Raw genomic sequence first — 228379 nt, 5'->3', positions numbered from 1 at the left:
CCGCGCAGGCGGTGGCACCGGGCATGAAACGGGCCGGCGGCGGCTCGATCATCAATTTCACCTCGACATCCTACCTCATCAACCACCCCGACATGCCGGCCTACACCGCCGCCAAAGCGGGCATCCTCGGTTTGACAAAGGGCCTGGCCGGCAAGCTCGGACCGGACCGTATCCGCGTCAACGCCGTCGCGCCCGGCTGGGTGATCACCGAACGGCAGCAGGAACGCTGGGTGACCGAAGGGGCGCTTGCCGCCCATGTCGCCAAGCAGTGCATCAAGGACGTCATGCGCCCGGACGACATGGTCGGCACGGTGCTGTTCCTGGCCTCGGACGCGTCGCGCATGCTGACGGCGCAAATGCTGATCGTCGACGGAGGCTTCCTGTGAGCCCAGCCAGCAACGCTCCCGCGGTCGCGGCGCTCGATTGGGGCACCACCCGGCTTCGGGCATGGCTGATCGACGGCAGCGGCAAGGTACTCGCCGAACGTCGCAGCGACGACGGCCTGATCACGGCGCGCGAAAAGGGGTTCTCCAACGTCCTCGAAGGTCACCTTGGCGCCATGGGAGCGCCGGAAAAATTGCCCGTCATCATCTGCGGCATGGCCGGTTCCCGCCAGGGCTGGATCGAGGCGCCCTATGTGTCCGTGCCGGCGCCGATCGGCGCCATCCTGCGCGGTGCGGCCCGCATCGAGGACGGGCGCCGCGACATCCGCATCGTGCCGGGCCTCGCCCAGCGTCTGGCTGACGCGCCGGATGTCATGCGGGGTGAGGAAACACAGCTTGCCGGCGCTGGTTTGCCGGCAAAGGGGCGACATCTCGCCTGCATGCCGGGCACGCACTCGAAATGGGTCGTGGTCGAGGATGGCGCGGTCGCCGGCTTCGGCACCTGGCCGACAGGCGAATTGTTCTCGGTGCTGGCGGCGCATTCCATCCTCAAGCATTCGCTGGGCGAGCACCCGGCTCCGGTGGCGGTGGACAACCCATTCTTCCGGCAATGGTGCGAACGGGCGCTTGGCGAGGGCGGCGACGTCACCTCGAAGCTGTTTGCCATCCGTGCCGCCGGGCTCCTGCAGGACCTGAAGTCGGAAGATGCGGCGGCCTGCCTGTCCGGGCTTCTGATCGGCGGCGAGATCGCCTCGGCGAAGCGCCGCTATGGCGCCGGCCATGCGCCGATCGTGCTGATCGCGTCCGGCGCGCTCGCTTCGCTCTATTCGTCAGCACTCGACCTTGCAGGACTTGCCTTCCGCACGGTCGATGCGGATGAAGCGGTGCGCGCCGGCCTGATCGAGGCCGCGCGCGAGAACGGTATGATCGCCACAACCGGAGCCTTGGCATGACCGAGACCGCAGCCTTTCCGAAACTCAAGCGCGGGCTGGTCGCCATCCTGCGCGGCCTGAAGCCCACTGAGGCGATTGCCATGGGGCAGGCGCTGTTCGACGCCGGCATCGAGGCGATCGAGGTGCCGCTGAATTCGCCCGAGCCTTTCTCCTCGATCGCCAGGATTGTCGAAGTGCTGCCGAAGTCGGCCCTGGTCGGCGCCGGCACGGTTCTGACGGCGGCTGATGTCGACGGCCTGCACAAGGCTGGCGGGCGGCTCCTGGTCAGCCCCAACATCGATGCCGAGGTGATGGCGCGTGCCATGCACCACGGCATGGTGACGATGCCAGGCGTGTTCACGCCCACCGAGGCTTTCCAGGCGATCCGGCTGGGCGCTTCGGCCCTGAAATTCTTTCCGGCGAGCGTGCTCGGGGCGGGTGGCATTTCGGCGATCCGGGCGGTGCTGCCGGCACAGACCCTGGTCGGCGCGGTTGGCGGCGTTTCGGAAAAGGATTTTGCCGGCTACAAGGCGGTCGGGGTCACGGTCTTCGGCCTCGGCTCCAGCCTGTTCAAGCCCGGCATGAGCGTCGACGATGTGGCAGTGCGTGCGCACGCCGCCGTCGCGGCCTGGGATGCGGTGTTCGGAGACGCATGATGATTGAAGCGATTGTTTCTGTTTTTTCCGACCATGTCTGCCAACTCGGCGAAGGACCGAGCTACGATCCCGCCACCGATGCGCTGTTCTGGTTCGACATCGTCAACGGCCAGCTTCTGGAGAAGCAACTGTCCGGCGGCGCGACCAAGGTCCATGAGCTCGGCCAGATGGCGAGCGCCATCGCCATCATCGACGACAAGCGGCAGCTGATCGCCACCGAGACCGGGCTTCATGTCCGCGATGTCGCGACCGGCAAGATGACGCTGCACACGCCGATCGAAGCCGACAATCCGGTCACCCGCTCCAACGATTCGCGCGTCCATCCCTGCGGTGCGCTGTGGACCGGCACGATGGGCAAGGGCGAGGAAAAGGGCGCCGGCTCGATCTACTGGTTCTTCAAGGGCGAACTGCGCCGCCTGTTTTCGGATATCACCGTCTCCAATTCGATCTGCTTTTCCGCCGACGGCGCGCTTGCCTATTATACCGACACATCGACCGGATTGCTGATGCGTGTCGCCTGCGATCCGGCGACCGGCCTGCCGGTGGGCGAGCCGAAGATTTTCGTCGATCACCGTTCCGCCAAGGGCTATATCGACGGTTCGGTGCTCGACCGCGACGGCATCCTGTGGAATGCCGTGTGGGGCGGGAGTGTCATCGAGGCCTATGGACCCGACGGCAAGCTCGTTCGCACGGTCGCCATGCCGGTGACGCAGCCGTCCTGTCCGGCCTTCGTCGGCAAGAATGCCGATCGCCTGGCGGTCACGTCGGCCTGGTCGGGCAAGAGTGAGAAGCAGCGCCTGCTCGACCTGCAGGGCGGCATGACTTTCCTGCTCGACATTCCCGTCAATGGCCGGTTCGAGCCGCGCGTGCTGATAGCCTGACCTGTCACACAACCGCCCGCGCCGGTCGGTTTCCCGCAAGCCGATTGAAAAGGCCGTGCGATTGTAGCGCCTGATTTCGCCCGGAGCATTCGATGCCGCACAAGACGCCGACGCTGATCCTCGTCCATGAGCCGGAGAAGGCCTGTTTCGATAGGCTTGTCGCGGATGGCTACCCGAAGGAACGCGCCATCGAGATCTCGTCCTATCTGGCGCAGTCAACCGACCTGGCGCCGGAATTCGGCCTGCTCGCTGCCGCGTGCGACAAGCGTGGCCTTGCGTTCACGGCGGTCGAGCTCGACGATGCGGCGTCGGTGCTGGCGAAGGCTGATCCCGATACGACGCTGGTCTGGACGCTGACCGACGGCGTCGCCTATTTCCGGGGCGGCGCGGTGCCCGCGATGGCGCGGTTGAATGGGCTGCGCACGATTGGCGCCGACGATGCGCTGTTCGCGCTGTGCCAGGACAAGTTCCGCTCCGGCGCCGTGCTAGGCGCGCTCGGCCTGCCGGTGCCGCAGGCCGGCCTTGCCCGGGATGGCAAATGGCTGGTCGAGCCGCCGGCTTCCGCCGCCGGCTGGTTCGTCAAGCCAAACCGGCTTGGCGCCAAGATCGGCATATGGCCGGATTCGCGCGTTTCCGAACTCGCTCACGCGCTGGAACTCAGCCGGCGTGTCTTTTCCCATTATCGCGACGATGTCGTCGTCCAGCCCTATGTTGCCGGCCGCAACGTGCGTGCGAGCTTCCTCGGCCTCAATCCTGAAACGGGCGTAGAGGCTTTGGGCATCTTCTTCGTCGATTCCGGCGGCGATTTCCAGACCATGGCCGACTCGATGGCGCTCTATGGCGACACCGGCCAGGCGGCCAAGGATGCGGGGACCTATGTCGAGCCGGAGTTGGAACCCGTCGGCGCCAGCCTGCCGGCAGCCGACCGCAAGATCCGCGCCATTGCCGAACGGCTGATGAGCGGACTGGGCCTCAGAGATGTGTTCTCTGTCGATTTCAGGGTCGAGCCCGACGATACCGTCCATCTCATCGAGTTCGAGGTCTGTCCCGGCCTGCCTTGCTTCGACTTCCGCGACTACTGCCGCACGCGCTGGGGCATGAGCTTGTCGGAAGCCATGGCCGAAACCGTCGTTAAACGGCTTGTCGTGAAGTCGTCCCGACTTGCTTGAGGTCGGAACGTCAGCGCCTTCTTCCCCTCCGTGCCAAGCTTTCCAATGCTATGCTTCATTGTATCTGGGCCGATCGCTCTGACGCGAAGCCGTCAATAAGAATGAATATGAATATTAATTGACCGTTAGAATTTTAACTATTTTTTTAATCTTGGGTTTAGTGGATTAGAGCACGCTAAACGTGCGGCGTAATATTTATATTAGGAGATATCCAATGAAGGTTCATGCCGTTGTACATCGTGCAATTACAGATCCTCTTTTTGCTCTTGAGTTGTCAGGTAAAGCCAGCGAAGCATCTCGAAAATACCGTGAAAAAGGTGTTGTCGAGAGAGCGGACTGGGAAGGTGTTCTCGCAGAATTTGCAGATAGCCCGGAGGAACTTAGCCGGATGTTTGTAAAAGAGAAATTGACCGAAGACGGTACCACTTGGACTATTACGACAACTGCAACTGTAACAACAAGCTCCTGCACTGTTACCGTAACGACGGTTGGCACTACCATACTCTGACTTACATCTTACTCCATTTCCTGCTCGAGATAGGTGCTTCGTGCTGTCTGCGCATGGCGTCGAGACGCGCCCTTTTCGGGCGGCGGAAGATGACTGGGCAAAGCTTTGTGCCCAGTATCTTCCGCATGAATCAGAAGGTTCACTTTGGCGGTCCAGCCATGCCGTAATGGACATGGTTCCCGATCAAGGGTGGAAGATACATGTAACGGCAACTATTGTAACGGCTTCGAACGTCCTGAAGGCCGTTGGTCACTTCCTCGCCAGCAACGATGCCTGTTTCAAGGGGCCACGCACGCTCGGCGACCTGCGCAAGCTTAATTGCGGTCTGTTCTTCGGTTATACGCAGATTGGCAAGTTCCTGACGATCTATCCAAAGGATGATGAGGAGGCTTGCAGAATCGCGAAGGCCCTGGATGAGGCGACTCGCGAGTTTGTCGGACCTGCTGTCCCATACGAGCGTCGGATCTCGCCGGGAAGCAATGTCTACACGCGCTACGGCGCATTCAAGTCTCGTCCGATTGATGGCAGCGCGGGCGGCCCGAATGCTGTGCTTAAGCCTGATGGCTCGTTGACCCCAGACAATCGAATGGTGAATCCCGACTGGGCCGTACTGCCAAGGGGGCTTGTTAGCCTGAACCTCCCTGACGTCCGAACGGCTGGCCTGCTGAAGACACGTTTTCGAGCTTACGAGCCGATATCCCAACGCGGCAAGGGGGGTGTCTATCGCGCCATCGACCTGGCGGATATCCCCGCAAGGGCTTGCATCCTGAAGGAAGGTCGTGCGGCTGGCGAGTCTGACTGGGACGGCAGCGACGGACGCAGCCGACTGACGCGAGAACACGAAGTACTCATCTCCCTTGCCGACACGGTCGCAGTTCCGGCAATCCATGCCTTCTTCGAAGATGGCCCGAACCTCTATCTTGCATTAGAGTTTATCGAAGGCAATCCGCTAGCGGCAGTCCTGTCCCCAGAACAACCTTTGCTTGACTTGGCACCAATGTTGGAACTGGCCATCGCGGCCGCGGGCTTGCTTGAAGCAATTCATTCCAAAGGCTGGGTCTGGCGCGACCTGAAGCCGTCCAATCTGATCGTTGATGCAAGTGGCAAGTTGCGGCCTATCGATTTCGAAGGCGCGGAACGCACCCAGACGGTAGGGGCTTTGCCATGGGGCTCGCTCGGGTACATATCTCCTGAATGGTTGACTGCTCCGACGGTCGATCCCGCTCAGGATTGCTATGCGCTGGGAGTTCTTCTCCACCAATTGCTAACCAATCGCATTCCGACATCCAGCGGTCCGCTGGTTGCAGTCACGACGGTCAGGAGCGATGTCCCGCCCCCGATTTGCAGGTTGATCGAGGACTTGACCGACGCTGAGCCGGCGAAGCGGCCGTCGGCGGCTGCGGCACTGGACTGTCTTGGCGGGTTGGCGCATCGACTTCCAACGGTTGGCGCCGTTGATCGAAGTCTCGAGCCCGTCCCATAAGCCTGTGGACAAGCGAGATGAATGCATGTGGTAAGTAAGGATCCGCCGCTATACATCGGCTTGGTCCAAGCGTTCATTCGCCAGCCAAGGCCGCGCAATGATAACCACGCCTGTCATCCCTGAAACCCTGCACCATCACATCAGGCGCATGACCGGGCGCGATCCGCATGAAGGGCATCGTGTCGCCACCCCGCTCGAACTTCTGTTCGATCTGACCTTCGTGACGGCGTTCAGCTTTGCCTCCTCGCAGCTAGCCCACGCACTGGCCGAAGGCCATTACGCCTCGGCCTTGCTCGGCTTTGCTTTCGCCAGCTTCGCCATCTGCTGGGCCTGGATCAACTTCTCCTGGTTCTCCTCTGCCTATGACACCGACGATTGGGGCTTCCGCCTCGTCACCATGGTGCAGATGATTGGCGTGCTGGTGCTGGCCGTCGGCCTGCCGCGCATGTTCGCTTCCATCGAGCACGGCGAGCATCTCGACAATTCGGTGATGGTGCTGGGCTATGTGATCATGCGGTTGGCCATGATCTTCCAGTGGCTGCGCGCCGCGAGACAGGATCCCGCCCGGCGCCGCGCCTGCCTTACCTATGTCAAGGCAATCGCGGTTGCCCAGATCGGCTGGGTGGTGCAGATCGTTGTCGATTTCCCGGTCGGCACCAGCATCATACTGGCCGTCATCCTCGGCCTCATCGAGTTGGCGGGGCCGGTGATTGCCGAACGCAGGGATGGCGGCACGCCATGGCATGCGCACCACATGGCCGAGCGTTACAGCCTGTTCGCCATCATCGCGCTGGGGGAAGGGGTTGTCGGCACGCTCGCGAGCCTGTCGGCCGTGGTTGAGGAACAGGGCTGGTCCCTGGACGCGGCCCTGGTCTGCATCGCCGGCACCGGGCTCACCTTCGGCATGTGGTGGGTCTATTACATGCTGCCCTCCGCGCCGATATTGCACGCCCACCGCAACCGCGCTTTCGTCTGGGGCTATGGCCAGATGCTGATCGTCACCGCCATCGTCGCGACCGGCGCAGGCTTGCATGTCGCGGCCTATTTCATCGAGCACAAGGCGCATGTCGGCCCGCTTGCGACGCTGCTTGCCACCGCGATTCCCGTCAGTGTCTTCCTGGCGGCGATCTATGCGCTCTACACCTATCTCGTCAGGCGCTTCGACCCGTTCCACATCTGGCTGCTGGTCGCGACGGCGGCGGTCGTGGGGCTCGCCATCCTCGCTGCGCTTGCCGGCGTCGATATGGCGATCTGCCTTGTCATCCTGATGCTGGCGCCGGCCGTCACCGTCGTCGGCTACGAAACGCTCGGGCATCGCCACCAGGCGGAAGCGCTGGCCAGCGACGGGCATTCGACGGTTACTTAGAGCGGTTCAGCGTTTCACGGAATCGCAGAACCGCTCTAACTATTTGTTTTTACGCAATTCTGGACGGAAAACCGTTACACACTTTTCCTGGAATTGCTCTAGCCGGACTGTACCGGGCTATCCCGCGGGCATTCGCTCGAATGCCTGCAAGGAAGGATCGACAACATCCCAGCCATGGCCGCGGATCGTGTAGGTGACGGCCTGCGGCTTGAAATCGCCGGGGTCGTCGAGGCTGGCCGCGGGAACGGCGATCAGTTCCGGCATGGCGACGAATGTCAGGTAGACCGGTGTTCCGCAGGTCGGGCAGAAGGCGTGGATCTTTTCGTTGCCGCTGTCAGCGGCCACCCGCCAGGTGCTCGCGTCGCCGGTAATCGCCATATCGGCGCGCCGGCCGAAGGTCAGATAGGATCCGTGGCCCGTGCCCGCGCGCCTCTGGCAATCGCGGCATTGGCAATGGTTCTGGAAGATCGGCTCGCCGCTGGTCTCATAGCGGATCGCGCCGCACGCGCAGCCGCCTCTATAGCGCTTGGTCATTGTCGTTCTCCGCTGGCCTGGTCCGCACGATATCGCAGCACGTCAGGCCGATTTCGGCTTGGCGAAAAGGTCGATGCCGCTGCCGGTTTCGAGGAAGGATTTCAGGCTGGACAGCACGGCCGGCCAGCCTTGGCTGATGCCTTTCGCCATGCCGCTGCCGGCTTCGAGTTCGTCATGGGTGACGGTCAGCCGCACCATGGTGTCATATTCCTCGATGCCGAACGTCACCCGGCTGTATTTCGACGGGTCGTCGGCCTGCGAGGCGTTCGCCCAGGTCATCACCAGACGGGTCGGAGGCTCGATTTCGACGACCTTGCCGACCAGTTCGACGGTGCGCTCGTCATTGGCGCGAATGTGTTCCCATTTCGATCCCGCCTTCCAGTCCGAGACGTTCTCGTGGCCCCAGTAGCGCCGTGCGATGTCTGGCTTGGTTATGGCCTCGAACACTTTTTGCGGCGTCGAGCGGATGTAGGTCACGTAGACAAAACTGGTCGTCTCTCGGGTCATTGGCCCTCTCCTTCGAGTTCTTGCTTCAGGTCGTGCAGCAGGCTGAGCCGCTGCCGTTCGAATTTTCGCACCCAGCGCTCGTAGACTTCGTGCAGCGGCACCGGGTTGATGAAGTGCAGCTTCTCGCGGCCGCGCTTGACCGTGCTCACCAGATTGGCCGCCTCCAGGAGGTCGATGTGCTGGGTGGCGGATTGCCTTGCCATGTCCAGATGCTCGCAAAGCTGGCCGAGCGTCTGCCCGTTCTTCTCGCAGAGAAGGTCAAGCAGCCTTCTGCGTGTCGGGTCGCCCAGCGCTTTGAAAACCTTGTCGGCGTCCATCGGTCTCAATCTGTTGTGAGGTCATAATATGCAGGTAAATACCTGCATGTCAATCCGCAGTCGTTCCCGCCTCGCCGTGCTCGACGAGGCTATTCGGACGCTGACCTCGATTGCCGGATGGCCACGGATGACGTGTGGGCTTCGGGGTGGGCCCCGCCCTTGGGCCAAGCACGGCGCGCCTTCACGGTTTCGCCGGGACCATTCCCGGCTCCCAGTCTGACGGGACGGGGCCTCAGATGCCTTCGACCAGCACGATCTCGCCGTCGGCGACCTTCTGGCGGATGGCGACAGCGCGCTGGTATTCGGGCGAGTGATAGCAGTCATGCGCGACCGCGAGCGATTCGAATTCGATGATCACGTTGCGTCCGCGCCCTGGCCCTTCGGCCTTTTCATGCGCGCCGCCGCGCGCCAGGAACTTGGCGCCGAACCGGTCGAAGGCCAGCTTTGAAGCGGCGACGTAGTCCTTGTAGCCTTCGGCATCGCGCACATCGACGCGGGCGATCCAATATCCCTTGGGCATGCTTTTTCTCCGAGTTTCTGTCCTTCAAGCGAGGACCGGTCTTAAGAATCGCTCCGAAACGGCTCGTGGTGTTCTTGGGTCACCGCAGGGTGACAGGCGCAGCGTACCCAAAGCGGGGGAGCATCGGAAGCGCGGAAAACGCCGCCGCCGGGGCGAAGCTTGGAGCTGGTCCTCAGGCCGAGCGCATTTCTTCCAGAATGGCTTCGGCCGCCTCGCGTCGGTTGGCCGCCGCGACGATCGGCCGAGCCACAACAAGATGGCTGGCACCGTTGCGGATCGCCTGCGCCGGCGTCACCACGCGTTTCTGGTCGCCATGGTCGCTGCCCGCCGGCCGGATGCCGGGCGTCACCACCGCCATGTCCGGTCCGACGATGCGGCGCACGGCTTCAGCTTCGGCGGCCGAGCAGACGATGCCGCCCATGCCTGCGTGCAGCGCCTGTTCCGAGCGCCTGAGCACCAGCGTGTGCGGGTCATATTCATAGCCGACATCGATCATGTCCTGCTCGTCCATCGAGGTCAGCACGCTGACGGCGAGCAGGCAAAGGTCGCTGCCGCGTGCCGCCTCCACCGCCGCGCGCATTGCCTTCGGATAGGCGTGGATGGTCAGCATGGTCATGCCCATCTTGACGATGTTCTCGACGCCCTTGGCCACGGTGTGGTCGATGTCGAGCAACTTCATGTCGAGGAAGATCCTGGTGCCGCCGCTGGCCAGTTCCCTGGCGAAGTCCAATCCGCCAGCGAAGGCCAGCTGATAGCCGATCTTGTAGAAGGAGACGACGCCGTCGAGTTCGCGCACCGCCTGCTCGGCTTCCCTCACGGTCGGCACGTCGAGACCGACGATCAGTCTTTCCTGCATGGATTTGGCCTGCATGGGTTGGGTCTGCATGGCTGCGGCGATCACGCCTCGATCCGCGTGGACAGCATGCGCGAGGTTTCGATCAGCGTGCGGCATAGATGCTCCATCGATTTGTGCAGTCTCTCGTCACGAAAATTGCCGCCTTCCGCGAAGGCGTCGTCGCCGTCGGGCACCGAGCATTCCGGCGTCACCACCTCCATCTGGCAGCGCACCAGCACGGCGCGCAGATGATTGATGCAGCGGATGCCGGCGAAGTGTCCGTTGGAGGAGGAGCAGAGGGCGGCCACCTTGCCGGCAAGCGGTCTGACCGGCCGGCCACCATCGCGGCGCACGCGGCTAACCCAATCGATCGTGTTCTTGAGCAGCGGCGGGATCGAGCCATTATATTCCGGCGTGGCGATCAGCAGCCCGTCATGCGCGGCGATCAGACGGCCAAGCTTGACGGCGTTTTCAGGAACGCCCTTTTCCTTCTCAAGGTCCTCGTCGAGGATCGGCAGGGGATAATCGGCGAGCGAAATGCGGGTCACCTCGGCGCCTTGCACCGCAAGTTCCTTCTGCGCCACGTCGGCGGTCCTGCCGCTATAGGCGCCCGTCCGGTTCGAGCCGGCGAAGACGAGGATTCTCGCGATCACTGCCATTGGCCATCCTTGTTCCCGGACAGGTACAGCCAAGGTACGAGCAAATCAACGCGCCGCAGCTGAAAAATCGAAACCGATTTGAGGGATTGTGTGGGTGGTATTGGCCGAGGCCCTCTGACTTCGTCATCCTATGGCGGAGCAAGGAGCGAAGCGACGCGGCGCAGACCATAGGATCCATTCCGTGACCTTGGCTGTGGAGTGCAGCGGAGCAGAATTCTGCACCGCAGCGGCCGCCCCGGGAGTCGCGGCATGGATCCTCGGGTCTGCGCCGCGTCGCTACGCTCCTTGCTCCGCCCGTGGATGACGAAATGATTGATGTCTCTGCCAATCGCCAAGGTATGCAGCCAGCGCTAGTGATCCTCGAACGGTTTTGGCCGAGGAACTAATGCGCTTCCCTTCGATAGATCCACAGCTGCGTCGGCGGGATGTTGCGGATGATGAAATCGAAATGCTTGACCGTATAGTCGCCACGCCCGGCCGGGATCGGCGACATCGGGCCATAGGTCAGCTGCACGATCGGACGCCCGGCGGGGATACGGTCAAGCAGGCTCTCTATATAGGCGATGCGCTGGGCGACAGGGAAGTTGAGCAGCGGCACGCCGGACACGACGGAATCGAAGATCATCCCGCTCCGCTCGCCAAGCGTGGCGTTGAGGTTGAAGGCATCGCCCTCGATGACGTTGACGCCGGGGTAGAGGCGGCGCAGGTGGCGGACGAAATCGGTGTTGTATTCGACCGCGTAGAGGTTTTCGGGCCGCACGCCCTGGGCGAGGATGGCGCGGGTGATGACACCGGTTCCGGGGCCGACCTCGAGCACCGGCAGGCCGGACCTGGGATTGACGATCGAGGCCATCTTGCGCGCGGTGATCGAGCTGGTCGGAACGATCGAGCCGACCGTCTTCGGTTTGTCGATCCAGCCCTTGAAGAATTTGAGTTCGTCGTCGAACTTCTCGGCAAGCGCCTTCCGCAGTCCGTGACCACGTGTCATGCAAGCTCTCCTCAACGCTCCCCGCAAGCTACTTAACACCTGGTTGACGCAAGGCAAGGTACGGCAAGACGCATGTCGTGGATAAGATAGATTTCGTCGCGCTTCGGGATTCGGCGCGTTTCATCCGACCACGCGCCATTTCTGCTCGATCAACGCTCGCCGAAGGATTCGAAGAAATCCTTCATGCGGGCGAAAAACCCGCTCGATTGGGGCGAATTCTCCTGTGAGGAGAGCTGTTCGAACTCCTCCAGCAACTCACGCTGGCGGCGGGTAAGGTTCTGCGGCGTCTCGACCGCGGTCTGGATATAGAGATCGCCGACATTGGGTTGGCGCAGCACCGGCATGCCCTTGCCCTTGAGCCGGAACTGACGCCCGTTCTGGGTGCCTTCGGGCACCTTCACCTTGGTCTGGCTGCCGTCCAGCGTCGTCACCTCGAAGGAGCCGCCAAGGGCCGCCGTCGTCATCGAGATCGGCACCTTGCAATAGAGATCGGCGCCATCGCGCTGGAAGAATTCGTGCGGCTTCACCGCCAGGAAAATATAGAGGTCGCCCGAAGGCCCGCCGCGCAGGCCGGCCTCGCCTTCATTGGCCAGGCGGATGCGGGTGCCGTCCTCGATGCCGGCCGGAATGTTGACCGACAGCGAGCGCTCCTCGGTGACGCGGCCCTGGCCGGCGCATTTCGGGCACGGATCCTTGATGGTCTGGCCGCGGCCCTGGCATTGCGGGCAGGTGCGCTCGATCGAGAAGAAGCCTTGCGTGGCGCGCACCTTGCCGTGGCCGTGGCACATCGAGCAGGTCACGGGCTGGGTGCCGGGCTTGGCGCCGCTGCCAGAGCATTCCGAGCAGGAGATCGAGGCCGGCACGCGAATCTGCGCGGTTTTTCCCGCGAAGGCCTCTTCCAGCGTGATTTCCATGTTGTAGCGCAGGTCGGCGCCGCGCTCGCGGCCACCCGACGAGCGGCGCTGGCGCCCGCCCATCATGTCGCCGAAAATATCCTCGAAGATGTCGGCGAAGCCGCCAGCGCCAAAGCCTTGCGCGCCGCCATTCATGCCGCCCTGCTCGAAGGCGGCGTGACCGAAGCGGTCATAGGCCGCGCGCTTCTGCGGGTCCTTCAGCGTCTCGTAGGCTTCGTTGATTTCCTTGAACTTGTGCTCGCAGGAATGATCGCCGGGGTTGCGGTCGGGATGGAACTGCATGGCGAGCTTGCGGAAAGCGCTCTTGAGCTCCTTCTCGTCGGCGCCCTTTTGCACGCCCAGCGTTTCGTAGAAATCAGCTTTCATTTTTTCCCGCTGTCCGGATGCTCAACGTCTTGATGCATTGTTGCGTCGTTTGCCGGCACGTCGTCTCGATTTAGGATCGGTGCCGCCCGGATGCCAGTGCTGGCATGCGTCTGTCCGGGTTTTTCTGTCGTTTTTTCAGGAGGGTCCTGCACTTTTTCGGCAAGGGTTGCAAAAAAGCCCGGCTTTACGCCGGGCTTTCCGCTTTGTCTTGCCGTCGGGCGGCTCAGGCCGACTTCTTCTTGTCGTCGTCCTCGTCGATTTCCTCGAAATCGGCATCGACCACGTCGGAGTCCTTGGCGGCATCCGCCTTGGCGTCGGCTTCCGCCGCTTCCTTCTGCGAGGCCTCGTACATGGCCTGACCAAGCTTCATCGAAGCTTCGGCAAGTGCCTGGCTCTTGGCCTCGATGTCGGCCGCGTCGTCGCCCTCGGCCGCGGTCTTCAGCGCCGCGATCGCATCCGATATCGCCGTGCGTTCGGCTTCCGAGACCTTGTCGCCATATTCCTTCAGCGACTTCTCGGAAGAATGCACCAGCGCCTCGGCCTGGTTGCGGGCCTCGACCACGGCGCGACGCTTCTTGTCCGTCTCGGCATTGGCCTCGGCGTCCTTGACCATCTTCTCGATGTCGGCGTCCGAAAGACCGCCAGAAGCCTGGATACGGATCTGGTGCTCCTTGCCGGTGCCCTTGTCCTTGGCCGAAACGTTGACGATGCCGTTGGCGTCGATGTCGAAGGTGACCTCGATCTGCGGCACGCCGCGCGGCGCCGGCGGAATGCCGACCAGGTCGAACTGGCCAAGAGCCTTGTTGTCGGCCGCCATTTCACGCTCGCCCTGGAAGACCCGGATGGTCACCGCCGACTGCGAATCCTCGGCGGTCGAGAACACCTGGCTCTTCTTGGTCGGGATCGTGGTGTTGCGCTCGATCAGCCGCGTGAACACGCCACCCAGCGTCTCGATGCCGAGCGACAGCGGCGTCACGTCGAGCAGCAGCACGTCCTTGACGTCGCCCTGCAGCACGCCGGCCTGGATGGCGGCGCCGAGTGCGACGACCTCATCCGGGTTGACGCCCTTGTGCGGCTCCTTGCCGAAGAACTGCTTCACGATCTCCTGGATCTTGGGCATGCGGGTCATGCCGCCGACCAGGACCACTTCGTCGATCTCGCCGGCCTTCAGGCCGGCATCCTTGAGCGCCGCCTTGCAGGGCTCGATAGTGCGCTGGACGAGATCCTCGACCAGGCTTTCGAACTTGGCGCGCGTCAGCTTCAGCGTCAGGTGCTTCGGCCCGGTCGCGTCGGCGGTGATGAAGGGCAGGTTGATTTCGGTCTGCGTCGTCGAGGACAGCTCGATCTTGGCCTTTTCAGCCGCCTCCTTGAGGCGCTGCAGGGCCAGCTTGTCGTTCTTCAGGTCGATGCCTTGTTCCTTCTTGAACTCGGCCGCCAGGTACTCCACCAGGCGCATGTCGAAATCCTCGCCGCCGAGGAAGGTGTCGCCATTGGTCGACTTCACCTCGAACACGCCGTCGCCGATTTCCAGCACCGAGATGTCGAACGTGCCGCCGCCAAGGTCATAAACGGCAATGGTCTTGCCGTCCTTCTTGTCGAGACCGTAGGCAAGCGCTGCCGCCGTCGGCTCGTTGATGATGCGCAGCACTTCGAGGCCGGCGATCTTGCCGGCATCCTTGGTCGCCTGGCGCTGGGCGTCGTTGAAGTAGGCCGGAACGGTGATGACCGCCTTCTCGACCTTTTCGCCGAGATAGGCTTCCGCCGTTTCCTTCATCTTCTGCAGGATCATGGCCGAGATCTGCGAGGGCGACTGCTTCTTGCCGCCGGCCTCGACCCAGGCATCGCCATTGTCGCCCTTGACGATCTTGTAGGGGACAAGCTTCTTGTCCTTCTCCGTCACCGGATCGTCATAGCGGCGGCCGATCAGGCGCTTGACCGCGAAGATGGTATTTTCAGGATTGGTGACCGCCTGGCGCTTGGCCGGCTGGCCGACCAGACGTTCGCCGTCGCCCGAGATGGCGACGATGGAAGGCGTCGTGCGTGCGCCTTCCGCATTCTCGATCACCTTCGGCTCCTTGCCATCCATGATGGCGATGCAGGAATTTGTGGTGCCGAGATCGATACCGATTACTTTTGCCATTTTTCTAGTCTCTCCGCTAAGCAGGCTTTCAGGACCCGTGAAGGCGTTCCGACGAAAGCCCCTGTTCACAAGAAATCCCGTTCGGCAACCGGTGTCCCGGCGCCGGACGGCTTGGCGCGTATATAAGAACAGGCGGCATCGGGCGCAAGCATTCTGCGCAAGGCTTCCATGAACCTTTCCACCTCCGTCCACGACTGACGTCCAGGTGCCGCATGGAGCGGCCCGGAAAGGAAGTCCCCATGACCAGCAACCGAGAGGCTCCGCGGTCTCCCGGAACAACAGGAACTCGGCGTGATCACCGCCTTCGGGACGGGGTCGACGCGCTGGGCTTTCCGCTGATTCCGTTGACCCTAGGTAAGAGCAGGCGTATCGTAATGAAGAGGAAAGCAGACAATTCGATCAGGGAAGAACGTGCCGGACCGCCGCGCCCTGCCCTGATTTGCGCGGCGCAGCCGGAGATTCCTCCCGTAGACTTCGGGGGGAGTTCTATGTCTCGCGATCGCGGCCTGTCAGTGTCTTCTCGCGCCAGCCGTTTGCGCCGCCTGATCAAGACAACCGGCGGCGTTCTTGCATTCGCCCTGACCGCCGGCCTCTGGCTCGGCGGTGCCGCCCGGGCTCAGGACACCCAGATCATCTATCCAGGCTCGATGGCGGTCACCGGCTTTCCCGGGACCGTCATCCCCAATTTCGACGAGGGCTTGCCGCCCGGCGTCGATCCGGTCGACGAAACCTTCATCGACACCACGCGCGCCACCTTGCGCGTGTTCGACGTTTCGCACCTGGGTGGCCCAGCCTCGGGCCAGCTCGTCTTCACGCCGCCGCCTTTCGAGGTGACGGCAGGCCAGATCGGCGAGGTGTTCGGCCTCACCTATGATGACGGCGTGCGCGATGGTGTCCCGTCGGGCATTCCCAACCTTTACGCCGCGGCCACCTCGCTGCACGGCATCGAGATCGTCACGCCGGACGCCGACAAGGATGGCAGGCCGGAGCGGCAGCGCCGCGGCACGGCAGGCGCGACCTTCATGGATGGCCAGTTCGGCACCGAAAATGGTGGCGGGCCGGGCACCATCTGGAAGATCGACGGTATCACCGGCCAGGTCGCCAAATTCGCCGACATCGACACCAACAGCGGTCCCGGCATCGGCAATATCACCTTCGATCCCAACCACCGCCAGTTCTTCGCCTCCGACCTCGACACCGGCCTGATTCATCGCATCGACGCCAATGGCAGGCTGATCGACACCTACGATCATGGCGTCGCCGGGCGACCGGCGCATGGCCTGGCTCCCGTCGCCGACGACGGCGCGGTGATGGACATACAGGGCGCGGCCTTCGACACGGAAGACTCCGAAACCTGGGGCTATACCCAGGACGAGCGCCGTGTCTGGGCCGTCTCCTATCATGGCGGCCGTCTCTATTACTCGGTCGGCGAAAAATCGGAGATCTGGTCGGTCGGCATCGCCCGAGACGGCACCTTTGCCGGCGACCCGCGCTGGGAGCTGACGGTCAAGGCCGACAAGGACTACGCCGTCACCGACATCGCCTTCGACAACAGCGGCTTCATGTATCTCGCCCAGCGCGGCCCGATCGAGAACCGCTACGACTACAGCCGCTTCGCCGATTCCGGCAAGGGCGAGGTCATCCGCTACTTCAGAGAAAATCCGGACGATCCGGCAACGGAATCGGTCTGGGTGGAAGTGCCGCAGGAATACGCGGTCGGCTTCCCGCAGGGCAACCGGCAGTCGGCCGGCGGCCTCGACCTGCAATATGGCTATGACGCCGACGGCAATCTCGACACTTCGGTCTGCACGCAGACGCTGGTCAACACCGGCGACAAATTGCGCGACAATCCGACGCTCGCCGAACAGCTCGCCGCTGGCGGCCCGCTCGCCGTGCATGGCGTGCAGATCACGCCCAAGGACCTGGTCAAACCGGCCAACGTGCCGCCCTTCGGCTCCTGGTTCGTCGATTTCGATGGCTATTTCGAGGATCCCGAGGTGGAAGGCCATGTCGGCGACGTCGCCGTCTGGCACCCCTGCGAGGGCCGCGCCGGCTATTATGAAGAAATCCCGGGCGGCTATCTGCCACCCTTCTACCCGCCGGACTTCCCACCGCCCGGCAACCTGCCTCCCTGTCTCGATGTTGAAGACGTCCAGTACTACTGCACGCCTTCGGGCCTCGAGGCCGATCTCTATCTCCATGACCATGCCGGCTTCGGCGGCGATTCGATCAAGGCCCAGTCCAGGACGCCAGGCGTCGGGGTGACCACACCCATGTCGCATGCGCCCGGCAAGCCGTACACGATCAACATCACCGGCCACTATCCGGGCGACAGAGTGGATGTTGGACTTTGCTTCTACAGGAAGTCCGACAAGGACAAGGGTGGCTACTACCCTTGCTGCAAGATGACCTTGCCGCTCCGCACCCCAGCCGTCAGCTGCGAACGTTGAGGAGGGGACGATGAACAATCTCGCACTCTCCCCGCTCGCGCGAAACAGCTCAACCGTCATGGAGACGATCATGAAACCCCTGTCATACGCCAGGCGCGGCGCGCGCTGGCTGATGGCGGCCGGTATCGCGGTCGCCATGCTCACCCCTCTCGCAAGCCACGCGGAAGACGCCGCTCCGGTCACACCGGAACTGAGGCTCGACCTCGACAATTCGCGCGTCGTCAATCCGAGGCCGGAACGGGTCGTGCCGTTCTTCACCAAGACAGGCACCCAGAGAGGCTGCGACTATGTCGTCTACTCCCTGAGCTTCGGCCTGCGCGGTGACACGCAGGGCTTTGCCGATCCGGGCCTTGCGGACTTGCTGAGGAAACTCAAGATCGAGTTCAAGGACCAGCTTCCGCACGGCCTTTCGATCGTCAGCGTCAACGTGTCCGGCGACGGCACGGATTCCTCCGGCGGGCCACTGCCGGCCGCGACGATCAGCAATACGGCGGGGCCCAACGATACGGCAACGGTGTCCGACTTCCGGCTCTCCGCCGCCGATCTCGACGGCGCCGGGGCCGCCAACGAACGCGTCATCAATTTCCAGATCACGGCCAGGATCGACCATGCGGCGTTTCCCGCGCCGACGATCATCGACAACCAGGGCCTGATCAAGGTGAGCAACGGAGCCGGCACCGGGACCATCATCCCGTCGCAGGATCCGAGCAAGCCTGACGATGGCGACTACAAGACCGGCGTGAAGACCTCGATCAAGATCGATGTCACCAAGTGCGAACCGCCGCCACCGCCTCCCGGCAAGGAATGCTTCAAGGTGGAACGCGGCACGGTCGATTGCGTGCCCGGCGGCGGCGCCTTCATCTACCACATGCCGGTTGGGCCGGAGATGGGCGGCAAGTGGGTGCAGGTGTCGACCACCACGCCTGGCATCACCATCATCCCCGACACCCAGCTGGTGCCTCCGGGCGGCGGTGTGCTCAACTGGAAGATCGTCGGTGCATCGCCCGGCGACGTCATCCACCTCATCGTCACCGGCATCGAGACCTATGCCGGACCGAAGGAGGGCTGGGGCCTGTGCTGCACGCAGACCATCGACATCGTCATCCCGCGTGACCAGCGGTGCCCGCCCAGGGACAAGGAGCCGGATCTCAAGGTCGAGAAACGCGCCGATGTCGCGCGCTGCACCATGGCCGGCGGCTGCGACTTCACCATCAGGGTCACCAATGTCGGCACCGCGCCCTACAACGGCAAGATCGTGCTGGACGAAGTGACGTTGCCGGCCGGCTCGACGCTGAGCTCAGGGCCCAATCCGCCCTGGGTCTGCGTGCCCGGCACCACCCCGATGACCTGCACCTATCCGGTGACAACGCTCAATCCGGGGGCCTTTTTCGACCTCAAGCTCGGCTTCAGGCCGGCGGGGGGCTGGCAAGGCAGTGCGCTGCGCAACTGCGCGACCTACAACTATGCCGCCAGCGGCAAGCCGTTGTTCGGCAGCCAGTCGAATGACCGTGGCTGTGCCTCGATCCCGATCTGCCGCCGTGGCGATCGTGACCGCGACTGCCAGCCGCCGGTCGAGAAGAAGGTCGACCTGATCCTGAAGAAGCGTGCCCGCACCGAAATCTGCACGGCCGACGGCGTCTGTTTCTTCGTGATCGACATCATCAACAACGGCACCTCGACCTATAACGGGCCGCTGACGGTGATCGACAACTATCCCGGCGGCGCACCGGCCTCCTCAACCTTCGGGCCGAGCCCGCCCTGGACATGCGGCCCGAACGGCCCCGGCCAGTTCCGCTGCGACAATCCCGGCATCGCGCTGCCCGCGGGCGCCTCGACGCCGATCTTCGTCAAGGCGGTCATGCCGGCCGATTACCGGTCCGACACGGTCGAGAACTGCGCCGAGGTGAAGGCCATTCCCGGTGAGGTCGACCTCACCAACAACAAGGCCTGCGCCAAGGAACGCATCCGTCGTCCCAATGGTGGCCAGCCCGGCCTGCGCATCACCAAGGTGTGCAGCGGCTCGCTGGCCGGTGCAGCGGCCGTCTCTTGCCGCATCACCGTCTCCAACGCCGGCACCGCGGCCACCACCGGTCCGGTGCGGGTCAACGATGCCGCCACGCTGGTGTCGGGCGGCGCGCCCGTCCAGATCCAGACCGTCACTCCAGACGGCGCGGAATGGGCGTGCGGACCGGTTCCGGCCAACACGCTGTCGTGCCAGATTCCCGGTGCCGTCATGGCACCCGGAACCAGCCGCCACTTCGACGTGACGGTCTCGGCCAATGGCGAGTTCGAGAACTGCGCGCGCGGCTCCTATGGGCCGGCGCAAGGCGACGATGTCGTCTACCCGATCGGCCAGGCCTGCGCCAAGGGCGGCGGCTCCTCGACCATCCGTGTCGAGAAGACCGGCGACCGCGAATGCCGGCTCGGCCAGCCCTGCTCGTTCGACATCACCATATCCAATGACGGAACGAGCCCCTTCTCCGGCCCGGTTCGCATCGGTGATGCGATCGGGGTGGAAGGGCTCGGCCGGCTGGCCGGCGTTGCGATCACCTCGATCGACCCGCCCTTCGGCTGCTCGCCGGAGCCGACCACACTGCCGGCCTCCTGCATCGCCAACCTGACGCTCGGCGCCGGCGAAAGCCAGTCGCATCATGTCACCGTGGTCATTCCCGACGACGGGCGCCTTGCCAATCTGCAGGGCAACGTCAATGGCCAGAACTGCGTTGGCGTCCTGTCTCCCGACACGCGGGTGCAGGGCGGCGGCGACGTGCTTGGCGGCGACCAGACCAATGTGCAGGGCGATCGCGGCAAGGCCTATGCGTGCCATCCCTTCACCATCACGCATGAGGTGAAGAACCAGTGCTCGCCGGGCTTCGTCATGAACGACGCCGGCCGCTGCGTCTGCCCGGAAGGCACCACCTTCCGCAATGGCCAGTGCACGGGCGGGGGCACCAACCTTCTGCCGCTTCCCGTGCCGCCGCGCTGCGTGCTGCTCGAAGGCCAGATCCGCACCGAGGACGGGCGCTGCATCTGCCCGCGCGGCACGGCGCTGGAGAACGGCGCCTGCGTCAGGACCGACAAACCCGAGCAGTGCACCATCCGTGGCCAGGTCCACGATGCCGATGGCGACTGCATCTGCCCGCAAGGGACCGAGGTTCGCAACGGCGCCTGCCGGCCGATCCGGCCGAAGCCCGAGCAGTGCACCATCCGTGGCCAGATCCACGATGCCAACGGCGATTGCGTCTGCCCGCAAGGCACCGAGGTGCGTAACGGCGCCTGCCGCCCGGCTCGGCCGAAGCCACAGCAGTGCCGCATCCCCGGCCAGATACGCAATGCCGATGGCGATTGCGTCTGTCCGCAAGGAACCGAGGTGCGCAACGGCGCCTGCCGTCCGGTCCGGCCGAAGCCCGACCAGTGCACCATCCGGGGCCAGGTGCACGATGCCAACGGCGATTGCGTCTGCCCGCGGGGTACCGAGGTGCAAGGCAATGCCTGCCGGCGCAAGCAGCCGCAGGTGGAGCAGTGCGACATACGCGGCCAGGTCCACAACAAGCGCGGCGAGTGTGTCTGCCCGCGTGGGACCGAGGTGATCGACGGCGCATGCCGCAAGCCCAGGCAGCAGGCGGAATGCGCACCGGGCTCGCAGATGATCAATGGTCAGTGCCAGCCGATCTTCAAGAGGCGCTGCCCGGAAGGCACGGTTGGACGCTATCCCAACTGCCGGCCGATGCGCGGACAGCCGTCGCTGGAGCTCAATCCGGGCCTGCTGCTGCAGCAGGTCCTGCCACGGCGCCTGCCGCAGGCTGAACAGCAGCAGGAACCGGCACCAAACAGGATCCTGAAGCTCCAGCAGCAGTAGCCGTCTGCTCGACGTCAGACCTGGAACCCGCCGGAGCAATCCGGCGGGTCCTTCGTCATGTCCCGGCAAGCGGGAATTGGCTGCGAGATGCCGCACCGCCACCAAGCCTGTGGAGCCCCCGTGCCTGCACCCTCGACAAGTCACCCGCCGGGCATTAGGCAGTCGATCCAGGGTGAACGGTATGAAAAGGGCGCCCGGAAAGGCCGCGAGATGAGCAAGAAGACCTTGATCGCACCATCGGTGCTGGCTTCGGACTTTTCGAAGCTTGGCGACGAGGTCGAAGCCGTCGCCGCTGCTGGCGCCGATTGGATCCATCTCGATGTCATGGATGGCCATTTCGTCCCCAACATCACCTTCGGTCCGCCGGTGATCAAGGCGATCCGCAACCGCACCAAGGCCTTTTTCGACTGCCATCTGATGATCGCGCCGGCCGATCCCTATCTCGCAGCCTTCGCCGAGGCCGGCTGTGACGGCATGACGGTGCATGCGGAGGCCGGGCCGCATCTCGACCGCTCGCTGCAGACCATCAGGAACCTCGGCAAGAAGGCCGGCGTTTCGCTCAATCCGGCGACGCCGGAAACGATGATCGAATACGTGCTCGACCGGCTCGACCTGATCCTGATCATGACCGTCAATCCGGGGTTCGGCGGCCAGGCCTTCATCCCGGGGATCGTCGACAAGGTGAGAAGGGTCAAGGCGCTGATCGGCGACCGGCCGATCCGCATCGAGATCGACGGCGGCGTTTCGCCCGAAACGGCCCCTTTGGTCACGTCAGCAGGGGCCGATGTGCTGGTGGCCGGCGCAGCGATCTTCAAGGGCGGCAGCGTCGAGGCGTACCGTGCCAACATCGAGGCGATCAGGACAGCGGCCGACAACGCCGCCGGCTAGAGCAATTCCAGGAAAAGTGTGACCGGTTTTCCGTCCGGAATTGGTCAAAGGAAAGAGTTAGGGCGGCCGCTTCAAGGAAACAGCGCACCGCTCCGGATTGCTCGACGAACCACGATCATCCCGCCTCAAATCCAACGGGCCGGCTGGCCGACAGCTTTTGCGCGGACACGGTTCTTCAGGAGCCGGTTCCGCCCGAATTAGATCGGCGCAGGAGGCATGAGCCGAGCCGTGCGTTATTTTTGCGCGCGACAGAAAAGATGCTCGCACGGGCACACAAGAAACAGATAATCCTGCGTGCATACAAAACATGTTAAGTTTCCATTGGTTGCAGAGGCGCGCGAATTCCCCGATCAGACGGCGGATAGCGTCATATTCCTTCGTGCTTAAGTACTAGGATGGCATCTTGTGCTTGAGCCCCTTGACGAAGGCACTGTAGGGTACATGTACGGAAGGATTCTTTTCGGACTCGAATTGCCCAGACAGACATGGGGACAAGGAGTCGAATTTGACATACGGCGCTGCCAACCTCAACGACGACGGCACAGGACCCAAGAGTACGCTTGCCAGTACGGTCTATCACCAATTGCGGGATGATCTTCTTGGCGGCGCTCTGGAAGCCGAAAGCAAACTGCGGGTCGAGTGGGTTGTTGCCAAGTATGGCGCCGGTGCCTCCCCTGTCCGTGAAGCCCTTAATCGCCTTGCCTCCGAGGGACTCCTTGGCCGTCACGATCAGCGTGGCTTTTTCATCATGCCGGTCAGCGCGACGGAGCTCGAGGAACTGACGCGCACCCGCTGTTGGCTCGAGGAACGCGCGCTTCGCGAATCCATTGCCCACCGCACCACCGACTGGGAGGAACAACTGGTGCTGGCGCTGCATCGCCTGGGTCGCGCCTCACGACATTCGCCGCAAAATCTCTTGTCGCTCGATCCGGACTGGGAAAAATTGCACCGCACCTTCCACCGTGTGCTGATCTCGGCCTGCCGGTCGCACTGGCTGGTGGGTTTCTGCGATCAGCTTTCCGATCACGCCTATCGCTACCGGCAAATGGCCACTGACGGCGAGGGCATCCAGCGCGACGATTTCGGGGAACACCGGCGGATCGCCGAATACGCGCTGGACGGCAATGCCGACGGCGCCGTCCAGGCCTTGATCGATCATTACCAGCTGACCGCTTCCATATGCATGGAGCGCTTCAAGCAAGGCGAAGTCTCAAAACCCGCCGCTTCGGTCGAGCGCGCTCGGCGGTAACGATCATTTCCCTTGACGGAGCTTGTTGCCATCGTTCGCGGCTTTTTCGGCCGATGTGACGCGCCCGACCGCCGTTGCGGTCTTGACGACATGGACCGGAAACGCGAACTCTGCGCGCCCCAAGGGCATTGCCGGCGCCGCCATTGCCATCACAGCAGGAAAATTTCATGACCAATCATCTGTTCGATGCGTTCCGGTCCCGGATGCCGGCGCCCGGGCGCCTGTTGATGGAAACCGATGATGGGCGCTCGCTCAGCTATGGCGACATGCTGGCGCGGTCGGCGCAGCTCTCGCACGCGCTGCTGCAATTGGATGTCGAGCCCGGCGACCGGATCGCGGTGCAGGTCGAGAAGAGCCCGGAGGCGATGCTGCTCTATCTCGCCTGCGTGCGCGCCGGTGCCGTCTTCCTGCCCCTCAACACGGCCTACACGCTGACCGAGCTTGGATATTTCTTCGAGGATGCAGCGCCTCGGGTCATCGTCTGCGATCCGGCGAAATCGGCGGATATCGAGCGGATGGCCGCGCCATCCGGTGCCGTCGTGGTCACGCTCGACCGCACCGGCCGGGGATCGCTGACGGACCAGGCATCGCGGCAATCCTCCGATTTTCATGATGTCGAGCGCGGCGAGAACGATCTCGCGGCGATCCTCTACACGTCGGGAACGACCGGCCGTTCGAAAGGCGCCATGCTCAGCCACGGAAACCTGGCGTCGAATGCGCGCGTGCTGGTCGACCAATGGCGCTTCACATCAGGCGATGTGCTGATCCATGCGCTGCCGATCTTCCACACGCATGGCCTGTTCGTCGCCACCAATGTCATCCTGATGGCTGGCGCCTCGATGCTGTTCGAGCAGAAATTCGATCCGGCCCGCATCGTCTCACTGCTGCCGCGCGCCACGGCGCTGATGGGCGTGCCGACCTTCTATACCAGGCTGCTGCAGCAGGACGGGCTGGGCCGCGAGGCGGCGAAGAACATCCGCCTGTTCGTGTCCGGCTCAGCGCCGCTGCTGGCTGATACGCACAAGGCCTGGCGCGAGCGCACCGGCCACGCCATCCTCGAACGCTATGGCATGACCGAGACAAACATGAACACGTCCAACCCCTATGAGGGCGAACGGCGCGCCGGCACGGTCGGCTTCCCGCTGCCTGGCGTGACGCTGCGCATCACGGATCCCGATAGCGGCAAGCCGCTGGCCCAGGGCGAGGTCGGCATGATCGAGGTCAAGGGTCCGAACGTGTTTGGCGGCTACTGGCGCATGCCGGAAAAGACCAAGGCGGAATTCCGCGCCGACGGCTTCTTCATCACGGGCGATCTCGGCATGATCGACGCCGACTTCTATGTCCATATCGTCGGCCGCGGCAAGGACCTGATCATCTCGGGCGGCTACAACATCTATCCGAAGGAGCTCGAAAGCGAGATCGACGCGCTAGAGGGGGTTAGTGAAAGCGCGGTCATCGGCGTCGCTCATCCGGATTTCGGCGAAGGCGTCACCGCCGTCGTCGTACGGGCCCCGGCATCGCGGATCACCGGCGCCGAAATTCTCAGTGCCATCGCCGGGCGCCTGGCCAGGTACAAGCACCCGAAGCAGGTGATCTTCGTCGACGAATTGCCGCGCAACACCATGGGCAAAGTGCAGAAGAACCTGCTACGCGAGACCTACAAGGATCTCTATGGGTCCTAGGTTCAAAGCTCCGCAAACCCGGTCGTGGCTAGCAGTGTTGGATCATGAGGCTCTGAAAGTAGGATAATCCGATGCTCGCATTTGAAGACCAACGATGGGGCGAACTGCAGCATGCGTATGGCAGCGCAGCAAACATTCCGGGGTTACTCCGGGAACTGCGCTTAGCCACAAGTCCTAAGAGCGGCTATCAGGAGGAGCCGTGGTATAGCCTCTGGTCAAGCCTTTGCCACCAAGGTGACGTTTATACCGCCTCATACGCGGCCGTTCCGCACATTGTGAAAATCGCGACTGAGACGCGAACGCCTATCGACTCTTCATTCTTCCAGCTACCCGCGGCTATTGAAGTTGCCAGGAGAACGGGCCACGGACCTGAGATACCGACTGAGTGCGCCGACGACTATCACCGTGCTGTGGCGAGTCTTGGCGAGATCGTCAGTCTCCATCGAAACGAGGCTTGGGATCAATCGATGCTCTTGTCGGCAATGGCTGCTCAGGCCATTGCCAAAGGTCATGTCGATGTCGCTGAGGTCATGCTGAATTTGGACAGCGATTTGATCGCCAAGATCAACAGGCTCGAGTTCAATTAGAGCTTCGGCTGCCCAGCCTGATTCACTGTTGGAGTGAGCCGGTAGAACTATCAGCAGCACGTCCGTCAGGCAAAGAGATTGACTCCCCTACTTTAGCTTATGCGGCCTTTCGATGCCCGAGCCCCACAAGGCGCGTGTGAGAAGGCCGCGTTTGCGGTTGCGCGGCACGAGGTCGATATCCCTGACAAGTTTCGCGCCGCCCTTGTGCCGCTCGAGCGTGATCTTGCGGGTGTGGAAGGCTTCCAGTTCGGCGCGATGCGCCACGCTGAGGATCGTGACTTCAGGCAATTCGCGGATCACCGTTGCCATCATCTGGTCCTGGCTCTTTTCGTCCAGCGCCGAGGTCGCCTCGTCCAGGACGACGATGTCGGGGCGATGCAGCAAGAGCCGCGCGAAGGCGATCCGCTGCTTTTCGCCACCCGACAAGGTCTGGTCCCAGGGCGCCTCCTCCTTGATCCGGCCGGCGAGGTGGCCAAGGCCGACCTTGTCGAGGGCGGCCTTGATCTGGTCGAGCTTCCACTTGTTGGCGGCCGCGGGGTAGGCGACCACCCGGCGCAGCGTGCCGGACGGGATGTAGGGCCGTTGCGGCAGCATGAACAACCGCCTGTCGGGATGGAAATTGACGCTGCCGCTCCCCCATGGCCACAGGCCGGCGATCGCCCGCACCAGCGTAGACTTGCCCGAACCGGATTCGCCTGAGACCAACACGCGCTCGCCCGGTTCGACGGCGACCTCCGTCTCCTTGACCACGGACGTGCCGTCGTCGAGCGTCACGGAGAGATCGTCGAGGCTGAGCATGGCGTCGCCCTTGGTTTCGCCACGCTTGATGCGCCCCAACTCATCGCTCTGCTCGGCACGTTCCAGCCCGTCGAGCGACATCATCAGCGAAGCGATGCGGCGTGCGGAGGCGTTCCAGTCGGCGAGGCGCGGATAATTGTCGACCAGCCAGCCGAACGCGCTCTGCACGATGGCGAAGGCGGATGCCGCCTGCATGACCTGGCCGAGCGACATCGACCCTTCGAGGAACTTTGGCGCACAGAGCAGGACCGGCACGACAGGCGCGAATAGGCTCGAGCCCTGCGATACCAATGCCGTGCGCATGTGCTGGCCGGTCAGTTGCGCCCAGCGCTTCAGAACGCCGGCAAAGGTTCTGTCGATGCCGCTGCGTTCTTCCTCCTCGCCGCCGAGCAGGGCGATGCTCTCGCCGTTTTCGCGCACGCGCGTCAGCACGTAGCGGAATTCGGCTTCCGTCTGGTTCTTCTCCTCGGACAGCCGCACGAAATCGCGGCCGATGGCGAACATAGAGGTGGAGGTGATCGCGGCATAGATCACCGCGGTGATGACGAGGAAGCCGGGCACGGTGATGGTCGAGCCGCCTAGCGGGACGCTCAAGGCGCCGCCGATTGTCCACAGCACCACGATGAAGGTCGAGGCCGACAGGGTGGCGACAATCACGCCGGCGACGAAATCGACGGGTGACTCGGTGGCGACCCGCAGATCTTCAGACAGGCGCGCCTCCGGGTTCTGGTGGTCGCCCTTGACGAGGTTCAGCTGATAGTAGCGGCCGTTGGCCAGCCAGCGCGCTATCACCGAGGTCGTCAGCCAGGCGCGCCAGCGGCGCTGCATGGTCATGCGCAGCCAGACTTGCGCGACGACAAGGCTGATGCTGCCAAGCACCAGCGGCACGAACACGGCGCTGAGGAAATAGACGGTATGGGCATCGCGCTTCTCGATGGCGTCGAAGATCGAGCGGTTCCAGACATTGATCCCGTACTGGAAGCCGACATTGACGACGATCAGGATCAGCAGCCCGACCGACAATGGCCAGCCGAGCCTGTCGCCATGCCGTCCCCAATAGCCGCGCCCGCTGATCCAGAAACGCTTCAGCAGGTATTTCTTGCGCGCCTGTTCTGCTTCCTCGGGCGTCAACTCCGGGTTGGGTTCGACGGCTTCCGGCGGCGGAGCTTCGCCGGCGATATCGGGCGCGGCCGCTTCGACGATCGGTGCCTTCTTGTCGCCCGGCTTCTTTTTGCTCGCCTCCTCCGCGCGCGGGCTCTCGTCGCGCGGCTTTCGCCGTCGCCGCTTCGGGGCGGCGCGCGGCTTTATGCCGTCGGTCGGTCTCGATCTGGGTTTCGCCTCGGACATACGCCCCGACAACGACCTCGAAATCAAAAGGTTTCATGACATCAGCCTGAGCGGACGAATTCCCGGCGGCGCTTATAATCGCGTATGCAGCAGCTCCACGACATGGTCGGCGATCGCCAGGCTCGCGGTCAGGCCGGGGCTCTCTATGCCGAAGAGATTGACGATCCGCCCGGCGCCATGATCGGCCGGCCCCTGGATCATGAAATCGGCAGCCGCCTGACCCGGGCCGGACAGCTTCGGCCTGACGCCGGCATAGGCCGGTTGCAGGGCACCGTCGGCAAGATCAGGCCAATAACGCCGGATCGCCTCGTAGAAGGCAGCGCCTCGGCCGGGATCGACTGTATAATCCACGCGCTCGATCCATTCGACATCAGGCCCAAAACGCGCACTGCCGCTCAGATCGAGCGTCAGATGGACACCAAGGCCACCTTCGACCGGAACCGGATAGATCAGCCGCGAAAACGGCGATCGGCCTGGAAGGGCGAAATAATTCCCGCGTGCGAGCCACTGCCGGGGGATGAGATTCCCTGGGAAGCCGTCGATCCGGCCGGCCACGGCCGGCGCATCGAGACCCGCGGCATTGACGAAGGTGGCCGCCTCCAGGGCGAAGGTCTCGCCATTGGCATCGCGCGTTTCGATCCGGATCCCGCCGGCCTGGATCGTCGCTCCGGCGACAGTGGTGAGGAAAGCAAAGGACGCGCCGGCCGCCTCGGCGTCGCCGCGCAACGACAGCATCAGCGCATGGCTGTCGACAATGCCGGTCGACGGCGACAACAGCGCGCCCGCGCATGCCAGCGCAGGTTCCAGGCTCTCGGCTTCGCCGCGCGTCAGGAACCGGAGATCGTCGACCCCGCAGCGTCGGGCATTGGCCTCGATCTTGCGCAACCCGTCCATCTGGCTGGGCTCGCTGGCAACGATCAGCTTGCCGGTGCGCGCATGGGCGACGGCGTGCTCGGCGCAGTAGGCATAGAGAAACCGCCGCCCTTCGACGCAGAGCCGGGCCTTCAGGCTTCCCGGTGCATAATAAAGACCGGCATGGATGACTTCGGAGTTGCGCGAACTGGTGACGGTGCCGATCGCCTCGGCCTGTTCGACCACCACCACCTCGCGCCCGGACAAGGCAAGCGCCCTGGCGATGGCAAGCCCGACGACGCCTGCTCCGGCGACGACACAATCGATCGTCTGCATGGCCTTGCTCTCAGCGTGGAGCGCCGGCCTCGAACACCTTGTTGCCGCCGATCCAGACGCGTCCTATGCCAAGATCGTCCGACAGTGCAACGACATCCGCCGCCGTGCCATTGGCAAATCGGCCAAGCCGATGCGACTGGCCGATCGCCTGCGCCGGGTAGAGCGAGGCCATGCGCAGGGCTTCCGTGAGTTCGACGCCGACGACGCCGTGCATGAACCGGATCGCCGAGATCATATCGAGATCGGCGCCCGCCAGCGTTCCGTCGGCAAGCCTGAGACTCCCGTCCTTGCGGTAGATGGTGCGGCCGTTGAGCGTGAACGAGGTCATGTCGGTGCCGATCGTCGCCATGGCGTCGGTGACCAGCACGATCTTGCCCGGTCCCTGTTTGGCATCGAGCGCGATCCGGATTGTCGTGGGATGAACGTGGATGCCGTCGGCGATGAGCCCGGCGGACAAGGTACCGACATCGATCGCCGTGCCCGCCAGTCCAGGCTCGCGGTTGCCGATCTGGCTCATGGCGTTGAACAGGTGGGTGACCACGCTGGCGCCCGCCTCGGCGAAGGTTTTTGCCTTGAAATAGCTGGTATCCGAATGGCCGAGGCTGACGACGACGCCGGCCTTCGCCAATGCCGCGACCCGCGCCGGTTCGACGGATTCCGGCGCGACCGTGGTGAGCAGCACCGGCAGCTTCTGCCGCGCCGCGATCAGCATCGCCTGGTCGGCGTCCGTCATAGGCCGGATCAACGCCGGATCATGCGCGCCCTTGCGCGCGATCGACAGGTGCGGGCCCTCGAGATGCAGGCCGAGGAAGCCTGGCACCTTTTGCAGCGCTGCTGCTTCGCCGGCTGCGATGGCGGCCGCGGTGATCGCGGGCGTGTCGGTGATCAGCGTCGCCAGCAGCGCCGTCGTGCCGAATGGCGCGTGCGCCCGGCAGATGGTTTCGATCGAGGCGACATCGGGGTGGTCGTTGAGCATGACGCCGCCGCCGCCATTGACCTGGATGTCGACAAAGCCCGGCACCAGCATACCGCCGCCGGCGTCGACGGCACGGACGTCCGAGGGCAGGGCACCTTGGCGCACTATGGCCTCGACAAGACCGTCGCGCACGACGAGCGCCGAGCCTTCATGCCAGTTGTCGCCGTCGAAAATGCGGGCGCCTGTCAGGGCCAAACGGTCGCTCATACGGTCTCCGTCACCTTGCGAAGGTTGCGCGGCGTGTCGGGATCGAGGCCGCGGTGGCGCGCGAAAGCCTCGACGAACACGTAGAACGAGACGATCAGCGTCAGCGGATCGGTCAGCGGGTGTCCGGTGGCGACATGCGGCAGGCGCGTGGCGCGGTTGGCAAGAGCTGATGTGACGAACACCGGTGCTCCCTTGGCCGCCAGGCCGTCGGCCGCTTCCGCGATTGAGGGCTCCGACGCATCGCGCGCGGCCAGCGCCAGCACCGGAAAGTCGGGGCCGATCAGCGCCAGCGGGCCGTGCATGACTTCGGCCGCGCTATAGGCCTCGGCATGCATGCCGCAGGTCTCCTTGAATTTCAGCGCCGCCTCGTTGGCCATCGCCGCCGACGGTCCTCGGCCGAGGATGAACAGCGATTTCTGCTTCTCGATGGTTTCGGAGAGCACGCTCATCCAGTCGCAGGCGATCGCCTTGCCGAAATGCTCGGGCAAGCCGGCAAGTGCCTTGAGAAGCGCCTCGTCGCCGGTGGAATGCGCCATCAGGGCGAGACCGGCGACAGCGGAATTGACGAAGGTCTTGGTCGCCGCGACGCTGCGCTCGGGGCCGGCCAGGATGTCGATCGCATAGTCCGAGGCCCGCGCCAGCGGCGAATCGGCGGTGTTGGTGACGGCGATGGTCAGCGCGCCGCCGGCGCGTGCGGTCTCGGCCATGGCGACGATGTCGGGGCTCTTGCCTGACTGCGAGATCGCCAGGCAGGCTGAGCCGTCGAGCCTAAGCTTGCGGCCGTAGATCGAGGCGATGGACGGCCCGACCGAGGCGACGGCAAGGCCCGCGGTCAGTTCGACGGCATATTTCATGAAGGTCGCGGCATGATCGGACGAACCGCGCGCCACGGTGACGACGAAATGCGGGTCGCGTTCCCGGATGCCGCGCCCGGCCTCGGCGAGCATGGCGCCCGAACCGTTGAGCAGTCGGGCGACGGCCTGCGGGATCTCCTCGATCTCGCGCTGCATATGTGTGGTGTTGGAGGTCATGGTCGGCCCTCTTCGCTCGGCCCTGTCAGCCGCAGTTCGGCAACGAAATCATAGGCGTCGCCCCGGTAGATGGAGCGGGTGAACTCGATCACCTTGCCGCTCGCCAGGTAGGAAATGCGTTCGATATGCAGGCCGGCAATACCCGGCGGCACTTCCAGCAGGCGCGCATCGCCGTCGCCGAGATTGGCGGCCGAGATGCGCTGTACCGCCCGAACCGGGCGATTGCCGGTCAGTTGCAGCGCCGCATAGAGCGAGGAGCCGATGCCCGCCGGGTCGGGCAGCACGCTGGCCGACAGCGAGGCGCGTTCGATCGCCAGCGGCGTGTCGTTGGCGATGCGCAGGCGCGCCACGCGCGCCACCAGTTCGTTCGACGACAGGCCGAGCACCATCATCTCGTCGGGCGAGGGCGCATAGAGGCCGCGGTCGAGCCAGGCCGAGCGCACCGCCATGCCGCGTCGCGCCATGTCCTCGGTGAAGGAGGTCAGCCGCGACAGCGATTGCTCGACGCGCTCCATGCGTGGCGCCACGAAAGTGCCCGAGCCATGGCGCTGCACAAGAATGCCGCCCTTGACCAGATCCTGCACCGCCTTGCGCACGGTGACCCGCGAAATGTCGGCCTTGGTGGCGATGTCGCGCTCGGAGGGCAGCGCGTCGCCGGGTCCGATCAGGCCACGGTTGACCGCATCCTCGATGCTTTTCCTGAGCTGCAGGTAGAGCGGCGCGCCGCTTTGCGACGATTGTCTCAGCGTGGCGAAAATCTGGTCGGCGGCATCGCTCATCGGGCCGCCTCCACTGGCTTGGCGAAAAGCCTGACCGCCATCTGCACGGCACCGCCCAGCGCATCGTCGAGCGGCGGCTTGAGCAGCGTCCGGTAACGTGGCGACAGCCGTGGCGCGTAGAGCGGCGCCAGCCCGCCGAGCAGGCAAAGCGGCGCGTCGTCGGAAAGGCCGAGCGCGCCGAGCGAAGCCTCGACATCGCTGACCGCCTTGTCGACGATCCAGTTGGCGACGGCATCGCCCTTCTCGGCGTGCTCGAACACTTTGGGCGCGAAGCCGCCGAAATCGCCGGGCTTGGCATTGGTGGTGAATTCCACCACGTCCTCGGGATTGTTGCGGAAGATGGCCATCATCGCGTCGGTCAGCGGCGAAGCCGCGCGCACGCCGTCATGGGCAAGCAGCGTCTGTTCGAGCAGATCGCGGCCGATGCGGGCACCGCTGCCCTGGTCGCCGACCTGAAATCCCCAGCCGCCGATCGCCCGTGACCTGCCGCCCTTGCGGGCCATATAGGCGGTGCCGGTGCCGAGGATCGCCATGGCCCCGTCGCCAGAGCCCACCGCCCCTTCCAGCGCGATTTCGGCGTCGGTCTCGACGCGACTGGTGCTGAACGGCAGGATCGCTTCGAGCTGCTGCCGGTAGGTGCCGACATTGGCGCCGGCAAGGCCGAGGATGGCCGGTGTCTGCGGGATCAGCTCGGGATCCTGCCCGGCGGCGATGAAAGCCTGCCGCGCGGCATCGACGATGTTCGACCGCGCCCCGGTGAGGTCGGTGCGAATGTTGGCGGCGCCGCTTTTGGCGCGACCGACGACCGTACCGTCCGCTGTTGCAAGGGCGGCCCTGCAGCTGGTGCCGCCGCCATCGATACCGAGCACGAAATTCACGCGATTTCTCCTCCGGGCCGATAATACCAATAAAATACCAATAGCCAAGGCTTAATTTCCGTTTCAAAAAGATTAAGCCGTATTTTATTGAAAAATCTAGACATTTCGTCGGCTCACCGATTTCCTGTCCGCGAATTCGTTAATGCGTGTGGACAAGTGGTATTTTTTTGGTATTGTTCTGGTATTGGAGGAACACGGATGGCTGAAACGCGCACCGAAGCGCTTCACAGGAATGCCGAGGGGCTGGATATCCAGGCACCGGAAGCCATCCTTGTTTCGCTGGCCGATGCGCAGATCGAAGCCGCGAAAGCCGTCCGCAACGCCATTCCGGCCATCGCCAAGGCAGCCGAGATCATTGCGGGCCGATTGAGCGGCGGCGGCAAGCTTGCCTATGCCGCGGCCGGCAGTTCCGGCCTGATGGCGCTGGCCGATGCGCTGGAACTGCCCGGCACCTTCGGCATCCAGCGCGACCGCATCGCCATCCTGGTCGCCGGCGGCGATGAGGCTTTCAGGACGCTGGCGGGCGGCCCCGAGGATGATGTCGAGGAGGCCGCGACGGCTGTCGCCAATGCCGGTATTGGCGCCGGCGATTGCCTGATCGCGCTTTCCGCCAGCGGCACCACGCCATACGCGGTGCGCGCGATCGAAGAAGCCGCCCGTCGCGGTGCGGCCACCATCGGCATCGCCAACAACCGGGACTCGGCCCTGCTTCGCCAGGCCGAAACCGCAATCCTGCTCGAAACGCCGCCGGAAGTGATCGCCGGCTCGACGCGCATGGGCGCCGGCACCGCCCAGAAGATCGCGCTCAACATGCTCTCGACCCTGACCGCTGTTCATCTTGGCCATGTCCATGACGGCTACATGGTCAATCTGATGGCCGACAACATCAAGCTGCGCGACCGCGCCGCGCGCATCGTCGCCGCCATCAGCGGGCGCGGCAAGGACGAAGCGGCCGGGCTGCTCGAGAAAAGCGGCGGCGCGGTCAAGACCGCAATTCTGCTCGCTGCCGGCGCCGACAGCGCCGCCGCGGCGCAGAAGATACTGGAAGAGGCTGGCCAGAAACTGCGGCCGGCCCTTTCCGCGTTGGGGCATGATCCCGAAAAGCGGAAACCGCTTTCCGGAAAAGATCATGCTCGAACCGAGAAATAGAGCCTGTCTCATCCCGATTTCCATCGGGGTGAAACGGGCTTGCGAGGGGAGCAAGGGGCCAAAAAGCCCCTGTTCTCATCAAAACCGAACCTGAAAAAGGTCAACAGGGAGACTGAGCATGACAACGAAACTACTGACGGCACTGCTTCTGGGCACCAGCATTCTCGGCTCGGCCGGGTTGGCTCACGCCGAGGACGTAACGCTCAACATCGAAAGCTGGCGCGGCGACGACCTGTCCATCTGGAAGGACAAGCTGATCCCCGCCTTCGAAGCCAAGAACCCCGGCATCAAGGTGGTGTTCGCACCATCGGCTCCGACCGAATATGACGCCGCGCTCGGCGCCAAGCTCGCCGCCGGATCGGCTGGAGACCTGATCACCTGCCGCCCGTTCGACAAGTCGCTCGAACTGTTCAAGAAGGGCAACCTCGCCGACCTCAGCGCGCTGCCCGGCATGGAAAACTTCTCGCCGGTGGCCAAGTCCGCCTGGCAGACCGATGACGGCAAGGCAAGCTTCTGCGTGCCGATGGCCTCGGTCATCCATGGCTTCATCTACAACAAGGACGCCTTCGACAAGCTCGGCATCAAGGTGCCGGAGACCCGCGACGAGTTCTTCGCCGCGCTCGACAAGATCAAGGCCGACGGCACCTACATCCCGATGGCGATGGGCACCAAGGATCTCTGGGAAGCCGCGACCATGGGCTACCAGAACATCGGCCCCAACTACTGGAAGGGCGAGGACGGCCGCGCGGCGCTGATCAAGGGCACGCAGAAGCTGACCGACAAGGAATGGGTCGCGCCCTTCGACGAACTGGCCAAGTGGAAGCCCTATCTGGGCGACGGCTTCGAGGCGCAGACCTATCCGGACAGCCAGAACCTGTTCACGCTCGGCCGCGCCGCCATCTACCCGGCCGGCTCGTGGGAGATCGGCCTGTTCAACACCCAGGCCCAGTTCAAGATGGGCGCCTTCCCGCCGCCGGTCGAGAAGGCCGGCGACACCTGCTACATCTCCGACCATACCGATATCGGCATGGGCCTGAATGCGGCTTCCAAGCATGCGGACGCGGCCAAGACCTTCCTGTCCTGGGTGGCCTCGCCGGATTTCGCCACCATCTACGCCAACGCGCTGCCGGGCTTCTTCAGCCTGAACTCCTCGCCGGTGAAGATGGAAGACCCGCTGGCGCAGGAATTCGTTTCCTGGCGCGGCAAGTGCAAGTCGACGATCCGCTCGACCTACCAGATCCTGTCGCGCGGCACGCCGAACCTCGAGAACGAGACCTGGGTCCAGTCAGCCAACGTCATCAACGGCACCGTCACGCCGGAAGATGCGGCCAAGAAGCTGCAGGCCGGCCTCGACAGCTGGTACAAGCCGGCGAAGTAAGAGCTCAGGCAACGGAGCCGGCTGGGCGCATGCCTGGCCGGCTCCGGAACATCCTGGTTCCCAGGGTGCACCTATTCAGATAGCGATTGTCGGCACAGCCTCGCGGCCTTACCCTTGATCTCCTTGGGAAGGCTGGCTGATCAGTCGCAGGCCTTTGTTCTTGCCGTATCGGGCAAGGATGGATGGGCCGTGCATCGAGGCATCATCTAGAGCAATTCCAGGAAAAGTGTGAAGCGGTTTTCCGTCCGGAATTGCGTGCAAAAAAGATAGAGCGGTTCGGTGTTTCCGTAAAACGGTGAACCGCTCTAGCATCAACATCGTCTGGAACCGAGAGACGGCGGGAACCGAACTCATGGCCGCAGAAATACGACCGAAAAGACCGTTTCGCTGGCACATCGCCGTCTTCCTGGCGCCGGCCGTGCTCGTCTACACGGCGATCATGATCCTGCCGCTCGCCGGAACGCTGCAGCTGTCGCTGTTCCGCAACATCGAGCAGCACCAGATCTTCGTCGGACTGGACAATTTCCGCACCTTGTTCGGCGACCCCAACTGGTCGGTGGGTTTCTGGAACGCGCTGAGGAACAACACCTGGTTCTTCATGATCCACATGCTGGTGCAGAACCCGATCGGCGTCATGCTGGCCGCACTTCTGTCCAGCCCGAAACTTCGGTTCGCGGCCTTCTACCGCACGGCGATCTTCGTGCCGACCATCCTGTCCTTCGTCATCGTCGGCTTTGCCTGGAAGCTGATCCTGTCGCCGCTGTGGGGCGTGGCGCCGCACATGCTGGACCTGGTCGGCCTGAAAAGCCTGTTCACACCCTGGCTCGGCAAGGAGCAATACGCGCTGACCGCGCTCAGCCTGATCTCGGTGTGGCAGTTCGTCGGCATCCCGATGATGCTGATCTATGCGGCGCTGCTGTCGATTCCCGACGAGGTCATAGAGGCGGCCGAATGCGACGGCATCACCGGCCTGTCGCAGTTCTGGAAGATCAAGCTGCCGCTGATCCTGCCGTCGATCGGCATCATCTCGATCCTCACCTTCGTCGGCAATTTCAACGCCTTCGACCTGATCTACACCGCGCAAGGGGCGCTCGCCGGGCCGAACTATTCGACCGATATTCTCGGCACCTTCCTCTACCGCGCCTTCTTCGGTTTCCAGCTGCAGGTCGGCGATCCCAACATGGGCGCGGCGATCGCCACGATGATGTTCCTGATCATCCTCGGCGGCGTCTGCGTCTACCTCTTCCTCGTCCAGACGCGCCTGCGTCGCTACCAGTTCTGAGGGCCAGGAGATGAGCACCGCTACCCGTTCGCTGCCCCGCACCATCGGCGCCCATGCGATCCTTTTGACCTACACGGCGATCGCGCTGTTTCCGGTGATCCTGGTGATCATGAACTCGTTCAAGTCCCGCGCCGGCATCTTCGGCGCGCCGCTGACGCCGCCGACGCCGAAAACCTTCGACCTGATCGGCTACACCACGGTGATCGGCCAGGGAGACTTCATCCACTATTTCCAGAACAGCCTCGTCGTCACCGTCGCCTCGCTGTTCTTCGTGCTTCTATTCGGCGCCATGGCAGCCTTCGCCCTGTCGGAATACCGCTTCCGCGGCAATTCGCTGATGGGGCTCTATCTCGCGCTCGGCATCATGATACCGATCCGGCTCGGCACCGTCGCCATCCTCCAGTTGATGGTGGCGAGCGGGCTGGTCAACACGCTGACGGCGCTGATCCTGGTCTACACCGCGCAAGGCCTGCCGCTCGCCGTCTTCATCCTGTCGGAATTCATGAAGCAGGTCTCCGACGACCTGAAGAATGCCGGCCGTATCGACGGCCTGTCCGAATACACCATCTTCTTCCGCCTGGTGCTGCCGCTGGTGCGGCCGTCCATGGCGACCGTCGCCGTCTTCACCATGATCCCGATCTGGAACGATCTGTGGTTCCCGCTGATCCTGGCGCCGTCGGAGGAGACCAAGACGGTGACGCTCGGCGCGCAGCTCTTCCTCGGCCAGTTCGTCACCAACTGGAACGCCATCCTGGCAGCACTTTCGCTGGCGATCATGCCGGTGCTGATCCTCTACGTCATTTTCTCGCGGCAATTGATCCGCGGCATCACCTCCGGAGCCGTCAAGTGAGTTTGGAAAAACCTCTTCGTGTCGTCGTCGCCGGCCTCGGCAATATGGGCCGCAGCCATGCGCTGGCCTATCACACCAATCCGGGCTTCGAGATCGCTGCGCTGATCAACCGTTCCGACGTGCCGCTGCCGGACGGGCTGTCGGGCTATGACATCAGGCGTTCCTTCGACGAGGCGCTGCGCGATGAAAAGCCTGATGTCGCCTGCATCGCCACCTATTCCGACAGCCATGCTGACTATGCGGTGAAGGCGTTCGAGGCCGGCTGCCACGTCTTTGTCGAAAAGCCGCTGGCAACGACGGTGGCCGACGCCAAACGCGTCGTCGCGGCGGCACAAGCCAACGGCAGGAAACTGGTGATCGGCTACATCCTGCGCCATCACCCGTCCTGGATCAGGCTGATCGCCGAGGCGCGCAAGCTCGGCGGCCCCTACGTGTTCCGCATGAACCTCAACCAGCAGTCTTCGGGCCACACGTGGGAGACGCACAAGCAACTGATGCAGACGACGTCGCCGATCGTCGACTGCGGCGTCCACTATCTCGACGTCATGCTGCAGATCACCGACGCCAGGCCGGTCGAGGTGCGCGGCATGGGCGTGCGGCTGACCGAGGAGGTGGCGCCGTCGATGTATAATTACGGCCATCTGCAGGTTCTGTTCGATGACGGCTCGGTCGGCTGGTACGAAGCCGGCTGGGGTCCGATGATTTCGGAGACCGCCTTCTTCGTGAAGGACGTCATTTCACCGAAGGGCTGCGTGTCGATCGTCATGAAGGAAGGTGTGAAGTCGGACGATATCGACACCCACACCAAGACCTCGACCATCCGGCTGCATAGCGCCGCGACCGGCCCAGACGGCAAGTTCGCCAAAGCCGATGAGATGCTGTCGATGGAAGGCGAACCCGGCCACCAGGACCTCTGCGATCTCGAGCAGGCCTTCGTGTTGAAGGCGATCCGCGAGGATCTGGATCTCACCAAACACATGGACGACGCGGTGAAGTCGCTCGCCGTCTGCCTTGCCGCCGACGAGAGCGTGCGCAGCGGCATAGCCGTCAAACTCTAACGACAGGAACGAAGCCGTGGGTTCGCTGAAGATCGAGAATGTGAAGAAGGCCTTCGGGCCGGTCGAGGTGCTGAAGGGCATCGACCTCGAAGTGACCGATGGCGAATTCGTCGTCTTCGTCGGCCCGTCGGGCTGCGGCAAGTCGACCTTGCTTCGGGTCATCGCCGGGTTGGAGGATTCGACTTCCGGCCGGGTGTTGATCGACGGCGAGGATGTGTCGGTCACGCCACCGGCCAAGCGCGGCATCGCCATGGTGTTCCAGACCTATGCGCTCTACCCGCATCTGACGGTGAAGAACAATATGGGCCTTGGCCTCAAGCAGGCCGGCACACCCGCGGCCGAGATCGACCGCCGCATCGGCATCGCCTCATCGATGCTGTCGCTGGAGCCCTATCTGGAGCGGCGGCCGGCCGAACTCTCCGGCGGCCAGCGCCAGCGAGTCGCCATCGGTCGCGCCGTGGTGCGCGAGCCCAAGCTGTTCCTCTTCGACGAGCCGCTGTCGAACCTCGATGCCGCGCTGCGCGTCAACACGCGGCTGGAGATCGCGCAACTGCACCGCAGGCTGAAGGCGACGATGATCTACGTCACCCACGACCAGGTCGAGGCAATGACGTTGGCCGACAAGATCGTGGTGCTGAACGCCGGCAGGATCGAGCAGATCGGTGGTCCGATGGAACTCTACAATGCGCCGGCAAATGAGTTCGTCGCCGGCTTCATCGGCTCGCCGAAGATGAATTTCATCGACGGCGCCCGCCTCGGCGAAACGGCCAAGACCATCGGCGTTCGGCCGGAGCATCTGACCGTCGATCCGAAATCGGGCGCCTGGAAGGGCACGGTGGTGCATGCCGAGCATCTCGGCGCCGACACCAATCTCTATCTCGATTGTGAGAAGGCCGGGCTGATCACGGTGCGGATTTTCGGCGTCTACGACGCCGAGCCGGGCGCGACGCTCTATGCGACGCCGGATCCGGCCAAGACCTATCGGTTTGGCGCTGATGGGAAGGTGCTGAAGTAATCTGGCGCCAACACCTCTTACCTTCTCCCCTTGTGGGAGAAGGTGGATCGGCGCGTGGCGCCGAGACGGATGAGGGGTGTTCCAGCGGAGTGAGGCGTGAAAAGGCCGAAAGACTTCAGGCGCTTGACTTCTGCAAGCAGAGATCCTTCGCGCACCCCTCATCCGACCTCGCTTTGCGAGGCCACCTTCTCCCACAAGGGGAGAAGGGGAAGAACTGCCGCGCCTACACGTCGGCCTTGAACGTCTGCTTCTGCTGGCCCAGGCCCTCGATGCCCAGTTCCACCACATCGCCCGCCTTCAGGAACACCGGCGGCTTCATGCCGAGGCCGACGCCCGGCGGCGTGCCTGTCGAAATGATGTCGCCGGGATGCAGCGACATGAACTGGCTGAGGTAGGACACCAGATATTTGACGCCATAGACCATGGTCTTGGTTGAGCCGTCCTGCATGGTCTTGCCGTTGACGGTCAGCCACATTTTGAGGTTCTGCGGGTCGGCGACTTCGTCCTTGGTCACCAGCCACGGGCCGGTCGGGCCGAACGTGTCGCAGCTCTTGCCCTTGGTCCACTGGCCCTGGCGCTCGGCCTGGAAGGCGCGCTCGGAGACATCGTGGGCGACGGCATAGCCGGCGACATAGTCGAGCGCATCGGCTTCGCTGACATATTTTGCCGTTTTGCCGATGACCACGGCGAGCTCGACTTCCCAGTCGGTCTTCACCGAACCGCGCGGGATCAGCACGTCGTCGTCCGGGCCGACAATGGCCGAGCTTGCCTTCATGAAGATGATCGGTTCCGACGGTACTGTGGCGCCGGTCTCGGCGGCGTGGTCGGAATAGTTGAGGCCGATGCAGATGAACTTGCCGGTGCCGGCGACGCAGGCACCGAGCCGCGGCTTGCCGGAAACCGCCGGCAGCGACTTCGGATCGAGCTTGCCCAGCATCTCCAGCGAGGCCGGATGCAGCACCGTGCCGGCAATGTCGGCGACATGGGCGGAGAGATCGCGGATCGTTCCATCCGCATCGAGCAGGCCGGGACGTTCGCTCCCCACCTCGCCATAGCGCAGCAGTTTCATCTAAATCCTTCTCCTGGTTGCGGCCTCGCGGCCTTTTGCAAATTCTCCGCCGAGGCGATGGCTTCCTTGAGGAGCCCGGCGGACCCTACCCATCGACCTGAGAACCGGCAAGCGCGGACATCTGTTGAACGGGTCCGCGAGCCGGATTTTCAGACTTCCCGATCTTCGATAAGCGCCGCGATTCTCAGCTTGCCGACCGCCTGCTTGATTGCGCTAGATCGACCAGCCGCCGTCGATATTGTAGGCCTGCCCGGACGTATAGGTCGCGCCGGCCAGGTAAACGGCGAGGTCGGCGATTTCCTCCGGCGTGCCGAGCCGGCCCATCGGCTGGCGGGCGATGAAGGCGGCGCGGGCGGCCTCATAGTCGCCCTGCGCATGCATGCGGTCCTGCAGCGACGGGCTTTCGACCGTGCCGGGGCAGATGGCGTTGCAGCGTATGCCCTTGCCGACATAATCGGCGGCGACCGCCTTGGTCAGGCCGATGACCGCGGCCTTGCTCAGGCCGTAGACGAACCGGTTCGGCACGCCCTTGGTCGAGCTCGCCAGCGAGGCCATGTTGATGATGGCGCCATCGCCGCGCTCCAGCATCCCGGGCAGCACGGCGCGGATGGTGCGAACCATGGCGCGGACATTGAGGTTCAGCGCGAAATCGAGGTCGCCATCCTTCATCTCGAGGATCGATCCGGAATGGACGAAGCCGGCGCAGTTGAACAGCACGTCGACGCGGCCGATCTCGGCAAAGGCTGTATTGACGGCCTCGTCGTTCAGCACATCCAGCTTGCGGGTCTTGATCCCGGATGTCTTGGCGAGTTCGGCGAGCAGCACCTCGTTGATGTCGGTGGCATGGACGGTGGCTCCAGCCTTGGCGAAGGCCAGTGCGCTCGCCTTGCCGATGCCTTGTGCCGCCGCCGTGATGACAACGACCTTGCCTGCCAGATCCGCCATGCTTTTCTCCTCGCTCCTCTGGATCATCCGGATTTACCGGCGTCCTGCCACGGCGTCGTGTGCCAGTAAGGCATCACCATGCAGCCTGGGCCGCCGTCAGTTTACAGATAAAGATGTTTTTTCTCGTTAAAGAACATGTGTCCGGGCGTCAAGTCCGAACGCGATCACCATTGCGACAGCACGGAAATGTCAGTCGCCGTAAGGCACCCAGACGTTCTTCACCTCGATGGCGCGGCGCAGGAAAGCATCGCCGGCCGCTTCGTCGGATGCCCAGTCCAGGCTGCGGCCATTGCCGCTCCAGACGCGCTTCAGGTTGCCGGTGGACTCCGCTTCCGCCCTGGCGCAGGTCTCGGCATCGGCGAACACCCAGAGCCCGTCGACATCGTCATGCCTGGCCAGGACGCCGGCAAGCTCGGTGCTGCGTCCGGTGACGATGTTGATGGCGCCGGCCGGAACATCGGAATATTCGATCACCTGATAGAGGTCGGTGGCGAGCAGCGGATAGCGTTCGGACGGCACGGCGACCACGGTGTTGCCCATCGCGAGCGCCGGGGCGATGAGCGAGATCAGGCCAAGCAGCGGCGAGACATCGGGTGCTACGATGCCGACGACGCCGACCGGCTCGTGCAGGGCAAGCGTCACGGCGCGAGCCGGCGGCTGGTGCACGCGGCCCTCGAACTTGTCGGCAAGGCCGGCATAAAGGAACAGCCGCTCGATCGACTGCTCAACCTCCTCGCGCGCCGCCTTGGCCGTCACGCCCGTGAGCTGCACGAGGCGTGCGGCGAACTCGTCGGTGCGGCCGGACAGGTTCTCGGCAAGATAGTAAAGCACCTGGGAGCGGTTATAGGCGGTCGCCTCCGGCCAGGCCTTGGCACCGCGTGCGGCCGAAACGGCGTCACGAATGTCCTTGCGGCTGCCGAGCCCGACCTCGCCGGCCAGCTTGCCCTTGGCGGTGGCGACGGCCAGCGAATAATTGCCGTCCGGCCGTACCTGCTTGCCGCCGATGAACAGCTTCGCCGTGCGGTCTATGGCCAGGCCGTCGGCTTGCTCGACCGGTTGCGCCGAGACAGTCGCGACCTTTATGACAGGACCGAGCGGCAGCTTTGCCGCGAGATATTCGAACATGCCTTCGCGCCCGCCCTCGCGGCCGAAGCCGCTCTCGCGGTAGCCGCCAAAGCCGCAGGCAGCGTCGAACATGTTGGTGCCGTTGACCCAGACGACGCCGGCCTTCAATTGCGGAGCCACGTGCAAAGCCAGATTGACATTCTCACTCCAAACCGAGGCCGCCAGTCCATAGCGCGTGTTGTTGGCGAGTTCGATCGCTTCCTCGGTGTTGCGGAAGGTCATGGTCGCCAGAACCGGCCCGAACACCTCTTCCTGGGCAAGGACGTTAGCCGGCGAAACACCGGTGGCCAGTGTCGGCAGATGGTAGTAGCCGGAGGACGGCAGCGCCGCATCCGGCTGCCAGCAGACGGCGCCCTGTTTCGCGCCTTCGGCCACCAGTCCCTTGACGCGGTCGAGCTGTGTGATGTCGACCAGCGGGCCGATATCGGTGTTCTTGTCGAGCGGACTGCCGACGCGCAACCTGCTCATCCGCGTCTTGACCTTGGCGATCAGGGCATCGGCGATGCCTTCCTGCACCAGGAGCCGCGAACCGGCGCAGCAGACCTGGCCCTGGTTGAACCAGATGCCGTCGACCAAGCCTTCCACGGCGCTGTCGAGATCGGCATCCTCGAAGACGATGAAGGCCGACTTGCCGCCGAGCTCCAGCGACAGCTTCTTCCCTGACCCGGCGGTGGCTTTACGGATGATCTTGCCGACCTCCGAGGAGCCGGTGAAGGCGATCTTCTGGATGCCGGGATGATTGACGATGGCAGCCCCCGCTTCGGGTCCGCCATGGACAATGTTGACGACGCCCTTCGGCACCCCAGCGCGTTCGCAAATCTCGGCGAACAGGATTGCGGTCAATGGCGTGAATTCGGCCGGCTTAAGCACCACCGTGCAGCCGGCGGCGAGCGCGGGCGCGATCTTCCAGGCCAGCATCAGCAGCGGGAAATTCCACGGGATGATCTGGCCGACGACACCGACGCCCTTATGGCCCGGAAAATCCTTGTCCAGCGCCTGCGCCCAGCCGGCATGATGGATGAAATGGCGGATCGCCAAGGGCACGTCGATGTCGCGGCTTTCGCGGATCGGCTTGCCATTGTCGATTGTCTCCAGCACGGCGAAAAGGCGCTGGTGGCGCTGCATGGCGCGGCCGATCGCGTAGAGCACCTTGGCGCGCTGGTAGCCAGAACTGGCGCTCCATTTCGGCAATGCCTTGGTGGCTGCCGCGACCGCCGCGTCGATATCGGCCGCACTGGCGTCCGAAATCTTGGCCAGCAGCTTGCCGGAAGACGGCTCGCTGGTCTCGAAAGTCTTGCCGCCGGACGCGGCCTTCCAGGCACCGTCGATGAACAGCGCCTTGCCGAAATCGCGCGCGGCAAGCCATGCGTCGGCCTCGTTGCGGGCTTCAGGCGCCGGGCCGTAGTCCATGGCGTGATAGCGGTCGAGAATGTTCATCGTGCCTCCTTCACCCTCCCAAGGGAGGGTCGATCGGCAAAAGCCGATCGGGGTGGGTGCTCAAGCCATCGCGTGGCGGTGATTGGCCGAATAATGCCCGGTCAAATGGTGCTCCAGCTGGCGCTCGATGTCGGTCAGCAGGCTCGACGCGCCGAAGCGGAACAGCTCGGGTTCGAGCCACGGCCGGCCGAGTTCTTCCTTCATCAGCACCAGCCAGTCGAGCGAGGCTTTCGCGGTGGAGATGCCGCCGGCCGGCTTGAAGCCGATGAGATAGCCGGTCTCCTCGAAATAGGCCCTGATGGCGCGCACCATGGCCAGCCCGACAGGCAGCGTCGCATTGACGCTTTCCTTGCCGGTCGAGGTCTTGATGAAATCGGCGCCCGCCATCATCGCCACCATCGAGGCCAGCATGACATTGCGCAGCGTGGCGAGGTCGCCGGTGCCGAGAATGACCTTCAGATGCGCGTCACCGCAGGCGGCGCGCATCGAGACAATCTCGTTGTAGAGCTCCCGCCATTTGGCGCCGAACACCAGCCCGCGCGGAATGACGACGTCGATCTCGTCGGCGCCGTCGCGCACCGAAGCCTCGATTTCCTGCAGGCGCGTCGACAGCGGCGCAAGGCCATGCGGAAAGGCCGTGGAGACGGCGGCGACATGGATGCCGGTGCCGCGCACGGCGTCGACTGCGGTAGCGACAAAGGGATGGTAGACGCAGACAGCCGCCGGCCGGATGGTTTCGCCCGAAATGCCGAGGCCCTCGACGATGTCGCGGCGCAGCGGGTTGATCGCCTTGGCGCAGAGCCGGCGCACCCGCTCCTCGGTGTCATTGGAATTCAGCGTCGTCAGGTCCATGCAGGCAATGGCGCGCAGCAGCCACGCCGCCTGGTTGTCGGCCTTGATCGAGCGCCGCTTGGTCAGGCTGGCGACGCGCCGTTCGAGTGCCGAGCGGTTGACGCTGCGCACCGATTCCATGAAGCCGAGATCGAGCTTCATGCCGGGATTGCGCGCGATGCGATGATCCGGCGGTATCGGGGTGTTGGCGGCGGCGCGGGCCGGCAGCGGCGTCACTTTCGACGCGCTGGTGCCGGGCTCGGCTTCGCGGATCGTATTGCTCATTTCCTGCCCTTTCTCGTTCAATGCATGTCGCCCAAAAGTGACCTCGGTTTTGGGGGAACGACATGCATAAAACAAAAGCCTAAAGCGCGTTGCACGAATCCGTTCCGACGCGACGCGCTTTAGGGCGATACTTACACGATCGTTTGGACCGAGGCCACAAGCTGATGTCGGCCCGCGCGCCGACGCAAGCCTACTCGGCCGCCAGCTTGCGCGCCGCCACGCCGATTTCAGCCTCGATAAGTTCGGGTTCGGCATGCTCCGGCTCATGCTTGCCGAATGAGGTGAGCCAATGGGAAAGGTCGTCGAGATAGAGATAGATCACCGGCGTGGTGAAGAGCGTCAGCGCCTGGCTGACAAGCAGTCCGCCGAACATTGTATAACCGAGCGGCTGGCGGATCTCCGCCCCGGTGCCGTTCTCCAGCATCAGCGGCAGGGCGCCCAGCATCGAGACCATGGTGGTCATCATGATCGGCCGGAAGCGCAGCAGGCAGGCCTGGCGGATCGATTCCAGGGAACTGAGGTTCTGGTCCCTTTCCGCCGCGATGGCGAAGTCCACCATCATGATACCGTTCTTCTTGACGATGCCGATGAGCAGGATGACGCCGATCAGCCCGATCAGGTTGAACTCCATATGGAAGACGAGCAGCGTGCCCAGCGCGCCAAGCCCGGCGGAGGGCAGGGTGGAGAGAATGGTCAGCGGGTGGACGTAGCTTTCATAGAGGATGCCGAGGATCAAATAGACCACCACCAGCGCGCCGAGGATGAGCACCGGCACTGAAGACAGCGACTGCTGGAAGGCCTGTGCCGTTCCCGTGTAGTTGGTCTGGATGGTCGCCGGCAGCCGCATCTCGGCGGCGGCCCTGTCGATCGCGGCGGTGGCCTGGCCGAGCGCGATGTTGGGCGCCAGGTTGAAGCTGATCGTCACCGACGGGAACTGGCCTTCGTGATTGATCACCAGCGGCTGCACTGGTTTCGTCGTCCATTTGGCGATGGCCGAGAGCGGCACCTGCGACCCGCTCGATGTCGTCAGATAGATCTGATCGAGCGCCTTGAGGTTGCCGCGCAGCGACGGCAGCACCTCCAGGATCACGTCGTAGGTCGAAAGCTGCGTAAAATACTGGGCGATCTGGCGCTGGCCGAAAGCGTCGTTGAGCGTGTTGTCGACGTCGTTCGCCGTCAAGCCGTAGCGGGCGGCCTGGTCGCGATCGACCTGCAGCGTCAGCGTCGTGCCGGAACTCATCTGGTCGGTCGAGACGTCGCGCAATTCGGGCAGGCGCTGCAAGGCCGTCAACAGTTTGGGCGCCCAGTCATCGAGCGAGTCGAGGTCGCTGCTTTCCAGCACATACTGGTATTGCGAGGCCGACAGTTTGCCGCCGACGCGCACGTCCTGCGAGGCCTGCATGAACAGGCGCGCGCCCTGGACGGCCGACAGCTTCGGCTGCAGCCGCCGGATGATCTGGTCGGCCGAAACGTCGCGCTCGTCACGCGGCTTCAGCTGGATGAACATGCGGCCGGTGTTCTGCGTGTTGCCATTGCCGCCCGTCGATGCCGCGAAATGCGCCACCGCCGAATCCTTGGAGACGATCCCGGCAAATTGCGCCATGTAGGATTGCATCTGGCCGGTGGAGACGTCCTGGCCCGCGATCACCTGACCGAAAATCAGGCCGGTGTCCTGCTGCGGGAAGAAGCCGCTTGGAACCAGCGTGAAGAAATAGCCGGTAAGGCCCACGCAGGTCAGGAACACCAGCAGCGTGATGAAACGATGCCCGAGCGCCCGGTCGAGGCCGCGCTCATAGGCGCGCAGCATGCCGTCGAAGACGCTTTCGCTCCACCGGTAGAGCCTGCCGTGATGTTCCTCGTTGGCGGGCTTGATGAAGCGCGAAGCCAGCATCGGCGTCAGCGTCAGCGAGACACAGGCCGAGACCAGAATGGTCATGGCCAGCGTCACCGCGAACTCCTTGAACAGGCGGCCGATAATGCCGCTCATCAGGAGCAGCGGGATCAGCACCGCCACCAGGGAAATCGAGATCGACATGATGGTGAAGCCGATCTCGCTGGCGCCGCGGATCGCGGCATCCATCGGTTTCTCGCCGTGCTCGATATAGCGGACGATGTTCTCCAGCATGACGATGGCGTCGTCGACGACAAAGCCGATCGAGATCGTCAACGCCATCAGCGACAGATTGTCGATGCTGTAGCCGGCTGACCACATCAGGGCGCATGCGCCAAGCAGCGCCAGCGGCACGGTGAAGGCCGGGATGGCGGTCGCCCAGACATTGCGCAGGAACAGGAAGATCACCATCACCACCATCCCGATGGTGAGCATCAGCGTGAACTGCACGTCCGCCACCGAGGCGCGGATGGTCTGGGTGCGGTCGGAAAGCACCTGCAGCTTCAGTGAGGCCGGCATCGAGGCGGTCAGCATCGGCAGCTCCGCCTTGATCTTGTCGACCGTGTCGATGATGTTGGCGCCGGGCTCCTTGAAAATGACGAGCACGACGCCGCGTGTCGTGTCGGTCCAGCCGGCCTGGGTATAGTCCTGCGCGTCGAGCACGGCCCGGCCGACATCCTTGACCCGCACCGGCGCCCCGTCGCGATAGGCGATGATGGCGTTGTTCCAGTCATCGGCCGCCGTCATCTGGTCGTTGGAGAAGATGGTGAAGGAGCGCACCTCGCCCTGGATGTTGCCCTTGGGCAGGTCCACCGTGCCGATCGACAGCGGCGTGCGCACCGCTTCCAGCGACAGGCCCCTTGCCGCCAGCTTGGCCGGATCGAGCTGGACACGGATCGAAGGCGTCTGCTGGCCGCCGACCAGCACCTGGCCGACGCCGTCGACATGGCTGATCACTTGCGCCAGCTTGGTGTAGACGTCGTCGCTCAACGTCGTCAGTGGCAAGTCGGTCGAACTTGCGCCGATCAGCATGATCGGCGAATCGGTCGGATTGACCTCCCTGTAGGTGGGTGGATTGGGGAGGTTCTTCGGCAGCTGTCCGCCGGCGGCGTTGATGGCCGACTGCACCAGCCCGGCGGCCGATGCGATATCGACGTCGAGCGCGAATTGCAGGGTGACCTGGCTGGAGCCGGACAGGCTGCTCGATGTCATTTCGGCAATGCCCGGTATCTGCGCGAACTGCGTCTCGAGCGGCTGGGTCACCGACGATGCGATCGTGATCGGGTCGGCGCCCGGCAGGCTGGTCGACACCTGGATCGTCGGGAAGTCGACGTTCGGCATCGCCGCGACGGGCAGGTTGAGATAGGCGACCACGCCGACGAACAGCACGCCGATCATCAACAGCGACGTGGCGACGGGATAGCGGATGAAAGGCGTGGAAACACCGATCTGTGCCATCAGCTTGCACCTCCGGCAGCGCCGTTCTGCGCCTGTCCGCCGCCAGGAGCCGGCGTTGGATCGACGCTTGCACCATCGACCACCCGGTATTGGCCGGCAACCACGACACGCTGTCCGGCGGCGAGGCCGTCGGTGACGACCGTTTGCCCGCCGTCCGAAGGACCCGTCTTGACGGCTTGCCGACGGACCTTGCCGTCGTCGCCGACGGCATAGGCGAAGAGCCCGTCAGGGCCGTGCTGGACGGCTTCGTCAGGCACCACGATCGCGCCCACCATCGTGCCGATGCGTATGCGCGTGTTGACGGACAGGCCCGGCCACAGCGCATTGTCCTGGTTCGTGAACGTCGCCTTGAGCGAAATCGTGCCGGAAGCCTGGTCGACCGCGTTCTGGATCGCTTCCAGTCTGCCGCTCGCCAGCACGGTCTTCATGTCCGCGCCAAGCGTATCGATCGCAACCGGGCCGGCCGCGAAAACCTTGTTGATGGTCGAAACCTCGTCCTGCGGCTGCGTGAACGACACATAGATGGGCTGGAGCTGCACGACCGTGAAAAGCCCGGGGCTCTGGCCGGCCTGCACGATGTTGCCCGGATCGATGGTGCGGAAGCTTGTCTTGCCGGTCAGCGGCGCCGTGATCCGGGTGAAATCGAGGTTGAGCTGCGCCGCCTCGATCGCTGCCTTGTCACCCTCGATCGTGGCGGCGGTCGTGGTGACGACAGCCTGCTGGTTATCGACATCCTGCTGGGTTTCGAACGTCTTTTTCAGGAGCGTGGACAGGCGATCGAGGACGACCTGCGCATTCTTGAGCGTCGCTTCGTCCTCCGCCTCCTTGGCCTTCGCCTGGTCGAGCACCGCCTGATAGGGACGCGGGTCGATTTCGGCGAGCAGGTCGCCCTGCTTGACCATTTGCCCCTGCTCGACCGGAACCTGGTTGACGACGCCGGCGACGCGGCTCGAGATGCTGACGTTGTTCAGCGGCGTCACCGTGCCGAGCCCATAGAGATAAAGCGGGAAATCGGTCTTCTCTGCCGTGGCCACGGTGACCGGGACCTTGGGCGAGGGTTGCGCCGTTTGGGTGGCTGCTCTTGCCACGCCGTCGGCGTGGCTGCGCCATAGGCCGTAGCCGCCGGCGAGCAGGAGGAGTGTGGTCAACAGGACGATGCTCCGGGAGCGCTTCGGCCGTTTGCGACTGGTTTGCTGTGTTGATGAAATGCTCATGGTGCCGTCCACCTGGCTGGCAAGAATATCAAGCCTTTTCAGGATGGTTGGGAGGTTAGGACCGACCGCGTCGATCACCGGGACAGTAGTCCCGATGGCCCGGCCCTGTCAGGTTACAAGTCGGTCATGTTGCGCTGCGGCATTCAAGGATGCGTGAGGCCGCCTTGAATGCTGCATCGCAATAAAGTGACTTCCAGGGTCCGTCCGAGCCAGGGCTCGAGGAGCGCCTCAACCGCACACGGCCATGCGGGCCCGGTCGACGCGGCGGACGTCGACATTGCCGTTCCGGGCACGACCGTGCTTGGCCTGAAATCAGATATGACGGTATGCGCTGACAGGCGCGCGATTTCGGTGCCTTCGGTCGGGATCGAGCGGTCCGACCTGTCCCAGCAGGGCATCCCAGATCAGGCGTTCGCCTGGAAGGAAAGGGGGCAGCAGGTCTCAGCCGACGAAGGCACGCTCGACGACGAAAGTCGCGGGATGGCTGAGCGAACCTTCCTGGAAGCCGAGACTTTCGGCAAGTTCCTTGACGTCCTTCAGCATATGCATCGAGCCGCAGATCATGATGCGGTCGGTCTCGGGATTCAGCTTCTCGATGCCGAGGTCGGCGTAGAATTTGCCGGAGCCGATCAGCGCGGTGATGCGGCCCATGCAGGCCGACTCCTCGCGGGTCGTCGAATTGTAGAGCGTCACGCGCCCGGCGGTCAGTTCGCCGATCAGCGGGTCGCTTTCCAGCGCCGCCACCAACTCCTGGCCGTAGGTGAGTTCGGCATTGTCGCGGCAGGTGTGGGTCAGGATCAGCTGATCGAATTTCTCGTAGGTGTCGGGATCGCGCAGCAGGCTGGCGAAGGGCGCGATGCCGGTGCCGGTCGAGATCATGAACAGCCGCTTGGCGGGTGTCAGCGCATCGACCACCAGCGTGCCGGTCGACTTCTGGCGCATGATGACTGTATCGCCGACCTGGATCTTCTGCAGTTCCGAGGTCAGCGGGCCGTCCGGCACCTTGATCGAGAAGAATTCCAGCTCTTCGTCCCAGGCCGGGCTTGCCACCGAATAAGCGCGGAACACCGGCTTCTCGGCATTGGGCAGGCCGATCATGACGAACTCGCCGGAACGGAAGCGCAGCGACTGCGGTCGGGTGATGCGGAACGAGAACAGCCGGTCGGTGTAGTGTTTCACCGAGACGACGGTTTCGGCATAGACATTGGCCGGAATCGGAAACTGCAGCGGGCGGGCGCCGGCGATGTTGAAGGCGGATGTGGTGTTCATCAAATCCAACTTTCTGGCCCAACCGGGGACCCGGGCGCCAAACCTTTTCCTGCGCGCCCGAACCATTCAGGTTCCGGCGTGCCGCTCGCACACTCCAAGGCGGTAAGCTCTTGTGTCCGGAATTTATTAGTATACAAACGATATTTGCGTCAAGATACCGTCGCGAAACACCTTTCCAAACTGTGCCGTATCCGTAGTCCCAGCATTTCGGGTTTCGACAATGAAAGAGAATTTTTCGGTGCAGCCGCCGGATTCCCTGGGCAGCGTCGTGGCCGGCATCGATGTCGGCGGAACCTTCACCGACCTGCTTCTGATCGACGGCAAGCACGGCGGCAAGGTGCACATCGCCAAGACCCCGACCACGGTCGACAACCAGGCGTTCGGCGTGGTTTCGGCACTCGGCGCCACCGGATTTCCGATCGACGGCATCGACCTCATCGTGCATGGCACCACCACCACCACCAATGCGGTACTCGAGCGCCGGCTGGCCAGGACCGGCATGATCACCACGCGCGGTTTTCGCGACGTGATCGAGCTTGGCCGGCGCACACGGCCGCAACCCTATGGCATGACCGGCACCTTCGTTCCCGTCATCCCGCGCAATCTCAGGCTCGAAGTGTCGGAGCGCGTCGAGGCTTCGGGTACGGTGCGCACGCCGCTCGACGAGGCCGGGATGCGTGAAGCGGTGAAGACGCTGATCGCGGCAGGCTGCGAATCCCTCGTCATCCATTTCCTGCACGCCTACGCCAACCCTTCGCATGAGCGGCGCGCCGCCGAGATCGCCGCCGAGCTCTGGCCGAATGGCTACATCACCACGGGTCATGCGCTGCTGTCGGAAGCGCGCGAATTCGAGCGCGGCGTCACCGCCTCCGTGAACGCCTCGGTGCAGCCGATCCTCGAGCGCTATGTCGAGCGGCTGCGCAAGGAACTGGCCGCCAAGGGCTATGCCCGCGACTTCCTGATCATGAACGGCAATGGCGGCATGATCTCGGCCCGCTTCGTCACACGTGAATCGGCCAAGACCGTCATGTCAGGTCCGGCCTCCGGGGTGATTGCCGCTGCCTATACGGGCAAGCGCGCCGGCTTCGAAAACCTCGTCACCTACGACATGGGCGGCACCTCGACCGACGTGGCGCTGATCCGCAACGCCGAGCCGGCGGTCTCGAACGAGATCGAGATCGAATATGCCATGCCGATCCACGTGCCGATGGTGGCGGTGCACACGGTGGGAGCCGGCGGCGGTTCGATCGCGCGCGTCGATGCCGCTGGCCTGATCCAGATCGGCCCGGAAAGCGCCGGCGCCAATCCCGGCCCGATCTGCTACGGGCGCGGCGGCCTGGAGCCGACCATCACCGACGCCAATCTCGTGCTTGGCCGGCTGGCGCCGAAGAAGCTGCTCGCCGTCGAAAACCCGGTCACCGTGGAGCGCGTCACCGGCATCTTCGAAGACAGGATCGGCAAGGCGACGGGCCTGTCCGGCGTCGAGGCGGCGGGCGCGGTGCTCAGGCTCGGCAACATGAAGATGGCCGGCGCCATCCGCATGGTCTCGGTGTCGCGCGGCCATGACCCGCGCGATTTCGCGCTGTTCGCTTTCGGCGGCGCCGGTCCGCTGCACGCCACGGCGCTGGCGCGCGAACTCGGCCTGCCCAAGGTGCTGGTGCCGGCGCGCCCCGGCATCACCAACGCGCTCGGCTGCGTCGTCGCGGACCTGCGCCACGACTTCGTCAACACCGTCAACCAGCCCGTGACCGTGCTTGATGAAACCCAACTTCACGCTGTATTGGAACGGCACCGAAACGAAGGCGAGGAGCTGATCGGCAAGGAAGCGGTCAAGCCGGAGACGATCCGCGTCACCCACTCCGCCGACATGCAGTTCGTCGGCCAGACCCACATCATCAACGTGCCGCTGCCGTCCTCGACAGTGAGCCGCAAAGAGCTGCAGGCCCTGTTCGACAAAGCCTATTTCGCCCGCTTCAAGGTCGAGTTGCCGGAGATCCGTGCCAACCTTGTGAACCTCAACACCTCGGTGACAGGCGTGCGGCCGGCGATCGACCTGTCGCGGCTGATCGATCCGGCCGGGCGCGCGAAAACACTGGACGAGGCACGGCGAGAGATTCGCCCGGTCTGGTATGCCGGGCGCTGGCACGACACGCCGGTCTATATCAGGGAAAAACTGCCGCTCGATGCGGTTATCCAAGGCCCGGCGATCCTTGAACAGATGGACGCCACGACCGTGCTTGAACCCGGCGACCGAGCGCGCTCGGATGCCGATGGCAACATCATCATCGACATTGGCGAGGCCTGAGATGCCTGACATGGATATGGCAAAGCTCGACGCCATCACGCTTTCGGTTCTCCAGGCCGCCTTGCAGCAGGTCTGCGACGAGATGGACCTGACTTTTTCCCGCGCCGCCTTCTCCCCGGTCATCGCCGAGGCCAATGACCGCTCCGACGGCATCTATTCGGCGGTCGACGGTTCGCTGATCGCACAGGGCAGCCAAGGCCTGCCGGTGTTCGTCGGCGTCATGCAGTATTCGACCAAAACGGTGATCGAGATGATCGCCGACGGCCGCTGCCTGGCGCCGGAGCCGGGCGACATCTACATCGTCAACGACCCCTATCTCGGCGGCACGCACCTGATGGATGTGCGCTTCGCCATGCCGGTCTACCGGGGCGGAAAAATCTTCTGCTGGCTGTCCAACACCGGCCATTGGCCCGATATTGGCGGCTCGGTGCCGGGCGGTTTTTCCGCCTCCGCCACCGCGGTCGAGCAGGAAGGCCTGCGGCTGCCGCCGGTAAAACTGTTCAAGAAGGGCGTGCTCGATCCCGAGATCTACGCCATAATCTGCTCCAACATCCGCGTCGCCGACCAGCGCATCGGCGACATCAGGGCGCAGGCCGCGGCGCTGCTGATCGGCCAGGACCGGCTCAATGGAATCCTAGATCGTTACGGAGACGAAACGGTTGTCGGGGCGATCGCCGAACTGCGCCGCCGCGCCGCCGAGCAGATGCGCGCCAACATAGCGGCCATTCCCGACGGCACCTACCGCTCGAAAGCCTTTGTCGATTCCGACGGGGTGGTCAACGAACCGCTGACCATCGCGCTCGCCGTCGAAAAGCAGGGCGATACGCTGACCTTCGACTTCGCCGGTTCGTCAAAGCCTTGCGCCGGGCCGATGAACAGCGTGCTGGCGACGACCCTGTCGTCGGTCTACCTCGCCATGCGTCACATCTTTCCGGATGTGCCGATCAGCGCCGGCGCCTTCGAACCCTTGATAGTCAAGCGGCCGGAGGGCACCTTCCTCGACGCGAAGTATCCACGTCCGGTCTCGGGCTGCGCAGCGGAAGTCTCGCAGCGCATCGCCGAGGCGGTGTTCGCGGCCATGGTGCAGGCCCTGCCGGACAAGGTGACGGCGGCCCCCGCCGGCTCCAGCGGCAATTTCGCGCTCGGCGGCAACGATCCCGTGCGTGGCCGCGATTATGTGATGTACCAGATCTCCGGCGGTGGCTATGGCGGCAACTCCGGCCATGACGGCCTGACCAATGGCTGCTCGACCATCGGCATTTCCAAATCGCCGCCGGTCGAGATCATGGAGCAGGCTTTTCCCGTGCTCTATCGCCACTATGCCTTGCGCGAAGGCTCGGGCGGCGCCGGCAGGCATCGCGGCGGTTTCGGCCTCGCCTACGAGGTCGAGATCCTGCGCGGCGACGCGCGCGCCTCCTTCGTCATGGATCACGGCCGCTTCGGCCCGCAAGGCGCGCTCGGCGGCGGGGATGGCGCGGTCAACACGGTGACCGTCTTTCGCAATGGCGAGGAACATGTGCCGCCGCATCTCTCCAAGGAGCAGGACATCCCGCTCAAGGCCGGCGACCGCGTGCGCGTCGGCACCCCGGGCGGTGGCGGTTATGGTGATCCACGCGAGCGTGACGCCGATCAGGTGCAGCGCGACGTGGCGCTGGGATACTACACCTCTGAGGAAGCTGCCCAAAAATTCGGCGTGGTCCTGTCGGCGGACGGTCTGACAATTGACCGCAAGGCCACGGACAAGCAGCGCGCCGGCTAAACACCGCCACACGCCATGGCGGAGACAGGTCACAGCGCCGTGATCGCCGCAGCACATGTCGTTTCCGTCACCGCCGGTTGCACGAAAGCCCGTAGACTTCTGCGGTCAACGGAGAACTGGAACATGCGTCTTTTCGGTCGTTTCGTGCTTGCCGCTTCCGTCGCCCTTACCCTTGCTGCTGGGGCTGCTTCCGCCCAGGACAAGAAGCTCAGGATCGGCACCGAGGGCGCCTATCCGCCCTTCAACTACGCCAGCGCCGACGGCACGCTGGGCGGCTTCGACATCGATCTCGGCAAGGCGCTGTGCGCCGAAATGAAGGTCGAGTGCGAATTCACCGTGCAGGATTTCGACGGCTCTATTCCCGCGCTGCAAGCCGGCAAGTTCGATGCCATCATCAACATCACCATCACGCCGGAACGGGCCGAGAAGGTCGAGTTCACCCACAAATACTACCAGACGCCGCCGGCCATCGCCGTGCCGAAGGATTCCACCATTGCGGGCACCTCGCCGGACGATCTGAAAGGCAAGGCGCTCGGCGTTCAGACCGCGACCATCCACCAGAAATTCGCCGAGCAGAAATATTCGGGCTCGACCGTCAAGGCCTACCCGACCGGCGACGATGCCCGCACCGACATGGCCAATGGCCGGCTTGATGCGATGATGGACGGCTCGATCATCCTGACCGAATGGCTGAAGAAGCCGGACGGCGCCTGCTGCAAGCTGCTCGGCACGCTGACGGCCGATCCGGCCATTCACGGACCCGGCGTCGGCATCGCGCTGCAGAAGGGCAACAAGGAACTGGCCGACAAGTTCAACACCGCCATCGACGCGCTACGCGCCAACGGAAAGTACAAGGAAATCAACGACAAGTACTTTTCGTTCGACGTCTCCGGGAGTTAATCCCGGCACCAATCGACCTCGGCGGCGCCACCCGGCGCTGCCGAGTTTTTATGAACGATGGAGATATCCTTGGCTGAGCGGCGTTCCCCTTTCTACAGCAGCATCGTCGGGCTGGGCGCGACCATGGGCCGGGTCGGCGGTGATTTCATCTCGGCCAAATACTATTCCGGCATCGCCGACGAGCATTTGAACACCCGCAAGAATGTCGGCGTGCAAGACCTCAGCACCATGGGCAAGATGGATATCAAGGGGCCGGACGCCGAGGCGCTGGTCAACCATGTCATCGTCAACGACGCCGCCGCGATGAAACCGGGCCAGGTCCGTTATTCCACGGTCTGCCGTGAGGATGGCGGCATCATGGACGACCTCACCGTGTTCAGGCTGGGACCGGAGCATTTCATGCTGGTCACCGGCTCGGTCAACCGCCTGAAGATGCTGCCCTGGCTGCAGCACCATGCCCAGGGGCGCAAGGCCTATGTCACCGACATCACCGCCGCGATCGCCTTCCCGACCATCCAGGGTCCGCGCTCGCGCGAATTGTTGAAGGCGCTGGTCTCCGATGCCGATCTGGACGGCCTGAAGCGCTGGGCGTTCACCTCGGGGCGCGTCGGCGAGACAAAGGTGTTGATCTCGCGCACCGGCGTGACCGGTGAACTCGGCTTCGAATTGTTTGTCCCGGCCGACGAGGCGGTCTCTGTCTGGGACGTGCTGATGCGGGCAGGAGCGGACTTCGGCCTGCAACCCTATGGCGTGCTGGCGATGTTCACGCTTGGCCTGGAAAAGGCCTATCCGGCGCACGGCATCGACATGGACGAGAGCCGCACACCGTTCCATGTCGGCCTCGACCGCTGGATCAAGTTCGACAAGGGCGATTTCATCGGCCGCGAGGCGCTGCTCAAAATCCGCGACAAGGGCCTCGACGAACGCTGGACCGGCCTGATCCTGGACGGCGACAGACCGGCCGCGACAGATGCGCGTGTACTGGCCGAAGGCGAGGATGCCGGCATCGTCACCTACAGCGACCACGGCTATTCCCTTGGCAAGGTACTGGCGACGGCGCATCTGCGGCTACCCTTCACGGCCATCGGCACTGAACTCAGCGTCGATATCGATGGCAAGCCGACCCGCGCGGTCGTGGCGCCGATCCCCTTCTTTGACCCGGAAGGGGTTAGGTTGAGAGGCTAGTGCTGCTTATCGGAAGATCGACCTCATCCATCGGGTATGCCGACGGCAAGCAGGTCTCTTCGAAGATCCTCCAGGATTTTCGGGTCACGATAGGGATCGATCAAGATGGTGCTTACGGTCGCACCGGGCCTTGCCGCCAGGCACTGTCTGGCTGCTTGAGCGGCGAGATGCCCGTCACCCATTCTCAAGTGACAGACCGCCAGAAACGCATAGGCCCAAAATGCATAGGAATTGAGATTCCGGTAGGAGGCTATCGCCTCAGGATACCGTCCGAGAACCAGGAGAACCTGTCCGCGTAGATCCCAGAACCAATCGTAATTCAGGGGATCACGGGCGATACAGACGTCCAGATCGGCCAGAGCTTCCTCATGCCGACCGAGATAGCTCCAGCACAAGCCCCGTATTGCTCTCGCCCGGGTTTCGTTCGGATTGAGGTTCATACCTTGCTCGAGATGCAGCAACGCCTCCTCCAATTGTCCCATGAAGATGAGCGTGTGACCCACCGCTGTATGGCTCCATGCCTGTTTCGGCTCAAGTTTTAGAGCACGGCGACCGTGGGCAAGAGCGATCTTCAGCGTGTTCCCGTCCCCCTCGAGCAGCCATTTGCTTGTGAGCACGGTCGCCATCATCGCATGGATGGTAGCGACATTCGGGTCGAGCTCAATCGCCCTGGCAAGATAGGGCTCTGCTTCCAGAGTGGTGTCATAGCGAACCATCCGAACGCGAGCCTGAAGGTACAGATCGTAGGCATCGAGCTGGGTGATCGGAAGGCGCCGTATCTTCTCCACACCCGAAGTTCGGATTGTGCCGACGACGGTGATGGCGACACTTCTGGCGATGTCTTCCTGAAGCTCAAAAATATCCGTCAGCTCCCGATCGAATCGATCGGCCCAGATTTGATTGCCGGATCTGGCCTCTATGAGTTGCGATGAGATCCTGACCCTGTCGCCGGCACGGCGAATGCTGCCCCGAAGCAGATAGTCGACGGACAACTGCTTCGCGATGGTGACGGCGTCGACAACCTTTCCCTTGAACACGAAGGAGGAATTGCGAGCTATGAGATGAAGTTCGCCGAATCGCCCCAGTTCGGTGATGATGTCCTCGGTGACCCCGTCGCTGAAATATTCCTGGTTGGGGTCGCTGCTCATATTCTCGAATGCAAGAACCGCAACGACTGGCCCGCGGCTTGATACGCCACTGTTCTGCGGTTTGGACGTCTCGTCCATGCTCCTGCGCAATAGCCGAAGCTCGTCACCTGGCTCCAGGTTCAGTTCGCGCTTCAGCAACAACTTGCACGTCTCAAACTGCTTGATGGCGAGCGCGGCCTGACCCAAGGCGATATGCGCCCGCATCAACGCGACATGCGACGGCTCCCGCAGCGGATCAAGAGCAACCAGCCGTTCGCAAATTGCAACGCGCTCGCTGCCGCTCTCCGATTCTGCCAAAGCTTGGAACACATCGATTGCCCGCAAGGACAGGCCGGCACGGACTTCGCGAAGCCAATCCTCGAAAGCGTTGTCGAACGTGCTCAACCCATCAAGAAAAGGGCCGGCATAGAGCGTGGCAGCCCGCCGCAGCTCAGCCGTGTCACGGCTCCCGGATGCAGCCACGAATTCAGTCACGTCGACGGTGAAGAATTTCGGATTGAGCGCGACACGATCCCCGACCAGGGCCAAGGCATCCGCTCCCAATCCGGCAAGGTCCCTGCGGATAGCGGCCAGGGCCTGCCGCAGGCTGTCCCTTGCCTGCTCCTCACCTCGATCGCTCCATAGAAGAGCGGCCAGCTTGTGACGCGTCGCCTCCTGGTTCGGCGCTACGGCGAGAATGCCCAGAAGTGCTCTATTCTTCTTGGCTGCCACCTCCAAGGTTTTCCCCTGCGGGAACGTCAGATGAAAGCCACCCAGGAGATCGAGCCGCGCCAGACTCATCACGATGTACTCTGAATTTCAGCTTTTTTCGCGATATTCACGAGCTTTTCACAGCCGCCTCACGCCTCGAATTCGATGCTGCCTCTCGCAACTAAACAACATCTGAGAGGAAACACCAATGTCGGTTGTCGTAGAGTTTCTGGGAAAGGCAGGCGTGACTCTCAAGAAGGGGCTCTTGAAGTGGCCGAGATTCCGTCTGGGTCGCTTCTTATTCAGTATAGCCGAGGCATACGCCTCAGCGATTTGGAAGGCCTACAGCGCAGCGACCGGTCTCGATGAGAATAGTCCCGGTCGGCGCTCCGACGAGGACTCCGACAACTACTGAACGTCTTCGCCCGAACGCCGTGACACAGGCGTCACATTCGCTGGCCTGACGTCACCCTCGTCGATCCAGCCGCGCCACCAGACGATCCCCCGCCCACTGGATGCCGCACACCAGGATGATCAGCACGATGACCACGGCGATCATCACCGACGTCTCGAAGCGCTGATAGCCGTAGCGGATGGCGAGGTCGCCGAGGCCCCCGGCGCCGATGGCGCCGGCCATGGCCGAGGCGCCGATCAGCGTCACCAGCGTCACCGTGAAGCCGGCGACGATGCCGGGGAGCGCCTCGGGCACCAGCACCTCGCGGATGATCGTCCAGCGGTTGCCGCCCATGGCGCGCGCCGCCTCGATCAGGCCGTGATCGACCTCGCGCAGCGACACTTCGGCGATGCGCGCATAATAGGGTGTGGCGGCGATCGACAGCGGCACGATGGCCGCCCAGGTGCCGATCGAAGTGCCGACGATCAGCCGCGTCAGCGGGATCAGCGCCACCAGGAGGATGATGAATGGCACCGAGCGGAAGCCGTTGATGACGGCGCCGAGCACGCGATTGACCCACAGGCTTTCGGCGATGCCGCCGCGTTCGGTGGCAATCAGCGCCAGCCCGAGCGGCAGGCCGCAAACCAGCGAGATAAGGCCGGAGGCGGCCGTCATCAGCACCGTTTCCCAGATCGATCGCAGCAGAAGCTCAAACAGGACCGGCGACATGGCCAAGCACCTCCACCCGCGCCTGGCGGGATTTCAGGAATGTGATGATTTCAGCGAGGTGGCTTGCGTCGCTGCCGGGAACAGAGAGGAACAGCGTGCCGACGGGCTGCTGCTGGATATGGTCGATGCCGCCATGGACGAGGCGGAAGGAGCCCGGAACAGAAGTGGCAAGGTCGGACAGCAATGGTCCACGCGCGACCTCGCCAGCCACATCGATGCGCAGGATCGTCTCCGCGCCGGCCGCCGGCAGCAGGCGCGCCGACAACTCCGCCGGCAATTGCGGCCGAATGGCGCCAAGCAGGCTGCGTGTGACGTTGGACCGCGGCTCGGCGAACACCGACCACACCGGCCCGTCCTCGACGATGCGCCCGGCATCGATCACCGCCACGCGGTCGGCGATGGAGCGGATCACCTCCATCTCGTGGGTGATCAACAGGATGGTCAGGCCAAGTTTCCGGTTGATGTCTTTCAGCAGCGCGAGAATGGAGCGCGTCGTCTCCGGGTCGAGGGCCGAGGTCGCTTCATCCGACAACAACAGCGCCGGCCGCGCGGCCAGCGCCCGGGCAATGCCGACGCGCTGCTTCTGGCCGCCCGACAGCGATGCTGGATAGGCCTTGGCCTTGTCCGACAGGCCGACGAGCTCAAGCAGCTCCGCCGCCCGTGCCAGACGCTCGGCCTTCGGCCGGCCCTCGATCTTCAGCGGCAGCGCCACATTGTCCTCCACGGTCTTGGCCGACAGCAGGTTGAAATGCTGGAAGATCATGCCGATACGCCGCCGCAGTGGCTGCAGGTCGCGTTCGCTGAGCCGGCTGATTTCGCGGCCCTCGATGAACACCTCGCCGGAGTCCGGCCGCTCCAGCCCGTTCAGGCAGCGGATCAGCGTCGATTTGCCGGCGCCGCTGCGGCCGATAATGCCGAGGATCTCGCCCTTGCGCACCGTCAGCGAGATACCGTCGAGCGCCGCGGTGGCGCCAAAGCGGCGCTTCAAATCGACAAGGCGCACCACGTCCTGTAGCGCGTCGGGTCGGGCGTGGGTCGGATCGGCGATCTCCCCGGACGCCGTGATATGCTGGTTCATGCGGTTCCCTGTTCTCGCCATCGCAAAACGCAATTGCGGCCCGCGCTCAAGCGCGGACCGCTTTTGCTCTCGAACTGGACGTCCGGCGATCAATAGGCGCTGAGGCCGGTTCCCTTGTAGACCTTGTCGAATTCGGCCTTGACCGCGTCGTTCTGGTAGGAAGCCACCAGGGTCTTCACCCAGGCTTCGTTCTCATTGCCGACCTTGACCGCGATGAAGTTGCGGTACGGATTGTCGGATATCGGCTCCTGGGCGATGCGGTTTTCCGGCGTCAGGCCGCTTTTCAGCGCCCAGTCGGTGTTGACCACGGCGGCATCGAGATCCTCGACCGAGCGGCCGACGATGCCGGCGTCAAGTTCCTTGATCTCGACCTTCTTCGCATTCTCGGCGATGTCGGCGGTCGTGGCCAGAATGCCGGTGCCGTCCTTCAGCTTGATCACGCCCTCGTTCTGCAGAACGCGCAGCGCCCGGCCTTCGTTGGACGGGTCGTTCGGCACGCCGATGACCGCGCCCTCGGGCAGGTCGGCGACTTTCGTGTACTTCTTCGAATAGAGGCCGATCGGCCAGACGCCGGTGTAGCCGACACGCACGATATGATAGCCTTGCGTCTTGATCTGGTTGTCGAGATAGGGCTGGTGCTGGAAGGCGTTGGCGTCGATTTCGCCGCGCTCCAGCGCTTCGTTGGGCTGGGTGTAGTCGTTGAACACCACGGTCTCGACGGTCAGGCCCTTTTCGGCCGCCTGGGCGACCACGACGCGCCAGACATCCTCGTCCTCGCCGCTGATGATGCCGACCTTGATCGATTTCTTGTCTTCGGCGAAGGCCGTATGCGACGCCATCAGGCTGCCGACCGCGACGGCCGATGCGAACAGCAGAGCCAGGCCACCGCGCCGGTTGATGATTGACCAAAGGGAAGATGGCAAAGTGTTGTTGACGTCGGGCATGATTGATCTCTGCGGTTGTGAAGTCATGGTGCCAAGGCGGATTACCCAAGCTTGGTCACATCCTCAGAAATTCTATCGGTTTTATCAAAGAACGTGTTTCGCTGTTCTCGGCGAAGCCGGGAATATTCTCTCAAAAATTCCAGGGAAGGGAGCACAGGACACCACCGAACCGACCGCGGCGGTACCGCGCTGCGATCCTGTGGGCATAGGTGTTGATGTGGACGACGCCCGCATCGACGGCACGCACAATCTCGAAAAGCGTCGGCGCATGTAGGGGAGCTTCACTTGCTGTAATTAACGCATTAAGTACAAGTGAAGTCGCCGAAGTCAAACCTTGCATCCTGCCTGAGGCGACGATACGGGATGACGGTGACGGGCTTTGAGAACAGCCTGCTGGCAAAGCCTGCCGCTGGTCGCAGTCAGCATTGGAGAAAACGTCACTTGCTGCCGGAAAACTCCCGTCGTTCCTTGCCGATGGCGCTTCTGCACGCCCGCGAAGCGGTGATGGCGCGGTTTCGTCCAATGCTTGCGGCGCATGACGTGACCGAACAGCAATGGCGTGTGCTGCGCGTGCTGAGCGAGGCTGGCCCGGTCGAGGCGACCGAGCTTGCCGATCGCGCCTCGGTGCTGCCGCCCAGCCTGACCCGTATCATCAAGGCGCTCGAGGGCCGAAAATTCATTACCCGCAACAAGGCTGAAGGCGATGGCCGCCGCGTGGTGCTGACCATCGCGCCTGCCGGTTCCGCCCTGATCCGCGCTCTGTCGCCCGAGCGCCGCGTCATCTACGACGACATCGAGCACCGCTTTGGTCACGAGCGTCTGCAGCAGCTGCTTGATCTGCTGGATACGCTGATCGAAGCCGAGAGCTGAGGCCGTTTAAGGAAATAGCGGAAGTCGGCGATCTGTTCATCGAAACACGATGGAGGACGGCGGATGCGGGCCTTTCAGCCCGCATCCGTTTTCCTGCTAGCGGCCCTGCTGTTGGCGCTTCCCGCTTCTTGCGCCAGGGCGCGTTGGCTTCCCAATCGCCGGCCATGATGCAGCCATAGGGCAACACTTCGTCGACGATCTCCGCCAGGCCGAAATGCTCGATCTGGCGGCGCATCGAGGCCGCGTTCTTGTAGGCGCTCGGCAGTTCCGAAATATCCGTCACACCGGAGAAGAAACGGGCATCGATGCCCTTCGTCTCCTCCGCGAAGATATCCTCATCGCTGCGTCCCGCCTGCATGCGCCGGTGCTGGGTGCGCGAAAAGTTGCGCCCGGCGCCGTGCGGCGAGAAGCCAAGCCCATGCGCGGCGTTCTTGCCGCGCACGATCAACACCGGTTCCGCCATGTTGAGCGGGATCAGCGTCAGGTCGGTCGCGTCGTCGGCCCAGTTGTCGAAGGCCGGCGTGGCGCCCTTGCCGTGGTAGAACAGCCCATCCGAACGGCGGAAGACGAAGTTGTGCTCGTTCCAGAATCGGTCCGACACCTTCGCCGACAGCTTTTCGGCCGCTAGATCGTGGACGAGCACATGGTTGCCCTTGGTCCATGCGCGGATCGTCTGCAGGGCCTCCCAATACTCATCGCCTTCCCGCGTGTCGGCGGGAATCCAGGCGTTCTGCGGCAAGGTTTCCGGCGACAGCATCTTGCGGACACCCTCGGCGATCCTCATGCCCTTGCTGTAGAGCCGCGCGCCCGGCGAGCGGGAGCCGTGATGGGTGACCAGCGCCGTCTCGCCGCTCGACTTCAGCGTGCCGACATAGGCGAAATGGTTGCCGTCACCCTGCGTGCCGAAATGCTCGATCGCCGCACTGGTCAGGTCGCGCAGCAAGGGGTTGGCCTCGAAACGCTCGAAGACCTCCTTGGCCGGCCGGATCTGCTGGCCACGCGGACGCCCGCCCGGTCCGAAATGGGTGACCCCATGAACGGCATCGAGCAAGGCGGCTGGCGCCACACCGGGAAATACCGAGATCGCCATCGAGCAGCAGATGTCGGCCGAATGCATGCCGGGGTGGATCGCCTCCGACACCGCGACGCCGCCAACGGGAATCGTGCCCGACGGACCGGCCGGGCAGGCATCCGGCATGATGGCGCCGGCGCGGATCACCGGCGTGCGCATCAACTCGGCCATCGAGCGCGTCACCGCCTCGACATTTGCAGCCTCGTCAGGCGTTTCGGCCTCGATGTTCAGATGCAGCGGCATGGCGGCAGCCGACTGCAACGGCAGCGCCGGCGGCGGCGCGAAAGCGCGCGCGGCCTCCAGCGCATCGCCCTGCGATCCGCCGCTCTCCAGCACCGCGTTGGCTGCGGCGAGCGCCTTGCCGAACCACTTGCCCTGCGGCATGCCGGCGTCGATCAAATCCTGTCCACTCAAAATCTCGGTCATGTCTTTCACTTTCGGTCATATCAAGCACTGCGTATTGCGGGCGGACGACAAGGCAATGCGACACATCTTTTCGGCCACTTCGCGAAGTCGCGAAGGAGGGACACGAACCCTCACGCCTTTCGGCACCCGCTTGCCTGAAGCGGGCTGCGTCTACCTGTAGTCTCGCAGGCATTCGTCCTGTTCATTCGGTCTGGCGACAAGGGTCGGCAAAACAATAACTGAGCTACTTCCGTCCGGAGACGGAAGGGATGGTTTGAACATCCGACCTTCCGCGACTTTCGCCGCGGACGCTCTATCCCTGTAGTCCTGTCTGCATTCGCCATTCATTTCCCTTCTCCAGGCGGGCGACAAGTCGATGCGAGAAACCGATCGGTCAACCGACCGACGGGTGGATTCGAACCACCAGATACCAATGTATTCCCGCAGGCATTCGCCCTGTTCAATCGGCTGGCGACAAGGATCGGCAAGACGACGCTTGACTGCGCCACCCCGCTCCGTGGAGCGGGAGAGTGATTTGAACACCCGACCTCCCGTCTTCTGACGGGCGCGCTACCTGTAGTCCTGCCTGCATTCGCCATGTATTCGCGTCGCCGCGGCGACAAAAAGATGATGAAACCCGGGAGTCCCGCTCGTGCCAGAGAGCGCCAGCAAGGCGAGGAGTCGAACCTCACGGAGCATCCCGCTTGGTTGGTACTGTAGTTCCATCGGGCATTCGCCACGGCTGTTTCATGCGAGGTGTGACGACAGGTCTGTTGTGAAACTGCCTTTCTGCTCTACCGACTGAGCTACGGAGCCGATTGGCAGCTCCGGCAGGAATCGAACCCGCGACCCGAAAGTTAGGATGTAGTTCCACAGGCATTCGTCACGCCTCGTGCTCGGTTCCTTTCTGTCCAGTTGCGACCGAGTAAAAATCGTCGGGCATGACGACAAGATTTGACGAAACGTCCCGCTCTATCCGCTGAGCTACGGGTCCATAGTGGCGGACCCGGCGGGATTCGAACCCGCGACCTGGAGGTGAACAGCCTGTAGTTCCATCGGCATTCGTCATGCCCTGATCTTTGTTCCTGTGGTCCCGGCGAATGCACCGCCGGGACTTCTTTAGTTGACGCAATTCCGGACGGAAAACCGCTTAACACTTTTCCTGGAATTGCTCAGAGCTCCACCGCCTCGATCGTGCGCACCCAATGGTCCGGGTCGCCGCTCGAGGACAGCATCGTGCCCACCACGTCGAAGACGCGGTCGGAGAAGCCACCGACATTCAAGATGTCGGCCTGCGGCTTGGCCTGCGTCGTCGCATAGGGCTGGATGTCGATGCAGACCAGCTTGGCTCCAGGGTTCAACCCCTTGAGCTTCTGCCATTCCTGCATCGTCGCCGTCCCCTGATGCGCATGCGCCGAGGCGTCCACCCAGGACTGGTTGTCCGACACGAACACCACCAGGTCGACATCAGCCTTCTCACGCACCAGCCGTGCCAGCGGAGCCGAACAGTTGGTTCCGCCGCCACCGATGGCGGCAAGTTTGGCGGCGTTGGTCATCACCGTATCGCGAGCGTTGAGGCTGATATCAACCACATCGTTCTCGAACGGCAGGACCCTCGCCGTCGGGTTGCGTCGCAGCATGGCGGCGGCCACCAGGGCAGCCACGTCGATGCAACGCACGGCCGACGTCGCGCCCTTGCGGTAGCCGGTCGCCGGCGAGCTCATCGAGCCCGAAACGTCCGGACACACGACCACCTTGCCCTTGATCCGGGGCACGTTGCCGAGCGCGATTTCCATCGCATCCTGCAGCGCGTCCCCGACCACGCTAGGCACGTCAGTACCGGCCATGGTGAACGCCACCATCAGCTGATACGGGAACACTCGGGCGCGCCGGATCTCCTCGGGATCACGAAGACGCGCCGCCAGCGTCTCGCCGAACCCGTCCACTTCGAACACGCCGTTGCGGGCGAAGGTGTTCAGGTTCTGGCGCAGCATCTGCCATCCGGCCGTCGCCGCGATCTGCACCCAATGCTCGCGCGACAGCGGCATCGAGGTCAGCATCTGGAACGGCACGTCCGGCACAGGCAGCGACGGATCGCGCTTGAACGCTTCGAACGCCTTCACCACGTCCGGCAGCATGGCCACGTCATGCGGCTTGCCGATCAGATAGCCATAAAGCGCCTCACGCGAGGCCGATTTCGGCTTCGGGTGAACCATCTTGACGACATCGGCCAGCGACGGATCATTGCCGACCGCGGCCCGCATGATCTCGAAGTCGGCCGCCTGCTCGAGCCACGCCTGGACAAGCCGCTTCGGCCGCGTGCCGAGCGACTTGCGCCCGGTGGCGCCCGAACGCATGACCTGCACGAAGTTGCGCAGCATCTTGCCGTTCCTGACGATACGCCCGAATGCCCGGTTGAACTCGTCACCCTGCATCGCGGAAAGGACGGCCAGCAGCAATGCCGGCATATCCTTCATGTAGCCCTGCTCGAAAGCATGGACGGCGGTGCGCGCCAGGAACCCCGGCTCGACCTGCCAGGCGAGCTTCAGCACCTCGTCCAGCTGCTCGCGCGGCTCGGCATAGAAGGTCGCGTTGAACGTGCCCGTCGCCGCCAGCTGCGCCAGAGCCTGATGCGGCGACAGGCGGTAAGCCCGGGCACCCTCATGGTTTCTGGCGTCAGCCGGCGGGAGCAGCTTTCCTGCACTCGTCGCAAACACGGATTTGTTCGCCATTGTTCTCATCCTTCATTTCACACCAGCATCACTGAAGGCGGCGTGCCAGTTTGAAGGATGAGCGAGTCCTAGTCCGCCAGATGTCAATTAACCAACTGATTTTGCTATGAAAGAAAAATCGATCCGAGACCACATGGCCTCTGGCGCAGTCTAAGGGATTGCCTGTATTATAATCCAATTATCTCCGACTTTATACTATGGGATAAAATGAGAAGACGTGTTGCGATAGGCATCCTTGGCACGACGCTGGATGCGAGCGGTCGGGATGACCGCTGGAAAAAATGGCGGCCGACGGTTGCGCTGTGCCAGCAACCGGGGCTGTTCATCGATCAGCTGGAATTGATCCACGATGTCCACTCGCAACGGCTGGCAAATCAGGTCACTGCCGACATCGAACAGGTTTCGCCGGCCACCGAGGTCAGGCCTCATCTCATCAGCATGCGCGACCCGTGGGATTTCAGCGAGGTCTACACCGGGTTGCGGGACTTCGCTCGTGCCTACACGTTCGATCCCGAGAAGGAAGACTATCTTGTCAACATCACCACCGGCACCCATGTCGCGCAGATATGCTGGTTCCTGCTCACTGAGGCCCATTTCATTCCGGCGCGGTTGTTGCAGCTTTCGCCGCGCAAACGCGACAGCAATGACGATGTTTCCGGCAGCCATTCGATCATCGATCTCGACCTGTCGCGTTACGACGCGATCGCCACGCGCTTTGCAGCCGAGCGCGACGAGGCAACGTCCTTCCTGAAGTCGGGCATCGCCACCCGCAATCCCGCTTTCAACCAGATGATCGACCAGATCGAGAAAGTGACAATCCGCTCGCGTGCGCCGGTTTTGCTCACCGGGCCGACGGGCGCCGGCAAGTCGCAACTGGCCAGGCGCATTTACGAACTCAAGAAGGCGCAGCGGCAGGTTTCCGGTGCCTTCATCGAGGTCAATTGCGCGACGCTGCGCGGCGACCAGGCGATGTCGACCCTGTTCGGCCACGTCAAGGGCGCCTTCACCGGCGCCCAGAACGAGCGCGCCGGGCTGATGAAATCAGCCAACAAGGGCGTGCTGTTCCTCGACGAGATCGGCGAGCTTGGCCCCGACGAACAGGCCATGTGCCTGCGCGCCATCGAGGAAAAGCGCTTCCTGCCGGTCGGCGCCGACCAGGACGTGATGTCGGATTTCCAGCTTCTCGCCGGCACCAATCGCGATCTGTCGATCGGCGTCAAGGAAGGCAAGTTCCGCGAGGATCTTTTCGCGCGGCTGAACCTGTGGACCTTCCAGCTGCCGGCGCTGCGCGACCGCAAGGAAGACATCGAGCCAAACCTAGATTTCGAACTGCGCCGCTTTAGTGAGCGCGAGGGACAGAACGTAACCTTCAATAAGGAAGCGCGCGACCTCTATCTGAAATTCGCCGTGGCGCCGGAGGCGATGTGGCGGGCGAATTTCCGCGATCTCTCGGCCTCCGTCACCCGCATGGCGACGCTGGCGCCGCTCGGCCGCATCAACGAGGAGACGGTGCGCGACGAGATCGAACGTTTGGCCACGCTTTGGCGCGCCGGTGAAGCCGACGACCGGGAAGCCATTCTGGGAGAGGTTCTGGGCCCCGAGCGGCAAGGCCGGATCGACCTCTTCGACCGGGCGCAGCTGGCAACCGTGCTCGCGGTTTGCCGTGACAGCAATTCGATCAGCGCCGCCGGCCGCAAGCTGTTTGCCGTCTCGCGGCTGCAGAAGACCAGCGGCAACGACGCCGACCGGCTGCGCAAATACCTCAGGCGCTTCGACCTCAGCTTCGAGGACATCGCCCGGAAATGACCGACATCGCGTACGATCCCCGACCGGCACACTTTCCCGCTTGACTGACCCGCCGGACCGAATACCCTAGAACGAAATACCGGCTCTGATCGCCGGGCGGCAAGAATGCCTCGTATGCCTCGCCCTTGCGGCGCTGGCTGCGGGGCATTGTCATTTCTGGGGTCCTGTTTGAAACGGCGCATCGAGATCGGCATCCTCTATTCCCGCTCGGGGAGCTATCAGCTCGTCTCCGATGCGTGCCGCATGGGCGCCATGCGCGCCATCGCCGACATCAATGCCGATCGCGGCTCAGGCATCGAACTGGTGCCCGTCGAGCGCGATCCGCAAAGCAATGCCGATCGCTACGCGACGCTTTGCGAGGACATCTTCAAGAGCAGCAGCGCACGCCATGTCGTCGGCTGCGTCACATCCTGGAGCCGCAAGGAGACGATCCCGGTGCTGGAGAAGGCCGGCGGCATGCTCTGGTACGCCTGCCCCTATGAAGGCTTCGAGGCCAACGAGCATGTCGTCTACATGCACGCCTGTCCCAACCAGCACCTGGTGCCGCTGATGGCCCATGTCGTGCCGCGCTTCGGCGCCAACGGCTTCCTGCTCGGCTCGAACTATATCTGGGGCTGGGAGATGAACCGTGTCGCGCGCGACCTGATCGCGGACGCCGGCGGCAAGGTGCTGGGCGAACGCTATCTGCGCATCGGCGAGACCGACGTGTCGCGCCTGATCGGGGAAATCCGCGCCACGCGGCCGAACTTCATCCTCAACAATCTGATCGGCACCTCGTCCTATGCCTTCCTGGCCGCCTATCGCGATTTGGGCGATGAGGATCCTGCCTTCAGCCCGGAATCCTGCCCGGTCATCTCCTGCAACCTCACCGAGGGCGAACTGCCGGCGATCGGCGAAACGGGCAAGGGACATCTATCGGTCGGGCCTTATTTCGCACCACGGCCGGCGGCTTTCGCCTCGTCCTTCGAGGCCTCCGCCTATGCCTCCGTGCAGGTGATGGCCGAGGTGCTGTCGCGCGATCCCGACGCCGGCCCGGCGGAGTTCTCGAAAGCCTTCGCCGCAACGCGCTTCTCCACCCGGCTGGGGCCGATCGCCATCGACGCCCACACCCAGCACGCGACGCTGCCTGTCATCATCGGCCGGATCGCCGACGGATATTTCGAGGTCGTCAGCCGGCAGCACGAAGTCGCGCCGGATCCCTATCTGTCGCGCTACGACCCCGCCAAGACGTTCGGCCGTCCGCGCCTGAGGGTGGTGTCGTGACCAGAACCCCGCGCATCCCCAATCTCGGCGGCGCCAGGGCCTTCATCCTGCATCGTCCGCATCCGACGGTGCAGGCCATCACAAGACAATTGTCGGCCATCGGCCTCGTCACGCTCGACTGCTGGCCGGAACTGCCGCCCGAGGCGCTCGCCGCCGATTTCGTCTTCTTCGACGCGGATCTCGGTTTCGACGAGCAATTCCCCTGGAAGCCGGGCGAGGCGCCGATGCCGCTGGTGGCGCTGATCGGTTCGGAGGCGCCGGGCCGCATCGAATGGGCATTGTCGCACAACGCCGATGCCCAGCTTTTGAAGCCGGTCGGCACTGCCGGCGTCTACAGCGCGCTGCTGATCGCGCGGCAGAGTTTCGAGGCGCGCAAGAATTTAGCCGGCGAAATTTCCTCGCTGCGCCAGCGCGTCGCAGAGCGCCAGACGATCGTGCGTGCGGTGGCGGCACTGTCGAAAGGCACGGATGACGAGCGCGCCTATGCGCAACTGCGCTCGCTGGCGATGAGCTGGCAGATCAGCGTCGAGGATGCCGCACGCCGGATCGTGGCGATGATGAGCGAGGAAACAGGCGAGGAAGGCGGCGATGACCAGTCCCATCGCGCCTGATCTCATCGCGCCGGCGCGCATGCCGGCCAGGCCGCGCGCGGGCGTCTGGCGCCGGCTGGTCAAGCGCCGTCTGGCGCTGCTCGGCCTGGTCATCGTCGCCATCGTGGTCGCCGGCGCCGTGCTGGCCCCCTGGCTGACCGGCTATGATCCCGACGAACAGATGTTCGACGGCCTGACCATCGAGGGCTCGCCCTTGCCGCCGGATGCCAAATTCTGGCTCGGCACCGACCTGCTCGGCCGTGACCTGCTGACCCGCATCCTCTACGGCGCCCGCACCTCGCTGATCATCGGCATCGTCGCCAATGGCGTTGCGCTTCTGATCGGCACGCTTGTCGGCGTCACCGCCGGCTATTTCCGCGGCTGGATCGGCAGCGCGCTGATGCGCTTCACCGATCTGATGATGGCGTTTCCGGCGCTGCTGCTGGCCATCTGCCTGGCGGCGGTGTTCGAGCCCAGCCTGTGGATCGTCGCCATGGTCATCGCGCTGGTCAACTGGGTGCAGACCGCGCGCGTCATCTACACCGAAACCTCCTCGCTCGCCGAGCGCGAGTTCATCGATGCCGAACGTACCATCGGCGCCGGCGCGCCGCGTATCCTGTTCCGCCACATCCTGCCGCACCTCCTGCCGACCATCATAGTCTGGGGCACGCTCGGCATTTCGACGACGGTGCTGCTGGAGGCGACGCTCTCCTTCCTCGGCATCGGCGTGCAGCCGCCGACGGCCTCGTGGGGCAACATCATCTTCGAGAACCAGACCTATTTCCAGGCAGCGCCCTGGCTGGTGTTCTTCCCCGGCGCGGCGATCCTGGCGCTGGCGCTGGCCTTCAACCTGATCGGCGACGCGCTGCGCGACATCCTCGATCCGACGCAAAGGGGCCGGGAATAATGGGGGGCCGGTCATGATCGCCTATCTCGGCCGCCGGCTGATCCAGTCGCTGCTCATCCTGCTCGGCGTCTCGCTGATCACCTTCGCGCTGCTCTACCTGTTGCCGGCTGATCCGGTGCGCCAGATCGCCGGGCGCAGCGCCACGCCACAGACGGTCGAGAACATCCGCCAGCAGCTTGGCCTCGACCAGCCTTTCGTCGTCCAGTACTGGCACTATCTGACCAGGCTCGTCAGCGGCGATCTCGGCCGCTCCTATATCCAGCGCTCCGAGGTTACCGAGCTGATCGTCTCGCGGTTGCCGGCGAGCCTGCTTTTGATGGTCGGCGCCATCCTGTGCGAATTGCTGATCGGCCTCTCCATGGGCCTGATCGCCGCCGTCAAGCGCGGCACCGCCACCGACCAGACCTTGATGGTCGCGTCCTTCGTCGGCGTCTCGGCGCCGCAATTCGTCGTCGGTCTCTTGCTGCTCTACGTCTTTGCCGTGCGGCTGAGCTGGTTTCCGATCGGCGGCTACGGCACCTGGCGCCATCTGGTGCTGCCGTCGCTCACCATGGGCATCCTCGGCGCCGGCTGGTACGCGCGCATGATGCGCTCGTCGATGATCGACGTGCTGCGCCAGGACTACGTCCGCACCGCGCGTGCGAAAGGCCTGGCGCGTGGTGCCATCCTCTTCCGCCACGCACTGCCCAACGCCATCCTGCCGATCATCGCCATGATCGGCATCGACATCGGCATCTTCATGGGCGGCATCGTTGTCGTCGAAAGCGTGTTCGGCTGGCCCGGCATCGGCCAGCTGGCGTGGCAGGCCATCCAGCGCGTCGACATCCCGATCATCATGGGCGTCACGCTGGTCTCGGCCTTTGCCATCGTGCTCGGCAATCTCCTGGCCGACATCATCGCGCCCTTCATCGATCCCCGCATCAAGCTCAGATGACAATCAGGACATGACCGAAAACAAACAGAGAAAGGGAACATAACAATGAAAAAGTATCTCATATCCACGGTAGCGGCATCGGCGCTGGCGCTGATGCTCGGCATGACGAGCGCCCGCGTCGAGGACACGATCGACCCCAACGCCAAGCAGGGCGGCGCCATCACCATCACCTACAAGGACGATGTCGCGACCCTCGACCCGGCGATCGGCTATGACTGGCAGAACTGGTCGATGATCAAGAGCCTGTTCGACGGGTTGATGGACTACGAACCGGGCACCACCAACCTCAAGCCCGACCTTGCCGAGAGCTACGAGATCTCGCCCGACGGCAAGACCTTCACCTTCAAGCTGCGCCACGGAGTGAAATTCCACAACGGCCGCGAAATGACCGCCGACGACGTGAAGTATTCGCTCGACCGCGTCACCAACCCGAAGACGCAGAGCCCCGGTGCCGGCTTCTTCGGCTCGATCGTGGGCTATGACGAGGTCGCCGCAGGCAAGGCGGAGACCCTGTCGGGCGTCACGGTCGTCGATCCCTATACCGTCAAGTTCGAACTGACCCGTCCCGACGCCACCTTCCTGCATGTCATGGCCATCAACTTCTCGCATGTCGTGCCGAAGGAAGAGGTCGAAAAGTACGGCGCCGATTTCGGCAAGCATCCGGTCGGCACCGGAGCCTTCAAGCTCGCCGAATGGACATTGGGACAGCGCATCGTCTTCGAGCGCAACCCGGACTATTGGCACAAGGGCCTGCCGCATTTGGACAAGATCACCTTCGAGATCGGCCAGGAGCCGATCGTCGCGCTGCTGCGCCTGCAGAAGGGCGAGATCGACGTGCCCGGCGACGGCATTCCGCCGGCCAAGTTCCAGGAAGTGATGGCCGATCCCGAGCAGAAGGCGCGTGTCGTCGAAGGCGGCCAGCTGCACACCGGCTATGTCACCATGAACACCACCATGGCGCCGTTCGACAATGTGAAGGTGCGCCAGGCCGTCAACATGGCGATCAACAAGGCGCGCATCATCCAGATCATCAACGGCCGCGCCGTGCCGGCCAACCAGCCGCTGCCGCCGTCGATGCCGGGCTACGACAAGGAATACAAGGGCTATCCCTATGACGTCGCCAAGGCCAAGGCGCTGCTTGCCGAGGCCGGTCATCCCGATGGTTTCGACACGCAACTGTTCGCCATGAACACCGACCCCAACCCGCGCATCGCCCAGGCGATCCAGCAGGATCTGGCGGCGATCGGCATCAAGGCCAGCATCCAGTCGCTCGCTCAGGCCAATGTCATTGCCGCCGGCGGCGACAAGGCCGGCGCGCCGATGATCTGGTCCGGTGGCATGGCCTGGATCGCCGACTTCCCGGATCCGTCGAACTTCTACGGCCCGATCCTCGGCTGCGCCGGTGCTGTTCCGGGCGGCTGGAACTGGTCGTGGTACTGCAACAAGGATCTCGACGCCAAGGCGGCCGAGGCCGACTCGGTGGTCGATCCCTCAAAGGCCGTCGAACGCGACAAGATGTGGAGCGCCATCTACGACAAGGTTATGGAGGACGCGCCCTGGGCGCCGGTCTTCAACGAACAGCGCTTCACCATGAAATCGGCCCGCATGGGCGGCGCCGACAACCTCTATGTCGACCCGGTCCATATTCCGATCAACTATGACAATGTGTACGTAAAAGATGTGCAATAACTGCGATTACACCATCCATGGACGCCATCATCATTTCGGCTGGGACAACGCCTTTGCCCCGGCCGAACGTGTGGCGCCCGGCTCGACCATCGAGTTCCAGTGCCTCGATTCCTCCGGCGGTCAGCTGAAACCCGACAGCACGGTCGGCGATATCGCCAAGCTCGACTTCGCCACGATCAACCCGGTGACCGGACCGATCTTCGTCGAGGGCGCCGAACCGGGTGACGCGCTGAAGGTGACGATCGAGATGTTCAAACCGTCCGGCTTCGGCTGGACGGCGAATATTCCGGGCTTTGGGCTGCTCGCCGACGATTTCATGGAGCCGGCGCTGAACATCTGGAAATATGACGCAGCCTCGCTAGAGCCGGCGCTGTTCGGCAAGAATGCGCGTGTGCCGCTAAAGCCTTTTGCCGGCACCATCGGCAATGCACTGGCCGAAATGGGCCATCACTCGGTGGTCCCGCCCAGGCGCGTCGGCGGCAATCTCGACATCCGCGATCTCGCCGCCGGCACGACGCTCTATCTGCCGGTGGAAGTGGCCGGTGCGCTGTTCTCGGTCGGCGACACCCATGCCGCGCAAGGCGACGGCGAGGTCTGCGGCACGGCGATCGAAAGCCCGATGGATGTCGTGCTCAAGCTCGACCTGGTCAAGGACGCCCGGCTGAAGACGCCGCGCTTCACCACGCCGGGGCCGGTGACGCGCCATCTCGACGCCAAGGGCTATGAGGTGACGACCGGCATCGGACCGGACCTGATGACGGGTGCGAAGGAGGCCGTTGCGCAGATGGTCGATCTGCTCGCCGGGCGCTACAAGCTCGATCCGGTCGAGGCTTACATGCTGGCCTCGGTCTGCGGTGATCTGCGCATCAGCGAGATCGTCGACATGCCGAACTGGGTGGTCTCTTTCTACTTCCCGCGCTGCGTCTTCGAATGAACGCTGGCGTGGGCAAGAGGCGGACCGGAGCTGCCGCTCCGGTGACGGCGGGACCGGTGCTCGATATCGCCGGCCTGTCGGTCAGCGTGCGCGGCGAGGATGGCGAGCGCGAGGTTGTTTCCGACCTGTCGCTCACGCTTGCACGCGGCGAAACGCTCTGCATCGCCGGCGAGTCCGGCTCCGGGAAATCGATGACGGCGCTTGCGATCATGCAATTGCTGCCGCAGCCCGCAGCCCGCATATCCTCCGGCACCATCCGTCTCGGTGATACCGAGCTGACCGATCTCGACGAGCGCCAGATGCGGCGCATTCGCGGCGACCGCGTCGCCATGATCTTCCAGGAGCCGATGACCTCGCTGAACCCTGTGCTGTCGATCGGCCGCCAGCTCACCGAATCCATCGAGGCGCATACCAGCCTGTCGCAAGCCGAGGCCCGCCAGCGTGCCATCGAGGCGCTGAAGGCGGTGCGCATTTCGGAAGCTGAAAGCCGGCTAAAGCAGTTTCCGCACGAACTCTCTGGCGGCATGCGCCAGCGGGTGATGATCGCCATGGCGCTGGCGCTCAAGCCCGACGTGCTGATCGCCGACGAGCCGACGACGGCGCTCGACGTCACCGTGCAGGGTGAGGTGCTGGAACTGCTGCGCGACCTGCAGCGCCAGCATGGCACCAGTGTCATCCTCATCACCCACGACATGGGCGTGGTCGCCGAGATGGCCGATCGCGTCATCATCATGCGGCATGGCCGCATGGTTGAGGAGGGCAAGACGTCAGACATTTTCGCCCGGCCGCAGGCCGACTACACGCGTGAATTGCTGGCTGCCGTGCCGCGCATCGGCAGCGGCGTCGGACGGCAGAAATCCAGGGGTGCACAGGCGTTAACGCCGGCAAACGTCGCCGAGGTCAGCGACCTTCATGTCCGCTTTGATCTGCGCGGCGGCGTTTTTGGCCGGGTCACCCGCTGTGTTCATGCGGTCGAGGGCGTCAGCTTCTCGATCGCGCCCAACGAGACGCTGGCGCTGGTCGGCGAGTCGGGCTGCGGCAAGTCGACCACCGCCAAGGCGCTGGCCGGACTGGTGCCGTATAGCGGCGACATCGTTGTTGGGGGGCGCAATTTATCGGGCCTGGGCCGCGACGAACGCAAGGCGGTGCGCCGCGACGTGCAGATGATTTTCCAGGACCCCTTCGCCTCGCTCGACCCGCGCATGCGCGTCGGCGATCTCGTCGCCGAGCCGCTCGTGATCCATGGCATTGCCTCGAAGGACGAGCGCCGGGAGCGTGTGGCGGCATTGTTCGAGCGCGTCGGCCTGTCGGCCGACCAGATGGAACTCTATCCGCACGAATTCTCAGGCGGACAACGCCAGCGCGTCTGCATTGCCCGCGCGCTGGCGCTGCGGCCGAAACTGATCATCGCGGATGAGAGCGTGTCGGCGCTTGACGTCTCGGTGCAGGCGCGCGTGCTCGACCTGTTGAAGGAATTGCAGCGCGAGTTTGGCGTCGCCTATCTGTTCATCTCGCACGACATGGCGGTCGTCGAGAACATTTCCGACCGCGTCGCCGTCATGTATCTCGGACAGATCGTCGAGATGGGCACGCGCGATCAGGTCTTTTCCAACCCGCGTCACCCCTACACGAGACGGCTGATCGAGGCCGTGCCGGTGCCTGATCCGGCCAGGCGCAGGAGCCGCTTCGCCCGGCTCGATCAGGAGATCCCGAGCGCCACCCGCAAGATCGGGGAGGCGCCGCTAAAGCTGGCCTTGCAAGATGTCGGCAACGGCCATCTCGTCGCCGCCGGTAACTAGAGCAATTCCAGGAAAAGTGTGAAGCGGTTTTCCCGGGACAAGCGCGTAGCGCTTGCCCTTGGAATCGCGCCAAAACAAAGAGGTGAAGCAGTTCACCGTTTCCGTGAAACGGTTACGGCTCGAGAGCAATCTCTGGGATCCGCGGGCTTCTCGCAGGGAATTCGCCCAATTTGGTTAGCGAATACAGGCTTTCCATCTCTTCGGCCGGGCGACCGGGAAAGAGCTGGTTCCAGAGTTGCAAGGCATGTTCGGCCATTTTCAGTTTGATGGCCAAGTCCGTTTCGTATGTGTGCAAAACATGCTGATGGATCATTTGCCGCGTGCGCAGCAGTGCCTCTGAATGGGAGGCGGTGACGGCGCTGGTAACGCTGTCCCCGTGCCGGCGGTGATGGTTGAGCAATGCAGATTCATAGGCGACGGAGCCGTTGCGGATTGCCTCGAGGATAAAGTACCAGTCGCCGCCCGCCGGCAGGGACAGGACCTGCGCGACGAAATCCGGCGTGATGTCGAACTTCCGGAAAACCGCCGCGCTGATATTGATGACCGTGTTCTTGACACCCAGCCCTTCGTTGACTTCCTGCGCCGCCGAAACCTGGTAGCTGCGCCTCCATTTGAAATCGGAGAGATCGGTGAGGTACGGGCTGGACAGATAGTCGCCGACGGTCTCGCTTCGATCATTGATCATCTTCGATGCGCAAAAGGCAAACTTCACGCCTGGATCGCGGAACAAGGGCACCAGTGTTTCGAGGAAACTCGGCTCTGATACGTCGTCGGCTTCGGCGATCCAGATCAAGTCGGCCTTTGCAAGCGCCATGCCCTTGAACCACTGCGGGTATGGCGCCCCGGAATTCCTGTCATTGACGATGACACGGGTGCCATGGACACCGGCATAGTAATTCAGGATCGATTGGCTGCCGTCTGTCGAGGCATCGTCCAGGATGATGAGTTCAAAATCCTGGAACGACTGCCCCAGAATACTGTCCATACGCTCATGCAGATGGCGCGCGTAGTTGTAGTTCGGCACGATGATCGAGACCGCCGGCGGCTTGTTTGCGACCTTCCGCATGGTCGACAGCAGGCGCGGAAAGACCCGATCGGTGGAAAAATGTAGCCTTGCCTTGGCGCTCGCCTGCCTGCCAAGCTGCATCCGCAGGGACTTGTCCCGGATTAGTCTCAACGTGGCATCGGCCATCGCGGCGGGGTCAGCCCGCTCGACGATGATGCCGGCATCCTCCTCGACGAACTCCGGTGCCCCGCCGCTGCCCGCGAAGCAGATCACCGGCAATTCGGCGAAGGCCGCCTCCAGCATGACGCGGCCGAACGGCTCTTCGCGGGAGGTCAGGAGAAACAGATCGGCGCGCCGCAGGTAAGTCCCCACATCGTCGACATCACCCAGAAATGTGACTTTTTCGTCCAACCCGTCCGCCCGCAATCTGTCGAGTTGCTGCGACCATGTACCGAGAACCTCATCCCGTTCGCGCCCCCGAAACGAGCCGAGCCAGTAGAAATGATAGTCTTCGACCCCGCGTGCCCGAAGGATTCTGGCGACCTCGATGAAGAGGTCGGCACCCTTGCGGAAGGGCATGCCGACGCCGGAACCCAAGACGATGACCTTGTCAGTCGGCCAGCCGGCAAGGCTGCGGCTTTCAAGGCGCCGGATTTCCGTAGGGCTGTGATCGGCGTTGGGTTGCGGAACCGCACTTGGGATGACGTCGATGGCGTCCGTTGCAACGTTGTGCTCGGATACCAGATAGTCCCGGACACTTCGCGAACACGCTACAAATCTCTGTGTGCGGGAAACGACATCGCCCATATTGTCCTTGGCGTATCGGGCAACGCTCGTTCCCAACTCCCTGGCATGCGTCAGGATTGGCCGGTCCAGTTCTCCAAGCAGCGCGTGCACCCGGCCGGTCGCCAGGCTGTTGCAATAGATGAGGTCCGGTATGCCACCGTACCATTCCGTAATGTGGGCCAGCTTCGTGGCGGTCGTCCCGGTCTCTGAAGCCAGATCATCCAGAACGACGGTATCGACGAGACGTCGAAACGCTTCGAGCCACTGACCGCCTGCCAGGCACAGCACCTTGATCTCCAGATTGGTATGCGATTGCAGCCATTGGATGATGTTGATCAACGATGCCTGCGCTCCACCGAGAGCCGCATCATGCGACACGAACAAAACGCGCCACGACGGCCCCCCGGGTGATCTGCCGGCCGCTGGCCGTGCCAACAGGACGTCCCGCGTCTCCTGCAGATAGGCGTAGCCATGGCGGGCATCAGGCTCGAGATAGGCTCCCTCCGCCCATTCGTTCCAGGCATTGACGAAGATCAGCCGGCTGTCGAAATCGGCAAACCGATCGCATGTATCGACGACCGCGTTGGCGAGCCATTCTCTGTAGCGGGACGGCGACGGGTTCACCAGAATGTAGGCGGCCTCCATCCTCCGCGCCGTGTTGTCCCAGGAAGGGCAAACCCCGCGAAACAGCGTGTAGGCAACCTGCGGGTAGGCGCGGCTGCGATTGAGCAGCTCTGTCCAGTCGTAGATCTTCCCCCTGAAGCCGCTCTTGAGCGTTGGGATGCTGGCGCTGATATCGGGAAATCGTCCAAGGTTCGGTGGAAACTCGACGGCGGCGTCGAATCCGAATTCGGCGGGATCGTCCAAGTCGAACGACTGTGGATAGGCAAGAAAAATCTCGCCGATGCCGGCTTCCCGGCAATAGGCCCTCCAGCGTCGTGCCGTTTCAACTGCCGACGGAAACAATCCGGGCCGATAAACCATAAGCAGTGGTTTGCCGCCGATACGGATGTATCTTCTGTCACGGAAATAGCCGGCTACGTATTGGATGAAGGCCAGGTCGTCGTCGGGCGAGTGCGATTGCGGGATCAAGACTTCCTGTTGGCGCCCATCCCAACGGCGGCTCCACGGCTCGTTTGCCCAGTTGATGCAGAAACCCATCTCGTGTGCGTCGTTCTCGACGAATTGGGCGATCGGCATCTCAAGGACGCGCTTGCCGTTGAACCAGTAGAAGTGGAAACAGAACCCCGAGAGGCCATACTGAAGGGCAATCTCGATTTGTTCCTTCTGGATGTCCTTCACGCGCAGGTCATAGAAGCCAAGATCCGCCGGCAGCCTGGGCTGGTAATGACCGTCGAACTGCGGCGTCGCCCGCGTCACATTCGTCCATTCCGTGAAGCCCTTTCCCCAGAAGGCATCATTTTCAGGAATCGGATGAAACTGCGGCAGGTAGAATGCAACGAGGCGCGCCCGCAAAGCGGCTGGTCGGCCCTCGCCGGATCGCGGCACATAGCTAGCGGGTCTTTGGAGGGCGCCGGCATTTGTGCCCGGAGCACGCCGGGCGCTGCGCCCCTCCATCTTGCCGAAACGAATGTAGTGATCCAACGGATTCATCGACGCGGCAGTCACGTCGGGATACTTCGTCAGGTAGTATTCGTTGTCGAAGTCCGGACTTGGGTTTCGTGACTCGGCGGCACCGTGCCTGATGTAATGCAGGATCGGATCTTTTCCGCTCCTGGCTACATCCGGATTCTGGACCAGATACCACGACAAATCGAACAGCCCGCTGGCGCGAATTCGTTGCCAGGTTCGGAAGATCTTCCAGCGTCTTCTGCTGGTGAGCGATCCTATGAAGATCAGGAATTCGGATCTATCCAATCGGGTCTGCCTCGCGGGAATCCGGCGTCATGTCATCGTCCCAGGCAATGCCGGAGATCTTTGTGCAGATCATTCCAAGCACACGCTCCAGGGCATGCTGCAACGTGCCGTCTTGTTGGCTTGCCTCTTCGGGGAAGATTGCCAAAGGCAGATCAAGTCGCATGAGGGGTTCCAGCGCGCCGCGGCGAACCCAGAACATCGTCCCGGCAAAGAAGTCGAGACGGGAGCTGGAGGGCATCCCCATCGTCTCAAGCAAGTTGAGGACCATTGCCCTGTTCTCGCCCCACGCAGCCTTCTCCCCCTTCCATTCATTGGGCAACCGAAAGCGCCTGGATCCAATCATCTGAGTCTCGGGCGAGCGCTCGAACTCGGCGATGATGCGGTCAACCATGTCGCGGGATCCGATCAGGTCGAACGCACTGGCCTGGCGCCAGATATCACCGAGGACCATGCGCGGCCCGCGCGGCCCAGACTTCTTGCCATGCAGCTTGCAGATCAGGTCGAAGGGATCGAGCCTTCCTTCACGAAGCAATTGGATGAAAGGACCGACGTCGCGACCGCGATTGTCATAAACGACGACCTCGGCATCCGGAAATCTCGCCTGGACGCGTTGCGCGAGTGCCGTGTCGGGCTGGGTCAGTGAGAGGATGAGATGGAACGGGCGACCGATCGTCGCCAGCAGCGCCTCGAATTCGGGCCAGAGATCGGGGTAATGCAGATGAAGCGCTACGGCGATTCTGGGCTTGACGGCGGGCCGGCGTTCGGGGGCCTCGGCTGGCGGACCATCAAAGTGCCGTAACAGGGTTTTCTGCAGATTGTCGCTCGCCGTGCCAAAACCCCAACCGGCAAGGCTGCCGAGGGCACGAGCCAACTCGCGCCCTTCCGCCCCTGAAATGTGCAAAAGAGGCTGCAATACGATGCCTTGGCCAAGAGGCAGTTGAAATCGCTTGTGGCGACGGCGCCGACTCAACAGCGCGCCAATATCCCTGATGCTTAGGGGGCGAGCACTCGCCGCAACGACGTCGCTTCTGTCGAACCGCAGCACCAGTCCGCCTTCACGACTTTTGAGCAGATAGGACGTCCGCCTGGTGACAGGCACATAGACGACCCTGTCCGGATGTCCCGGGCGGCGAACATTGAGCCGGAGAAACGGCATCCGCCTGTCCGTTGGCGAAAGCTCGACGATGTAGCGTCCCGGCGTGTGGATGTGGATTTCGCTCAGCGCACTGCTTTGGTCGGCACCACATGCGTCGCCTTTTCGCGGTTCGCAGGGCAGGGCATCAGGCGGAACAAGTCTTGTGTCGGTAGCGTCAGGCGACATAGCCGCTGTTTCGATTCGCGTGCGATCGGTCAAGGATGCTGTCAAATATACCGATCAGCCGGCCTAGGGAATTAATCAGTCTATTTCGATTAAGCGTAAGGCAGTAGAAGCCTATCTTCGTCAGATAGCGGAGTATGTCCACAAATGGACTATAGGCTATGCCGTATTTTCTGCGCAAGTGGATCTCCGATCGCATCTTGGACCGGTACCGGAAGATCCGTGACCGGGTTGATTGTGCAACCGAAGTGCCAACGTCGTGGACAGCATGCGCGCTACTGACAAGGATCATGGGCTCGTCACGCTGCAGCAACCGATAAGAGAGATCGTCATCTTCGAAATACAGGAAGATATCCTCGTCGAAGCCTCCTGTATCGAGGAAGAGCGTTCTTCTGATCATGAACACGCCGCCATTGACGAAGCGCACGCAACAATCCCCCCAGACCTGCCGGATACGTGTGGGTAGCGACACACCGGAAAGGCGATCTATTTCGCTCTGCTCGCGAAACCACAGGCGCCCATCCACCGTGTTCGTGCGCGGCACGAAGACGCCGCAATTCGGGTAGCGTTCAGCCGCCTGCATCAGCGCGTCGACGGCGTCCGCGCCAAGGCGCACATCGGGGTTGACGAACAGCAAATACTCTCCCGATGCCGCCGTCGCCCCGATGTTGCAGGCACGCCCAAAGCCGAGGTTTGCAGGATTATCGATGCGACGAACGGCAAAACCGGATAGCGCGGCGGAAAGATCGTCGGTGCTTGCATTGTCGACACACACGATCTCGATGCCCGGGGGCAGGCAAGCGAGCGCGCCGCGCACGGTATGCGCGCTGTTGTGCGTCACGGTAATGGCGGTTATCGACCTATTCATTACCAAAGCCATCCTGATATCTCAGTTGGCTTCCCCCTGGAGGCTGGCGATCCATACGCAATCTAAGCGTTACGGCTCTGGCGGTCGAGTCCATTCCCCTGACTAAGAATGGGATGATGTCTGTGCTGATTCCGCTATGCCGCCGGTCACGGCTCACATGGCCGTGCTTCCGGCTGGCGTGATCTGGCCAATCGGCCTTGCTGCCACCCTGGCGGCGGCAGGCTCGGGAAAGCGGTCCGGCGGGCAAAAGCCTTGCCAGGCGTCGAACATGAAATCCGCAAGCCGCCCCTTGCCGCTCGTCCTCATCTTGCACATGTTCAATACCGCTTGCGGCGGCATCGGCACGATGGTCGGGCCGATCGTCGGCGCCAGCCTGGTCGTCGGGCTGGAAAACACGCACGCCACCTCCGGTTTCCCGGTGACCATCGCCACCGGACTCATCTTCATGGTCTGCGTGCTGGTCTTCCGCTGCGGCATCGTCGGCGAGCTTATGCGCGCGTGCTCGGTCGGGCGGGCAGGGGCTGATCCGCTCCGGGCAATCCCCGTCACCGGATTCCTATGGTTTTTGGAATTTCAGGATGAAGCGGTCGCTTTCGCCTATGGCCGCATACTTTGCGTGATCTTGCGCGCCGAGCTTGAAGGTTGGCGGCAGAGTCCACACACCGCTCGGATAATCCTTCGTGTCTTTGGGATTGGCGTTGACCTCGGAGCTGCCGATGAATTTAAAACCCGCCGCCTCCGCAAGGCCTACCGCAACGTCCTGGCGCACATAACCAGACTTGGCGAGCGGATCTTGCGGCTCGTCCGGCTTGCCCCGATGCTCCTCGACCCCGAGGATACCGCCAGGCTTCAGCGCCTTGTAGAAGGCGGCGAAAGCGTCCGCGGTGGTGCCGGCACTCATCCAATTGTGGATGTTTCGAAAGGTCAGTACGAAATCCGCGCTTCCTGGCGGCGCGATCGCATATCTGTCTGCGGCAAATTCAGTGACGGTGACCTTGTCATAGTCGGCCGGATCGGCGGCAAGCTTGGCCGCCAAGGCGGCATTGTCCTTCTGGACCTCAGCCGAAGGCGAGGCCTTCTCGCCATTTGCCGCGATATAGCGGCCGTTTTGCTTCAGGTAGGGGGCCAGGATCTCGGTCCAATATCCGCCTGCGCCAGGAAGGATTTCGACGACGACGCTGTCAGGCTTCACGCCAAAGAATGTCAGCACCTCGCCGGGATGGCGATATTTGTCCCGCACGCTGTTGGGCTGTGAGCGCTGGCTCCCGCTGATCAGCTTCTCGAGCGCCGGATCGACACTTTCCGCAAATGCGGTCGAAGCGCAAAAAGCGCCGATCGAAACGCTGAGAAGAGCGACAAATTTCAAGGCAATGCGACGACTCGGAAGCATGAAATCATTCTCTTGTGCTTTGGCAGTCGCATCATGACACCCCGCCGGTGGGCTGGCGATGTCAGAAATGGCTCAAAGACCTCAAGAGAAGGACGACGTTTCCAATATCTACGCCTTGAGTGGAACGCCTTGCCTCCGGAGGGTTCAAAGGTCTGGCCCTTGCCGTGGATGCTCTCCAAAGCTACCGAACCGCATCACTCCGGGCGGAGCAGGCGGCCTAAACTGTCGCGCGCCTCTCACCCATAACACCCGCGCTCCACCGCCAGCCGGCGCACCAGCGCTAGCACCGCGTCAATCGTCGGCGTCGGCTTGTCCGTCAGCCGGCCAAGTTCCTGTACCGCTGTTACCAGCGCATCGATCTCCATCGGGCGGCCGCGCTCGAGGTCCTGCAGCATCGAGGTCTTGTGTTCGCCGACATCGCCGGCGCCCTTGATGCGGCGGTCGACCCCTATGGGAAAACGCACGCCCAGGCTTTCGCCGATCGCTTGTGCCTCCAGCATCATGGTGCGGGCCAGCGTGCGCGTGCCTTCGTCGGCGACGATAGCGGCCAGCGTGGAGCCGGTCAGCGCCGAGATCGGGTTGAAGGAGAGGTTGCCCCACAGCTTCACCCAGATTTCGCTGCGGATATCCTCGCGCACCGGCGCCTGCAGGCCGGCCTTGACCATTTCCTCGGCCAGACGCGTGACCCGTTCGCTGCACGCGCCCGAGGGCTCGCCGAGCGAGAAGCGCTTGCCTTCGACATGGCGGATGAGGCCGGGCGCGTCGACCTCGGCGGCGGGATAGACGACCGAGCCGATGACGCGCTCCGGACCTATCCGCTGCCAGATCGCGCCGCCGGGATCGACCGCGTTCAGCCTGGTGCCTTCGAGCGGCCCGCCCACGCCATGGAAATACCACCACGGCACGCCGTTCTGCATGGTGACGACTGATGTGTCCGGTCCGAGGAGCGGCGCGATCTGGTCCAGTGCCGGGGTGAGTGAGTGGGCCTTCAGCGCCAGCACGACTGTGTCCTGCACGCCAAGCTCCTCGGCCCTGGGGGCGGTCCGGACGGGAGCGACAGATTCCTGGCCGTCCTCGATCAGGCGCAGGCCGTTTGCCTGGATCGCTTCGAGGTGGGCGCCGCGCGCGACGATCGACAGATCGGTGCGGCCGGCGATCGCCAGCTTGGCCGCGAGGTAGCCGCCGATCGCGCCGGCGCCGAAAATGGTGATCTTCATCTTAGTGGGCCTTTTATTTCATGCATGTCGTTATCTTGGAACCGAGGACACTTCCAAGCGACATGCCTTCGAGCATGATCCCGAAAAGTGGGGACCGGTTTTTCGGAAAAGATCATGCTCCAACAAAAAGTTAGATCAGGGTGCCGATTCGAGGAAACGTCATCCTGATCTAGAGCCCGAGTTTGGCGGCGAGCCCGATGCGCTGCAGCTTGCCCGTCGCGCCCTTGGGGATCTCGTCCAGGATCAGGATCTTGCGCGGCACCTTGAAGTCGGCGAGCCGCGTCGCGGCATGGCTGCGTATGTCGCTTTCGGTGGCGCTCATGCCTTCGCGCAGCACCACGGCCGCCGCCACATCCTCGCCGAGCTTGTCATGCGGCATGGCGAAGGTGACCACCTGCGCCACCGCCGGATGGTCCATCAGCACGTCGTCGACCTCGAGCGGCGAGATCTTCTCGCCGCCGCGGTTGATGATCTCCTTGAGCCGGCCGGTGACGCGGAGATAACCGTCCTCGTCGAGCACGCCCTGGTCGCCGGTGTGGAACCAGCCATGCGCGAAGGCCGTGGCATTGGCGTCCGGGTTCTTCTCATAACCCGCCGTGACATTGGGTCCGCGAATGACGATCTCGCCGGTCTCGCCGGCTGTGACCAGCCGTCCGTCCGGCGCCATCACCGCGACCTCGGGTCCGCCGGCCGCGCCGACACTGCCCGGCTTGCGCAGGCCCGGCGGCAGCCGGTTCGACGCCATCTGGTGCGCGGCCTCGGTCATTCCGTAGGATTCGATCACCGGACAGCCGAAGGTTGCCTCGAGCTCGCCCATCACTTGCGCCGGCAGCGACGCCGAGGAGGAGCGGATGAAGCGCAGGCGCGCCGCCGCCAGGACCTCGGCATTGCGCGCCGCGCGCGGCAGGATCGCCTGGTGCATGGTCGGCACCGCCGTGTACCAGCTCGGCTTGGCGTCGCCCAGCCACTGGAAGAAGCGCAGCGCGTTGAAGCCCGGCGTGCAGTAGATGCTGCCACCCGCTGCCAGCGACGACAGCACCGCCGCGATCAGGCCATGGATGTGGAACAGCGGCATGATGTTGAGGCAGCGGTCCTCGGCGTTCAGGCCCAGCGTCGCGCCGATATGGCGGGCCGAGGCGGCAATGTTGGCATGGCTGAGCGGCACCAGTTTTGGACGCGATGTCGTGCCCGACGTGTGCAGCAAAAGCGCGATATCGCCGTCCCCTGCCATGGCGGGCGCTGCTTGCGGGCCGGCCGGCGCGCCTTCGATGGTGAAGCTGCCGGCAGGCGCATCGGGCTGCACGATGAGCCTCAACACGCCGATGCCGAGCCGCTCGGCCACCGCCACCGCCGGCCCGGTCTCGTTCTCCGCGACAAGGATCGCCTTGGCGCCGATGTCGGTGAGGTAGAAATCGAGCTCGTCGGCGCGGTAGGCGGGATTGAGCGGTGCCGTCGAGGCGGCGGCCGCTACGGCGACGAAGGCGGTGGCCATCTCCGGCCCATTCGGCAGCACGATCGCCACCCTGTCGCCCCTACCGATGCCGAGCGCATGCAGCCGCTCGGCCGTGGCCTTGATCAGGCGGCGTAGCCCGCCATGGGTGAGTGTGGCTCTCTCGGGTGCCAGGATCGCCGGCGCGTTATCGGCGCCGGCGGCGAGACTATGGGAGAGGTCTTTTGAATTCGTGCTCATGGTCACCGACTATGGTTCAAACAACTGCTTCTAGAAAGTCCAGCGGACGATCCGGCTCCGGACAATTGTCGACGTTGGCGCCGGCGGGCGGATGAGGGCCAGCGCCAACACCTTGAAGGCGGTCCTCCAATTCCTTGCCCCATCCCTCAATACCCAAGCGCCATCCCGTCCTTGCGCGGATCGGAGGCGCCGGTCAGCGTGCCTTTCTCCCAGTCGATCAGCACCGCCTGCCCGCCGCCAAGCGGATGCTGCGGTTCGGCGACGCGATGGCCGCGCTTGCGCAGGCCTTCGAGCGCCTCGGCGGGAACGTTACGCTCGGCCTCCACAACGCCGTCATTGTAGAACACGCGCGGCGCGTCCAGCGCCTGCTGCGGGTCCATGCCGAAGTCGATCATGTTGGTCAAAAGGTGGACATGGCCGAAAGGCTGGTAGCCGCCGCCCATGACGCCGAACGGCATTACCACGCGGCCGTTCTTCGTCGCCATGCCGGGCATTATCGTGTGCATAGGCCGCTTGCCGGGCGCGATCGCGTTCGGGTGCGCCGGGTCGAGCCGAAAGCTTGAGCCACGATTCTGCAGGACGACGCCGGTCTTCGGACTGACGACGCCGCTGCCGAACGAATAATAGGTCGAGTTGATGAAGGATACCGCGTTGCGGTCGCGGTCGACGATCGAGATGTAGACCGTGTCGCTGCCGGGCAGGTCCAGGCGCGGCAGATGCGTCATGGCTCGGTCGCGATGAATCTCGGCGCGCAGCCGGTCGGCATAGGCGCTGGACAGAAGCTCTCTCACCGGCACCGGAACATGGTCCTGGTCGCCGAGGTAGCGGTCGCGGTCCTGGTAGGCGAGGCGCCCGGCCTCGATCTCCAGATGCAGGCGCTCGGCGCCGTTGGGGTCGAGCCCGCCGAGCTTGAAGCCCGACAGCACGTTCAGCATCAACAACGCCGTCAGCCCCTGGTTGTTCGGCGGCATCTGGTGGATGTCATGGCCGCCATAAGAGGTGCTGACCGGCGCTACATAGTCGCCCTTGGTCGCCGCGAAATCCTCGTGCGAATGCAGCCCGCCGAGTTCATTGAGCCGGCGCACCATGTCGTCGGCGACAGCACCTTGATAGAACCCGGCGCGGCCCTGCTTGGCGATTATCCGCAAGGTGGCGGCGAGTTCCGGCTGGCGATGGATATCGCCGGCCTTCGGCGCCTTGCCGTCCGGCAGGAAGATGCGCGCGGCGTGTTCGTCGGCCGACAGGTCGGTTTCCGGCTCGGCCCAGTCGAAGGCAACGCGGTCATGCACGACATAGCCGTTCTCGGCATAGTGGATGGCCGGCACCAGCACCTCGGCCAGGCTCTTGCGGCCATGATCTTCCAGCAGCCGGCACCAGGCATCGATGGCGCCTGGCACGGTCACCGCGTGCGGTCCCTGTTTGGGAAGCTCGCTGAAACCCTTGTCCAGATACCAGTCGACGGTGGCGCCCGCGGGGGCTCGGCCGGAGCCGTTGAAGGCCAGCACGTCGCCTTGTCCCTTCGGGCAGTAAAGGACAAAGCAATCGCCGCCAATGCCGGTCGATTGCGGCTCGACGACGCCTTGCACGGCGGCGGCGCAGACGGCGGCGTCCATGGCGTTGCCGCCGGCGCGCAGCATGTCGATCGCGGCGAGCGTGGCGAGCGGATGCGATGTCGCGGCAACCGCCTCCGTGGCACGAACCGGCGAGCGGCCGGGAAACTGGAAATCACGCATTCTGTCTGGATATCCCATGGTCACTACAGCGAGTTGGTCTGATGGAAATCAATGCCGCCGCCCGAAGATCTGCGCCATCGACAGGAGCAGAACGGAAAGCACGATCAGGCAGGTCGAGATGGCGGCGATGGTCGGATCGATCTGGTCGCGCAGCGCGTTGAACATGCGGCGTGTCAGTGTCGTCGTCTCGCCGCCCGAGATGAACAGCGAAACCACCACTTCGTCGAAGGAAGTGATGAAGGCGAACAGTGCGCCCGAGACGATCGAGAAGCGGATCTGCGGCATCGTCACCTGCCAGAAGGCGCCGATGCGCCCGGCACCCAGGCTGCGCGCCACCCGCTCCTGGTTCATGTCGTAGGAGCGCAAGCCCGACAGCACCGTCAGCACCACCAGGGGCAGCGCCTGCACCGTGTGCGCGATGACCAGGCCGGTCAGCGTGTTGTTGAGGCCGATGCGCGCATAGAGGAAGAAGGTGCCGATGCCGATCAGGATGACCGGAATGATCAGCGATGCGGTGAGCAGGCCGTTGATGGTGCCGTTGAAGCGCAGCGTGCCCCGGTTGATGGCATAGGCAGCCGCGGTGCCGAGCGGCGTCGCCACCAGCACGGTCATGACCGCCACCTTGACCGATACGATGGTCGCGTCGCGCCATTCCAGCGACTGGAAATAGCTTTCGTACCAGCGCAGCGACCATTGCTGCGGCGGGAACTGCAGCAGCGTCGAATCCGAAAACGACATGATGACGATGATGACCGACGGCGCGATCAGGAACAACAGCACCAGGCCGCCCAGCGCGTAGAGCCACAGACGTTGCCGGTGCGAGATCGGCAGGCCGACATCCCCGCTCATCGCGAACTCCACACACCGGTGGCGCGCGCGCCGAGCAGCAATTGGAAGAGACCGAGAAGCGCCAGCGTGACCAGCAGCAGCACCACGCCAAGCGCCGCGCCCGCACCCCAGTTGGAATAGAGGCTGGTGGTCTGCTCCATGCGCATCGCCCACATGATCACCTTGCCTCCGCCCATCAGCGCGGGCGTGACGAAGAAGCCGAGGCAGAGCACGAAGACGATGACCACGCCCGAGGCGAGGCCGGGCAGCGACAGTGGAAAGAAGATCTGCCGGAAAGTGGCGGCCGGGCCGGCGCCAAGGTTCATGCCGGCGCGCAGGCAATCTGTGTCGATGGTCTTCATCGAGGCGTAGAGCGGCAGCACCAGGAACGGCAGCAATATATGCGTCATGCCGATGACGACGCCGGACAGATTGTTGGCGAGCGACAGCGGCTGGCTGATCACGCCAAGGTCGATCAGCCAGCTGTTGATCAGGCCCTTGCGCTGCAGGATCACCAGCCAGGCATAGGTACGCACCAGCACCGATGTCCAGAACGGCAGGATGACGAAGATCAGGCAGATCGACGCCGCCCGGCGCGGCAGCTGCGACAGCATGTAGGCCAGGGGATAGCCGAGCAGCACGCAGGCACCGGTGACGATGAAGGCCACCTTGAAGGTGGTGATGAAGGTCTTGATGTAGGAGGCCTGCTCGAAGAAGCGCGCATAGTTGGACGCACTGAAGGCGCCGGCCTCGTCGAACAGAGACAGCCAGAACAGCCAGCCGATCGGCACGATGATGATGGCGAAGACGAGGACCAGGCTGGGCGACAAAAGCGCCAGCAGCCTGAGCTGCTCGCGCCGCGCATCGGCGCGCAGAGCCCGCGCGTTGAGGTCCCGGCCCGCGCTGGTGGCCTCTTCGAGGAGGGCGGATGGCGCGTTCATCCCTCGGCCTCCACCAGGATCGTGTCCTGTGCATCGAGGCCAAGCCTGACCGGCTGGCCGGGGGCCGGCAGCCTGGACAGCACGTCGCTGCGGCAATAGTCGCGCAGCGTCAGCTGGCGGCCGTCGCGCAGCGAGGCGTAACAGACGAAGCTGTCGCCCTGGTAGATGATGTCGCTGAGCGTGGCGTCGAGCACGTTGATACCGTTCGGCGGTTCGGCAGCCGTGACCAGCCGCAGCTTCTCAGGCCGCACCACCATCAGGTGCCGGCCGGTGGCCGGCGGCGCCCCTGCCGTCTGGATCCGCCTGTCCTCATACCAGACTGACCCGTTGCGGCATTCGACGGGAATGAAATTCGATTCGCCGATGAAGCCGGCTACGAATTGCGTCTTCGGCGCGGCGTAGAGTGTTTCCGGCTTGTCGAGCTGCTCGATGCGCCCGGCGTTCATCACCGCGATGCGGTCCGACATGGTGATGGCTTCGCGCTGGTCGTGCGTGACATAGACCGTCGTCATGCCAAGCCGCCGGTGCAGGGCACGCAGCTCGATCTGCATGTGTTCGCGCAGGCCCTTGTCGAGCGCCGACAGCGGTTCGTCCATCAGCACGATGCGCGGCTCGAAGACGATGGCGCGCGCCAGGGCCACGCGCTGGCGCTGGCCGCCGGAAAGCTGGTCGACCCGGCGCTCGCCCAGGCCCTTGAGCTTCACCAGCTCCAATGCCTTCTCCACCCGCTCCGCCGTTTCCGTGGCCGGCACGCCGCGTTGCTTCAGCGGGAAGGCGATGTTGTGAAAGACGTTCATATGCGGAAACAGCGCGTAGTTCTGGAACACCATGCCGATGTTGCGCTTGTGAGGCGGCGTGGTGATGATCTCGTCGTCGCCGACCCGGATCGAGCCGCCATTGGCCCTGACGAAACCGGCTAGGATCATCAGCAGCGTCGTCTTTCCGGAGCCGGAGGGCCCGAGCAGCGTCAGGAACTCGCCGGCCTCGACATCGAGGTTCAGGTCGCGCAGCACCGACACGCTGCCAAATCGTTTCTCGATCCGGCGCATGCTGATCGGCAGCGCGGATGGCGCAATGGACAAGATCATCGTCTCCTGGTGAGGGGGCGGGCGGAAGCAGGGCGGGCTCCGTTTCAGCGTGCGCCGCCCTGCCGTGGTTCGGGTCCCGGCCGCGGCCTATTGCTGGATCAGATTGTTGAACTTCTCCGTCGCCTCCACCAGATTGTCACGCCAGAATTCGGCGTCCTGCAACACCTGCTTCTTGACGTTTTCGGGCGACGAGTTGATGTCCTTGATCCGCTCCGGCGGGATCTTGCCGGTCTCGAAAGCCTTCTCGTTCACCGGCCCATTGTCGACATAGAGCGGCAGATTGGCCTGCAATTGCGGGCTGACGAACATCGCCAGCGCCTTCATGGCGGCTTCCTTGTTCTTGGCGCCCTTGGGAATGACCATGCAGTCGGCGGTGAGCACGCCCTGGTCGAAGGAGAAGCTGACCGGCGCCCCTTCCTTCTTCAGCGTCCCGGCGCGGCCGTTCCAGATGCTCGCCATGTCGACTTCGCCGTCCTTGACCAGCTGCATCGCCTGCGCGCCTGATGTCCACCAGGCATCGACATGGCCACGGATCTTGTCGACGGATTTCAGCGCGCTGTCGATGTCGACCGGATAAACCTTGTCGATCGGCAGGCCCGAGGCGAGTGCGGCGACGCTCAGCGTCTCGGTCGACTGGCTGCCGCTCAGCGCGCGCCGCCCCGGAAATTTCTCCACGTTCCAAAAGTCGGCCCAGGTCTTGGGGCCTTTGTCGCCGAAGACGTCGGTCCGGTAGATGAGGACGACGGAGGTGTAGGAAATGCCGACCCAGTCGTCATGCACCAGCTTCGGGTTGATGCCGCTCTTGTCGATGATGCCGTAGTCGAGCTTCTCGAACAGGCCTTCCTTCGATCCGCGCGCGCATTCGTCGGCGCCGAGTTCGGTTATATCCCATTTCACCGCATTGCCGGTCACCTGCAGGCGCACATCGTCGAGGCCGTTAGTGGTGTCCTGCTTGATGGTGATGCCGAGCGCGTCGGCGGTCGGATTGAAGAAGGCCTTGGTCTGAGCCTCCTGATAGGTGCCGCCCCATGAGGCGACGGTGATGGTATCTCCCGCCATGGCGGGGGCCGCGCCGGCCGCCATGAGGGCGGCAACCGCAACAACGCTAACGCTTCTGATCCTGTTCATTTTTCGGCTCTCCAACCGGTGTTCCCATTATTTTTGATTTCGCATGCTATTTTGTATACAATTTTGAGTGTAGCTTGGCGATCGGCGATGTCAACAGCGCTCGGCATTGCCAGGAGCCTTTGACCGGGAGGGCTGGCAGGACACGGTGCCGGGGCGTGGCAAATCGCGCCGACTTTGAATACAGCTATGAGATCATGTCGACTTCCGGCGGAAAGACCGGAGAACTGGAAACGGACTTGGCCAAGGAAACCAAAAACACGCTGCGCGACTCGGTCTATTCCTCGCTCAAGGCGATGATCGTGACCGGTCAGATTCCGCCGGGCTCGCGCGTCACCGAGAACGATATCGCGGCCAGGCTCAATGTCAGCCGCACGCCGGTGCGCGAAGCCTTCAACCGCCTCGAACGCGACGGCCTCGTCACAGGCCGGCCGCGCCAAGGCTATGTCGTCACCGAGTTCGACATCAACATGTTCCGCGAGGCTTTCGACATCCGCGAACTCCTCGACGGCCATGCGACCGAACTGGCGGCCGCCGCCGCGACCGAGAATGACAAGGCACGGCTGCGCGCCATGCTGGCCGAATGCGAACGGCTCGCCGCCATTCCCGACCGCACCACCAGGGAAAAATTCCAGGAACTCGAAGTCGGCATCGACCTGCATCGCGTCATTGCGCAGATCAGCGGCAACGCCATGCTGCACGGCATGCTGTGCGGCATCCTCGACAAGTGCCAGCACTATGTCTGGACCGAATTGCTGTGGCTCGACGAGTGGAAGATCGCCCGCGAAGAGCATGCAGAGATCATCGAGGCGATCTGCGCCGGCGACGCCGCTCGGGCCGGTACCCTGGCCCGTGCCCATGTGCGGGGATCACGCGAGAATGTGCTGCGCCTGCTGCAGGCCAAGTCGGATTACCAGAGTTTTCTGGCCAAGGCGTCCTGAGGGCGACTTGGATTGCAACGACACGTTCTGCGTGATCACGGTTGCCCCCCTTCCTTCGAAGAGCGAGCTTCCGCCATCCCTTCCGGGATGGCCAGGAGCGGCGGCGGCGATGCTACCGATGCGGGCCGCGCGCCCGAGCAGTCGCTTCAGCCAACACCGCCAGCGCCTGTTCGACACTCCGCGCCTGGGCATCGGTGCGCTCGATATGCTTCACCATCAGCTTTCGCAGCATGGCGAGCTTCGCGGCGCGATATGCGGCACTCTTTTCGGGAGAGGGCATCATGGTCATGGCACAATCAGTGTGTGGTGGGATCGATCTGGCGGAGGCGTGAGCGCGCTTCAGCCACACGTTTTTGCTCGGATCTGATCCGGCAGCACAGCGCAAGGCTGATGCCGACGCCACGCTCCCCGTCCAGCATTGCATTTGCTCGCGTGAGAAAGAATTCCGCACGCTTGACGCGCTGCCTGGCTCTCGCCAGTTCCAGTTCCAGATGGTCGTACATTGTTCCGCACCCTTGAGGTCTGCGGTCCCTTCGAGGGGAAAACCGCCGCCGGGCGGTTTGGTTCCCCTGCTTGGCTCAAGGGCACCGAAGGCACACCTTCAGCCCTTGTGTTCCTGGAGGCTGTTGCCGCCATCGACCACCAAAAGAGCGCCGTTGACATAGCTGGCGCCTTCGGAAGCCAGGAACACGACCGCCGCCGCCACTTCATCCGGCCGGCCCGCCCGCGCCGGCGGCGTATGCAAGGCCGCCATCCGTTCCATCTCGCTCGACGCGCCCGTTTCGATCCAGCCGGGAGCCACTGCATTGACTGTCACGCCGCTCCTGGCCACTTCGAGCGCCAGCGTGCGCGTCAGCCCGACCATGCCGGCCTTGGCGGCCGAATAGGCCGATGTACCTTCGAAAGACACCAGCGGCCCGGTGACCGACGCCACATTGACGATGCGCCCATGGCCCGCTTCGATCATCGCCGGCAGGAACGCATGGGTGACGAGGAACGCCGTCTTCAGGCTGACGTCGATGCCTCGATCCCAATCGGCCTCGGTCATGGCGAGAAACGCCTTGTCGGCCGAGGGTGATGCCAGCGAGCCCATGCCGGCATTATTGACCAGTATGTCGACGGCGCCGACATCTGCCCGCAGCCGTGCGACATCGGCGGCCTTGGTGAGATCGGCGACCATGGCCCTGGCATCGATGCCCTCGGCACGAAGTTCGGTGGCGCGGTCAAGCACACGCGCGCTGGCGCCGGTGAGGAACAAGGCATGGCCGGTGTGACCAAGCTGGCGGGCAATGGCGAAGCCGATGCCGTCGGCGGCTCCGGCGCCGGTGATCAAGGCGCGTTTGAGGCGGGGAAGGGTCATGATCAGGTTTCCAAGGGCCGTGCCTGCCGCACGCAGACGGGCAGTGTCGGCTGTATCAGCGGAACCATACAATCTCCATCAGTAGGCTTGGCGGTTTGTGTGGGCCTCGCCCGGCTGCGAAGCTTATTCTTCCCTGTCAACGCGCTGCAGGATCGCGCGGTAACGGTTGCACACGGAGGGATCCCTGTAGAAATCCACTTCCGTATCAACGATCTCGTCAAGGCTTAGTCCGGGGTAATGTGCCTTGACCTTTGCCAGGACGTCTTGCGCTTGCCTGGTTTCGCCGAGCTCGGAATGGCAGATGACAAGGCGAACGAGCGACCATGGCGGTACGGCTGCCATTTTCGCGTAGCAGGACTTTGCCTCGCTGTATCGTCCAGCCGTGGTCAGCAGGACGCCGCGAAAGTCATCATACCATCCCACGGCGTATGGGTCGCGGCGCTGGGCTTCGTTTATTTCACCAAGCCCTTCCTCCGGCCTGTCCGTGTGATTGAGGAAAATAGCGCGGATACTGAGAATGAACGGATCGTTCGGATTGAGCGCGATCGCCCGGTCAAGGCTGATTTCAGCTTGCCTGAACTGGCGCAAGTACAGGTGAGCGAAGCCGGTGGCGAGATGCCCATAGGCCTCGTCGGGGTCAAGGCCCAATGCGGTTCTCGCGATCTCCAGTCCGGAATGCAGATGACCGGGATTGTTGTAGTCCCAGTAGTACTTGATGGACTCCACAAAGCTCAGCATGGCGTGGGCGGCGGCAAACCGCGGATCAAGCTTTACCGCCTGGCGCAGAAACGGTTCCGCTTCGAGCACCGTGTCATAGACCGATGCCAGTTGCAGCGCCCGCAGGTAAAACTCGTACGCCGACATATTGTTGGTCGGCCGGGCCCTGGCGCGCGACGCGATCGCGGTTCTGGCCTGCCGGGCGAGGCGGGCCGCGATCATCTGGGTGATGTCGTCCTGAATGGCGAAAATATCGTCGAGTTCGCGGTCGTAGTGCTCGCCCCAGATATGGGCCGCCGAGGACGCGTCGATCAACTGCACGGTCACCCGGATTCGGTTGCCGGTCTTTCGCACGCTGCCTTCGACGATGTATTTGACGCCAAGTTTTTCCGCCACCTCGGCCACGTCATTGGCCTTGCCGCGGAACTGGAAGGAGGAGTTCCGCGCAATGACCAGGAACTCCCTGAACTTGCCAAGCCCGGCGATGATGTCTTCGGTTATCCCGTCGCTGAAATAGGCCTGCTCCGGGTCGCCGCTCATATTGTCGAGGGGAAGGACAGCGATGGACGGCCTGGACGTCGCCGGAGCTTCCGTTGCAACCGCCAGGGGCTTGGGGCCGGCATATTTATAGCCGCGGCCATGCACGGTAACGATCATCTCGGCAGGCAGCAGTTTTCGGAGCGCTGAAACGTGGACCTGGAGCGTGTTCTCCTCCACCACCACGCCGGGCCAGACCGCATCGAAGAGTTCGGTCTTGCCGACCACTTCGTCCGGCCTCTCCAGCAACACGGCCAGGATGTCGAAGGACCGCGCCGAAAGCTCCACCGGCCCCTGGGGCCCCAGCAGCACCCGTTCGGTTCGTTTCAGGCTGAAGTTCCCGAAATCCACGTCCATTTGCCAAAAGCCCGTCGCTCGCGGGCAGGATAACCCAGGACGGTATAATCCAAGACGGTCCTGATGGCGAACTTCAGGACTGTTCAGGGTTATTGAGGGCTTTTCAGGCTGAGGCCAAGGACCTCGGCGCAAGGCGGCGTCATCCTCACTTGCAGGAGGACGCCATGACCGACATGTCCACGAGCGCCCCGATCACCAGCCGCCGTTCCGGCTTGCAGGGAACAAGCCTTCCCACGCTCAGAATCGCGGCATCGCTTGCCGCCATGTCCGCCGTGCTCGGCGGTGCCTTCAAAATGGCCTATGGCGAGCCGTACACCAGTCACGGCCGCCGGCCGCAGGTTCTGCCGGACGATGATCTCGAAGGTCGGGATCCGACTTGGTGAGCTGCTCAAGACGCTTGTCGAGTGGTTCTGGAAGATTCTGCGCCGATGACTGGGGCGGAGTGGCACGGGCGCACATCGCGCGATCAGGCAGGAACGTAGGTCAGCCGGATCACGTCCTCGCCAATCCGGTCGTGAGCCAGGAGGCGGAGCCGCGACCGGGGTCCGGCGAAATATGGCTTGCCGTGACCAAGCACGACGGGGTGCAGGTAGATTCGATACTCATCGATCAGGCCAAGCTCTGTAAGGCTTTGCGCCAAGGTCGGACCAGCAACCTCGATCTCCCCCTCGCTCCCGGCCTTCAGATCGCGGATCGCACTTTCGAGATCATCCCCGATCAGCCTGGCCTTCGGGCCGACCGACTTCAGCGAGCGCGAAACGACCCATTTTGGCTGGTTCCGCCACGCCGCCGCGAAGGCCTGTCGATTCGCATCCCATTCAGGATGATCGTCGTCCCAGTAACGCATGATCTCATACATTTGGCGACCGTACACGCTGCCCGCCTGCTGCCGGGCCTCCTCGATGAAGTGGCGGAAGAGTGTAGGGGGTGGCGCAAATCCCATATGGTCGACGTAGCCGTCCAGGGACTGGTTCATTCCGAACACGAGCTTGGCCACAGCTTCTCCCTTTGCTCGCACGGCACATCCGCGCGCTTCTGATTGCACTATGCAATCAGTCTAGATCGAAGGGCTCTATCCCGCAATTGGTTTTTAGAGCGCGGTCGGCGAGTGCCTGTCTCATTCCAACAAGGCGATGGTCCGATATTGGCCGGGCTGCGCGAAAACGGTGAGCAGTCGGGCTGATCGGCCAAAATCATGGGCATGGCTGAAGAGGTCGAACGCCTTGCTTCGCGCCGTCGATCGAAAATATACTTGTGTCATCGTATCGACTCCAAAGTCGATGAGTGATTGATTGTAACACACCGCAAGTGACTACGATCTCGGGCCGTCATCATAAGTATGGCTGAAATATTCGCTTGGTGAGCGCGGCGCGGCCGCAAATTTTGCAGAAACTGACTGTCGCAAGACACCGATCAAGGCGTCATGATGCGCCGTAGCGTTCGAGAGCGCGATCTGAATGAAGACGAACCTGATCCGATCGATAAAAGCGCGCAGCTTTCTGGGGCAGGTATTTCTTGCCATTTTTCTTGCATTCAATGCGTTCATGGCCTGGGCTTCTTATGAGGCCGTGGCAGCATTTGGGAACATCGCCGAAGCTGGCAGCAAACCTGTTGTCCTGGGCTTGGATCTGGGCGGGCTGGAGAGCGTAGCGGCGGTTCTGGCCGTGTGGCTCGTGGTGGGCCTGCTGACCGGCCTTCTTGTTCATATGACACGAGCGGAAATCCCGACGACAAATGAACGCCAAGGAGAGCAAAGATGACCCGCAACATAGCTCGGTCTGCGAGGGCGGCCGCTGCCGGGGCCGCACTACTGGCGTCGCTCACCGTGGCTCATACGGAACGTATTGATGTAGATCTTCCCATGTGTGCGGCCGTCAAGAAAGGCTGCTTCACCGGAAAGCTCGATCTACACGATATTCCTCGCGACACAGATGGGAACAGCAAGGCTTTGACGTTCGATTTCGGTTTTGTGGATAGTACCGGCACCGGATGGCAGACCAATGCCGGAGACCCGACCGACGGAGCAAGCATCCCGCCTGAGCTTCAATGGATCGTGGGCAAGCCTTTCGACAAAACCTTTGTGCCAGCATCGGTCATCCATGACCGCTATTGCGATCGGAAGAGAGCGCATCGCGTCTATCCCTGGAAGGCGACCCACCGGATGTTCTATCAGGCGCTGCTCGCCACCGGCGTACCAAATGCCAAGGCACGGCTGATGTACTACGCGGTCTATACGTTCGGGCCAAGATGGACCGCGGAAGAGCTGGATATAGGCCATATTTGTCGGGGAAACCTGACGCCACTGTGCCAGCAATTTATCGAGGGTTCAGGAGGGCAGCAGTCCGATGACCCGCAACCGGCGGAACTCGAAAAGCCGGCGGACCTGCAGAAAAAATATCAGCTGTCCAAGGGCGGAACCGGCAAGTTCGATGTATTTCGCCGCGCCATCTACGAAGATCCTGACGTCCAGGACGACCTGAAAGTCGCCAAGACCGTTCTCGACGCGACCTATTCCACACCGGATTCGGAGCAGAGCACTCCGGACCAGCAAATGGATTTTATCGAGCACCTGTCAGATACACGGCATCCTGCGGAAGCGATCTTGCTGTCCAAGGACGCCCCGGTTCCGAACGAACCGCAACAGCCGCCACCGGCCCCAAAGTGAAAGTTGGCGCGCCCGAAGAGATTCGAACTCCTGACCCCCAGATTCGTAGTCTGGTGCTCTATCCAGCTGAGCTACGGGCGCGCATCAGGCCATGTTTTCAACGGCCCCGCGATCCGATCCCAAGGACCGGCCGCGAATGTGTGCAGTTCCCTAGCGACTGAATTTGGGAAAAGCAAGCCGATCCGGCAAAAGTTTTGTCGTGAGTGTGTCATCTGGCGGTGACAGCCCCGCCCCGGAGGCTTTGAAGCGGCCGACGAGCCGGTCTGATTTCAAGCTGGGCGGGGAAAAGTCGCGGGAAAGGCCATCAAAAGCGTCAGGCCCGAAAGGCGAGAGCCTCGGGAAAGCACCACCGAGACTGTCAAGCCGGACGTCGCAGGCTGCCACGCGCCTGGTCGAGCAGCACCGGTTGGTCGGGGATGGTGACCGCGAAAGTGGTGCGCCCGCCAATCGATTCGACCAGTTCCACCGTGCCGCCATGGGCGCGGATCAGCTCGTGCGCGATCGCCAGGCCAAGGCCGGTGCCGCCGCTGCGCGCCGAGCCGCGGAACGCCGCGAACAGGTTTTCGCGCGCCTTCGGCGGCAGGCCGGGCCCGGTGTCGGTGACGGCGATGCGGCTGACACTGCCCATGCGCTCGGCCGAGACCGCCAGCCGCCGCACCACCGCGCTCTCGGTGTCGGCCGCCATCGCCTGCACCGAGTTGCGGCACAGATTGGTGAGCACCCGGAACAACTGGTCGGAATCGGCGTCCACCTCGAAAGCCACCTCGACCGCGTTGATGAACTCGATGCCCTCCTCGATGTCGAGCAGGCCATGCACGTCCTCGACCAGCTGGCGCAGCCGCACCCTGCGGCGCGAAGGCGGCGGCTCCTGCGTACGGCCATAGTGAAGCACGCCTTCCGAATAGGAGACGGCTCGGTCGAGCGCGCGCAAAAGCTTCGGCGCGAAGGCTTGCACGGTCGGATCCCTGACCTGGCGCAGGCGGTCCGACATCAGTTGCGCCGAGGCCAGGATGTTGCGCATGTCGTGGTTGATCTTCGAGACCGCCAGGCCGAGGTCGGCAAGGTGTTTCTGCTCGGAGAGCATCTTTTGCAGCCGCTCCTGCATCTGCGACAGCTCGCGTTCGGCAACGCCGATCTCGTCGGCGCGGGCGGCGGGATGGATGATGCGCCCGGGATCGTCGGGGGCCTCGGAGAAGGACAGCATCGAGCGCGTCATGGTTCGGATCGGCCCGATCATGATCAGGTCGATCGCGGCATAGACCAGCATGGCGGTGAACAGCGAGATCAGCAGCGAGACGAAGGCGACGTTGCGCGAATAGATGAGCATCGCCTTGCGCAGGGAGTAGTCCGGCATGATCAGCTCGAACTCCTTGTCGCTGTCGCCGACCGGTCCGAAAACCCGCAGCATCCGGTCGCCGCCGAAGAACAGCGTGTCGAGCGCGCCGGTCATGCCCTTGATCATGCCGACGCTGGCGAGGTCGATGTGCTCGTCTACCTGCGGCGGCATGTCCGCCACCACCAGAAGCCGCGAGACGCCGCCGTCGCGCACCGCGATCGCCTTGGCGCCGATCGCCATCAGCACGTCGTTCTGGGCCGTGCGCGATAATGAGGTGGACTCGCCCTGCACCAGCACGATCGAAACGGCGGCGGCCGTGCTCAGCCGCTCCTTGAGCCAGCTCAGCCGATAGCTGGCGATCCAGGGCAGGAAGATGAGCACTTCAGCCAAAAGCACGAAAACGATGGTCAACAGCAGCAGTTTTGTCGACAGGCCGCGTGACAAGGGCACCGTGCGGACGGCGGCTGGCGCCGTGCCGATCCCTTCCCCTGCTTGGCTGGCTTCGCTCATGCGACTCTGTCTTCACAATCACTTGATCGGCCAAGATTAGGCGATTATGCGTTTTTTGCCAATTTCATCCTTCGGTCCGAACATTAAATTACCGTCATGAAGCCTGCGTCCACGTCGCGACGACGCCGGATTGACTTCCAAAACCCTTCTTTCTATAAGCCCGCTCACGCTCGGGCCATTCGTCCCGGCGCGGTTTCGATCGCGCCAAAACAGGCCCGGCAAAGCTCCTGTTACAAAGTGACAGAATCAAGAAGGGCCGCACCCCGCGGTATTAAAACAAATGAAGCGTACCTACCAACCGTCCAAACTCGTCCGCAAACGCCGGCATGGTTTCCGTGCCCGCATGGCCACCAAGGGTGGTCGTGGCGTCGTCGCAGCTCGCCGCAACCGCGGCCGCAAGCGGCTCAGCGCCTAAGCGAGACAAGATCGTTGCCCGCAACCGGCAAGCCAGTGGGGCAAAATCCCAAGCGGCTTCTGAAACGCGCGGAATTCCTGGCCGTCCGTCGTGGTGAGAAGCGACGCGGACGGTTTTTCCTCGTCGAGGTCCTTGACCGCGGCGATGGCGGCGTGCCGCGTGTCGGCTACACCGTTACCAAGAAGGTCGGCAACGCTGTTGTGCGCAACCGCGTCAGGCGGCGGCTGAGAGAAGCCGTCCGCACCCATGCCGCAGATGACATGACGCCCGGCAATGATTATGTCATCGTCGGGCGCGATGATGCGCTGCGCGCCCCCTTCGGCCAGTTGAAGGCCGAACTCTCCCGCCGACTTCGCGGAACACGATAGGCCAAGGGCTCTCGATGGAAAACAACCGGAACTTCTTCATCACCATCGCGCTGTCGGTGCTGATCCTGACTTTGTGGCAGGTTTTCTACATGAACCCGCGCGTCGAAGCGCAGCGCGAGGCCGCCAAGATCGAGCAGCAGCGTGTCGAGGAGCAGAAGAAAGCGGCAGAGGCCGCCAACCCGGGTGCTGGAACGCCGGCGCCGGCGCCTGGCGCCATTCCCAACGCGCCTGGCGGCGACACCGTCACCGCGGCCGGCCGTGATCAGGCGCTTGCCGCTTCGACGCGCGTCAAGATCGACACGCCGAGCCTCGAGGGCTCGATCAACCTGACCGGCGCGCGCCTCGACGACCTCAAGCTCAAGCACTACACCGAGACCGTCGACAAGAATTCGCCCGAGATCGAACTGCTCAACCCGTCGACACTGCCAACCGGCTATTTCGCCGAGATCGGCTTCGTCGGCAATGACAAGACCGGCACGGTACCTGGTGCGGACACGGTGTGGAGCATCGAAGGCAACCCGACGCTGACCCCGTCGACGCCGGTGACGCTGACCTACACCAACGACAAGGGGCTGACCTTCAAACGCACCTTCTCCGTCGACGGCGACTACATGTTCACGGTCTCGGACACGGTGCAGAATTCCGGTTCCAGCGCGGTTTCACTGTCGAATTACGGCCGTGTCACCCGCTACGACAAGCCGGCTGTCGCCAGCACCTACGTGCTGCATGAGGGCCTGATCGGCTTCACCGGAGCGGAAGGCCTGCAGGAACACAAATACGCGTCCATCGAGAAGGACAAGGAAGTCAAGCCGGGCAAGTCGACCGACGGCTGGCTTGGCATCACCGACAAATACTGGGCGGTGACGGTGGTTCCGAGCGAGAAGCAGCCGTTCCAGCCGCGCTTCGGCTATTTCGTGGACGGCCGCCACCGCTATCAGTCCGACTTCCTGACCGATCCGATCAATGTCGAGGCCGGCCAGTCGGCGACCGTTGAGACCGAGGTCTTCGCCGGCGCCAAGGAAGTCGCCAAGATCAACGCCTATGCCGAAGACCGTCACATCAAGCGGTTCGACCTTCTGATCGACTGGGGCTGGTTCCACTTCATCACCAAGCCGATGTTCTGGCTGATCGACACGCTCTACAAGTTCCTCGGCAATTTCGGCCTGGCGATCCTCGCCACCACCGTCATCGTCAAGGCCATCTTCTTCCCGCTCGCCAACAAGTCCTACGCGTCGATGGCGAACATGAAGAAGGTGCAGCCCAAGATGCTGGAGATCCGCGAGAAATACGCGGACGACAAGATGAAACAGCAGCAGGCGATGATGGAGCTGTACAAGACCGAGAAGATCAATCCGCTTGCCGGCTGCTGGCCGGTGGCGCTGCAGATTCCGGTCTTCTTCTCGCTCTACAAGGTGCTCTACATCACCATCGAGATGCGCCACGCGCCGTTCTTCGGCTGGATCCAGGATCTGGCGGCGCCCGATCCGACGTCGCTGTTCAACCTGTTCGGCCTGATCCCGGTCACGCTGCCGCATATGCTGATGATTGGTGTCTGGCCGCTGATCATGGGCGTCACCATGTTCCTGCAGATGCGCATGAACCCGACGCCGCCGGATCCGACGCAAGCCGCGATCTTCACCTGGATGCCGATCATCTTCACCTTCATGATGGCGGGTTTCCCGGCCGGCCTCGTCATCTACTGGGCCTGGAACAACACGCTCTCGATCCTCCAGCAGGGCGTGATCATGAAGCGCCAGGGCGCCAAGATCGAGCTGTGGGACAATCTGGTCGCACTCTTTCGAAAGAAACCGTCGCCGGCGGAATAAGGCTCCTTGCAGCCAGCAGCCTTCGGGCTGCCCCCCGGATCGTGCCAGGTGGAAGACAGATTGGCGGCTAGGCGAGAGGTCGAACCAATGAGGTTCTCTCTGGAGGCCTCCTGGTCGGCTACGCGACACGCAGATCGCGCGTGGCCTTCGCCAGGTCTCTTGACGGAGGCTGACCGAAAAGGCGCGCGTATTCCCGGCTGAACTGGTTCGGGCTCTCGTATCCGACACCGAAAGAGATCGATGTTGCGTTTCCCTGTCCGGCGATCAGAAGCGATCGGGCATGGAGAAGGCGGACGCGCTTTTGATACTGCAGAGGGCTGAGTGCCGTCACCGCCTTGAAGTGACGATGGAAGGCGGACACGCTCAGGGCCGCCATCTCGGCCAGCGCCTCGACCCTGATTTGCTGGGCAAAGTTTTGCCGGATCCAATTGATTGCCAAGCTGATTCGGGAGAGCGCCGTATCGGGCGAGGCGATGTCGCGCAGCATCCATCCAAGCGGGCCCTGAAGCACCCGGAACAGGATTTCCCGTTCATAGACAGGAGCAAGCACCGCGATCTCGTCCGGGCGGTCCATCAGCCGTAGCATGCGGATCCAGGCATCAAGAAAATCGGCATTGACCGGGGCGATCGAAAACCCCGACCCGAACAATTCGCTGCACACTTTTACCGGGAGATCGCGGATCAATCCCGCGAGGGTCGTCGGATCGAGCGTCAGGCTGATCGCCAGATAGGGTTCGCCCGTCGCGGCCGGATGGACTGAGCCAACAGCCGGCAGATCCACGGACATGACGAAATAGGTCGCCGGGTCGTAGTGGAACGTCCGATCGCCGACCGTCATCGTCTTCGACCCCGTCAGGATCAGGTTGACCATCGGATCATAGACGGCGGCTAGCTTGTGTTCGGGGATTTCGCCCTGGACCATCGCCACGCCGGGAATGCCCGTCTCTGTACGCTTGTTCTCGGCCTTCGAGGCCAGCGCCCGTAGTTCTTGCAGTTGACTTTCCATCATCCGACCCTGACAGCGCGCACGCGGCTACGCAAGGGTGAAGCAGAAATAGGCAAGTTTCAGAGAGGAATGGGTGAGCGCCTGATGTGGCGCGGGCATAGCTTCGGGTCACACCAGACACGAAGGAGAGGCATATGAAGATCGTCATCGTTACCGGGAGCAGCCGCGGCCTCGGCGCGAGCACCGCCATCAGATGCGCCGAGCGCGGCATGGGCGTCATCGTCACCTACAACAATAGTCCAGGGCAGGCTGAGCACGTTGCTGGCAAGATCACCGGTAAAGGTGGCAAAGCCGTCGTCTTGAAACTCGACGTCGGCAACAGCCGCTCATTTGTTGAATTCCGGGATGCGGTGAGCGTGCAGCTTCAATCGGTCTGGGGGCGTCAAACGTTCGACTACCTCGTGAACAACGCCGGATACGGTCTCTATGCTCCGATCCCGACCGTGACCGAGGAACAGTTCGACGGTCTGTTCAACGTGCATCTCAAGGGTCCATTTTTCCTGACCCAGGCCCTGCTGCCGTTGATGGAAGACGGTGGCCATATCGTCAACCTGACCAGCGCCACCAGCCGTGTCGCGACATCGGGCGTCTCTCCCTACGCCTCGTTCAAGGGAGGCCTGGAAGTTCTGACGCGCTACATGGCCAAGGAGTTCGGCGATCGCCGGATCAGGGCGAACTCCATTGCTCCAGGGGCCATCCGCACCGAACTGGGCGGCGGCCTGAATGATGAATTCGAGGCCCTGCTTGCAGGCCAGACCGCGCTCGGCCGCGTCGGCGAACCCGAAGAGATCGGCGGCGTCATCGCCAGCCTGCTGTCCGAGGAAAACCGCTGGATCAACGCCCAGAACATCGAGGTCGCTGGCGGCTATGTCATCTAGTGCAAAGGAGAGCGCCATGCTCGACCATGTCTTCATATCGGTGAGCGACATCGATCGCTCGATTGCCTTTTACGAGAAGGCACTCGCGCCCCTCGGGATTGTCCACGCCGGCGACTACGACGGAAAGGATGGCCCTCCGGGCCATCCCGATCTCAAGGGTTTTGGCGCAAACGGCCGGGTGTTTTTCTGGCTCCGCAAGGGCGTCGTCGAAGGCCGTGCCGCCCATGTCGGCTTCGTTGCCAATGGCGCGGGCCAGGTCGACGCCGCCTTTGCCGCCGCGATATCCGCGGGCGCCTTGGAGATCCATCCGCCCGGACCGCAGCTTCACTACGACCCTCGCTATTACGCCGCTCAGGTCCGCGACCCCGACGGCTACAGCCTCGAATTCGTCTACAAGGAATGGCAGCACTGAAATGAAAAAACTGATGATCTACGGTGCGACCGGATACACCGGTCGCATGGCGGCCGAACGCGCGAGGATCGCTGGAACCCCCGTCGTCCTCGCAGGACGCAGTGAAGTGCCGCTGGTCAAGCTCGCCGCGGAACTTGGCGTCGAGTACCGGGTCTTCGCCCTCGACGGTGCCGCGGCGATCAACCGGGCTCTGAGTGAGATCTCCGTTATCCTGAATTGTGCCGGTCCCTTCATGCGGACGGCCGATCCCCTGATGCGGGCTTCCATCCGCAACGGCATCCACTATCTCGACACCGCGGCGGAACTCGACAGTTATCGTCTGGCCGAAAGGCTCGACGATGAGGCGAAGGCGGCGGGCGTCATGCTGATGCCGGGCGGTGGCGGCAGCGTCGCTATGCTCGGCAGTCTGGCCGGACGCGCGGTAGCCAGGGTGAAACAGCCCCGCAAGATCAGGATCGCGCTGCATGTCGCGGGCGGCCTCTCGCGTGGTTCCGCGATCAGCGCCACGGAAAACCTGACGGCTCAGACCCTCGGGCGTGTTGAAGGCAAGCTTGTCGGCCGTGCTGCCGGCAACATCAAGAGCTTCGATTTCGGCAAGGGCCCCGTCGACTGCTTCCAGGTGACGCTTCCCGATCTCATCACGATCTGGCAGGCAACCGTTGTTCCCGACATCGAGACTTTCGTGCATGTGACCGGAGACCGTTTTCCGCAAGGCGATCTCTCACTGCTTCCCGACGGACCGAGCGAAGCGGAACGATTGGCAAACCGCTATCAGGCGGTCGTCGAGGTCACAGATGCGGACGGAGAGGTGACCCGTGCGCGCCTCGACACGGTCAACGGCTATACCTTCACCGCGGTTGCGGCAGCCGAGGCCGGACGCCGGGTTCTGGCAGGCGAGGTTCGCGCCGGTTTCCAGACCCCCGCTGGATTGTTCGGCAATGGTTTCGCCGAAACGATCGCCGACACCAACATTGTCGACATCTGAGGAGCGATCATGCGGAAGCTCGTCGAGAACTTTATCCAAATCACCAACGCCTTCGATATCGAGGGCGCGTTGGAGCTGTTTGCGTTCGACGCGGTCATCGATGACGTTTCGGTTGGCGATGCGTTCGTGGGCAGTGATGGCGTCCGTGTCTACCTCGAGCGTTTCTTCGTCGGGTACCACACCTGCGGCAAGTTTCTGTCGATCGAGGAACTGGACGGCTTCAATGCTGTGGCCCGCCTCGATTTCACCGGCGATTTTGGCCACGAGATCGGAGTCCTGAAGATCGCGATCAACTCGGAAGGCTTGATCGCGCGCATCGATGCGGACCTCGAATAGACAGCACCATCAGACGCAACGGTTGGCACTTCCAGAAGTGCTGACGCGAGGGAAGGTTCTCATTTCGCGAACCTCCGGCATGACAAGGAAAACGATTATGACAACCTCCCCATCATTCGCCCACCAGGCCGCGGACAAGCTCGCGGTTGTCGAAGCCCTCTATCGTTTTGCCGCCGGCATCGATCTTCGCGACAAGGAGCTTCTCGCGTCCTCGCTCGCACGGGACGCGGTGTCGGATTTTCGTCCGGCAGCCGCCAAGGCCGGATTCGAATATCCGGTTATTGAGGGTAGAGATGGCATCGTCGCGGCGCTCACAACCTCCCTTGCATCGCTGGACACAACGCATTCGGTGACCAACGCCCGTGTCACGATCGACGGTGACACAGCTCGCCTCGATGCGCTCGTTGAAGCGCAGCATGTGCCTCGGCACGATGCCACAAAACACTATCTGATGAAGAACAGGTACGATGTAGAGCTGGTGAGGAGCGGGGAGGGCTGGCTCATCCAGCGGACGATCGTCGACAACGTCTGGCGCTCGGGCGACCTCGCCGTGCTGTCGGCAATCTAGCATTCGCCGATAGGCCGCGCCACGGAATTGCCTTCGGAAGCGCCGCCAATAACTGGTCGTGGGCAAGCCCGATTCTTATTTGGGTTAGTTCACGTTCCCGTGATCGGCGAAACTGCAAGCGGTCGCGGGACGTGACTGCGTGTGCGTTTCCAAAGGCTATCAATTCCGATCAGCCCTCACCCGGAGGAAGACCACATGCGCTTGCCATCATTCAGGACCATCGCCATTTCGGCCCTTGTCGCCAGCGTGGCGATTGCCGCTCCTGCCTACGCCAAGAACCCGAATGTCGGCGGCGCGCCGATGTACACCACAAAGAACATCGTCGAGAACGCCGTCAATTCCAAGGACCACACGACGCTGGTCGCCGCCGTAAAGGCCGCCGGCCTGGTCGATACCTTGCAGGGCGCCGGACCGTTCACGGTCTTTGCGCCCACCAACGAAGCCTTCGCGGCATTGCCGAAGGGCACCGTCGATACGCTGCTGAAGCCTGAAAACAAGGACCAGCTCACCAAGGTGCTGACCGCGCATGTAGTGGCCGGCAAGATTTCGGGCGCCGAGATGATGAAGAAGGCCAAGGCGATGGGCGGCAAATACGAGATGAAGACCGTCTCCGGCGACACGCTCACCGCCGAGGTCAAGAAGGGCAAGCTCTACATCATGGATGAATCCGGCGGCGAGGCGAAGGTGACCATCGCCGACGTCAACCAGTCGAACGGCGTCATCCATGTCGTCAACAAGGTGCTCTTGCCGAAGTAGCGGCTTCCGGCGAAAGGGGCAGCGGCAGGTCTTGGGGCTTTATCGGCCTGCCGTCCCCGCCTCATGTCGAGGTGCCAGGTTTCTTGGGAAGCCGTATCGGCGAGGCCGGGGTCCTGTCGTCCCTCACAGGGCCCCGGTTTCTTTTTGCGGGATATGTGCTGGCTGGTCCCGGCGCGGTCAGCCGGACCCCGGCCTCACTCCATGACGGCGCTGTGGTCGACCTTGGCCGGCGTGCCGGGCTTGCGCAGCAGGAGCACCAGGGGAATGGCCGCCAGCGACAGGATCATCATCAGCTTGAAGTCGTTCATATAGCTGATGATCGTCGCCTGCAGTGTCACCACGCCGTCCAGCGCGGCCCGGCCGGCGGCGGTGTAGGGGTTCATCGCCTGCGCGATCGCCGGGTTGCTGAACGCCTGGTTGAAGGGCGTCACATAGGTGGCGATGTTGGCATGGTTGATCTGCACGTTCTGCGTCAAGAGCGCGGTGACCACCGATATGCCGACGCTCGAGCCGATGTTTCGCGACAGGTTGTAAAGCCCGGTGCCTTCCGCGCGCCGTTCCGGCGCCAGCGTGGCGAAGGTGATGGTGGTCAGCGGCACGAACAGGAAGCCCAGCCCGGCGCCCTGGACGAAGCCGGTGCTGATGATCGTCCATTGCGAGACATCGGGTGTCCAGCCGGTCATGTCGTACATCGCCCAGGCGGTGATCAGCAGGCCGATCAGCAGCAGCCATCGCGTATCCACCTTGCCGATCAGCTTGCCGACCAGGAACATGCACGCCATCGTGCCAAGGCCGCGCGGGCCCATGACGATGCCGGCCGTCACCACCGGATAGCCCATCAGCGTCTGCAGGTAGGGCGTCATCAGCGCCAGCGAGGCGAGATAGGTGATGCCGATGATGAAGATGAAGACCATGCCGACGGCGAAATTCCTGTCCAGGAAGAGCCGCGGATTCACGAAGGTGTTCTTGGCTGTGAAGGTGTGGACGAGGAAGATGTAGAAGGCCGATGCGCAGATCAGCGCCTCGACGATGATCTCGGATGAGGAGAACCAGTTGAGCTGCTCGCCGCGATCGAGAAACATCTGCAAAGCCGCGATGGTGATGCTGAGCATGCCGAAACCCAGCCAGTCCAGCCTTGCCTTGATGTCCAGCTTGGTTTCCAGGACGAACAGGGACACGCCCGCGAAAGCCAGCGCGCCGATCGGCACGTTGATGTAGAACACCCAGCGCCAGGAGACATTCTCGGTCAGCCAGCCGCCGATGACAGGCCCCAGCACCGGCCCGACCATCACCGAAACGCCGAACAGCGCCATCGCCGAGCCGCGCTCCTCGACGCTGTAGATATCAAGCAGGATGCTCTGCGACAGCGGCACCAGGGCCGCGCCGAACAGCCCCTGCAGCAGGCGGAAGCCGACGATCTGCGGCAGCGATTGCGCGAAGCCGCACAGGACCGAGGCGACCACGAAGCCGGTGATCGAGGTCAAAAGGATGCGCTTGCGGCCGAAACGGTTGGCGAGGTAGCCCGAAGGCGGTGTCATCACCGCCGCCGCGACGATGTAGGAGGTCAGCACCCAGTTGATCTGGTCGGCACTGGCCGACACGCTGCCCTGGATGTAGGGCAGCGCCACATTGGCGATGGTCGTGTCCAGCGCCTGCATGATGACGGCCAGGATTACGCAAGCTGTGATGGCGCCGCGATTGGCGACCACCGGTGTGGCACCTGCCGCGGACGCGTTGCTCATGATTTCTGTCCGAACCGGTTCAGGAGGTTGGTGACGAAGTCCGGTAGGCCGCGCGCATGGCCGGTCTCGACATCGACCACGGCGCTCATGCCGCCGCGCAGCGGCGGCTTGCCCTGGGGATCGTCAACCGTCACGCGCATAGGGATGCGTTGCACGACCTTGACCCAGTTGCCGGTGGTGTTCTGGGCCGGCAGCAGCGAGAAGCTCGACGACGAGGCGGGGCTGATCGAGGCGACCGTGCCGTGCCAGACGGCGCCCGGATAGGTGTCGACGCTGATCGTCGCCGTCTGTCCCGGCCGCACATAGGTCAGCTCGGTTTCCTTCGGCTCCGCCTCGATCCACAGATCGGTCGACGAAACCAGGCTGAAGGCCGGCTGTGAAGCCGGCAGATACTTGCCGACCTGAAGCGCGTCGACATTGGTGACGATGCCGTCGAACGGCGCCTTGACCACCGAATCGCCGAGGTTGCGCTGCGCGTCATCGACGCCCGACTGGGCCTGCAGGTAGAAGGGGTTCTTTTCGACCGGCTGGCTGGCATCGCCGCCCAGTTGGGCAAGCATGGCCTGCGCCTGCGCCTTGGCGACGGACACTTTCTGGCGCGCGGCGACGAGGTCGTGCTGGGCGCTGTCGAAAGTCGCCTTGGAGGCGGTCGAGGTCTTGAGCAGATCCTGCTGCCGCTGGAAGGCGGCCTCGTAATAGGGAATGTCGGCCTCGGCCTGCTCGATCTGCGACAGCGACTGCTGGTAGCTTGCCTGCAGGGTCAGCACCTGGTTGCGCACGGTCCCGAGCTGGGCCTGGGCGGCGGCAAGAGCGGTTTCGAAAGAGGCCGGCCGCAGGCGGAAGAGCACGTCGCCCTTCTTTACAGCCTGGTTCTCGTGCACGTCGATCTCCTGCACGGTGCCGGAGACGTCGGTGGACACGCCGAGCGACTGCGCCTGGATATAGGCATTGTCGGTCGTCATCACCTGGCCCCCGGTGACGTAATAATAGCCGCCGACGGCCAGCGCGACGGGAAGCAGGGCAAAAAGCACCGGCCGCGTCAGGCCGCGCTTCGGCTTGGCCGGGGCAGGAGCAGGAGGGGCAAGGGCGGCAGGGGCCTGCTGTGGCTGCGGCTCCTTGGCCGGAGCCTCGAGTGCCGCGGGCTCCAGCGCAACGGGAGCTTCCAGCTCGTCATTGTCGATGACGACATTGGCGCGCCTCTGTTCGCGCTCACTGTCCAGCAGGATGATCTGGTCGCCGGCGCGACCCTTTGAAGAGTCATCCTCGGCAGGCTTCTTTGGGGATGTTGATTCAGCCATGTACGTTCTCCCGGTCGACGGCTGGCTGGGTGCAAGCCGCGAGCAGATTGGATTTGATCAAGCTTAGGGTTTGCAGCAGATGCTGCTGTGTTTCAGACGAAAGGCCGGCGAAGGCCTCGTCTCGTGTTTTCTGGCCGTTGCCGCGCATGGTCTCGAGCAGCGGATGGGCCCGCGGGGTCAGGTAAAGCAGCCAGGCCCTGCGATCGGTGGGGTCGGGCCGGCGCTCGATGAAGCCGCGCGCCTCCATCTTGTCGAGCAGCCGCGCAAGCGTGATCGGCATGATCTCGATGAGGTCGGCGAGCTTGTTCTGGTGAATGCCTTCATGCAGCGAAAGATAGGCCAGCACCTGCCATTGGGCGCGGGTCAGCCCCGATGTCCGTGAACGCTGCTCGAACCGCTTCCGAAGCAAGCGCGCAACGTCGTGCAGCACGAAGCTGATATTTGGCGAGGGAGACATGGGAGGAGGTCAGGATCTATGGACAACTTTTCGTGAGCATGCTTATTATCATCATGCACATAATCCTGCTGGACGGCGCGCGCAAGACGCACTAAGCCGCGCGGAAGAAAAATTTCATGGGCCACGGTGCGAAGAAGGCGCCTCGCGGCGCGAATTTTCCGGCAAGGATTTCGACGATGAATTGGATCAGGATCGCAGCCGTGACGGCGCTTGTCGGGTGCCCGGGCGCGGCGGTTGCGAAGGACGCGGTCAGTTGCGGTGGCGCCGCGATGCTGGGCGGCGCGCAACTGAACTGCAGCCATGTGGAACCCAAGGCACCGCCGCAATTCTGCACGTTTAGCTGGGCTCTCCACATGGCATCAGGCGACCAGAAAGTCGTCGAAGGCACCTTCCTGCTGCCGCCCGGAGCCTCGAATGTCACCGTCTACCAGGGCAGCGGTTTCGACAGCGCGTTGTCCAATCCAATCGTGATCTGCCGCGGCAACAAATGAGCTTGCTCGCCACGGGAGACTGGCTCTCAGGCCGATTGGTGCTATAGGGCGGATCACGTTATTTTGACCAGGCGCCTCCGGCTGCGGATGCGCCTGTCTGCCAATTCCCGGACGAACCGATATGGACGGACCCAACCCCGACATCAAGCATCCGATCCCGATGCACACGCGTGTCGGCTTCCTGAAGCCGCTGGTGACGGAGCCGAACATCGAGATCGGCGACTTCACCTATTATGACGACCCGGACGGGCCGGACCAATTCGCGCGCAAATGCGTGCTGCACCACTATCCCTTCATCGGCGACAAGCTCATCATCGGCAAGTTCTGCGCCATCGCCGAAGGCACGCGCTTCATCATGAACGGCGCCAACCACGCAATGTCCGGCTTTTCGACCTATCCGTTCAACATTTTCGGCCATGGCTGGGAAAAGGGCTTTGACCCGGCGACATGGTCGAGTGAGGTGCGCGGCAACACGGTGGTCGGCAGCGATGTCTGGATCGGCATGGAGGCGGTGATCCTGCCCGGCGTGGAAATCGGCCATGGCGCCATCATCGCAGCCAAATCCGTGGTGACGCATGATGTGGCGCCCTATGCGATTGTTGCCGGCAACGCGGCCAAGATGGTGAAGATGCGTTTCGACGACAGGACGATCAGGCGGCTTCTGGCATTGGCATGGTGGGATTGGCCGGTGGACAAGATCGGCCGCAACCTCGATGCCATCAGGGGCGCCGATATCTCTCTTCTGGAGGCAGCAGCTTGAACGCTCAAAACAGCACCGTGATCGGCACCGACCTGTTCACGCGCGGGTGGATTTTCATCCGCGGCGTGCCGGCCATGAAATTCCTGCCGCCGGAAGGGCCGCCGGAAATCGCCTTCGCCGGCCGCTCGAATGTCGGCAAGTCCTCGCTGATCAACGCTCTGGTCAACCAGAAGGGGTTGGCGCGCACCTCCAACACACCGGGGCGCACGCAGGAACTCAACTATTTCGTGCCGGACGGATTTTCGGGCGAGGGCGCCGACCTGCCGCCGATGGCGCTGGTCGACATGCCGGGCTACGGCTACGCCACCGCGCCCAAGGAGAAGGTCGACGAATGGACCAAGCTGGTCTTCGACTATCTCAAGGGCCGCGTCACGCTCAAGCGGGTCTATGTGCTGATCGATGCCCGCCACGGCATCAAGGCCAAGGACGACGAAGTGCTGTCGCTGCTCGACAAGGCGGCGGTGTCCTACCAGATCGTGCTGACCAAGACCGACAAGATCAAGGTCGCCGGCGTGCCGCGGCTGATCGAGGAGACGCTGCAGAAGATCAAGAAGCGCCCGGCGGCGTTTCCGTTCGTCCTGGCCACGTCATCGGAAAAGGGCGAGGGCCTGGAGGAATTGCAGGCCGCGATCGTGCTTGCCGCCAATGGCGGTTAGGGCAGGGAGCGGGCCGGTCCCGATGAACCCTGCTGGCCCTATGCCTTGGCCTCCAGCGCAATCATCTGGTGGCTTTCTTCTTCGGCGAGCCTTTCGGTGCCATAGGCCTTCAGGAACATGCCGACACCCGACCGGACGATATGGTCGATCTCATCCTGGTTCGGCGCCTTGGTCCGGTAGGCGAAAATGCACTGCCGGAAAAGGCCGGCCAGGCAAAGTTCGGTGAATTGGTAGGCGGCAAGATCGACGTCGTCGATCTCGAGCAGGCCGCGTTCGATGGCCGCATTGAGGAATTCCACCACCTTGTCATGGCCGCGTTTGGGCCCGCGTTCGTAAAAACGCGCGCCCATGTCGGGGATCCTGTCGGAGGCGCCGATGACAGTGCGTTGCGCCTGGATGACCTTGGCCGAGGTGATCTTCATGGACAGCACCTTGCCGAACTTCACCAGCGTCTGGCGCAGGTCGTCGGCGCGGTCGAGCATGTCGTACATGTTCTTGAAGATGGTGCCGCGCTCTTCCTCGATCAGCGCCTCGAACAGCTCTTCCTTGTTGGCGAAATAGACATAGATGGTGCCTTTTGACACGCCGGCTTCGCGCGTGATGTCGTTCATCGAGGCGGCCTCGAAGCCCTTGTCTATGAAGACGCGGCGGGCGCCATCGATGATCTGGCTGCGCTTGACCGGATCCTGTCCGGCCGCCGGGCGTCCGCGGCGCAGGCTGTCCAGCAGGTCGCACTGTTCCTTTTCAATACTGGCTGAGGTTTCGGCTTTGGTTTCGGCCATGGGGTGACACCTCGAAATAATTCGAACCAACCGGTTCGATTGCCTCTTGATATGGTCCTCTTTTCACGCTATGTCAACGGCCAGATCGAACCGAACGGTTCAGTATTATCACTTTAGAGAGATGTCATGTCCTCGAACGCGCCCACGTCAGCCGAAGTCCGCCCTTTCCCCAACGCCAAGGTCGCTCCGGCGACGGAAGCACCGGAGATTCCGATCCTGCCGGTCGCACCGCCGTCGGCGGCTGAAGCTCCGGCCAAGAAGAAGCGCTCGGTGCGATCCTTCCTGCTGCCGATCATCGGCCTTGCCCTGCTGAGCGGCGGCGCCTGGTACGGCTACGACTACTGGACCACGGGCCGTTTCATGATCTCGACCGACGACGCTTATGTCCAGGCCGACATGGCGTTCGTCTCGCCCAAGATTTCCGGCTATGTCGACCAGGTCAAGGTGAGCGAGAACCAGCTGGTCAAGGCTGGAGATCCGCTGCTGACCATCGACGATGGCGACTACAAGATCGCTGTCGCCCAGGCCGAGGCGCAGATAGCCACGCTGTCGAAGACGCTCGACCGGATCGACGCCCAGACCAAGGCCGCGCAGGCTTCCCTGCAGCAGGCGCAGGCGCAGAAGGTCGCCGATCAGGCCGCGGCCGACAATGCCGCCCGTGCCCAGCAGCGCGCCGCGCAGCTGGTCAAGACGCATGTCGGCACGCAGGCACAGCTGGACGACGCCCAGACCGCGCTCGACCAGGCCAATGCCGCTCTCGTCGGTGCCGACGCCCAGATCGCCGCCGCACAGGCCAATATCGGTGTGCTCGAGGCGCAGCGCGCCGAGTCGGCGAGCACGCTTGCCTCCTTGCAGCTCAACCGCGACAAGGCCGCGCGCGACCTGTCCTTCACCGTGCTCAAGGCGCCTTATGACGGCGTCGTCGGCAACCGCTCGGTCGAGCAGGGCGATCTCGTCAGCCCCGGCCAGAAGCTCGCCGTTGTCGTGCCGATGGACAAGCTCTACATCGTTGCCAACTTCAAGGAGACGCAGCTTGCCCGGCTGGTTCCCGGCGAAAAGGTCAACATCTCGGTCGATGCCATCGACGGCCAGCCCATCCAGGGAACCGTTTCGTCACTGGCTCCGGCTTCGGGAGCGGTCTTCTCGCTGCTGCCGCCGGAAAACGCCACTGGCAACTTCACCAAGGTCGTGCAGCGCGTCCCGGTGCGCATCGACGTCCCGGCCGATGCCCTGAAGACCGGCAAGCTGCGCGCTGGCTTGAGCGTTGTCGTCAACGTTGACAGCCGCACCGCACCTGTCGCCACGACCAACTAAGCGCTTTCGGAGGGCGGCTCGGTGGCTGATTGAGCACTGAGCCGCCCGGCCTGCCTCAAGGAGGCTCACGCAATGGCAACCGCAACAATCACCGCAGGAGCGCCGCCGGCACGGCCGGCGGTCCCCGACACCATTTCCACACGCCGTATCATCGCCTTCCTGGCGATGGTGTTCGGCATGTTCATGGCGATCCTGGACATCCAGATCGTCTCGGCCTCGCTGTCCGAGATCCAGGCGGGCCTCAGCGCCAGCTCCGACGAAATCCCGTGGGTGCAGACGGCCTATCTGATCGCCGAGGTGGTCATGATCCCGCTGTCGGGCTTCCTCAGCCGCATGCTGTCGACGCGCGTCCTGTTCACCATCGCCGCCGCCGGCTTCACCGCCGCCAGCGCCCTTGCCGCGACCGCCACCAACATCGACCAGATGATCGTCTACCGCGCCGTGCAAGGCTTCATCGGCGGCGGCATGATCCCGAGCGTCTTTGCCGCTGCCTTCACCATCTTCCCGCCCTCGCGCCGCGCCATCGTCTCGCCGATGATCGGCCTGGTGGCGACGCTGGCGCCGACCATCGGTCCGACCGTCGGCGGCTATATCAGTCACGCTTTTTCATGGCACTGGCTGTTCCTGGTCAATGTCGTGCCCGGCATCCTGGTGGCGACCGCCGCCTGGTCGCTGATCGATTTCGACAAGCCCAATCTCAAGCTGTTCAACAAGTTCGACTGGTGGGGCCTCGCCGGCATGGCGGCCTTCCTGGGCTGCATGGAATATGTGCTTGAGGAAGGCCCGAACAATGATTGGCTGCAGGACCAGGGGGTGTTCATCTGCGCCATCGTCATGACTGTCGGCGCGGTGATCTTCTTCTGGCGGGTCTTCACCGCCGAGGAACCCATCGTCGATCTCAGGGCGTTCAGCAACGTCAACTTCGCCTTCGGCTCGCTGTTCTCCTTCGTCATCGGCATCGGCCTCTACGGCCTGACCTATCTCTATCCGGTCTTCCTCGGCCGTATCCGGGGTTATGATTCGATGATGATCGGCGAGGCGCTGTTCGTCAGCGGCCTGGCGATGTTCGTCACCGCGCCGATCTCCGGCATCTTGTCGAGCAAGATGGATTTGCGGCTGATGATGATGATCGGCTTCTTCGGCTTCGCCACCGGAACCTGGTGGATGATGCATCTGACCGCCGACTGGGATTTCTACGAACTGCTCATCCCGCAGATCCTGCGCGGTTGTTCGATGATGCTGTGCATGGTGCCGATCAACAACATCGCGCTCGGCACCTTGCCGCCGGACCGGCTGAAGAATGCGTCCGGCCTGTTCAACCTCACCCGCAATCTGGGCGGTGCCGTCGGCCTCGCCCTCATCAACACCGTGCTGATCGATCGCAATGCCTTCCACTATGCAAGGCTCTCCGAGCATGTGCAGTGGGGCAGTGCGGCCGCGCAGACCAAGCTGCAGAACATGACGCTCAATTTCGAGCAGACCACGGGCCTCGATGCGACCAGTGCGGCGATCTCCAAGCTGTCGGGCATGGTCCAGCAGCAGGCGGCGCTGCTGTCCTTCATCGACGTGTTCTACATGCTGACCGTGCTGTTCGCGACGCTCGGCCTGTTCACCATGCTGATCAAGAAGCCGGCTGCGCCCGGAGGCGGTGGTGGCGGCGGGCATTAAAGCAATTCCAGGAAAAGCGTGAAGCGGTTTTCCGTCCGGAATTGCGTCAAAGCAAAAATACCATCCGCCGGCAGCGGTTTCGGGAAGCTCCTCCAGTCCACGCCCGAAACCCTGACAGCGCAAAAAAACTCCGGGCCGCAAGACCCGGAGTTTTTTTATGTATAGTCTGTTCAGGCCGTGGCGGGCTTGAAGGTCAGCGCCACGCCGTTGATGCAATGGCGCAGGCCGGTCGGCGCCGGGCCATCGTCGAAGACATGGCCCAGATGGCCGCCGCAGCGGCGGCAATGCACCTCGGTGCGGGTCATGCCAAGCGACCGGTCCTCGGTCTTGCCGATGCCGTTGGCGATCTCCTGCCAGAAACTCGGCCAGCCGGTGCCGGAATCGAACTTCGTCTCCGAGGGATAGACCGGCAGGTCGCAGCCGGCGCAAGCGAAAATGCCCTTGCGGTGCTCGTTGAGCAGCGGGCTGGTGCCGGGATACTCCGTGCCCTCCTTGCGCAGCACGTCGAAGGCGGCCGGCGACAGGATCGCTTTCCACTCGTCATCAGTCTTGGTGATCTCGAATTTCTCGGCCGCCTGCGCGGCTTGCGGGCTGCTCATGCGCAGCAGGGTTGACGCGGCCCCGACGACGCCGATGGCGGCGGCACCGCTCAAAAGAAAGTCGCGACGGTTCATGGCCAGTTCCTCCTGTCTTGTCTTTTGCCAAACTATACCGCCACGCAGAAATCAAAAGCCGGTGACGGTTTGCCCTCGAACGACACTCCGCGCCGTTCCACGGGTTACCGTGGGCGGCGCGGAGCATGCGTGTCGATTGCGCATCACGGGAGCGAGACGACGCGATCGACGGAGAGCTCTTGCTGCAACTTCGTGCGCGGCAAGCCCTTTGTTACATCTTCGGCAGAAGAACCTTGTCGATGACGTGAATGACGCCGTTGGACTGCTCGACATCGGCGATCGTCACATTGGCGACATTGCCATTCTCGTCGGTGACGGTGACCTTGCCGCCATCGGCCTTGAGCGACAGCTCGCAACCGCCGACCGTCTTGACCTTGTGCGTGCCGCCGTCAGCCTTGGCCATCGAGGCCACGTCCGCAGCCATCGCCTTGGCGCCGATGACATGGCAGGTCAGGATCTTGACGAGCTTGTCCTTGTTCTCGGGCTTGAGCAGCGTGTCGACCGTGCCTGCCGGCAGCGCGGCGAAGGCCTCGTTGGTCGGCGCGAACACGGTGAACGGACCGGCGCCCTGCAGGGTCTCGACCAGACCGGCAGCCTTGACGGCGGCGACCAGCGTCGTGTGATCCTTCGAATTGACGGCATTCTCGACGATGGTCTTGTTGGCATACATGGCGGCGCCGCCGACCATCGGGTTTTCGGCATAGGCAGCGGTGGCAAGCGCGGAGACAGCGATCGTACCGGCGAGCAAAAGGGTGGCGAATCTACGCATGATGTTCAAACTCCTCGGGTTTCTCTTCCCATTTTTGGGGACGCGAGGAGATACGGAACACAATCGCGGGAGTTTCAGAATAATTTTGAATTTCTAATTTATTCGTCCGGGCAAAGAGATTTGTTCCGCGCAACAGTTTGTCGGCACACACGCCTGTTTAAACATGTGTGACATGAGATAAATCTGAAATATTCTGGAGACGGCTTCGCTACGAGGAGATGTCGGTCAGATGCTCTTCAAGTCGCCCGCGGCAACCACCGGGCCGGTGGGCTGCCCGGTCGGCGAGCCGCCGGCCGGCTCGAGGCTGACAGCCAGCACCGCGCCTTGCGCCAGTTTCTGCTGCGTGGCGGGCGAGACCCCGATATGCGCGGTCGCACCGGCGGGGATGACGCCCATCGAGACCGGGGCGTTCTTGCCCTCGATCATCCAAAGCTCGAAGTCCTTGCCGGAAGCGAGCGTGCCGGAAACATGCGAAAGGCTGACCTCATGCCGCTCGGAATCATAGACGGCGAGATATTTTACGTCGCTGCCGTCGGCGGCCAGCGACGCGACAAGCCGCGCCTGCGGCTGTTCAGCCGGCCGATTGACGTAGGGCACGGCGACATAGAGAGCGAGGGCGGCAACAGCCGCGACGGCAAGACCGCGCCAGAAGGCAAGGCTGGACCACAGGCCGGCGCGTGCCTCGGATTGTATCGCAGCCGTCGAAGCGAAAAGCCGGCGGTCGATCGCCGGCTTCACCGAAGCCGGCGGCTCGACCTCCGGATACGCTGCGCCCAGCGGCGAGAGATGAACCTCCCAGCCGTCGACGAGCCGTGCGAATTCGGCTTCGGTATCGATGCGGCTGATCGCGATCTGCCGCTCTTCCGCCGGCAGAACGCCAAGAACGTATTCGGCGGCGAACAGGTCGTCGCCTCCACGTTCCGGTCCATTGTCCTCTGCCAGCGTCATCTTTCCAGACATTCTCTGAGTTTCAACAGGCTGCGGCGCAGCCAGGTACGCATCGTGTTCAGCGGCACGCCGTGGCGTTCCGCCAGTTCGGCATAGCTTTCGCCCTTGAGATAAGCGCCCCGGACGGCCGCCGCCCGGTCCTTTTCCAGCTCATCGAGACAATGATGGATGCGTTCGGATTCATCGCCCGCCACCGCCATCGCTTCAGGTCCCGGTGCCGGATCGGCCACGTCTAGCGCGGCATCGATATCGGCGGCAGGCTTGCGCCGCGCCCTGATGCGATCGATCGCGTGGTTGCGTGCGATTGCCACCAGCCAGGAGATCGGGCTCAGGTCGGAGACAGCAAAACGATCCGCCTTCGTCCATATCTTGACGAAGACTTCCTGCAACGCTTCTTCCGCATCTCCCCGATCGTTCAATACACGAAGGCAGACGCCGAAAAGTTTCGCGCTGGTCTGCCGGTAGAGCAGATCGAACGCAGCCCGGTCCTTCATCGAAGTCCGGACGATCAGCTTCGAGATGTCCTGCGGCGTCATGCGAGCCAAATTAGGCGATTGCGTTGTATTTGCAACGCCGGAAATATTCCGTGCACCTGAAGCTCCGGCGTTCGGTAGCGGCTTCGATTGCCAAGGGAATCGCCGCTGGCTAGCTTGGCCAAAAGTGGGAAACGCTGATGTCGGTCGAACGGACCCTTTGGGAAGAAGACGCAACCGGCCTCGCCGATCTGGTGCGCAGGGGCGAACTGTCGGCGATCGAGCTGACCGAAGCGGCGATCGCGCGCGCCGAGGCCACGCGGCCTGAAATCAATGCCACGGCCGAGCCGCTCTACGAGGCCGCGCGAGCGCGGGCCAGGACCATCGACCGCTCCCTGCCGCTGGCCGGCGTGCCCTTCGCCATCAAGGACCTCGGCATCGCCATCAAGGGCGTGCCGTCGCATGGCGGCAGCCGCATTCCCGCCTGGGTGCCCGGCGTCAATTCGGTGATGACCGACCGTTACCTTGCGGCCGGGCTGATCCCGATCGTCACCTCGACCTCGCCGGAACACGGGTTGCGGCTGATGACCGAATCAAAGGCCTTCGGCATCACCCGCAATCCATGGAATACCGGCCACACCAGCGGCGGCTCGTCGGGCGGTGCGGCAGCCCTCGTCGCCGCCGGCGTAGTGCCGGTGGCGCATGCCTCCGATGGCGGCGGCTCGATCCGGGTGCCTTCCGCATGCACGGGCCTGGTCGGCCTCAAGACCTCGCGCGGCCGCATCCCGCTGACGCCGCTGGTGAGCGAAAGCTGGTACGGCATGGTGGTCGACCACGCCGTCACCCGCTCGGTGCGCGACAGCGCACTGCTGCTCGACCTCACCCATGGCCCGGACTCCTTGTCGCCCTATGCCGCGCTGCCGCCGAAGGGCACGTTCGCTGCCGCCGCCGCGCGCGATCCGGGCCAGTTGAGGCTGGCCGTCTATCGCAAGTCGCCGCTTGGCCTGCCGATCTCGGCCGAAACAATGAAAGCGCTCGACATGGCGGTGGCGCTTGCGCGAGAGGGCGGCCATACGGTGGAGGACATCGACCTGCCCTTCATAGACCGTGACTTCTTCGCCGACTTCTGCAGGACGGTTGCTTCGGCCGTCGCCGGCATGCTGCGGGCGGAAGCGCTGCGCGTCGGCCGTTCCGTCACCGGCGACATCGAGCGCGCCACGCGGGTGCTGGGCCGGTTGGGCGAAATGGTCTCGGCCGGCGAGACCTATGCCGGCCTGCAGCGGCTCCATGCCGCCTCGCGGCGGATGATCGAGGAAACCGCGCATTATGATGCGGTGCTGATGCCGATCATCGCCCACCCGCCGCTCGCCTGCGGCGCCATGGATCCGAAAGGCGCCGACGAGCTGATCGAGAACCTGCTCGACAAGCTTCACCTGACGCCCCTGCTGAAGCTCAAGCCGCTGTTCGGCCAGCTGATGGACAAGAGCCTTCTGTTCACGCACTGGCCGGCGATCCACAATGTCAGCGGCCAGCCGTCGATCGCGCTGCCCGTCCATGTCACGGAAGCCGGCCTGCCGCTGGGCATCCAGGCCGCCGGCCGTCCGGGCGAAGAGGAGACGCTTTTGTCCTTCGCCGCGCAGATGGAGAAGATTTCGGGTTGGCTGGGCCGTAGGGCGCCGCTGATGGTTCCGTCGCGATGACGACGTCGTGAGACGTTCGAATATGACAGCAATGCCATTTGCCCCCTGCGCCAATTCCCGCTAAGACGCCGCCGTCTTTACCTGATGCAGGTCGCCCCAAAATTGCCCAGCGGTTTTGGGGCAGCGGCATGCACAAACCAAAAGCCAGGGAACCGCCCCGATGACGGACATCGCCGCCACCGCCGAAATGCAGGCAGCCCTGCTGTCGCGAGCCCTGCCCTACATGCAGCGCTACGAACACAAGACCGTCGTGGTGAAATATGGCGGCCACGCCATGGGCGACATCGAACTCGGCAAGGCTTTCGCCCGCGACATCGCGCTGCTGAAGCAATCCGGTGTCAACCCGATCGTCGTTCACGGCGGCGGCCCGCAGATCGGCGCCATGCTGACCAAGATGGGCATCGAATCCAAATTCGAGGGTGGGCTGCGCGTCACCGACCAGAAGACGGTCGAGATCGTAGAGATGGTGCTGGCCGGCTCGATCAACAAGGAGATCGTCGCGCTGATCAATGCCGAGGGCGAGTGGGCGATCGGCCTGTGCGGCAAGGACGGCAACATGGTGTTCGCCGAAAAGGCGCGCAAGACCATGATCGACCCGGATTCCAACATCGAGCGGGTGCTCGATCTCGGCTTTGTCGGCGAGCCGGTGGAGGTCGACCGCACGCTGCTCGACCTTCTGGCGCGCTCCGAGATGATCCCGGTGCTGGCGCCGGTGGCGCCCGGCCGCGACGGCCACACCTACAACATCAATGCCGACACCTTCGCCGGCGCCATCGCCGGCGCCTGCAAGGCTTCGCGCCTTTTGTTCCTGACCGACGTGCCGGGTGTGCTCGACAAGAACAAGAAGCTGATCGATGAGCTGACCGTCGCCGAGGCCAGGGCGCTGATCAAGGACGGTACGGTCTCGGGCGGCATGATTCCCAAGGTCGAGACCTGCATCGAGGCGATCGAGCGCGGCGTCGAAGGCGTCGTCATCCTCAACGGCAAGACGCCGCATTCGGTGCTGCTCGAACTCTTCACCGAACACGGCGCCGGCACGCTGATCGTGCCCTAGGAAAATATCAGCCGGCTAATCTTTTCTCCGGCGGCTCGCGATTTGCGGCAGAAAGCGCCGGTTTGGGCGCCGCGCGCCGAACGGTCATCGATTCTTCCTCGGCGTCCTGCGGCGCGCCCCAGAATTCGGCGAGCGTCGGGCCGTCTTTCACCCTGATATCGCCGGCCAGAAATCCCCAGACCTCGCGGAACCAGACGCGGCGGCCCATCTTGGTGTACCAGCGCATCGAATGCCGCTGCTCGGGATCGGGATGGAACAGGATGCGCGCCAGCGCTTTCGGCCTGGACTGCACGGCAAGTTCGATGAGCTTGACACTGAAGAACAGCATCCACGGCTTCAGCCGCGTCATGTGCAGCACCTGGTGCTTGTAGTCCCACAGCCGGGCATCTTTTTGGATAACCTTGCGGTTGCGCGCGATGCGGAAGAACGGCGTCCAGCGATGCGGCGTCACATAGAGCGCCTGGATCTGGTCAGGGTCATAGGCGATGAGCTGGCGAAAGCCGCGCCACAGGTCGCGAAACCCCTCATCCTCGAACCCGGCCACCCAGGTCGCCATCGACAGGATGCCGTGCTGGCGCAGCAGCCTTATCGCCTCGCGATCAGATGAAGTGCTGCCGCCCTTGCGGATCAATTGAAGCGTCTGCTCGTCGGTGTTTTCCATGCCGAGCAGCCAGCGGATGACACCGGCCTTGCGATAGAGATGCAGCATGTCGGCGTCGCGCACGATGTCGTCGGCGCGCGTCGAGCCGACGATCAGCACCGGCACGTTCTCGGCGATCAGCGCATCCAGGAACGCGCGCCAGGCCTTCTTGGAAACTGTCGGGTTCTCGTCGGCGAGATTGATCAGCTCGACGCCGTGTTCGCGGTGCAGCCAGGCGATCTCCTGGGCAAATTTCTTGGGATCGCGATGCCGCCAGCGGGTCCAGAAGCCGCGCTGGCCGCAATAATTGCATAGATGCGGGCAGCCGCGCGAAAACTGCATCACCACCGCACGCTTGCCGCCCCAATAGCTGTAGCGGCTATGGTCGATCAGCTCCCAGCCGACACGGTAGGCGTCGAGCTCGGCAATGGTCATGGCCGCCTGCGTGGCGAAGGGCCGGCGCAGATCGTCGCGAAACGCGACACCCGCCACGCTCGCCGGTGGCTGGTGCATCTCCAGCGCCTCGACCAGCGCCACCACGGTCGCCTCGCCTTCGCCGCGCACGATGAAGTCGAAGACATCCGTCGCCACCAATATGTCGTGCCAGTGATAGGTCGGGAAGACGCCGCCATAGATGATTGTCGTCGCCGGCTCGCGCTGCTTGATCATCCCGGCGATCAGCAAGGCGGTCGGGTGGGCCGAGGTCGAGCCGGAATGGCCGATCAGGACGAAGTCCGGGAAGTCATGCAGAGCCTCTCCCACCACCGTCTCGAGCGGCATCGGCCCGAATTCGGCATCGACGAGCCGCACGTCATGACCGGCATCGATCAGCGGGCCGCCTATCGCCAGCAGGCCGAGCGGCGGCAGATGGTCGTCGGGCACGCGGCTGCCGATGGCGGTGTGCGGCGGATTGATCAGGACGATTTTCACGGCGGACCTCATGGAGAGATGGTCCGCGTATGCTGACCCGGGATATAGACCCCGGATTGGCCTGTTTCAGCAGTTTGCGTGCAGCTTTTCCCCAGGGAACGAGGAAGGCCGTCACCGCCTCAGATGCGCGAGCGGCACGTGGCCTGGCCCCTTGATGTTCTGCAGCACCAGTTGGGTATGGACGTCGCGCACGCCGTCGAGCCGCATCAGCCGGTGCATGACGAAGGCGTTTAGCTCGTCGACCGACGGCACCATGACATGCAGCAGGAAATCGTGGTCGCCGGTCATCGTCCAGCACGAGGACACCTCGTCCATGCGCTGCACGGCGGCAATGAAGCTTTCCGGCGATCCGTCGCTGTGGCTGACAAGGCGCACCTGGATGAACACCTCGACCATAAGACCGACTGCGCGGCGGCTGATCACGGCGGCGAAGCCCTTGATGATGCCGGCGTCCTGCAGCGCCTCGAAGCGTCGCGCGCATGGCGTCGTCGACAGGCCGATCTCTTGCGCCAGCTCGGAGACCGGCTTGCGGCCATCGCGTTGCAGGACATCAAGCATCTTGATCTCGAAATCGTCAAATTGAGGCACTTTCACTCCTTTGGTGCGGATTGTGAGTGAATATTATCTCTAATGTTGCCGCCGAACCATCATCAAAACCGATTTGCCTCGGCAAATCCGGCTAGCCTCTTGGCACGTCAGCAATCGATGATTTGCGAGGAGGAACCATGACGACGATGACCGTTGCCGAATATGCCCGCGACTGCGCGGCGCAGGGGTTGCGCGGCGACTATTCGGTCTGCCGTGCCGATTTCACCGTGGCGCAGGGTTATGATTACAGCGCCGAGGAACAAGCGGTGTGGCGCACTTTGTGCGACCGCCAGACCAAGCTGACGCGCAAGCTCGCCCATCACTCCTATCTCGACGGCGTGGAAAAGCTCGGCCTGCTCGACCGCATCCCCGATTTCGAGGACGTCAGCGCCAAACTGCGCAAGCTGACCGGCTGGGAGATCGTCGCGGTGCCGGGTCTCATTCCGGCCGCCCCCTTCTTCGACCATCTCGCCAATCGCCGCTTCCCGGTCACCAACTGGCTGCGCACCCGGCAGGAAATCGACTACATTGTCGAGCCCGACATGTTCCACGATTTCTTCGGCCACGTGCCGGTGCTGTCGCAGCCGGTATTCGCCGATTTCATGCAGATGTACGGCAAGAAGGCCGGCGACATCATCGCGCTCGGCGGTGACGAGATGATCACGCGGCTCTACTGGTACACGGCCGAATATGGCCTCATGCAGGAAGCCGGCCAGCCGCTGAAAGCCTTTGGCGCCGGCCTGATGTCGTCCTTCACCGAACTGCAGTTCGCCGTCGAGGGCAAGGACGCCCATCACGTGCCCTTCGACCTCGAAACGGTGATGCGCACCGGCTACGAGATCGACAAGTTCCAGCGCGCCTATTTCGTGCTGCCGTCCTTCGACGCCTTGCGCGATGCCTTCCAGGCCGCCGATTTCGAGGCGGTCGTGGCGCGCCGCAAGGGCCAGAAGGCGCTCGATCCAGCGACGGTCTGATGCATCTCGCCCAAAGACCTGAAGCACGTCGCATGGATCTGTTTCAATGCGACGCGCTTCGGACGCTTTGACCCGACAGGCTATTGCATGGCGGCGGGGTTCATCCACAGCAGCTCCCAGACGTAGCCGTCGGGATCTTCGATGTGGCGGTTGTACATGAAACCGAGGTCCTGCGCTGGATTGGGATCGGCGCGACCGCCTGCAGCCACGCCCTTCTCGATCGTGGCATTGACCTCGTCCTTGCTGCCGGCGGTGAGGGCGATCAGCATCTGGCTGTCGCGCCTGGCGTCGCCAATCTGGCGCGTTGTGAACTGGCCGTAATGCTGGTGCGTCAGCAACATGACCCCAATGGAATCCGAGAACATGATCGAACTGGCCTCGTCGTTCGAGAACTGCGGATTGAGTGCGCCTCCGATCGCGAGATAGAAGCTGGTCGCTGCCTGCAGATCGCGCACCGGTAGATTAACGAAGATCATTTTGTTCATCGGCATAAGCCCTGCTTTCGTTGACGGGTACTAGTCAGTCTAGTACTGTGCCTGTGACTATCATGCGGGAACGGTACCGTCTAGTACTGGTTAAGGGGATTCCATGGAAATCGACGGTGAGACCAGATCGGCACGCAAGGATCGTGAAATCATCCAGGCGGCCACGGCGGCGTTCATCAGCAAGGGTTATGACGGGACCAGCATGGAGGAAATCGCCACCAGGGCGGGGGCTTCCAAGCAGACCGTCTACAAGCATTTCACTGACAAGGAGACGCTGTTCGGCGAAGTCGTCCTGTCAACCGCCACCCAGGTCAACGACATCATCGAGTCCGTGACGACGCTGCTTTCCGAGGCGAAATTCATGGAAGGTGGCCTGCAGCAGCTTGCCCGACGCTTGATAACGATGCTCATGGATGAAGAGTTGTTGAAGCTGCGGCGCCTGATCATCGCCAACGCGGATCGAATGCCGCAGCTTGGCCGCAGTTGGTACGAAAAAGGTTTTGAGCGCATGCTTGCCTCGACGGCGTCCTGCTTTCAAAAGCTCACCAGTCGGGGACTGATACAGACGAGTGATCCCTATCTGGCGGCCAGCCATCTTTTTGGAATGCTTCTTTGGATCCCCATGAATGAAGCCATGTTCACGGGAAGCAACCGGCGCTCCAGGGCCGAACTGGAACAGCACGCGGATGCCTCGGTGGAGGCGTTTCTTGTCACCTATGGGGTCAAGCCGAAATAGTCTCGGTCCGTGCCGACATTTGCGGTGACGCCGGAAACACATCGCACCCTTATCGCCTGGGAGTGTCCGACCCTTCGGCCTTCAGCCGCGCAAGCTGTGCACGCTGCAGGTCGAGCGCGGCGTTGACGAAGCGCGATATGGTCGCCAGCTCGGCGTCGCTGAAGGTGGCGATCACCTTCTCGCCCTCCTGCGCGATGACGCCGTAATAGCGCGCCGACAGCTCCCGCGTCGTTTCCGTGGCTTCGATCACCACCTTGCGCCTGTCTTCAAGGCTACGCGTGCGCGTTAGCAGGCCGCGCGCTTCCAGCCGGTCGATCAGCGCCGTCACCGCGGCCGGCGTCAGCCCGGTCGCGGTCGCGATCGCGCCTGCCGATTGCGGGCCGCCATAGAGCAGTCCGATGCAATGGCGCTCGGCCATGTTCAGCCCAAGCCTCGTCCCGACCGCTTCGTCATAAGCCTGCGTGGCGTCCTGCCACTGCATCACGGCGAGGCCGATCGCGTTCGTCATTTCGTCGCGATGCCCGCTTGACGAATTTATTTCGATCATCTAACTATCAATCCGTCTAACATTTAGACTATCGCAACAATATGCGGCCGAGGCGCCGACAAGGCAAGTGCCGGTCGCCGACAAGGAGTGAAAAATGAGCCTGATTCAACAGCGTTCGCCCCTCTCGCACGAGGATGAATTCAAATACGCCAAGCTGGCGATGGAATGGTATGGCTGGGGCTCTCCCATCGGCCTCGGCATCCTGCTCGTCGCACTGGCTGCCGCGGCCGTGCTGGTGCGCCTCGCCATCTACGGCCTTTGAGGGCCATGCCGGGCTTCCGCCGGCGCCGTTATCGGCGCCGGCAACATATCGGCTTGCAGTGGAGCGAATGGGCTCGCGGCGCAACCGTCAGACCGTGACCACCTTGCTCAGATGGTCCCCCAGCCGGCAGGCCAGCGCGGTGATCGTCGTCGTCGGGTTGGCTTGACCCGAGGTGCAGAACACCGAGGAGCCGCCAACATAGAGATTGTCCATGCCGTGCACCTTGCAGTTGGCGTCCACCACGCTCCTGGTGACGTCGGTGCCCATGCGCGTGCCGCCCATGTGATGGTGCCCCGCGGTCTCCTCGTTGTTCGGGTAATCCTCGGCGTTGGCAATCCAATCCATCAGGCGAACACGTCCGAGATCCTTCTCGATGAGCGTCGTGCCGAACAGTTTCAGGCCTTCGACAAGCGTGCGGCGTTCCAGCTCCGATTTCTTCCAGTGCAACTCGATGCGTGGCACGCCGGCATGGTCGACATCGGTCTTCGACAGTTCGATCTGGTTGGAGGCCAGCGGCGCTTGTTCCCAGGCGACGTAGAGCTGAGCCGCGCAGCGCAGGTTCTGGCTGAGCTGATAGGCGACCCATTCGGCCATGTCGGGTGCCGTGCAGGCGAGGTCGGCAATCACATGCTTGACGCCGGCATAGGGCGTCTCGATCAGCCTGATGCCGAAATTCATGATCCGCAGGCGTTCCATCGCGGCGAGCGTCGGCGAGAAGAAGGCTTCGTTGACGGCATCGACCTCGAACTCGCTGTAGTTGGCCAGGATGGCATTGCCGCCCTCGAAGGTCGGATGTTCCATCCAGTAGCGGCCGAGCGCCGTGGCGTTTGGGACCACGCCGCCGTTGGAGCGCTGGTTCGACCACAGCAGCAGCCGCGAATTCTCCAGCCCGCCGGTGCAGACGATGAAATAGTCGGCGCTGAAGGTACCGGCATCCTGGCCGTTGGACCATAGTTTGGCGCCGGTCACCCGTTTGCCGTCGCCGGCAAGTTCGGTGGCATAGGTGTTGAGCACGACGGCGATGTTGCGGCTCTTGTCGAGTTCGTCGGCGAATTTCTCGCCGAAGCGCACCGCCGGGCTCTTGATCAGCTGCACCCAGCGTATGTCGTCCGAGATCGGCACGTCAGGCCGGAAATCGGGAAGCTCGAGGATATCGTGCACTTCGGGCAAGTAGGGCTCGATGTCGGCGCGGCGGATTGGCCAGCCGGTGTCGGGTGCCCAGGCCTTCGGCTCGAAATCCTGCTTGTCGAGCACGCGGCACCAGCCGGCCCAGTGGTTGGAGCTGCCGCCCATATACCGCAGCCGGGTGATGTCGAGATCGAAATAGAAGTCGCCGACCGTGGTGCCGCGGTAGAAATCCTGCGACTCGTCGCTGAACTCGCGCGAGCCGGCCTCCAGCACGACGACCTGGATGCCGGCGGCACCCAGCTTGCGGGCGATGGTGGTGCCGGCCGGGCCGGAACCGAGAATGCAGACCTTGGGCTTGAAGTTGGCGGCGCGGTACGCCTCGTAGCTGTCGAAGATCATGCCAGGTCGCTCCGCTTGAGGATCCAGCCATTGACCTCGACGATCTCGTTCGGATCGGCCTGGGACTGACTGGCATCGGTCGCGCCGGCCTCGGGCAGCTTGCGGAACAAGGATAGGGCAGGCAGTGCGATCATCGCCCGCACGAGTGTGCGGCGTGACATTTTTTTGAAGAAACTCATGACAGGTCTCTCGGATAGGGGCTTCGATGCGCGCATGACATTCCCCGAACGGCACACGCATCGTCACAGAGGCCAGTATCGTGCCAAGCCACGCTTCAAGGCAGTGAAAAGGCGGGCAAGCGGCACAACCGAATGCAAACAGAGTTAGAAATTCCTTAACAGACCGGGTGTGCCGGCCGATTCAGGCGGCCGCGGAAATGTCCGTATCGAGGATCGACAGATTGCGGCCGGCATGCTTGGCCTGATAGAGGCGCTGGTCGGCGGCACGCATCAGCTCCGAGACGTTTGCCTCTTCTCCGCAGACGGTGCCGCCGATGCTGACGGTCAGCGGAATGGTCCGTTCGTCGACGGGCCGGAAGCGGATCAGTTCGACCTCGCGGCGAATGCGCTCGGCAACGCGCTTGGCTTCTTTTTCCGTGGCTCCGACCAGGAACGCGCCGAACTCCTCGCCGCCAATGCGCCCGAGCACGTCGCCGCTGCGCACGCCGCGCTCGATGGCGCTGGCGATCAACAGCAACGCGTCGTCGCCGGTCAGATGGCCGAAACTGTCATTGATCTTCTTGAAATGATCGGCGTCGATGATCAGCAGCGCACCGCGGTCGGACTTGCGCCGGGAGCCGTCCAAAGCGGCGAAGAAACTTTCCCGGTTGAGCATGCCGGTCATGTCGTCGCGGCTCGCCTTTTCCGACAAGCGGCGGTGCGCCGCGGCGAGCTGGGCGTGCGCCCGGGCCAGTTCGCGGTGCGCGTTTTTCAGCCTGTCGCTCTGCCAGAAGGTGCTGATACAGGCCACCCACGCAAGCACCAGCGGGCAGAGCGTCGAAGTCAGCCAGATCGTCCGGTTGATCGGAAATCCCATGGCCGGAACGATGATCAGCGTGAGAAGAAGAGAGGCGGCGACGGAGGCAAAAGCGATAGCGGCGGATTTCAGAATGATGCTGTTCATCGCGGGCTCCCACAGGACTGTCTCTGTGCCAGCAAGCCCTGAAGGCCACCTTTCGCGGTTGCTTAAAATTTGAATCGTGAGGCCATTTTCGCCACTGAAAGCGCGTGGAAGTTGTGGATAAAGTCCCTTTCAGAATCCCCGTTTCATGCCATAAGGAGCGCATGACCACGCTGCCTGATCCCGCCCGCTTCGCCCATGTCACCGACTGGGTGTTCGACCTCGACAACACGCTCTATCCGCATCATTCGAATCTGTTCTCGCAGATCGACGTCAAGATGACGGCCTATGTCGGGGAGCTGCTGGCCTTGCCGCGCGACGAGGCGCGCAAGCTGCAGAAGGAGCTTTATCTCGAATACGGCACGACGCTGAACGGCCTGATGACGCGCCACGGCATCGATCCCGACGATTTCCTCGAGAAGGTGCATGACATCGACTATTCATGGCTGGTGCCCGATCCGGTTCTCGGCACCGCCATCCGCCAGCTTCCCGGCCGCAAGTTCATCTTCACCAATGGCGACCGCAAGCACGCCGAGCGCACCGCGCGCCAGCTTGGCATCCTCGATCATTTCGACGACATCTTCGATATCGTCGCCGCCGGCCTCAATCCCAAGCCCGCGCGCCAGACCTATGAGAAGTTCGCCGAGCTGCACGCGGTCACCGGCCACAACGCGGTGATGTTCGAGGATCTCGCCCGCAACCTGGAGGTGCCGAAGGCGCTGGGCATGACCACCGTGCTGGTGGTGCCGCGCAATTTCGAGCCGACTTTTTCCGAGATCTGGGAACGCGACCCCGCGCAGGATGACGACGTCGATTTCGTCACCGACGATCTGGCGGCGTTTCTGATGGGGATCGTTGCAGGGCAGTAGGGCAGTAGGGCAGTAGGGAGAATAAGGCGCTCTCAGCCCCTGATTTCCAGGTTTCACCTACTGCCTTACTGCCCTACTCCCTTATTCCCCTAACTTGTAGAACCGGCTGATAATCCCCCAGGCCTCGTCGGCGGTGTCGACGAAATCGATGATGTCCTGGTCGCCAGGGCTGATCGTGCCTTGCTCGGCGAGGAAGTCGAGGTCGATAGCCCTTTTCCAGAAGGATTTGCCGAACAGGATCACCGGCACGCGCTCCATGCGTCCGGTCTGGATCAAGGTCAGCGTTTCGAAGAATTCGTCCATCGTGCCGAAGCCGCCGGGAAACACCGCCACCGCCTTGGCGCGCATGACGAAATGCATCTTGCGGATGGCGAAATAGTGGAAGTTGAAACAGAGCTCCGGCGTCACATAGGCGTTCGGCGCCTGCTCGTGCGGCAGCACGATGTTGAGTCCGATCGACGGCGCCCCAACGTCATCGGCACCGCGGTTTCCCGCTTCCATGACGCCGGGACCGCCGCCGGTCACCACGACATATTCGCGGTAATATGAGGCGGCCGACTGCTGCGAGCACAGCCGCGCGAATTTGCGCGCCTCCTCGTAATATTTGCTGTTTTCCTCGAGGTTCTTCTTCTGCGTCTCGTTCTTGGCTGCCCAGGCTTCGCCGCCTGGTTCCGGCAGACGCGCGCCGCCGAACAGGATCACCGTCGAACGGATGCCGCGCTCGGCAAGGATCATTTCCGGTTTCAAAAGTTCGAGCTGCAGCCTGACCGCCCGCAATTCACGCCGCGTCATGAAGTCGGGGTCGTTCCAGGCAAGCCGGTAGGTCTCGGCCCGCGTCTGCGGCGTGTCTGGCACGCTTTTCGACCGCTCCAGATCCTCGTCCGAATGCGGCAGCGGCGTCCATCCCGCCTTTTCCATGGGAGTCATCGAATCCACCCGTCCAATTCCTTTACTTGCGTCGTCCCGTGACGCAGCCACGATTGACCCCCATTGAGCCTTAACATAAGCAGGTTCCGCAAAAGTGTCCGGCGGTTTTGCGACAAGAACCTGCTACATGCAAAGACCCAAGCATGCAAAGCATGCGTGGGGGTCCGCGCGACTTTCAAAACAGGTTAAGACGCAGCCCCTTAACAGCTTGGTAATGGAGCAAATTCATGTCGAAGCCCGATCTGGCGAGCCTCGAAAAGACCATCGAGAAGGCCTTCGAGGAGCGCGACTCCATTTCGACCGCGACACGCGGCGAGACGCGCGACGCCATCCAGTCGGCGCTGGACCTGCTCGATCGCGGTAGCGCCCGCGTCGCCGAGCGGCAGGCAGACGGCAAGTGGCACGTCAACCAGTGGCTGAAGAAGGCCGTGCTGCTCTCTTTCCGGCTCAACCCGATGGAGATCATCAAGGGCGGGCCCGGCCAGGCCGTCTGGTGGGACAAGGTACCGTCCAAGTTCGACGGCTGGAGCGCCGTCGATTTCGAGAAGGCGGGTTTTCGCGCGGTGCCGTCGTCGATCGTGCGCCGCTCGGCCTATGTCGCGCCGGGCGTCGTGCTGATGCCGTCCTTCGTCAATGTCGGCGCCTATGTCGATAGCGGCACCATGGTCGACACCTGGGCCTCGGTCGGCTCCTGCGCCCAGATCGGCAAGAACGTCCACCTGTCGGGCGGCGTCGGCATCGGCGGCGTGCTGGAGCCGATGCAGGCCGGTCCCACCATCATCGAGGACAATTGCTTCATCGGCGCGCGTTCGGAAGTCGTCGAGGGCTGCATCGTGCGCGAGGGCTCGGTGCTCGGCATGGGTGTCTTCATCGGCCAGTCGACCAAGATCGTCGACCGCGCCACCGGCGAGATCTTCTACGGCGAGGTGCCGCCAAATTCCGTCGTCGTCGCCGGCTCGCTGCCCGGCAAGCCTTTGCCAAACAACGAGCCCGGCCCCAGCCTCTACTGTGCCGTCATCGTCAAGCGCGTCGACGCCAAGACCCGCTCCAAGACTTCGATCAACGAATTGCTGCGCGATTGATCTTTCCGCCGGGCGGGCGCACCTTCCGCCGGCGCGACAATCGGTCGCGCTGGTTCAACATGGAGGGGTGACATGGACTGGAAGTATCTGCTGACCAGCTATGAGGGGCGCATCAACCGCGCAAAGTTCTGGGCTTGCGTGGGCGTGATTTTCGTCGGCGCGGTGATCGCCATGATTCTCGACAACATACTGGGTACGACATTCAACCACATGCCGTACGGCTTTATCTATTTGCTCTATGCGTTGGCCATGCTCTATTCGGTCTTCGCCGTCTATGCCAAGCGCTGGCATGACCGGGGCAAGTCCGGCTGGTGGAGCCTGATCATCCTGGTGCCTTTCATCGGCGCGATCTGGTTTCTGGTGGAATGCGGCATTCTCGAAGGCGCCAAGGGTGCCAATCAATACGGATCGGACCCGCTTGCCTGACAGTTCAAATCTCACCTGGCTTTTCTTCAAGACATCGGGCCGCGTCAGTCGCGCGGCCTATTTTCTTGGTGGCTTGCTGGTCGCCATCATCCAGGCGTTCCCGCTCTATCGCTTCACGCTGGTGCCGGAAGGCTCGGCCGAGAGCAATATGTGGTCGTTCATCTTCTTCATCGCCTTCATTGCTTCGCTGTGGTCGAACATCGCGCTGGCGGTGAAGCGGCTGCACGACCTCGACAAGCCGGGCATCGCCGCGCTGATCCTGTTCGTGCCGGTCGTCTCGATCGTCGCCTTTCTTGTACTGTGCCTGTTTCCAGGGCAGCCTGGGCCCAACCGCTATGGCCAACGCACCAACGAGCCGGCACAACCCTAGAGCCGGATGATCTCAGGTCGAATCGACCGGAGATCTGAATCCGGCTCTAAATCAAAGAGATAGAGCATGATGTCGTCCGAAAGCCGCTTGACACTTTTCGGCCTCATCTTCTGAGGACCGATCGGACATGCGCTACCGTACGCTTGATCCGAAACTGATCATCGAGACCGCCGAACGGCTCGAGGGTCGCGTTGCGGAACGTTTTCCCAAGGCCGGACTGCGTGGCGTCGCCGCCGAGCTGGTATCGCTGTCGCGCGATCTGGCCAAGGCGGCGAAAGGGCTCGAGGAGCCGATCTGGTGGCTGCGCGGCCTCATCGTCGCGGCCTTCATTGCCGGGGTGCTGATCTTCCTGTTCGTCGGCACCATCCTGCCGCTCGACCGGATTTCGGGAACCGACGATGCCGTGCAATCGGTCCAAGGCATCGAGGCTTCGATCAACACCGTCATCCTCGCCGTGCTTGGCTTTCTGGCCCTGATCCGCACCGAGGAGCGCATCAAGCGCAAGAGGGTCTTTCGCCAGCTTCATGGCCTGCGCTCGCTGATCCATGTCATCGACATGCACCAGCTGACCAAGGATCCGGCGGCGCTTTCGGCCAGTTTCAAGCCGACGGCACAGTCGCCGGCCCGCATCACCAATGCCGCCGACCTGGCGCGCTATCTCGACTATTGCTCCGAAATGCTGTCGATCACCGGCAAGATCGCCGCTCTGTTCGCCCAGTCGGTCAATGACGACGTGGTTATCGATGGCGTCAACGACATCGAGAATCTGAGTTCCAACCTGTCGCGCAAGATCTGGCAGAAGATCACCCTGATCGAGAGCCACCCGGCGGCACAACCTGTTCCGGCGCCAGACCCGGCGAGCCGAGCCGCGCCGCTTCCGCCGCGCGCACCAAAGCGGTAACGCTTTTCAAGAATGGCGCCGGCGTGCCTGTTCTTTCGGCGAGGCTGAGCACCACCCCTTGCAACTCGCCGATCTCCGTCGGCCGGCCGCGCTGCAGATCGTCCCACATCGAAGAGCGCGCCTGAGGGTCGATCGCCAGCATGCGCCGCGCCAGCCGTTTGAACAGCCAGTCCGGCAACCGAAGCACCTTCGGCAGCAGCGCCGGCCGCAGCCCGGCGATCCGTGCCGGTGCGATGCCGGAGGCTTTCATCGCGCGCAGCGCCTCGTCGATCTGCCCGGCCAGGATCAGCCGCCAGCGCCGATCGGCGAGTTCGTTCGCCAGCGGCAGACCCGACAGCGCCACCAGGGCATTGTTCAGGTTCATCAACAGCTTGCCCCACAGCACGGCCTTCATGTCGCCATGCGTCTCGACCGCCAGCCCTTCCACATCAAGAAGACTGGCGACATCAAGAAGACCGGCGACATTGGGAAAGCCGGCGCGGCCACTGTCCTCGATCATCACCTTGCCCTCGCTGGCGCGGTGGACGCGCAGCGGCAGCTCGCCCTCAGGGGACTGCACCACGTTGAACGGCACCATGCCGGCCAGCACGGCTCTCTGGCCGAGCCCGGCGCGCAGCCTGTCGGCATTGTCGACGCCGTTCTGCAGGCTCACCACCACGGCGTCGGGGCGGGCATGGGTATTGATGAGCGCTGCCATCTCCTGCGTCGCGCCGCTCTTGACGGTGACCAGGATCACGTCCGCCCCGGGCAAGGCAGCAGCCGGATCCACGGTGATCCCGAGCACGTCGGGCTTGACCAGGCGGTCGCGGCCCTCGAGGTCGCTGATGCGCAGTCCGCCCTGCCGCATGGCAGCCTCGATGCGCGGCCTGGCCAGCAGAATCACCTGCCTGCCGGCGAGCGCCAGGCAGCCGCCGACATAACAGCCGATGCTGCCGGCGCCGGCGATGACGATCCTTTTTTGCCCGTTTGCCATACTGCCGCTCCGCACCGGCCCGACTATACGACATGAAAACCATAATGTCGGCGGCATCGCCTGCCATTGGGCTGGCCTCCATGTCTGGCCGTGACAGGCCCTCAGCTTTCGACTATCGCTTTTGCCATGACGCTGCCGACCGACCCCGCCGCAAACCTCGCCGCCCTTATCCGTTGCGCCTCGGTGACGCCAGCCGAAGGCGGCGCGCTGAGCGCGCTGGAAACGATGCTGAAACCGCTCGGCTTCCTGGTCGACCGGCCGGTGTTCTCCGAGGACGGCACCCCCGACATCGAGAACCTCTACGCAAGGCGGTCCGGCAACGGCCCGCATCTGATGTTCGCCGGCCATACCGATGTCGTGCCGGTCGGCGACGAGGCCGCCTGGACGCACCCGCCTTTCGCCGCCGAGATCGCCAATGGCGAGATGTATGGCCGTGGCGCGGTCGACATGAAGGGCGGTATCGCCTGTTTCATCGCCGCCGTGGCCCGCCATGTCGAGGCGAATGGCGGCCCCAAGGGCTCGGTCTCGCTGCTGATCACCGGCGACGAGGAAGGCCCGGCCATCAACGGCACGGTCAAGCTGCTCGAATGGGCCGCTTCCAGGGGCGAGAAATGGGATGCCTCGATCGTCGGCGAGCCGACCAATCCGGATGCGCTGGGTGACATGATCAAGATCGGCCGTCGAGGCTCGATGTCCGGTTCGATATCGGTCAATGGCCGCCAGGGCCATGCCGCTTATCCGCAGCTTGCCGACAATCCGGTGCGCGGGCTGATCAGCCTGGTCGACGCCTTGCTTCATCCCGTCTTCGACAAGGGCACCAGGGATTTCCAGCCGACCAATCTGGAGGTCACCTCCATCGATGTCGGCAACCCGGCCACCAATGTGATTCCGGCCAAGGCCACCGCGACCTTCAACATCCGCTTCAACGACACCTGGACGGCCGAGACCATCCAGGCCGAAATCCACAACCGGCTCGACCAGGCGGCCAAGCGCAAGAAGTACCGGCCGGGCAAGAAGACGCCGGTCGACTACGACCTTGTATGGGGTGATCGGCCAAGCCATGTCTTCCTGACCCGTGACGACAAGCTGGTCGACACGCTTGCCGGATCGATCAAGTCGGCGGTTGGCAAGGAACCGACGCTGTCGACCTCCGGCGGCACATCGGATGCACGCTTCATCAAGGATTATTGCCCGGTGGTCGAGTTCGGCCTGGTCGGCAAGACCATGCACATGGTCGACGAGCGCGTTGCCCTTGCCGACCTCGAGACATTGACGCGGATCTACCAGCGCTTCATCGAAGACTGGTTCGGACAAGGCTGAGCAGCATGCTTTCGGCGGACGAAACCCAAGCCTCGTTGCTCGGTGCCTGGCGGCTGATGCTCGGCAAGGCCGATGGCCTGCGCCTGCTCGACCTGTCGGCCGACGGTTTCTGGAATTCTTTCTTCGCCATCATCGTTGCCGCGCCGCCGCTGATCGTCGGCTGGGTCGGCATCGCCAACGAGATCGGTGATCCCGATGCTTTCGTGGGCCGCTTCAGCATGCTGTTGCGCCTGGCCACGGTCGACATCGGCTCCTGGGTGCTGCCGCTGATCGCGCTCGCCCTGGTCGCGCCGCGCGCCGGCATTGGCGGCCGCTTCGTCCACTACGTCGTCGCCAGCAACTGGGCCTCGGCCATCACTGCCTGGCTGATGCTGCCTTCGGCGCTGGTCAGGCTTTTCCTCTCCTCGGCGAGCCAGGTCTCGAGCCTTGTGTCGCTGTTGTTGTTTGCGCTGTCGATGGTGCTGACCTGGCGCATGACCACTGCGACGATCGGCAAGGGCGCGGCGGTTGGAACCGCCGTTTTCGTCGGCATGTTCATCGCTTCGCTGCTGGTGTTGTTCGGGCTCCAGATGCTGCTTGGCATCAGCGTTCCGGACGATGTCGGGCCTCAGAGCCTTTCCGGACTCTTTCCCGGGTAGAGCCTGCCGGGCTCTGAATAGGACCTGCCGGCTCTATTCCGAATAGAGCCACCGGACTCCATTCAGGGATAGAGCCTGCTGGCTCATCCGGGATAATCGACGCCAATGAGAAAAAGTCCGTCGGGCGGCGCCACCTGGCCACAGGCGGCGCGGTCGCGCGCTTCGAGCGCCGCCTTGAGGTCGGCCTCGGTCCAGCCGCCGTCGCCGACGCGTTTCAGCGAGCCGACCATCGAGCGCACCTGGTTGTGCAGGAAGGAACGCGCCGAGGCTCTTACCTCGATCATGTCGCCCGTCCGGCTGACATCGAGCCGCTCCAACGTCCGGACCGGGCTGTTGGCCTGGCACTGCGTCGAGCGGAAGGTTGTGAAGTCATGCCGGCCGAGCAGGACTTTCGCCGCCTCGTGCATGGCGACGGCGTCGAGCCGCTTCGGCACCCACCACACTTTGCCCTTGTCCAGCGCCGAGGGCGCACGGCGGTTGAGGATGCGGTAGAGATAGTGACGGCCGGTGGCCGAGAAGCGCGCGTCGAAATCGTCCGGGACGACCATCGCCTTCAGGATGGCGACATGCGCGCCGGCAGCCTGAAGATGGGCGTTGACGGCGTCGCGCACCTTGTCATCCGGCCATGCCTTGGCGAGATCGACATGCGCCACCTGGGCCGTCGCATGTACGCCGGCATCGGTGCGGCCGGCGGCACGCAGCCGCACCGCCTCGCCGCTGAATTTCTCGATCGCCTGCTCGATCGCCTGCTGCACCGAAGGCTGGTCGGCCTGGTGCTGCCAGCCGGCAAAAAGGCTGCCGTCATATTCGATGTCGAGGCGAAAACGCGGCATGCCGGGCGACTATACGCTCTTGCCTACGCGGCGAGAGCGGTGAAGGCGGAAGCGTAGACCAGCCTGCCAGCTTCCGGAGCGTCGCCCCAGGCCAGCGCCTGCAGCGCTTCGCTTTGGTATTCGCTCTCGAATCTTTCGGCACGCGCATGGCTATAGCCGAAACGGCCGTAATAGGCCGGATCGCCCAGCACCACGGCCAGTGTCTCGCCGGCATCCCTGAGACGGATATGCGCCTCGCGGATCAGCGCGCCGCCAATGCCGCTGCCATGGAACGAAGGCTCCACCGCCAGCGGCGCCAGCGCCACGGCCGCGAGACTCTTGCCGCCATTCTGGACGAACAGTCGTGAAAACAGGATATGGCCGACCACCTGGCCGTCTTCTTCCGCCACCAGTTCGACCACGGCGTCGCCGCCGGTCACCAGCGCGTCGACCAAGCCGGCCTCCGCCTGCTGGCCGAAAGCGTGTTCCTCGACGAGGCGGATGGCCTCGCGATCCCGCGGCGTCGCCGCGCGTATCGACATCATGCTCATGAGAACTTCATTCCTTTAACAATCTTGGCTCCGCGCAGGAATTCCGACGCGGCGGCGGGCTTTCCGCCCGCACGTTGAACTTCGACCAGTCTGATCGCGCCTGCGCCGCAGGCGACCGTCAGCCGGTCATCGAGAATTCCTCCCGACTCGCCCAGATCTTCCGAAAGCGACAGACCTTCGGATAGCGTCGAGCGAAGCAGTTTCAGCCGCTCCATGCGGCCGCCAATGTCAATTTCGGACCAGGCGCCGGGAAAGGGCGACAGGCCACGAAGGTGGTTATGGACCTCGACGGCAGGCCGTGTCCAATCCACACGCGTCTCGGATTTATCGATTTTTCTGGCGTAAGTCACCCCGTCTGCCGCCTGCGCGGTAAATGTCAGGGTGTTCTCTTCCAGCCGCGCCAGCGCTTCCACCATCAGGGCGGCACCGACACTCATCAACCGATCATGCAGATCGCCCGCCGTCATATCGGGTTCGATGGCGCATTTTTCAAGCAATCCCACCGGACCGGTGTCGAGCCCCTCTTCCATGCGCATCACCATCATGCCGCTTTCCAGGTCTCCCGCCATGATGGCGCGCTGGATGGGGGCGGCACCGCGCCAGCGGGGCAAGAGCGATGCGTGGCCGTTGATGCAGCCAAGCCGGGGGGCGTCGAGAACAGCCTTTGGCAGCAGCAATCCATAGGCGACGACCACGGCGATATCGGCCCGCAAGTCATGGAAAGCGGTCTGTTCGGCCTCGGTCTTGAGAGAGGCTGGCGTGCGTACCTCGATGCCAAGCCGCTCGGCCTCGCGCTGTACCGGCGAGGGTGTCAGCTCCAGCCCGCGCCGGCCGGCCGCGCGAGGCGGCTGCGTGTAGACGGCGGAAATCTCATGTCCGGCCTCGGCAATCGCGCGCAGCGTCGGCACCGAAAACTCCGGCGTGCCCATGAAGATGACGCGAAGGGGCATTCCCCTATCCCACCAGCTTGCCCGGCGCCTTGTCCTTGGCGAGCTTCTTGAATTTCTTCACCACCATGTCGCGCTTCAGCTTCGAGATGTGGTCGATGAACAGCACCCCGTTGAGATGGTCGATCTCGTGCTGCAGGCAGGTCGCCATCAGACCCTCGGCCTCCATCTCCTGCAGCTTGCCGTCGCGGTCGAGATATTTCACCCTCACGGAAGCCGGGCGTTCGACCTCGGCGTAATAGTCGGGGATGGACAGGCAGCCTTCCTCGTAGACGGAGCGCTGATCGGCGCTTTCGAGGATCTCCGGATTGATGAAGACATGCGGCGCCGGCGTTTCGTCTTCCTTGGCGAGGTCGATCACAAGCATGCGCAACGGCTCGCCGATCTGGATTGCCGCCAGCCCGATGCCAGGCGCGTCATACATGGTCGCCAGCATGTCGTCGGCCAGTTTGCGCAAGGGCGCGTCGACGCGCTCCACGGGCTTCGAAACCTGGCGCAGGATGGGATCGGGTAGGATGATGAGCGGCTTGATCGGCATGGCGTCCCACGTAAGACGTCCAGTGAAAAGCGTCAACCGGTGGACCTGAGTCTCGTTCACGTTTTGATCTGTGCCAGCCCCACGAATCGGCTATGCTGTCCACATGAATGATCTGAGCACCATCCTTTCCGAGCCCGTCGCCCGGCTTGGCGCCTCGACAATCACGCTCGGCCACGCTCTGGGCTTCGGCGCCTTGTTGTTTCTCGGCCTGTTCGTGGCGCTGGTCGTCGCGCTGTGGCGGTCGGCCAAGGCGCGCACTGTCGCTGCCGCGGAAGCCGCCGACCATGCCCGCGACGCCGAGGCGCGGATGGCCGGCATACTGCAAAGCCAGGCCGAGATGCAGGGCCGCATGGGCGCCATCGCCGAAGTGTTCGGCGCGCGCCAGGCGGAGTTGACGCAGTCGATCGGCCAGCGCCTCGACGCCATGACGGGCCGCATCGGCCAGACCATGACCGAGCAGACCAAATCCACGCATGAGAGCCTGGCCAAACTGCAGGAGCGGCTGGCGGTCATCGATACCGCGCAAGGCAACATCCAGTCGCTTGCCGGCCAGGTCGTGCAGCTCCAGGCCATCCTCTCCAACAAGCAGACGCGCGGCGCCTTCGGCCAGTCGCGCATGGAGGCGATCGTTGCCGACGGCCTGCCGCATGGCGCCTACGAATTCCAGGCGACGCTGTCGAACGGCAGCCGGCCCGATTGCCTGGTCAAGATGCCGAACGGCGCGCCCTCGCTGGCCATCGATGCCAAGTTTCCCCTGGAAGCCTGGAACGCCATCCGCGCCGCCGATGGCGCAGACCTGCAGAAGGTCGCGTCCCAGGCCTTCCGCCGCGACATCGAGATCCATGTCCGCGACATCTCCGAAAAGTATCTGATCCAGGGCGAGACCCAGGACACCGCCTTCATGTTCGTGCCGTCGGAATCGGTGTTCGCCGAGATCCACGAGAATTTCGAGGCGATCGTCCACAAGGCGCACCGCGCCCGCGTCGTCATCGTCTCGCCGTCGCTGCTGATGCTGTCGATCCAGGTCATCCAGGCGATCCTCAAGGACGCCCGCATGCGCGAACAGGCGCATCTGATCCAGGGCGAGGTGATCCGGCTGATGGAAGATGTCGCGCGCGTCGACGAGCGCGTGCGCAAGCTGCAAGGCCATTTCGGCCAGTCGGCCAAGGATATCGAGGACATACTGGTCTCGACATCGAAAGTGACCAAGCGCGGCCAGAAGATCGAGGCGCTGGAGTTCGGCGCGCAGGCCGAAGGCGATGCAGGCCCGGAGACGCCGTCCCGGGCACCGGCCGCGAAACTCGACCCCGGCCCGCGCGTTGCCGATTCAAAGACCGGGCAGCTCAGGCTGCGGGTCGTCGAAGGCGACGACTGAGCAAATAACTGCCTAGAGCAATTCCAGGAAAAGTGTGTAACGGTTTTCCGTCCGGAATTGCGTAAAAACAAATAGTTAGAGCGGTTCTGCGATTCCGTCAAACGCTGAACCGCTCTAGGCCACGGCGACGATGACGTGGGCCTGAATCTTGGCGGCAACCGCACCGCTGCCATGCCTGGCCGCAATCGCGGATGCGGCATAGTCCGTTGCGGCGTCGAGTTTTCCCGGGTCCCTGGCCTCGATTTCGGTGCGAAGCACCGTTCCCTGGCAATAGGCAACGGCCGGAATGCGCGGCGAGGGTGCACGGCTTTGTTCGGCCCTCGTCTCGATCGCCACAGCGGAGAAGCCCGCCTCCTCAAGGTCTCCGCGGATCAATGCCGTATCGTGGTAGCCGTGCGGCGTGCGGGCCAGAAAGCGCGGTGGATCGTTCGGAAAAATCCTGGCCAGTGCATTCGTCACATCATCGGCAAACACGTTCTCTTCGATGCGATCCCATACGTTGAACAGAAAATGTCCGCCGGGCTTCAGCACCCGCCTTGCTTCGCGGTAGGCGGAGGGGCGGCTGGGAAAGAACATCGCGCCGAACTGGCAGCAAACGAGATCGAAGGTCGCATCTTCAAACGGCAGCGCCATGGCGTCGGCCTGGCGCCATTGGATGCGGCTGTCGGGAGCCTGTCGCGAAGCGGCATAGTCGAGCATCGGCTGGTTGAGGTCGGTCACGACATAGCTTGCGCCAGGAGACAGTCTTGGCGCCAATGCGCGGGTGACAACCCCGGTGCCCGCGGCGACTTCCAACACGGCGCTGGGCGAAAAGGATGCTGCTCGTTGCGCAAGATCCGCGGCGAACGGCTCGAAAATCAACGGCACCATATAGCGGTCGTAGTTTTCCGGGATCGAGCCGGCAAACAACTTGTCCGTTTCCAACATGGCTATCACCCGCCCGTTTGATGGCGAGCCAGGCTAGCACATAATTGCTGCCTTGGGCGGCTTTCGGCGCAGGGGCTACTGCTCCTCCACGATGCTTATGCCCTCGAATTCCGGAAGCCAGTGCAGAGCCGATCGATGCCACTTCTGTTGTGTCGGGACCAGATCCTCGCGTTGCCGCGCGGTCCCCGCCCGGATCCCATAGACCTTCGGGCCGTCGCCGACAGACGTCGCATAAAGATGCGAACCGCAGTCGCCGCAAAATGCCTGGGCGCGCTTGGCGCCGCTCGATCCGGTCTTGATATAGATTTTTGGCGTGCCCCTGGTGATCCGGTAATGGTCCTCGGGCGCGGGAACTGTGACGCGAAAGGCCGTACCGGTCAGTTGCTGGCAGTCCGTGCAGTGACAGATGGAGGTCTTTCCCGCGTCGACCTCCGCTTCATAGGTGATGGCGCCGCAATGGCACCCGCCGTCGATCTTCATGGTTGCTCCTCCGAAATCCTTCGACTGATCTTAGCGGGGCCAGGCGGTTGGGCCAACGGTGCAGTGCTGGTCCACGACTAGTTCGATGCGGCCTCGATCAGCTTGCGTCGCTGCTCCCAGGTACCCGTGGTCTGCGGCTTGACGAACAGCCGCGTGATCTCCGGCATCTCCTCCTTCAGCCGCGTCTCGATGCGTTGGACACAGGCCTCGATTTCCGGCGCGGTAAGATGATCCTCGAATTCGATGCTCAACCCTGCGACGATCTCTTGCGGTCCCATGTGAACGGTCAGGACGCCGTTCGCCCGCTGCACCGCCGGATCCTGCTGGGCGATTGCCAGCACTTTCCTTTGCACCTCGAGGGATGCCGGCTCGCCGATGAGCAGGCCCTTGCTTTCGCGGGCGAGGAAAATCGCTGTCGCGCCGAGGATGAGCGCGATGCCGATCGAGGCGGCGCCGTCGAGTTCCGGCATCTCCAGCAACTCCGCCGCCAGTATGCCGCCAAAGGCGACGATCAGGCCAAGAAGTGCTGCACTGTCCTCGAACAGCACCGTATAGACGCTCGGGTCCTTGCTCGATTGCACGGCTTGCAGCCAGCCTTGCTTGCCCTTCTCCCGGCGAAATTCCTTCAGCGCCACCAGCCAGGAGCTGCCTTCGAACAGGAAGGAGAGGCCCAGGACGACATAGTTCACCTTGACATTGGCGACAGGCTCCGGGGCCATGATGTGGATGACGCCCTCATAGAACGACACGCCGGCGCCGAGCGCGAAAACCAGAAGCGCGACGATGAAGCTCCAGAAATAGAGCTCGCGGGCGTGGCCCAGCGGATGCGTACGGTCGGCCGGGCGCGCGGCCCGGTGCATGCCGTAGAGCAGCAGCCCGCCATTTCCGGTATCGACCAGCGAATGGACGCCTTCCGACAGCATCGCCGAACTGCCGGTGAAGAAGGCGGCGGCGAATTTGGTCAGCGCGATCGCCAGATTGCCGGCGAGCGCCGCATAGATGACCATTTTGGAGCCGCTATGCCCGGCCATGCAGTTTGGTCCCCCGTTTGACGCACCCAGCCTAACGGCCGGACGGCCGAAGCTCCACCATAACGCGCCAACTGCCGGGTTGTTCAAGACCCGATTTGCCTGGGACCGGCGGGGGGACGGCGACTATTCGACGATTTCGTCGGTCCACACCTTGAAGCCGGCCAGTGTCCCCGGTCCGAAAATATGGGTCAGCGGCACATCCGCCGCGTCGCGTCCGGAGGCGATCAGGATACGACCGATGCGTGGTGCATTGTTGCGCGGATCGAAGACATGCCAGCGGCCGCCGAGATAGACTTCCATCCAGGCGGCGAAATCCATGCTCGCCCATGGCTTCGGCATGCCGATATCGCTGATGTAGCCGGTGCAGTAGCGTGTCGGGATGTTGAGCGCCCGGCAGAAGGTGACGGCGAGGTGCGCGAAGTCGCGGCACACGCCGCTCTGCTCGCGATAGGCTTCCGCCGCGGTGCGCGTCGGCCGCGCGTTGCCGTAGTTGAAGACGATGTGGTTGTGAACGAAATCGCACACCGCCTGCACGCGCGGTATGCCGAGCGGCGTATGGCCGAACAGCCGCCATGCCTCGCTGGCCAAAAGGTCGCTCTCGCAAAACCGGCTGGGCAACAGGAACAGCAGCGTTTCCGCCGGCAGGTCGCGCACCTCGTGCTGCCAGGCCATCAGCTCGCTCATCTCGAATGTGCCGGGCGCGCGGATTACCGCATCGGTGCCGAATGTGAACCGTCCGGGCGGCGCAACGAAGCGGTTGCACCAATTGCCGAAACTGTCGCGATAGCTCTCGATCGGCACAGGCGGGTTCGATGTCAAGAAGTCCGGGCGCTCAAGATCGGAAGCGCGGGAATAATGGACATTGAGCATCGCGATGAGCGGTGTTTCCTGCGGAAAGTCGAAGCTCATCTCGCAGCCGATATGGATCCGCATTGTCGTCCTGACCGGCCTGCCTGACGATCACCCGGCGAAAGCGCGGATCGATGCTGCAGTGCGAGGACGACCATGGCACGGACGGTCATGGTTTACGAGAGCAGTTCCAGGAAAAGCGTGACGCGGTTTTCCGGGCAAAGCGCATAGCGCTTTGCCCTTGGGAATTGCGCCAAAACAAGGAGTTAGGGCAGTTCACCGTTTCCGCGGAACGTGAACTGCTCCAGAAATTGGTTGAAAGCAGCCGACCGTCAGTTCCTGACAGGCGCTGCCCCCTTGCAGCGAAGCGTTTCTCTTGTTTCACTTCACTCCCCGCAATTGGAGGAACGAATCATGGCTAAAGGTGCGATGAAGGCAGGCAAGGAAGCCCGCAAGCCGAAGAAGGACGCCAAGAAGCCGGCAGCCGCTCCCGTCCTGAAGGCGCCGCCGGTCAAGGCGATGCGCATCAAGGAGAAGTAGGCCTCGACAAATCCGGCGCGGTGGGATCTCACCGGCGGCATTCGACAGTGCCGCCGGCGGGTGTTGATCGGGCTTTTGGACAACCCTATATCCCTGGCGCGGGGACGACCCCGCGCTTCTCCGAAAAATCAGGTCGGGACGACCCGCCCATTGTTGATCTGAGGATCGGATTCTATTTCCGATCCGATGCTGGATGGAGCGTTCCCGATGTCTTGGATTTTTCTGTTTTTCGCCGGCCTGTTCGAAATCGGCTGGGCGATCGGCCTCAAATACACTGATGGGTTCACCAGGCTCGTTCCGACCGTGCTCACGGTCGCGTCGATGATCATCAGTCTCACCTTGCTCGGCCTGGCGTTGAAGGCGCTTCCCGTCGGCACCGCCTATGCGGTGTGGACCGGCATCGGCACGGTCGGCACGGCGCTGCTTGGCATCTGGCTGCTCGGCGAACCCGCCACGGCGATCCGGCTTGCCTGCATCGCGCTGATTGTCTGCGGCATCATGGGGCTGAAGTTCGCGGCTTGAATGCACGTTGTCCAAAGCCGCACAGTGGCTTTGGGACAACGATGCGCATCCCCGAGGGCCAAGGCGCATTTTCGCGCAAACACATTCAGGGCCGCTGCAAGGCGACCCTGATTCAACATTCAAACTTGGCTGCGCCGAAGCTGCTAGCGGGCGGAGAAGCCTGGAGGCGTTCTGCCGGTGCGCTGCTTGCGCGCCGCATAGCGTGCGTCGCGTTTTGCCTTGCGTTCGGCTTCGTCGGCCAGCAAACGAGCGATGCGCTCGGTCTCTTCGGCTTCCTTGATCTTCGCTTCAGCCTGTGCCGCCTCTTCGGCCGCAATGCGTTCCGCTTCGGCCGCCGCCTCCCGCTCGGCCTTCTCGACCGCCTCGCGTGCCAGCTTTTCCTGCTTCAGCCTTGCCTTCTCGGCTTCGCGTATCGCGCGAGCCTCGAGGATCGCCTTGCGTTCGGCCTGTCGCGCCAGCACCGCAGGATCATCTGCCGCCGGCTTTGACTTGAAACGCTCCAGAAGCGCCTTCTTTGCCTCGTTCGCGGCGTTGCGCCGCTCGAAAATGTCTTTTTCCCTGTAGATAGCCAAGTCCACTTCCCTGAAGTCAATTCGCGAGGCTTACATACGCGCGAATGCCGAGAGTTCAAGCGCCAAAACGGTATGCCAGCCATGAAATTCCGCGATGTTGCAGCCGGGAGACGCCTTTTGCCACCCAAACCGACATGCACTGTTCACCGTCAGCCTCTCTGGCGGCGAGGCGGTACGATCGCTACGTCAGTGGTTCGCCTTTCGGTGAACCGCTCTTTCTCTTTGACGCAATTCCGGACGGAAAACCGTTTCATACTTTTCCTGGAATTGCTTTACCGACAAAACCCAACACCAGGATGACATCACATGGAACTCGGTCTCTACACTTTCGCCGACGTCAGCCCGCAGCCCGGCCCGGGCGCTATCGGGCCGCATGAGCGGCTGCGCAACCTGATCGAGGAGGTCGAACTGGCCGACCAGGTCGGCATCGACGTCTTTGGCCTGGGCGAACATCACCGCCCCGATTATGCCGCGTCCGCGCCGGTCGTGGCTTTGGCGGCCGCGGCCGAGCGCTCGAAGCGCATCAAGCTGACCAGCGCGGTCACCGTGCTCTCTTCAGATGACCCGGTGCGCGTCTTCCAGCAGTTCGCCACGCTCGATCTTTTGTCGGGCGGCCGCGCCGAGATCATGGCCGGGCGCGGCTCGTTCATCGAATCCTTTCCGCTGTTCGGCTACAATCTCGAGGATTATGACGAGCTCTTCGCCGAAAAGCTCGATCTGCTGCTTGCCATTCGCGATCAGGTAAAGGTCACCTGGTCCGGCAACCTGCGCGCGGCGATCAACGATCGCGGCGTATACCCCCGTCCGTTCCAGGAAAGGCTTCCGATCTGGATCGCGATTGGTGGGACGCCACAGTCCGCCGCCCGCGCCGGCGCGCTCGGCCTGCCGCTGGCGCTCGCCATCATCGGCGGCGAGCCTGCCCGCTTCGCGCCGCTGTTCGACCTCTACCGCGAGGCCGCCAAGCGCGCCGGCAGTGATCCTGGGGGTCTCGCCACCAGCATCAACGTGCACGGCTTTATTGCCGAGACGACCGAACAGGCAGCCGACGATTTCTACGGCCCGCAGGCGGAGGTGATGAACCGCATCGGCCGCGAGCGTGGCTGGGGCCCGACATCGCGGGCGCATTTCGATCAGGCGCGCGGCCCCAATGGCGCGCTGTTCGTCGGCAATCCGGAACAGGTGGCCGAAAAGATCGTCGCCCAGCACAGGATCTTCAACAATGACCGCTTCCTGCTGCAGATGGCGATCGGCACCATGCCGCATGCCAAGATCATGAAGGCGATCGAGCTCTACGGCACCAAGGTGGCGCCGATCGTGCGCAAGGAGACGGCGAAATCCGCGCCGGCGGTGGCGGCTCCGGTGGCGTAAGCTAACGGCAGGGCGGGCTTCTCGGACCCTGCCGGCTAACGGAACCTTGATGCCGCGCCAGCGTTTCCGGTCGACGGATTGCACCAATTGCGGTGCACCGCCGAGGGACCGAGATGAAAGCCGAACCCGACGCGCTGGGCGCGGGCGTTGCCGAAGCGGCCGAAGCGCGCGCCGTGGCGCGTGCCGATACGCATCTGATGCGCACGCTGCTGGTCGGCATCTTCATTTTCATGACCGTCTATGCGCTCTATTTCGCCCGCGCCTTCTTCATGCCGGTCATCCTGGCGTTCCTGCTGGCGCTGACATTGACGCCGATCGTGCGGCTGCTGCGCAAGCGCGGCATTCCCGAAGTGGTTTCGGCGACGCTTCTCGTGCTTTTGTCCATCTGTGTGTTCGCAAGCGCCGGCTACCTGCTCAGCGGCCCGGTCTTCGAACTCATCAACAACACCTCGTCGATCGGCCAGCAGCTCACCGACCGGCTGGCGCAATTGCGGCGTCCGCTGGAAAAGATCATGCAGGTCTCGCATCAGATCGAACAATTGACCGAGACGTCGCAGGAGCCCGGCGTGCAGAAGGTGGCGGTCGCCCAGTCGGGCATCCTGTCATCCGCCGCCAGCAACATCCTGGCGGCGGGAACCAGCCTCACCATCATCTTCGTCCTGTCGCTGTTCCTGCTCGCCTCGGGCACGATGTTCTACGAGAAGATCATCCAGTCCTTCGCCAGCCTCACGGAAAAGAAGCGGGCGCTGCGCGTCGTCTATGACGTCGAGCGCGAGATTTCGCACTATCTGCTCACCGTCACCATCATCAATGCCGGCCTTGGCACGGTCATCGGCCTTGGCCTGTGGGCGCTCGGCATGCCCAACCCGCTGGTCTGGGGCGTGGCCGCCGCCCTGCTCAACTTCCTGCCCTATGTCGGCGCGCTGCTGACCATCGTGCTGGTCGCGGTGATGGCGCTGATCAGCTTCGACACCATTTCCTACGCGCTTCTGGCGCCGGCCTTCGTACTGCTCTGCGATGTCGTCGAAGGCCAATTCGTGACGCCGATGGTGGTCGGCAGGCGCCTGGAGATCAACGCCGTGGCGATCTTCATCGCCATTGCCTTCTGGTCGTGGCTGTGGGGTTTCGTCGGCGCCTTGATGGCGGTGCCGCTGCTGGTCGTCATCAAGGTGTTCTGCGACCATTTCGAGGGGCTCGGCCATGTCGGCAATTTTCTCGCCGCGCAGCAGACCGCCGTGGTGGGGGACGATGATGCCGCCGACACCGAGCCGGCGAAGGGCTGATCAATATTTTTGAATTTGCGGCGTCGCCAGGCGCACCCTACATGCGGCTTCTACACAGGATCCCACCGCATGACCGAACTGTCCGTTCTCGACCTGTCGCCGATCGTCGAAGGCAGCGATGCCTCGCAGTCGCTGGCCAACTCGCTCGATCTTGCCCGCCATGCCGAGCGGCTGGACTACAAGCGCTACTGGCTGGCCGAGCATCACAACATGCCGGGTATCGCCAGCGCAGCCACATCGGTGGTCATCGCCCATGTCGCCGGCGGCACCAAAACCATTCGCGTCGGGGCCGGCGGCATCATGTTGCCCAACCATGCGCCGCTGGTGATCGCCGAGCAGTTCGGCACGCTGGCAGCCCTGTTTCCCGGCCGCATCGATCTGGGGCTCGGCCGGGCCCCCGGCACAGACATGAACACCGCGCGCGCCTTGCGCCGCAACCTGGAAGCCGGCGTCGACAACTTCCCGCAGGATGTCGTCGAACTGATGGGCTATTTCCTGCCGGCGGAGGAAGGCCAGCGCCTGCGCGCCGTGCCCGGCGAAGGCCAGACCGTGCCGATCTGGATCCTCGGCTCGAGCCTCTATGGCGCGCAGCTCGCCGCCATGCTCGGCCTGCCCTACGCCTTTGCCTCGCATTTCGCGCCGGCGGAGCTCGACCATGCGCTGGACATCTACCGCTCCCGCTTCCAGCCGTCGGAGCAGCTCGACAAGCCGCATGTCATGCTCGGCCTCAATGTATTTGCGGCACCTACCGATGCCGAGGCGCGTCTGCTGTTCACCTCGCTGCAGCAGGCCTTCGTCAATCTGCGCACCGGCAGGCCGGGAAGATTGCCGCCGCCCGTCGAGAACTATGACAGGGATCTCGACCCGATGGCCAAGACCATGCTCGGCCAGGCGCTGTCCTGCGCCGTCGTCGGCTCTCCCGAAACGGTCCGGCAAGGCATCGACGCCTTCGTGCGCCGCACCGGTGCCGACGAGCTGATGGTCACCGCGCAGATCTTTGATCATGCGGCGCGGGTGCACTCCTTCGAGATTCTGGCTGAGGCTCATAAATCGCTTTTGCAGGCGGCCTGATCTTCCAAGCAGACTCCGCTGGCTTCGCCAATGCGTCGTCTGCTTGAGTTTCTTTGTCTGCCGCAAAACCGCGCAACACTTTTACGGAACCTGCCTGGCAGGCACTGTTGCAGGCACCGCCGTTTTGCTATGGGCGGGTTTCCCTCCACGGATCGGAAACTTCCCTTGAAAAACGACCATGAAGCGCGCGAGCGGTTTGCCATCGATCTGGCGCGGCGCGCCGGTGACCTCGGTCTCAGATATTTCCGCGATCTGGACAGCCTGACCATCGAGAGCAAGGGCCATCAGGACCTGGTCTCGCAAGCCGACCGCGAGGTCGAGCTGTTCATCCGCGCTGCGATCGCCGCCGACTATCCGCAGGATGGCATCGTCGGCGAGGAGCATGCCTCGGTCGCCGGCTCGACGGGCCATGTCTGGGTCATCGACCCCATCGACGGCACCGCGAATTTCGTGCGCGGCATTCCGGCCTGGTGCGTGGTGATCGCTTGCGCCCGGGACGGGGAGACGGTCGTCGGCGTCATCCACGAGCCGTCGACCGGCGAGACGTTTCACGGCAGGCTCGGCGGCGGCGCCTTCGTCAACGGCCGGCCGATCAAGGCAAGCGCGGCGACCAGCCTGGAAGAAGGGTCGGTGGGGACCGGATTTTCGAACCGGGCCGAGGCCGAGAACATCGCCGTGCTGATCAAGAAGATCCTCGCCGAAGGCGGTGTCTTCTTCCGCAACGCGTCCGGCGCCCTGATGCTGGCCTATGTGGCCTCGGGCCGGCTGCTTGGTTATGTGGAGGAACACATGAACGCCTGGGACTGCCTGGCTGGCATGCTGCTGATCGAGGAAGCCGGCGGCACGGTGCTGAAGGCGGATCGCAAGACGGTGCTGCAGAGCGGGACGCAGGTCATATCGGGCGGCAAGGGTGTCTTTTCCAAGCTGCAGGCGCTTTGCTTGGGGGTGTTTCCGGCCTAGAGCATGATGCCGAAAAGTGTGAAGCGGTTTCGGACGACATCATGCTCTATCTTTTTGATTTAGAGGCGGATTCAGATTTCAGGTCGATTCGGCCTGAAATCATCCGGCTCTAGGCACTCACGCTCTGCGCGATTGCTCCGAGCGGCCGGCACGAATTGCGGATCATCAGCCGGCCTTTGAGCACCAGCTTGCGCGGTGGCGCGTCCCGGTTGCCGGCAAGGCGGTCGAGCAGCAGATTGGCCGCCTGTTCGCCGATCGCCTGCACCGGCTGCGCCACCGTGGTCAGTTGCGGCTGGAACACGTCGGACCACGGAAAATCGTCGAAGCAGGCAACCGAAATGTCCTCCGGGCAGGACAGGCCGATGTCGCGGATTGCCTTCATGGTGCCGATCACCATCGGGTTGTTGGCCGAGAAGATCGCGCTTGGCCGATTGTGCAGCGACAGCAGCTGCATGGTCGCGTTGTAGCCGTCGATCTCATGGAAATTGCCGGAGCGAACCAGGTCCTCGGCCACCGGCAGGCCGGCAGCCCGAAGCGCCTCGCTGTATCCGGTCATGCGGTCGTGCATGGGCGAAATATCGGACGTGCCGGTGATGTAGCCGATGCGCCGGTGGCCGAGATTGATCAGGTAGGTGATGGCGTCGAACACGGCGCGCTGGTTGTCGAGCACCACCGCATCGGTATCGACGCCCTCGCAGATGCGGTCCAGCAGTACGACCGGCACATTGGCGTCGTCGACGATCCCCTTGAGGATCGCCCCGTCGCCGACACGCGCCACGATAAGCCCGTCGACCATGCGGTCGAGCAAGAGCCTGATCTGGTCGTCCTGGGTGTTCAGATCCTCGTCCGTACAGCAAAGCATGACGGCATAGCCAGCGCGGTCGAAGGCCTGCTGGATGACCGAGACGACATCGGTGAAGAACGGATTGGTGATGTGCGGCACGGTCAGGCCGATGGTGCGCGTCGTGCCCATTTTCAGGCTGCGGGCGATCGCATTGCGCTTGTAGCCGATGTCGCGGATCGCCTGCTCGATGCGCTGGCTGAGTTCGGGGCTGACGGTCGCCGTGCCGTTGATCAGCGCCGACACGGTGGCGACCGAGACACGTGCCGCTTCCGCCACATGCAGCATGGTCGGCGCCGTCGATTTTCGCTGTCTCGTCCGCTTGGATGCTGCCATTTTCGAAACGTTTCGCCAGTGTGTGTTCGCTATACCTACGGAATATCAAGGTTTTTCGCAAGAATTGAAAAGGGTCAATCCTGCGTTATCAGATAGCGGCTTGACAGTATCGAAACGTTTAGAATAGCGTTTGGATGAGATTGACGAGGACGGAAGGGAGGCCGCCATTGTCATGGAGCACAGAGGTCCCATCGCTCATGGGCATGCTGCGGCGGCGGACCATTCCAATGTCGTCCTGAGCGCCGAGCACATTTCCAAGAGCTTCGGCGGAATCGCCGCCCTGGTCGATGTCGGTTTCGAACTGCGGCGTGGCGAGGTCCATGCCCTGATGGGCGAGAACGGCGCCGGCAAGTCGACGCTGATGAAGATCCTCTCCGGCGTCTATATCGGCTACGAAGGCACGGTCAGCGTCGATGGAGGGCCGGTCAACTTCGCCGGCGTGCGCGACGCCGAAGATGCCGGCATCGCCATCATCCACCAGGAGCTCAACCTGGTGCCGGAACTCAGCGTCGCCGACAACATCTTCCTCGGCCGTGAAAAACTGATCGCCGGGCTGATCGTCGACCGCAAGGCGAGCAGCCGTGCGGCGGCCGCCCTCCTGCAGCGGCTTGGCATCGAACTCGACCCGGAAGCCCGTGTCGGTGCCTTGCGCGTCGGCGAACAGCAGCTGGTCGAAATCGCCAAGGCGCTGTCGATGTCGGCGCGCATCCTGATCATGGACGAGCCGACCTCGGCGCTTTCGCCCGCCGAATGCCAGCGGCTGTTCCGCATCATCCGCCAGCTTGCCGAAAGCGGCGTCGCCATCGTCTACATCTCGCACCGCATCGACGAGGTGATGCATCTGGCCGGCCGCGTCACGGTATTCCGCGACGGGCGCCATGTGCTGACGCGGCCGATGGCCGAGCTTGACGAGAATGCCATCATTTCGGCGATGGTCGGACGGGACCTGCTCGCATCCTCCCAAGACGAGCGGGATCCCGGCGGCCGAACCGTGCTTTCGGTCAGCAATCTGTCGCTGTCGAAGCCCGACCGCCAAGGTTGGCGGCAGGTGATCGACGGCGTCAGCTTCGATCTGGCCGCCGGCGAAATCCTCGGCATAGGCGGCCTTCTGGGCTCGGGCCGCACCGAGATCATGGAAGCGATCTTCGGCTCGGGCGATGGCCGTGCCGGCGGCGAGGTCAAGCTCGACGGCCGGTCCGTGAACATCCGCTCGCCGCGCGACGCCAGGCGGCTGGGCATCGCGCTGGTCACCGAGGACCGCAAGACGCAAGGCCTGCACCTGCAGGCCTCGATCACGGACAATGTCGCACTGCCGCTGGTCGGGTCGCTGGCACGCTTCGGCATCCGCTCGCTGGCCGGCGAGCAGGGGCTGGCGCGGCAGGCGGTCAAGGCACTCGGCATACGCTGCCAGGACATCGATCAGCCCGCCGGCACGCTGTCGGGCGGCAACCAGCAGAAGGTCGTCATCGGCAAGTGGCTGGCGACCAGGCCGCGCGTGCTCTTGCTGGACGAGCCGACGCGCGGCATCGATGTCGGCGCCAAGCGCGAGATCTACGACCTCATCTTCCAGTTGGCGCGCGATGGCCTGGCTATCGCGGTCATCAGCTCCGAGTTGCCGGAATTGCTGCATCTCTCGGATCGCATCCTGGTGATGGCCGACGGCCGCCAGACCGGCATTCTTTCCCGCGACGCGGCAAGCGAAGAGGCCATCATGCGCCTCGCCGCACCGCGCCGGACGCTATCGAGACCAGCCGCATGACTGCCCTGAAGCTCCTGTCCCGGACCAAGCTCTATTGGGGCCTGATCGCCATCTTCCTGATCGGCGTGCTCGGCTCGCCGGTCAGTTCCAAGGGCAACAACATCTTCCTGTCCTACGGCAATCTGCTCGACGTGCTGCGCCAGGTGTCGACCACCGGACTGATCGCCACCGGCATGACGGCGGTGATCATCACCGGCGGCATCGACCTTTCCGTCGGCTCGCTGATGGCCATCTGCTCGGTGGTCTGCGCCATGCTGCTGACGGTGCCAGGTGTAACGCCGGGTGTCGTGCTGGGCGTGCCGACCGTCGCGCTGGTGGCGCTTTGCCTTGGCTTCGTCATCACCCGCTTCATCTTCCTCAACGTGGAAAAATCCCGTGCCGGTCCGGATGCCGCCGCGCGCGACGTGAAGCTGGACAGCGTTCGCGGCCTGGTCACGCCGGCAATCGTCGGCGTGGTGCTGTGTTGCCTGTCGCTATGGTACCTGCTGCCGCAGATCGAGCCCAAATTCGGCGTGCTCGGCGTGCTTTTGGTGGCGCCCTGCGTCGGCCTGCTGTTCGGCGCCATCAACGGCTTCATCATCGTTGCCGGGCGGCTGCAGCCCTTCATCGTCACGCTGGCGATGATGGTGACGGCACTTGGTATCGCCCGGCTCACCGCCGGCCAGAACAATGCGGTGCTGCCGGTCTATACCGGCTCGAACGCCACCGCCGATTTCGAGATGCTGCGCTCGCTGGTGTTCGGCGTCATCCCGATGCCTGGCCTGTTCTTCCTCGGCGCCATCCTGATCTACGGCGCGGTGCTGCGCTTCACCCCGTTCGGCCGCTATGTCTATGCCATCGGCGGCAATGAGGAGGCCGCGCGGCTCTCCGGCATCGCCGCCGGCCGCGTCAAGATCGCGACCTATGCCATCTCCGGCCTGCTCGCCGGCATCGCAGCTGTGCTCTATGTGGCACAGTACCGGCAAGGCAAGCCCGATGCCGGTGCCGGGCTGGAGCTCGACGCCATCGCCGCCGTGGTCATCGGCGGCACCAGCCTGATGGGCGGACGCGGCAGCCTGATCGGCACGTTCTGCGGCGTGCTGATCTTCGGGCTGCTCTCCAACATACTGCAGCTCCACAACATCAATTCGAACCTTCAGCTGGTGCTGAAGGGCATGATCATCATCGGCACCGTGCTCGTGCAGGAGCGCAATGCCGGCGATCTCCTGGCCTATCTGCGCCTGCCCGGCGGGCAACCGGCGCGCAAGGAAACGGCCGCAGCCAAGCGGCCGCCACAAGAGACCCCGTCTCTCAATCTCGGAGGAAACAAGAAATGAAACGACGTGACATGCTGAAGCTTGCCGCACTCGGCGCGGCACTGCTGACCACCACCGCGCTGCTTTCGACCGGCAATGCCTTCGCCCAGGACAAGAAATGGAAGATCGGCTTCTCGCAGGTGACGACCATCGAGCCCTGGCGCGCCCAGTTCAACAAGGACATCATCGCCGAAGCCGCCAAGCATCCCGAGGTCGAGCTGATCATCACCGATGGCGAGGACAAGACCGAGAAGCAGGTCGCCGATGTCGAGAACCTGATCCGCCAGGAGGTCGACGCGCTGCTGGTGTCGCCGAAGGAATCCGCCGGCCTGACCGGCGTCGTGCAGCAGGCCATCGACGCCAAGATCCCGGTCTTCGTGCTCGACCGCAACGTCGACACCAAGGACTACACGCAGTTCGTCGGCGGCGACAACAAGCTGATCGGCCGCGCGGCCGGCGAATATGCCGTCGAACTGCTCGGCGGCAAGGGCAAGGCGGCGGGCAATGTCGTCGAGATCTGGGGCGGCATGGGCACCCAGCCGGCGCATGACCGCCATGACGGCTTCCATGAATTCACCGACAAGGAACCGGGCATCAAGTATCTGCTCGACCAGCAGTCGGGCGACTGGAAGCAGGACCAGGCCTACAATCTGATGGCCAACGCGCTGAAAACCAACGAGAAGATCGATCTCGTTTACGGCCACAACGACCCGATGGCCTACGGCGCCTATCTCGCCGCCAAGGATGTCGGCCGCGAGAAGGACATCAAGTTCATCGGCATTGACGGCCTGCCCAATGAAGGCGTGCAAATGGTGAACAAGGGTGAACTGACGGCGACCTTCACCTATGTCACCCCCGGTGCCGAAGGCCTGCGCCAGGCGATCAAGTTCCTCAACGGCGAGAAGGTCGAAAAGACCATCACGCTGCCCACCGAGAAGATCACCAAGGAAAACGCCGCCAAGGTGCTGAAGGACAACGGACTCTGAGATAGTGGAGCTTGAGGGGTGTCGGTTGGCGCAGCCCCTCATCCGCCTGCCGGCACCTTCTCCCCGTATAGTGACGGGGAGAAGGGAGCTGTGGTGAAGCCGGCGCCCTTCTGCAACGCTGGCGACTGGCGAAGCCGTCGATGACAGCGTCTTTCTCCCCGTCCCTATACGGGGAGAAATGTCCGGCAGGACAATGAGGGGCAGCGCAGACTAACCAATTCTACTCAACTCAATCGCTTCGGTGACCAGCTTCTGCAGGCTGGTAGGGTCCGCACCTACGCCAGCTTCGCCAGCAGCTTTGTGAACGTGGCGATCTCCTTGGCCGAGAGCGGCGCCAGCGTTTCCCTGGTGATTTCGCGGGCCAGCGGGATCAGCCGTTCGATCGCATCGCGACCCTCGGCGGTCAGATTGACCAGCAGCCGTCTTTTGTCGACCTCATGCCTGGACAGCTCTACCAGGCCGCGCGCCTTCAGGCGGTCGATCACGCCCTTCACCGTCGCCGCGTCCATCGCGATCAACGTGCCGAGCTGGTTCTGCGAGGTCTCGCCGACATCGCGCAGCTTGGCCAGCGCCGCGAATTGTGGCGGCGTCAGGTCGCCTATATGCGCGGCGAAGATAGACACATGGCGCTGGTGCGCCTTGCGCAGGATGAAGCCGACCTGTTCCTGGAGGAGGTAGTCATGTTCCTCAGGCTCTTCGGCCTCGACCAGCTTGAGCAGATTGTCCTCGCCGTTCACCGCAATCCGTCCCAGGCCTTGATGTCGTCGGCCGCAAGGCCACCCATGCGGTTGTGGACGCGCGGGCCGCAGGTCATGGCGAGGCAAAACAGGATCTCGTCGGGACGCGGCCCGTCGCTGATGCCGATCTCCATGGCGTCGAAATGGCTGCGCACATAGGCGGCGTTGATGTGGCCGAGCGGTACGTCGAGCTTCGAGCCGAAGGCGCCGACCTTCTTGGCCGACGGCACGATCGCCTTGGCGTCGCCGAGCCGCTCGCGCATGGCGTAGCCGCCCGGCACATGCCAGAGCGCGCCGTGTTCCAGTTCGCCCGCCGTGCCGACGATGGCGCCCTTGCCGTAGCCGTCGATCTGCTTGACGTCTGCGCCGAGTGCCGCGATCAGCCGGTCGCAGAGCAGCAGGCCGAGTGGCTTCAGATCCTCCATCGCGCTCTGCAGGTCCTCGACATAGCGCCCGGCAAACGGGTTCTTGACCACGGCCATGGCCGCTGCACGCCGGCGCGGTACGTCCGCGACCGGTCCGCCCTCGTGAAAGATCTCTTCGCTCAGCACCGCGATATTGCGGATCGGAAACTCAGGCATGGGCAACTTCCTCCCTCGGATTTTTGTTGGGCGCGGAAAGTGCAACCGAGCCACTGATGCGGGCCTCACCGCCAAGAAACAATGCCGATGCGGCAATCAGCCCGCGCCGGCGAAAATCTTCGGCGACGGCAAGGCCATTGTCCAGCGCCTGCGCCACCTCGCCAAATGCCAGCGTGCCGACAGCCTGTGTCACCAGCCGCGCGCCGAGATCGCTGTCGGGCGACAGCTCCTGTGCCGGAATGCGCTTGATGGCGGGATTGCCGGGCAGGTCGACCGCGTTGGCAATGAGCGTCGCCGCCGCATCGGCCTCGGCGCCGGTCCGCGCCAGCACGGTGACGGCGTCGGCGATGCCGAGCGAAAAGGAGCGGCCGCGCCAGCCGCTGGTGGCAACGCCGCGAACGCCATCTTCCGCGCGGATCGTGATCCGGTCGGCCAAACCATTGCCGGTGCCGGCGACCGCCAGACCTATCGAGCGGCCTATGCCGATGTGAAGGGCGCTGTCGCCGCCATTGTTGACATAGGCACGATCGAGCCTACGTCCGGCAAGCAATGCGGCGAGCATTTCGTCGGCTACCGATCCCGCGACGGCGGCCATCGGTGTTATGAAGCATTCCGCCAAGGGCATGACGGCTGCCTCCATGCGGCGCGCCGTCGGGCCGTCAAAGGCGCGCGGCCGCAGGAAAAATGCCGGGAGCCGCAATTCGGGAAGCTCCTTGACCAACTCGATCAGGATCGTCTGGAAGCGCGCGACAGCCTGGGCGTATGCGGCACGACACTCGTCCGCCGAGCCAAAGGCCTCGACGATCAGGTCGATCGGCCCGTGGTTGAGGTGCAGCCGCTTGCCGTCCTGCAGCCAGTGGACTTGCGGGCCGTCCATCATCCGGCTCCGTTCGAGGCGGCACGCCGCAATTGTGCGAGCGGCGGCCATGGATTGTCGGACGGCGCGCCGGTTCCGCGACGTGGATTGAGGTACTCGCCGCCCTTGGCGACGATGTCCTCGACGCTGCGGATTTCGGCCTCGTAGCCGCCGAGCCTGATATAGTCGTCGCGGCGCAAGGTGAATTCGATTGGCGCCACCAGCGCCGGTGTCGGCACATAGCCGAAGGCGCCTTCCGGCACCCGCGTCACGTCGACCATCAGCGTGATGCCGCCGCCCGGCCAGACATAGACCGGCGCGCCGCCGACCGTCACATAGGTCTTCAGGCCTTGCACCGACCGGGTGAGATTGACCGGGTTTTCGGTTACGCCGGCACGCAGCGAACCGCCGGCGCCGCCGATGAACAGCACGGTGCACAGCGCCGGCTCGCAATTGTCCTCGATCAGATTGACCGACTTCCGCAGCCGTTCGGGAAATGGCTTTTCGACGGGCTTCAATTCGTCGTCGAGTTCGTAATAGGCGAACTGCTCGCCTGTGGTCGAAACCATCAGCAGCGACAGGCCGGGCCGCGCGCCCTTCTTGGCGTTCCAGTCGCCGAGGATCGACAGCGGGTCGGAAATCGATGTGCCGCCCCAGCCGAGGCCCGGCTCGGAGACCTTGAAATAGCGGCCCGGCGTCGAGCGGCGGCCGATGATCTTGATCCCCGTGTCCTGCCAGCCCAGCACCTTGCCGGCCTGATGCTCGGAAACGACGCCGGTGATGTGATCGTCGACCACCACCACCTCGTCGACCAGCCCGCGCCATTGCGTGGCGAACATGCCGATCGTCGCCGAGCCGCAGCCGACGCGCATGCGGTGCTCCTGCTTGCCGTCGATGACAGGCGGTTTGCCGGCTTCGACGATGATGGTGGCGCCGCCGTCGATGGTCAGTTCCACCGGCTTGCGATTGCACAGATTGAGCAGCGCATCGCAGGTGGCGCGGCCTTCGGCCTTGGAGCCGCCGGTGAGGTGATGCACGCCGCCCAGCGACAGCATCTGCGAGCCGTACTCGCCTGTTGTGACATGGCCGATCGCCTCGCCCTCCGCCCGAACAACAGCCGTTTCCGGTCCGATATGACGGTCGGTATCGATCTTCACCTTGACGCCGCAATACGAAAAGATGCCTTCGGTGACGACCGTGACGAGATCGACGCCCTCGACCTCCTGGCTGACGATGAACGGCGCCGGCTTGTAGTCGGGATAAGTGGTGCCGGCGCCTATTGCCGTGACGAAGCGGCGCCCGGTGTTGACCAGCTCGCCGTCCCAGGCCTCGCCCTCGGCGACGAAAGGTACGATCGCCGCACCGGTCTCGGCCGCGTGGTCGAGAATGGTCAGCGGGTCCATGCGCACGATCCGGCCCCCGGCATTGCCGTAGCGGTCGCAGGCGCCGGTGCGGCCATCTGCGATGTAGCACATGACCGGACAGGCATCACAGCGGATCTTCTCCGCCACCAGCTTCTCGCCGGGATCATGCGTTTCGAAGCGCTCGGCAAGCTCGCTCATGGGCGTGCCTCCTTTTCGCGGATGCCATCCTTTTCACGAATGCCAGCGCGGATCCGCGTCGGCGTCGCCGGGACCTTGGTGATGAGGACCCCGGTGGCGTGGCGGATGGCGTTGAGGATCGCGGGTGCGGTCGGGATCAGCACATGCTCGCCCAGCCCCTTGGCGCCGAACGGGCCCTCCGGATCGGGAACCTCGACCAGGATGGTCTCGATCGGAGGCACGTCGCCTATGGTCGGGATGAGATAGTCGTGCAAATTCTCCGTGCGGCCGGGGATATATTCTTCCATCAGCGCCATGCCGATGCCTTGCGCGATGCCGCCCTCGATCTGGCCTTCGACCAGCAGCGGGTTGATCGCCTTGCCGACATCGTGCGCGGCGGTGATTTTCAGCAGCTTCACAGTGCCGAGCTTGAGATCGACCTCGAGTTCGGCGATCTGCGCGCCAAAGCCGTACACAGCGTAGGGCTTGCCCTGGCCCTTTGCATCGAGCGGCAGCGTCGGCGGATCGTAGGTCTCCTCGGCGCGAAAGACGAAGCCTTCGGCATCGACGTCGAGCGAGGCGAGATCGATGCGGCGCGCGGCCTCGCCCTCGCGGATGACGATCGCCATACCATCCAACTGGAGGGATGCCTTTTCCGAGACATTGGCAAAGCGCAGGATCTTTTCGCGCAACGCGCGGCCGGCCTTCTCGGCCGCCTTGCCGGTGACGAAAGTCTGGCGCGAGGCCGAAGTCTTGCCGGCATCGGGGCTGATCGCCGTGTCAGCGCTCTTCAGCCGGAATTTCTCCAGCGGCAGGCCGAGCGCGTCGGCGCAGATCTGGGTGATGACGGTGTTGGAGCCCTGGCCGATATCGACGGCGCCCTGGTGCAGGACGACCGTGCCGTCAGCCGCGATGCCGACCCGGATGGTCGATGGATTGGGCAGCGAGGTATTGCCGCAGCCATACCAGCAGGACGCCACGCCGACGCCGCGTTTTTTGTCCGCGTGGGTATGGTTGAACGCATCCGCGTCGGCCGTCGCGCGCGCCCAATGCGGCCGCAGCGCCTCAAGGCACTCGGCGATGCCGACGCCGGACTCCAAACGTTGGCCGGTAACCGTTTCGGAGCCGTTCCGAAGGCAGTTTTTCAAGCGAAAATCGAGGCGGTCGATACCAAGCTTGCCGGCGAGCTCGTCATAGAGCGTCTCCTGCATGATGGTCGCCTGCGGCACGCCGAAGCCGCGGAAGGCGCCGGAAATCGGACCATGCGTATGGATGGCGCGGCCCTCGGCGCGATAATTGGGCGTCGCATAGGGGCCGGAAGCATGCACCGGCACTCGGTTGGCGACGGTCGGGCCCCAGCTCGCATAGGCGCCGGTGTTGAAATCGCCGGCAAAGGTCATGCCGGTGACATGGCCTTCTGCGTCCACCCCGATGGTCGCCTTCATCTCAGCCGGATGGCGCTTGGTGGTCGATGTCATCGATTCGTTGCGGGTGTAGGCCAGCGCCGCCGGCCGTCCGGTTTTCAGCGCCACGAGGCCGATCAGCGGCTGCAGCGATACGTCGAGTTTCGAGCCGAAACCGCCGCCGGTCGCGGTGGGCACGATGCGCACCTTGTCGACGGCAAGGCCAAGTACCTTCGCCGTCTCGTCGCGGTCCATGTAAGGCGCCTGCGTGCAGGCGACGACAACCAGCGTGTCGCCGTCCAGATAAGCATAGCCGGCTTCCGGTTCGATATAGGCGTGCTCGACATAGGAAGTTTCGATGGCGCCGCTCACGGTGACGGCGGCATTTGCAAGCGCCGCCTCAGGGTCGCCGCGCTCGACAAGGCCCGTGGTCAGAAGGTTGGCCGGGCGGTTGTCATGGATCCGTGCCGCGCCTCCGGCCTGCGCTTCGCAAGGTTGCAGGAAATGCGGCAATTCGGTCCAGCGGACCGGGAAATCCGACAGGTCGAGATCGAGGATCGCCTCGCGCTCGCCGGCGACCAGCGCCACCGCCTCGCCGCGAAGCCGCGCAAATCCTTCGGCCAGTGCCGGCTGATCGGCGAACGGGCCGATCGCACCGAAGCAGTTCTTTCCCGGAATGTCGGCCGCGGTGAAGACACCGGCGATGCCGGGGTGTCTCTTCGCCCAACCATCGAGGTCGCCGAAGGCAAAGCTGGCGTGATAATGCGGCGAGCGGACCACCAGAACGGCGAGCGCATCGGCCGGGAAGGAATCGCCGCCGAATTTCTCAGCCCCGGTCACCTTCGGCACGCCATCGAGCCTCACAGGGGACGCGCCGATGGCATGCCCGGACTGAGGCAGACGGAAATCCAGGCTCGCTGTCTGGAGGGGCGCCTCCATCACCGCCGCGATGATCTTCCGGTAGCCGGTGCAACGGCACAGAATGCCGCCCAGCGCATCCTGCACCTCGGTCTCGGTCGGCCTGGGTGTCGTGTCCAGGAGCGCTGTCGCCGCGACCAGCAGCGCCGGCGTGCAGATGCCGCATTGCGCCGCGCCATGGGTGAGAAACGAGGCCTGCAGTGCCGAGAGCCGGCCATTGGCAAGTCCCTCGACTGTTGTCACTGCCGCCCCGGATACGGAAGCCGCCGGCATCAGGCAGGCGCAGACGGGAGCACCGTCGACCAGCACCGTGCAGGCGCCGCAATCGCCGGCATCGCAGCCGACCTTGGTACCAGTGAGCCGCAATTCGTCACGCAGCACCTGGGACAGCCGGCGCAGCGGCGGCACATTGACCAGGACAGCGTCGCCATTGACCGTGAAGGCAATGTCGGCGCGTTCAGGGCCGAGGCCGGGCGTGCCTACGCCCAGACCGGGCAGGGCTTCAGTCACTTCAGGCAGAAGGTGGTTCATGCCGCCACCATGTGATCGTTCATTAGGCCGGCGGCCGTCAGCACGGCGCGGGCGACAATCTCGCGCACAGCGTCGAGCCGGTATTCCGCGCTGCCGCGCACGTCGGCGATCGGCGACAGTTCTGTGATCGGTGCGGACTGGACCGCATCGGCGAGCCGGTGATCCGCAGGCAATCCGAGCAGCGCCGCCTCGACGCCGGCAAGGCGCCTGGCGACGGCCGAGCACGACCCGACGGCGATGGCCGCTTCGGTCACTGTGCCGTTCTCGACGACCAGACGCGCCGCCACCATCGCTATGGAAATGACGAGATAGCGCCGCGCGCCGAGCTTGACGAAAGCCGACGTGCCCGTTGCAGCGGGCTTCGGCACGCGGATGGCGCTGACCATTTCCCCTGCTCGCAAGGCTGTTCGGCGGTTGCCGAGAATGAAATCCGGCAAGGGCAGGTAGCGCGTCACTGTTGCCGAACGCAGTTCGACTTCGGCATCAAGCACGAGCAGGCCCGGCACGCCATCGGCGGCCGGCGAGGCGTTGCAGAGATTGCCCGCGACCGAGGCGACGTTCTGGATTTGCGGCGAGCCGACCTCGCGCGCGGCCTGTTTCAGCGCATCGAAGGCAGGGGGCAAGGGATGGCGGATGATGTCGGTCCATGTCGTGCGCGCACCGATGACAAAGTGGTCATCCGTCTCGGCGATGCCGCGCAGCGCGGTGAGGCCATTGATGTCGAGGACATTGTCGCGGAACGGCTTCGTGCCTTGTGCCGGATAGAAATCCGTACCGCCGGCGAGGATGCGCCAGGCGCCCTCGCCAAGCAGCGCGAGCGCCTCATCGACCGTGGTGGGTTTCGCGTAACGGATCACGCTTTGCCTTCCCAGAGAGTGGGCCTTCCCCGAATTTGGCCCTCCCAAGGATTTTCCCCTGGGATGATGTTGCCGGTTTCGAACCGGAAATTCATTCGTATGCAAATGATATCAAGCCAGCGGAAATTGTCAAAGCCAGAGTTTGGGGTGTCGTAGCTGCCGGGCCGCATGCAACGAGATTGTTACGCCTCCGGAGGTTGACGCGGCCGGCCATCTGGTCAAGTTTCTGCCTCCGGTCGCAACAGCGGCATCGAGACAGAGGAAAGGAAGCCGCATGGCCGACGAAGCGCTTGTTGTCATCGACCTGCAGAACGACTTTTGCCCGGGCGGCGCGTTGGCCGTGACCGGCGGCGACGAGATCGTGCCGCTGGTCAACGATATGATCCGGCGGACCGACCATGTCGTGCTGACGCAGGACTGGCACCCCGCCGGCCATTCAAGCTTTGCCTCCAGCCATCCGGGCGCGCAGCCCTTCACCATGATCGAGATGCCCTATGGCCAGCAGACTTTGTGGCCGGATCATTGCATCCAGGGCAGCCTCGGCTCGGATTTCCATTCCGGCCTTGCCTGGACCAAGGCCGAGCTCGTCATCCGCAAGGGATTTCGCCCAGCGATCGACAGCTATTCGGCGTTCTTCGAGAATGACCACACGACGCCGACCGGCCTCGGGGGCTACCTCAGGGAACGCGGCATCGACAGTTTGACCCTGGTCGGCCTGGCGACCGATTTCTGTGTCGGCTTTTCGGCGCTGGATGCCGTCAGCCAGGGTTTCAAAACCACCGTCCGGCTCGATGCCTGCCGTGGCATCGACCTCAACGGCTCGCTTGATGCCATGCTGCGGCGTATGCGCGATGCCGGCGTGACGCTTGAAGACCATTTGTCGGACTGAACGGACGGTGGGGCATCAGGGGGGCCTTTCGCGGATCACCGCGGGCGCAATGACGGGTGCCGCCATCGCCGTCGCCATGCTGTTCCCGGAAGCGGCCTTGGCGGCCGAGGAACACGCATTGCCCGGCGCCTCGATGTCGCTGTGGTGGGCACTTCCCTTTGCTGGCCTGCTGCTGTCGATCGCGACCGGCCCGCTGCTGTTCCACCATATCTGGGAGCACCACTACGGCAAGATAGCGGCGCTTTGGGCCGCATTTGTCGTCGTACCTTTGGCGCTTGCCTTCGGGCTGCCTTCGGTGACCGAGGCGGTGCTGCACGCGCTGCTTACCGAATACATGTCCTTCATCATCCTGCTGTTTGCGCTGTTCACCATTTCGGGCGGCATCCTGGTCGCCGGCAACATCCACGGCACGCCGCTGGTCAATGCCGGGCTGCTGCTGGTCGGCGCGCTGCTCGCCTCGGTCATCGGCACGACGGGCGCCTCGATGATCCTGATCCGGCCGATCATCCGCGCCAACGACGCCAGGCCGTTCAATGCCCATGTCGTCGTCTTCTTCATCTTCCTGGTGTCCAATATCGGCGGCTCGCTGACGCCGCTCGGCGACCCGCCGCTGTTCGTCGGCTTCCTGCGTGGCGTCGACTTCTTCTGGACGACCACGAACCTCTATCGGGAAACGCTGTTCGTTGGCGGCCTGGTGCTGGCGGCGTTCCTGGCGATCGACGTCATCCTGCATCGGCGCGAGGCAGGCGCGCCGAAGATCAAGGACCCGACACCGGATTCCAGGATACGCATTCGCGGCCTGCCAAACATTCCTTTGCTGGCCGGGGTCATTGGCGCCATCCTGCTGTCGGCGACATGGAAGCCTGGTGTCACCTTCTCCATTCAGGGCGTGACGCTGGAGCTGCAGAACCTGGTACGCGACGCCGTCATCCTGGCGCTCGCCTTTGTCTCGTTGGCTGTTTCGCGCAAGGAATACCGCGAGGCGAATGGCTTCAACTGGGGACCGATCGCGGAAGTGGCAAAATTGTTTGCCGGCATCTTCATCTGCATCGTGCCGGTCATCGCCATTTTGAGAGCCGGCCATGAGGGAGCGCTGGCGCAGCTGGTCGCGCTCGTCACCTCGGCGCAAGGCACGCCCAACGACCTCGCCTATTTCTGGCTGACCGGAGCGCTGTCGTCCTTCCTCGACAATGCGCCGACCTACCTGGTGTTCTTCGAGCTTGCCGGCGGCGATCCACGCCACCTGATGACCGAATTCGCCTCGACATTGGCGGCGATCTCGGCGGGTGCGGTGTTCATGGGCGCCAACACCTATATCGGCAATGCGCCCAACTTCATGGTCTATGCCATCGCCCGGCAGCGCGGCGTCGAGATGCCCGGCTTCTTCGGCTACATGCTGTGGTCCGGTCTGGTGCTGATCCCGATTTTCTTGATCGCGGGCTTTGTGTTTTTCGGCTGATCAACCAACGCCGACATAGCGCCTGACCGCCGAAGGGTCGGCGCGCAGCTCCTCGACATCGACCGTCTCGCGGTTGCGGCCATTCTCGATGAACGAGACGCGGTCGGCGACCGACAGCACCGCCTCGACGCGCTGCTCGACCAGGATGGTCGAGACGCCCATGTCGCGCAGCTTTGACACCGTCTCGCGGATCTTGGCGATCATCGACGGCATCAGCCCTTCCGTCGGCTCGTCGAGCAAGAGCACCTGCGGTTCGAGGCAGAGCGCGCGCGCCATCGCCAGCATCTGCTGCTCACCGCCCGACAAGGTGCCCGAACGTTGCCGCAGCCTCTGGCGCAGCAGCGGGAAGAGGTCGAGCACGGTTTCGCGCACGGCCTTGCCCTTGCCGCGTGCCATCAGGCCGATCTCGATGTTTTCCGCCACCGTCATCTCGGCGAACAGCCGCCTGCCCTGCGGTACATAGGCGACGCCTGCCTTCGGCACTTCATGCGCCGGCAGGCCGGTCAATTCCTGGCCGGCGAGCTTGATCGAGCCGGCGCTCGAAGGAACCAGGCCCATGATCGCCTTCAGCGTCGTCGTCTTGCCGGCGCCGTTGCGGCCGAACAGGCACAGCACCTCGCCCTTGTTCAGCACGAGGTCGAGGCCGTAGAGCACCTGGACCTCGCCGTAGAAGCAGTCCAGTCCCGCGATCCGCAACGCTTCCGCCTTGCCCGCAGTCATCGGGCGGTCCCCAGATAGGCTTCCTGCACCGCCGTGTTCTCGCGGATGGCCTCGGGGGTGCCTTCCGCCAGGATACTGCCGGCATTGAAGACAGTGATGCGGTGGGCCAACTGCATGACCACGGGCATGTTATGCTCGATCAGAAGCACGGTGGCGTCCCTGGCGATCTCGCGCACCAAGGCGATGAAATTGTCGATCTCGCTGTCGGCCAGCCCTTGTGTCGGCTCGTCGAGGATCAGCAGGCGAGGCTTCAGCGCCAGGCCCATCGCCACCTCCAGCAGGCGTTGGTGGCCGTAGGACAACTGCCCGGCCGGCATATCGGCACGGTCGGCGAGGCCCGTGCGTTCGAGCGCCGACATGACGCCTGCCTTGATCGCGCCTGCCGACCGGCGATCGCTCAGTGTGAGTTGCACCGGCAACGCGACATTGGCGTAGGCGCTGAGATTGGCGAAGACGCTGGTGATCTGGAAGGTGTAAGCGATGCCCCGGCGCACTCTGGCATAGGCGGGCAGGCCGGTAATGTCGTCGCCGTCGAATATGATCGCTCCCGAAGACGGCTGGATGCGGCCGCTGACCAGGCTGACGAAGGTCGTCTTGCCGGCTCCGTTGGGGCCTATGACGGCGCGAATCTCGCCTGGCATCAAGGTGAAATCGACGTTGTCCACGGCGCGCAGGCCGCCGAAATGGCGCGACAGGCCCCTGGTGCTCAAAAGAGGTGTCATGGCAGCCACCTTAGCCAGCGTTGGCGGATGGTGCCAAGAATGCCCTTTGGGAAAAACAAAACCAGCAGGATCAGCGCGATACCGACGATCAGCAGATAGGCCGATGTGTAGCCGCTGGTGACGTCGATGACATAGTACATGAAGACCGTGCCGATGAGCGGTCCGAGCGTTGTGGCCGCGCCGCCGAGCAGGACCCAGAGCAGCGGCAGGATCGAATATTGCACCGAGGCGAAGCTCGATCCGACATAGCCGAACAGCAGCGCGTAGGCAGCCCCCGACGCCGCGCAGATGGTGCCGGAGATGACGACGGCGGCAAGCTTGTTGGAGAAGGTGTCGTAGCCCAGCATCTTGGTGCGTTCTTCGTTCTCGCGGATGGCGACCAGCACACGGCCATATCGGGAGCGGACGATGGCAAGCGTGATCAGCAGTACGATCGAGAACAGCGCCAGTGCACTCATGTAGCGCACGGTCGGATTGGTGAGGTCGAGCGAGGTCACGCCGAAATCGAGGACGCGTGCCGGCTGCGGCACGACCTGGCCCTGATCGCCTCCGGTCCACGTCGCGAAGTAGAGGATGAGGAGATAAAACACCTGCGCGAACATCATGGTGACGATCATGAAGGCGACGCCCGTGGTGCGCAGTGCCAGGAGGCCGATCATCAGCGCCAGCACCGCGCCGCAGGCAATCCCGCTGAGGAAGGCCAGCGGCACGCCCCAGCCGAGCTGGATGATGGCAAGGCCGGCACCGTAAAGCCCGGCGCCGAAGAACATGGCATGGCCGAGGCTGAGCAGGCCGACATAGCCGAACAGCATGTTGTAGCCCATGGCGAACACCGCCAGCACCATGATGCGGGCGAGAAGGCCATGATAGTACTCAGGCAGCACGAAGCTCAGCACGAAGAGCAGGGCGATGACGCCGAGATGCAGCGCATAGGCCTTTGCCGGCGAAGCTTCGCTCATCGCGATGCCGTTCCGAACAGGCCTTGCGGGCGGAACACCAGCACCATGGCGACCAGCAGCGTGGCGATGATCTTGGCCAGGGTCGGCGAGAAGAACATCGAGATGATGCCATCGGACAGGCCGATCAGCACGGCGGCGACCACGGTGCCGCGCAGCGAGCCGAGGCCGCCGATGATGACGACGATGAAGGAGAGCAGCAGCGGGTCCTGTCCCATCAGATAATGGGCTTGGCTGATAGGTACGATCAGCACCGCGGCGATCGCCGCCAGCATGGCGCCGAGCGCGAAGACGCCGCCATAGACACGGCCGACCGGGATGCCGAAGGCCTGCGCCGTCTCGCTGTCATACTGCGTGGCGCGCATGATGAGGCCGATTTTGGTGCGTGTCAGCACCAGCCATGTGGCGATCAGGAGAAGCGCGGAAGCTGCGATGATCGACAGTTTGTAGCCGGAGTAGCCGAACCACGGCAAAAGGATGCGGTAGCTGAACGGCGGCTCCACCGGCCGCGCCTCCGGGCCATAGAAGGTCAGCGCCAGCTGCTGGATGATGTAGAGCATGCCGATGGTGGCGACGATGGTGGCTTCCGGATTGTAGTTGAGCCGGCGCAGCACCAGCCGCTCGGCGACCAGCGCGATGGCGCCGACGATCAGCGGCGCTATCACCAACGCCGCCAGGAAACCCAACGCCGGATGGCCCGATATCGCCGTCGAGATCGCCCAGGCAAGCACCGCGCCCAGCATGAAGAACTCGCCATGCGCGACATTGACCACCCGCATCACGCCGAACACCAGCGACAGCCCAAGCGCGGTCAGCGCCAGCACGGCGGAGGTGACGAGGCCTTCGAGGGCGGCAAGGAGGAGATGGGGTCCGAAGTGCATTCAGGGGCGCCCTTACCCTCCCCCTCGTGGGCAGGGTGACCGCGAAGCGGTCGGGTGGGGGGTGGGGCATGGGCCGTCGCAGCCCCCACCCCGTCTCACAGGCTTCGCAAAATGCGAAGCCTGTTCGCCGACCCTCCCCACAAGGGGGAGGGTGAGGCGTCAAAGCGCCTGCGTGGTGTAATCTCCCTCGGCCTCGTAGAGCCCGTCCTCGATCTTGGTCTTGTGCACCACCTTCAGCTTGCCGCCTTCGACCTTGGAGATGTTCTGGATACCAAAACACTGGTGGATCTTGCCGTTGAAGGTTTTCGGCCCCTGCGGATGCTCCGGGCCTTCGGCGAAGGCGGTCAGCGCCTCGGTTGCCTCGACCAGCTTGGCGCGGTCTTCCGGACCCTTGTAGCCGGCATCCTCCATCGCCTTCTTGACGACGTAGAGCGTTTCCCAGCAGCCGAACATGTGCGCGGCGGTGGAGACGTCCTTGGGGTCGCCGACGGCGGCGCCATTGTCGTCGATGCCTACGGCGGCGCGATAGGCTTTCTGCGCCTCGGTATCATCGGCCTGGGCATAACGCGGCGAACCTTCCCAGAAATGGCTGCCGTCGAGGAATTCCAGCCCCGGGCTGTTGATGTCGACGGCCTCGAGCGAATCGATGAAGCCGAACAGCTGCGGCCGGTTGGAGCCGTAGAACTCGCCGAGTTCCTTGACGAAGGTGAGCACCGCGGGACCGACCATCACGTGGTAGATCACCTCGGTCTCGGCCGGGATCTGCGGAAAATACTTGGTGAAGGAGGATTCCGTCGGCGGGATGGCGATCTGCGCAATGACCTCGGCGCCTTGCGCCTTCAGCGCCGGCGGCAGGTAGTCGCGATGATCGTAGCCGAAAGCGAAATCGGGGAAGATCTGCGTCACCTTCTTGCCGGCATTGGCCGCGATCCATGGCGCCATCGACTGGATCTGGCTTTTCACGTCGGTGATGCCGGGCTGGAAGACGTAGCGGTTGAGCTTGGTCGAGGCGACGTGGTGGCCTTCGCTGACGACGAAATAAGGAATCTTGGCCTCACCGGCGGCCGGCGCCGAGCCGATGACGACATGCGAAAACAGTGTGCCGAAAACGATGTCGGTCTTGTGCTGGGTGGCGAACTTCCCAACCACCTCGGCGCCGCGGCCGGGATCGGTGCCGTCATCCTCGATGATGACCTCGACCTGACGGCCATTGATGCCGCCGGCGGCGTTGATCGCCTTGACCGCGGCGGCGGTGGTCTTCTCGTACCAGCGGCCATAGGCGGCACCGATGCCGGTCCGGTGCGACTGGAAGCCGATTTTGATCGGCGCCGAACTCTGCGCCTGGGAATAGCGGACGAAGCCGGGCGCCATGGCGAGGCCGGCGCCCGCTGCAAGGCCCTTCAGCGCCGTGCGGCGGGTGAGACCGGTTTTCGGGAGGTTGAAGGTCTTGCTCTTGTCCATATGCCGTTCCCCTTGTTCAGCGTTAGGAGCGCAAAGTCCGCTCATGTCCGGAAGTCGAAAAATTGCATGTGTACAAACTAAATCACCAAAGTCCGGACACGGCAATGCTGGTTCCCTAAGGGAATCCCGGTTTATTTTCCAGCGCAAATGCCTCAGCCGACCGTCGGCGTGGCGAGCAGCCAGAGGCCGAAGACCGTGTAGGCGATCATCAGCAGGGTGAGCGGAAACTGGCTGAGCGCGGCGCGGGCGGGTTGCGGATGCAGGCGCCAGGCGAAACCGTGGGCGACGAGGACGGCGAGCACATGGCCAAGGATGATGGCACCGGCCTGGATGTTCCACAGCCACCAGGCGGACGCCGCGCCGGCGACGATGCCGGCCTCGACCTGCATGTCGGCGGTGCCGAACAGGTTCCAACCCAGCGCGAACGGGTCGGACAGGGCGGCCAGCGCGTACTGGCCGTCGACCAGCAGCGCCGTCAGATAGTGCGCGACATGGTAGGCGAGCGCGATCGGCACGATCGACCAGACCAGCAGCCCGGCTGCCTGGGCGAGCGGCGGTCCGCTGCCGGCAAGACGTTGGCCGAGCACAACGGCCAAAAGGAACACCGCCGCCAGCAGGACGAATGTCAGAACGAGCCCGAGACTGCCGCTGCCGATCACCGCCGTGCGGCCTGGGAATTCGAGCGGATTGATGCCGAAGAGGCCAAGCCAGAAGAAGGTTTTTGACAGGCCGTCGAAGGACACGGACGACAGGGCCAGCAGCAGGAAGGCGATGCCGCTGGGTGGTAACGGCTCCGCCGCCAGCAGCTTGGCGCCTGGCCAGCACAGCGCAAGCCGGCCCTTCTCGTCGCGTTCGACAGGCGCGAAGCGCGCCACCATGGAGAAGAAGATAGTCAGGAACTCACCGCTGCGGCTCCAGCCGCGATAGCCGAACATCAGCATGGCAAGGAAGGTGAGCAGCCAATAAAAGCCGGCGACAAGGGCAAGCCGTGCAGGGTCGTCAGGCGCCGGATCGATGAGCTCGAACCAGGCAAAGGCGAAGAACAGGATGACGGCCGGCCAGCAGCCGATCCATCGGGGAAGGCGCCGCAGCCCCTCATCGCTTGCGCCGCGCAGGCGTGAGGCGAGGCGCCACGGTCCATACCAAGGGTTGAGCCATGACCAGAGGTCGCCGAAAGCGCCTTGCAGCAGCGTGAGGCCTGCCCACAACAGCGTCCAGATCACCAGCGGCAGTGGATTGGAGAGCGGGTCGCGGCTGCCGAAAAGGCCGGCGGCGACGAGGATTGAAAAGCCGGCAAACGATATCAGGCTGAGGGAAGTGCGGGCGCTATCGCCGAAGGTGAAAAGCGGCAGCCGCCGGCGCCAGAAACGATCGATGGAAGCCGCCGGCAGCAGCGCCAGCACGAGGAAGCTGACGGCCACGGCGAACGCGCCGCCGACGAGGTAATAGCCGGTCGGCAGGAGCAGGACGTGGCCTCGGTCGGAGGCATGGGCGAAGGCGGGAGTGGGGAGGAGGGCTAGCAGGGCGATGGCGAAAGCCAATCCTTGAAGACGGCGCTCCACGGCGAAGGAACTCAGCCTATCCAACTTTGCGGCCTCGTATGGCGATGCCTCAAGCAGCGCTCGCCCCTCACACCTTGACCAGTTGCTCCACGCGGTCCTTCTCGCCGAAAATCCTGAGATACCGCTGGATCTCCTTCTCGTCGCCGGTCGCCTTGGCCGGGTTGTCGGAAAGCTTCACCGCCGGCCGGCCATTGGCCTCGGTGACCTTGCAGACCAGCGATATGGCGTCCAGGCTGTTGGTTTCCGTCGGCGCGCAGCCCTCGAAATCATTGGTGAGGTTGGTGCCCCAGCCGAAGGACATGCGCACCTTGCCCTTGAAGTGGCGGTAGGTCTCCTCGATGGTTTCCACCTCCAGGCCGTCGGAGAAGATCAGCAGTTTCTGCTTGGGGTCCTTGCCCTTCTCGCGCCACCAGGACAGGATTTTTTCGCCGCCTTCGATCGGTGGGGCGCTGTCGGGGCGAAAGCCGGTCCAGTCGGCCACCCAGTCCGGCGCGTCGCGCAGGAAGGAGGCGGTGCCGAAAGCGTCGGGCAGCACGATCAGCAGATTGCCGCCATAGTAGCGCTGCCAGTCCTGCAGCACCTTGTAGGGAGCCTGTTTCAGCTCCTTCTCCGAATTGGCAAGCGCTGCGAACACCATCGGCAGTTCGTGTGCGTTGGTGCCGAGCGCTTCGAGGTCGTTGTCCATCGCAAGCAGCACGTTGGAGGTGCCGGTGAAGGCCTCGCCGATACCTTCCTTGAGCGCCTCGACACACCAGCGCTGCCACAGGAAGGAATGCCGCCGGCGCGTGCCGAAGTCGGAAATGCGGATGCCGGGCAGTGCCTTCAGGCGCTCGGTCTTGGCCCACATCTTGGCCTTGGCGCGGGCATAGAGCACATCGAGGGCGAAGGGTCCGAAGGCCCGCATCGCCGCGCGGGACCGCAGCTCGTTGATGATGGCGAGCGCCGGGATTTCCCACAGCGTGGTATACATCCATGGCCCGCTGAAGGAGAGCTCATACTGTCCATTGCGCCTGGACAGTTCGTAGTCGGGCAGCCGGAACCCTTCCAGCCAGGCGAGGAATTCCGGCTCGAAGATCTGCTTGCGGCCATAGAAATTGTTGCCGCCCAGCCAGATCATCTCCTTCTTGGAGAACCGCAAGGTGCGGGCATGGTCGAGTTGTTCGCGCAGTTCGCCTTCATCGATATCGTCGGCCAGCCGCACCGAAGTGGTGCGATTGATCAGCGAGAAGGTGGCCTCGACCTTGGGGTACATGCCCCAGATCATCTGCAGCATCAGAAGCTTGTAGAAATCCGTGTCGAGCAGACTGCGCACGATGGGATCGAGCTTCCAGGTGTGGTTGTAGACGCGCCGCGCAATATCGGTCTTAGCCATGTTTCAACGCCGCCTTCGCTACCTGCAATCCAACCGCGACAGGCCTCATAGCATCGAATTGACCAAAACGCTGCTTGCTTTCAGGCTGGCCCGACAAAAAGAACGGCCTGCATGCGGCCGTGCACGGTCTGCCGTCAGCCTGCGGATTTGCCGCCGATCACCTTGAGTGCCGGGCGTTTGCGGCGGGTGACGAGGCGGCCGGCGACAGGAGCATCGGCGCGGCCGTCATCCCCGGCCTTCTCGGCGAACAGCCAGTCGATGAACACCTGCACGATCGGCGCCGTGCGCATTTCATTGCGGCAGACGATGTAGAATTCATCGACCGCCGGCACCGACAGGCTGAACGGCGCGATCAGCATGCCCCTGGCCAGCAGCGCGCTTGCCGTCACGGAATCGCCCAGCGCCACGCCATGGCCGTGCACCGCGGCCTCGGTCGCCATGCGGGCATCGCCAAGATGATGGCGGCGGCCGCGCTCGAGGTCCAGCGCGTCGGCGGCCGCCAGCCAGGTGTGCCATTCGCGGCCGTCGTCGCCATGCAGGAAGACGTGATCGGCGAGATCCCTGACGCTGCGGATCGGGCGGTTGTTGATCAAGGTCGGGCTCACCACGGGAAACAGTTCCAGCCCCGACCATTTGCGCATCCAGCAATCGGCCCAGCTGCCATTGCCATAGTGGACGCAGACATCGATATGCGGCGCCCTTATATCCCTGGGGTCGTTGGAGGGAATGAGCGTCAGCTGGATGTCGGGATATTGCGCGGTGAAGCTGCCAAGCCTCGGCGTCATCCACAAAAGCAGCAATGCCGGCACGCAGGACACCGAAAGCGCGCCGCTGCTGGCCGGGCGCGTCAGCCGCTGCGTGGCGGCGGCGATGCCGTCGAAGGCGGTCGATACAGCCGGCAAAAGTTCGGCGCCATGCGGCGTCAGCTTGACCCGCTGGCCGACACGCTCGAACAGCTTGACCCCGAGCGACTGCTCCAGCGCCTTGATCTGGTGGCTGATGGCGCCATGCGTGACATTCAGCTCACTTGCCGCCTTGGTCAGCGAGCCATGGCGCGCCGTCGCCTCGAAGGCGCGCAGCGGGTTCAGGGGCGGCAGGCGTTTGGCCATAGGGGACTCGGCAGTTTGTGAGATTTTCTCACAGAAAACACCCTAACAATATCAATTGATTTTTCAAGGCGGCTGCCGGACACTTCAGTCCTGAACAACTTCAAGACGTGAAATCTGCAGGCAGCCAGCGGGACAAGCGACCCGGCCGGACGACGGTCAATTCGCCTGAGATCACCATTGGTCAAGCTGCACCAATCGAGGAGGAACCGATATGGGCTATGATCGCGGCAAGCTTGACGCGCTGCGTCGCAAATATGGCGAGAGCCATGGCGGCGAGATGTTCGACCCCAAGTTCCGCAAGGTCGCCGACAAGATCTTCTCCAAGAGCGGCACCAGGCTGGCGCCCTATTCCGGCATACCGACCTTCCTCGCCGCGCCCTACCGCGAGATCGCCGCGGAGAACCCGGATTTCGGCGACCTGCAGGTGGCCATGATCGGCGTGCCGATGGACCTCGGTGTCACCAACCGGCCGGGCTCGCGCTTCGGGCCGAGGGCGCTGCGCGCCATCGAGCGCATCGGCCCCTACAACCACGTGCTGGAATGCGCCCCTACGCATGAGCTTCGGGTGGCCGACATCGGCGACACGCCGTTCCGCAGCCGCTACCGGCTGGAGATCAGCCATGAGGACATCGAGCGCCGCACCAACCAGATCGTCGATGCCGGCGTGCTTCCCCTCTCTGTCGGCGGCGACCATTCGATCAGCCATCCGATCCTCAAGGCTGTCGGCAAGAAGGCGCCGGTCGGCCTGATCCACATCGACGCCCATTGCGACACCAGTGGCCTGTTCGACATGACCAAGTTCCACCACGGCGGCCCGTTCCGCAACGCGGTGCTCGACGGCGTGCTTGATCCGACGCGCACCATCCAGATCGGCATCCGCGGCTCGGCCGAATATCTGTGGGAGTTCACCTACGAGTCTGGCATGACCGTGGTGCACGCCGAGGAGGTGACCGGGCTCGGTATCCCCGCCATCATCGAAAAGGCCCGCAAGATCGTTGGCGATGGCCCGACCTATGTCTCTTTCGACATCGACAGCGTCGATCCGGCCTTCGCGCCCGGCACCGGCACGCCGGAAGTCGGCGGGCTGACGACGCGCGAGGTGCTTGAACTGCTGCGCGGCCTCAAGGGCCTCAACATCGTCGGCGGCGACGTCGTCGAGGTGGCGCCGCAATATGACGCCACCACCAACACGGCGCATGCCGGCGCCCAGGTGCTGTTCGAGATACTGAGCCTGATGGTGTTCAGCCCGGCCATCACGGGCAAGGGGGCCTGACGGACGTCACGAAAAGGCGGCCGCCGCGCTGGAGCCGGCGGCTGACCCAACAATCAAAAAGCTTCCAGAAGGGGAATGACAATGACAATCCACTCGATACTGAAATCATCCATCGCCGCCGCCCTGATGCTGGGTGCTGCCGGTCTTGGCTTTGCCACGCAGGCGGCCAACGCCGACGCGCTGGCTGACATCACCAAGGCCGGCACCATCAATGTCGGCGTCTTCGCGGACTTCCCGCCCTTCTCCTCGGCCAGCGCCGATATGAGCCTCAAGGGCTATGACATGGACGTGGCCCAATACATCGCCGACACGCTCAAGGTGAAACTCAATCCGGTCCCTGTCACCGGCCAGAACCGCATCCCCTACCTGAACGACCATCGCGTCGACATCCTGATGAGCGTCGGCTACTCGAAGGAGCGCGAGCAGGTCATCGATTTCGCCGCCGCCTACGCGCCCTATTACATCGCGGTGATCGGTCCGGCGGCGATGTCGGTCAAGGGGAAGGAAGATCTTGCCGACAAGTCGATCGCCGTCAATCGCGGCACGCTTGAGGACACTTCGCTCACCGAGGCCGCGCCCGCCTCGGCCGACATCAAGCGCTTCGACAACTACAATTCGGTGATCCAGGCCTTCATCTCCGGCCAGACCCAGCTGATGGTCGTCGGCAACGATGTCGGCGCGCAGGTGCTGGCCAAGCAGGATGCGCTGAAGCCGGAGCAGAAGTTCCAGCTTCTGACCTCGCCCTCGCATATCGGTCTCAACAAGAATGAGGACGGGTTGAAGAAGGCGGTCAACGACGCCATCGCCAAGATGCTGGCCGACGGCAAGCTGGACGAAAGCTCGAAAGCCTGGCTGAAGACGCCGCTCAATCCCGACAACCTCAAGGATTGAGTTCCCATGGCCTTCGGCTGGCTTCCAGGTGCCGTGGGCGACATCGCGCACGGCGCGGCCACGACGATCCTGCTGATCGCCGTGACCACGCTGGCGGGAACGCTGCTCAGCATCCTGGGCGCGGCGGGACGGCGAAACGGCCCCGCGCTGCTTCGCCGGGCCATCGCCTGGTACGTCGAGGTGATGCGCAACACGCCGTTCCTGGTGCAGCTGTTCTTCATCTTCTTCGGGCTGCCTAGTCTCGGGATCCGGCTCGACCCGATCCTGGCCGCCATGCTGGCGATGACGCTCAACATGGCGGCCTACACGATCGAGATCGTCGGCGCCGGGCTTGATGCCGTGCCGCTCGGGCAGACGGAAGCAGCGCTGGCCTTGGGGCTCAGGCCCCGTCAGGTGTTCATCAAGATCGTGCTGCCGCAGGCGCTCAAGGTGATCTATCCGGCGCTCACCAGCCAGATCGTCATCATGATGCTGGAGTCGGCCGTGGTGTCGCAGATCGCGGTGCGCGAGCTGACCTATGAAGCCGACATGCTGCAGGCGCGGACCTTCCGGTCCTTCGAGACCTATTTCGTCGTGACACTGGTCTATCTCGCTTTGTCGATGGCCTTGCGCCGGCTTCTGGTCACCGGCGGGCGTCGCGCTCTCGGAGCTGGCGTGTCATGATCGAGTTCACCTTCTGGGACATCGTGCGCAATCTTCTGCTGGCCGCGCGCTGGACCGTGCTGCTGTCGCTGGCCGCCTTCGTTGGCGGCGCGCTGGTCGGGATGGTCGTGCTGTTCTTCAGGATCTCCAAGAATAGATGGAGCCGGCGCCTCGCCTCCGGCTACATCGCCCTTTTCCAGGGAACGCCGCTCCTGATGCAGCTGTTCTTGATGTTCTTCGGCCTGCCGATGCTCGGCCTGCGCATCGAGCCCTGGACCGCGGCGGTGCTCGGCCTCACCTTCTTCGCCAGCGCCTATCTGGCCGAGATCTGGCGCTCCGGGGTAGACGCGCTGCCGTTGGGCCAATGGGACGCCGGCGCCAGCCTCGGCCTGCACTATCTGCAGGAACTCAGGCTGATCATCCTGCCGCAAGCCTTCTCGATCACCCGCGCGCCGACGGTCGGCTTCCTGGTGCAGCTCATCAAGTCGACGGCGCTGACCTCGATCATCGGCTTCGAGGAACTAGTGCGGACCTCGAACGCCATCAACAACGCGACCTTCGAACCGTTCAAGGTCTATGGGCTGGTGGCGCTGATCTTCTTCGTCATGTGCTTTCCGCTGACGCAATATGCCCGGTCGCTCGAACGGCGCGCCGCCCATTGAGTGGAGAGCATGCTGTATTGACGAACATCGACGGAGACTAAAACTGTAGGAGGCGCTCGAATGCCTCTTTGGGTCATTGGATGACGTTGGGTGCGTCACCTTTGGAGCCGCCTCCGGACTGGCGGTTATTGGCTACCCTTGGGCCAATAGCTGACGTTCTGTAGCCGACTCGTTGTCGGACGTTCTGCACGCTGCGGCTAGCACCCGAAACTCGTTATTCGTGCTGCTACGCCAATCGGCAGAGCCGCGACCAAAATCGAACCGCGGATTTTCGAGTATAGTACCGGGCTAACTGCGGGACGAACTTGTCTCCTGCTCGATAGGGTAAGGAAAGTTTACGAACATGCCGTAACATTGAACGGGGACGAGGGTTGAGAGGCGCGCGAGAGTAGTTTCCGGGCAGCTATGCGCTATAACTTGAAGTAAGCGCACCGGAGACGCGGACAATATTAGGCGTTGGTATCCGCCAAGCATCTGGTCGCTCCGACGGTTTTGAGTCAAAGGCTAACCAAGCGAACACTGTATGATCAATTCCACGCTTCTTGAGATCGACAAGAATGAGGCCCGTGTCGGGATGTTTGTTCATGGGTTCGGCAAGCAATGGCTACGCAGCCCGTTTGCAGCCAGCCAGTTCAAACTATCCAGCCCGGCCGAGCTGAAGGTGCTTCGCGAAAGTTCGGTAACGACGCTTGTCATCGATCTTTCAAAGGGGATCGGGCCGACCAGTTCGACGGTCGAGCTAGCAAAACCCATTGAGAGCTCAACGCCCGCCAACACTGAGGCCGCGTTGATGAAAGCGACCGGGATGGTCCGCTCGATCTTCAGCAATGCGGCCTCATCTACATGCATTGACCATCAGCAAGTGGAGGCGGTTGTCGATGTCGTCGACCAGCTCCTATGCACTCGCCCGGCAAGCGTCTTGAACCTCACCAAGCTCAAGACAAAGGATGAGATCAGCTTTCAACATTCAGTAGCAGTCTGCGCACTTGTCGGCTTATTCGCGCGACATCTGAAGCTTGACAGTAATTTGGTCCGGATACTGTCAGTTGGCAGTCTTCTGCATGACATCGGAAAGATTCGTATCCCGACCGCCATTCTGACCAAGGCCGACAAGCTCACGGCTGATGAGATGGCAATCATGCAGACCCATCCGCGCGAGGGATATGCAATCCTGGCGACGACGAAGGGGTTACCGGAAATCGTGGGAAAAATCTGCCTTCATCATCACGAAAAGCTGGACGGGTCCGGCTACCCGGATGGCCTGAAAGACGGACAGATCGGTGCCGCGGCACGGATTGTCGCGATTTGCGATGTTTTCGATGCCTTGACGTCCATTCGGCCATACAAGAAAGGCTTCACTCCAGAGGCTGCCGCGGAGATGATGGAGACGTGGAGCGGCCATTTTGATCGAGTGCTTTTAAAACAGTTCTTTGATTGCATGGGCTTACGATGGCTGAGCGGACCCGCTCAAACACGGCAAATCACCGATGAGACGGGGGCCCTTGCTCAGGCGGACTTAAACAACTTCTAATTTCACCTGTCGCGCGCATGGTTTGAGCCCGTCCCCAGGTTGGCACACCGACGAACCCGACGATTCGCCAATATGCCGTCGGCCTTCGCCGCTTTGCTTCTGGGACACGCGGTGCATGCCCGAACGACTGACAAGAGGCGCAAAGCAGGCGTTTCGTAGGCTGACGCGAAGGCTCCGTTCAATGAGCCGCAATGTCTGCTGCCGGGCAGCCGGCAACCGTCCGGTTCAATGCCCGAAGGCAAGCGACGGCGCGATCCGGTCGCGGCGCAGCCAGCGCGCCAGGAGCAGCGCCGCCACCACGGCCAGCCCTGTCGAGAGGCCCATCCAGATGCCGACGCCGTGCAGGCCGAAATGGAAGGCGAGCAGCACGCCAAGCGGCAGGCCCACGCCCCAATAGCCGATCGCGGCGTAGATCATCGGCACCTTGGTGTCATGCAGGCCGCGCAGCATGCCGGCGGCGACCGCTTGCGCGCCGTCGAAGACCTGGAACAGGGCGGCGAAGGCCAGGAATGAGACGGCAAGCGTGATCACCCTGGCATTGGCCGGGTTGGTGAGATCGATGAAGGCGCTGATCAGCGGATGCGGCCACAGGATCATCACCAGCCCCATCAGGGCCATGAACGAGACGCCGATGACAAAGGCGGTCCAGCCGGCGCGCGAGACGCCTTCCGGATTGCCGGCGCCGTGCGCAAGGCCGACGCGCACCGTCACCGCCTGGTTGAGGCCAAGCGGCACCATGAAGGAGATCGAGGCGATCTGGATGGCGATGGCATGCGCGGCCAGCGAATCCGCGTCGATCAGGCCCATCAGCAGCGCCGCGGCGTTGAAGATCGTCACCTCGAAGGCGAGGATGCCGGCGATCGGCAGGCCGAGCCGAAGCAGGCCCTTGAAACGCGGCCAGTCGGATCGCCAGAAGCGCCCGAACAGACGGTAGCGCCGGAACTTCTTCTCCAGCATCACCACCGCTGCCATGCCGGCGAACATCAGCGTGCTGGACAGCGAGGTGGCAAGGCCCGAACCGGAGATGCCCATTGCCGGAAAGCCGAGATTGCCGAACATGAACACCCAGTTGAAGAGCGCGTTGCAGGCGACGGCGACGAAAACGATGACCAGCGCCCAACCAGGGCGTTCCAGCGCCGAGATGAACGAGCGCAGCACGATGTAGAGGTAGAAAGGCAGCACCGCCCATTCCAGCCAGCGCAGGTAGATGCCGGCCTGGTGCGCCAAGGCAGGCTCCTGGCCCATCGCCAGCAGAATGGATTCGCCATGCCACAGGAAGATCCAGATCGGGATCGAGATCAGGATCGCCAGCCACAAGCCCTGGCGCACGGTGCGGCGCAGGTCGCGCACCGAATGGCGGCGACGGCCAAGCTCGGTGGCAATCATAGGCGAGGTTGCCAGCATCAGGCCGAGGCCGAAGATCAGCGGCATGAAATAGAGGTTGGCGCCAAGCGCGCCGCTGGCCAGCGTGTCCGGCCCGAGCCGCCCCATCATCATGACGTCGGTGGCCGTCATCGCCGTTTGGCCGAGATTGGTCAGCACCATCGGCCAGGCCAGCGCCAGCGTCGCCTTGATTTCCTGACGCCAAAGATTTTCCGGCGCGCGAGCGCCGGCTTCGATCGCAGACATTGTTCCGCTCTTTCCAGGCGCGGCACGTCGGCAGAAAGAAGCCGGAAGCCGCATGTCAAACGGCAAAACCTGCGGTTTCGCGGCGTTTGCGCCGTCTATTGAACGAAATGCGACATGAAGGCAAGGGAGGAGGAGCGGGTACCGATTGAGCCAGCGCCATTCCCCTGGTGCGGTTGCGTCGTTCCCTTGCCGGGCGCGGGCTGTTACGGATTGCCTCGGAGATCGGCAGCCAGCGAACCCCCCGGGAGATACGGATGGCGTTCAGACAGCGAAAAAACACGACCGCGATCCCGCGCACTGCGCCGGCCTTCGAACATATCGTCACCGAGGCGAGCGACAGTTTCCTGTGGAGGCGCGACGACTACCCCTGGGAGCGCAATGTCTGGAACTTTCATCCGGAATACGAAATCCATCTGCTCAGGAAATCCTCCGGCGTGGTCCTGGTTGGCGATCACATTGGCGAATTCGGGCCTGGCTACCTGACCATCGTCGGTGGCGGCCTGCCACATGACTGGGTGACGGCGGTGCAGCCGGGCGAACTGATCGAAGGCCGCGACATCGTCCTGCAGTTCGATGCGCAGAGGCTGCGCGGCTCGGCGGGCCTGTTGCCCGAACTGCGCGAACTGGAGCCGTTCCTCGAACGGTCGCTGCGCGGCATGGTCTTTCACGGTCGCACGGCGCTGGAGGGCGCCGAACTGATGGAGCGGATGGGAACGGTGCATGGGCTCGCCCGCCTCTGCCTGTTCCTCGAACTGGTCGACCTCCTGGCCAGGACCGACGAGTACGAACTCTTGTCTTCGCCCGATTTTTCGCCGGTTCTCGATGCCGCGTCCCTCGACATCATCCAGCGCACGCTGACCTATCTGTTCCAGCATTTCGCCGAGGATCTGAAGCTGCCCGACGTGGCCGAACTCGCGGGAATGACGGAGAGCACATTTTCGCGCTTCTTCCAGAAGAACACCGGCAACTCCTTCAGCGACCACCTTGCCAAGCTCAGGCTCTGGCAGGCCTGCAAGCTGCTGGCGGATACCGATGTTGCCATCACCGACATCTGTTTCCAGGTCGGCTACATGAACATCTCGAACTTCAACCGCGCCTTCCTGCGCAAGCACAAGATGACGCCGTCATCATACCGCAAGCTGTCGCGGCAACGGCTGACGATGCGCGCATAAGCACGCCTTAAATCAACGGCTTGGATGCGATCGATACTCGTGTGACGGACTTTGATCCGGTGCGCCGTTTTTTGCGCTGCACAATGCATAAAAGTACATGTTTGTTGCAACGGGGCTTCTAGCTTGGTCCGGTTGAACTCCTCATTTTGGCGGTGGGTGGCTTGTCGCTCGGGCGATGGTGAGGATCGCAGACCCCGAGGACGTCCGCTTCCCGCGAGTGTTCCTGGAGGAGAAAAATCAATGAAACCAATTCGGCTCGCTGCGGGCTTGGGCGCAGCTTTCATGCTTTCCGCTACCGTATCAACCATCGCGCTGGCGCAGGCGCCGGTCTGCACGGCACCGGTCAAGGTGCTGGCGCAGCCACGCGACGGCCTGACGCTTCTGGAGGACTCCAAGGCCGAGTTCGAGAAGCTTGCCGGCGCCGGCTTCCAGATCGACTATCTGAACGAAAACGACCGCCGCGCGAAATCGCGCGCCGATGCGTCCACCGTCGGCAACTACAACGTCTACTATGTCGACGAAGCCAATGTCGCTCTGTTCGCCTCGTCGAAATGGATCGTGCCGCTGACCGATTATTATCCGGCTGACTATGATTATGCCGACTTCGATCCCGGCCGTCAGAAGGTCGCGACCTATGACGGCAAGGTCTGGTTCGCGCCGCTGACCGGCGGCGGCGACCTGATGGTCTACCGCAAGGACGTGCTCGAGGCCGCCGGCATCCAGCCGCCCAAGACACTCGACGAACTGATCGCCGATGTGCCGAAGCTCACCAATCCGGACAAGGGCATGTATGGCATCGCGCTGCGCGGCGCACGCGGTTCGGGCGCCAATGTCTGGCGCTGGATGCCCTTCTTCAAGGCCTATGGCGGTCAGTGGTTTGACGGCGACAAGCCGGTCTTCAATTCGGACGCCGCCGTCAAGGCGACCGAAACCTATCTGAAACTCTTCAAGGATTCGGCCCCCGGCACGCAGACCGGCAGCTGGGATGAATCGACCGGCGCCTTCCTCTCCGGCCAGGTCGCCATCCTCGTCGAATCGACGCCGCTGTCGGGCATGGCGGTCGATCCGAAGACCTCGCAGGTGGTCGGCAAGATCGGCTTCCTGCCGCCGCCCTCGCCACTGCCCGGCGGCGGTTACGGCCATGGCCTTGCCATCGCGGCGAAGGCCAATGCCGACGACGCGTCGAAGAAATGCGCCGGCCTGTTCATCGCCTGGGCAACGTCCAAGGAAAACGAGAAGCGCCGGCTCGACGCCCATCAGTTCGGCGAGCTGAACCGCACCAGCATCCTGTCCAGCAAGGAATTCGCCGACATCTACGGCGCCGATCTCGGCCAGGCGCTGGCGGCGACCGGCAAGGTCACGGCGGTCAACTTCTGGCAGGATCCGCGCTGGCCCGATCTCGGCGACCGTTGGGGCATCATCCTCGAGGAACTGGTCACCGGCACCCGTACCGACATCAAGGGCGGCCTCAACGAGCTCGAGGCCTATGCCAACGATCTGGCGAAGAAGAAATAGAGCCATCCTCCCGCCCGTGGCGCGCGGTCCACGGCATTGTCCGCAATGCCGGGACCTGCGCGCCGCGGGAACTTTGCCCAACGAGCAAGTCATGCCGACACCATCGAGACGCAAGCGAGGATAGATGCCAATGGCCCGACGCACGTCGCTCCCTGTCACCTTCGTCGTTCCGACCATCGCCATCCTTCTGGTGCTGTCGATGGTGCCGACGCTCTACGCCATTGTCATCGCCTTGCAGAACCGCGAGTTGAGCACGCCCGATTATTCCTGGGTCTGGCTTTCGAACTTCTATGACTTGTTTCTCGACCGCCGCTTTCTCAACGCGGTCTGGGTGTCGGTGAAATGGGAGATCGTCACCGTTGTCGCGACGATGGTGGTGGCGATCGGGCTCGGCGTGCTGATGTTCGAGGTCGCCAGCCCGCGCCTGCGCAATGTCTACTGCCTGCTGTTCATCATCCCGGTGTTGTTGCCGCGCGTCTCGGCGGCCTTCGTCTGGAAATTCGCCTACCATCCGCTCTACGGCATCGCCACCTACCCCTACAGGCTTATCACAGGCGGGCTGATCTTCGATCCGCTGTCGAAGCCGGCGACGGCCTTGTTCGCCGTCGCTTCGGTCGATGTCTGGCAGTGGGGGCTGTTCTTCGCCGTCATCGTGCTGAAGCTGCTCGAAGCCCTGCCGCCGCAGCCGATCGAGGCGGCACGGCTCGACCATGCCAGGCGCTGGCAGATCCACGCCTATGTCACCTTGCCGATGCTGAAGGCACCCTTGACCAGCCTGATGTTCGTCAAGATGATCGAATCGCTGCGCTCCTTCGACCTGATCTATGTGATGACCCGCGGCGGACCGGGCGTGGCCACCGAAACGCTCGACATGTACGCCTTCTCGCAAGGCTTCATCGAGTCCGGAAAGGTCTCCTACGCCTCGGCCATGGCCGTGCTGATGATGATCGCCACCGTTATCACCTTCACCATGCTGTGGAAGCGGGTGCAGGCATGAAGCCCGGCAGACTGATCGGCAAGGCGATATTGGCGCTGGCTGGGTTCCTGGCCGTGTTTCCGCTGCTGTGGACGGCGCTCAATGCGCTCAAGAACAATGTCGACATCATCACCCGCGTGCCGCGCCTGGTGTTCACGCCGACATGGGCCAACATCGGCTACATCCTTGGCCGCGACAGTGTGCTCACCGGGCTCTACAACTCGGTCGTCGCCTGCGGCTCGGCCGTGCTGATCGGCGTCGTGCTTGGCCTGCCGGCGGCCTACGCGGTGGCGCGCTACCCCAACCGATGGGCCGGCGACATCCAGTTCTTCGTGCTGTCGCTGCGCTTCCTGCCGCCGGTCGCGGTGGCCATTCCGCTGATGGTGATCTGGCTGCAGGTCGGCCTCTACGACACTTTGCCGGCGCTGATCGTCACCTACTCGCTGCTCACCATCTCGGTGATCATGTGGCTCGCCATCCCCGCCTTCCAAAGCGTGCCGAAGGAGATCGAGGAAGCAGCCTTCGTCGACGGCTACGGCGCCTATTCGGTGTTCTGGCGCATTGCCTTGCCCGTCGCCGCGCGCTCCCTGGCAGGGGCGGTCGCCTTCAGCTTCGTGCTGGTCTGGAACGAATTCCTGATCGCGCTGATGCTGTCGAGTTCCAATGCCAAGACCTTGCCGATCGTCGCCTCGGAACTCTCCCAGCAGGGCATGAATGTGCCGTGGGGCATTCTGAACGCCTCGGTCGTGCTCCTGTCGCTGCCGCCGCTGCTGTTCCTCGGCGTACTCAGCGGGTTCCTGAATTCCGTTTTCCGGCAAAAAAAGACTTGATGTGAGGATTTCCCCGATGCGGGCACTGGTGCTTGAGAAAAAAGGCGAACTGTCGCTGCGCGAGATCGCGTTGCCGCTCGATGTCGGGCCGGACGACGTCAGGATAGCCATCCACACGGTCGGCGTCTGCGGCAGCGACGTGCACTATTACACGCACGGCGCCATCGGCAGCTATGTCGTACGCGCGCCGATGGTGCTCGGCCACGAAGCCGCGGGGACGGTCGTCGAGATCGGCGCCAATGTCGAGACGTTCAAGGTCGGCGATCGCGTCTGCATGGAACCGGGCGTGCCGAACCTGTCGTCGCGCGCGACCAAGCTCGGCATCTACAATGTCGACCCGGACGTACGCTTCTGGGCGACGCCGCCGGTGCATGGCGTCCTCGCGCCCTATGCCGTGCACCCGGCCGCCTTCACCTACAAACTGCCCGACAATGTTTCCTTCGCCGAGGGCGCGATGGTCGAACCCTTCGCCATCGGCATGCAGGCGGCAAGCCGTGCCCGGATCGTTCCGGGCGATGTCGCTGTCGTCGTCGGCTGCGGCCCGATCGGCATCATGATTGCGCTTGCCGCCCTTGCCGGCGGCTGTTCGAAAGTGCTGATCTCCGACTTCTCCGCGCCCAAGCTGGCGATCGCCGCGCAGTATGCCGGCATCGTGCCGGTCAACATCGGCGAGCATTCGCTGGCCGATGCCGTTGCCGCCGCGACCGGCAATTGGGGTGCCGATATCGTCTTCGAGGCCAGCGGCAACCCGAAGGCCTTTGCCGACCTGTTCAATGTCGTTCGGCCGGGCGGGGCGGTGGTGCTGGTCGGCCTGCCGGTCGAGCCGGTCGCCCTCAACGTGCCGGCTGCGATCTCCAAGGAGGTGCGCATCGAGACGGTGTTCCGCTATGCCAACATCTTTGACCGCGCCTTGCAGCTGATCGCTTCCGGCAAGGTCGACCTCAAGCCGCTGATCACCGGCACCTATGATTTCTCCGACAGCATCAAGGCATTCGAGCGGGCTGCCGAAGGCAACCCGCAAGACGTCAAGCTGCAGATCTTGCTCAGCGGCGAGAAGGGCTGACCATGTCCGCTATCGTTTGCTCCCATGTCGACAAGGCCTATGGCGCCACCACGGTCATCCGCGACCTCAACCTCTCGATAGAGGAACACGAATTCGTCGTGTTCCTCGGCCCCTCCGGCTGCGGCAAGTCGACCTTGCTGCGCATGCTGGCGGGGCTGGAGGACATCAGCGGCGGCGAGGTCTCGATCGGCGGCAAGGTGGTCAACGATCTCGATCCGGGCGACCGCGGCATCGCCATGGTGTTCCAGAACTATGCGCTCTATCCGCACATGACGATCTTCGACAACATCGCCTTCGGGCTGCGGCGCCAGAAGGTGCCGGCGGCCGATATCCGCAAGCGGGTCGAAGCGGTGTCGAGGACGCTCGGGCTCGAACCCTATCTCGGCCGCAAGCCGGCCGAGCTTTCCGGCGGCCAGCAGCAGCGCGTCGCCATTGCCCGTGCGATGATCAAGACGCCAAAGGTGTTCCTGTTCGACGAGCCGCTTTCCAATCTCGATGCCAAATTGCGCAACCATATGCGCGTCGAGATCGCGCGCCTGCACCAGTCGCTGAAGACCACCACCGTCTACGTCACCCATGACCAGCTGGAGGCGATGACGCTGGCCGACCGCATCGTGCTGCTCAAGGACGGCGTCATCGAGCAGATCGGTTCCCCGGCGGAAATCTATCGGCGGCCGGGCAACATGTTCGTCGCCGGTTTCATCGGCACGCCGAACATGAATTTCATCGAGGTGACGGTCGGCCGCTCGGGCAATGGCTGGATATTGACCGGTGCCGGAACGGTTCTTTCGGTCGAGGGCCGGGGTTTTCATCTGCAGCATGGCGACCGCGCCGTGCTCGGCATCCGACCTCCGGACCTGAAGACGGCCGGTGCCGGTGCCGCCGGCATATTGCAAGGTACAGCCGATCTCATCGAATTCCACGGCAATGACGCGCTGGTGACATTCGGTTCAGGCGGCAAGGAGATCAGCGCGCTGGTTCCGGCGCGCGAATGCCCGTTGCTGAACGCCCCTGTGCGCTACACGTTCGAGGAAGAGAGCATCCATCTGTTCGACGCCACGTCGGGCGCCTCGCTGCGCAATCAATAGCGCAAAGCCTACCGTATCGCGTCGAGCGCCTGCCGCTGCCGGTGCATTTCCAGGAATATCCGGTAGTCGCGATCGAAGCGGGCGCCGGCGCCCGGGTTGGCGGCACGCCTCTTGCCGCCCTGCTGCATGGCAAGGCAGGCGGCGTTGAGGTCGGGAAACAACCCGGCGGCGGTGGCGGCGACCATGCCGGTGCCGAGCAGCACCGCCTCGTCGGCCAGCGGTTCGACCACCGTGCAGCCGGTGGCATCGGCGTAGAGTTCCATCAGCAGCGGGTTCTTGGTGTGGCCGCCGGTGACATGCAGCGTGTCGATCAGATAGCCGTTCTCGTTCAGCGCCTCCAGCACATGACGCACGCCGAGCGCGATGCCGACGGCGGTGCGCCAGTAGAGCTTGCACAGGCTGTCGAAGGAGGAATCCAGCGTCAGGCCGCTGACGACGCCGACTGCATGCGGATCGGCCAGCGGCGAGCGGTTGCCGTGGAAGTCGGGCAGCACATGCAGCCGCGCGGCAAGGTTCTCCCCTTCGGCGGCGCGCAGTTCGGCGACACGGCTGGCGATCCTGGCGTGCATTGCGGCGTCGGGCTCGCCGCCGGCGCCGTGCCAGCGGATGATGTGGTCGAGCAGGGCGCCGGTCGCCGACTGGCCGCCTTCCGACAGCCACAGCTTCGGCAGCGCCGCGCCGTAATAGGGACCCCAGACGCCCGCGAAAGGCTGCGGATCGGGCGACATCGCCATGACGCAGCTCGACGTGCCGGCGATCAGCGCCAGGTGACGGCCGATATCCTGCTCGTCGCCGGCGAAGCCGCCAAGCACGCCAAGCGCGCCGGCATAGGCATCGATGACCCCGGCGCCGACCCGGCAGCTTTCCGTCAGGCCGAGCTCCGCCGCCGCTTGCGCCGTCAGCGGACCAATGTCGGCGCCGACCGGACTGGCGCGCTCCGGCAGATTGCCGTGCTCGAAAAGGTCATCCAGGCCGACGATTTCGAAGAAATCGCGCTGCCACGCGCTTTCCTCATGCGCCAGATAGGTCCACTTCGCCGTCAGCGTGCATTGCGAGCGGGCCAGCGAGCCGGTCGCCTGCCAAGTCAGGAAGTCGGCGAGGTCGAATAGATAGCCGGCTTCATTCCAGGTCTTTGGCAGGTTGCGCTTCAGCCACATCAGCTTCGGCGTCGCCATCTCCGGCGACATGACGCCGCCAATATAGTTGAGCACCTCGTGGCCGCTCGCCGTGCATTCGTCGGCTTCGGCAATGGCGCGGTGGTCGAGCCAGACGATGGTGTCCCAACGCTTGTCGCCGGTGGTCGAAACGCTGAGCTGATCGCCCCGCCGGTCGCGCACCACAAGAGAACAGGTTGCATCGAAGGAGATGCCGACAATGTCTTGCGCCGCCACACCGGCTTTTTCGCGGGCGGCACGCACGGCGGCGCAGACGGCCGACCAGATATCGCGTGAATCATGCTCGGCATGATCGGGTTTTGGCTGGTTCATGGCGATCGGCCGATCGGCACGGCCGAGCAAGGTACCACTGGCGTCGAGAATGCCCGCGCGAGCGCTCCCGGTGCCGACATCGACCGCGCAAACAAACTGTTTCGTCAAGATGCTCTAACTCTCGCTCCCAGGCCTGCAATCAAATCGGGCAATTGCAGCATGTCAGCGAATATAAAGTCCGGTTCACTCGACGCAAGCCGCGCTTTCAATCCGGGGTTGCCGGCATGCGAGCCGCCGGTGAAGGCAAAGACGCGCATGCCGGCCGCGCGCGCCGCCGCGACGCCGGCCGGACTGTCCTCGATGACGAGGCATTTGCGCGGATGGGCCCGCATGCTGGCCGCGGCATGCAGGAAAAGATCGGGCGCCGGCTTTCCCTTGGCCACCATGGTGGCGCTGAACAGATGCGGCTCCATCAGCCCGAGCAGGCCGGTGACGTCGAGCGCATAGCGAATGCGTTCCAGCGTGCCGGAAGAGGCGACGCAGAACGGCAGGCCAAGCCTGGGCAACATCTCCTTGATGCCCGGGATCGGCTGCAGCTCCTCACGGAACTTTCGCATCAGGTCGACGCGCATGGCGGTAAGGTGCTGGTCGGTGATCTCCAGGCCGAAGTCGCGGCCAAGCATCTCGCGCACGCTTTTCATGCTCTTGCCGAGGAAGTGTTCGTAGGCGGCATCCACGCCGATATTGCCGCCGGCAAGTTCGATCATGCCAAGCAGCGCCGAGACGGAAAGCGCCTCGCTGTCGACCAGCACGCCATCGCAGTCGAAGATGACCAGTTCAGGCGTCATGATGTCGAATGGCTTTCAGAGCTTGCCGGCGAGATAGCGCGTCAGCGTGCCGCGGGCGCCATTGGCCCACAGGACGCCGAGCGCGTGGCCGAAGGCCTCGACGAATGCCGTGGCGCGGCCGACATCGCCATAGATGTCCTCCATCGCCAGCCAGGCGGCGGGCGCATCCTTTGCCGCCCTTGCCGTCGCCTGCAGCCGGTCCCAGCTCGGGTCGTTGGGTTCGATGACGGCGCCGCTGTCGGTCGTGCCGAAGCAGTAGCGGCACCACAGCGCCGATTCCAGCGCCAGCCCGGCAACGCCTTTGCCGGTCTTGAGTCGGTCGGCGATGGTCGGGATGATGAATTTCGGCTGGCGGTTGGAGCCGTCGAGGCAGAGCCGGCGCACCGTGTCGCCGATCTTGGGATTGGAGAAGCGCTTCTCGATGAGTTGGTAATAGTCCTCCAGCACCGTGTCCGGCACCGGCGGCACCGTCGGAATGATCTCGTCATGCTCGAGCTTGTCGAGAAAGCCGCGCACCAGCGGCTCCTGCATCGCTTCATGGACGAAGTGGATGTCCATCAGCCCGGCGGGATAGGCAATGGTGGCATGGCCGCCATTGAGGATACGGATCTTCATCAGCTCGTAGGGCGACACATCCTTGACGAACTGGACGCCGACCTTCTCCAGGGCCGGCCGGCCGGCCGTGAAGTGATCCTCCAACACCCATTGCTTGAAGGGCTCGCAGAACACCGGCCAATTGTCTTCCAGGCCGAAATCTTCGGCCAGAATCTTCCGCTCGCGGTCGGTGGTCGCCGGCGTAATTCGGTCAACCATGGCGTTCGGGAAAGCGACGTGGCCGCTTACCCAGTTGGCTAGGTCCTCGTCGATCAGCCGCGCCAGTCCAATGACGCCGTCCGAGGTGACGTGGCCGTTATGGGGAATGTTGTCGCAGGACATGACGGTGAACGGCACGATGCCGTCAGCGCGCCGCCGCACCAGTCCGGCAAGGATGATGCCGAACACGGTTTTCGGGGTCGCGCCCGGTTGGGCGTCCGCGACGATGTCCGCATGTGCCGGGTTGAACTTGCCCGACGCCGGGTCGATGAAGTAGCCGCCTTCGGTGATGGTCAGCGACACGATCTTGATCGCCGGATCGGCCAGCCGTTCAATGATGCCGGCGGCATCGCCCGGCGTCAGGAAGTCGATCATGGCGCCGGTGACGCGGGCGCTCATATGACCGTCATCCTGCTCGACCACGGTGGTCAGCCAGTCCTGCTCCTGGAGCTTGCCGCGACCGATCTTCTCGCCCTCGAACACACCGGCGCCGACCAGGGCCCAGTCATGGCCGACACCTGAATTGAACAGATCGTCGAGATAGACGGCCTGGTGCGAGCGGTGAAAATTGCCGACACCGAAATGGACGATGCCGGCCTTCAGCTTGGCACGGTCATATTTCGGACCCGCGACCTTGGCGGGAAGGTTCGCGAGATTGGCGGAAGAGAGTTTCACGGTCATCTGTTTTACCCTTTGGCCGGCTCCGGCCTCGTTACTCCGCCTCTCCCGGTCCAGCCGGGAGAGGATAAGGGCGGCATGCCTGCGAAGGCCGATGCAGCCTCTGATGTTGGCCTCTGCTCCTCGCGGAGGGACGAGAAACAGAGGCCGCCCCCCTCAACTCATCCACTGGCCGCCATCGACATTGTAGGTCTGGGCGACGATGTATTCGGCATCGGCGCTGGCGAGGAAGACCGCCATGCCGGTAAGGTCCTGGGCCGTGCCCATGCGGCCGTATGGCACCGCCTCGCCGACCAGTTTCTTCTTCTCGCCCCTGGGCCTGTTCTCGTATTTGGCGAACAGCGAATCGACATGATCCCAGTGCTCGCCATCGACCACCCCAGGCGCGATCGCGTTGACGTTGATGCGATGCTTGATCAGGTCGAGCCCCGCCGACTGGGTCAGCGAGATGACGGCGGCCTTGGTGGCGCAGTAAACGCCGACCAGTGCCTCGCCGCGCCGTCCGGCCTGGCTTGCCATGTTGATGATCCTGCCGCCCTTGCCCCGCGCGATCATCGAGCGGGCGGCCGCCTGCAGCATGAACAATGTGCCGGCGACATTGACCGAGAACAGTTTCTCGTAGCTCGCCCTGGAGATGTCGACGATCGGCGCCAGGTCGAACAAGGCGGCGTTGTTGATCAATATGTCGAGGCCGCCGGTTCGGCTCTCCACCGCCTTCACCGCGGCGTCGATCGATGCCTGATCCGTGACGTCGAGCTTGACCGCATAGGCCTTGTCGCCGATCTCGGCGGCGGTTTTCCGCGCCGCCTCGAGGTTGATGTCGGCAATCGCCACCGTGGCGCCCTCGCGCACATAGGCTTCGGCGAAGGCCCTGCCGATGCCCCGCGCCGATCCCGTGACCAGCGCCGATTTGTCCCTCAGCCTCACTTCGCCATCGCCTTGCCGTCAGGGCCGAAGCGATGCAGCTTGGCCTTGTCGGGGGTGAGATAAATCGTGTCGCCGTGATGGACAGCCAGCTCGCCGTCGGCGCGCACCGTCAGCGGACCGACGCCCTCGGTCTGGACATGCAGGAAAGTGTCTGAGCCCAGATGCTCGGCAACGCCGACGGTGGCCTTCCATTCGCCCGCCGTGGTCGAGATCTGCATATGCTCGGGCCTGATGCCGATGGTCTTGGCGCCATATTTGGCCGCCGGCGCGCCCTCGATGAGGTTCATCTTCGGTGAGCCGATGAAGCCGGCGACGAACAGATTGTTCGGGGTCTTGTAGAGCTCCATCGGTGAGCCGACCTGCTCGATGTTGCCGGCGTTCAGCACGACGATCTTGTCGGCCATGGTCATGGCCTCGACCTGGTCGTGGGTGACATAGATCATGGTGGTCTTCAGTTGATGGTGCAGTTCGCTGATCTCCAGACGCATGGTACCGCGCAACGCGGCATCGAGGTTGGAGAGCGGCTCGTCGAACAGGAAGGCCGAAGGCTGGCGCACGATGGCGCGGCCGATGGCGACGCGCTGGCGCTGGCCGCCGGAGAGCTGGCCCGGCCGGCGTTCGAGGTAGTTGGTGAGGTTCAGGACGCGTGCCGCATCCTTCACCTTCTTGTCGATGGTGGCCTGGTCCTCGCCCGCCATCTTCAGCGGGAAGGCGATGTTCTTGGCCACCGTCATATGCGGATAGAGCGCGTAGGACTGGAACACCATGGCCAGCTTGCGCTTGGCCGGCGCCTCGCCGGTGACGTCACGGCCGTCGATGTTGATGGTGCCGCCGCTGGTGTCCTCCAGCCCGGCGATCAGCCGCAGCAGCGTTGACTTGCCGCAACCCGACGGGCCGACGAAGACGACGAACTCGCCATTCTCGATCACCAGGTCGAGGCCGGGGATGATGGACGTCGATCCGAAGGATTTGGAGACGTTCTTGAGCGTGATGTTTCCCATGGTTTCCTCCCCGAGGGGTTATTGTCCGTCGTCCGTTGCGTGCGGCGGTGTTACTTCACGGCGCCGAAGGTCAGGCCGCGCACCAGCTGCTTCTGGCTGAACCAGCCCATGATCAGGATCGGCGCGATCGCCAATGTCGAGGCGGCCGAAAGCTTGGCCCAGAACAGGCCTTGCGGGCTGGAGAAGGAACTGATGAAGGCGGTCAGCGGAGCAGCATCCGTGGTGGTCAGGCGGATCGTCCAGAACGCCTCGTTCCAGGCCAGGATGATGTTCAGGAGCATGGTCGAGGCAATGCCGGGCACGGCCATCGGGGTCAGCACATAGATGATCTCGTTCCACAGCGAGGCGCCGTCCATGCGGGCCGCTTCCAGTATTTCGCCGGGGATCTCGCGGAAGTAGGTGTAGAGCATCCACACCACGATCGGCAGGTTGATCAGCATCAGCATGACCATCAGGCCGATGCGGCTGTCGAGCAGCCCGAGGTTGCGGAAGATCAGGTAGATCGGGAACAGCACGGCGACCGCGGGCATCATCTTGGTGGACAGCATCCACATCAGGATGTCCTTGGTCCGCTTGGTTGGCGAGAAAGCCATCGACCATGCCGCCGGAATGGCGACCAGAAGGGCCAGGACCGTCGAGCCGACCGAGAGCAGCACCGAATTGAAGAAGAACTTGAAGTAACCGCTCTGCGCCTGAACCTCGGTATAGCTCTCGAACGTTCCCGACGGGATCAGGTTGAAGCCCTGGATCGCCTCCTGTTCCGACTTGAACGAGGTGATGATCGTGTAGAGGATCGGGAAGAAGATCAGCAGGGCCACGATCCAGGCGGCAACCGTCGCGATCGTCTTGTGCTGGGTGGTGACTGCACGGGCCATCTTGTCCTCCCTTACTTGTCGAGGTTCTTGCCGACCGCGCGCATGGCGAAGAAGGCGACGATGTTGGCGAGAATGACGGCGATCACACCGCCCGCGGATGCCTGGCCGATTTTGAACTCCAGCAACGCCTTCTGGTAGACGAGGAAGGGCAGGTTGGTGGAGGCGTAGCCGGGACCGCCATTGGTGGTGACGAGGATCTCGGCATAGACCGAGAGCAGGAAGATCGTCTGGATCAGGATGACCACGGTGATGGCGCGCGACATATGCGGCAGCGTCAGATAGATGAAGCGGCTGATGAAGCCGGCGCCGTCCATTTCGGCGGCTTCCTTCTGCTCGCCGTCGAGAGACTGCAGCGCGGTCAAAAGGATCAGTGTCGCGAAAGGCAGCCACTGCCAGGCGACGATGATGATGATCGCCGTCAGCGGGTGCTGCCCGAACCAGTCGATCGGTTGCATCCCGAAGAAGCGCGCTATGTCGGCGAACACGCCATATTGCGGGTGCATGATCATGTTCTTCCAGACCAGTGCGGCCACAGGCGGCATGACGAAGAACGGCGAAATGACGAGGATGCGCACGATCCCCTGTCCCCACATCGGCTGGTCGATCAAGAGCGCCAGCAGAATGCCGCCGATCACCGTGATCAACAGGACGCTGACCACCAGGATCAGGGTGTTGAGGATCGACTGCAGGAAGGCGGGGTTGGAATAGAACAGCGCGTAGTTGGAGAAGCCGACGAATCCGTCGCGGATCGGGTTGAGCGGATTGTACTGCTGGAAGGAGAACCAGAGCGTGAGTGCCAGCGGCACGACCATCCAGACGAACAGCAGCACAACGGATGGCGCCATCATGAAACGGGCAAGCGAACGGGTCTGCTGAGTAGCCATGACGGTCACCCTTCAATGGTCAGACTGAATTTTCACAGGCGTTGAAGACGGCCGCCCGAGCTGGGACTCGGGCGGCCGTTGCCGGTCGAGGAGGCAACCGGCATTCGGCACCGGGAGGAGCCTTACTTGATATACCCGCCCTCGGTCATCGCCGCGGTGGCGGCGTCCTGGGCCTGCTTCAGCGCATCGTCGACGCTCGACTGGCCGGCAAGGGCCGCCGAGAAGAGCTGACCCACAGTGGTGCCGAGGCCCTGGAACTCAGGGATGGCGACGAACTGGACGCCGACATAGGGCACCGGCTTGACGGTCGGATGCGTCGGGTCGGCGGCGTTGATGGAGTCCAGCGTCATCTTGGCGAACGGAGCCGCCTTCTGGTACTCGGCATTGGCATAGAGCGAGGAGCGCGTGCCCGGAGGAACGTTGGCCCAGCCTTCCTTCGAAGCGACCAGTTCGGCATAGTGCTTGCTGGTCGCCCAGGACACGAATTTCTCGGCGGCGTCGGCCTTCTTGGTGCCGGCTGGAATGGCCAGCGACCATGCCCACAACCAGTTGCCGCGCTTGCCCAGGCCATTGTCCGGCGCCAGCGCATAGCCGACCTTGTCGGCGACGGTCGAGTTCTTCGGATCGGAGACGAAGGACGCCGCGACGGTGGCGTCGATCCACATGCCGCACTTGCCCTGCTGGAAGAGCGCCAGGTTTTCGTTGAAGCCGTTGGAGGACGCGCCCTCGGGGCCATCGGCCTTCATCAGGTCGACATAGAACTGCAGCGTGTTCTTCCATTCGGGCTGGTCGAATTGCGGCTTCCAGTTCTCATCGAACCAGCGGGCGCCGAAGGAGTTCGACATGGCGGTCAGGAAGGCCATGTTCTCGCCCCAGCCGGCCTTGCCGCGCAGGCACACGCCGTTCACGCCATTGGCGCGGTCGGTCATCTTGTCGGCGGCCTGCTTGATGAAGTCCCAGGTCGGTGCGTCGGGCATCTTCAGCCCGGCCTTGTCCATCAGGTCCTTGCGGTACATGACGAAGGAGCTTTCGCCGTAGAAGGGCGCGGCATAGAGCTTGCCGTCGACCGAAAGACCGCCGGCGATGGCCGGAATGATGTCCTTGGCGTCATAGTCGTCGCCGAGCTTGTCGAGCGGCAGCAGCCAGCTCTGCTTGGCCCAGATCGGAACCTCGTAGGTGCCGATGGTCATCACGTCATACTGGCCGCCCTTGGTGGCGATGTCGGTGGTGACGCGTTCGCGCAGCACGTTTTCTTCAAGCGTGACCCAGTTGAGCTGGATGTCGGGGTTAGCCTTGGTGAAGTCGTCGGTCAGCTTCTGCATGCGGACCATATCGCCATTGTTGACGGTGGCGATGGTGATGGATTCGGCGTGTGCGGCGAAGGCGAGGGCGCTGGCCGACAACAAGCCCAGGGTGAGCGTGCGAAGTTTCATCAAATTCCTCCCATGAACCAAGATGAGCATTTGCCTTGGCTGTGAGCAATTACTCACTAAGTCTTAATTATGTCAAGCCGGATTCGATGCTGCAGCGCAGCACTCGACGGGCCGGATGCACCAGGGACGGATGGAAATTGAGACGACGAACCGCGCCCTGGGCCGGATGTCAGGCGACGGGACAGGAAGGTCTGGAGGCTCGGGGCGGGTGCGAAACGCCTGTCAGCAGGCGATTTCGGCAAGCAGCCAGTCGCGAAACGCGCGGATCTTCGGCACGTTGCGGCGGGCTTCGGGATAGACCAGCCAGTAGGCGTGGCCATCGTCGCCGACCAGGTCGAAGGGCTGGATCAGGCGGCCGTCGGCAAGTTCGGCCTTGAACAGCGCCCGGGTCAGGATCGCCACGCCATGGCCCGCGATGGCCGCGTTGGCCTCATAGGCCTGGGCGCCCATGCTGCTGCCGGGCCGCTTGGCAAGATCGTGGGAGTGCACGCCCGCCGTCTCGAACCATTGTGTCCACCAGATGTCGCCGGGATCAAGGATCGGCAGCCGCAGCAGGTCCGCCGGCTCCTTGATGCCGCCGATGCTTGCCGCGAGTTTCGGGCTTAGCATCGGCGTGAAATCGGCATCGAGCAGCTTGTGGGCCTCCAGTCCCGGCCATTTGCCGCCGCCCGAACGGATGGCGAGGTCGACATCCTCGCGGGCGAAATCCGTCAGCCGGCTCGACGTCTCGAGCCGCACGGCAAGGGCTGGATGGGCCATCTGGAACGAGCCCAGATGGTGCGCCAGCCAGTTCGAGGCAAAGGTCAGCACGGTGGTGACGCACAGCAACCCATCCGCGCCGCCACGTGCCGCGGCATAGGCCTGGCCAAGAATGGCGAAGGCCTCGCTGACGGCAGGCGCCAGGCGCTGGCCGGCTTCTGTCAACTCGATCTGTCGCGGCCGGCGCAGGAACAGCGGTGCGCCGACGCGCTCTTCCAGCACCTTGATCTGATAGCTGACGGCTGCCTGTGTCATGGCGAGTTCGACGGCGGCCTTGGTGAAGGAAAGATGCCGCGCCACCGCTTCGAACACCCGGATCGCCTGCAGCGGCGGGAGTTGTGAAATCTGTCGCGAGCCAAGGTCAGGCATAAAGCCTCCTTATGGGTTCTTATCGACGTTCGATTGGCAAAGGCGGCCGGCAAGACCGACATTCAACGTCAACCGGTCATTCGGGTTGAGGATAGCGAAGGTTGACGATCATGACCATGGCGCAACAAAAATGCACTCCCGCTCCAGATCATCGCTGGATTTCGTGGCTCGCGGACGGATTCGGCTGGTTCGCGGTCAGGAAGAAGGCGCATCTCGACATCAGGGACCTGTCGCCGCATCTGCAGCGCGATCTCGGGTTCCTCGATGGCAACGACCCTGTCGGGCGGCACAGATAGCCTTGTTGGCTTTATCGCAAAGCAGTCACCCCCGGCCGCACCCGGCAAGCGGCAGCGTGCCCGAGGGGTCAGATGCCGGCCAGCAGGGCGGTCGCCGTCCGCTCATCGGTGATGAGCCCATTGACCAGCCGGCGGTTCACGGCCGCCAGGATCCCCGGCAGCTTGCGCTCGCCCATGGCGAGCGCAATGATCAGCGACTTTTCGCGTGACGGCAGCGAGGCCGACGACACCCGGTCGTTGGTGATGCCCTCGATCATGCGGCCTTCCCTGTCGAACACCCAGCCGACGATCTCGGCGATGCCGCCCGCTTTCTGCAGCGCTTTCAACTCGCTTTCCGAGATGAAGCCGTCCTCGTAGAGGGGTGCCTTCGGACCGAGGTCGCCGATGCCAATGAATGTGACGTCGGCCTCGGCGGCAAGCGCCAGCGTCGGCTGGATCATCGGCTGGTTGAGCAGCATCTCGCGCTCCTGCGGCGAGGAGGCGATGACCGGCAGCGGCATCGGGAAAGAGCGCGCCTTGACCCTGTCGGCCATGGTGAAGATGACGTTGTAGAAAGCCGCCGAACCGTCCGGCGAGATGTTTCCGGTCAAGGACACCACCTTGTGCTGCGGGCATTCCATGGGCGGCAATTGCTCGATCGCCGCCTTCAGCGTACGCCCGGTGCCGATCCCCATGACGATCGGTGTCGGCGACCGCAGCCGCCGCTCGATCTCGGCGGCCGCCGCCTCGGCGATGCCGATGGTGGTGGAGGACGAATTGGGGTCGCTCGGCACCACCTCGACCAGATCGAGCGCGAAGCGGGATCTCAGCCGGGCGGCGAGGTCGAGGCAGTTGGCGATCGGATGATCGACGCGAACCTTGATCAAGCCTTCCGACACCGCCAGCGACACCAGCCGCTGCGCTGTCTGCCGCGAAATGCCGAGCGTGGCGGCGATCTGGTCCTGTGTGTTGCCGGCGACATAATAGAGCCAGCCGGCGCGCGCCGCGTCGTCCAGCCTGTTGCTGCCGCCATCCTGCCGGGTATTCACGTCCTGCCTCCGCGAACCGCTGCTCACAGGAGCGGTCCGCTCTCAGTTTCGCAGGGAACGGCTTCCTGCGCAATTGTCAATCTCAAGGGCAATTGCTTGTCCCTGCGCGGCACGGATTTTCCCGCAGGCAATGTTGCGATGCGGAAAGCAGGGTGGCGTCGGGTCCGGTCGCGGCCAGCTTCTGTGATCCCGAAGGTTTATCTCCCGGCGCAAACCCTTTAAGGGGATCGCAAAAGGAGCTCTGCATGACACCGAAGGCGGTTTTCTGGGACATGGATGGCACGCTGGTCGACAGCGAGCCGCTGCACGAGGCAGCCCTTGTGGCGGCAATGCGCAATGTCGGCCTCACGCCGCCATCCGACCTGCATGAGCGCGTCCTCGGCGTTGCCGCCTGGCCGGTCTATGAAATGATGCGCGACGAGTTCGGCCTGGGCCTGCCTTTTGATGACTGGATCGTGCGCAAATACGAGCACTACCTGCCGCTGGTCGAGGGCTTGCGGCCCCGCCCCGGCGCGATCGAGGTCTTCAATGAATTGCGGGCGCTTGGCGTTCAGCAAGCGGTGGTCTCCAATTCCGACCGGCTGATCGTCGACGCCAATCTGCGCGCCGTCGGCCTCTTCTATCCCGGCATGAAGACGATCAGCCGCAACGACGTGCGCGAGGGCAAGCCGCATGCCGAACCCTTCCTGCGCGCGGCCTATCTGGCCGATGTCGATCCCGCGCACGCGGTCGCGGTCGACGACAGCTGGCCGGGCGCCATGGCGGGTCTGGCGGCGGGCATGAAGACGATCTTCTGGCCGGAAAAGCCGATGGAAGGACCGCCCGGCGCCACCGTCATCAACAGCGCCGAGGAATTGCGGGCTCAGCTCGGGCTCTAATTCCGGTAAACCGGCTCTTCCTCGTCGAGGATCGCCTTCAACTCGGCGAGATGGCGCTCGGCCTGGCCGGGATAGTCGTCCATTTCGCTGGCCGTCTTCTCGGCGATGGCGTCGGACAGCGTGCGCAGCGGCCGGCCGGTCCACAGCGCCTTGATGTAGGTCTCGGCGGCACGCTCGAAATAGAACATGCGGTTGAAGGCGTCGGCAACCGTGTCGCCGATCACCAGCACGCCGTGATTGCCCATTACCATCACCTTGACCTTGGGGTCGGTGAGAAGCTGCGAGCAGCGCTCGCCCTCTTCCTCGAAGGCCAGCCCGCCATAATGCGCGTCGACGACATGGCGGTTGAAGAACATCGCCGAATTCTGGTCGATCGGCGGCAATGTCGAGTCGGCCAGCGAGGCCAGCACCGTGGCATGGATCGAATGGACATGCATGACGCAGCGCGCATGCGGCACATTGCGATGGATGGCGCCGTGCAGGCCCCAGGCCGTCGGATCCGGCGCGTTGGGGCCTGACAGCGTGTCCGGATCGTTGGCGTCGATCATCAACAGGTCGCTCGCCTTGATGCGCGAGAAATGCACCTGGTTGGGGTTCATAAGGAACTGCGTGCCGTTCTTGTTGACCGCCAGCGAGAAATGGTTGGCGACCGCCTCGTGCATGTTGAGCCGCGCCGTCCAGCGAAAGGCACAGGCGAGATCGACGCGCTCCTCATAGAAGGGCAGGTTGGTCAGCGTTTCCTTCTGCAGGCGGGCAATGCTCATCGAAAATCCTCCGGTTTTGGCGAGAATGCCGTGATCGACGGCTGCTCGCAACGGGTTTTGGTTGGTGCAGGGAGAAGCGGAGACCCGTCAGGCCGCTGTGCTGGCGGCGATGCCGGTCCTCAGTCCGCCATGCTCGACGATGAAATCGATGACCTCCTGCAGCCCCTTGCCGCGCGACAGGTCGGTGAAGCCGAACGGGCGCTTGCCGCGCATGCGGCCGGCGTCGCTCTCCATGACGTCGAGGTTGACGTTCACATAGGGCGCCAGATCGCTCTTGTTGATGATCAGGAAGTCCGAGCGGGTGATCGCCGGCCCGCCCTTGCGCGGGATTTCCTCGCCCTGGCAGACCGAGATGACATAGAGCGTCAGGTCCGCAAGGTCCGGCGAGAAGGTGGCGGCAAGGTTGTCGCCGCCGGATTCGATGAAGATGATGTCGAGATCGGGGAATTTCCGGTTGAGCTCGGCGATGGCCTGCAAATTGATCGACGCGTCCTCGCGAATGGCGGTATGCGGGCAGCCGCCGGTCTCGACGCCGACGATGCGGTCCTCGGGCAGGGCCTGCAGCCGGGCCAGCATCATGGCATCTTCCCTGGTGTAGATGTCATTGGTGACCACGGCGATGGAGAATTCATCGCGCAGCGCCTTGCAGAGTTTCTCGGTGAGCGTCGTCTTGCCGGAGCCGACGGGGCCGCCAATGCCGATGCGAAGAGGACCGTTGGCTTGAGTCATGTAGGGAACTCCATGATGGCAAGGATGGCGAAGCCAAGCCCGATCAGCAGGCAAAGCGGCGAATAATACCGGACATCGAGCCGGGCGAAAGGCTGCTCGGGCGCCAGTCGTCGCCACCACGGCGTGAAGCCGGCAATGCCGCGACCAAGGAACACCAGGCTGATGAGCAGCGAAGTGGCGGCGAGGCCCTCTTTCGGGAAGGGCGAGGCAAAGAAGCCGATCAGTGCCAGCGGCCAGAGCGTCGCCAGGCCGAGACAGGCGGCGACGGCGAAACTGGCGAAGGGCGTCGGCATTTCGTCGATCCCGCGAAAGCCGACGACGGCGCGGGCGCAGGAGGCCGCGTCCCTGCCCGGCCAGATGCCGCCAATGCCCCAATAGACATGCAGCGCCGTGATGAGCAGCAGGACGAAGGACAGCGTGAAGGCAAGCACGATCATGACCGGAACAGCCGCGAATACTGGGTTTCGTGCCTCATCGCCATGATATCGGAGACGAAGGCGCAGCCGCCGAGATCATCCAATGTCGAGCGCGACACGCGGCCAGCGGTCGAGAGCGCCAGCGGTTCGAAGCCGGCCAGCAGTGTGGTGGCCTCGCTCTGTCCGACGACACCGAGCCTGATCGCTGCTTGGACGAGATTGGAGAAGAAGGCCTGCAGGAAGGCGGACAGCGCATCCTCAAGCGCAATGCCATTGCCGCCGGCAACAGCACCGACGGCGATGCAGTAGGCGCATTCGGCCGGCAATCGCTCCAGCACGGGATTGGGCCAGGCGGCGGCGGCCTTGAGGAAGGCGGCACCCTGCAGCATGGTCTCGGTATGGCGTTCCCGCGAGCCGGCCAGCCCCTCGGCCAGTGCAGCCACTTCATCGAGATCGCCTGCGTTGCGGGCGCGGCGCCAGCTCTCGGAAAACAGCACGGCATCGTTCCAGCCCGAGCCCATCTCGATCAGTGTCCCCAGCCAGCCGGCAAGGCCGCTGGCGTCGACAACCAGGCCATCATGCACCGCGCGCTCGAGACCGTGGCTGTAGGCAAAGCCGCCAACCGGAAAGGCCGGCGACAGCCACGCCATCAGCCGCAGCAAGGCGATGTTCGAAGGCTGGTCAGTCATGGTCGTGGTGATGACCTGCGTGGGAATGGCTGTGCGAATGGGAATGCGCGTCGCCATGTGAACGGGAATGCGCCTCCGCATGGCTGTGGGCATGGCCGTGATCGTGATTGTGCGCGCCGCCATGGCCGGAATAGGCGCCGCGCACCGGCTTGAACGGCTCGGAAACCTCGCACACCGTGGCGCCAAGCCCTTCAAGCATCGCCTTGATGACGTGGTCGCGCAGGATGACGATGCGATCCGCCTCGATGCCCGCCGCGAGATGGCGGTTGCCGATGTGCCAGGCAAGCTCGGTCAGGTGCACGCCGTCGCGGGCGCGGATGTCATAGACCTCTTCCGGCGCGGCAAGAATCTCGATGTGGCGGCCATCCTCCAGCACCAGCCGATCGCCGTCGTTCAGGGCAACCGGCTCGGGCAGGTCGACCAGCACCTTGCTGCCGTCGGACAGTTCAATGGCCCGACGGCGCAGATGCCGCTCGTCATGAGGCAGAACGGCGCGCCCGGACGGCACGATGGCTCCCGCCTCGCCAGCGGCCAGCACCGAGACGGCGCGCGGGAATTTGGTGAAATCGGTGTTGAGGTTGAGCTTCATTTCATGGCTCCGCCACTAGCTTGTGCCCGTGCGCGGGCAGGGCGCGAAAGCACCCGGTTGAGATAGGCGTTGACGCGCTCGGACTCGATCGGGAATTTTCCAGCACGGGCCCAGCCGCCCATGTCGCCGAGCAGCACGTCGATAGCGGAAAACCGGTCGCCGAGCGCGAACGGCTTCTCGCCGAGACGACGATCCAGGGCTTTGGTTTCCGAGGCGAAATCATAGGCCGCCGCCGGGCCGACATCGACCCGAACCTCCTTCGGCAGCAGGAAGCGGTGGCGCAATTTGTTCCACAGCGGCGCCTCGAACTCGCTCTGGGCAAAATGCATCCAGGAATCCATCTCGGCACGGCCGGCGATACCTGGATTGGCACCCATGCCCTTGTCGGCGTGCTTGTCGGCTAGGTAGACGCAGATCGCCGCCGAATCCGTCACCGTCAGCTCGCCGTCGATGAGGATCGGCACCTTGCCCGAAGGGTTGAGCGCATAGGCTTCCGGCGAGCGCAGTTTGACTTCGACGAATTCATAGGGTTGCCCGAGTTCCTCGAGCATCCAGAGGACGCGGCTGACCCGGGATCCCTGTGATCCGACGGCCTTGTACATGAGAAACCTGCCTTTCCCAGGAAGCCTAGAGCATTCGCCGTTGTCATACGATCGTGTCGAAGAGCCGCAGGATGAACGATATCTGATAGATCAGCGCCGCCGCGACAAAGGCGGTGTGAAAGCGGCGGTCGCGCACCAGGATCGCGGCAATGCAGAGTGCGACGAAGATCGGCGTGCGGAACAGATATTCATTGCCGAAATGGGCGAAATGCTCCGGCCCTTTCAGCAACGTGTCGATCACGTCGAGCAGATAGGTCGCGGCCAGCAGGCCGAAGAACCAGGCGCGCCGCGAATAGAAGAAATCCTCGTAGCTTTTGTAGTCCAGCATCGAATCCGGAAACAGCAGCGCGCAGAGCAGGAACAGCGTGATCGCATAGAAGATGATGAAAAGGTATTTGCCGAAGGTCCATGCCTCGATGGCGTAGAGCCCGAACTCCCACCACCAGAAATGCACCAGCATCAACAGCACCGAGGCAACCCAGGCCAGATGCACGGGATAGAGCCTGTACTGGCCTGGATGCTGGACGATGCGAGCCACCCCCGATAGCAGGCGGGCGACACCAAGCCCGATCACCATGCCCATGACGATGCGGATATGCGGGAAAATGTCGTGAGGAGAGGCTAGTTCGGCGGCCATTCGTCTCTTCTGCGAGCTGCTTTGACAGATGCGGCTTCAATCATACCAGAGCCACAGCTTTCGGTAACCGGCCGGAATAGCGGTCTGCTCGGCGGGTAGGTGATCCACATCTCCCTCCCAGGTTTCGTCCGGCTCAAAGCCTGATGGCAGCCAGCCAATCACATGTTCTTCACTGGCGCGCGTTGTGATGACGACCTTGTCGGAGAATGGCCATTCTCCATTGTCGCACTGCACGATTGCTACCCGGACGTCGTGAACTTCGGACCTTTCACGTATCGATCGAAATGCGGCTAGAACCGTGTCGTTGTCCGGTGCCTCCGGGCTGTTGCACAGCAGTCCGGCTTCACCTTCAGCTCCATCGAAATATTCTTCCAATGTAACGAGGGGCATAGCGAGCGGAGCAACGCCGCCGTTGTATTTTTGCAGCGCGCCCATTCTCGAGATTAGGGCCAGTTTCTTTTGCTCGTCCATGATGCGTCCGATACTTCGTGGCGCACCAATCCTAAAACAGAAAATACCGTTGCGCCATCGGCAGCACCGTTGCCGGCTCGCAGGTGAGCAATTCGCCGTCGGCGCGGACCTCGTAGGTTTCGGGGTCGACCTCGACATGCGGCGTGGCGTCGTTGAGCACCATCGAATGCTTGCCGATGCCGCCACGGGTGTTTTCCACGGCGACGAACTGCTTGTCGACGCCAAGCCGTCCATGCAGCCCCGACTCAAGTGCTGCTTTCGAAACGAAGGTCACCGACGAATTGGTCCTGGCCTTGCCATAGGCGCCGAACATCGGCCGGTAGTGCATCGGCTGCGGCGTCGGGATCGAGGCGTTGGGGTCGCCCATCGGGGCGGCGGCGATCATGCCGCCGATCAGCACCATGTCCGGCTTGACGCCGAAGAAGGCCGGGTTCCACAGCACCAGGTCGGCGCGTTTGCCGACAGCGATCGAGCCGATCTCTTTTGACAGCCCATGCGCGATGGCCGGGTTGATCGTGTATTTGGCGATGTAGCGGCGGACGCGGAAATTGTCGTTGTTGCCTGTCTCCTGCGGCAGCGAACCACGCTGGCGCTTCATCTTGTCGGCGGTCTGCCAGGTCCGGATCGCGACTTCGCCGACGCGGCCCATGGCCTGACTGTCCGACGAGATGATCGAGAAGGCGCCGATGTCGTGCAGGATGTCCTCGGCCGCGATCGTCTCCTTGCGGATGCGGCTTTCGGCAAAGGCGATGTCCTCGGGGATCGACGGCGACAGATGATGGCAGACCATCAGCATGTCGAGATGCTCGGCCAGCGTGTTGACGGTGTAAGGCCTGGTCGGGTTGGTCGAGGACGGGATGACGTTGGGCAGGCCGCAGACCTTGATGATGTCGGGGGCATGGCCGCCGCCCGCGCCCTCGGTGTGGAAGGCGTGGATGGTGCGTCCCTTGATCGCCGCCACCGTGTTCTCGACGAAGCCGGATTCGTTGAGCGTGTCGGTGTGGATCATCACCTGCACGTCGTAATCGTCGGCTACCGACAGGCAGCAATCGATGGCGGCCGGCGTCGTGCCCCAGTCCTCATGCAGCTTCAGCGAGCAGGCGCCGGCGAGCACCATCTCTTCCAGCGCGGCGGGCAAGGAGGCATTGCCCTTGCCCGACAGGCCGATATTCATCGGGAAGGCGTCGAAGGACTGGATCATGCGGGCCATGTGCCACGGCCCCGGCGTGCAGGTGGTGGCCAGCGTGCCATGCGCCGGGCCGGTGCCACCGCCGAGCATGGTGGTGATGCCGCTCATCAGCGCTTCCTCGATCTGCTGCGGACAGATGAAGTGGATATGCGCGTCGAAGCCGCCCGGTGTCAGGATCTTGCCCTCGCCGGCGATGATTTCCGTGCCTGGGCCGATGATGATGGTGACGCCATCCTGCGTGTCCGGATTGCCGGCCTTGCCGATCGCGGCGATGCGGCCGTCCTTCAGGCCGATATCAGCCTTGAGGATGCCGGCGCTGGCATCGACCACCAAAGCGTTGGTGATGACGGTGTCGACCGCGCCCTGCGCCCGCGACACCTGGCTCTGGCCCATGCCGTCGCGAATGACCTTGCCGCCGCCGAATTTTACTTCTTCACCGTGAATGGTGAGGTCCTTTTCAACCTCGATGAAGAGTTCGGTGTCGGCCAGCCTGACCCTGTCGCCGACAGTCGGGCCATACATCTGGGCATAGGTGGAACGCGAGATTCTAGCCATCAGAGATTGCTCCCGAAATGCGGTGTGGTTGGGCCGGGGCGCACATTGGCGCCATCCAATGGTCACTCAATGACCCGCTGGGCGACACCTTCTGATCCCATTTGGCGGTTGAGGTGAGCGGGTCACCCCAAAACGACCGTTTGCCAAATCGATGGAAGGAAAATCCATGCGCAAAACGATAGTTCTTGCAGCCGCCGCCAGCCTGATGCTGGCCGGTGCCGCCAGTGCCCAGCAGCAGCCCGCGCAACAGCCCGCTCCAGCCACGCCTGCCCTCAAGGCGACCACTCCCGCCCCCGGCGGTCAGCAGGCCGCGCCGGCGATCCAGAGCGTCAACATCGTCGACATTACCGAACTGCCGAAGGACACCCAGACGCAGGTCAATCAGGTGATCGCCCAGCGTGGCGATGCCGGCCTGCAGAAACTGCGCAGCTCGATCGATGCCACACCCAAGGTGAAGTCCGCCCTCGAGGCAAAGGGAATGACCTCGGCGCAGGTGGTCGCGGCCAGCATGGAGCCCAATGGCGCGTTGACCTTGATCACCAAGAAGGCCAGCTGACGGCAAGGCTCGGCGGGCCGACATTCGGTCCGCCGGCCGCATCATGAGGGGAACCGTGGCAGGGTTGGTGTCGTTTCGTTTCCTGAGTACTGGAACAAACTGCGAAAGCGAACGATGACCGTCACCACTTTGCCCGATGGCCGATGGCTTTATGCCATTGCCACGACTGCGTTTCTGGCAGCGAGCCTTCCTCAGGCCGCGCTGAACGCGCAGGGGCTTGAAAGTCCGGAGACCGTCGATCGGATCGTCGGCTCGCAAGTCAGCGCGGAAGAGGCCAAGACCACCGCTGAAATCGGCAAAGTCACCTCGGCGATCGACCGCACGCGTGAAAACATCAGCACGGTACGCAAGACCTCCAAGCTCGACAAGGTCGATATCGTGTTCCTGACCGACGCGGAGCGCAGCGAAGGCGGCCCGCCGACGGTCATCGAGAACAAGGTCCGGCAGCATCGGGACGATGTCGCGGAACTGCGCAAGGAGATCGAAGCCAACGCTTTGCTCTACAACGCCATCGATTCGCGGCGCGTGCTCGCGCAGGACATTCTGGCCGTCGAGTTCGACAATCCGGGAAAGATCGTCATCTATGCGGCCGCCAAGCCTTCGGACTAGAGCAATTCCAGGAAAAGTGTGAAGCGGTGGGAAAAGCGCATGGCGCTTCCCCTTGGGAATCCGTGCACGCCGCGCATGAGACGCCACAAAACTCACAGCTTGCCCATCACCTTCTGCTGGAATCCATAGACCTCGCGTTTGCCGCCGAGCGGCACCAGCGTGACGTCGCGCTCCTGGCCTGGCTCGAAGCGCATGGCGGTACCGGCGGCAATGTCGAGGCGCATGCCGCGCGCCTGTTCGCGGTCGAATTTAAGTCCTTCATTGGTTTCGAAGAAATGATAGTGGCTGCCGACCTGGATCGGCCGGTCGCCGCTGTTGGCGACTTTCAAGGTGACGGTCGGCAGACCCTTGTTGAGCTCGATGTCGCCTTGGACGGGGATGATTTCGCCAGGGATCATTGGGCTTCACACGACGCCGAAGGCGAGGCCGACGCCGATCGCCGCGCAGGCAGCGCCCGCGACGCTGGCCAGACCGCGCAACCTCAGGCCAAGGCTAAGGCCGGCGGCGATGCCGACGGCATGGAGCATCATGGTGGCGACGGCAAAGCCGGCCATGTACTCGAGCCCGCCGGCATTTTCAGGCACTTCCGTGCCATGGGCGTGGCCGTGGAACAACGCGAACAGGCCGATAATGGCGACGCCGGCCGAGACGGGCAGATCGACCGCCAGCGCCACCAGCAGTCCGAGCGCTACGACCGAGGCCAGTATGCCCGGCTCGACGAAGGGCACCGGCACATGCGCCATGCCAAGGGCGGCACCGCCCAGCATGACGCCGACAAAGGCGGCCGGCCACGCCCAGATCGCTCTGCCGCCCTTGAGTGCCGCCCACAGGCCAACGGCGATCATAACGGTCATGTGGTCAAGGCCGGACAAGGGATGCATGAAGCCGGCCGTGAAGGACGACGTCGTGCCAACCCCGACATGGGCGTAGGCGGGCATTGCCGCCGCCAGAAACAGGATCGCCGAGAGGGACAGTCGTTTTGCAGGGATCATTTCGATTTGCCTTCCGTTTCCAGTGTCACTGTATTCACGCCGCCTTGCGAGGACCGCAGCCCTCGGCCTTGAGGACGCGTTTGGCGGAAGCCGGATATTTCTTCAGCATCGCCGTCGGTCGGATCGGCCGCGCCGAAAAATTGCCGCTGCAATTGGGGCAGACGCCGCCCAGCACGGTTTCCACGCAATCGGCACAGAAGGTGCATTCGAAGGTGCAGATCAGCGCATCCTCGGCCTCGGGCGGCAGGTCCTTGTCGCAGCACTCGCAGTTTGGGCGCAGTTCAAGCATCCCGGTTTCCTCACCTCACCTGATGGGCTCGTGCACGGTCACCAGCTTGGTGCCGTCGGGAAAGGTCGCTTCCACCTGCACGTCGTGGATCATCTCGGCGATGCCCTCCATCACCTGCGCGCGGGTGATGATATGGGCGCCGGCCTCCATCAGTTCGGCGACCGGGCGGCCGTCGCGGGCGCCTTCGACGACGAAGTCGGTGATCAGCGCGATCGCTTCCGGGTGGTTCAGCTTCACGCCGCGCTCCAGCCGCTTGCGTGCCACGATCGCTGCCATGGCGATCAGCAGCTTGTCCTTTTCCCTCGGCGTCAGGTTCATGCAGCTTTCCGAATCACAGTGACCATAATTTGGGCAGCCCCGCCCGTCCGTTGAGCAATCCGACAAGCGGAACCAGCCGCTGGCGCAGTTGGTAGCCGTCCCCAGCGTAAAGCCTCGCAAGAAGCTTGCCAGATGCCTTCACGCTCCAGACACTGGCGCCGCCCTGGTCTGCGACGATCTCGCGGACCGGGTCGAGCAAGGCCTCCGCCCGTGGCGACACCAGCAGCAGCGTTGCCAGCGCGATCGCGCCGCCGGCAGCCGCCGGACGGGCGAGCGTGGCGGCGATGTCAGGCCCGACGCGGAAATCCTCGCCATGGATGAGAAAGCCATCCTGGCGAACACGCCAGCGGTCACGAAAAATACCTTGCGCGGCGCGTTCGCCCATGGCCAGGCGACCGAAGACGGTGGCCTCCAGCAGCAGTGCCTCCGCCCCGGCGGCAAGCTCGACATCCAACGTGCGGGCGAAGGCTGCCCGGTCGAAGACGATGGTTTCCTGCGGCAGCCAGGCGATGCGGCCGTTTTCGCCGACCGTCAGCTTGACCCGTACCTCTGCATGGTCGGATGCGGCGCGATAGACCTTCTCGCAGGCCTGGGTCGTTATCGACGCCGAGGCATCCGCGCCGACATCCACATCCCAGCCGATGCGGTCGCCGCCGGTCAGTCCGCCGGCGGTGTTGATCAGCACCGCCTCCAGCGGATCGGCCGAAACGGCCGGCAGCCTTATCTTGGCGGAGCCGTCCTGATAGAGGCGCCGCAGCCGCGTGCGGCCGTCGGCGCTGGCGCAGCCCAGCTGCGCCAGGCCGGCGGCGCGCTGGGCCAAAGGGGGCGAAAACTTCGTATATTCGATCGTATCCACGCCGTCAGGTTAAGCACTGCGGCGGTTTTGTCGATATATAGCTTGTTGCTTGATGGCGTTTCCGTTTCTATAGAGGGAGCCACCTCGGTACGGTCAAGCGATGCTTGGCGGGGGTATGAGGCGACGATCGCGGCCTGATATCGAGGACAAGAAGGCGCTGTTCAGTTGGCGTCGGGAAACGACAAAGTGGGGAAGAAACCGAATGGCTGACCAACTGGCAACGGATATCATCGAGAAGATCAAGGCCCATGCCGAGCCTGGCGGCGAGGAAATCACCACCAACACCGAATTGACGGCGCTCGGCATCCATTCGCTGGAACTGACCGAAATCATCTTCGACCTTGAGGAGGAATATGGCATCGAGATCGAGATGAACACGGTCGATGCCTGGAGCAATCTGAAGAATGTTGGCGACATGGTCGAGGCCGTTCGCGCGCTGATCGCGAAAAAAGCCTAACCGAATGCTGAGACGCGTCGTCATCACCGGCCTTGGCGGGCTATGCGGGCTCGGCACCGATGTGCCGGCGATCTGGGGCGAGATGCGCGCCGGACGCTCGGCGATAGGTCCGATCGACAATCCCTTCCTGCACGACCTGAAGGTGAAGACCGGCTGCGAGATCAAGGCGCTGCCCGATCACGGCATCGAGCGCAAGCAGCTGGTGTCGATGGACCGCTTCAGCCTGCTGGCGGTGCTCGCCGCCCGCGAAGCCCTGCAACAGTCGGGACTGGCTACGCATGCCGACAACACCTATCGCATGGGAACCATTGTCGGCGTCGGCGTCTGTGGCTTCGAGACGGTTGAGGAAAACTATCGCGCCATCCTTATCGAGGGCAAGAATCGCGCCGGCATCTTCACCGTGCCCAGGGTCATGCCGGGAGCCGCCGCGGGCCAGGTCAGCATGCACCTTGGCCTGCGCGGGCCGGTCTTCGGCGTCACTTCTGCCTGTTCGTCGGCCAATCACGCGATCGCCTCGGCGGTCGACCAGATCAGGCTCGGCCGCGCCGACGTCATGGTGGCCGGCGGCACCGACGCGCCGCTGGTCTGGGGAGTGCTCAAGGGCTGGGAGGCTTTGCGCGTGCTGTCTCCCGATACCTGCCGGCCGTTCTCGGCCGATCGCCAGGGCCTGGTGCTCGGTGAGGGCGCCGGCATGGCGGTTCTGGAAAGCTACGATCACGCCATGGCGCGCGGCGCAACCATCCTTGCCGAAATCGCCGGCGCCGGTCTTTCCGCCGATGCCTCGGACATCGTTGCTCCAACCATCGAGGGACCGGAAGCGGCAATGCGCTTCTGCCTGGCCGATGCCGGGCTCAATCCCGAGGACATCGACTATCTCAACGCGCACGGCACCGGCACCAAGGCCAACGACCAGATCGAGACCAACGCGATCAAGCGCGTCTTTGGCGAGCATGCACGCTCGCTGTCGGTCTCATCGACCAAGTCGATGCATGCCCATTGCCTGGGCGCATCGGGCGGACTGGAGATGATCGCCTGCGTCATGGCTATCCGCGAGGGCGTCGTGCCGCCGACCGCGAATTACCGCGAACCCGATCCCGATTGCGATCTCGACGTGACGCCCAATGTCGCGCGCGAGCGCAAGGTGCGCGCCGCGATCAGCAACGGCTTTGCTTTCGGCGGCACCAACGCGGTGCTGGCGTTCAAGGCCATCTGATTCCGGGTGTGGTCAATGCCTGCCCAGGGGGATGAGCGCCATGGCGGTCGCACACCATGCCGCCGCGTTCGATTCGGTTGACTGCCCGTGCATGGCGAAACTGTCGCCGCCATATTGATCCCGCCTGGCTGTGCGCCTAATTCTTGGCCACCCGCCAACACCGTGCGCCTTTGGCGCAAATCCCCGCTCAGGAGTCTCTCGATGGCCGACCTGTCCGCCTTTCCGATCGCAACCCGTTGGCCGGCCAAGCATCCGGACCGGATCCAGCTTTACTCGGCGACAACGCCGAACGGGGTGAAGGTCTCGATCGCCTTGGAAGAGATCGGCCTGCCCTACGAGCCACATCTGATCAACATCGGCAAGAACGAAAGCTGGACGCCGGAATTCCTGTCGCTCAATCCCAATGGCAAGATTCCGGCGATCATCGATCCCGACGGCCCGGACGGCAAGCCGATCGGTCTGTTCGAATCCGGCGCCATCCTGCTCTATCTCGCCGAAAAGACCGGCCTGCTCATACCGGCGGACGCGGCGCGGCGCTACGAGACGATCCAGTGGGTCTTCTTCCAGATGGCCTCTGTCGGGCCGATGTTCGGCCAGGTCGGATTCTTCCACAAATTCGCCGGCCGCGAGATCGCCGATAAGCGCCCGCTGGAGCGCTACCGCGACGAATCGCGGCGGCTGATCGGTGTGCTCGACGGCAGGCTGAAGGGCCGCAAATGGATCATGGGCAACGACTACACCATCGCCGACATTTCGCTGCTCGGCTGGGTTCGCAACCTGATCGGCTTCTATGATGCGCGCGAACTCGTCGGCTTCGACGATTTCGCCAATGTGGCGGCTTGGCTGGAGCGCGGCTTGGCCCGGCCGGCGGTGCAGAAGGGCCTGACCATTCCGGTAAGGGACTGAAACTGGCCTACGGGCGATTGCCCCTGGCTACCCGGCGATGCAGAACCTGCTACTTCGCCTTGGCCTTCGAACCGCCCTTGCCGATCACGGAGGCGGCTAGCGAGACGGCACCGCGCGCGGTAGCGACCACCGCGCCGGCGGCTACGCTTGCCACCGTCCGGACGGCACTTTGTTTGCCCTTCGCCGCCTTGCGCGGGCTTGGCGTCTTGGCGGCAGGCACGACCTTCCTCGGCGCGGCCTTGCCGAAAGCGGGTTTGGCGTCTTTCGAGCGCTCGGCGATAGCCGCGCCTGCACCGGCTGTCGCTGGGCTGGCCTTTGCCGTCCTGGTCTTGGCGGCTGCGGGTTTTCTTGCCTTGGTTGCCATCGGAAAATCCCTTACGCCCGACAAATGGGTTCCCGGACATAACGGCGCGAAACCCTTAAGGTTCCCGTCCAGAAATACCGAAAATTAAGCGTGTTAACCAATGACCAGATCGGCGGCCCGGCGCCGGCCCAACACGCGTTCGATGTTGGGCATGTCGTTTGAGGCGATCCAGGCGCGGGCATCCTCATCGGAGCGGCCATGGCCGTGCCAGCGCTCCACCAGGCGCCGCTCGAGTTCATTGCGCGGCACCTCGACGAAGATCGAGAAGTCGAACAGCGGCGCCAGCCGTGACCACGGCTCTTCGTCGAGCAGAAGATAATTGCCTTCGACCAGGATGAATTTCGTCTCGGTGCCGACGATCGCCGCCGCGGCGCGCGACAATTCCATGTCGCGGTCGAAGACGGGAATCGCGATCTCGGGTTCGCCGGCCCGGATGCGCCTCAGCAGGGCCTCGAAGCCGGCAAAGTCGAAGGTTTCCGGCGCCCCTTTTCGGGCGCGCAGGCCGCGCGCATTGAGCACGATGTCGTCATAATGGAAGCCGTCCATAGGCACGACTTCCACCGCCCCTTCCGGCAACAGGTCATGCAGGCCGGCCGACAATGTCGACTTTCCAGCCCCCGGCGGCCCGGCGATGGCGACGATGAAGCGCTTTGCCTTGCCGGCGCGCTTGAAGATGGTGGCGGCGAGATGGGCGATTTCGGACATGGGAAGCCTCACTTGCCTGGATGACCGGCACGATGTTTCCGCCGCATCTTGGCGGCAGTTCACGGAAATTTCAAACCCCGCGCTCGCGCAATCCCCGCTCAGGCAGGGACGGGCTGGCCGATGCGCAGGAAATCGCTGTCGAAGGGCACGTCCCAGCTCGATCTGCCCGCGGCAAGCCGCATGCGACCCTCGGCGGCGGTGATTTCCCCTGGCGGGGTGCCGCCGGACAGGGGCATGGCGCCGATGACATGGCGGAACGAAAAGCTTCGACCCTCGCCGAGCGCAAAGGCGGTCGCCACACCCTCGCGCTTCAGCCAGTTGCCGCCAATCGAGGCGGCGTGGCCGACCGCCGTGCGGCCGTCCTCGATGCCGAGCACGCCCAGATGACGCCCGCTCCAGGGCGCGTAGTCGCGCCCGCCATTGCTGAGCCATAGCATGGTGACCGGCAGTTCGGCCGGGTTCTTCAGCACCAGCACGAGGTCGCCCTCGGCCTGGCGCGCCAGCGCCGTCCAGCCCGGCCCGCCATGATCGGCCTCGACCAGGGTGACGAAATCCTCGCGCCGGTCATCCATGCGGTATTCTGCCAGGTCGAGCATGCCGCCGCCGGCGGCGGGAAACCGGCCGAGCTCGGCCGACCGCGCCGGATAGGCCAGCATGTAGCGGCCGCGCGCGGGATCGGGCTCCAGCGGATCGGCTAATGTCGCTGCAAAGCGCCTCGGCGAAAAGGCCAGCCGGCCGCCGCCTTTCATCACCGTCATCGGGTGATGGGCGACGGAAATCGCGCCGGAGCCGCCGGAAAACACATGTTCCTGGTAGAGGAAGGGATGGCCGTCGATGAGTGTAAAAATCTTGTCGACGCTGGCGCCCATGACCTTGTGCCGCAGCCGGAAGACCGCGCGCCAGCCATCCCGCGTGGCGTTGCTGTCCACGACATCCCAGGCGCTGTTGGCCGTCCAGCCATGTAGCGGCGCCTCTTCGACATCGCTGCGCGAAAACGGCGCGCAGAGGAAATCGCCGGACAACCGGACCGTGCCTTGCGGCAGGTCCTTCGGCAGCGTCTCGCCCGTGTCGACCCAAGGGGCGCGGTGCAGTGGCCGAAGCTGCCTTCCGGAGCTATCGACGACCATGTCGGCGATGTGGCCGACAGTGAGATCGAGCGAAACCGAAATACCTTTGGCCTTGATCGTGCTGATGTTCATTGCGCTCTCACCGAATCCGAAGCCGCGAACAGAACCCTTTCAGCGCGGGTTGCGCAAGCACCGCAATCGGCATTTCGCATCAGCTACTGCCGCTTGTACTCCCGCACCGGCGATTTCGTCCCGTCGGTATAGGTCACCTGCACCGACATCGATTTCACGCTGTCGGCGACCTTGAAATAGCCCTTGGCGTCGTAGGGGATGGCGTAGGGGTCCTTCTTGTCGCAAGGCGGTATCTCGAGCGACTTGTCGAGCGCTGCACCGTTCAGGCTGTAGTGCACCTCCTTGATGGCGCAGCGGTAGGACAGCATCTGGGTGAAATAGACCAGGCCGTGATTGCCGCCGGAGTCGAAGGCGATCCACGACGTCCAGAACTGGTCGAGGATCTGCTTGTCACCTTGCTGCAGCGCTATGTCGGGGTCGAAGCGGATGTCGAACGGACCGGTCTCGCGGCCCCTGATGTCGAGATATTTTATCGCGATCGTGGTCGCCGCCGTGCTGCCAGGCAGTTCAAAGCTCGGATTGGCCATCGGCTTGCCGGTGGTCTGGTCGTTCATCGCCAGGAAACCGGTGTCGGTGAAGGGGCCGCTGGTGCCGAGCCGCCAGGAAATCGCGGTTGCCGGCTCGGGCAGCGAAATGGTCATCGACCAGCCCTGGTTCGAGCGCATCGGCGTCAGCGAAGGCACAAAGCGCGGGTCGAGCACTTCGCCCAAAGCCGCCAGCCGGCTGTGGCTGCGGTCCAGCCAGTCGGCCAGCTGGGTCTGGTCGACGAAATATTTGAGCAGCCCGCCATCCTTTTCGTAGGAGACGAATTTGGTCAGCGCTTGGGCTTCGCTGCGCTTGTCGGCCAGCGTCTGGCTGCCGAGGCGGTCTTCCGAGAACTCCTGCGCCAGGAGGTAATAGGCCGGCACGTAGTCGGGATTGGCCGCGATGAAGGCGTTGAGCTTGTCGAGGCGCTGGGCATCATCGAACTGCAATATATGCACCAGCTTGATCGACAGCGCCTTGCCCTTGTCGGCAAGCTGCCCGAACACTTCACGGGCACCCGCCTTGCCGTCCTGCACCCGAAGCAGCGTGGCAAAGCGCGTATAGGGGTCGATGGCGTCGACGTCGAAGCCGGCGAAGGCGAGGTAGGAGCGCCGGGCATTGAGCATGTCGCCGGACAATTCGTAGACGCGGGCATTGTGGTAGAATTCGTCCGGCCGCTTTGGCTCGGCGATCGCCCCGCCCTGCGCCGCCAGTTGGGCAAACCCCTTGGCGATGGTGTCGATCGAAGCGGCGATCTGCTCGGTCGTGGCCTGCAGCTTTTCCGCCTGGGCCTGCTGCTGTTGCTGGCCGGCGACGAGCGTCTCGGTCGTCTGCTTGACCGCTTCGACGGTCTTTTGCGTCTCGGCGCCCTGCTGGGTCTGCTGCTGCTGGACGGACGCGATCTGGTCGGTCTTCTGTGCAACCGTGTCGGTCGATTTCTTGACCTCTTCGACGGTCTTTTGCGTCTGCGTGACCGTCTGCTCGATCTTCGCCACCTTTTCGGAGACGATGCCTATCGACTGCTGCAGCTGCGCGATCGCCGGCACCAGGCCGGCGATGACGCCGTTCTGCGAATTGGTCTGCTGCTGCACGGCATAGACGCCGCCGGCGACCGCCGCCGCACTGGTGGCGAACACCAGCGCCGGCAGCGCCCTGGCCGCCAGCACGAGCCTGAGCACAATGGCGATGGCGATGATGACCGCCGCGATCGAGGCGACCAGCGCGATATAGGCCGCGAACGGCGCCAGCGGATTGAGGATGTCGGAGACCGCGCCGCCGACAAAGGCGATGCTTCCGGCCCATTTGCCGGTGCGGCTGAGCGATGCCTTGATAAGCGAGGGCGCTGCGCCCCCGGCCCCGATGTTCGTCATGCCACCCCCCCAAGCCAGCCGATGCCCACGCCCCTTCCCACGGGAAGCGCGGCGTTGGCAAGGAAAGACAGGAAACCGGCGATTTCGGGGCGGCAGGCCGAACTCGACAATCCTGGGACTATCAGCCATTAACCAAATGGACGCACCAATCGCGTTACGTTAGCTTCGCCTCATCTCAGCAACAGCATCGCCAGAACGTCTTGCCCTTGTCCAAACTGTGTTCCTTTCCGCTCCTCCAGAGACTTTTCGTCGCCCTTGGCCTGTTGCTGATGGTCGCCGGCTGCTCGACCACGACACCGCCGGATTCCGTGCTGGCCGTGCCCGCGCCGCCGCAGAAATATGCCGCGATCGTCGTCGACGCAAAGACCGGCAAGCAGATGTTCGAGGTCAACTCGACGGCGCAGCGCTATCCGGCTTCGCTGACCAAGATGATGACGCTCTACCTCCTGTTCGAGGCAATGGAGTCCGGCCGCGTCACCAAGGAAACGCAGATCCCGGTTTCCGATCATGCCGCCTCGCAGCCGCCGACCAAGATGCGCTTCCGGCGCGGCGAGAGCATCGATGTCGATTCCGCCATCCGCGCCATCGTCGTCAAATCCGCCAATGACGTGGCGGTGGCGGTCGGCGAATATCTTGGCGGCTCGGAGGACCAGTTCGCCGCGATGATGACCTCCAAGGCGCGTTCGCTCGGCATGTCCAGTACCACCTTCCGCAACGCGTCGGGCCTGCCCGATGACGGCCAGATGACGACGGCGCGCGACATGGCGGTGCTCGGCATGGCGCTGCGCCAGCGCTTCCCGCAGCATTTCCACTATTTCTCCGAAAGCGATTTCATGTTCCGCGGCAAGCTCGTGCGCGGCCACAACGACATGCTCGGCCGGGTGCGCGGCGTCGACGGCATCAAGACCGGCTATATCAGGGCCTCCGGCTTCAACATCGTCACTTCCTACAATGCCGACGGCCGCCAGCTGATCGTGGTGGTGATGGGCGCCGACAGTGCCCGCCAGCGCAACGACCATGTCGAGGCGCTGATCCAGCGCAGCCTGTCGCCAACGATGGATTCCACCAAGACCAGGCTGATGTTCGCCGAACAGCAGTAGGTTATGAGTAGTCCGCGTGGCGGACGAAAGCCAACTGCTTGGCTTCTCGAAGGACGAACGCCCTTAGCCTGCGAAGGTCCGTCCGCCCACCCCAGCCCAGCGAAGGGGCGGCCGTCGCGCGAACAACAGCCGCCACAAAACCGCAGCCGGCTATTGTTGTCACACTGTCATGCAATCGTCTGGAAGCCATGGCATAGGCAGCGCAATCTGACAGTGGATATGCCCCGCCACCTCGGCGTATCCTCCCTATCAGCGCCACAGCAGGAGCCAGCATCATGAGCACCGTTCCCAAGGCATCCGAGCAGAAGGCGGCCGACAATGAGAACGACAGCGGCGGCGAATATTTCGAGGCGCCGATTGCGCAGGAGGATCCGCACGAGGTTTCGGACGAGCATTTCGACACGCCCGAAGTGCCGGACTCCGAACCAGCCGGTCCCGGCGCGTCGCGGATAAAGCCCAGGAAAAAACCGTCGGCGATCTCGGGCCGCAAATTCCGCAAGCGCGACCTCGTGCGCATCGACACGCTGCGCCCGAGCCTCGCCGATCGCATTCGATCGGACCACCCGGACCTGCCCAAGGGCGCGCGCGTCAGCCGCGAGGAGCTCGGCCGCTACCGCATGCGCTATATGGAGGAGCTGCTGCAGCAGGAGCATGGCGAATTCTCGGAGCTCGACCGCCAGGTGGTGGAATCGATCGCCAAACAGGACACCATTTCCGAAAACAGTGAGGAGGAGTTCGAGGAGCACCGGACCTTTCCCGACCGCGTCTCCGACAACATGGCCGCCTTCGGCGGCAGCTGGTGGTTCCTGATCTCGTTTGCCAGCGTGCTGCTGGTCTGGATCGGCATCAATCTGTTCGAGGGCTTGAATGGCGCCTTCGACCCCTACCCCTTCATCCTGCTCAACCTCCTGCTCTCCTGCATCGCCGCCATCCAGGCGCCGGTCATCATGATGAGCCAGAAGCGCCAGGAGGTGAAAGACCGCCTGCGCTCCTTCAACGAATACCGCGTCAACCTCAAGGCCGAGCTCGAAGTGCGCCACCTGCACGAAAAACTCGACTACCTCATCTCCCGCCAATGGACACGGCTCGCCGAAATGCAGCAGATGCAGCTGGATGCGATGAACGAGCTGGCGGGTGCGAAGAAGGCGAAACGGGCCGTGCGCGGGGTGAGGCGGCGGACGGTGAAGGGTGAGGCGGGGCAATAGGCATCGTCGGCAGCGGAAGAAAAGCCCTCGCCTCTCGAATGACCAACGATGGGCCCGGCTCTAGAGCCCAGTGGACCTTTTTGAGGGGATGAGCTCCCAAAGGGCAGCGAGCCTGCAAAGGACCCGACAGTGCTCGAGTCTGGTCGGCATGTCCAACGCTCGATCTCCGGCGCGCCGCCCAATTGCCAATTGCCCGTTGAAGCTCGCGCCGGCTTCCGCTAAGAAGCCGTGACTTGCCGGTTCACCGGCTGGTTCGTTTTCCGGTTTCCCCGGGAAGCACCCGTAGCTCAGCTGGATAGAGCGCTGCCCTCCGAAGGCAGAGGTCACAGGTTCGAATCCTGTCGGGTGCGCCATCTCAAACCCTTATACAGCAAGGGTTTCGAGCGACCGCTTCATTCCTTGAAATGCTCCTCAAAGCAACCAGTCACAATCTGGTCACAAGGAGCTGCGCCGATGGCGTCTCTACGCAAGCGAAACGACAAGTGGCAGGCACAGGTCCGCCGCACTGGGCATACCCCAATAAGCAAAACCTTCATCAACCGTGCTGACGCGTTGAGATGGATAAGACAGACCGAACAGGAGCTAGACCGCTCAGCGCTAGCTTACGATCCATCCACCTTACAACGTACAACCGTTGCAGACCTACTACGCCGCTACGTGAGTGATGTAACACCGGCCAAGCGCGGCCATGCTTCGGAAGCCAAACGGATAGAGGTTTTCCTACGGTACGACTGGGGCAACTTGACCTTAGCTCGGATCACGCCGCAGGTATTCACCCGGTACAGAGATAAGAGGCTAAGAGAGGTAGAAGCCGGAACGGTCATACGGGAACTCGGCTTATTGCGCACCGTGTTTGAGGTCGCACGGCGTGAATGGGACATACCCTTACATGCAAATCCAGTAGCCAGCGTGCGCAAGCCCAAGGCAGCTAGCGGACGTAGCAGGCGGCTTTATGCTGATGAGTTTGCGGCGCTGTTGACTGCTTGTGCAGATGGCCGGACGGAATGGCTGGAGCCGGGTATCAAGCTTGCGATCGAGACTGGGATGCGTCGTGGAGAGCTTCTAAACATACGCCGTGCGGACCTCGACCTAGCCAATGGCCTGCTGTCGATACCGGAAACAAAGACCGACATTCCGCGCACCATTCCGTTGTCTGAAAACGCAGTGGTCATACTGCGAAGCTTGATGGATACGGCAACTACAGACCGACTGTTTCCGGTCTCGGCAAATGCGTTCCGCCTTGCATGGGAAAGGTGCAAGCGCAGAGCCGCAAAGGACAAGCCGGGCATTATAGACTTGAGATTCCACGACCTCAGGCATGAGGCTGTAAGCCGGTTTTTTGAGCTAGGCTTGAACGTACCAGAGGTCGCAGCCATCAGCGGGCACAAGGACCCAAGAATGCTGTTCCGGTACACGCATCTCAAGCCGGAAGATATCGTTGCGAAACTTAGGAAAGCCAGCCAGCAGGTGGCGGCATGACGAACACAGCACTCGTGATGCCTGACTACGTTGCCGAATTGGTAAAGCTATGTCTGACGCAGCTTGGATTGTACCCGTCAGACGAGCACAAGGACGTCATAACCGCACCGCTTCGCTATCAAGATGGGACGGAGCTTTCTGTGGTTATTATGTGCATGGCCAAGAAGGGTTGGTTTCGCGAAAAGCCTATGGTGTCTGTTGCGATAGCGAAGTTGGATGCCAGCATGAGGGCAACCGACATCTACCTACGGGAGGTGATGCCACTTCCTTATGGTCCAAGCGATCTGCCGTTCCTACTGGCGCTAAATACCAATATCCGTGCCATGGCCTGGACCGTGGCAGCAACTGCCGGATTGGGGGAATGTTTGGAACTACCGAGATCGTCCAGGTGACACAGCCTATCCCTGAGAAGCCCTATGCCGCTGTCCCTCATAAGTGGAAAATCAGTCCGATCAGCGTAGCTGCTCCCTATGTGGAAATCAGAAATGGGCCCGTCGGACCAGCTTAGCTGCTATATTACTCCCTATAAGGAATAACCGGGCTGCTTTTCACCTCCCCGTAAACTCCCTCACTTGTCCCTAAATTATCTTAAGAGCTAACTGCGGGACTTTTCAGATTTGGGCCTGCCGGCTTTGCGAGCCGGTGGGCCTTTTTGTTGTCTCAAGAGAAAGGAACAGATGCTCACATCTTTTACTAACCAAATGAACAGCCACTGGAAACAATCCCTTGGACTAGTTGGCTCGAATGCCTTGACGGAGGGTTGGAAACAGCTCGCACAAGCCATTTGCAGTCGTAACACTGACCCAGTGCGCTGGCAGGTTGTCCAGTTGCCTACCGGATCAGGCAAGACTGAGGCCCTGAAAGTTCTTTGCTCGATGCAGGACCTTATACAGCACCCAGGAGCGCTCATCGTCACAAAGTTCCGACAGGAAGCGGACAAACTAGCAGATGGTATCAACGAGCTTGCTGGTTGGCCGATGGCTAGACCGGTACACAACAACGCTCCCGCGACTAACGATCAACTTGCATTCGCTCCAGTGGTTATCACCACACATGCCGCCTACAGGCTGGCTCTGTTGGAGATTGCGGATACTCGCTTGACCGACAAATCAAATAGGTTGTTGAGCTACCACGGAGGTAAGCGCGATTGGATAGTTATCGATGAAGCTTTCGACTGGGCTGATACCTACAGTCTCATCGCTAGCAATCTACGGTCAATGTCCGGCGATCTTGCGAGAGCCATGCATGGCGAACTGCGAACTGCTGCCGAGCAGTTATTCGCTTTCTCAATCCGCCTCACGGACACAGACCTTGGCCGATCTGATCGAGTGCTCGATGCTGAGTGCTTCGACATCTTGGCACGGATTGATCTGAGCGGATTGAGGGCAGGCATTGATGGCACTTCGGACGATGCATTTGCCAAACTAATTGAGCACAGACCGGCTACGAAAACCGAACTGGCTTCGCGCGTCGAGAGATCATCCAAACCTCAATATCTTGAGCAAATAGACCAGTTACAAGCGATAGCCCGTATCGGCCACGGATGGACAAGCAGACGCGGTGGACGGATTCAGTTGCACAGCTCCAGGTCACTCCTCGGTGTCGATGGAGCACACGGCGTCATCTTAGATGCGACTGCGGACGTAGACCCCGTTTATTCGATCATGAGTCGGCAGGTTGATGTTTTGCCGCGTCCACCCGGAATACGTAGCTATCGCAATGTCACCCTGCACGTTTCCTACGGACACAGGGTCGGCAAGGAACATCTCGCGCAGCATGCGGCGAAGGAGTGGGCTGTTGTCTGGGGCGACGTGTCGAAGCAACTAGCTGGAAAGCGAGTCCTAGTTTGTGCACACAAGAGCGCCCTACCCTCCATCGAGCCCTACCGGCCTAGGGACGGAAGCGTACATTTCGACAATTGGGGCAACCTGGACGGTAAGAATGATTGGAACAGCTGCGAGGCTGCGATTCTATTCGGCCTCCCTTATCTGGATGACATAGAACCCGCTCAGAGGTTCATTGCGCATCAGGGACGACAATCGGACGAGTGGTTCTCCGGAAATCGTAAGTACGAAAAGCACACGGACATACGGCCTGCATTGGGCGATGGGTTCGTAGCCAGGAGTGTGGTCCAGGCCATCAATCGTATCCAATGCCGGAACGCCACTGATGCAGATGGAAATTGCAAGCCAACGGACATCTACATGCTCTTGCCGAGCGGGACCACTGGACAAGCTGTTGTACACGCAATCCAACAGCAGATGCCCGGCATACGGCTAGCGAACTGGCTCTCAGGTGCCACCAAGCGGAAGGCACGCAAAGTCCCGACTGAGGTCAAACTGACCGACTATTTCGAGACCGCGGACCCAGGTCCTTACACCAAATCTGAAATCGCAAAGGCCTTAGGGATCAATTCGTCCAGCTTGGAACGGATGACAACCAAGCTGCGCCAGCAATCGTCTGCGTTGGCTAGAAAATTGGAAGCGTACAGGGTCAGTTACCACTCACAAACTGGACGCGGAAAGGAGGCCTATTTCACCAAACAATAGGAGACTTGAATGTTAGTACTGAGTGTCGGCACGCCTATCGTGCTGGGTAGAAAAGAGGCCGCCGCGAGCGGCCTTTCTCGTTTTTATACGGGGCAGTCCTGCAAAGAAGGTCACCGCGCAGAACGCTTCGTGGGCAACCGGCAATGCGTCGCTTGCAATGCCAAACAGGCGCGGCAACGCGAGCTGCTGAGAGGGATTAGAGAACCCTCATTCAGAATGTACAGGAATACCCTCCGCCGAACCGGAATGGCCCTTGGTGGGCGCGCTAGCCCCTCCTATGCGCTCGGCTGCAACCACTCCAAGCTCCGAGACCATATTGCGTCACAGTTTCGGATCGGCATGTCGTGGGACAGCTACCGGCAGTGGGAGGTTGACCACATAGAGCCGCTGGCAAACGCCAGGGACTTAGACCACCTTATCCAGCTTTGTTACTACACGAACCTACAACCGCTATGGCGGCGGGAGAACCGAATGAAGGGCGGGGCCTAGTGCCCCGTCTTTCGCCGAATATCTGTATGAAGCGTACAATCCAACGTAGCTTGCGGGCATAATAGGCTAGCCATCCACCGGCTGAAGCCCAATGTGGCCGGGCGCAAGGCAGGAAGGCGAAATGCCTCCCTTCGATGTCCCGCTGGATACCAGCAACGCTGACCTGGGGCAATTCGGTCCGGTAGGCCGCAATCGAAGGCTGTTCACGAGGTTTATCAGTCGACCGTTGACGCAGCTATTACTTCCGGCTCTTCTAGATTAGCATATGCAGACATGCTGGAAAAAACGGGTAGTAAGAAATGGCAGGTAAGGATATAGGCGCGCTTACAAGCTTGTCCGATGGGACTATGGCAAAGAGCTCGGAGGGGCAAACTGGGCTTCCCTCCATTGGAAAAGAATTGGTTCAGCTGCCCGATTCGTACGAGGACTATCTGCCCCTTGGCTGCCCGCCCCATAGCGCGCAGAAGATACAAAAGGTGGTCTACCGTCTTGTGCGAAATGACCCGCCCACGGCGCACGATTTTCGGACAGCGCATGAACTGAACAATCACAAGGACAAAGATCCTTGCCAGCGCTGCAGTCTATCGGTCTCGGGATCACTGGATGCGAGTAAGGAACTTCGACGTTTCGTGCCTGCCTTCAAAGATCGCAAGGTTTCCTCTGGTGTCATAACCCCTCTAATTGGTGTGATAATGGATACCTCAGAGAAAGCTCAGGACGACCATTGGTCATGGTGGCCAAGAAAGGGTTTGCCTAGACACACCTACTTCGCTGTGGTTCCCTGATGTTGCCGCCTCCCAGCTCTCCGCTTGGACCGCTAAAACTTGATAAGGTGTTTATCGAGTACGACAGCCCGCAACTGTTCACTTGCAAGGATGCTACCGGTTCGCATTTTCTGGCGGTGCATGCTTTCGAAGACGAGCAAAGTGATCAGTGGATTTATGTCCGTCTTAGCACTAGGCGCTTGCGTCAGTTGAAACAGGGTCACTTGGACCTTTATGACGCTTTTCGAAAAGCAGAATCTGGACATATTGATATTGTGTACTTCAAGGATGGATTTTTTAATCGGATCGAAACGACACGATCTGACGAAATACGAAATGACATCATGCCGGAAAGGCATACATTTCTCACAAGCATAATTAGACCAATTCAGAAAATTGATTCTGCATCGAATTATGCGACGCTGAGTAATGACTCGTATGAATTTGAGGATTTGGATGCGGGCCGCGTTTTGGCTATCGCCTCGGAATCTGCGCCTATGTGGGAGATTTCTCCGGTTGTAATAGACTATTTAAAAAGAATGCGGACTCCGGTTCACGTCGCTGCCGAGCGGAGTCATAGAGTTGTGGCTGATATTGTTCTGAAGCAGGCGGAGAGTGCGGTAAATGTTCCGTTGGCTGCTCTGGGCGCACTGCTTGCCACGACACAGAGGTTAGTTGACGCGCTGGGACAGCCGCCTTCAGGTGGTATGAGAGGGCCGATTGGATCGGCTCTTGCGCAATGGACGAAGCTTGACGCGGTCGCACCGTTCCCTTCGTCCTTTGGCATACGTGTCGAAACTCGTGAGACGAGCATGTTTGGCGATACGGGCGGACAACGCGCCGTGGAACTAATGGTTTCGCTGATAGCGATACGAGACGAAAGCGTGCTGCGCGCAGCTTTGGAGAATGTGCACAAAAGGGCACTTTTGCATTACAAGATGTTTGTTAAGGCTGTCGCGAAGACCGGATCAGATTTGAATTTCTCGGCTGGCGTTCCAGGTACCCCATCCATCCTTGAAGCAAGCATGCGAGCTAATGAGGCTGAAGCTGTCTACCAATGGCTCGATTCGGTAGTGCAAAAGGATGACGCGGACATCACCTTTGAGGGGCGGCTTGTGGGCGTCAGTCTAAAGAGCAGAACGTTTCTATTAGAAAATGAGAAAGAGAGTTATGAAGGTCGAATTGCGGAAGAGTGCCTAAAAGAAGTTGATCAGAAACGTGTTAACATGATGCATGTTGCTATCATCGGCGTTCGCACTGAATTGAACGAAGCGACAGGTGAAGAGTATCAGCGCTACAC

Annotated in this window: 216 protein-coding genes, 2 tRNA genes and 1 pseudogene (2 of these 219 running past the window's edge); 102 read left to right on the top strand and 117 right to left on the bottom strand. The window is 63.2% G+C overall.

What is annotated here, in order from left to right:
• From FJ977_RS10105 to FJ977_RS10070, 8 genes are all read left to right on the top strand, one after another.
• A protein-coding gene (locus FJ977_RS10105; RefSeq protein ID WP_140770913.1) for an SDR family oxidoreductase crosses the window boundary here: on the top strand, positions 1 to 386 show its 3' portion. It extends 382 nt beyond the left edge of the window; the window shows 386 of its 768 coding nt (coding positions 383-768); its start codon lies beyond the left edge, outside the window; the stop codon is at positions 384 to 386.
• Positions 383 to 1336, top strand: a complete 954-nt coding sequence (locus FJ977_RS10100) for a 2-dehydro-3-deoxygalactonokinase (RefSeq protein WP_140770912.1) — start codon at positions 383 to 385, stop codon at positions 1334 to 1336. The genes FJ977_RS10105 and FJ977_RS10100 overlap by 4 nt, the downstream gene beginning before the upstream one ends.
• The gene (locus FJ977_RS10095; protein ID WP_140770910.1) at positions 1333 to 1971 is read left to right on the top strand and encodes a 2-dehydro-3-deoxy-6-phosphogalactonate aldolase; all 639 of its coding nucleotides are present in this window, start codon (positions 1333 to 1335) and stop codon (positions 1969 to 1971) included. Before FJ977_RS10100 ends, FJ977_RS10095 begins: the two co-directional genes overlap by 4 nt.
• Positions 1971 to 2852: an SMP-30/gluconolactonase/LRE family protein gene (locus FJ977_RS10090; protein WP_140770908.1), complete on the top strand. Its 882-nt coding sequence runs from the start codon at positions 1971 to 1973 to the stop codon at positions 2850 to 2852. The genes FJ977_RS10095 and FJ977_RS10090 overlap by 1 nt, the downstream gene beginning before the upstream one ends.
• A gap of 92 nt (positions 2853 to 2944) precedes the next feature.
• Positions 2945 to 4021, top strand: a complete 1077-nt coding sequence (locus tag FJ977_RS10085) for a D-alanine:D-lactate ligase-like protein (RefSeq protein ID WP_140770906.1) — start codon at positions 2945 to 2947, stop codon at positions 4019 to 4021.
• A gap of 214 nt (positions 4022 to 4235) precedes the next feature.
• Complete coding sequence (locus FJ977_RS10080) at positions 4236 to 4529, top strand: hypothetical protein (RefSeq protein ID WP_140770904.1); 294 nt, start codon at positions 4236 to 4238, stop codon at positions 4527 to 4529.
• 40 nt (positions 4530 to 4569) lie between these two features.
• Positions 4570 to 6012, top strand: a complete 1443-nt coding sequence (locus FJ977_RS10075) for a protein kinase (protein ID WP_181179733.1) — start codon at positions 4570 to 4572, stop codon at positions 6010 to 6012.
• 97 nt (positions 6013 to 6109) lie between these two features.
• Positions 6110 to 7378: a low temperature requirement protein A gene (locus FJ977_RS10070; protein ID WP_202325148.1), complete on the top strand. Its 1269-nt coding sequence runs from the start codon at positions 6110 to 6112 to the stop codon at positions 7376 to 7378.
• Between the two features lie 117 nt (positions 7379 to 7495).
• Here the strand turns inward: FJ977_RS10070 and FJ977_RS10065 are convergent, their stop codons facing one another.
• The 9 genes from FJ977_RS10065 to dnaK form a co-directional block, all read right to left on the bottom strand.
• A complete protein-coding gene (locus FJ977_RS10065; RefSeq protein ID WP_140770900.1) occupies positions 7496 to 7912 on the bottom strand; it encodes a GFA family protein in 417 nt (138 codons plus the stop codon).
• Between the two features lie 42 nt (positions 7913 to 7954).
• Positions 7955 to 8419: an SRPBCC family protein gene (locus FJ977_RS10060; RefSeq protein WP_140770898.1), complete on the bottom strand. Its 465-nt coding sequence runs from the start codon at positions 8417 to 8419 to the stop codon at positions 7955 to 7957.
• Positions 8416 to 8736 (bottom strand): helix-turn-helix domain-containing protein, encoded by a 321-nt coding sequence (locus FJ977_RS10055; RefSeq protein WP_056573871.1) that lies wholly within the window; start codon positions 8734 to 8736, stop codon positions 8416 to 8418. Before FJ977_RS10055 ends, FJ977_RS10060 begins: the two co-directional genes overlap by 4 nt.
• 232 nt (positions 8737 to 8968) lie before the next feature.
• On the bottom strand, positions 8969 to 9256 hold the full coding sequence (locus FJ977_RS10050) for a DUF1330 domain-containing protein (protein ID WP_056573865.1): 288 nt from the start codon (positions 9254 to 9256) through the stop codon (positions 8969 to 8971).
• Between the two features lie 172 nt (positions 9257 to 9428).
• Complete coding sequence (gene pyrF, locus FJ977_RS10045; protein WP_162258942.1) at positions 9429 to 10142, bottom strand: orotidine-5'-phosphate decarboxylase; 714 nt, start codon at positions 10140 to 10142, stop codon at positions 9429 to 9431.
• An 11-nt stretch (positions 10143 to 10153) separates the two neighbouring features.
• Positions 10154 to 10750 (bottom strand): NADPH-dependent FMN reductase, encoded by a 597-nt coding sequence (locus FJ977_RS10040; protein WP_140770896.1) that lies wholly within the window; start codon positions 10748 to 10750, stop codon positions 10154 to 10156.
• Between the two features lie 382 nt (positions 10751 to 11132).
• Positions 11133 to 11738, bottom strand: coding sequence for a phospholipid N-methyltransferase PmtA (pmtA, locus tag FJ977_RS10030; protein WP_140770892.1), 606 nt, complete (start codon positions 11736 to 11738; stop codon positions 11133 to 11135).
• Between the two features lie 149 nt (positions 11739 to 11887).
• The gene (dnaJ, locus tag FJ977_RS10025; protein ID WP_140770890.1) at positions 11888 to 13018 is read right to left on the bottom strand and encodes a molecular chaperone DnaJ; all 1131 of its coding nucleotides are present in this window, start codon (positions 13016 to 13018) and stop codon (positions 11888 to 11890) included.
• A gap of 223 nt (positions 13019 to 13241) precedes the next feature.
• Positions 13242 to 15158 carry a molecular chaperone DnaK gene (dnaK, locus tag FJ977_RS10020; RefSeq protein ID WP_056573851.1) on the bottom strand — a complete coding sequence of 639 codons (1917 nt, stop codon included), beginning with the start codon at positions 15156 to 15158 and terminating at the stop codon, positions 13242 to 13244.
• A gap of 212 nt (positions 15159 to 15370) precedes the next feature.
• On the opposite strand from dnaK, the gene FJ977_RS10015 reads away from it, so the two are divergent.
• The 6 genes from FJ977_RS10015 to FJ977_RS09990 all read left to right on the top strand — a co-directional run bounded on the left by FJ977_RS10015 (position 15371) and on the right by FJ977_RS09990 (position 25873).
• Positions 15371 to 17608, top strand: coding sequence for a hypothetical protein (locus tag FJ977_RS10015; RefSeq protein WP_181179731.1), 2238 nt, complete (start codon positions 15371 to 15373; stop codon positions 17606 to 17608).
• 10 nt (positions 17609 to 17618) lie between these two features.
• The gene (locus FJ977_RS10010; RefSeq protein WP_140770887.1) at positions 17619 to 21467 is read left to right on the top strand and encodes a hypothetical protein; all 3849 of its coding nucleotides are present in this window, start codon (positions 17619 to 17621) and stop codon (positions 21465 to 21467) included.
• A gap of 210 nt (positions 21468 to 21677) precedes the next feature.
• On the top strand, positions 21678 to 22355 hold the full coding sequence (gene rpe / locus FJ977_RS10005; RefSeq protein ID WP_140770885.1) for a ribulose-phosphate 3-epimerase: 678 nt from the start codon (positions 21678 to 21680) through the stop codon (positions 22353 to 22355).
• A 505-nt stretch (positions 22356 to 22860) separates the two neighbouring features.
• On the top strand, positions 22861 to 23604 hold the full coding sequence (locus FJ977_RS10000) for a GntR family transcriptional regulator (protein ID WP_140770883.1): 744 nt from the start codon (positions 22861 to 22863) through the stop codon (positions 23602 to 23604).
• Positions 23605 to 23771: 167 nt separating this feature from the next.
• Positions 23772 to 25286 carry a malonyl-CoA synthase gene (locus FJ977_RS09995; protein WP_140770881.1) on the top strand — a complete coding sequence of 505 codons (1515 nt, stop codon included), beginning with the start codon at positions 23772 to 23774 and terminating at the stop codon, positions 25284 to 25286.
• Positions 25287 to 25357: 71 nt separating this feature from the next.
• Entirely contained in the window at positions 25358 to 25873 is a 516-nt protein-coding gene (locus FJ977_RS09990; protein ID WP_140770879.1) for a hypothetical protein, read from the top strand.
• An 87-nt stretch (positions 25874 to 25960) separates the two neighbouring features.
• Here the strand turns inward: FJ977_RS09990 and FJ977_RS09985 are convergent, their stop codons facing one another.
• The 6 genes from FJ977_RS09985 to FJ977_RS09960 all read right to left on the bottom strand — a co-directional run bounded on the left by FJ977_RS09985 (position 25961) and on the right by FJ977_RS09960 (position 33077).
• The gene (locus FJ977_RS09985) at positions 25961 to 28018 is read right to left on the bottom strand and encodes an ABC transporter ATP-binding protein/permease (protein WP_140770877.1); all 2058 of its coding nucleotides are present in this window, start codon (positions 28016 to 28018) and stop codon (positions 25961 to 25963) included.
• A gap of 72 nt (positions 28019 to 28090) precedes the next feature.
• Positions 28091 to 29206 (bottom strand): NAD(P)/FAD-dependent oxidoreductase, encoded by a 1116-nt coding sequence (locus FJ977_RS09980; protein ID WP_140770875.1) that lies wholly within the window; start codon positions 29204 to 29206, stop codon positions 28091 to 28093.
• 10 nt (positions 29207 to 29216) lie between these two features.
• On the bottom strand, positions 29217 to 30389 hold the full coding sequence (gene nagA, locus FJ977_RS09975; protein WP_140770873.1) for an N-acetylglucosamine-6-phosphate deacetylase: 1173 nt from the start codon (positions 30387 to 30389) through the stop codon (positions 29217 to 29219).
• Positions 30386 to 31420: an SIS domain-containing protein gene (locus tag FJ977_RS09970; protein WP_140770871.1), complete on the bottom strand. Its 1035-nt coding sequence runs from the start codon at positions 31418 to 31420 to the stop codon at positions 30386 to 30388. The genes nagA and FJ977_RS09970 overlap by 4 nt, the downstream gene beginning before the upstream one ends.
• Complete coding sequence (locus FJ977_RS09965; protein ID WP_140770869.1) at positions 31417 to 32199, bottom strand: GntR family transcriptional regulator; 783 nt, start codon at positions 32197 to 32199, stop codon at positions 31417 to 31419. The genes FJ977_RS09970 and FJ977_RS09965 overlap by 4 nt, the downstream gene beginning before the upstream one ends.
• On the bottom strand, positions 32196 to 33077 hold the full coding sequence (locus tag FJ977_RS09960) for an N-acetylglucosamine kinase (protein WP_140770867.1): 882 nt from the start codon (positions 33075 to 33077) through the stop codon (positions 32196 to 32198). The genes FJ977_RS09965 and FJ977_RS09960 overlap by 4 nt, the downstream gene beginning before the upstream one ends.
• Before the next feature lie 198 nt (positions 33078 to 33275).
• Between FJ977_RS09960 and FJ977_RS09955 the strand changes: the two genes are divergently transcribed.
• From FJ977_RS09955 to FJ977_RS09930, 6 genes are all read left to right on the top strand, one after another.
• Positions 33276 to 34226 carry an N-acetylmuramic acid 6-phosphate etherase gene (locus FJ977_RS09955; RefSeq protein ID WP_140770865.1) on the top strand — a complete coding sequence of 317 codons (951 nt, stop codon included), beginning with the start codon at positions 33276 to 33278 and terminating at the stop codon, positions 34224 to 34226.
• Between the two features lie 118 nt (positions 34227 to 34344).
• The gene (locus tag FJ977_RS09950) at positions 34345 to 35604 is read left to right on the top strand and encodes an ABC transporter substrate-binding protein (RefSeq protein ID WP_140770863.1); all 1260 of its coding nucleotides are present in this window, start codon (positions 34345 to 34347) and stop codon (positions 35602 to 35604) included.
• Between the two features lie 352 nt (positions 35605 to 35956).
• Positions 35957 to 36886, top strand: a complete 930-nt coding sequence (locus tag FJ977_RS09945) for a sugar ABC transporter permease (RefSeq protein ID WP_140770862.1) — start codon at positions 35957 to 35959, stop codon at positions 36884 to 36886.
• A gap of 10 nt (positions 36887 to 36896) precedes the next feature.
• The gene (locus tag FJ977_RS09940; RefSeq protein ID WP_010912697.1) at positions 36897 to 37736 is read left to right on the top strand and encodes a carbohydrate ABC transporter permease; all 840 of its coding nucleotides are present in this window, start codon (positions 36897 to 36899) and stop codon (positions 37734 to 37736) included.
• The gene (locus FJ977_RS09935; protein ID WP_181179729.1) at positions 37733 to 38794 is read left to right on the top strand and encodes a Gfo/Idh/MocA family oxidoreductase; all 1062 of its coding nucleotides are present in this window, start codon (positions 37733 to 37735) and stop codon (positions 38792 to 38794) included. Before FJ977_RS09940 ends, FJ977_RS09935 begins: the two co-directional genes overlap by 4 nt.
• A 16-nt stretch (positions 38795 to 38810) precedes the next feature.
• Positions 38811 to 39809 carry an ABC transporter ATP-binding protein gene (locus tag FJ977_RS09930; RefSeq protein WP_056573804.1) on the top strand — a complete coding sequence of 333 codons (999 nt, stop codon included), beginning with the start codon at positions 38811 to 38813 and terminating at the stop codon, positions 39807 to 39809.
• A gap of 223 nt (positions 39810 to 40032) precedes the next feature.
• Here the strand turns inward: FJ977_RS09930 and FJ977_RS09925 are convergent, their stop codons facing one another.
• The 7 genes from FJ977_RS09925 to FJ977_RS09895 form a co-directional block, all read right to left on the bottom strand.
• The gene (locus FJ977_RS09925; protein ID WP_140770860.1) at positions 40033 to 40878 is read right to left on the bottom strand and encodes a fumarylacetoacetate hydrolase family protein; all 846 of its coding nucleotides are present in this window, start codon (positions 40876 to 40878) and stop codon (positions 40033 to 40035) included.
• 213 nt (positions 40879 to 41091) lie between these two features.
• The gene (locus tag FJ977_RS09920; RefSeq protein ID WP_140770858.1) at positions 41092 to 41823 is read right to left on the bottom strand and encodes an SDR family oxidoreductase; all 732 of its coding nucleotides are present in this window, start codon (positions 41821 to 41823) and stop codon (positions 41092 to 41094) included.
• Positions 41824 to 42012: 189 nt separating this feature from the next.
• Positions 42013 to 44385 (bottom strand): aldehyde dehydrogenase family protein, encoded by a 2373-nt coding sequence (locus FJ977_RS09915; RefSeq protein WP_140770856.1) that lies wholly within the window; start codon positions 44383 to 44385, stop codon positions 42013 to 42015.
• Positions 44386 to 44445: 60 nt separating this feature from the next.
• Positions 44446 to 45501 carry a deoxyribose-phosphate aldolase gene (deoC, locus tag FJ977_RS09910; protein ID WP_056573791.1) on the bottom strand — a complete coding sequence of 352 codons (1056 nt, stop codon included), beginning with the start codon at positions 45499 to 45501 and terminating at the stop codon, positions 44446 to 44448.
• Positions 45502 to 45691: 190 nt separating this feature from the next.
• Entirely contained in the window at positions 45692 to 48850 is a 3159-nt protein-coding gene (locus tag FJ977_RS09905) for an efflux RND transporter permease subunit (protein ID WP_140770854.1), read from the bottom strand.
• Positions 48850 to 49998, bottom strand: coding sequence for an efflux RND transporter periplasmic adaptor subunit (locus FJ977_RS09900; protein WP_246682906.1), 1149 nt, complete (start codon positions 49996 to 49998; stop codon positions 48850 to 48852). Before FJ977_RS09900 ends, FJ977_RS09905 begins: the two co-directional genes overlap by 1 nt.
• Positions 49999 to 50505: 507 nt before the next feature.
• Positions 50506 to 51333, bottom strand: a complete 828-nt coding sequence (locus FJ977_RS09895) for a ferredoxin--NADP reductase (protein ID WP_140770850.1) — start codon at positions 51331 to 51333, stop codon at positions 50506 to 50508.
• Between the two features lie 220 nt (positions 51334 to 51553).
• Here FJ977_RS09895 and FJ977_RS09890 point away from each other — a divergent pair, with 220 nt between their 5' ends.
• From FJ977_RS09890 to FJ977_RS09875, 4 genes are all read left to right on the top strand, one after another.
• A complete protein-coding gene (locus FJ977_RS09890) occupies positions 51554 to 53638 on the top strand; it encodes a hydantoinase/oxoprolinase family protein (RefSeq protein WP_140770848.1) in 2085 nt (694 codons plus the stop codon).
• 16 nt (positions 53639 to 53654) lie between these two features.
• Positions 53655 to 55397 (top strand): hydantoinase B/oxoprolinase family protein, encoded by a 1743-nt coding sequence (locus FJ977_RS09885; protein ID WP_140771391.1) that lies wholly within the window; start codon positions 53655 to 53657, stop codon positions 55395 to 55397.
• Between the two features lie 123 nt (positions 55398 to 55520).
• A complete protein-coding gene (locus tag FJ977_RS09880; RefSeq protein ID WP_140770846.1) occupies positions 55521 to 56297 on the top strand; it encodes an ABC transporter substrate-binding protein in 777 nt (258 codons plus the stop codon).
• Positions 56298 to 56366: 69 nt separating this feature from the next.
• On the top strand, positions 56367 to 57482 hold the full coding sequence (locus FJ977_RS09875; RefSeq protein WP_246682903.1) for an aminomethyltransferase family protein: 1116 nt from the start codon (positions 56367 to 56369) through the stop codon (positions 57480 to 57482).
• 23 nt (positions 57483 to 57505) lie between these two features.
• Here FJ977_RS09875 and FJ977_RS09870 read toward each other — a convergent pair whose 3' ends face one another.
• The 4 genes from FJ977_RS09870 to FJ977_RS09855 form a co-directional block, all read right to left on the bottom strand.
• Positions 57506 to 59410, bottom strand: a complete 1905-nt coding sequence (locus FJ977_RS09870; protein WP_246682989.1) for a BTAD domain-containing putative transcriptional regulator — start codon at positions 59408 to 59410, stop codon at positions 57506 to 57508.
• Between the two features lie 376 nt (positions 59411 to 59786).
• The gene (locus tag FJ977_RS09865) at positions 59787 to 60443 is read right to left on the bottom strand and encodes a methionine ABC transporter permease (RefSeq protein WP_140770840.1); all 657 of its coding nucleotides are present in this window, start codon (positions 60441 to 60443) and stop codon (positions 59787 to 59789) included.
• Positions 60424 to 61521, bottom strand: coding sequence for a methionine ABC transporter ATP-binding protein (locus FJ977_RS09860; protein ID WP_140770838.1), 1098 nt, complete (start codon positions 61519 to 61521; stop codon positions 60424 to 60426). The genes FJ977_RS09865 and FJ977_RS09860 overlap by 20 nt, the downstream gene beginning before the upstream one ends.
• Positions 61522 to 61610: 89 nt before the next feature.
• Positions 61611 to 62465 (bottom strand): MetQ/NlpA family lipoprotein, encoded by an 855-nt coding sequence (locus FJ977_RS09855; RefSeq protein ID WP_140770836.1) that lies wholly within the window; start codon positions 62463 to 62465, stop codon positions 61611 to 61613.
• Between FJ977_RS09855 and FJ977_RS09850 the strand changes: the two genes are divergently transcribed.
• Entirely contained in the window at positions 62464 to 62739 is a 276-nt protein-coding gene (locus tag FJ977_RS09850; RefSeq protein WP_140770834.1) for a hypothetical protein, read from the top strand. The two genes, FJ977_RS09855 and FJ977_RS09850, sit on opposite strands and share 2 nt — an antisense overlap.
• Positions 62740 to 62939: 200 nt before the next feature.
• Entirely contained in the window at positions 62940 to 63335 is a 396-nt protein-coding gene (hpaR, locus tag FJ977_RS09845; protein ID WP_244735508.1) for a homoprotocatechuate degradation operon regulator HpaR, read from the top strand.
• On the opposite strand, the gene FJ977_RS09840 is transcribed toward hpaR, so the two are convergent.
• Together FJ977_RS09840 and FJ977_RS09835 are read right to left on the bottom strand one after the other, a co-directional pair.
• Positions 63244 to 64833, bottom strand: coding sequence for an RtcB family protein (locus tag FJ977_RS09840; protein WP_246682899.1), 1590 nt, complete (start codon positions 64831 to 64833; stop codon positions 63244 to 63246). The genes hpaR and FJ977_RS09840 overlap by 92 nt on opposite strands.
• Positions 64834 to 65984: 1151 nt before the next feature.
• The gene (locus FJ977_RS09835) at positions 65985 to 67544 is read right to left on the bottom strand and encodes an RNA-binding protein (RefSeq protein ID WP_140770832.1); all 1560 of its coding nucleotides are present in this window, start codon (positions 67542 to 67544) and stop codon (positions 65985 to 65987) included.
• A gap of 207 nt (positions 67545 to 67751) precedes the next feature.
• Here FJ977_RS09835 and rtcR point away from each other — a divergent pair, with 207 nt between their 5' ends.
• The 8 genes from rtcR (at position 67752) to FJ977_RS09795 (ending at position 77466) form a co-directional block, all read left to right on the top strand.
• Positions 67752 to 69350, top strand: coding sequence for an RNA repair transcriptional activator RtcR (rtcR, locus tag FJ977_RS09830; protein WP_140770830.1), 1599 nt, complete (start codon positions 67752 to 67754; stop codon positions 69348 to 69350).
• 168 nt (positions 69351 to 69518) lie between these two features.
• A complete protein-coding gene (locus FJ977_RS09825) occupies positions 69519 to 70613 on the top strand; it encodes a transporter substrate-binding protein (protein ID WP_140770828.1) in 1095 nt (364 codons plus the stop codon).
• Complete coding sequence (locus FJ977_RS09820; protein ID WP_140770826.1) at positions 70610 to 71224, top strand: ANTAR domain-containing protein; 615 nt, start codon at positions 70610 to 70612, stop codon at positions 71222 to 71224. Before FJ977_RS09825 ends, FJ977_RS09820 begins: the two co-directional genes overlap by 4 nt.
• Before the next feature lie 19 nt (positions 71225 to 71243).
• A complete protein-coding gene (locus FJ977_RS09815; RefSeq protein WP_181179779.1) occupies positions 71244 to 72110 on the top strand; it encodes an ABC transporter permease in 867 nt (288 codons plus the stop codon).
• A gap of 13 nt (positions 72111 to 72123) precedes the next feature.
• A complete protein-coding gene (locus FJ977_RS09810; RefSeq protein ID WP_056573744.1) occupies positions 72124 to 73044 on the top strand; it encodes an ABC transporter permease in 921 nt (306 codons plus the stop codon).
• 45 nt (positions 73045 to 73089) lie between these two features.
• Positions 73090 to 74733 (top strand): ABC transporter substrate-binding protein, encoded by a 1644-nt coding sequence (locus FJ977_RS09805; RefSeq protein WP_140770822.1) that lies wholly within the window; start codon positions 73090 to 73092, stop codon positions 74731 to 74733.
• Entirely contained in the window at positions 74723 to 75667 is a 945-nt protein-coding gene (locus FJ977_RS09800; RefSeq protein ID WP_140770820.1) for an acetamidase/formamidase family protein, read from the top strand. The genes FJ977_RS09805 and FJ977_RS09800 overlap by 11 nt, the downstream gene beginning before the upstream one ends.
• Before the next feature lie 41 nt (positions 75668 to 75708).
• Positions 75709 to 77466: an ABC transporter ATP-binding protein gene (locus tag FJ977_RS09795; RefSeq protein WP_246682988.1), complete on the top strand. Its 1758-nt coding sequence runs from the start codon at positions 75709 to 75711 to the stop codon at positions 77464 to 77466.
• A 112-nt stretch (positions 77467 to 77578) separates the two neighbouring features.
• Here the strand turns inward: FJ977_RS09795 and FJ977_RS09790 are convergent, their stop codons facing one another.
• From FJ977_RS09790 to FJ977_RS09780, 3 genes are all read right to left on the bottom strand, one after another.
• Positions 77579 to 81031, bottom strand: coding sequence for a glycoside hydrolase family 99-like domain-containing protein (locus FJ977_RS09790; RefSeq protein ID WP_140770816.1), 3453 nt, complete (start codon positions 81029 to 81031; stop codon positions 77579 to 77581).
• Between the two features lie 97 nt (positions 81032 to 81128).
• Positions 81129 to 82490: a rhamnan synthesis F family protein gene (locus FJ977_RS09785; RefSeq protein ID WP_140770814.1), complete on the bottom strand. Its 1362-nt coding sequence runs from the start codon at positions 82488 to 82490 to the stop codon at positions 81129 to 81131.
• Positions 82447 to 83334 carry a glycosyltransferase family 2 protein gene (locus tag FJ977_RS09780; protein ID WP_140770812.1) on the bottom strand — a complete coding sequence of 296 codons (888 nt, stop codon included), beginning with the start codon at positions 83332 to 83334 and terminating at the stop codon, positions 82447 to 82449. Before FJ977_RS09780 ends, FJ977_RS09785 begins: the two co-directional genes overlap by 44 nt.
• Before the next feature lie 319 nt (positions 83335 to 83653).
• Between FJ977_RS09780 and FJ977_RS09775 the strand changes: the two are divergent.
• Positions 83654 to 83809: pseudogene (locus FJ977_RS09775) on the top strand (branched-chain amino acid ABC transporter permease); the annotation flags it as partial.
• 69 nt (positions 83810 to 83878) lie between these two features.
• Here FJ977_RS09775 and FJ977_RS09770 read toward each other — a convergent pair.
• From FJ977_RS09770 to FJ977_RS09735, 8 genes are all read right to left on the bottom strand, one after another.
• A complete protein-coding gene (locus FJ977_RS09770; protein ID WP_181179727.1) occupies positions 83879 to 84712 on the bottom strand; it encodes a class I SAM-dependent methyltransferase in 834 nt (277 codons plus the stop codon).
• A 236-nt stretch (positions 84713 to 84948) separates the two neighbouring features.
• Positions 84949 to 85929: a 2-dehydropantoate 2-reductase gene (locus FJ977_RS09765; RefSeq protein WP_140770811.1), complete on the bottom strand. Its 981-nt coding sequence runs from the start codon at positions 85927 to 85929 to the stop codon at positions 84949 to 84951.
• Positions 85930 to 86098: 169 nt separating this feature from the next.
• Positions 86099 to 87619 (bottom strand): acyl--CoA ligase, encoded by a 1521-nt coding sequence (locus FJ977_RS09760; RefSeq protein WP_140770810.1) that lies wholly within the window; start codon positions 87617 to 87619, stop codon positions 86099 to 86101.
• Between the two features lie 146 nt (positions 87620 to 87765).
• Positions 87766 to 89352 carry a gamma-glutamyltransferase gene (gene ggt / locus FJ977_RS09755; RefSeq protein WP_140770808.1) on the bottom strand — a complete coding sequence of 529 codons (1587 nt, stop codon included), beginning with the start codon at positions 89350 to 89352 and terminating at the stop codon, positions 87766 to 87768.
• Positions 89353 to 89400: 48 nt separating this feature from the next.
• On the bottom strand, positions 89401 to 90201 hold the full coding sequence (locus tag FJ977_RS09750) for an ABC transporter permease (protein ID WP_140770806.1): 801 nt from the start codon (positions 90199 to 90201) through the stop codon (positions 89401 to 89403).
• Complete coding sequence (locus FJ977_RS09745) at positions 90198 to 91121, bottom strand: ABC transporter permease (RefSeq protein ID WP_140770804.1); 924 nt, start codon at positions 91119 to 91121, stop codon at positions 90198 to 90200. The genes FJ977_RS09750 and FJ977_RS09745 overlap by 4 nt, the downstream gene beginning before the upstream one ends.
• Complete coding sequence (locus tag FJ977_RS09740) at positions 91118 to 92203, bottom strand: ABC transporter ATP-binding protein (RefSeq protein WP_140771385.1); 1086 nt, start codon at positions 92201 to 92203, stop codon at positions 91118 to 91120. Before FJ977_RS09740 ends, FJ977_RS09745 begins: the two co-directional genes overlap by 4 nt.
• A 93-nt stretch (positions 92204 to 92296) precedes the next feature.
• Positions 92297 to 93337, bottom strand: coding sequence for an ABC transporter substrate-binding protein (locus FJ977_RS09735; protein ID WP_140770803.1), 1041 nt, complete (start codon positions 93335 to 93337; stop codon positions 92297 to 92299).
• Between the two features lie 155 nt (positions 93338 to 93492).
• Here FJ977_RS09735 and FJ977_RS09730 point away from each other — a divergent pair, with 155 nt between their 5' ends.
• Positions 93493 to 94275, top strand: coding sequence for a GntR family transcriptional regulator (locus tag FJ977_RS09730; protein WP_244735285.1), 783 nt, complete (start codon positions 93493 to 93495; stop codon positions 94273 to 94275).
• Positions 94276 to 94387: 112 nt separating this feature from the next.
• Here FJ977_RS09730 and FJ977_RS35755 read toward each other — a convergent pair whose 3' ends face one another.
• The 4 genes from FJ977_RS35755 to FJ977_RS09715 all read right to left on the bottom strand — a co-directional run bounded on the left by FJ977_RS35755 (position 94388) and on the right by FJ977_RS09715 (position 97378).
• The gene (locus FJ977_RS35755; protein ID WP_181179725.1) at positions 94388 to 94564 is read right to left on the bottom strand and encodes a hypothetical protein; all 177 of its coding nucleotides are present in this window, start codon (positions 94562 to 94564) and stop codon (positions 94388 to 94390) included.
• Between the two features lie 7 nt (positions 94565 to 94571).
• Positions 94572 to 94778, bottom strand: a complete 207-nt coding sequence (locus FJ977_RS09725; RefSeq protein ID WP_140770801.1) for a hypothetical protein — start codon at positions 94776 to 94778, stop codon at positions 94572 to 94574.
• A 98-nt stretch (positions 94779 to 94876) separates the two neighbouring features.
• Positions 94877 to 95635, bottom strand: a complete 759-nt coding sequence (locus FJ977_RS09720; protein WP_140770799.1) for an SDR family NAD(P)-dependent oxidoreductase — start codon at positions 95633 to 95635, stop codon at positions 94877 to 94879.
• A gap of 123 nt (positions 95636 to 95758) precedes the next feature.
• Positions 95759 to 97378 carry a winged helix-turn-helix domain-containing protein gene (locus FJ977_RS09715; protein WP_246682891.1) on the bottom strand — a complete coding sequence of 540 codons (1620 nt, stop codon included), beginning with the start codon at positions 97376 to 97378 and terminating at the stop codon, positions 95759 to 95761.
• 32 nt (positions 97379 to 97410) lie between these two features.
• Between FJ977_RS09715 and FJ977_RS09710 the strand changes: the two genes are divergently transcribed.
• Entirely contained in the window at positions 97411 to 97629 is a 219-nt protein-coding gene (locus FJ977_RS09710; RefSeq protein WP_140770797.1) for a hypothetical protein, read from the top strand.
• A gap of 83 nt (positions 97630 to 97712) precedes the next feature.
• Here the strand turns inward: FJ977_RS09710 and FJ977_RS09705 are convergent, their stop codons facing one another.
• Complete coding sequence (locus FJ977_RS09705) at positions 97713 to 98243, bottom strand: dihydrofolate reductase family protein (protein WP_140770795.1); 531 nt, start codon at positions 98241 to 98243, stop codon at positions 97713 to 97715.
• 460 nt (positions 98244 to 98703) lie between these two features.
• Between FJ977_RS09705 and FJ977_RS09700 the strand changes: the two genes are divergently transcribed.
• Together FJ977_RS09700 and FJ977_RS09695 are read left to right on the top strand one after the other, a co-directional pair.
• The gene (locus FJ977_RS09700; protein WP_140770793.1) at positions 98704 to 99006 is read left to right on the top strand and encodes a hypothetical protein; all 303 of its coding nucleotides are present in this window, start codon (positions 98704 to 98706) and stop codon (positions 99004 to 99006) included.
• Positions 99003 to 99911 carry a DUF1353 domain-containing protein gene (locus tag FJ977_RS09695; RefSeq protein WP_140770791.1) on the top strand — a complete coding sequence of 303 codons (909 nt, stop codon included), beginning with the start codon at positions 99003 to 99005 and terminating at the stop codon, positions 99909 to 99911. The genes FJ977_RS09700 and FJ977_RS09695 overlap by 4 nt, the downstream gene beginning before the upstream one ends.
• A gap of 4 nt (positions 99912 to 99915) precedes the next feature.
• On the opposite strand, the gene FJ977_RS09690 is transcribed toward FJ977_RS09695, so the two are convergent.
• Positions 99916 to 99992 (bottom strand) — tRNA-Arg (locus FJ977_RS09690).
• A 277-nt stretch (positions 99993 to 100269) separates the two neighbouring features.
• Positions 100270 to 101757 (bottom strand): HAMP domain-containing sensor histidine kinase, encoded by a 1488-nt coding sequence (locus tag FJ977_RS09685; RefSeq protein ID WP_140770789.1) that lies wholly within the window; start codon positions 101755 to 101757, stop codon positions 100270 to 100272.
• Between the two features lie 280 nt (positions 101758 to 102037).
• Here FJ977_RS09685 and rpmH point away from each other — a divergent pair, with 280 nt between their 5' ends.
• Genes rpmH through yidC form a run of 3 tightly spaced genes read left to right on the top strand, consistent with a single transcriptional unit; the run spans position 102038 to position 104366 of the window.
• A complete protein-coding gene (gene rpmH, locus FJ977_RS09680; protein ID WP_008833937.1) occupies positions 102038 to 102172 on the top strand; it encodes a 50S ribosomal protein L34 in 135 nt (44 codons plus the stop codon).
• A gap of 14 nt (positions 102173 to 102186) precedes the next feature.
• Positions 102187 to 102540: a ribonuclease P protein component gene (rnpA, locus tag FJ977_RS09675; protein WP_140770787.1), complete on the top strand. Its 354-nt coding sequence runs from the start codon at positions 102187 to 102189 to the stop codon at positions 102538 to 102540.
• Between the two features lie 14 nt (positions 102541 to 102554).
• Positions 102555 to 104366: a membrane protein insertase YidC gene (yidC, locus tag FJ977_RS09670; protein ID WP_140770786.1), complete on the top strand. Its 1812-nt coding sequence runs from the start codon at positions 102555 to 102557 to the stop codon at positions 104364 to 104366.
• 118 nt (positions 104367 to 104484) lie between these two features.
• Here yidC and FJ977_RS09665 read toward each other — a convergent pair whose 3' ends face one another.
• Positions 104485 to 105372: an AraC family transcriptional regulator gene (locus tag FJ977_RS09665; protein WP_140770784.1), complete on the bottom strand. Its 888-nt coding sequence runs from the start codon at positions 105370 to 105372 to the stop codon at positions 104485 to 104487.
• 134 nt (positions 105373 to 105506) lie between these two features.
• Between FJ977_RS09665 and FJ977_RS09660 the strand changes: the two genes are divergently transcribed.
• The 6 genes from FJ977_RS09660 to FJ977_RS09635 all read left to right on the top strand — a co-directional run bounded on the left by FJ977_RS09660 (position 105507) and on the right by FJ977_RS09635 (position 109307).
• Positions 105507 to 106250, top strand: coding sequence for an SDR family oxidoreductase (locus FJ977_RS09660; protein ID WP_140770782.1), 744 nt, complete (start codon positions 105507 to 105509; stop codon positions 106248 to 106250).
• A 16-nt stretch (positions 106251 to 106266) separates the two neighbouring features.
• The gene (locus FJ977_RS09655) at positions 106267 to 106662 is read left to right on the top strand and encodes a VOC family protein (RefSeq protein ID WP_140770780.1); all 396 of its coding nucleotides are present in this window, start codon (positions 106267 to 106269) and stop codon (positions 106660 to 106662) included.
• 1 nt (position 106663) lies between these two features.
• On the top strand, positions 106664 to 107647 hold the full coding sequence (locus FJ977_RS09650) for a saccharopine dehydrogenase NADP-binding domain-containing protein (RefSeq protein ID WP_140770778.1): 984 nt from the start codon (positions 106664 to 106666) through the stop codon (positions 107645 to 107647).
• 9 nt (positions 107648 to 107656) lie between these two features.
• On the top strand, positions 107657 to 107983 hold the full coding sequence (locus FJ977_RS09645; RefSeq protein WP_140770777.1) for a nuclear transport factor 2 family protein: 327 nt from the start codon (positions 107657 to 107659) through the stop codon (positions 107981 to 107983).
• A 79-nt stretch (positions 107984 to 108062) separates the two neighbouring features.
• Positions 108063 to 108551, top strand: coding sequence for a nuclear transport factor 2 family protein (locus FJ977_RS09640; RefSeq protein ID WP_244735284.1), 489 nt, complete (start codon positions 108063 to 108065; stop codon positions 108549 to 108551).
• Between the two features lie 195 nt (positions 108552 to 108746).
• On the top strand, positions 108747 to 109307 hold the full coding sequence (locus FJ977_RS09635) for a fasciclin domain-containing protein (protein ID WP_140770775.1): 561 nt from the start codon (positions 108747 to 108749) through the stop codon (positions 109305 to 109307).
• A 194-nt stretch (positions 109308 to 109501) separates the two neighbouring features.
• Here the strand turns inward: FJ977_RS09635 and FJ977_RS09630 are convergent, their stop codons facing one another.
• Genes FJ977_RS09630 through FJ977_RS09620 form a run of 3 tightly spaced genes read right to left on the bottom strand, consistent with a single transcriptional unit; the run spans position 109502 to position 112804 of the window.
• Positions 109502 to 111049 carry a DHA2 family efflux MFS transporter permease subunit gene (locus tag FJ977_RS09630; protein WP_140770773.1) on the bottom strand — a complete coding sequence of 516 codons (1548 nt, stop codon included), beginning with the start codon at positions 111047 to 111049 and terminating at the stop codon, positions 109502 to 109504.
• The gene (locus tag FJ977_RS09625; protein WP_140770771.1) at positions 111046 to 112347 is read right to left on the bottom strand and encodes an HlyD family secretion protein; all 1302 of its coding nucleotides are present in this window, start codon (positions 112345 to 112347) and stop codon (positions 111046 to 111048) included. Before FJ977_RS09625 ends, FJ977_RS09630 begins: the two co-directional genes overlap by 4 nt.
• On the bottom strand, positions 112340 to 112804 hold the full coding sequence (locus FJ977_RS09620) for a MarR family transcriptional regulator (protein WP_140770769.1): 465 nt from the start codon (positions 112802 to 112804) through the stop codon (positions 112340 to 112342). The genes FJ977_RS09625 and FJ977_RS09620 overlap by 8 nt, the downstream gene beginning before the upstream one ends.
• A gap of 200 nt (positions 112805 to 113004) precedes the next feature.
• On the opposite strand from FJ977_RS09620, the gene FJ977_RS09615 reads away from it, so the two are divergent.
• From FJ977_RS09615 to yihA, 3 genes are all read left to right on the top strand, one after another.
• Positions 113005 to 113295: a hypothetical protein gene (locus FJ977_RS09615; protein WP_244494109.1), complete on the top strand. Its 291-nt coding sequence runs from the start codon at positions 113005 to 113007 to the stop codon at positions 113293 to 113295.
• 121 nt (positions 113296 to 113416) lie between these two features.
• Entirely contained in the window at positions 113417 to 114055 is a 639-nt protein-coding gene (locus FJ977_RS09610) for a CatB-related O-acetyltransferase (RefSeq protein WP_140770767.1), read from the top strand.
• The gene (yihA, locus tag FJ977_RS09605) at positions 114052 to 114711 is read left to right on the top strand and encodes a ribosome biogenesis GTP-binding protein YihA/YsxC (RefSeq protein WP_056573631.1); all 660 of its coding nucleotides are present in this window, start codon (positions 114052 to 114054) and stop codon (positions 114709 to 114711) included. The genes FJ977_RS09610 and yihA overlap by 4 nt, the downstream gene beginning before the upstream one ends.
• 38 nt (positions 114712 to 114749) lie before the next feature.
• Here the strand turns inward: yihA and FJ977_RS09600 are convergent, their stop codons facing one another.
• Positions 114750 to 115493: a TetR/AcrR family transcriptional regulator gene (locus tag FJ977_RS09600; protein WP_140770765.1), complete on the bottom strand. Its 744-nt coding sequence runs from the start codon at positions 115491 to 115493 to the stop codon at positions 114750 to 114752.
• A 126-nt stretch (positions 115494 to 115619) separates the two neighbouring features.
• Here FJ977_RS09600 and FJ977_RS09595 point away from each other — a divergent pair, with 126 nt between their 5' ends.
• Complete coding sequence (locus tag FJ977_RS09595; RefSeq protein ID WP_140770763.1) at positions 115620 to 116807, top strand: HlyD family secretion protein; 1188 nt, start codon at positions 115620 to 115622, stop codon at positions 116805 to 116807.
• A gap of 72 nt (positions 116808 to 116879) precedes the next feature.
• Positions 116880 to 118475: a DHA2 family efflux MFS transporter permease subunit gene (locus FJ977_RS09590; protein ID WP_140770761.1), complete on the top strand. Its 1596-nt coding sequence runs from the start codon at positions 116880 to 116882 to the stop codon at positions 118473 to 118475.
• Between the two features lie 170 nt (positions 118476 to 118645).
• Here the strand turns inward: FJ977_RS09590 and msrB are convergent, their stop codons facing one another.
• The 4 genes from msrB to FJ977_RS09570 form a co-directional block, all read right to left on the bottom strand.
• Positions 118646 to 119149: a peptide-methionine (R)-S-oxide reductase MsrB gene (msrB, locus tag FJ977_RS09585; RefSeq protein ID WP_140770759.1), complete on the bottom strand. Its 504-nt coding sequence runs from the start codon at positions 119147 to 119149 to the stop codon at positions 118646 to 118648.
• Positions 119150 to 119360: 211 nt separating this feature from the next.
• The gene (locus FJ977_RS09580; protein WP_056573615.1) at positions 119361 to 119918 is read right to left on the bottom strand and encodes a fasciclin domain-containing protein; all 558 of its coding nucleotides are present in this window, start codon (positions 119916 to 119918) and stop codon (positions 119361 to 119363) included.
• 225 nt (positions 119919 to 120143) lie between these two features.
• Positions 120144 to 120866 (bottom strand): anti-sigma factor, encoded by a 723-nt coding sequence (locus FJ977_RS09575; protein ID WP_140771377.1) that lies wholly within the window; start codon positions 120864 to 120866, stop codon positions 120144 to 120146.
• Positions 120863 to 121402 (bottom strand): sigma-70 family RNA polymerase sigma factor, encoded by a 540-nt coding sequence (locus tag FJ977_RS09570; protein ID WP_140770757.1) that lies wholly within the window; start codon positions 121400 to 121402, stop codon positions 120863 to 120865. The genes FJ977_RS09575 and FJ977_RS09570 overlap by 4 nt, the downstream gene beginning before the upstream one ends.
• Positions 121403 to 121539: 137 nt before the next feature.
• Here FJ977_RS09570 and FJ977_RS09565 point away from each other — a divergent pair, with 137 nt between their 5' ends.
• Positions 121540 to 123039, top strand: coding sequence for an amidase (locus tag FJ977_RS09565; RefSeq protein ID WP_140770755.1), 1500 nt, complete (start codon positions 121540 to 121542; stop codon positions 123037 to 123039).
• A gap of 160 nt (positions 123040 to 123199) precedes the next feature.
• On the top strand, positions 123200 to 124093 hold the full coding sequence (gene argB, locus FJ977_RS09560; RefSeq protein ID WP_056573602.1) for an acetylglutamate kinase: 894 nt from the start codon (positions 123200 to 123202) through the stop codon (positions 124091 to 124093).
• Positions 124094 to 124100: 7 nt separating this feature from the next.
• Here argB and bchE read toward each other — a convergent pair whose 3' ends face one another.
• Complete coding sequence (gene bchE, locus FJ977_RS09555; RefSeq protein WP_140770753.1) at positions 124101 to 125663, bottom strand: magnesium-protoporphyrin IX monomethyl ester anaerobic oxidative cyclase; 1563 nt, start codon at positions 125661 to 125663, stop codon at positions 124101 to 124103.
• Between the two features lie 111 nt (positions 125664 to 125774).
• Complete coding sequence (locus FJ977_RS09550; RefSeq protein ID WP_023810775.1) at positions 125775 to 126251, bottom strand: Lrp/AsnC family transcriptional regulator; 477 nt, start codon at positions 126249 to 126251, stop codon at positions 125775 to 125777.
• Between the two features lie 137 nt (positions 126252 to 126388).
• Between FJ977_RS09550 and phhA the strand changes: the two genes are divergently transcribed.
• Positions 126389 to 127225 (top strand): phenylalanine 4-monooxygenase, encoded by an 837-nt coding sequence (gene phhA, locus FJ977_RS09545; protein WP_140770751.1) that lies wholly within the window; start codon positions 126389 to 126391, stop codon positions 127223 to 127225.
• Positions 127226 to 127305: 80 nt separating this feature from the next.
• On the opposite strand, the gene FJ977_RS09540 is transcribed toward phhA, so the two are convergent.
• Positions 127306 to 127710, bottom strand: coding sequence for a VOC family protein (locus FJ977_RS09540; protein WP_140770749.1), 405 nt, complete (start codon positions 127708 to 127710; stop codon positions 127306 to 127308).
• Positions 127711 to 127813: 103 nt separating this feature from the next.
• On the opposite strand from FJ977_RS09540, the gene FJ977_RS09535 reads away from it, so the two are divergent.
• Positions 127814 to 128446 (top strand): TetR/AcrR family transcriptional regulator, encoded by a 633-nt coding sequence (locus FJ977_RS09535; protein ID WP_140770747.1) that lies wholly within the window; start codon positions 127814 to 127816, stop codon positions 128444 to 128446.
• 49 nt (positions 128447 to 128495) lie between these two features.
• On the opposite strand, the gene FJ977_RS09530 is transcribed toward FJ977_RS09535, so the two are convergent.
• Entirely contained in the window at positions 128496 to 128993 is a 498-nt protein-coding gene (locus tag FJ977_RS09530) for a MarR family transcriptional regulator (protein ID WP_140770745.1), read from the bottom strand.
• A gap of 94 nt (positions 128994 to 129087) precedes the next feature.
• Between FJ977_RS09530 and FJ977_RS35750 the strand changes: the two genes are divergently transcribed.
• Positions 129088 to 129255: a hypothetical protein gene (locus FJ977_RS35750; RefSeq protein ID WP_181179724.1), complete on the top strand. Its 168-nt coding sequence runs from the start codon at positions 129088 to 129090 to the stop codon at positions 129253 to 129255.
• An 87-nt stretch (positions 129256 to 129342) separates the two neighbouring features.
• Here the strand turns inward: FJ977_RS35750 and FJ977_RS09525 are convergent, their stop codons facing one another.
• The 3 genes from FJ977_RS09525 to FJ977_RS09515 form a co-directional block, all read right to left on the bottom strand.
• Positions 129343 to 130782 (bottom strand): GMC family oxidoreductase, encoded by a 1440-nt coding sequence (locus tag FJ977_RS09525; protein ID WP_140770743.1) that lies wholly within the window; start codon positions 130780 to 130782, stop codon positions 129343 to 129345.
• The gene (locus FJ977_RS09520; protein WP_140770741.1) at positions 130779 to 130961 is read right to left on the bottom strand and encodes a hypothetical protein; all 183 of its coding nucleotides are present in this window, start codon (positions 130959 to 130961) and stop codon (positions 130779 to 130781) included. Before FJ977_RS09520 ends, FJ977_RS09525 begins: the two co-directional genes overlap by 4 nt.
• 181 nt (positions 130962 to 131142) lie before the next feature.
• On the bottom strand, positions 131143 to 131904 hold the full coding sequence (locus FJ977_RS09515; RefSeq protein WP_140770739.1) for a GGDEF domain-containing protein: 762 nt from the start codon (positions 131902 to 131904) through the stop codon (positions 131143 to 131145).
• Between the two features lie 161 nt (positions 131905 to 132065).
• Between FJ977_RS09515 and FJ977_RS09510 the strand changes: the two genes are divergently transcribed.
• On the top strand, positions 132066 to 132770 hold the full coding sequence (locus FJ977_RS09510; protein WP_140770737.1) for a pyrimidine 5'-nucleotidase: 705 nt from the start codon (positions 132066 to 132068) through the stop codon (positions 132768 to 132770).
• 81 nt (positions 132771 to 132851) lie between these two features.
• Here FJ977_RS09510 and FJ977_RS09505 read toward each other — a convergent pair whose 3' ends face one another.
• Entirely contained in the window at positions 132852 to 133697 is an 846-nt protein-coding gene (locus FJ977_RS09505; RefSeq protein ID WP_115141502.1) for an LOG family protein, read from the bottom strand.
• Between the two features lie 227 nt (positions 133698 to 133924).
• On the opposite strand from FJ977_RS09505, the gene dapD reads away from it, so the two are divergent.
• From dapD to FJ977_RS09485, 4 genes are all read left to right on the top strand, one after another.
• Entirely contained in the window at positions 133925 to 134779 is an 855-nt protein-coding gene (gene dapD, locus FJ977_RS09500; protein ID WP_140770735.1) for a 2,3,4,5-tetrahydropyridine-2,6-dicarboxylate N-succinyltransferase, read from the top strand.
• Positions 134780 to 134851: 72 nt separating this feature from the next.
• Positions 134852 to 135205: a DUF805 domain-containing protein gene (locus tag FJ977_RS09495; RefSeq protein ID WP_140770733.1), complete on the top strand. Its 354-nt coding sequence runs from the start codon at positions 134852 to 134854 to the stop codon at positions 135203 to 135205.
• Entirely contained in the window at positions 135198 to 135575 is a 378-nt protein-coding gene (locus FJ977_RS09490) for a DUF805 domain-containing protein (RefSeq protein ID WP_181179721.1), read from the top strand. The genes FJ977_RS09495 and FJ977_RS09490 overlap by 8 nt, the downstream gene beginning before the upstream one ends.
• A gap of 127 nt (positions 135576 to 135702) precedes the next feature.
• Positions 135703 to 136476 carry a hypothetical protein gene (locus tag FJ977_RS09485; RefSeq protein WP_140770731.1) on the top strand — a complete coding sequence of 258 codons (774 nt, stop codon included), beginning with the start codon at positions 135703 to 135705 and terminating at the stop codon, positions 136474 to 136476.
• Here FJ977_RS09485 and FJ977_RS09480 read toward each other — a convergent pair.
• Positions 136379 to 137449: a 2-dehydropantoate 2-reductase gene (locus FJ977_RS09480; RefSeq protein ID WP_140770729.1), complete on the bottom strand. Its 1071-nt coding sequence runs from the start codon at positions 137447 to 137449 to the stop codon at positions 136379 to 136381. The two genes, FJ977_RS09485 and FJ977_RS09480, sit on opposite strands and share 98 nt — an antisense overlap.
• A 126-nt stretch (positions 137450 to 137575) precedes the next feature.
• On the opposite strand from FJ977_RS09480, the gene dapE reads away from it, so the two are divergent.
• Both dapE and FJ977_RS09470 read left to right on the top strand, forming a co-directional pair.
• Positions 137576 to 138769: a succinyl-diaminopimelate desuccinylase gene (gene dapE / locus FJ977_RS09475; protein ID WP_140770727.1), complete on the top strand. Its 1194-nt coding sequence runs from the start codon at positions 137576 to 137578 to the stop codon at positions 138767 to 138769.
• Between the two features lie 5 nt (positions 138770 to 138774).
• Entirely contained in the window at positions 138775 to 139407 is a 633-nt protein-coding gene (locus FJ977_RS09470) for a transporter (protein WP_140770725.1), read from the top strand.
• Between the two features lie 83 nt (positions 139408 to 139490).
• Here the strand turns inward: FJ977_RS09470 and truA are convergent, their stop codons facing one another.
• The 4 genes from truA to def are packed head-to-tail and all read right to left on the bottom strand — an operon-like array spanning position 139491 to position 142255.
• A complete protein-coding gene (gene truA, locus FJ977_RS09465; protein ID WP_140770723.1) occupies positions 139491 to 140240 on the bottom strand; it encodes a tRNA pseudouridine(38-40) synthase TruA in 750 nt (249 codons plus the stop codon).
• A 23-nt stretch (positions 140241 to 140263) separates the two neighbouring features.
• A complete protein-coding gene (locus FJ977_RS09460) occupies positions 140264 to 140770 on the bottom strand; it encodes an N-acetyltransferase (RefSeq protein ID WP_140770721.1) in 507 nt (168 codons plus the stop codon).
• Positions 140767 to 141720 (bottom strand): methionyl-tRNA formyltransferase, encoded by a 954-nt coding sequence (gene fmt / locus FJ977_RS09455; protein ID WP_140770719.1) that lies wholly within the window; start codon positions 141718 to 141720, stop codon positions 140767 to 140769. Before fmt ends, FJ977_RS09460 begins: the two co-directional genes overlap by 4 nt.
• 4 nt (positions 141721 to 141724) lie before the next feature.
• The gene (gene def / locus FJ977_RS09450; protein WP_056573548.1) at positions 141725 to 142255 is read right to left on the bottom strand and encodes a peptide deformylase; all 531 of its coding nucleotides are present in this window, start codon (positions 142253 to 142255) and stop codon (positions 141725 to 141727) included.
• A 103-nt stretch (positions 142256 to 142358) separates the two neighbouring features.
• Here def and FJ977_RS09445 point away from each other — a divergent pair, with 103 nt between their 5' ends.
• Positions 142359 to 143630: a DNA recombination protein RmuC gene (locus tag FJ977_RS09445; protein ID WP_140770717.1), complete on the top strand. Its 1272-nt coding sequence runs from the start codon at positions 142359 to 142361 to the stop codon at positions 143628 to 143630.
• Between the two features lie 114 nt (positions 143631 to 143744).
• On the opposite strand, the gene FJ977_RS09440 is transcribed toward FJ977_RS09445, so the two are convergent.
• The 4 genes from FJ977_RS09440 to FJ977_RS09425 all read right to left on the bottom strand — a co-directional run bounded on the left by FJ977_RS09440 (position 143745) and on the right by FJ977_RS09425 (position 147001).
• Positions 143745 to 144557 (bottom strand): class I SAM-dependent methyltransferase, encoded by an 813-nt coding sequence (locus FJ977_RS09440; protein ID WP_140770715.1) that lies wholly within the window; start codon positions 144555 to 144557, stop codon positions 143745 to 143747.
• Between the two features lie 75 nt (positions 144558 to 144632).
• On the bottom strand, positions 144633 to 145037 hold the full coding sequence (locus tag FJ977_RS09435) for a GFA family protein (protein WP_140770713.1): 405 nt from the start codon (positions 145035 to 145037) through the stop codon (positions 144633 to 144635).
• Between the two features lie 77 nt (positions 145038 to 145114).
• Positions 145115 to 146068 (bottom strand): cation diffusion facilitator family transporter, encoded by a 954-nt coding sequence (locus FJ977_RS09430; protein WP_140770711.1) that lies wholly within the window; start codon positions 146066 to 146068, stop codon positions 145115 to 145117.
• A 123-nt stretch (positions 146069 to 146191) separates the two neighbouring features.
• Positions 146192 to 147001 (bottom strand): transglutaminase family protein, encoded by an 810-nt coding sequence (locus tag FJ977_RS09425; protein WP_140770710.1) that lies wholly within the window; start codon positions 146999 to 147001, stop codon positions 146192 to 146194.
• A 330-nt stretch (positions 147002 to 147331) separates the two neighbouring features.
• Between FJ977_RS09425 and FJ977_RS36640 the strand changes: the two genes are divergently transcribed.
• Positions 147332 to 147457 (top strand): hypothetical protein, encoded by a 126-nt coding sequence (locus tag FJ977_RS36640; RefSeq protein ID WP_081294966.1) that lies wholly within the window; start codon positions 147332 to 147334, stop codon positions 147455 to 147457.
• A gap of 207 nt (positions 147458 to 147664) precedes the next feature.
• The gene (gene sugE, locus FJ977_RS09415; protein ID WP_140770709.1) at positions 147665 to 147979 is read left to right on the top strand and encodes a quaternary ammonium compound efflux SMR transporter SugE; all 315 of its coding nucleotides are present in this window, start codon (positions 147665 to 147667) and stop codon (positions 147977 to 147979) included.
• 143 nt (positions 147980 to 148122) lie between these two features.
• Here sugE and FJ977_RS09410 read toward each other — a convergent pair whose 3' ends face one another.
• Entirely contained in the window at positions 148123 to 148551 is a 429-nt protein-coding gene (locus FJ977_RS09410; RefSeq protein WP_140770707.1) for a DUF6481 family protein, read from the bottom strand.
• A gap of 306 nt (positions 148552 to 148857) precedes the next feature.
• On the opposite strand from FJ977_RS09410, the gene FJ977_RS09405 reads away from it, so the two are divergent.
• From FJ977_RS09405 to FJ977_RS09390, 4 genes are all read left to right on the top strand, one after another.
• Positions 148858 to 149919 (top strand): LLM class flavin-dependent oxidoreductase, encoded by a 1062-nt coding sequence (locus tag FJ977_RS09405; protein ID WP_140770706.1) that lies wholly within the window; start codon positions 148858 to 148860, stop codon positions 149917 to 149919.
• A gap of 113 nt (positions 149920 to 150032) precedes the next feature.
• On the top strand, positions 150033 to 151202 hold the full coding sequence (locus FJ977_RS09400; protein WP_140770704.1) for an AI-2E family transporter: 1170 nt from the start codon (positions 150033 to 150035) through the stop codon (positions 151200 to 151202).
• A 69-nt stretch (positions 151203 to 151271) separates the two neighbouring features.
• The gene (locus FJ977_RS09395) at positions 151272 to 152273 is read left to right on the top strand and encodes an LLM class flavin-dependent oxidoreductase (RefSeq protein WP_140770702.1); all 1002 of its coding nucleotides are present in this window, start codon (positions 151272 to 151274) and stop codon (positions 152271 to 152273) included.
• 165 nt (positions 152274 to 152438) lie between these two features.
• The gene (locus tag FJ977_RS09390) at positions 152439 to 153233 is read left to right on the top strand and encodes an inositol monophosphatase family protein (RefSeq protein WP_140770701.1); all 795 of its coding nucleotides are present in this window, start codon (positions 152439 to 152441) and stop codon (positions 153231 to 153233) included.
• A 109-nt stretch (positions 153234 to 153342) separates the two neighbouring features.
• On the opposite strand, the gene FJ977_RS09385 is transcribed toward FJ977_RS09390, so the two are convergent.
• Positions 153343 to 154362, bottom strand: coding sequence for a LacI family DNA-binding transcriptional regulator (locus FJ977_RS09385; RefSeq protein ID WP_140771373.1), 1020 nt, complete (start codon positions 154360 to 154362; stop codon positions 153343 to 153345).
• A gap of 220 nt (positions 154363 to 154582) precedes the next feature.
• Here FJ977_RS09385 and FJ977_RS09380 point away from each other — a divergent pair, with 220 nt between their 5' ends.
• Genes FJ977_RS09380 through FJ977_RS09370 form a run of 3 tightly spaced genes read left to right on the top strand, consistent with a single transcriptional unit; the run spans position 154583 to position 158450 of the window.
• Positions 154583 to 156169, top strand: coding sequence for a sugar ABC transporter ATP-binding protein (locus tag FJ977_RS09380; RefSeq protein ID WP_140770699.1), 1587 nt, complete (start codon positions 154583 to 154585; stop codon positions 156167 to 156169).
• On the top strand, positions 156166 to 157485 hold the full coding sequence (locus tag FJ977_RS09375) for an ABC transporter permease (RefSeq protein WP_140770697.1): 1320 nt from the start codon (positions 156166 to 156168) through the stop codon (positions 157483 to 157485). Before FJ977_RS09380 ends, FJ977_RS09375 begins: the two co-directional genes overlap by 4 nt.
• Positions 157482 to 158450, top strand: a complete 969-nt coding sequence (locus tag FJ977_RS09370) for a substrate-binding domain-containing protein (RefSeq protein WP_065005441.1) — start codon at positions 157482 to 157484, stop codon at positions 158448 to 158450. The genes FJ977_RS09375 and FJ977_RS09370 overlap by 4 nt, the downstream gene beginning before the upstream one ends.
• A gap of 275 nt (positions 158451 to 158725) precedes the next feature.
• On the opposite strand, the gene FJ977_RS09360 is transcribed toward FJ977_RS09370, so the two are convergent.
• Genes FJ977_RS09360 through FJ977_RS09335 form a run of 6 tightly spaced genes read right to left on the bottom strand, consistent with a single transcriptional unit; the run spans position 158726 to position 165874 of the window.
• The gene (locus tag FJ977_RS09360; RefSeq protein ID WP_065005440.1) at positions 158726 to 159187 is read right to left on the bottom strand and encodes a MarR family transcriptional regulator; all 462 of its coding nucleotides are present in this window, start codon (positions 159185 to 159187) and stop codon (positions 158726 to 158728) included.
• Positions 159184 to 159768 carry an amino acid synthesis family protein gene (locus FJ977_RS09355; RefSeq protein WP_140770695.1) on the bottom strand — a complete coding sequence of 195 codons (585 nt, stop codon included), beginning with the start codon at positions 159766 to 159768 and terminating at the stop codon, positions 159184 to 159186. Before FJ977_RS09355 ends, FJ977_RS09360 begins: the two co-directional genes overlap by 4 nt.
• Entirely contained in the window at positions 159761 to 160645 is an 885-nt protein-coding gene (locus tag FJ977_RS09350) for a UPF0280 family protein (protein WP_140770693.1), read from the bottom strand. The genes FJ977_RS09355 and FJ977_RS09350 overlap by 8 nt, the downstream gene beginning before the upstream one ends.
• On the bottom strand, positions 160645 to 162186 hold the full coding sequence (locus FJ977_RS09345; protein ID WP_140770691.1) for a 6-hydroxynicotinate reductase: 1542 nt from the start codon (positions 162184 to 162186) through the stop codon (positions 160645 to 160647). The genes FJ977_RS09350 and FJ977_RS09345 overlap by 1 nt, the downstream gene beginning before the upstream one ends.
• Entirely contained in the window at positions 162183 to 165017 is a 2835-nt protein-coding gene (locus tag FJ977_RS09340; protein WP_140770688.1) for a molybdopterin-dependent oxidoreductase, read from the bottom strand. Before FJ977_RS09340 ends, FJ977_RS09345 begins: the two co-directional genes overlap by 4 nt.
• Positions 165014 to 165874 carry a xanthine dehydrogenase family protein subunit M gene (locus tag FJ977_RS09335; protein ID WP_140770686.1) on the bottom strand — a complete coding sequence of 287 codons (861 nt, stop codon included), beginning with the start codon at positions 165872 to 165874 and terminating at the stop codon, positions 165014 to 165016. Before FJ977_RS09335 ends, FJ977_RS09340 begins: the two co-directional genes overlap by 4 nt.
• Positions 165875 to 166148: 274 nt before the next feature.
• On the opposite strand from FJ977_RS09335, the gene pncA reads away from it, so the two are divergent.
• Together pncA and FJ977_RS09325 are read left to right on the top strand one after the other, a co-directional pair.
• Positions 166149 to 166763, top strand: a complete 615-nt coding sequence (gene pncA / locus FJ977_RS09330) for a bifunctional nicotinamidase/pyrazinamidase (RefSeq protein WP_140770684.1) — start codon at positions 166149 to 166151, stop codon at positions 166761 to 166763.
• A 49-nt stretch (positions 166764 to 166812) separates the two neighbouring features.
• Entirely contained in the window at positions 166813 to 168222 is a 1410-nt protein-coding gene (locus FJ977_RS09325; protein WP_140770682.1) for a sodium:proton antiporter, read from the top strand.
• Here the strand turns inward: FJ977_RS09325 and FJ977_RS09320 are convergent, their stop codons facing one another.
• The 8 genes from FJ977_RS09320 to gcvA (FJ977_RS09285) form a co-directional block, all read right to left on the bottom strand.
• Positions 168223 to 168942, bottom strand: coding sequence for an ABC transporter ATP-binding protein (locus FJ977_RS09320; protein ID WP_140770680.1), 720 nt, complete (start codon positions 168940 to 168942; stop codon positions 168223 to 168225).
• Positions 168939 to 169664, bottom strand: a complete 726-nt coding sequence (locus FJ977_RS09315; protein WP_140770677.1) for an ABC transporter ATP-binding protein — start codon at positions 169662 to 169664, stop codon at positions 168939 to 168941. Before FJ977_RS09315 ends, FJ977_RS09320 begins: the two co-directional genes overlap by 4 nt.
• Positions 169661 to 170623, bottom strand: a complete 963-nt coding sequence (locus FJ977_RS09310; RefSeq protein ID WP_140770675.1) for a branched-chain amino acid ABC transporter permease — start codon at positions 170621 to 170623, stop codon at positions 169661 to 169663. Before FJ977_RS09310 ends, FJ977_RS09315 begins: the two co-directional genes overlap by 4 nt.
• Positions 170620 to 171501 (bottom strand): branched-chain amino acid ABC transporter permease, encoded by an 882-nt coding sequence (locus tag FJ977_RS09305; protein WP_140770674.1) that lies wholly within the window; start codon positions 171499 to 171501, stop codon positions 170620 to 170622. Before FJ977_RS09305 ends, FJ977_RS09310 begins: the two co-directional genes overlap by 4 nt.
• A 159-nt stretch (positions 171502 to 171660) precedes the next feature.
• Positions 171661 to 172962 carry an ABC transporter substrate-binding protein gene (locus FJ977_RS09300; protein WP_140770672.1) on the bottom strand — a complete coding sequence of 434 codons (1302 nt, stop codon included), beginning with the start codon at positions 172960 to 172962 and terminating at the stop codon, positions 171661 to 171663.
• A 152-nt stretch (positions 172963 to 173114) separates the two neighbouring features.
• Positions 173115 to 174524: a hypothetical protein gene (locus FJ977_RS09295; RefSeq protein ID WP_181179777.1), complete on the bottom strand. Its 1410-nt coding sequence runs from the start codon at positions 174522 to 174524 to the stop codon at positions 173115 to 173117.
• A gap of 67 nt (positions 174525 to 174591) precedes the next feature.
• Positions 174592 to 175896 carry a nicotinate phosphoribosyltransferase gene (gene pncB / locus FJ977_RS09290; protein WP_140770668.1) on the bottom strand — a complete coding sequence of 435 codons (1305 nt, stop codon included), beginning with the start codon at positions 175894 to 175896 and terminating at the stop codon, positions 174592 to 174594.
• A 134-nt stretch (positions 175897 to 176030) separates the two neighbouring features.
• The gene (gene gcvA, locus FJ977_RS09285; RefSeq protein ID WP_140770666.1) at positions 176031 to 177005 is read right to left on the bottom strand and encodes a transcriptional regulator GcvA; all 975 of its coding nucleotides are present in this window, start codon (positions 177003 to 177005) and stop codon (positions 176031 to 176033) included.
• A 211-nt stretch (positions 177006 to 177216) separates the two neighbouring features.
• Between gcvA (FJ977_RS09285) and speB the strand changes: the two genes are divergently transcribed.
• The 5 genes from speB (at position 177217) to FJ977_RS09260 (ending at position 182004) form a co-directional block, all read left to right on the top strand.
• Entirely contained in the window at positions 177217 to 178278 is a 1062-nt protein-coding gene (speB, locus tag FJ977_RS09280; protein WP_140770664.1) for an agmatinase, read from the top strand.
• A gap of 81 nt (positions 178279 to 178359) precedes the next feature.
• Entirely contained in the window at positions 178360 to 179169 is an 810-nt protein-coding gene (locus FJ977_RS09275; RefSeq protein ID WP_140770662.1) for a transporter substrate-binding domain-containing protein, read from the top strand.
• Positions 179170 to 179175: 6 nt separating this feature from the next.
• The gene (locus tag FJ977_RS09270) at positions 179176 to 179832 is read left to right on the top strand and encodes an amino acid ABC transporter permease (protein ID WP_056568479.1); all 657 of its coding nucleotides are present in this window, start codon (positions 179176 to 179178) and stop codon (positions 179830 to 179832) included.
• Positions 179829 to 180473: an amino acid ABC transporter permease gene (locus FJ977_RS09265; RefSeq protein ID WP_140770661.1), complete on the top strand. Its 645-nt coding sequence runs from the start codon at positions 179829 to 179831 to the stop codon at positions 180471 to 180473. The genes FJ977_RS09270 and FJ977_RS09265 overlap by 4 nt, the downstream gene beginning before the upstream one ends.
• Positions 180474 to 180996: 523 nt before the next feature.
• Complete coding sequence (locus FJ977_RS09260; RefSeq protein WP_140770659.1) at positions 180997 to 182004, top strand: HD-GYP domain-containing protein; 1008 nt, start codon at positions 180997 to 180999, stop codon at positions 182002 to 182004.
• A gap of 225 nt (positions 182005 to 182229) precedes the next feature.
• Here FJ977_RS09260 and FJ977_RS09255 read toward each other — a convergent pair whose 3' ends face one another.
• Positions 182230 to 183633: an MATE family efflux transporter gene (locus tag FJ977_RS09255; RefSeq protein WP_140770657.1), complete on the bottom strand. Its 1404-nt coding sequence runs from the start codon at positions 183631 to 183633 to the stop codon at positions 182230 to 182232.
• A gap of 254 nt (positions 183634 to 183887) precedes the next feature.
• On the opposite strand from FJ977_RS09255, the gene FJ977_RS09250 reads away from it, so the two are divergent.
• The 6 genes from FJ977_RS09250 (at position 183888) to ugpC (ending at position 190277) form a co-directional block, all read left to right on the top strand.
• Entirely contained in the window at positions 183888 to 184805 is a 918-nt protein-coding gene (locus FJ977_RS09250) for an AraC family transcriptional regulator (protein ID WP_140770655.1), read from the top strand.
• A 282-nt stretch (positions 184806 to 185087) separates the two neighbouring features.
• Positions 185088 to 186320, top strand: a complete 1233-nt coding sequence (locus tag FJ977_RS09245; protein WP_246682883.1) for an extracellular solute-binding protein — start codon at positions 185088 to 185090, stop codon at positions 186318 to 186320.
• A gap of 130 nt (positions 186321 to 186450) precedes the next feature.
• Entirely contained in the window at positions 186451 to 187317 is an 867-nt protein-coding gene (locus FJ977_RS09240) for a sugar ABC transporter permease (protein WP_140770651.1), read from the top strand.
• Positions 187314 to 188126, top strand: coding sequence for a carbohydrate ABC transporter permease (locus FJ977_RS09235; protein ID WP_140770649.1), 813 nt, complete (start codon positions 187314 to 187316; stop codon positions 188124 to 188126). The genes FJ977_RS09240 and FJ977_RS09235 overlap by 4 nt, the downstream gene beginning before the upstream one ends.
• 16 nt (positions 188127 to 188142) lie before the next feature.
• Positions 188143 to 189189, top strand: coding sequence for an NAD(P)-dependent alcohol dehydrogenase (locus FJ977_RS09230; protein ID WP_140770647.1), 1047 nt, complete (start codon positions 188143 to 188145; stop codon positions 189187 to 189189).
• A gap of 2 nt (positions 189190 to 189191) precedes the next feature.
• Positions 189192 to 190277, top strand: a complete 1086-nt coding sequence (ugpC, locus tag FJ977_RS09225) for a sn-glycerol-3-phosphate ABC transporter ATP-binding protein UgpC (RefSeq protein ID WP_140770645.1) — start codon at positions 189192 to 189194, stop codon at positions 190275 to 190277.
• An 8-nt stretch (positions 190278 to 190285) separates the two neighbouring features.
• Here the strand turns inward: ugpC and FJ977_RS09220 are convergent, their stop codons facing one another.
• From FJ977_RS09220 to gcvA (FJ977_RS09180), 9 genes are all read right to left on the bottom strand, one after another.
• On the bottom strand, positions 190286 to 191872 hold the full coding sequence (locus tag FJ977_RS09220; RefSeq protein WP_140770643.1) for an FGGY-family carbohydrate kinase: 1587 nt from the start codon (positions 191870 to 191872) through the stop codon (positions 190286 to 190288).
• Positions 191869 to 192552 (bottom strand): HAD-IA family hydrolase, encoded by a 684-nt coding sequence (locus FJ977_RS09215; protein ID WP_140770641.1) that lies wholly within the window; start codon positions 192550 to 192552, stop codon positions 191869 to 191871. Before FJ977_RS09215 ends, FJ977_RS09220 begins: the two co-directional genes overlap by 4 nt.
• 15 nt (positions 192553 to 192567) lie before the next feature.
• On the bottom strand, positions 192568 to 194046 hold the full coding sequence (locus FJ977_RS09210) for a mannitol dehydrogenase family protein (RefSeq protein WP_140770639.1): 1479 nt from the start codon (positions 194044 to 194046) through the stop codon (positions 192568 to 192570).
• 153 nt (positions 194047 to 194199) lie between these two features.
• Positions 194200 to 194970, bottom strand: a complete 771-nt coding sequence (locus FJ977_RS09205; protein WP_140770637.1) for an L-iditol 2-dehydrogenase — start codon at positions 194968 to 194970, stop codon at positions 194200 to 194202.
• Complete coding sequence (locus tag FJ977_RS09200; RefSeq protein ID WP_140770635.1) at positions 194967 to 195971, bottom strand: ABC transporter ATP-binding protein; 1005 nt, start codon at positions 195969 to 195971, stop codon at positions 194967 to 194969. Before FJ977_RS09200 ends, FJ977_RS09205 begins: the two co-directional genes overlap by 4 nt.
• A gap of 50 nt (positions 195972 to 196021) precedes the next feature.
• The gene (locus FJ977_RS09195; RefSeq protein ID WP_140770633.1) at positions 196022 to 196846 is read right to left on the bottom strand and encodes a carbohydrate ABC transporter permease; all 825 of its coding nucleotides are present in this window, start codon (positions 196844 to 196846) and stop codon (positions 196022 to 196024) included.
• A gap of 11 nt (positions 196847 to 196857) precedes the next feature.
• The gene (locus FJ977_RS09190; RefSeq protein WP_140770631.1) at positions 196858 to 197730 is read right to left on the bottom strand and encodes a sugar ABC transporter permease; all 873 of its coding nucleotides are present in this window, start codon (positions 197728 to 197730) and stop codon (positions 196858 to 196860) included.
• 122 nt (positions 197731 to 197852) lie between these two features.
• On the bottom strand, positions 197853 to 199163 hold the full coding sequence (locus FJ977_RS09185) for a sugar ABC transporter substrate-binding protein (RefSeq protein ID WP_140770629.1): 1311 nt from the start codon (positions 199161 to 199163) through the stop codon (positions 197853 to 197855).
• Between the two features lie 222 nt (positions 199164 to 199385).
• Complete coding sequence (gene gcvA, locus FJ977_RS09180) at positions 199386 to 200291, bottom strand: transcriptional regulator GcvA (RefSeq protein WP_140770627.1); 906 nt, start codon at positions 200289 to 200291, stop codon at positions 199386 to 199388.
• Between the two features lie 110 nt (positions 200292 to 200401).
• Between gcvA (FJ977_RS09180) and FJ977_RS09175 the strand changes: the two genes are divergently transcribed.
• On the top strand, positions 200402 to 200587 hold the full coding sequence (locus FJ977_RS09175) for a hypothetical protein (protein ID WP_140771372.1): 186 nt from the start codon (positions 200402 to 200404) through the stop codon (positions 200585 to 200587).
• A gap of 68 nt (positions 200588 to 200655) precedes the next feature.
• Here FJ977_RS09175 and FJ977_RS09170 read toward each other — a convergent pair whose 3' ends face one another.
• Entirely contained in the window at positions 200656 to 201615 is a 960-nt protein-coding gene (locus FJ977_RS09170; RefSeq protein ID WP_140770625.1) for a sugar-binding transcriptional regulator, read from the bottom strand.
• A 245-nt stretch (positions 201616 to 201860) separates the two neighbouring features.
• On the opposite strand from FJ977_RS09170, the gene FJ977_RS09165 reads away from it, so the two are divergent.
• Positions 201861 to 202493 carry an HAD family phosphatase gene (locus FJ977_RS09165; protein ID WP_140770623.1) on the top strand — a complete coding sequence of 211 codons (633 nt, stop codon included), beginning with the start codon at positions 201861 to 201863 and terminating at the stop codon, positions 202491 to 202493.
• Here the strand turns inward: FJ977_RS09165 and FJ977_RS09160 are convergent.
• The 9 genes from FJ977_RS09160 to ureC form a co-directional block, all read right to left on the bottom strand.
• Positions 202490 to 203257: a class II aldolase and adducin N-terminal domain-containing protein gene (locus FJ977_RS09160; protein ID WP_140770621.1), complete on the bottom strand. Its 768-nt coding sequence runs from the start codon at positions 203255 to 203257 to the stop codon at positions 202490 to 202492. The two genes, FJ977_RS09165 and FJ977_RS09160, sit on opposite strands and share 4 nt — an antisense overlap.
• Before the next feature lie 87 nt (positions 203258 to 203344).
• The gene (ureG, locus tag FJ977_RS09155) at positions 203345 to 203986 is read right to left on the bottom strand and encodes an urease accessory protein UreG (RefSeq protein WP_140770619.1); all 642 of its coding nucleotides are present in this window, start codon (positions 203984 to 203986) and stop codon (positions 203345 to 203347) included.
• Positions 203983 to 204423, bottom strand: a complete 441-nt coding sequence (locus FJ977_RS09150; RefSeq protein WP_140770617.1) for a DUF3995 domain-containing protein — start codon at positions 204421 to 204423, stop codon at positions 203983 to 203985. Before FJ977_RS09150 ends, ureG begins: the two co-directional genes overlap by 4 nt.
• A complete protein-coding gene (locus tag FJ977_RS09145) occupies positions 204420 to 205091 on the bottom strand; it encodes an urease accessory protein UreF (protein WP_181179719.1) in 672 nt (223 codons plus the stop codon). The genes FJ977_RS09150 and FJ977_RS09145 overlap by 4 nt, the downstream gene beginning before the upstream one ends.
• Entirely contained in the window at positions 205084 to 205680 is a 597-nt protein-coding gene (gene ureE / locus FJ977_RS09140; protein WP_140770613.1) for an urease accessory protein UreE, read from the bottom strand. The genes FJ977_RS09145 and ureE overlap by 8 nt, the downstream gene beginning before the upstream one ends.
• On the bottom strand, positions 205677 to 206282 hold the full coding sequence (locus FJ977_RS09135; protein WP_140770612.1) for a glutathione S-transferase family protein: 606 nt from the start codon (positions 206280 to 206282) through the stop codon (positions 205677 to 205679). Before FJ977_RS09135 ends, ureE begins: the two co-directional genes overlap by 4 nt.
• Before the next feature lie 43 nt (positions 206283 to 206325).
• Complete coding sequence (locus FJ977_RS09130; RefSeq protein WP_140770610.1) at positions 206326 to 206919, bottom strand: hypothetical protein; 594 nt, start codon at positions 206917 to 206919, stop codon at positions 206326 to 206328.
• Between the two features lie 36 nt (positions 206920 to 206955).
• Positions 206956 to 207390, bottom strand: coding sequence for a hypothetical protein (locus FJ977_RS09125; protein ID WP_140770608.1), 435 nt, complete (start codon positions 207388 to 207390; stop codon positions 206956 to 206958).
• A gap of 31 nt (positions 207391 to 207421) precedes the next feature.
• The gene (gene ureC, locus FJ977_RS09120; RefSeq protein WP_181179775.1) at positions 207422 to 209137 is read right to left on the bottom strand and encodes an urease subunit alpha; all 1716 of its coding nucleotides are present in this window, start codon (positions 209135 to 209137) and stop codon (positions 207422 to 207424) included.
• Between the two features lie 163 nt (positions 209138 to 209300).
• On the opposite strand from ureC, the gene FJ977_RS09115 reads away from it, so the two are divergent.
• Positions 209301 to 209690, top strand: coding sequence for a hypothetical protein (locus FJ977_RS09115; protein ID WP_140770604.1), 390 nt, complete (start codon positions 209301 to 209303; stop codon positions 209688 to 209690).
• Between the two features lie 114 nt (positions 209691 to 209804).
• Entirely contained in the window at positions 209805 to 210299 is a 495-nt protein-coding gene (locus FJ977_RS09110) for a hypothetical protein (protein ID WP_140770602.1), read from the top strand.
• Positions 210300 to 210391: 92 nt separating this feature from the next.
• Here the strand turns inward: FJ977_RS09110 and FJ977_RS09105 are convergent, their stop codons facing one another.
• The 5 genes from FJ977_RS09105 to FJ977_RS09085 are packed head-to-tail and all read right to left on the bottom strand — an operon-like array spanning position 210392 to position 212754.
• Complete coding sequence (locus FJ977_RS09105; RefSeq protein ID WP_115141435.1) at positions 210392 to 210697, bottom strand: urease subunit beta; 306 nt, start codon at positions 210695 to 210697, stop codon at positions 210392 to 210394.
• A 6-nt stretch (positions 210698 to 210703) separates the two neighbouring features.
• On the bottom strand, positions 210704 to 211291 hold the full coding sequence (locus tag FJ977_RS09100; RefSeq protein ID WP_140770600.1) for a HupE/UreJ family protein: 588 nt from the start codon (positions 211289 to 211291) through the stop codon (positions 210704 to 210706).
• A 34-nt stretch (positions 211292 to 211325) separates the two neighbouring features.
• Entirely contained in the window at positions 211326 to 211580 is a 255-nt protein-coding gene (locus FJ977_RS09095; RefSeq protein WP_140770598.1) for a DUF1272 domain-containing protein, read from the bottom strand.
• 15 nt (positions 211581 to 211595) lie between these two features.
• On the bottom strand, positions 211596 to 211898 hold the full coding sequence (locus FJ977_RS09090) for an urease subunit gamma (RefSeq protein WP_140770596.1): 303 nt from the start codon (positions 211896 to 211898) through the stop codon (positions 211596 to 211598).
• Positions 211899 to 211911: 13 nt separating this feature from the next.
• A complete protein-coding gene (locus FJ977_RS09085; RefSeq protein ID WP_140770594.1) occupies positions 211912 to 212754 on the bottom strand; it encodes an urease accessory protein UreD in 843 nt (280 codons plus the stop codon).
• A gap of 202 nt (positions 212755 to 212956) precedes the next feature.
• Here FJ977_RS09085 and FJ977_RS09080 point away from each other — a divergent pair, with 202 nt between their 5' ends.
• From FJ977_RS09080 to FJ977_RS09070, 3 genes are all read left to right on the top strand, one after another.
• Entirely contained in the window at positions 212957 to 213211 is a 255-nt protein-coding gene (locus FJ977_RS09080; protein WP_056568590.1) for an acyl carrier protein, read from the top strand.
• A 4-nt stretch (positions 213212 to 213215) separates the two neighbouring features.
• A complete protein-coding gene (locus FJ977_RS09075; protein ID WP_140770592.1) occupies positions 213216 to 214424 on the top strand; it encodes a beta-ketoacyl-[acyl-carrier-protein] synthase family protein in 1209 nt (402 codons plus the stop codon).
• Positions 214425 to 214625: 201 nt separating this feature from the next.
• Complete coding sequence (locus FJ977_RS09070) at positions 214626 to 215330, top strand: glutathione S-transferase N-terminal domain-containing protein (RefSeq protein ID WP_140770590.1); 705 nt, start codon at positions 214626 to 214628, stop codon at positions 215328 to 215330.
• A 49-nt stretch (positions 215331 to 215379) separates the two neighbouring features.
• On the opposite strand, the gene FJ977_RS09065 is transcribed toward FJ977_RS09070, so the two are convergent.
• From FJ977_RS09065 to FJ977_RS09050, 4 genes are all read right to left on the bottom strand, one after another.
• Entirely contained in the window at positions 215380 to 215694 is a 315-nt protein-coding gene (locus FJ977_RS09065) for a hypothetical protein (protein ID WP_140770588.1), read from the bottom strand.
• A gap of 93 nt (positions 215695 to 215787) precedes the next feature.
• Positions 215788 to 216399, bottom strand: a complete 612-nt coding sequence (locus FJ977_RS09060; protein ID WP_140770586.1) for a nucleoside triphosphate hydrolase — start codon at positions 216397 to 216399, stop codon at positions 215788 to 215790.
• A gap of 98 nt (positions 216400 to 216497) precedes the next feature.
• Complete coding sequence (locus tag FJ977_RS09055) at positions 216498 to 217598, bottom strand: hypothetical protein (RefSeq protein WP_140770584.1); 1101 nt, start codon at positions 217596 to 217598, stop codon at positions 216498 to 216500.
• An 83-nt stretch (positions 217599 to 217681) separates the two neighbouring features.
• Positions 217682 to 219493, bottom strand: coding sequence for a methyl-accepting chemotaxis protein (locus FJ977_RS09050; protein WP_181179717.1), 1812 nt, complete (start codon positions 219491 to 219493; stop codon positions 217682 to 217684).
• Between the two features lie 206 nt (positions 219494 to 219699).
• On the opposite strand from FJ977_RS09050, the gene FJ977_RS09045 reads away from it, so the two are divergent.
• From FJ977_RS09045 to FJ977_RS09010, 7 genes are all read left to right on the top strand, one after another.
• Positions 219700 to 220593 carry a D-alanyl-D-alanine carboxypeptidase family protein gene (locus FJ977_RS09045; RefSeq protein WP_140770580.1) on the top strand — a complete coding sequence of 298 codons (894 nt, stop codon included), beginning with the start codon at positions 219700 to 219702 and terminating at the stop codon, positions 220591 to 220593.
• Between the two features lie 275 nt (positions 220594 to 220868).
• Positions 220869 to 221798, top strand: coding sequence for a DUF1003 domain-containing protein (locus FJ977_RS09040; protein ID WP_140770578.1), 930 nt, complete (start codon positions 220869 to 220871; stop codon positions 221796 to 221798).
• Between the two features lie 276 nt (positions 221799 to 222074).
• Positions 222075 to 222151 (top strand) — tRNA-Arg (locus tag FJ977_RS09035).
• 100 nt (positions 222152 to 222251) lie between these two features.
• Entirely contained in the window at positions 222252 to 223277 is a 1026-nt protein-coding gene (locus FJ977_RS09030; RefSeq protein ID WP_140770576.1) for a site-specific integrase, read from the top strand.
• The gene (locus FJ977_RS09025; protein WP_140770574.1) at positions 223274 to 223669 is read left to right on the top strand and encodes a hypothetical protein; all 396 of its coding nucleotides are present in this window, start codon (positions 223274 to 223276) and stop codon (positions 223667 to 223669) included. The genes FJ977_RS09030 and FJ977_RS09025 overlap by 4 nt, the downstream gene beginning before the upstream one ends.
• Before the next feature lie 285 nt (positions 223670 to 223954).
• Positions 223955 to 225826 carry a hypothetical protein gene (locus FJ977_RS09020; RefSeq protein ID WP_140770572.1) on the top strand — a complete coding sequence of 624 codons (1872 nt, stop codon included), beginning with the start codon at positions 223955 to 223957 and terminating at the stop codon, positions 225824 to 225826.
• A 1273-nt stretch (positions 225827 to 227099) separates the two neighbouring features.
• A protein-coding gene (locus FJ977_RS09010; protein ID WP_140770568.1) for a DUF6575 domain-containing protein crosses the window boundary here: on the top strand, positions 227100 to 228379 show its 5' portion. Its footprint extends 43 nt past the window's final position; the window shows 1280 of its 1323 coding nt (coding positions 1-1280); the start codon lies at positions 227100 to 227102; its stop codon lies off the right edge, out of view.

This window comes from Mesorhizobium sp. B2-1-3A, from assembly GCF_006442655.1.
In the GTDB taxonomy this organism is placed as follows: domain Bacteria; phylum Pseudomonadota; class Alphaproteobacteria; order Rhizobiales; family Rhizobiaceae; genus Mesorhizobium.
Note: the sequence above shows the minus strand (reverse complement) of the source record. Positions and strands in the feature narration are given on the sequence as shown.

Coding starts and splice junctions, on each gene's coding strand:
- FJ977_RS10095 (WP_140770910.1), top strand. CDS start 1,333: ATGACCGAGACCGCAGCCTTTCCGAAACTCAAGCGCGGGCTGGTCGCC.
- FJ977_RS10090 (WP_140770908.1), top strand. CDS start 1,971: ATGATTGAAGCGATTGTTTCTGTTTTTTCCGACCATGTCTGCCAACTC.
- FJ977_RS10085 (WP_140770906.1), top strand. CDS start 2,945: ATGCCGCACAAGACGCCGACGCTGATCCTCGTCCATGAGCCGGAGAAG.
- FJ977_RS10080 (WP_140770904.1), top strand. CDS start 4,236: ATGAAGGTTCATGCCGTTGTACATCGTGCAATTACAGATCCTCTTTTT.
- FJ977_RS10070 (WP_202325148.1), top strand. CDS start 6,110: ATGATAACCACGCCTGTCATCCCTGAAACCCTGCACCATCACATCAGG.
- FJ977_RS10065 (WP_140770900.1), bottom strand. CDS start 7,912: ATGACCAAGCGCTATAGAGGCGGCTGCGCGTGCGGCGCGATCCGCTAT.
- FJ977_RS10060 (WP_140770898.1), bottom strand. CDS start 8,419: ATGACCCGAGAGACGACCAGTTTTGTCTACGTGACCTACATCCGCTCG.
- FJ977_RS10055 (WP_056573871.1), bottom strand. CDS start 8,736: ATGGACGCCGACAAGGTTTTCAAAGCGCTGGGCGACCCGACACGCAGA.
- FJ977_RS10050 (WP_056573865.1), bottom strand. CDS start 9,256: ATGCCCAAGGGATATTGGATCGCCCGCGTCGATGTGCGCGATGCCGAA.
- pyrF (WP_162258942.1), bottom strand. CDS start 10,142: ATGCAGACCCAACCCATGCAGGCCAAATCCATGCAGGAAAGACTGATC.
- FJ977_RS10040 (WP_140770896.1), bottom strand. CDS start 10,750: ATGGCAGTGATCGCGAGAATCCTCGTCTTCGCCGGCTCGAACCGGACG.
- pmtA (WP_140770892.1), bottom strand. CDS start 11,738: ATGACACGTGGTCACGGACTGCGGAAGGCGCTTGCCGAGAAGTTCGAC.
- dnaJ (WP_140770890.1), bottom strand. CDS start 13,018: ATGAAAGCTGATTTCTACGAAACGCTGGGCGTGCAAAAGGGCGCCGAC.
- dnaK (WP_056573851.1), bottom strand. CDS start 15,158: ATGGCAAAAGTAATCGGTATCGATCTCGGCACCACAAATTCCTGCATC.
- FJ977_RS10015 (WP_181179731.1), top strand. CDS start 15,371: ATGGAGCGGCCCGGAAAGGAAGTCCCCATGACCAGCAACCGAGAGGCT.
- FJ977_RS10010 (WP_140770887.1), top strand. CDS start 17,619: ATGAACAATCTCGCACTCTCCCCGCTCGCGCGAAACAGCTCAACCGTC.
- rpe (WP_140770885.1), top strand. CDS start 21,678: ATGAGCAAGAAGACCTTGATCGCACCATCGGTGCTGGCTTCGGACTTT.
- FJ977_RS09995 (WP_140770881.1), top strand. CDS start 23,772: ATGACCAATCATCTGTTCGATGCGTTCCGGTCCCGGATGCCGGCGCCC.
- FJ977_RS09990 (WP_140770879.1), top strand. CDS start 25,358: ATGCTCGCATTTGAAGACCAACGATGGGGCGAACTGCAGCATGCGTAT.
- FJ977_RS09985 (WP_140770877.1), bottom strand. CDS start 28,018: ATGTCCGAGGCGAAACCCAGATCGAGACCGACCGACGGCATAAAGCCG.
- FJ977_RS09980 (WP_140770875.1), bottom strand. CDS start 29,206: ATGCAGACGATCGATTGTGTCGTCGCCGGAGCAGGCGTCGTCGGGCTT.
- nagA (WP_140770873.1), bottom strand. CDS start 30,389: ATGAGCGACCGTTTGGCCCTGACAGGCGCCCGCATTTTCGACGGCGAC.
- FJ977_RS09970 (WP_140770871.1), bottom strand. CDS start 31,420: ATGACCTCCAACACCACACATATGCAGCGCGAGATCGAGGAGATCCCG.
- FJ977_RS09965 (WP_140770869.1), bottom strand. CDS start 32,199: ATGAGCGATGCCGCCGACCAGATTTTCGCCACGCTGAGACAATCGTCG.
- FJ977_RS09955 (WP_140770865.1), top strand. CDS start 33,276: ATGGCTGAAACGCGCACCGAAGCGCTTCACAGGAATGCCGAGGGGCTG.
- FJ977_RS09950 (WP_140770863.1), top strand. CDS start 34,345: ATGACAACGAAACTACTGACGGCACTGCTTCTGGGCACCAGCATTCTC.
- FJ977_RS09945 (WP_140770862.1), top strand. CDS start 35,957: ATGGCCGCAGAAATACGACCGAAAAGACCGTTTCGCTGGCACATCGCC.
- FJ977_RS09940 (WP_010912697.1), top strand. CDS start 36,897: ATGAGCACCGCTACCCGTTCGCTGCCCCGCACCATCGGCGCCCATGCG.
- FJ977_RS09925 (WP_140770860.1), bottom strand. CDS start 40,878: ATGAAACTGCTGCGCTATGGCGAGGTGGGGAGCGAACGTCCCGGCCTG.
- FJ977_RS09920 (WP_140770858.1), bottom strand. CDS start 41,823: ATGGCGGATCTGGCAGGCAAGGTCGTTGTCATCACGGCGGCGGCACAA.
- FJ977_RS09915 (WP_140770856.1), bottom strand. CDS start 44,385: ATGAACATTCTCGACCGCTATCACGCCATGGACTACGGCCCGGCGCCT.
- deoC (WP_056573791.1), bottom strand. CDS start 45,501: ATGAGCAATACGATCCGCGAAGCCGAGCCCGGCACCAGCGCGTCGAAA.
- FJ977_RS09905 (WP_140770854.1), bottom strand. CDS start 48,850: ATGGCACAGATCGGTGTTTCCACGCCTTTCATCCGCTATCCCGTCGCC.
- FJ977_RS09895 (WP_140770850.1), bottom strand. CDS start 51,333: ATGAACACCACATCCGCCTTCAACATCGCCGGCGCCCGCCCGCTGCAG.
- FJ977_RS09890 (WP_140770848.1), top strand. CDS start 51,554: ATGAAAGAGAATTTTTCGGTGCAGCCGCCGGATTCCCTGGGCAGCGTC.
- FJ977_RS09885 (WP_140771391.1), top strand. CDS start 53,655: ATGGCAAAGCTCGACGCCATCACGCTTTCGGTTCTCCAGGCCGCCTTG.
- FJ977_RS09880 (WP_140770846.1), top strand. CDS start 55,521: ATGCGTCTTTTCGGTCGTTTCGTGCTTGCCGCTTCCGTCGCCCTTACC.
- FJ977_RS09870 (WP_246682989.1), bottom strand. CDS start 59,410: ATGAGTCTGGCGCGGCTCGATCTCCTGGGTGGCTTTCATCTGACGTTC.
- FJ977_RS09865 (WP_140770840.1), bottom strand. CDS start 60,443: ATGTCGCCGGTCCTGTTTGAGCTTCTGCTGCGATCGATCTGGGAAACG.
- FJ977_RS09860 (WP_140770838.1), bottom strand. CDS start 61,521: ATGAACCAGCATATCACGGCGTCCGGGGAGATCGCCGATCCGACCCAC.
- FJ977_RS09850 (WP_140770834.1), top strand. CDS start 62,464: ATGATTGATCTCTGCGGTTGTGAAGTCATGGTGCCAAGGCGGATTACC.
- FJ977_RS09855 (WP_140770836.1), bottom strand. CDS start 62,465: ATGCCCGACGTCAACAACACTTTGCCATCTTCCCTTTGGTCAATCATC.
- hpaR (WP_244735508.1), top strand. CDS start 62,940: ATGGCGCTTCTGCACGCCCGCGAAGCGGTGATGGCGCGGTTTCGTCCA.
- FJ977_RS09840 (WP_246682899.1), bottom strand. CDS start 64,833: ATGACCGAGATTTTGAGTGGACAGGATTTGATCGACGCCGGCATGCCG.
- FJ977_RS09835 (WP_140770832.1), bottom strand. CDS start 67,544: ATGGCGAACAAATCCGTGTTTGCGACGAGTGCAGGAAAGCTGCTCCCG.
- rtcR (WP_140770830.1), top strand. CDS start 67,752: ATGAGAAGACGTGTTGCGATAGGCATCCTTGGCACGACGCTGGATGCG.
- FJ977_RS09815 (WP_181179779.1), top strand. CDS start 71,244: ATGCCGGCCAGGCCGCGCGCGGGCGTCTGGCGCCGGCTGGTCAAGCGC.
- FJ977_RS09810 (WP_056573744.1), top strand. CDS start 72,124: ATGATCGCCTATCTCGGCCGCCGGCTGATCCAGTCGCTGCTCATCCTG.
- FJ977_RS09805 (WP_140770822.1), top strand. CDS start 73,090: ATGAAAAAGTATCTCATATCCACGGTAGCGGCATCGGCGCTGGCGCTG.
- FJ977_RS09800 (WP_140770820.1), top strand. CDS start 74,723: ATGTGCAATAACTGCGATTACACCATCCATGGACGCCATCATCATTTC.
- FJ977_RS09780 (WP_140770812.1), bottom strand. CDS start 83,334: ATGGCTTTGGTAATGAATAGGTCGATAACCGCCATTACCGTGACGCAC.
- FJ977_RS09770 (WP_181179727.1), bottom strand. CDS start 84,712: ATGCTTCCGAGTCGTCGCATTGCCTTGAAATTTGTCGCTCTTCTCAGC.
- FJ977_RS09765 (WP_140770811.1), bottom strand. CDS start 85,929: ATGAAGATCACCATTTTCGGCGCCGGCGCGATCGGCGGCTACCTCGCG.
- FJ977_RS09760 (WP_140770810.1), bottom strand. CDS start 87,619: ATGAGCACGAATTCAAAAGACCTCTCCCATAGTCTCGCCGCCGGCGCC.
- ggt (WP_140770808.1), bottom strand. CDS start 89,352: ATGCGTGATTTCCAGTTTCCCGGCCGCTCGCCGGTTCGTGCCACGGAG.
- FJ977_RS09750 (WP_140770806.1), bottom strand. CDS start 90,201: ATGAGCGGGGATGTCGGCCTGCCGATCTCGCACCGGCAACGTCTGTGG.
- FJ977_RS09745 (WP_140770804.1), bottom strand. CDS start 91,121: ATGAACGCGCCATCCGCCCTCCTCGAAGAGGCCACCAGCGCGGGCCGG.
- FJ977_RS09735 (WP_140770803.1), bottom strand. CDS start 93,337: ATGAACAGGATCAGAAGCGTTAGCGTTGTTGCGGTTGCCGCCCTCATG.
- FJ977_RS35755 (WP_181179725.1), bottom strand. CDS start 94,564: ATGACCATGATGCCCTCTCCCGAAAAGAGTGCCGCATATCGCGCCGCG.
- FJ977_RS09725 (WP_140770801.1), bottom strand. CDS start 94,778: ATGTACGACCATCTGGAACTGGAACTGGCGAGAGCCAGGCAGCGCGTC.
- FJ977_RS09720 (WP_140770799.1), bottom strand. CDS start 95,635: ATGACCCTTCCCCGCCTCAAACGCGCCTTGATCACCGGCGCCGGAGCC.
- FJ977_RS09710 (WP_140770797.1), top strand. CDS start 97,411: ATGACCGACATGTCCACGAGCGCCCCGATCACCAGCCGCCGTTCCGGC.
- FJ977_RS09700 (WP_140770793.1), top strand. CDS start 98,704: ATGAAGACGAACCTGATCCGATCGATAAAAGCGCGCAGCTTTCTGGGG.
- FJ977_RS09695 (WP_140770791.1), top strand. CDS start 99,003: ATGACCCGCAACATAGCTCGGTCTGCGAGGGCGGCCGCTGCCGGGGCC.
- FJ977_RS09685 (WP_140770789.1), bottom strand. CDS start 101,757: ATGAGCGAAGCCAGCCAAGCAGGGGAAGGGATCGGCACGGCGCCAGCC.
- rpmH (WP_008833937.1), top strand. CDS start 102,038: ATGAAGCGTACCTACCAACCGTCCAAACTCGTCCGCAAACGCCGGCAT.
- yidC (WP_140770786.1), top strand. CDS start 102,555: ATGGAAAACAACCGGAACTTCTTCATCACCATCGCGCTGTCGGTGCTG.
- FJ977_RS09665 (WP_140770784.1), bottom strand. CDS start 105,372: ATGGAAAGTCAACTGCAAGAACTACGGGCGCTGGCCTCGAAGGCCGAG.
- FJ977_RS09660 (WP_140770782.1), top strand. CDS start 105,507: ATGAAGATCGTCATCGTTACCGGGAGCAGCCGCGGCCTCGGCGCGAGC.
- FJ977_RS09655 (WP_140770780.1), top strand. CDS start 106,267: ATGCTCGACCATGTCTTCATATCGGTGAGCGACATCGATCGCTCGATT.
- FJ977_RS09650 (WP_140770778.1), top strand. CDS start 106,664: ATGAAAAAACTGATGATCTACGGTGCGACCGGATACACCGGTCGCATG.
- FJ977_RS09645 (WP_140770777.1), top strand. CDS start 107,657: ATGCGGAAGCTCGTCGAGAACTTTATCCAAATCACCAACGCCTTCGAT.
- FJ977_RS09640 (WP_244735284.1), top strand. CDS start 108,063: ATGACAAGGAAAACGATTATGACAACCTCCCCATCATTCGCCCACCAG.
- FJ977_RS09635 (WP_140770775.1), top strand. CDS start 108,747: ATGCGCTTGCCATCATTCAGGACCATCGCCATTTCGGCCCTTGTCGCC.
- FJ977_RS09630 (WP_140770773.1), bottom strand. CDS start 111,049: ATGAGCAACGCGTCCGCGGCAGGTGCCACACCGGTGGTCGCCAATCGC.
- FJ977_RS09625 (WP_140770771.1), bottom strand. CDS start 112,347: ATGGCTGAATCAACATCCCCAAAGAAGCCTGCCGAGGATGACTCTTCA.
- FJ977_RS09620 (WP_140770769.1), bottom strand. CDS start 112,804: ATGTCTCCCTCGCCAAATATCAGCTTCGTGCTGCACGACGTTGCGCGC.
- FJ977_RS09610 (WP_140770767.1), top strand. CDS start 113,417: ATGGACGGACCCAACCCCGACATCAAGCATCCGATCCCGATGCACACG.
- FJ977_RS09600 (WP_140770765.1), bottom strand. CDS start 115,493: ATGGCCGAAACCAAAGCCGAAACCTCAGCCAGTATTGAAAAGGAACAG.
- FJ977_RS09595 (WP_140770763.1), top strand. CDS start 115,620: ATGTCCTCGAACGCGCCCACGTCAGCCGAAGTCCGCCCTTTCCCCAAC.
- FJ977_RS09590 (WP_140770761.1), top strand. CDS start 116,880: ATGGCAACCGCAACAATCACCGCAGGAGCGCCGCCGGCACGGCCGGCG.
- msrB (WP_140770759.1), bottom strand. CDS start 119,149: ATGAACCGTCGCGACTTTCTTTTGAGCGGTGCCGCCGCCATCGGCGTC.
- FJ977_RS09580 (WP_056573615.1), bottom strand. CDS start 119,918: ATGCGTAGATTCGCCACCCTTTTGCTCGCCGGTACGATCGCTGTCTCC.
- FJ977_RS09575 (WP_140771377.1), bottom strand. CDS start 120,866: ATGACGCTGGCAGAGGACAATGGACCGGAACGTGGAGGCGACGACCTG.
- FJ977_RS09570 (WP_140770757.1), bottom strand. CDS start 121,402: ATGACGCCGCAGGACATCTCGAAGCTGATCGTCCGGACTTCGATGAAG.
- FJ977_RS09565 (WP_140770755.1), top strand. CDS start 121,540: ATGTCGGTCGAACGGACCCTTTGGGAAGAAGACGCAACCGGCCTCGCC.
- argB (WP_056573602.1), top strand. CDS start 123,200: ATGACGGACATCGCCGCCACCGCCGAAATGCAGGCAGCCCTGCTGTCG.
- phhA (WP_140770751.1), top strand. CDS start 126,389: ATGACGACGATGACCGTTGCCGAATATGCCCGCGACTGCGCGGCGCAG.
- FJ977_RS09540 (WP_140770749.1), bottom strand. CDS start 127,710: ATGAACAAAATGATCTTCGTTAATCTACCGGTGCGCGATCTGCAGGCA.
- FJ977_RS09535 (WP_140770747.1), top strand. CDS start 127,814: ATGGAAATCGACGGTGAGACCAGATCGGCACGCAAGGATCGTGAAATC.
- FJ977_RS09530 (WP_140770745.1), bottom strand. CDS start 128,993: ATGATCGAAATAAATTCGTCAAGCGGGCATCGCGACGAAATGACGAAC.
- FJ977_RS35750 (WP_181179724.1), top strand. CDS start 129,088: ATGAGCCTGATTCAACAGCGTTCGCCCCTCTCGCACGAGGATGAATTC.
- FJ977_RS09525 (WP_140770743.1), bottom strand. CDS start 130,782: ATGATCTTCGACAGCTACGAGGCGTACCGCGCCGCCAACTTCAAGCCC.
- FJ977_RS09520 (WP_140770741.1), bottom strand. CDS start 130,961: ATGAGTTTCTTCAAAAAAATGTCACGCCGCACACTCGTGCGGGCGATG.
- FJ977_RS09515 (WP_140770739.1), bottom strand. CDS start 131,904: ATGAACAGCATCATTCTGAAATCCGCCGCTATCGCTTTTGCCTCCGTC.
- FJ977_RS09510 (WP_140770737.1), top strand. CDS start 132,066: ATGACCACGCTGCCTGATCCCGCCCGCTTCGCCCATGTCACCGACTGG.
- FJ977_RS09505 (WP_115141502.1), bottom strand. CDS start 133,697: ATGACTCCCATGGAAAAGGCGGGATGGACGCCGCTGCCGCATTCGGAC.
- dapD (WP_140770735.1), top strand. CDS start 133,925: ATGTCGAAGCCCGATCTGGCGAGCCTCGAAAAGACCATCGAGAAGGCC.
- FJ977_RS09495 (WP_140770733.1), top strand. CDS start 134,852: ATGGACTGGAAGTATCTGCTGACCAGCTATGAGGGGCGCATCAACCGC.
- FJ977_RS09485 (WP_140770731.1), top strand. CDS start 135,703: ATGCGCTACCGTACGCTTGATCCGAAACTGATCATCGAGACCGCCGAA.
- FJ977_RS09480 (WP_140770729.1), bottom strand. CDS start 137,449: ATGGCAAACGGGCAAAAAAGGATCGTCATCGCCGGCGCCGGCAGCATC.
- dapE (WP_140770727.1), top strand. CDS start 137,576: ATGACGCTGCCGACCGACCCCGCCGCAAACCTCGCCGCCCTTATCCGT.
- FJ977_RS09470 (WP_140770725.1), top strand. CDS start 138,775: ATGCTTTCGGCGGACGAAACCCAAGCCTCGTTGCTCGGTGCCTGGCGG.
- truA (WP_140770723.1), bottom strand. CDS start 140,240: ATGCCGCGTTTTCGCCTCGACATCGAATATGACGGCAGCCTTTTTGCC.
- FJ977_RS09460 (WP_140770721.1), bottom strand. CDS start 140,770: ATGAGCATGATGTCGATACGCGCGGCGACGCCGCGGGATCGCGAGGCC.
- fmt (WP_140770719.1), bottom strand. CDS start 141,720: ATGCCCCTTCGCGTCATCTTCATGGGCACGCCGGAGTTTTCGGTGCCG.
- def (WP_056573548.1), bottom strand. CDS start 142,255: ATGCCGATCAAGCCGCTCATCATCCTACCCGATCCCATCCTGCGCCAG.
- FJ977_RS09445 (WP_140770717.1), top strand. CDS start 142,359: ATGAATGATCTGAGCACCATCCTTTCCGAGCCCGTCGCCCGGCTTGGC.
- FJ977_RS09440 (WP_140770715.1), bottom strand. CDS start 144,557: ATGTTGGAAACGGACAAGTTGTTTGCCGGCTCGATCCCGGAAAACTAC.
- FJ977_RS09435 (WP_140770713.1), bottom strand. CDS start 145,037: ATGAAGATCGACGGCGGGTGCCATTGCGGCGCCATCACCTATGAAGCG.
- FJ977_RS09430 (WP_140770711.1), bottom strand. CDS start 146,068: ATGGCCGGGCATAGCGGCTCCAAAATGGTCATCTATGCGGCGCTCGCC.
- FJ977_RS09425 (WP_140770710.1), bottom strand. CDS start 147,001: ATGCGGATCCATATCGGCTGCGAGATGAGCTTCGACTTTCCGCAGGAA.
- FJ977_RS36640 (WP_081294966.1), top strand. CDS start 147,332: ATGGCTAAAGGTGCGATGAAGGCAGGCAAGGAAGCCCGCAAGCCGAAG.
- sugE (WP_140770709.1), top strand. CDS start 147,665: ATGTCTTGGATTTTTCTGTTTTTCGCCGGCCTGTTCGAAATCGGCTGG.
- FJ977_RS09405 (WP_140770706.1), top strand. CDS start 148,858: ATGGAACTCGGTCTCTACACTTTCGCCGACGTCAGCCCGCAGCCCGGC.
- FJ977_RS09400 (WP_140770704.1), top strand. CDS start 150,033: ATGAAAGCCGAACCCGACGCGCTGGGCGCGGGCGTTGCCGAAGCGGCC.
- FJ977_RS09395 (WP_140770702.1), top strand. CDS start 151,272: ATGACCGAACTGTCCGTTCTCGACCTGTCGCCGATCGTCGAAGGCAGC.
- FJ977_RS09385 (WP_140771373.1), bottom strand. CDS start 154,362: ATGCTGCATGTGGCGGAAGCGGCACGTGTCTCGGTCGCCACCGTGTCG.
- FJ977_RS09380 (WP_140770699.1), top strand. CDS start 154,583: ATGGAGCACAGAGGTCCCATCGCTCATGGGCATGCTGCGGCGGCGGAC.
- FJ977_RS09375 (WP_140770697.1), top strand. CDS start 156,166: ATGACTGCCCTGAAGCTCCTGTCCCGGACCAAGCTCTATTGGGGCCTG.
- FJ977_RS09370 (WP_065005441.1), top strand. CDS start 157,482: ATGAAACGACGTGACATGCTGAAGCTTGCCGCACTCGGCGCGGCACTG.
- FJ977_RS09355 (WP_140770695.1), bottom strand. CDS start 159,768: ATGCCTGAGTTTCCGATCCGCAATATCGCGGTGCTGAGCGAAGAGATC.
- FJ977_RS09350 (WP_140770693.1), bottom strand. CDS start 160,645: ATGGACGGCCCGCAAGTCCACTGGCTGCAGGACGGCAAGCGGCTGCAC.
- FJ977_RS09345 (WP_140770691.1), bottom strand. CDS start 162,186: ATGAGCGAGCTTGCCGAGCGCTTCGAAACGCATGATCCCGGCGAGAAG.
- FJ977_RS09340 (WP_140770688.1), bottom strand. CDS start 165,017: ATGAACCACCTTCTGCCTGAAGTGACTGAAGCCCTGCCCGGTCTGGGC.
- pncA (WP_140770684.1), top strand. CDS start 166,149: ATGGCCGACGAAGCGCTTGTTGTCATCGACCTGCAGAACGACTTTTGC.
- FJ977_RS09325 (WP_140770682.1), top strand. CDS start 166,813: ATGACGGGTGCCGCCATCGCCGTCGCCATGCTGTTCCCGGAAGCGGCC.
- FJ977_RS09320 (WP_140770680.1), bottom strand. CDS start 168,942: ATGACTGCGGGCAAGGCGGAAGCGTTGCGGATCGCGGGACTGGACTGC.
- FJ977_RS09315 (WP_140770677.1), bottom strand. CDS start 169,664: ATGACACCTCTTTTGAGCACCAGGGGCCTGTCGCGCCATTTCGGCGGC.
- FJ977_RS09310 (WP_140770675.1), bottom strand. CDS start 170,623: ATGAGCGAAGCTTCGCCGGCAAAGGCCTATGCGCTGCATCTCGGCGTC.
- FJ977_RS09305 (WP_140770674.1), bottom strand. CDS start 171,501: ATGCACTTCGGACCCCATCTCCTCCTTGCCGCCCTCGAAGGCCTCGTC.
- FJ977_RS09300 (WP_140770672.1), bottom strand. CDS start 172,962: ATGGACAAGAGCAAGACCTTCAACCTCCCGAAAACCGGTCTCACCCGC.
- pncB (WP_140770668.1), bottom strand. CDS start 175,896: ATGGCTAAGACCGATATTGCGCGGCGCGTCTACAACCACACCTGGAAG.
- gcvA (WP_140770666.1), bottom strand. CDS start 177,005: ATGGCCAAACGCCTGCCGCCCCTGAACCCGCTGCGCGCCTTCGAGGCG.
- speB (WP_140770664.1), top strand. CDS start 177,217: ATGGGCTATGATCGCGGCAAGCTTGACGCGCTGCGTCGCAAATATGGC.
- FJ977_RS09275 (WP_140770662.1), top strand. CDS start 178,360: ATGACAATCCACTCGATACTGAAATCATCCATCGCCGCCGCCCTGATG.
- FJ977_RS09270 (WP_056568479.1), top strand. CDS start 179,176: ATGGCCTTCGGCTGGCTTCCAGGTGCCGTGGGCGACATCGCGCACGGC.
- FJ977_RS09265 (WP_140770661.1), top strand. CDS start 179,829: ATGATCGAGTTCACCTTCTGGGACATCGTGCGCAATCTTCTGCTGGCC.
- FJ977_RS09260 (WP_140770659.1), top strand. CDS start 180,997: ATGATCAATTCCACGCTTCTTGAGATCGACAAGAATGAGGCCCGTGTC.
- FJ977_RS09255 (WP_140770657.1), bottom strand. CDS start 183,633: ATGTCTGCGATCGAAGCCGGCGCTCGCGCGCCGGAAAATCTTTGGCGT.
- FJ977_RS09250 (WP_140770655.1), top strand. CDS start 183,888: ATGGCGTTCAGACAGCGAAAAAACACGACCGCGATCCCGCGCACTGCG.
- FJ977_RS09245 (WP_246682883.1), top strand. CDS start 185,088: ATGCTTTCCGCTACCGTATCAACCATCGCGCTGGCGCAGGCGCCGGTC.
- FJ977_RS09240 (WP_140770651.1), top strand. CDS start 186,451: ATGGCCCGACGCACGTCGCTCCCTGTCACCTTCGTCGTTCCGACCATC.
- FJ977_RS09235 (WP_140770649.1), top strand. CDS start 187,314: ATGAAGCCCGGCAGACTGATCGGCAAGGCGATATTGGCGCTGGCTGGG.
- FJ977_RS09230 (WP_140770647.1), top strand. CDS start 188,143: ATGCGGGCACTGGTGCTTGAGAAAAAAGGCGAACTGTCGCTGCGCGAG.
- ugpC (WP_140770645.1), top strand. CDS start 189,192: ATGTCCGCTATCGTTTGCTCCCATGTCGACAAGGCCTATGGCGCCACC.
- FJ977_RS09215 (WP_140770641.1), bottom strand. CDS start 192,552: ATGACGCCTGAACTGGTCATCTTCGACTGCGATGGCGTGCTGGTCGAC.
- FJ977_RS09210 (WP_140770639.1), bottom strand. CDS start 194,046: ATGACCGTGAAACTCTCTTCCGCCAATCTCGCGAACCTTCCCGCCAAG.
- FJ977_RS09200 (WP_140770635.1), bottom strand. CDS start 195,971: ATGGGAAACATCACGCTCAAGAACGTCTCCAAATCCTTCGGATCGACG.
- FJ977_RS09195 (WP_140770633.1), bottom strand. CDS start 196,846: ATGGCCCGTGCAGTCACCACCCAGCACAAGACGATCGCGACGGTTGCC.
- FJ977_RS09190 (WP_140770631.1), bottom strand. CDS start 197,730: ATGGCTACTCAGCAGACCCGTTCGCTTGCCCGTTTCATGATGGCGCCA.
- FJ977_RS09185 (WP_140770629.1), bottom strand. CDS start 199,163: ATGAAACTTCGCACGCTCACCCTGGGCTTGTTGTCGGCCAGCGCCCTC.
- gcvA (WP_140770627.1), bottom strand. CDS start 200,291: ATGCCTGACCTTGGCTCGCGACAGATTTCACAACTCCCGCCGCTGCAG.
- FJ977_RS09175 (WP_140771372.1), top strand. CDS start 200,402: ATGACCATGGCGCAACAAAAATGCACTCCCGCTCCAGATCATCGCTGG.
- FJ977_RS09165 (WP_140770623.1), top strand. CDS start 201,861: ATGACACCGAAGGCGGTTTTCTGGGACATGGATGGCACGCTGGTCGAC.
- FJ977_RS09160 (WP_140770621.1), bottom strand. CDS start 203,257: ATGAGCATTGCCCGCCTGCAGAAGGAAACGCTGACCAACCTGCCCTTC.
- ureG (WP_140770619.1), bottom strand. CDS start 203,986: ATGACTCAAGCCAACGGTCCTCTTCGCATCGGCATTGGCGGCCCCGTC.
- FJ977_RS09150 (WP_140770617.1), bottom strand. CDS start 204,423: ATGATCGTGCTTGCCTTCACGCTGTCCTTCGTCCTGCTGCTCATCACG.
- FJ977_RS09145 (WP_181179719.1), bottom strand. CDS start 205,091: ATGACTGACCAGCCTTCGAACATCGCCTTGCTGCGGCTGATGGCGTGG.
- ureE (WP_140770613.1), bottom strand. CDS start 205,680: ATGAAGCTCAACCTCAACACCGATTTCACCAAATTCCCGCGCGCCGTC.
- FJ977_RS09135 (WP_140770612.1), bottom strand. CDS start 206,282: ATGTACAAGGCCGTCGGATCACAGGGATCCCGGGTCAGCCGCGTCCTC.
- FJ977_RS09130 (WP_140770610.1), bottom strand. CDS start 206,919: ATGGCCGCCGAACTAGCCTCTCCTCACGACATTTTCCCGCATATCCGC.
- FJ977_RS09125 (WP_140770608.1), bottom strand. CDS start 207,390: ATGGACGAGCAAAAGAAACTGGCCCTAATCTCGAGAATGGGCGCGCTG.
- FJ977_RS09115 (WP_140770604.1), top strand. CDS start 209,301: ATGCGCAAAACGATAGTTCTTGCAGCCGCCGCCAGCCTGATGCTGGCC.
- FJ977_RS09110 (WP_140770602.1), top strand. CDS start 209,805: ATGACCGTCACCACTTTGCCCGATGGCCGATGGCTTTATGCCATTGCC.
- FJ977_RS09105 (WP_115141435.1), bottom strand. CDS start 210,697: ATGATCCCTGGCGAAATCATCCCCGTCCAAGGCGACATCGAGCTCAAC.
- FJ977_RS09100 (WP_140770600.1), bottom strand. CDS start 211,291: ATGATCCCTGCAAAACGACTGTCCCTCTCGGCGATCCTGTTTCTGGCG.
- FJ977_RS09095 (WP_140770598.1), bottom strand. CDS start 211,580: ATGCTTGAACTGCGCCCAAACTGCGAGTGCTGCGACAAGGACCTGCCG.
- FJ977_RS09090 (WP_140770596.1), bottom strand. CDS start 211,898: ATGAACCTGACGCCGAGGGAAAAGGACAAGCTGCTGATCGCCATGGCA.
- FJ977_RS09080 (WP_056568590.1), top strand. CDS start 212,957: ATGGCTGACCAACTGGCAACGGATATCATCGAGAAGATCAAGGCCCAT.
- FJ977_RS09075 (WP_140770592.1), top strand. CDS start 213,216: ATGCTGAGACGCGTCGTCATCACCGGCCTTGGCGGGCTATGCGGGCTC.
- FJ977_RS09070 (WP_140770590.1), top strand. CDS start 214,626: ATGGCCGACCTGTCCGCCTTTCCGATCGCAACCCGTTGGCCGGCCAAG.
- FJ977_RS09065 (WP_140770588.1), bottom strand. CDS start 215,694: ATGGCAACCAAGGCAAGAAAACCCGCAGCCGCCAAGACCAGGACGGCA.
- FJ977_RS09060 (WP_140770586.1), bottom strand. CDS start 216,399: ATGTCCGAAATCGCCCATCTCGCCGCCACCATCTTCAAGCGCGCCGGC.
- FJ977_RS09055 (WP_140770584.1), bottom strand. CDS start 217,598: ATGAACATCAGCACGATCAAGGCCAAAGGTATTTCGGTTTCGCTCGAT.
- FJ977_RS09050 (WP_181179717.1), bottom strand. CDS start 219,493: ATGACGAACATCGGGGCCGGGGGCGCAGCGCCCTCGCTTATCAAGGCA.
- FJ977_RS09040 (WP_140770578.1), top strand. CDS start 220,869: ATGAGCACCGTTCCCAAGGCATCCGAGCAGAAGGCGGCCGACAATGAG.
- FJ977_RS09030 (WP_140770576.1), top strand. CDS start 222,252: ATGGCGTCTCTACGCAAGCGAAACGACAAGTGGCAGGCACAGGTCCGC.
- FJ977_RS09025 (WP_140770574.1), top strand. CDS start 223,274: ATGACGAACACAGCACTCGTGATGCCTGACTACGTTGCCGAATTGGTA.
- FJ977_RS09020 (WP_140770572.1), top strand. CDS start 223,955: ATGCTCACATCTTTTACTAACCAAATGAACAGCCACTGGAAACAATCC.